Here is a 199899-nt window from a genome sequence, read left to right as displayed (position 1 = left end):
CCGTCGCTTCGCCGTTTTCCATGTATCCGCAGGCCTCGTAGGCGGCGACCGTGCGCGTTAGAGCGGTCTCGACACTCTGCTTTCCCAGCGCAACATCGCTGAGCGCATTTTCCGCATCGCTGTTCAGACTGCGGACATTCTTAACGCTCCCGCTTTTGGCAATCGTATATTCCACGCTGGGGTTGACATCCATTGTGAAGGTACCTGCTGTCGCATTGCTTCGGATGGCATGTGTGGCGATGCCAGTACAGAGAGCCAGTGCAAGGCAGGCAGCCATTGTTCCAAGCTTGGCCCAGCCGGGCTTTCTTTTGGTATTTGCTTCGCTTTCCGCGTCAGCGATAAGCTCGTCATTGATCTTTCCGATCGAACGAAGAAGAACTTCGGTTTTCATAGCATAATTCCCTCCTTTTCAAGAAATCGTCTTAATTCGTTTCTCATACGGAAAAGCAAAGACGTCACCTTGCTCTCGCTCATTCCGTATGCGTCCGCAATATCCCGTATTGCATAGAGATGATAGTATCTGCGGACAAAAATGTTACGGTTCAGCTTGGGCTTTGCATACAGGAAGCGGTCAATGGCGGCAGCCAACTCATTTTCTTCGATGGTCTGCTCCACAGTCGTTTCCGAAGGAACGCAGGCTTCCAGCTCAGACAGCGCGAGGACTACTTGTCCGTGTCCGCGTTTTTCGGCAGTATACCGCTTATAACGGTTCAGAGCGAGGTTGCGCGTGATTTTCCCTAAGTAGATCGACAAATGGCTCGGACGCTGCGGCGGGATCGAATTCCATGCGCCGAGATATGTGTCGTTGGCACATTCCTCCGCATCCTCTTTGTTACGCAGTATGTTATATGCAATCGTATGGCAGTAGTTCCCGTACTTTTCTGTGGTGGCGGTAATCGCGCTCTCGTTACGCGCCCAGTACAATTCTATGATCTCATGGTCTCTCATTGCGCCCTCCCTTCTTTCTGCGTAAAGGCCTTTCACTTATATAGACAACAAAAATAACCATTCATTGCGTGGACAGGAAAACTTTTCTTCAAGCTTATCATATCATGCGGGAGCGGCGATTTCTACCGGTCTGAAAGTGCTGGCTTACTTTCGACCATTGTCTCTTTACAGGTCAGGAGCCAGGCTGCGTAATACGCGCAGTCTGGCTCCTGGAAATTTATGTATGCCGAAGTATGCTCCATATGATCACCTGCCGCTTTCACGGCTTCTGTATCGCAGCCAATGAGTCCATGAGCGAATGGAAGCCATCTTCTCCCAGCATGGCTGCGGCATCGAAGGGGATGTCTTCAGAGGCCGTAATAGCCGGATCGCAGCCGGGCATATCCTCGCCCATTGCGGGTACGGGTTCCGGGTGCATATTGGACAGTATCTCACGAACCAGTTGCTCCACTGTTTGCCGGTCTATCCTTGGCGCAGCCGCGGCCTCCGGTGTTTCCGGGCAATTCATATAGTGGGTCACGGCGTTGACCAGGAACTGTGCCTTGCGCCGACCCTGCTCGTTCAAGATCGCGGCTACCTGCTGGTGGCTTGGGTCACCGGCATTGAATTGGACGGTAAATCTGAAGGAATCCTTCTTTTCGCCCATATGGATCACCTACTCGTCTTCGTAGCTGCATACAAGAGCCCGTACCCGGCAGCGTTGGCGCTGATCTCCTCCACAAAGATGGCTGTACCGACCTTACCGGACTTTTCGATCTGTTTCCGAAGCAGCAGAGAGCCGCCGCCTACAAAAATAACCTTGCCGGTACGCAGCTCGATCTTCCGCTCCCGCAGAGTACGGAAAAGGTCCGCCACGAAGGACTCCGCGCCGCGCTCTACCAGTGTTTGGATCTCACTGCCGTACTCTGTACTGCAACCTGTGAGAATGGAGTCAATGTCCGTTTCCTCCAGCAGCAGATCATGGTCGGCACGAATCTTGGACAGCAATCGGTTATAGAGCGTAATGACGCCGTTTTCCAGCGAATCGCAGGAAGCCCAGTCTGCTGCGCCATAGCGCAGGGAGAGGTAATCGGCAGTAAAACCGCCTATGTCGATCACAGTGGCCTTGGCAACCGTGCCGAGCTGGAGCCGCTTGAACACCGGAGCCGTGGCTGCCAGCGCCTGCGGGAAGCAGACCGCCTCCGTGATGCAGATGGAGTATTTCCTCCCATTGAATTCAAACCCGATCACACCGCGGTTCAGGAAATACTGGGCAAAGCGTTTATACTGCGTTCCATAATGCGCAGGCGGCAGCCCAACGGCAAGCTGAATGTTCATCAGCCGATCCGGGACATACTGGCCCGCCGTGTTGATCTCGTAAGCGATGGCGAACAACGTCAGGATAAAAAATCGGTCGTCCTCTGTTTTATCCCGGGTATAGGGGATACGCTGGTCGGAGAGCGTGTAGTATTTTCCCCGATAAAATAGAATGTTGTCACCGAAAGGGGGACGGGTATCGCTCTCTACCAGTCCGGATGTAAATACCCCACTGGCTGTTTTAATTTGTTTATTTCCGTGGTCTACACAGACTAACATAAGATCAGCTCCTTCTCTTTTGTGCTTATACTGTGTTTATACGACTTTAATACGCATTACTGCAACAGATAGGAAAAAAACAGACGCGGAAATCTCCACGTCTGTTTTATACATATTTGTCAGGACTTCTTTAATTCCCTCAAAGAATTTTGGGGCGTTTTGAAGATATTGAACCGGCTGGTCGATCAGCTATCTTTCTCCATCGTCAATCAAAAGAAGATCGTCCCGTGTTGCGGCATGATTGCGCAGCTCATCCAAGAAGCCGGAGATACTGAACAGGACGTACCACACTTTTCGCCGATCCCGCTCCCATGCGACATCGCAGGCCTTAGCTTCCAACGCATGAAGGACATTAAGACCAACGGGTTCTTTCCAGTACTTGCACTCTCCCAAAATCAGGTTCTTGCCCTCCGGATCAAGAGCTGCAATGTCGATCTCATTCTTGGCATCCCAATACCCACCCAGCTTGGAGAACTGGAACGGCCATGTGTTATTAACATTCAATTCCCACATCCGCTCCTCACAGATGTCCTCATATACGAAGCCAATGTGGCTGGTAGTGAGTCCCCTGTGGATCTTATCCATCACGATACCGCTATGCCCGCTTTCGATAAAGCTCATATTGGGATAGATAAATGCGAACCAAAACCGCAGATAGTTATCCTTGATCTTGTAAAGGCCGCGCTTGCTCTTCTCGGGATTTTCCTCTGTGACAGGCACCCTTCGTTCCAGAATATCCAGATCCATCAAGGTCTTCAGGTACTTGGTCAGGTTCGTTGACTTGACCTCTAACACAGAGGCAATCGAGGAAAGCTTGTGGTTTCCAGCCGCGATCGCCTTGATAATGGAAAAGTAACTGCCGACCTCACTGACCTCCTGCTGCAGCAAAAAATGCGGTTCATCATAGAGATAGCCGGAGCGGTTCAATACGCATTTCTGGATAGCACGATAGATATCGCTACTCTCCGAAAATAACTCGATATATTTGGGAACACCGCCTGTAACAGAGTATAGCTCAATGAGTTCTCTGCGGGTTTTGCCAGGGAAAAACTCATGGTAATAGGCGAATGGGATCTGCTTGAGCCGGATCTGCGCGGTTCGTCTTCCGTATAAAGGGCTGCCGTAGGCCAGTGTCTGGGACTCCATCATGGAGATCAGGGAGCCGCAAAGAATGACCATAACAGACTGGTTCTTTAATATCTCTTCCCATATCCGCTGGAAAATGGAAGGGAACGCAGGCTCCGCTTTGCCCAGATACTGAAATTCATCCAGTACGATAACGGGCTTGCTGTTATGCTTGGCATCCACGATTGCCTTGAATATCACGTCCCAGCTCTTGACATCTGCATTACGCAGAAGATCACTATCAATGAATTCTGCCGCTTTCTCTTTGAATGCCGCTCGGTTTTGTGCTTCGGACTCTTCACTCGCAAGGAAAAACAGGGCGTTTTTATCCCGAATAAACTCGGATATCAGCGTAGTCTTTCCCACTCGCCGGCGTCCATACAGTACGACAAGTGCGCTGCCGTTCCGCTCATACTCACTTTGCAGCGTCTCCATCTCCTGCTGTCGATCAACAAATACATGCATGCGATCACCACCTTTACAATTATTATACTCCAAATTATAATAATTTCAATCATAATTTCATTCCGCTTCTATAATTCTTTGTGGCAATGTAAGGGACAGCTTTTCAATGGATGCGGTAAAGTGTTTCTCAGAGTATTCATCTCGATGCCACGCCTCATAAAAATCTGTGCAGTATTCCTCCTCCAGAGCATCCTTCTCTGCCCAATCCTTTACGCAGCCTTCTGCCTGTTCTTCGCGGATGCCCTTCAGCATAGCAAAACGCGCCATATTATAGTCGGCGTACAGCTCTGTAATGCAGCCCGAATCCCAGCTTGTGGTAAACTGCATTGTGAGGAGCTAGACCTTGCATGTCTTGCACACCGAGGGATGAGGCGAGATCACCCGAACCATCTCCGATGCCATGATAACCATATCCAGTGTGATCTCGTCGAGCTTCTTAGGCGATTGATATAGTTCTGTGAAGCGTCGCTCCAGCTCCCGGATCTCCTCTTGAAACAGAGGTGGTTCAAAACAGCAATAGATGTCAGGCGTATCATTCTCTGTCTCTCGGTCAGATCCGTCACGGATCTCCGTGATGGTGCCATAAAGTCCACGATATTCACTTGCCTCTGTTGCCATGACAGCGGCACCGACAGTATAGGTCATGCCGTTGTATGTATAGCGCATACCCTCTTGGTTGATGATCATTTTATGTCCTCCTGATTATATTCCTCCCAGCCTTCCATGCAGTTGGTGCGTGCGCGATCAGCATCGAAGCACTGACAGCGCGTATAGCCGTCTTCCGTTTTGAAGAAAAAGCACGGGGCAAGCCCATCGTCTATCTCTACTACGGACTTGGCTTTGACCTCTATGCCTAACAGCTCCGTATCCTTCTGTGTGAGCAGCTTTAGCCAAAACTCCCGCGGGGAGAGCGTGGAAGTTCCCTCATATGCCATTGCATAGCGGCTTGCCGTGGGCAGCGGTGTGAATGCAAAGCCCTGATGCAGCACGTTGTCCAACATATACGTTTCCGGGCTGCGGTAATAGTAGATCCGCAGCGTGTTCGGCACTTTCCGCTTCGGGCACCATTCCGGTGCCCGTCTGTTCAGATCACGGCTTTTAAGATGCCTGGCTCTCTTCGGCAGGGTGCAATAGCTTTCGCCAAAGTGCATCATGAGTCCCTTTGACTTCTGGGGCGCGGGGATCGCATGGTAATACCGTTTCGGGCAATTCCGACAGGTATACTCCTGCGGGGCAGATTCTCTTTTCATGTTTATACTCCTTATTGACTTATATTTGAGGCCCCGGAAATCATCCGGGGCCTCTGACTTATGGGCGCAGTGTAAAGCGGTTTTCGCCCGTAAATGCACTTTGTAGGCGTCTTACTTCCACCTCCAGTGCCGCTATGATCTGTTCTACCTGTTCCGGCGTGTAATCGTAACACACACGGCTTGCACAATTAGAAAGCGAATGGATAGCGTCTACGGCTCGTTGTGTGCGCTGTTCAGCCACACGCACGAACCGTTCCGCCTTGGTTTCTCTTTGCCTCAATGCTCGCTACCTCCTTTACGCAATTTCCTGTTCGCCCCAGCGAATGCTGAAACGGCCGTCTTCATCTATGTCGCGGTATAACAGCAGCGATGTGAGATCGTAGTCCACTCCAAATCGTTCGTAAATATCATCCATATCTGCTTCGTCGCCCTTCATGAAGAGATTGAGCTTCTCTTTTGCCAATATCATCTGCATCAGGTTGGACTCAATGCTCTGTGCATAGGTCAGGAAATAGATGTCCTTCCAGTCAACGGAATTAAAGCGGATGAAGCGCATGTAAAACTGGCTCATGCGGGAGTTGTTATAGTGCAGCTCCGGGATGATGACTTTGTTGACGAACTCGAAGTTGACTGAACTGGGCAAGCTCTGCTGCGTACACAGCAGGATGCCGTTTCCGCTCTCGCGGAGTGTTTGCCGTAATGCCCTGCGTTTCGCAAAGGTAGTCGTCGCGCCGGTCACAATGAAAAGTGGCCGGTTGGGAAACGCTTCCCGCAGGGCTGCCGCATATGCGTCCAGCACCACGGTATGGCGGACGCCTATGGCCACGATCTCTTCTGCCCAGCTGCCGGTAAGCTGGATCGTTCTCCGCAGCTTCCCGGGAAGCTCGCCGCTATACTCCGAAACCGTATTAGGCGCGGCACTGATCCGCAGCAAAAGCGTGATCTGCTGGATGATCCGCAGCATGGCGTCTTTCCTCGCGTTATTCGTTGAGGTGAAATAGTTCTGGCGCATGGTATGGAACTCCTTGACCGCCTGTACCCATACGGCCTTCTCCTCCGCTGAAAACGGAATGAGCTCTTGATGGATACGTTTGATGTCCTTCCCGGTGACCTCCTCAAAGGTACGGGTGATCACTGTCTTGGCGAGGATATCGCGCAGAATATCTGCATTGTAGATGTCCTGTGTGCGCTGTCCGACACCAAATACGGTGATCTTCTCCGGCAGATGTGAATTGGCAAACAGCGTGTAGCCACGACGATAGGCCGGGATCGGTTGACCGTACCACGGGTTAGTCTCTCGTGTCGCCGTGCCGTCCTTATCATAGTGATAGATGGTGTGGCAGCAGGATAGCATATTGATGGAATTGTTATAAAGCAATTCCATCTGCGGTGCGAACTCAGAGATGTTGTTCCGGGTACTGGTTCCTGTGGTCAGCAGTTTTGATTGGCATCGTCTGAAACAGGACAGCACCGCCTTGGCACGGCTGCTGTACGGATTGCATATCTCATCGCTTTCATCCAGTACAAGACAGGTCTTGCGGCTATGGATCTTCAGCCATTTTTTGATCTGCCTGCGATACTTGCACAGCGCATTGAAGGTCATCAGCACAAAGTCGCTGGGCTTGATCCGCTCCAGATCCCTCAGCCGTTCCACGAACACATACGACACGTCATAGTTGGGCAGCACCACATTCCAGTTATTGCGGATAGAGATGGCCGATGAAATGACCCAGGTGTTACGATACCCTTGTCTGTCCATGCGGTATTTCCCATAGGCAATGCCAGCCAGCGTCTTACCGGAACCCTGTTCCCATTGCAGCAGCGTATAGCGCTTTTGCAGAGCAAGATTCAGGTCGTGGAGTTGGGTATCGTTCAGCAGGATCTCCTCCTCGTTCTCGGCATCCCATAACCAGAAATCATCCAACCATTTCCCAATTCCCGTGTCCGGGGTCATTTCCTGAAAAGGCTGGCTCTGGATCAGGTATTCATGCCGCTTTTTACGCAGCAGCCGTTCGTAACCGGGGAGTGTTTCACCGCGCAGCACTGCTTCACAGACTGGGATAGGTTGGCGCAGCTCTTCGCTCATGCGGCGTCGCACTGCGGCACTATACCCTTTATAGGCGAATGAATAATCCCGCTTGACAAGGTGGATCTCATCACGTTCCGGCTGCCGGTTCTGACGTCTGAGTGTCTGACGAAGATAATGCAGTACCTTCGCCTCGGTCAACCGCCGTTTGCACCATTCCTCATATCGCATCTCTGGCGGCTGTGTCTCCGTATAGAATCGATGCAGATACGCGCAGCATTGGGCATACCGATCCTTCAGGGACGGATGTATCCTGATTTGGTACAGCATCTTCTCTACCGTATAAGTAAACGATGCAGAGGTTTGACGCTCCTTTGCCAGTTCCCGCAGGATCTTGGCGCGATTTTCCTTCAGCATGGCCTTTGGCATTTGCAGCAGCGACATGTGGATCGCTTGTGCTGCACCAGCATAGATGCCGCCGGAAAGATCGTTATCCATTCCTGTGTGATAGCGAGCCGGTGTTTCGGAATCCACGCCCTTCTTCTGCCAGAACTGCAGCTTTATTGGGAAGTGCGAAACACCCATCTGCGCAAAGGTATCATCCGGCAACAGGATCTGACCAAGAAACCGAAATTGTGCCTCCATCTTCCGAATCATTGAGCTGTCCGAAAACGAGTCGGCCAGAAATGAGTTGGGTACGATCAAAGCCAGGATCCCCAGCGGCTTCAAGAATTGGGCAGCCTTCAAGCAGTAGTAGAGCTGTGATAGATACTCCTTTCCATTCTCAGCCATCCATTGCAGGTTGAAGGGCGGGTTACCTACCACATAATCAAAGCGTACCTGCGGCATATAATTGCGAATATCCTTATTAACCAGATTGGCCTCCGGATAAAGATATGACGCCACCTTGAATGCCTTGGTGTCCAATTCACAGCCGTAGACATTGGCTTCCACCGGCATTACGTTGAAGAAGTTCCCCATCCCACAGGTGAGGTCCGCTACCAGATCGTCCTCTTCCAGTCGAAGGCAATCCGCCACGAACTGACACAAGGCGGGCGGTGTAAAGAACTGGCCGTTTTCCAGTTCTTTTTTTGCCTCACTGTATGTATGGTAGCTCCGATAGTTCTTCCGGGAAAGCCCGTGCAGGCCCCCATCCCCTGTATAACCCTGAAAAACATCCTGCTTCGTGATACCATACGCTTCGCAGCAGTTGTTATCGATCAGGTACAGGAGCTTTTCGTTAACTGCTCTGCGACTGCTCTGGGGGATCGATTCTGTCGAGGGTGTATACTTCATGACGACACCTCAGCATGAATAGTCAAGATACGTTTCGGCAAACTCCTTTGCAATAGACGCCGTCTTAAACTTCAGATCCACGCGCCCATTTTTGAACATGCGCAGTTGTATGAGCTTCTGGCAGTCCGGGAACTGAAACACTGGGGTGGACACATCGGAATAACCGAGCAGCTCGGAGAATCCCGCAGGCTTGCACCCAAAGGTATTGGTTTCAAAGTGCGCCACGCCGGCAAGGACATCCTTCATGCGGTCTGCAAGGCTCCAGTCTTCACGACCCCAATTTTCATCACAGGTGCAAAAGTATCCGCCAAAGCGAAGTGTATCCCCTTTACTGTCGTAGCTGGGCTTGTCGTTGTAGCTATGCGCCGCTTTATAGCATTTGGTACGCAGCTCCTGAAAAGCGCGTTCTACAAAACTGAGTCCATCCAGTTGTATGAACATCTGGTCAACCACATCTTCATAGTGCAGCGAAAGAGCCCGCAGATTGCGATGATACTCCTTGCTCGTATCCATATCGCACCTATACGGGTCCGGCTCTGCGGGGATCAGATGCTCTTTGATGGCATCCGTTGAGATCGTTACGCTATATTTCTCATTGAAATGCTGTGTGAGTTCAGAGATGAACCTACTGTGGAACTTCTCCAGTTCTCGGTTCAAATCCGTTATCCCGAACCGGTAATTGCTCCCAAAGTAGGGCAGCGACCCATCCTGCCCTATGCCGAGCAGGTCTCTTTGCGCCTGAATCGCTTTTTTCCACTGTTGGCGTATTTCACGGAGCGCACGGCAGGATTCATCATACGCCTGTTGCTGGGTTTCGCAGAACATCAGGTCATCCTCCGGCAGGCGGGAATCCGCCTTGATCTCAACTTGCTCCAATTTATCGAGTAATCCCATAATTAAAAGTCCTCCTACAAAAACAAAAGCACCGCTGAACTGTCGTCAAACAATTCAGCGGTGCTTCTCCGCGTTTATTTCTTATTGTGCTGCTTCGATTAACACGTTTGGTATCGGGGGAAGGTGCATAGATTTACACCGGACTTTACTGTCGCATAAATCGGTATGTTAGCTTCCTTCGATCCCATTATACCCATTATACTGGGAGATGGGGATATAGGAGGACGGCGTTTGCCGCCCTCCTATACCATTCGTCATACTATGCGCACATCGCTTCCGGCAGCTCCATCGCAAAAGGGTACGTTTCCAAGGACACATGATACATGGAGTTCATGGTCTCAAAAACGGCCTTTCTGTCAGTGAGAGATTGGATAAGGACGACCCGTGAGGTGCAGACCAGACCGCTATGATGGCGTATCCATGCACGGCTGCCCTCGCAGAGCGGTGCGGCCAACCGGCCGGTAAGAATGACCTGCTTCTTATTCATTTTCTTTCTCCTTCCTTCGACCTGTGTGGTCGTGAAAAGCGCAATCATTATCCGAATCGAAAAACAGCTTGCGAATGATCTAATAGGCACACTTGAGAATACTCCGCACCATGTGCACGGTGGTATTCTCCCTCTGCGCGATCTCCCGCGTACCGTAGCCATCTGCCTTGAGCCGCAGTACGTTCATATCACGTCGGGGCATATGCCGGCCCAGATCGTGGAACAGCAGGCCGGTCTCCATCTCCAGAAAGCTCTCATCCGTTGCGGAGAGCATATCGGACAGAGACAGGCCGGCATCGTCCATAACAGCATTGAGGCTGACCGTCGGCGCTGCACGCTTGGTAGATGCCTGATGGCGGAAGTGGTCTGCCAGGCGGCTCTCCATCTTGCGCCATGCAATGGTGGCGAAGCTGAAACGGCTGGACTCACCCTGCGTGGTATAGTCCATGACTGCCTGCAAGTAGCCAAAGACCACCACATCGTAATACTCATCCTCCGGCAGCTTCTTCTCATTGAGAAAAGCATAGACCAGATTGTGATGCTCCTCCGCAAATAACTGCTGCGCCGGGGTCATGGGGGTATTTTCATTCATTACAGTTCCTCCTATATGCTGGGAGCCGCAGCCTGTGTTTTACACAGACTGCGGCTCTTCACATGTTTCAGATCCTTATAAGGTCTGATAGGTTCATTTAGTGGGGAAGCTCCTCACGCTCGCCATCGATCACATCCGCACCGGAAATGCAGAAATGCTGGCCGCTGTCGGCAACAGCATACTCGGTGTTTGCGGTGGCATACTGGTCCTCCTCACCCTCACGGGCGGCAGACAGCTCCGCACGGTTCTTCAGCATCTCCTTCGCCTGCTGGCGGAACGACTCTACAAAGGCGCGGAACTCGCCCACCTGTTCAGGCTGGAGATCTTCTACTTTACGGAAGGTCGCCACGCTGTAGGTGTTGTTGCCGTTGTCCACGCGCTTCAAGCCGATCTGCACCACGCTGCTCCATGCCGGACGGCGCCGGGCCACAAATGCGGCGTTCATGAAATCATTGAACGGTCGCAGGCTGGTAGGCGGCAGGGAGAGCTGCAGCGGGATATAGTCACCGTCCTGCAGAAGATACAGAATACGCATATTCTTGCAGGCCTTCCCCTTTCCGTCTGTTGCCGTCCCGTAACGGTTCAGCTCGCAGGCAGCACAGGCGCCACCGGGCGTACCGTAGCCCTGCTTTCCGTCCACGGTGGAGCACAGAGGGACGGTGTTATCATCGTATTCACAGCCCTCGGGCCAATACGCGCCACTGGCATGGTGATACAGGATAACGCCCTGCAGAAAACGGGTATACTCCGGATTCTCCGGGTCGCCGGTAGGCAGTTCGAATTGCAGTGCGCCGCCGGACGGGATCTTGACCTTGGGGAATGAGAGCGTCAAGCCCTCCATATCGTCGGCAAGATCATCGTTGCCGAAATCAAGGCCGGCCATGGTGGGAAGGTTGAATGCACTGGCAGTTGCCATCGTAGTAGTTTCAGGATAACTCATTTTTTGATCCTCCATTTTATCTTTTTTGTTTTTTCACATTACGCCGCGGATACCTGATTCAGCCGCGACCACACACTTCTGGGCATTGCCAGAATGTTGTAGCCGATGATCTCCAGATCTGAGGCGCGGTCATAGCTGCTTACGTCTTGACTGTACCGTGTTACCGCATTGGAAAGACCGTACAGGCTCAGGTCATGGCCTTCGATCAGATGTTGCAGGATGCCCTCACCCTCCGAGTCCGTAAGGCCGAACTGTCTGCTGGCCAGCTTCACAACACCGGGTACATCTGCGGTGTTCATGGGGACGGCCGCAGCCTCCCGCATCATGCCCACCACCTGAGCGAACCGCGCTTCCTCTGCGGCGGCACGGACAGTGTCCTGCACCTTCAGCAGAAAAGCGTGATCGTCTGCAGCCAGCGTCTTTTCGGAATAGAGCTGGAAGTTCTCCTCCGCATCCGTTGCCCGGCCAATATGGTTGCGCTTTGTGGCGGCGTCGTTGACCACCATACCGTTGCTGCATACCAATCGGTAGATCAGAGGCTGGATGTTGACAGATCCTAAGCCCACCTCGCTATTGCTGATGACCACGCCGGCCTGCACTGTGTCACCCGGCGTCACATCCTCCTGTAAACGGGGATTGACCGCCTTGATATACATGCGGGAGTCGGTGATCTGGCAGCTCTCAATGCGCACATCGGGGATCTCCGCCAGGATGGGCAGCACCGCTGAGGCGATACTGTAGTTGTCCATACGCAGATAACGATTGCTGAGGTAGGCGCGTGCCTTACCGTCCAGCACACGGATCATGCGCTGGGCAGGTGTCCGCTCCAGCCATGTGTTGACATTGTGTGCCAGTAGTCCGGGGTCTTCGCTGCGCATTCGCTCATAGTACTTGGCAGGGATACTCAGATGCGTACCGATCTGCCGGTGGGCGATGTCCCCGATCTCCAGCGGTTCGATACGGTCTGCGCCGTCACTGTCCAGCACACGGAGTGCCAGGTCGGGGCCATAGCTTTCCAGACGAAGATTGCCGGTATTGACCACATAATCCTCTTTGGCACTCTGCTGCCGGGTGATCTCCGCGGCAAGCTGCTCCAGGGTTAAGCCTGTTTTCATGGCAGCACCCTCCTTACCAGTTCAGCGCGATGGCATCATCCGTCATGCTGGCGGCGATGCCCTCACGCTCGAATACCTTCAGGAGCCGGGGCCAGTAATGCTTCTCCGGCAGGCTTTTGAATGAGGTCTGCGCTTTCTCTACGTCACCCTGACGGATGCAGATGTCACCGTTGTCCTTGATGACAAGGCTGCTATAGCCACGGGAATTGAGGTCGTAGATCAGATCATCCAGAACCTTGCGTCCCTGTTGCTCGAACCAGACCTGCGGATCGATCTCACGGGGCGGAGCAGGCAGCTTCTCGGAGGTGCCGTTCTCCGCCGCACTCTGTACCACAGGTGTGACCTTCAGCAGTGAGCAGGAGAAGTTGGCCTTTTGGTCAAAGGTCACTTCCGCCTGATCATAGTCGGGAATACCAGAGATGGTGATACGGCCTGTACCGCCGTGAAGGATCAGCTTCTCCGGTTCCGGGCTGCGCCATTCCCATGTAGCATCCGGATACACCGCTTTCAGATATGCGGAGATCCTGTGATTGACATGGCGGAGCAGCAGTGGGCCGAAGCCATCTTCCTCTTCTATGGACAGTGAGCGAAGGCTCTGCCGCTGTGCGTCATAGGCAGCTCTGCGGGCGGCGCGCCGCTTTTCGTTTTCCTGTTCCTGTATATAAGGGAACACGAATGCGACCGTGACCCAAATCGCCCAAATGGTAAATGCGGCTGTCAGAAGCCAGATCTGCGTGTCGCTGCGTACAAACGCAACGATGGCCAGAACGGCTGCGATAAGGACAGATACGCCAGACCAGATGGACTTCTTCTTATTCATGCTTTGCACATCCTTTCCTTTTCGTGATGAAAACAAAAAAGAGGAGCTGCCACGCATCCTTTTGATACATGACAGCTCCTCTTATACCCGGCATCCTATCCGGGCAAGGGTTCTCGTTCTCCGTCGATCTCCGGTACCTGTTCAGGCACTTTCGTGTCATAGGGCTGGAGATACCGCCATCGCAGCGCGATGACCTTCAGACGCTTATCCCGCGTCCAACCATCCCGTTTCAGATAGTCCTCCAGTTCCAGTGTGCCTTCCACACTGATCAGCGCGCCGCGGCACAAGCCTCTTTTGGCGAACTGTGAGGCAATAGCCCCAAAGGCAACGACCTGATAATACTGCGTTCTTGCGTAAGCCCCCTTACCGGTACGCTCCGCAAGGTCGAACCGTAAATAGGGCCGATTATTGGCACTGATCTTCAGTTCAATATCATCCGATACAATACGGCCAACGACGGATATGTTTGCCATTACACTCCTTTCTGCCTTACGGCTTAAATATCTATAATAAAAAGTGCCGGCATACAGCATCAGCAATAAGCCAAAGCTGTCATGTCGGCACTAAATTACAATCTTAACAAACGTGTGCGATCCGAAAGGTATTCGGAAACCCTGAATAGGCGATGCACAAAGAACAACTACAAGTGCATTGTAGCACTATATATTGCGATTGTCAAGAGTCGCAATTCTATATATAGACATTTATTGAAACACACGAGAATCAATGATGTGCTGCAGCGCAGTGATTGCGGTGGAATATGACACGTCTTCAAAAAGGAGTGCGGATGTAATCTGCTCATAGTCACTCCTATATGCATCGGAGTCAACGATCTGCCGAAGGAGATTATTCATATCCACCCCCTCTTGTGCAGACAGGCAGACCTTGTGCGAGCGGCGTTCCAGAATGACCTCACTGGCTAATTGTCGCAGAGTATCATCAATCGTGACGATCATACTCAACTTATATATGTCATAAATGTGCCGCGAATGCTCTGTGATCGATCCATTGAGGTAGTAGTCTGCAAGTGCAAACAGCTTATCCAGCAGGGTACGCTCCGCTGCCTGCACATTGATTGAAAAAGGTTGCAGATTGCATTCGCGGATAATATCTTCTCTGCCGGTATCTTTCAGGAAATCATAAATGAAACTGGATGCGTCCATGGGATGATTCGGGAATGCGCGCATGGAAACAACGGTTTCAACGATAAGCTGCTGCTTCAAATACGTTGCCCCTTGCAATGCAGGGTAATTGATCACATAGCGATTATAGTCGCGCCGGCTGCGAATTTCTTCAGCATTGCTCAGGGATAATCCCAAGTCATCAACTACCGCCAAAATATTTCGCTTGAGTGCTTTACGCTGCCCTTCACTGGGACGGTCTTCAACATTCAAATCAATGTCCTCAGAAAAGCGCTGGATCAGCTTATAGCATTTTGAGAGTGAAGTTCCGCCCTTGAACACCATGTCTGGCTGATAGGAAGTCATCCTCCTTAAAAACTCCGTGACATAGTAGTCTTTTTCAATGATGCTGGCCGCAATCCCTGTCGCATCTGCCGTTCGTAGTATAGCTTGCTCGAACAATTCTCTATTACTGTGTAACATGATAGATGATCTCACTTTCCACCAGAGTGCGCATAGCCTTATCAGGAAACGCAGGTGCGTATTCTGTGATGTCGCGTCTCGTAATGCCGTTTTTTGTGATAAACTCTATGGTCAGTTTCTTCCTCCCTTCGGAGAAATAAGGTGCCGGCATTTCATTCATAAGCTCCAGGAAGCTCAACACAGCAGCATTTTTTGCCGTGACCTTACTTCTGGCTCTGCGTAGAATAACACGCTGCTTCCCGATAGCTAACTCACGGGAACGTGTCTTTTCGTTGTTGGTACAGACTTCAATGGTATTGGGCATTTGCGTTGACAGCCCCAGTTGGTTTAAGAAAGCTGCACCGGAATAGTAGCCGTAACAGCCAGAACTATCCTTTACATATTTTTTCTCGATTACTTTGCGGGGGTCGAGCAGACTGGTGCCAAATGCTGTCTCAGTGGGAATATAATAAATACCGCGGTCAAAACGCACCAGCCTACCAGTTCTACACAATTCGTTCAGTTCTTTGAAGAGCCACGGGCGTGAATAGCCCCTGCAGTCAATCTCATCAAGTAAGATTGGCTCGTTACAGCCGAAATTCGTTGTGAGTCTATCTAAAAGCGTCATATCACAGCCTCCTTCTAATCATAGTATGCTTTTCTTGATTTGAATTATACTATAATCAACGCACTGTGTCAACATTGCTATAATCCGACGCCGCCTCAAGCCCAAGAAAGCCGTCGGTCGGGAGAGATTCGTCTATGAAGCTGCTGCCGGTCTGTACCTGTGCAGGAGATTTATGTGCAGAGGATTTGAAATAGAAACGATATCGGCGGCCAACCTCTATCTTGTCCTGCCTAGGCAGTACAAGTGTCCTTTCACGCTCCTGACTGTCTATGATCCGGATATTGCGGTACTTGCGGAGCGGCGTCTGTGTGATGGCAATGCAGGAGCCATCAACGGTCGTGTAGTGCCCGGCGATAATTAGGCGGTAGAGTTCTGCCGTTTTAAAAGCAAGTCCTATGGCGAGGATGCCGCTGAGCAGAGCTGTAGCGGTATCGAGGGAAAAGAAAATGGCTGCCAGCCCTACAAGGAAGAAAGCCGCCCCTGCCAACGCGGTGAGGAGCAGCTTTCTTCTCAGGGGCAGCGGTGCTGTCCTGAGCTTGTCCATCATGACGGCCTCTCAAAGATGATCTGACGGCGCAGATAGAGGTTTGCCACAGCCTGCAGCACGGGGCGGCAGCAGACGAAGGGCCTGACCATATCCGCGATATTGTCGCTGGTGGTGGTATCGTCTGCATACAGGGCGTCCATCAGCTGCGAATCAGAGTGGATCGTATGGATGTCATACTCCACACACTTGATCAGTTCTGCCGTGGATAAGAGTGCCTGACGGGACAGACGATAAACCCGCCGTTCGTTTGCGCTGCGCCGGTCCTTGCGAAACAGCTTCCTGGTAACCGCAAAAGGGACATGGCCGAAAACCGTCAGCTTGATAAACGAGATCAGCCGCAGCAGCAGACTGTCTGAGATCGGCACCACGTAAAGCCCTGACAACAGAGCATACAGTGCATCCTCATCGGTTTCGCCGCAGCCCTCCACCACCAGTCCGCGCTGCATCAGCCGGCGCATACAGTCGGAGATACTGCGCTGGGGGCTGATGCCGCTGGCTTTCAGCTTGGCAGAATAAGCATTCTCAAGGGATCCGGCATCCATGATCTGCCAGTTCAGTGCTGCCCAAAGGATCATCTCCTGGATGTCCAATGCATATTCCCGGTTGTTGATGATGACCATAGGGCAGGTCATGTCGCCCATGCGGCCTTTGCGCTCGAAACGACCCACCGCCGTATAGTATTTCTGCATGAATTTCACCTCACATTTTTTCACGAAGCCTTGGAGCTTTTCTTCAATGGCTCATATTCAAGGCTATTCAAAAACTCCGCATTGTTCCTCAGCCGCTCGGCGGCTCTATGTACGGCCGCCCCCAAATAGTTGGCCTTGACGCCATAGTAGGCAGCAATGTCCGTATTGCTCAGGCCGATAAATTTCAGCTGCATCGCCTCGATACCCAGCCGTGCGACACCGTTGTATTGCTGCTTCGCGCTTTCCAGAAGCGATAACGCATCTACCTCAGCCAACTGCTCCTGAAGACTGCGGATGCCGGAGGCCATGGCACGGTAATTGTCAGCCTCCGTGTCAAAGATCTCCGATACAGGAAAGCTGCGCAGCTCCTTGCTGTGCTGCAGCCGGCAATAGGTACGCAGACCGTTCTCAACGACCCTCTGAGCATAGGTGGGAAAGCTGGCGCCGCCGTCCGGGTCATACGTCACTGCGGCCTTGCAAAGCCAAATGCAGCCCTCTTGAAACAAATCGTCATAGCCGAAACCATAGCGCTGCTCATTGACCTGAATGCTGGTACGGATGGCCCAGCGTACCACGTCCATATTCGCCTCTACCATACTGCGCTGGGCATCAGTAAGGGCAATATCCCTATTCTTCATCGTCAGATTCACCTCTCTTTCTCTGTGGTTTTAGGCGTTCTCTCTATGCGACCTCTGCGCTGTGGATACGAAACTTCTCGCAGGCGCAGATCAACCGATCACACATGTACGCGCCGAATTGTGCGATATGCGCCTGTTCCTCATGCAGACCGAACTCTGTCTGCATCCATTGATACGCCTCTTTCTTGGTCATCAATCCGGACCGCCACAGGCGGTCAAAAGCCCGGTGTGCCTGGATACGCTTATGCCGAAGCTCCCCGTCAGCCAGAGAGCCCATGGGCTGCCGTGTGGCGCGATGGGCAGCCACATAGCTGTTGCAGGCGGGATAGCGGTCACAAACATACAGATAGCTTCCTGCACTACGACTGTTGCCATATACAAAGCTGGCAGGATGCAAGGTAGCCTTAGCTCCGCAGTTAGGGCAATGGATATTGACTCTTTTCAGAATGTTCACCTCCTTCTTTCGGCTTGTGTGCGTTCATTGTTGGCAGCTCTCCCACAATTGGGATAAACTGCACCGTTTCGGGTCTTCTACGTTCCAGACAAGCCAGCTGGTGTAGAAGCGTTGGAATCCCTCCAGCGTCATAATGCCGATGCAATCATATTTATCCACGGTCTCACCGGACAGTTCCTCGAATACCGCCACAGGGATGATTGACGGCACGGCATTGTGATTTACAGACAGAAGAAAACCGGAGCACCCGTCACAACGCTGGCAATCAATGAAGAAGCTGTTGCGCCAGTTACAGCAGGTTGCCTGTAAAAATCGGTAAAAACGCTTGTCCATAAAATTCCCTCTACTATCATTATCCGTAAAACGAAATCAAAAGTGCGCCACTTTTTGAAAAATTTTTCAAATTTCTCTGCGGCCACGGGGTCGGGGGCGTCTGGAGACGATAATTGCCACGGCAGCTACCGCAGCTAAAATGATACAAATTGCTTTTTTCATAGTATTGATCCTCCTAATATTTGGTTCTTTCACAATAGACCACATACCGCTGCCGCCCGCCGCCAGCGTGGGGGTGGCAGGTCAGCCGCGTCGCAGTTCTTGTCAACTTTCAGGCTTCTTTACCTCACAGGAGCGGTGGTTTGAATCACAGCCTGCTGAAATGTTACCGGGTTTATCTACAAACATTTCATCAGATCTATTGATTTTTATCTCACGGTGTCGTATACTATCCATTGAAATGTAGCATGATAATACCAGCAAGTTTTCAATGGAGGTTGGGCTATGGAAATAAAACGAGATCGCTATTTGAAAAAAATCATCTCCTTCATGTGGGATGGTCAGGTGAAGGTGATCACTGGCATCCGCAGATGCGGCAAGTCCTTTCTGCTTCGCAATCTGTTCAAGAGTTACCTTCTCGGTAAGGGTGTTACCGAAGATCATATTCTGTCCTTTGAGTTGGACTTGACCCGTGATATTCGCTATCGCAATCCGCTGGAGCTTTCGGCTCATGTCCGTGAGATCGTAGAACACAGCGCAGACCAATATTATCTTTTTGTAGACGAGATTCAGATGTCCGACGAAGTTCCGAATCCCTACAATCCAGATGGCAAGAAGGTTACCTTCTACGACGCGCTCAACGATTTGAAGTCTTTGTCCAACTTGGACATTTATGTGACCGGCAGCAACTCCAAAATGCTGTCCTCCGATATACTGACTGAGTTCCGGGGACGGAGCGATGAGATCCGTGTGCATCCGCTTTCCTTTGCCGAATACTATTCAGCCGTAGGCGGTGATAAGCAGGATGCCTTTGAGGACTATGCCTTCTACGGCGGTATGCCGCTGATCCTGTCCCGTCCCACGGATGCCGCGAAAATGGCTTATCTGAAATCACTGTTTTCTGAGGTCTATCTGAAGGACATTGTAGAGCGGAAGAAGATCAAGCGTGAGGATGTGCTGTCCGCGATTCTTGATCTGCTGTGTTCGTCTATCGGCTCTCTGACCAACCCAACGAAGGTTGCTGCCGCCATCAACACAGTGCAGAAGCGTAGCGGTGAAAATGTCGTTGCCTTGAACACCGTGAAAGCCTATATGGATCACTTATCGGATTCCTTCCTCTTTACCGAATGCAAGCGCTGGGATGTGAAGGGCAAGAGCTATTTTGACTATCCCAACAAATACTACTGTGAGGACATTGGACTGAGAAATGCCCGTATCGGCTTCCGCCAGCAGGAAATGACGCACATCATGGAGAACATCATTTTCAATGAGTTGATGATCCGCGAATGCGCCGTTGACATCGGCATTGTCTACGGCAACGAGAAAAATACCAAAGGAAAGGTCGTGCCGGTCGCGCGGGAAATCGACTTCATTGCAACCTCCGGTGGCAAGAAGACCTATATCCAGTCTGCCTACGCATTGGGAACAGCGGAAAAGGCGATCACCGAGAATAAGCCTTTCGCGCTGACCGGTGATTCCTTCCCGAAAATCATCGTGCGTCATGACATTCGCAAGCGTTGGTATGATGAGGGCGGCATTCTCAATATTGGCGTCATTGACTTTCTGCTGGATGACACGCTTGTCTGAATCCTCTCAAAATAAAACTGCTCACCGTGATTGGCTCATGGTGGGCAGTTTTTCGCAGTACACCACATACCTCTCCCGCCCACCGCTGGCGTAAGGATGGCAGGTCAACAGCGTCAGCAGGTCGCGGTCTTGCTGTATCTTGATCTTGTCCACCTCGTGGGGCTGGATGATCTGAATGTCAGCTACGGTGTAGGTCAGCGTCTCCCATAGATTTGTCAGCGTAACGGTATCGCCAACCTGTAAGCGGTCGATATGCCGGAAGTAGTCCACGCCGCGCCATCCACGGTGACCGGCAATGACGCAGTTGGTGTTATCCCCACCGATGGGTGCGGAGGTATTGCCCAGCACTGCCGCGCCTGCGGCAAGGTGAGCGTCGGATGCACCCAGATAGACCGGCATGATAAGCTCCATAGCAGGTATCTCCAAGACGCCTATTACCTCGTCCTCGATGCCGTAGACAGTCAAGTCGGCGGCGGGCTCCTCGCAGGCTTCAAGGCCGGTGAGGTTGCACTGCTTTTCTGCGTAAAGCTGGCGGTTATACTCTTGTAGAGCCGCCAGCAGTTCGGGGTATTGCTGCTCCGGCTTTCGTTCTTCGAGGAAGCTCTGCACAGCCTCATCTGTGTCGGCTTGCAGCCTTTGTCCCGTGAACAACGGCCACAGCATGACATAGATGCCCGCCACAGCCAGCAGTGCCGCCAGTAAAAGGGATGTCTTACGCATGGCGTTTTCTCCTTATTAAGAAGTACCCGCCGCCTATCACTGCCACCACGCCAAGGCCGGTGCCAAGACCTGTAAGGTAATGCTGCGTCCACGAGGATGCCACAGGTTTTTCTGCGGCGGCAGTCGCTTCCTGTTCGGGGGTGTAGGGAACACGGTGGCCTCGCACCAGCAGCCGGTGGGTGTTGACCCCAAACGGGGTACACGTCACCAGCGTGACCTGATCCTTACCGTCCTCGATTTGCAGCAGACTCGTGTCTGTGGGCAGTACCGTGTGGACGGCGTCTACCTTGTATGCCAGCACCTCACCCAGCACATGGATATAGAACATATCGTCCTCTGCAAGCTGGTCAATGTCCGAAAACAGCTTGGAACTCGCCAGCCCACTGTGCGCCGACAGTACCGCATGGGTGTTGCTGCCGCCCACCGGCAGGGAAGTCCCTGCCACATGACCCACGGCACGCTCCAGCGTTTCCGCGCCCGTTCCGTGCTGCACCGGCAGATATACGTTGATCTTGGGGATGTCGATGTAGCAAATGACGCCTCCCACCGTGAGTTGTTCCGCATACGGCAAGGGAGGGGCAGAAGCCCCTCCCTCAGAAATAGTTGCCGCGCCGGACAGCATGGCGTTGTACTGCTCTGCGGCTTCACGCTGGGCAGTCAGCTCGGCGTCATCGGTGTCCGCGATAACTGCGGTGTAGGTGGTTTCCACATCGGAATGATACTTTTCATTCAAGAGTTCTCCCACCAATGGGTAAAGCAGAAGCCCCAACGCCGCAACGCCGCAGGCTGCCGCCAGTAGCCAGCACTTCACTGCTCGTTCTTATGCTTGCGGGACTTGGCGACGATAAACGCTGCCATGCTCAGCAGCAGGACGCTGCCCACCGTATACATCCAAACGCCATAGCCGCCCGTCTTAGGCAGGTCAAAGCCGGGGTTATTGACCACGGTCAGAGGCACAATGGCGTTGCCCTCGCTCATGGTGACATCCTTGCCGTTGACGGTGGCAGAGGCGGTCAGCAGCTTGGTGCCGCACTTCTCGCACTGGCCGCTCTCGCTGGTCTTGATAATGATTTTGACCGCGTCCTTCAGCAGCACATAGCCCTTGTCGGTAGCAGTTTCGGTCAGGGAATAGGTGTCGTCCTCCAGCCCTTTGACCACGATGTGACCGCTGCTATTGGGAACGAAAGTCGTGGCGTCGGTTTTCTTGGCGGCAAAGCCCTTGGCGTAATACACGCCATCCTTCTGCTCGGCAATCACGAATACATCATCGGTGTCGTTGTGCAGCCGGAACTTCACATTCCGCAGATTGCCACCGTTGTCAGAAAACTGCTTGAGAACGTCAATGCCGTAGGTGTAGACATGGCAGCAGTCCTTGAGGGTATCAAAGTAGGTAGAGTTGGTGCGCTTCCAAGTCAGTACGACCTCGTTGAGGTTGTCGGTATCGCCCAACTTGGCATCGGCGGTCAGGGTGGCAGCGTAGGTAATCCGCATGGTGCAGTCGCTGTAGCCACGCTTGACGCTGTCGGTATACACGGTGGCCGCCTCGTTGATCTCCGCCAGACCGGTATCGGTCATGCGGATGGTCATGGTGTTGGCGGTATCATCGTAACCCACGGTAAATTTGCCGGAGTTCACCGCCCAGGTGGCAATCTTGTCGGTGCAGCCGCTATCCTTGAAGAACTCGATAACGACATCGTTCTTGTTATACCGAATACCCTTGCTCATGGTGTCCACATAGGTGTACTCGCTGAGAGCAGATGCTTTAGACGTGATGGTGGGCAGGGTGCTGATAATCTGATAGTCCACAACATCGCCCACGGAGGCGGTAGCAGTGTGAGCGTAACCGTCCTTGATGTCGGTCAGGCTGCCGGTATTCTTGCCGGTGGAGTTCTTGCTCTCACGCACGGTCTTCTCCAACGTAGGGTTGCCGGTCTGGTTCTTGGGGTAAACGGTCACATCGTAGTTCCATGCCGCACCGTCCACGGTGGTCATGGGCAGGGACACGAAGATGGGATTGCAGGTGGAGGTCACGTTTTCAGGGACGCGGGTTTCCACCACCAGGTACAGGCCCTGCTCCATGTCGGATGCAAAGGTGTGACCGGCAGCGTCCGTCTCGGCCATGGCCGTGCCATTCTTGACCGCAGCTTCCAGCGCGTTCTTGACGGTGGTGGCATTGGCGGACAGGGCAGCGGCCAGCTTATTGTTGAGCATATCGCTGGTGAAGTAGTTGACGCCGCCCTCGGTCTTGTGTGCTTCTGCGCCGGTCAGGCCGATGGCAGACAAGACGGCGGTGCTGCGGTCACTGTTGTCGAAACCATACAGCACACCCACCTGACGCTGACCGTCCACCAGTTCATTGTTCATGGCGATGTCAGCGACGCGGAGGTAGGTAAACTCCACGCCCTGAATGGCGTACTTGCTCAGCTTGTCGATAACCGTGTCGTCATGCAGGCCGGTGGAAACGTAGGACTCAGCATCCCACGCGCCATCGTTGCTGGCCTTGGTGATGTCGTACTTGTAGACGGAAAGGGATGCTTTCTTGCCGGGGTCGATGGTAGGCGCAGAATCTGTTGCGGCAAATGCTGTGGTCATCAGCCCAAGGGCCATAAGCGCCGCCAACAGCAGTGCCAACACGCGATGGATCTTTTTCATTTAGCTGTCTCCTTCATAAAATCAGATTTTTTGCAAAAATAAACACCCATGCAAAGCATGAGTGCTGCAAACAGGAAATAGGTTGTAAATCCCGTTCCGCCCGTGAACGGCAGGACGAATCCCGCATTGTTGCAGGCAGTGATGGTAATGTCTCGGTTATTGCTGTCCAACGTTCCTGTGAACAGCGGCTCGGTCAGGAGGGTGTACCCTGCGGGAGCTTTGGTTTCGGTAATACGATACTGCGCGCCAACCTTGAGGTCGCTCCACTTGGCGATGCCTGTGTTGTCGGTGGTCACTCTGCCGACCTCCGTCCATGTCTTACCGTCTGTGGAAGTTTCCAGCAGCAGCTCCGCACCGGCAAGCGGTGCGCCCGTCGCATCCACCTTGCAGACGCTGATGCTGCCCTTGGCGAGTACGTTCTCGCGTGTGACCTTGATATTGAGGTTTGCTGTGGTCAGGCTGAAATCGTATTTGGTCTCGTCCAGCACATAGCCGTCCACGGTGCTGATCTCCTGATAGAAGTATTTGCCAAGTCGCAGGCCGGAGAATGTCACCTTGCCGGTGACATCGGTCGTGCCATCCACGATCTTATTGCCATCGGCGTCGAAAAGACGATACACCACGCCTGCCAGCGGCTGCTTGGTTTCTGCGTCCACCTTCAAGACCTCAATACTGCCTTTGACTGGCATATTCTCGCGAGTGACCTTCAGCACCTGCCCGTTTTGGTTCAGCACAGCGGAGTACGCCGTGGTATCCAAAACATATCCGTCCGGTGCTTTGAATTCCTTGTAGGTATAGCTGCCCAACCGCAGGTTGGAGAAGGTCAGCTTGCCGTTGGCATCCGTATAGCCCTCCGCGACCTGCTTGCCGGAAGTATCGTATAGGCGGAAGCCCGCACCTTGCAGCGGTGCCTTGTTATCAGCGTCCACCTTGACGATCTCAATACTGGCCTTGGCAGGCGTGTTGGTTCTCTTTTGTGTAATGTTCAGCGCGGTCGCCGTAATGGTGATCTGATACTTGGTGTTGTCCACCACATAGCCGCTGGGCGCGCTGATCTCCTGATAGCTATACTTGCCCTGTGGAAGATCCTTGAACACTGCCTTACCGTCTGCACCGGTGGTCATGTCAGCCACCTTTTTACCATTGGCATCAAATAGCCGATAGGTCACGCCTGCCAGTGCCTTGCCGGTTTCCGCGTCCACCTTATTGATGGTCAGGCTGCCTTTCTCCTCCACAATTTTGACCTTAAAATGAATGTACGCCCACACAGGGTCGGGCAGCGAAGTCAATGCCGCACACGCCTGGTAGTTGCTGCCGTTGCTGGGTTCTAACAGCACAGCCTCCGTGCCCTCCACATCCAGTGCGTAGCCGTAGTCGCTGCTGATATAACCGTTCAGCTTCGCTGCAGCGTCCTTTGTGGCCGTCACGGTCAGTACATTACGCCGCTGGCTGACGGTTACGCCACTGATATTGGTCCGAAAATAGTACTGCGACAGCACACCATTGGTATCGGTGGCTGTACCCACATACTGACTGCCGTCCCATGTCAGCGTAATGGCGTTGGCGTCCGAAAGCTGATTGCGGTACTTCACAGCAAAGCTGGGGATCACGCCATGACCCATGATGCGGTCAATAAGGATGTCATACGCCTCCTGCACGCCGTCGCCGGCGTAGTGGAACAGGTTGGCGCAGGTGGTATCATACAGGGTGTAGGGATAGGTCGTGCCGCGGTAGCCGCACACGAACTCCCAAATCACCGCCTGTGTCGCCAGCTGCGCGCAGTCGGGATGGATGCCATAAAAATCATAGTTGCCGCCGTAGCCATAGGAGAGTGCCAGCGTCACAGCGTACCGCTGATTCCAGCTCAGGCTGCTCCAACTGGTGGAGGAGTAGCTCAGATCGCCGCCGGCAGAGCGAACGGACGGCTCCATGCAATAGGCAGGCACCGTTACGCCCGTATCATCTCTGGTAAAGTATTTCAGCTTTGTGCTGGTAAACGCGCCCCACTGCGGCACGGGCGTTTTGTCCTCATGGTAGCGGTACTCGTTACCGCCGCTGATCGTGCCTGTGACCGTGGCTGCGTGGGCGGTCACGATGGACAGGCCCATGATTGCTACTAAAAGGCATACCAGCGTCAACAGCTTAGGAATTGTTCTCTTCATGCTCGTCCTTTCTCCCAACGCAAAAGACCGGCAGCTCACGCTGTCGGTCTTCTGGTCGGGTATTCAGTTGGTTTATCCGTACAGCACCACCACGATGTATTCGTCCGATGCCGCATTGTAGCGGGCGGTGCAGTTGAACCGCGCATACGCGCTGACCGTTTCCGCGCCGTCCATGGCGGCGAGGCAGGCGAAGGTGGCGTCCACGTTGCCCTTTACGGCGGCGGTCAGTGCCGACTGTCCGCCATTCTCCGCCAGCCATGCCACGCTGTCCGCCGTGCCAGGGAAGTAGCTGGAGTCGGCGGCGGTCATACTGGTGTCGATGGTCACGCCGTACTGCGCTCTTGCGTACTCGTTGCCCGCTTGAATGGCCTCCGCGATGGAGTAGATGTTCCCGCTGGCGGCAGGCTTCGGCGTGGGCGTAGGTTCGGGCGTAGGCACAGGCGCAGGTTGTTCCTCCTGTTTCTCTGCCGGATTCTGTGCAGGTGCCGGCGTGGGTGCGGGCGCAGGTTTATCCTCCGCCACAGGCTCGGGTGTCGCCGGCTCTTTCGGTGCAGTGGGCGGTGCCGTTTCAACAGCTGTAGCCTGCTTTTCTGCGGCGTTATCCGCATTCTCTGATGCATTTGCCCGCTCAGGAGCAACGCTGCTCTCAGCTGTATCGCATCCATCTTCTGTTTGCGGCAGCAGGGATTCGGTCACCGTGCGCTCCTCTTCGTTCTGCTCGGCCTGACTTGCTGCATAGGTAGAGATCATGTTGTTGGACTTGGACGAATCCGAGCCCGGTGCCGGCTGGACTGCGCAGCCTAACAGACACACGGCACTCAAAATAAGTGAAACTAAACGCATTCTTTTTCTCCTCATGGGCGTTCTCTCCTTTACGTAAATATCGCAGCACTGTTTAATGTGCTTTGAAGATATTTACGACTGGAGCCTCGCCTTTTTCAACACTATGTACTGTTATTTGGGTTTTGCGGCGATTGCATTTGCCGCTCGGGCGTGAAACGCTGCTCTGCCTACCACATATAAAACACCCTCTTCCTGTATGCGAAAGACCGCCGAGTTACCACCCGGCGGTCTTTACAATTTTGACTGTACCAAGTATAGCACATGGTGATTTACGGCGAAATCGCAAAACAGTGCCAATCTGCTGCCATCCTCTGCCGATGTAGTGACGTGGCCTTTGGTGTGCCATATATTTTACACTTTTTTAACTGCAATTCTCGTGTTCTCTATGGTAAACTGGTATTGTGCATAATGATAAAGTCAAAAAAGCAGAAGGAGGGCAATATTTGATGAAGCATGATATGTCGTACCTGAAGGACCTGCCCATTGCCGTTTTAGGCGGTGGTGCGGTCGGAAAGACCTGCGCCGCAGATATGAAGCTGGCCGGACGGGAAGTGCGGCTCTATTCCCGCACCCCCAAGGCCGTGGCGAATCTGGATAAGACCGGCATCCTGCTGGATGGCGTACAGCGGAACCTGTACGGCTTTGAGCGGTCAGGTCGCGCGTTTCTGGATCTGGCCAGCAACGATATGGCCGAGGTGGTAAAGGGCGCGGGTCTTATCGTGATTGGCATTACCGCCAACGCGCAGGAGCACTACCTGCGCACTTTGGTGCCGCTGCTGGAGGACGGTCAGGTCGTACATATCTTTACTGATAACTACGCCACGCTTCTGCTGCGCCGCTTCATGCGCGAGGCCGGCTGTACCAAGAAAGTCATCGTGGGCGGCTGGAGCTCCGCTCCCTACGGAACGCGGCTGGAGAAGATCGGCGGCTTTACAATGCCCCATGTAGGCGCGAAATATCGCGCCATTACCCTTCGCGGCGCGACGCAGCCCATGACGGATATCGATGATTTTCTGGAGTCTGCCAAATATTTGCCCTGCATGGACGCCGTCACCCACGGGGATGGCCCTGTGCCCGGAGATACGGTGCTGGATATCGGCTTTTCCAATGTCAACCCGGTGATCCACGTTCCCGCCTCGGTGCTGGGTGTATCGAGCATGGAAAACTGGTCGTCTATCTATGGCAACGACCCCGACAGCTATTCCATGTACTCTCACGGGCTGTGCCCATCCATCTGCCGGGTGCAGTACCAATTCTATCAGGAGGAATGTGCCATTGCCGATGCGATTGGCATCCGCATCCCGGACTATGCCTACGAGTCCTTCTTCTCCCGCCGCAGCATATTGACGCAGGAGTACATGGGCCTTGGCTCCGAAGGCGAGGATAATGTGATCTTCCCGCTGGACAAACCCTGCGACGAGGGTAATACGGGGCCCAACTCCATCGACCACCGCTACATCACCGAGGACATTCCCGTGGGCTGCAAGATCTACCACGACCTAGGCAAAAAGTTCGGCGTACCGACACCGATCATTGACAGCATGATCGTGCTGGGCGGTGCCATGCACGAAACCAGCTTCTTTGAAGACAATCCCTTCGATTTGGACTATCTCGGCATCGGCCATTTGGACAGAGAGCAGCTTCTCCGTTACCTGCACACCGGTCAGCTACCGGCCTGATAGCACAGGCACAACACTGATACGTTCATGATGCTTGAATAATTCACAAAAAAACAGCTGGTCGCATTTGCGGCCAGCTGCTTTTCGCGCATCCTAAATATGCTGCTTGATAATTCGGGTGATGATCCCCAGCGCAACGCCGTGTTCCTCATCCAGATGGGTAACGGCAAAGCTGACATCATCCTTTCGTCCGGGTCTGCGCCGATCATAGCAGGAATGTGCTATGGCATTGGCACCGTTGCTAAGGCGGATATACACAACGCCCTTATGGATATGGGTGACCTTCCCGGCATATTTGCCCTGAATACGGCATTTCTGGAGATTGTCATTCTTGCTGTTGCCGGATACGCTTTTGATGTCGGCTTTAATTCTGATGTGCTCCGGCTCTGTGCGGTCAATCTCCAGCACGCGTACCAGAGTCTTGTCGCCCACAGCATAGCGGTCATGAGCATCGCCGATCCAGTCCCACGAAAGGTCGCGAGCCAGAATGGATGTCTCCACGCCAAACACTTCGACCCGGACGACCTGCTCCGCCACAGCGATCACACGAGCCTCCACCACGCGCCCGTCGTAAATACGATACTGTCCGTCACCGTCCTTACCGAAATAGTAGATCTGCTGCTTCTTCAGCATGGCGTCTTTTCGGCTGGCAACAACGGTTCGGCTTTTGGCGTCGATGCCCTTGACCATAAGATCCACCTCTGCGCCCAGCATCTTATTGAGGATCTTCTGGTGTCGGAGGATCATCTCATTATAGTCAGCACCGTACATATCTGCCGGAAAGTCCAGCACCATCTCCTTCAAGGGAATCACAATGCGGAATCCCTTGTAGTCCACAATGGCAATGGTTTTCCCCGCCTCCGTTCTTTCAATGCCGCTCAGCATACCGGAGAGCATGCGCCGGGTGCGGTAGGCATTGTGAATCTCGTGCCAGATAATGTCCTCCATCTGCGCCTGCGTTTCCGCTTCACCCCGGGCATCCAATGTCAGAATATCTCTCTGATGGACAGCGGCAGGGGCAGGTTCAGCAGAGGCGGCAGCATCCTCAGTAGGCGGCGTAGCCTGTTTCTCCACCTCTACCGTCTTTTTTGCAGCGGTTCGTTTGCGGACGGTGCGCTTCGGCTTTTCAGAGGGCTGGGGATCCTCCGGCACAGTCACCACTTCCGCAGGCTCGTCGAGAACACCCTCTGTAGGTACAGTATCCTCCACAACAGGATCGGCTGCGTTTTCCGGCAAACACTCTTCTGTCACCGGCTGTTCCGCCGTCTCCTCCGGGACGATGGGCAGCACCGGCGCTTCCGGTATCACGGCAAGTTCTTCTGTTTTCTTTCTCGGCATATTACTTTCCTCCTTAGCTCACATTTTGGTTGACATGATGGAATCCTTATCGGTTTTTACAAACTCACTGCGCCTGTTCGGCACCTTCTTTGACTTAATAGGCTGCTCTGTTTGTTTCGGTGCGGGCGAAAACACGGGGCTTTTACGCCATTCCGGGATGTGGGCGGAGGCCTTGCAGTCCCGCAGTTTCTTTGCCTCGTAGTGATTGGTATAGTCGTACTTATCTACCTGCAGCACCTTGTTGCCGCGTGCGATGACCAGCGCGCGGTTTACCGGCAGGCGCAGCACCTCATCCATAGTCAGTAGCTTGCGCTTGCCCACGCCGCTGGTTTCGCGGAACTCCGGCGTGTAGTTGCTGATACGCCATGTACCCAACTGCTTGGCCTTGCTGGAGACATGGACGCTGACCTCCCCGGTGCGGTCACTGAGGAATTTGGCAGTCAGCTCATCGGTGCAGCCCAGTGCAAGCTGATAGTCGCAGCAGCCCAATATCTCCTGCCATTGGTTGTAGGGATACCGGTTCTGCAAGCCCGCCAGATTCTGAAACACGCAGCTCATGCTGACGCCCCGCGAGCGGATCACACTGATCTTCCGGCTCAAGTCTGGAATAACACCGCAGGCTGTCAACTCTTCGCCCAGCACATGAACGGGGACTGGCAGCCTGCGGTCGGCACAGTTTTTATCCGCGTAACGGATCAGCTTGATAAACGCGAAGGACAGAAACAGGGACGTAAGGAAATCAAAGGTGCTGTCCTGATCGGATGTGATGCAGAAATAGGCACAGGGCTGCTTGCCCGGCAGCTCCATGTCAATTTCATCATGGCTGGTGATCTGGCAGATGGGCCGATTCTGAAACACCTGCAAGCGGCTGCCCAGCCCGATGATAACGCCGCTGCGCACCGTATCTGAGGATTGGCTGAACAGCGCATAGGGCGCTCTGGCAGGATGGCTGGCAGGCAGCATGGAAAAAAGGTTGTCCAGTTCTTTCTCCGCGTTCAGCACCAACAGCTTGTAGACCTCTCCGATATTCCGGCTCTCCGATGGATAGCCCAGCGCCACATATAGTACCAACGCTTTCAGCAGGTTCATCTCGGCAGCGTTCCAGAAATGGTCGCCCTTTTCGCTGCCGGTATTCCTGATGATAATGTCGCAGAAGATCTGCGCCATCAGCTCATCACCCTCAATCTCCGCCAGGCAGTTCCATGAATCAGAGTTCTCCGGCTGGATCAGGTTGAACACCTTTACCACGTAGCCCTTGCTGCGCAGATATTCGCTGGTCTTTTCGTAAAGCTCCGATTTCGGGTCGGTGATGATCAAGGACTCCTTGTGGCCGTTGTGGGCCTCGGACGCGCTTTGCAAAATGCGATTGATGCAGTAGGCTCGCGTTTTCATGGAGCCGCTGGCGCCGAACACGGCGATATTGCCGTTAAGCCGGGAGTTCTCGGGAATACACACCACCTGATTGTCCAGCTTGCCCAGTATGACGCCGCTGTGTTTGCGGATATCGGGCACCAGATCAAGGACGCCCTTCATCTCCGCTTTCTCCATGAAACCAGCCGTTCCGTAGGTGCCTTTGTTGGAGTAGGTCAGGTTGCGCTCCGCGTCATACTCCCCAACATCGGAATAGCCCATGCGCATCACCATGACGATCAGCAGGCCCAGCAGCAACAGGCAAAGCCCCACGCCGATAATGCCGCTCTTACTGAGCAGCGCTTCGCAGCAAGCGGAGAGGGACAGCACCGGCGCGGCCGGGGAGCTTCCGTCGCCTGGCGTTCCGCCCGCGTCCTTCCACTGTTGATAGTTTCGGACGAATTGCGATAGATAACCGCCGCCAAACAGCAGCCCTGCCAGAAATAGCGGGAGCGCGAATAGCAGACTTCGCAGTTTCTTTTTTTCTACGGGAAAAACCTCCTCTCGAACGCAGCAAAATCAATGGCCTGCACAACAACCCTGTCGCCGCAGTAGCGGCGCAGCACTTCGGCCTGATGGTCGAAGCAGATCAGGATGCCGTAGCGGTCTTGGAGCCGCAACGCCGTATCGAACCGCCTGATCCGCGGCAGGTCACAGTCATAGGCGAACAGCACCGGCGCACCATCCGGCGTCATGGCGTCATTCTCCACTGTTTCACTCAGCTGCCGGGGCTCCAGATCAAGGAGCAGCAGCTCACGCAGGTCATTGTCCAACTCTTCATCACAGAGGAGGCGCAGCAGCACCTCTCCATGATGGTCGTTGGTCAAGAAGCAGAACCGCTCATAGCTGCCATCCAGAACGAAATAGTTTTTGCCACCCTGATCAGTCAGCAGCTCATAGGCCAGTTCCATGCTATCACCCAGCAGGAGACCCCGCACCGCATCCGGGTGATACTGGTGCGGCATTCGTTCACGGCACAGCACCGTCTGCATGAGTGCCTTTGTCCGCATCTCAGCTTTATAGCTCCATTTCATCAGCGCGTTGCCCATGTTGTAAACCACGTGGATATGCTGCGGTGTCAGCAAAACGCCCACGGACCGGGCACCACGGATTTTAACAAAGGTTGTCCCCATCTCCTTGATCTCACGGGATGAGTAGAAGGCAGGGGTGCAGATGCTACCAGTCGCTGTTTCGCCGGGGCGGAATACGCCGGGTTTTTCATCGCGGAAGATACTAACGTTGGCGTTACGCATGGTGATCAATGTCTGAGAGACACGGTGGAGTCGAAGCCTCTGCTCCGGCTCACTCCTGATGTGGTTGGTGGCACAGGCTCCGGACAGGTAGAAAGAAAACCTCTCCGGGTTGTGCTCCAGCAGCAGCTTTTTCGCCGCGGCGGTGAGCCGGTATCCACGCAGTCCGTTCTTATAGTAGGACAGCAAAAGCCGCTGACGCTTCAGCGACTTGACCACGTTCTCTTTGTAGCTGGTGCCACCGGCGAGCCTGCTCAGTTGGCTGGCCGGCAGCTCACCGGACAGGGCGACCAGCGCCAATAGCTGATAGGCTTGTGATAGGCTACCGGGAGCTTTCTGTGGTAGGGTACTCATACTGACCACCTCCTTCTGGTGTGCAGTACCCAGACTGCCATGACCACGGTATTTTTTCGCCCGCACCGGTCATGTGAAAATGCCCGGAAATACAGGCTTTGCCGTACCATCGTCATGTGTACTGTTTTTGACACGGTCGAAACACTATAAATCGGATATAGATCTGAGCCGATTCTCGCGGTCCGAAAGCCAGCCCTGAAAACGCTCCTTATCCATCACCGACACGCGGGTACAGTCACCGTCGCCGATCTCCGTCGTGTTATAGGCATCGCACAGCAGACCTGTATCATCCTCCATAACGAAAGTGGCAATCACATCCAAAAGCTGCTTGAGCTCCAGATTGTCATAGTCACGCACCCGGTTCGGGGACAGCTCGCGGCTGTAGATATGAGAAAAGCAGACAACACAGTGCCGGAACTTGGGCAGCGTGTGTGTCTGCGCATACTTACTAAGCGTGTAGTAGATGGGGTCTGTCAGATACTCGCAGCTATGCTTCTTGCTCTTCTTAGGCAGTAGGCAGGGGAGCGTGATTTCCAGTATGCCATCTTTCTCTATAACAGAGATGCCCTGCATGACACCAGCCGATGTCAGATACTCGGCTTTTCGGATGGTGGTCGTCTCATAGATCAGGTGCCGCAGCCGGCAGGCAATGACCTCCCCCCGCAGTGCGGCCTCTGTGGACAGCATTTCATAGTTATCTGAATGCCGCTGGATATTCGTGTTGTCCATAGCGTAGAGCGTGTTGGACAGGCGGATGATCTCATTCAAAATGCTCTCTATCCGCTGCGAGAGGGTGGCTCTGTCCACAAGGTTCCTCCTTCCTGAAGTACTGTACGCAGCCCTGCTCATCCACCATGCAGTAGGCGGCGATATGAGGGATGTGCAGGTGCTGCATTTGGTCTTCTTCCTCAATGATAACGAGCCGTTGCCCGGAATCATCTTCCGCGGCCAGCGCGTGCTGCAGCAACGCTTCCTTACCCGGGCCTACATAGACGACCTCATATACCTCGCCATCGGCGAAGAATACCAGCTTTGCCGGCATATTGTCAGGGCTGTGATACTCCACCTTTTCGATAAAGTCCAGCAGCACCCATAGTGCCGCTGTCAGTTCTCTGTCCTCGCGGCAGTCAGGGACATCTCCGTAGCAATCCCGGCCGGTGTTATAAAATATCCGCTGCTGCTTGACCAGATAGCGCAGCAGGTTTTCAATCACGCCCTCCTTGCCCGGATACAGGCGTAGAAGCTGGTCACGGCGTATGCAGTGATAGACGGTTATGTTCCGCAGCAGCTCTGCGGCCTCCTGTCCATAGATCTGTTCTCTGTTTCTCATAGGCGGCATCACCTCCGTAATGCGTATTAACTCCGTATTAAATGCGTATTGATTTTGTAATGCGTGTTATCTCCGTATAAACGCCGTATTAGGCTTCCGGTCGCTTCATGCGGCGCAGCAGGTCAAGCAGCTCACGGCGGTCTGTGGTGATAAGGTCGCGTTCCAGCGGACTGGCCTTGAACTCTACCGTGATATTGTTGTTATTGCTGCTGATCAGGCCGTTACCCCGCTCAAAGTGGGTGATCTCCATGACCTCCGCTTCGGAGAGATGCAATACCTGCTGAACGCGCTGGGCCTCTTCATCCTCCAGATTCAGTATGACTTTCGTGCGGCAGTTGTTGATAATCCCCTTGCCGTACTTGCCGTTGTCCAGGGAGAAGAAGTCGTTCAGATCCTGTGTCGCACAAATGCCGCTGCCGGAATAGGCGCGGATGGTCTTGAAGATCTCCAGCACCATTTCAGCCGCAAGACGGTTGCCGACGCCGAAGGTGCCGGAGCCGCCGCCAATGAGCTGCCAGCATTCGTCGATGAAGATGGCCTTTTCCTCCGTGCGGTTGGCTTTGGCTTTATCCCACACGAAATCCAGAGCTACGAACATGCCGATAGGCAGCAGATCACCGCTGAGTTCCGAGATGTCCAGCACTGTGAATTTGTTGTCCAGATTCACATTGGTCTGCTGGTTGAAGGTGCTGGCCGAGCCGTGTACAAAGCGGTTGATGATGTTGGAAAGGCGTTTGGTATCGCTTTCCTCCTTCAGAACGTCGTAGAGGTCTCCCAACACCGGCATCTGGCGGTAAACGTCGAGGTCATCCGGATCACGGAGAGAGGCATTGTCGTGGGTAATGCCTTTCCGCGCATAGGTGCGGATCAGGGCGTCATCCAGCAGCTGCTTTTCCTCATAGGACATATCCGGGATCAGCAGTGCGAAGAAGATGTGAAGCCTCTGGATCTTGGCTGCCAGTTCAGAGCGTTCGATGCCGGGGCCATCCAGCATGGTTTCTACGGATTTGTCCACCTTGCGGATCTCCAACACATTGATACAGCTCTTGGAGGCGGGGGAGATACTGATGAACTCGCCGCCCGTGTTGACGCAGGCACGGTGGAACTCATGACCCTTCAGGGGTGCCAGCATGAAAACCTGTATGCCCTTGCGCCGCATACGGAGTGCCATCAGCAGGATCAGGAAGGTCTTGCCCGCGCCGCTGGTGCCGCATACGGCAATATTGGCGTTTTTATAAACCTTGGAGTCAAAGATGTCGATGATGACCGGAGAGTTGTTGTACTTGTTCAGTCCGAACAGGATGCCGTTTTCATCACTCAGCTCATAGGACGTGAAGGGATAGCAGCTTGCCACGCCGGTGGTCAGCGCATTGCGCTTGGAGCGTTCAAAGAGGTGTCTCTCCATGCTGACCAGCGGCAGAGACGATAGAAACGCCTGCTCCTCATGAAAGGCGCAGCTGCACACGTCCATATCTCGGGACACGAGCAGTTTTTTCAGTTCATTGACCTTCCATTCCAGTTCATCCACTGTGGGAGCTGTCACTGCGATCAGCAGATTCAGGTAATAAAAGTCCTCGTTGTTGCCCAGCCCTTCCTTCAGGAAGTAGCCGCTTCGGATAGCACCATCCAGATCATCAAAGTCCGTGTTGGTATCGCTGGCGTCCTTGATCTTACTGCGGTTGATACGAAGCTGCTGTCCCAGCCGCTGTACCATGCGGGCTTTCGGCTGGCGGCTGATGAACATATCCAGGTCAATGCCATCCCCGGCGTTGACAATGAGAGACAGCCAGCCGGCCGGCACCTGCGCCTTATAGCCGGTGGAGGGCACCAGCAGATAGGCATAGTAGAGTCCGTCAATACAGATATGCCGCCCGTTGGTGAAGTCGATGCTGTCAGGGGCGAAGAACTCCGTACAGGGAATGGCGTCGATCTCAGATTCCAGTCCTTTCTCCTGATACTGGGCAACGATCCGGCGAACTCGATCCGGCAGCGATGTAGTGGTGTTGCGGCACAGCAAATGGTAGAGGGTATCGACCGTAAATTCATCATCGTTTTCCGGGATCAGCACCTCATTGCCGCATTGCTTGAGATAATTGACTGCGGTGCGGGCTGCCGTTTGCAGGGAGGCGATGGCCTCCGCTTCCTCGTTATCCCGTTTCCGGCCTGCCCATGCCTCATATTCAAATACCATGAAGAACCGGCGCGAGGTGGCTTCCCGTGCACCGATCCGGTCAATGAGCGTCAGGTAGTCCTGCTGCAGCAGGCGGCAGTTTTCATCGGTCTCCTGCGCCATCTCCTGCTGCACGATCTCTCTGTGCCGGTTCAGGTCGGCACGCTTGGCAATGACCTTGATCTGCATTTTGACCGGGCTGATCTTCAGAAACGAAATAAATGAATAGATGATGTTTCGCTGCTCTCTGGCACTGCGCAGCAGGAAGTTGATAGGTATAACTTCGACAATCTTCAGGTAACGGTGATCCCGTGTGTAGATGATGCCGTTTTCGATCTTCTCCACAGGCAGGTATTCCGCCACTGGATTGATGTACTTGGGCGCGTCGTCACCGCTCTTAGCTTTATGCTTCTTCCGTTTCTTTCGCTTGCCCTGTTCTTCTTCGTTGCGTGTAATAACGCGGCGGTTATGGAGATATTTCAGGACAAGAAAGATGAACGAGGAGAGGCTTTCGCCGTTGATGCCAACCAGTGCGATAATGCCCAACGGCAGCGCGGTCAGGCACAGAATGATGATTTTAGCAGTCAATGTCAGGGCGGACACCGAGAACACCGGTATGCCGATAGCCAGCACGATAACCAGTGCCTCGGCTGTGTTGCGGAGCTTCAGCAGTCCGCCGAAAAAAGTCCCGCCTTCAATAAAATTGGGCGGGATGATATAGGTGTCATATTCATTTGGTTTACTCACATTTAGTTCTCCTTCCTACCCTATGATCCAGAAAGGCCCACCAGCACCGGCACGGCCGCTGGCTTCATTCAGGATGATAGCCAGATCCCATGCCTGTTGGCTTCGGGTATAATTGGCAGGGTCGGCCACCAGTATCTTTCCGTTCTCCACACCGCGCAGCACGATGAAGTGTCCTGAGCTGGTGAAATGACCTTTCAGCATGATTGCCACCACCAGCTTGCCTTGAGAGAGCGCATCCACAATGCGCTGCCCTTCTGTTTTCCCGCAGCCTTGTACCGGAAGCTCCCACGCTTTGGCAGCACCGGGGATCAGCGAATGGTAGGAACCGCTTCTACTGCACCAGTAACCGTTTTCATAGGCCCAACGTGCCATCTCAACGGGATCGACCGTCTCGTTGGTCAAAGAAGATACCACCATTGCCATACAGGTAGGCCCGCAGCCGTAAGTGCCGATGTCGTCGGTGCCGTAGGGCTTGTGCGCGTACCGCTTGTCCAACTGATTATAGTAGACCACCTGCGTCGCGCCATCCGAAAAGCGAATGTCGCCCAAAGATACAAGGCCGGCGGACTCGGCGGGCAGCAAGCCCTGCATCATACCATCGCCCAGGAATACGCTCAGGTTCTGGGCGTAGTTTTCCGCCAATCCCTTTTGTTCGTCCGACAGAGCGAATATCTTATCCTCAAAATAGGCTTCTCCGTTGTAGACGATGGTATATATCTTCCATATCTCTGTTACTTCCGTTTCCGTCACCGTGACCTTACCGGTTTTGGGATCTGTATTCGTTTCCGTTACCGTAGTCGTGCGAGACTCCTCCGTGCTCGTGAAGGTATAGAGGGCGTCCTTGGCCTTACGGATCACATCCTCCATATCCTTGAGGGAGATAGATGCGTAGTCCTGATTTTTGGCGGCACAGTACATGGCAATGAAGCGGTTGGCATTGTATGCCGGGGAGCTTTCGTATGGATTGATGATCTCCTTCTGGTCAGCGCCGGAAGCGGTAAAATCCGTGCCAATACGGGCGCGAACATCCTCCTGCCCTTCCTCCAGCAAGTCGCTGATTGCCTGCGAGATCTGATTGATGTTCTCCGCAATGGCGGCGTTGTCAGTAAGAATCGGTGTGTCTGGACTTCCTTCAACCCCTGCCTTGGTCAACCCGCCGAAGATCAGGGAAGGCAGCAGCATGATGAACAAGATGGGAAGCACCAGCAACCCGGCAATGATGGCAGCAGCCGCCTTGCGATGTGTCCAGAGTGCCGCTGCCGCCGCACCGTAAGGGCCTGCGGCAGCAGCACCTTTTGCCGCGCCGCTTACCGCTTTTCCGGTTTTGATGGCGCCGCGCACAGCGCCGGCAGCGTGTGCGCTGATCTCAGCGGCTTCGTTTAGACCGCTGCGTTCTTGCTGGGTCATATCAGGTCTTGTCCTTTCTGCGAGGCGGGTCAGGCAGACGCCGGATCAGGCTCTCACGATAGGAAATGCCGCCATCCGGATTCTGATAGGGCTTTTTCTCCACTACGTCCTGTGCGTACTGCCTATACCATTTTGCGCCGTCCACAGTGGTGACGGTGGTGTATTCCCGTTTTGGCTCCATATACTGTTCAGTGCTGTACATGGCAAAGGCACGACCGGCAGGTTCTTCCTCAGAGGTCTCCGTGCCGGTGATATGCCCACCGCCGATCTCCACATTGGAGAAGTTCGGAATATCCGCCGCGCCTTCACCAAGAGCCGTATAGCCCATATAGGACTTGAGAGCGTCCGCCGCCATATTGCCGGACATGACATCCCCAGATCCCGCACCGCCGGTGGCAATCCGGCTGATAACGTTATTGGCAATATCGCCGCCCTTGGTCATAGAGGCACGGAACGCCATGCCGCCAACGCCGCCGCTGCCTGTGCCGGTGGCGTTTCGGTATGCGCCGTTATAGAAGCTACGATTGGCAACACCGGCCAGACCGCCTTGCAGGAAGGTATTGCTGTCACCGCCACTGCCACCGGTGCTTCCGGCTCGCCCTGCATTACCGCCTCGACCTCGTCCGGCGACGCCACGGGCGGCAGCGATGCTCCGCGCGGCCAGCATCGCTTCTGCCAGCATAGAGCCACCTGTATGGCCCACATTGATGCCAAGGCCCTGCATGAAGCTGTCGATCTTCTGTGAGATCTTCAAAAATGCCACTGCGCACAGAAACCAAACGAACAGGTTTCCGGCCACGCCTTCTTTACCGGAAGCTGAGACCTGAGACTGCACATCCGATTCCGTCAGAGCAAAGGCAGGGATTGTGAGCGCACATATAGCCAGTACGGACAACACGATCCCTGTGATGTATTTCGTTTTTTGATTCATGATCGTCTCCTATATGGATAAGGGGTTTGCCAGGAAGGTTCCCACCATGGTGATGAACAGGCGAAGGCACCATGCGTTCATCAGCAGTAGAAATATCTGGCCGCCGAACATCCGGCACCACGCCTTGAAGATGTTGGAGGTAGCCTGCGCCGCGCCCGTAGCAAAAGCCACCGGCGCCGTGAATACCAGAACGCCCAGGAGCACATAACGCTCCGCCGCCTCAAATAGCAGCTTGATATAGTTCCACGCCAATATAAGGACGAGGATCAGGGCGATTAGAGCCACCGCGCCGTTGGCGCAGACCCCAAGGATGGTAAGTATGACCGAATTGAAGTCGGCAAAGTTCAGTGTGGGCAGCTCAGACGACATGATCCACGCGTAGGGTGTCCCGCCGATTTTCAGTATCAGCTCCACGATTTCATCTGCGAAATAGGCCAGCAGGATAAACAGCACGGAGCGGATTGTCAGTTTTACCGGGTCTTCTGCCTCTACGCCTGCTATAAGGCCGTAGTTCTTGAATAGCTGCCAGATCAGGTTCAGCAGGATCATGCCGATAGCCAGTGCCACGAAGATGTTGTACATCGTCTCCGCGGCAGGGAAGTAGCGCAGGAAGGTGGTCATGTCGCAGCCCAGAGCCCCCAGCACAGAGGTGTTGATAAGGTCAAGACCGTACATGACCTGTTCCGCGATCCATTCTACAATGCCATCTAATATGCCCATAGCACTTCTCCTTTCTCAGCCGGGCAGCTTGGCGTTATCCGTTCCATCTGCCATCCGCGAAGAAGGGCGTCACATAGGACATGATGAAGCCCAAACCGTTAAGGATTGCCCATGTGATGATGATACGCTTGAGCCAAGCGCGACTCTCGTCCACAGTGCGGCCGCTGCGGGAGAAGTTCATCATCAGCAGTGCCACCGACGCGGTGACAATGGCGGCAATGGTGGAGATAAGAAGAATCTGGTTATAGACATCCTTCATGATCTCATTGGCCTTCTCCCAGACGGTGGCGGCAAAGACAGGCTGGCAAAGCATTGCGGCCATGGTCACGCCCGCGAAGGCCGCGTATAGTGCCATGCCGGGACTTGCCCTGTGGAGATGTGTCTTGGTCAGGTCATGTTTTTTCACTCGTGATACCTCCTGTGATAGAAAAAATGTGGAGGGGCTACTCTCTAAAAGTCGCCCCTCTTGGACTGCCCAAATACCCGGAAACAAAATAACACCACCCCGAAAGATGGTGTTACTCGTATCGCCTTGGCATAGTTTTGAGCATACACAGTATAGCACACTTGGTTTTACGCCGAAATCGCAAAACCGTGCCAATGTTGTGGCGGGAGAGTGCCATTGGAGATCGGGTCATGTATTTGCTTCCGGCACAAACTTTTCCAGCAGTGCCAGGCTCTCCTTCGAAGAATACCCCCACAGCACCGAGCTCAAGGCATCAATCGCCATCTGACGCTTGCGGAAGTAGGTGCGGTAGCTGATGTCCCGAATGTGCGGCTCCAGCTTGTCGATGATCTCCTGCGTGTTCGCCAACTGCTGCGGTGACAGGTAGGTGTAGTACAGGAGCCAGTAATAGCTCTCACCGTATTTGTGCTTTGTCCGCAGCAGCTCCACGGAGGTATCCAGCAGCTTCAACATCTTGTAGCTGCGCTCGATGCAGCGGGCATGATCCTCAATCGCCGAGCCCTCGAAGGTGATGCCGGCCACATAGAGGGATTCCAGAAACTCCTCTATGCTGCTGCCATACTCGATCTGGAACTGCCGACGTACCTGCTGCACGGACAGCTCCAGGCTCCACACCACGTCCCGGTACTTGCGCAACAGCATCCACGTGTCATGGTACAAGGGGTTCTCGGTCACTTTGTGTTCCTGTGCAGTCTTTTTCATCGTTCGACCTCCTTATCGCCGCGCATCCCTGTCGGGTGCAATCTGAGTTCAAAGTGATAGACTTCATGAGCGTCACCGCAGGTGACCACCAGTTGAAGCCACCGGCGCAGCGGAGGCACCCCTTCTATCGTAACCTCGCAGTCGTCGGATAATGGTAATAACATATATTTAGATTTAGGGCATGAAGCGCAAGGCAGCCCTTGTGCTACAAGGATTTCACGCATCTTTCGCTCGATTCGATGGCGGTTCATTTCTGAAACGCTACCGGCCTCATTTGAACCGCTGGATGCCGCAGTGGTCAGGGTGGTTTCTTCCTGAAGCTCCAGCTTGATGCCAAGGCTCATGGCGATCTCCTCCTTATCCACCACGATGTCAGAAATTTGGAACATGGTGGAGAGATAGTTCTGGAGGTAGATCGTGGTGCCGTGCGTACCGGGGAAAGTTGTCAGTTGCAGATAGCCCCGTTCAGCCATGCGCTTGAGGTATCGACCGGCAGTTGCCTTAGAGACGCCCCAGCGGGATGCCAGTTCCGCGTAGCTGACCAGCGGGCAGCCTGTACCGTTGCGGAGATAGACCACCGGCCCGATGTCTGAGCCGAGAACCTGCGGATCGTTATAGACGGTGTTCAGCCACAAATCCAGTACGGCGTCCATCTCTGAGCAGTGACCGGCACTGACCAGTTCTGTGGCCGTAGAGACAGGGAAGAAGAAAAAGCCGGTATCTTTCTGACAAGGCGCGTTGTAGTCAAGGATCGTGTTGTGACGCCGCCAGCCCCGAATCTTGAATTTGACCAGCTTGCCATGTCCGAGAACGAGAAAACTGATAAACCCTTTCTTTTGCAGTCCCTCCAAAGCGGCCAAGGTCTGGCGGCGGAAGCGAGTGCGGAAATACCGGGACAATTCCTCCACAGACATAATCCATTCGCCGGGGTAGATGGTGTAACTAATGCCATCAATGCGCTTGTATGAGGTGCGGAAGTTGGCATAGGCGCATAGCACGACAAAATAAAAAAGACCGGAGCCTCCGCTCACGCGAATGCTCCGGTCTGCTATCAAGGCTTGTACGAACTGTCGGTAGATCCGGCAGCGTGGATAGTCTACGATCTGTTTGATCTCAAGTGTATATTCTGACATAGAAACCTCCTGAAATGCGCTTCCCTAGCGGGAAGCCGTGTGTTATAATTGGCATAGAGCAAAAGCGGCGCAGCATTACCGAATGTGGAATGATGTTTCGCCGATAATGCTGCGCCATTGCGCTATTTAGATGTTGGTACGATTCATGTGCCTGATGGTTTATTTCTTGTTTTGTCTGAACCCCAATGAACCGAATCCCTTAGAGGTAAAAACCTAAAGGTGCGTTTCTTGCGTGGTTGGGCCAACAAAATCGGTCATCTCATGGCTCTTCACTTGGAGTTGACACCAACGCTGACACCAACCGCTGTAAGATTTCATGGTACGGGATGGGAGCAAAGACGAATACAGATTCCTCCGAACCCTTGAAAATACTGACTTCCTGGGATCATATGCGCCACTATGGGACTATAAGAAATTCACGGTGCATTTCTCATAACCCGGAGGTCGGAGGTTCAAGTCCTCCCTCCGCAACCAGAAAGTCCTGATTTCTTGCGAAATCAGGACTTTTTCCGTACTTTTGCGCCTAATATCTTACTTGCCGTTTTTTCTGACCCAAACGCTGACCCCAACGGGAGCGGATATCTGTCCGTCGACAAGGGACAACACGGCTCCTATCTGCCCATTCAGTTAGAGCCGGACACGGTGATCTACTTCTATCCCTGGTAGGGCATATAAGCGACAAAGCGATCTGGCGGCGGGCAGTATCTGTCCGCCGCCCTTTGTATCCTGAAAACCACTCACTGGGCGAGTGGTTTTCGATATACAAAAAGAGAAGGCCCGTACGGGCCTTCCCTTGCTTTTCATTGATCGCTACGCGGGCAGGCTGCTGCCCGCGGGACGGTCATTTGCGTTTGGCGGAGTCCACCACCACCGCCTGGGCGGCGGCCAGCTTCAGATCGTGGCGCAGGCGCAGGGGCGGCAGCTGCTGGCGCAGCAGCTCCACGGACAGGCCGTACTGTTTGGACAGCTCGGCATACTTGGCGTCCACGTCGGCCTCGGAAATGTCGATTCCCTCCCGGCGTGCGATCTCGGTCATGGCCAGCTCATAGCGCGCCGCCGCGGCGGCCTGCTCGCGGGCGTGGTCACGCAGCTGCTCCATCGTGGTGTTCCCCATCTCCAGATACTGCTCCAGGGACACGCCCTGGGCCTGCAGGTGGCCGCGCAGCTCGTTGATCAGCCCGTCCAGCTGGTTCTCCACCATGGCGGCGGGAATGGTAACGGTCATGGCCTCCGTCACCTGGCGGATCAGGTCATTGGCGAACTGCTCCGCCGCCTGGGCCTGCTTTTTCTGCACCGCCGTCTCCATGACGGCCCGGCGTAGGGCAGAGACATCGGCAAAGCCCTGCCGGCGGGCGAAATCATCGTTCCACTCCGGCATGGCCCGCCGGGTGATCTGGTGGACCTTGATATGGAACACCGCGTCCTTGCCGGCCAGCTCCGGGACGTACTCCGTGGGGAAGGTGACCTTTACGTCGCGCTCCTCGCCCACGGCGGCGCCGGCCACCTGCTCCTCAAAGCCGGGAATGAAGTAGCCGCTGCCCAGCAGCAGGGGATACTGCTCGCCCTTGCCGCCCTCAAAGGGCACGCCGTCCACAAAGCCCTCGAAGTCCAGCGTCACCTCGTCGCCCATGGCGGCTCTTTCCGGATGCTGCACCTCGGGGTTGGCCCGGGCGTACTCGTCCAGGGCGGCCTCGGTATCGTCATTGCTCAGCTCCACCTGGGGGTAGACGGCGGACAGGCCCTTGTACTGTCCCAGCTCCACCTCCGGGTACAGATCGATGACGGCGGCGAAGGTATAGCCGTCTGGGCCGATGGTCTCCACCGACAGGGTGGGGGTCCCGGCGATCTGGATATCGCTCTGGCTGATGGCCTCCACCAGCGCCTGGGGATAGGTGTCGTTGACGGCCTCCTGGTACAAAAACTCGGGGCCGTAGGCCTGTTCCAGGTTTTCACGGGTAGGCTCGCCGGCCACGGGGCAGACGGACTTGACGCCCTGGTAGCATTTGGCCAGGGACGCCTGCCAGGTGTCCTTGTCCACGGCGATAGTCAGGCGCACCTGGCGCTGTTCGGGAAGCTCCTCCCGCTTGATGATCTGCATGGCAGTTCCTCCTGTGTCTGTATTGGAGACAGTATACTATACGCCGCCCCGGTTTGTCCAGTCCGTTCAACACCTGCGGCGGTTTGTCTGAGTTGTAAAAATTCTGTGATATTTGCGGGGCGGGGGTTGCCTTTTCCGGGGCGGTTCTGGTACAATACGGGATACGAAATCATCAAGTCTGTCGGAGGGATCGTATGCAGGCGATCAAGCAATTCTTCAAGACCCATCCCCACGCCTGGTGGGGCGCGTATCTGCCGGTCTATCTGGCGATGTTTTTTACCATCGAGCACTTTATTACCGATAACTACTGGGCCACACAGACGGTGCTGGACACCTATATCCCCTTCTGCGAGTGGTTCATCTTCCCCTATGTGTCCTGGAGCCCGCTGCTGGTGGTGCTGGGCGTCTATCTGATCCTGAAGGACGCCGAGGGCTTCCGCCGGTATATGTGGTTCATCATGGTGACGTTCACCACAGCGGTGGTGTTCTGCATTCTGGTGCCCAACGGGCAGGATCTGCGTCCGGCGGTGATGGCGCACCACAATGCCGCCACCTGGCTGGTGGAGTACACCTATTCCATCGACACCAACACCAACGTCTTCCCCAGCGTGCATATTCTGGGCTGCATGGCGGCTGTGGCGGCGGTGTGGCACACGCCGGGACTGCGGAAGCCCGGCTGGCGCTGGGGCGTGACGCTGTACGCTATCCTCATCATGGCGGCCACCGTGTTCGTCAAGCAGCACGCGGCCATCGATGTGCTGGCCGGACTGCTGACCGGCGCCATCGCCTATGTGTTCGTGTATGTCATCGTTGGCCGGCGCCGCGACAGGCGGCTGGGCCGGGATCGCTGAAAAAGCGCCCTGCGGGGCGCTTTTTTGCGGCCTTTTTGCGGCGGCAACTTGACAAGTCACATGGCGGCGGGTAAAATGTGAAGTTGGCACACACCCTATATACTAACAAAGGAATGGTATAAAGCTATGGCTAAGGATCAGAGAAATGTAGAGGCGATCACCCCCATGGAGGAGGATTTCGCCAAGTGGTATACGGATATCTGCCTGAAGGCGGAGCTGGTGGACTACGCCAGCGTCAAGGGCTTTCTGATCCTTCGACCTTACGGCTATGCCATTTGGGAGAATATCCAGAAGTACATGGACGCGGAGTTCAAGAAGACCGGCCACGTGAATGTGGCCATGCCGGTACTCATCCCCGAGAGCCTGCTGAAAAAAGAGGGCGAGCTGGTGGCCGGCTTCGCCCCGGAGGTGGCCTGGGTCACCCATGGCGGCAGCGAACAGCTGGAGGAGCGTCTGGCCTTCCGCCCCACGTCCGAGACTATGTTCTGCGACCACTGGAGCCATGTGCTGCACAGCTACCGTGAGCTGCCCATGCTGTACAACCAGTGGTGCTCCGTCATCCGCTGGGAGAAGACCACCCGCCCGTTCCTGCGGAGCCGCGAGTTCTGGTGGCAGGAGGGTCACACCATCCACGAGACGGCCGCCGAGGCCGAGGCCGAGACGGAGCAGCAGCTGAACTGCTACGCCGACGTGTGCAAAAACGCGCTGGCCATGCCCGTGGTGAAGGGCCGCAAGACCGACAAGGAGAAATTCGCCGGTGCCGAGGCCACCTATACCATCGAGTGCATGATGAAGGACCACAAGGCCCTGCAGTCCGGCACCAGCCACTTCTTCGGCGACAAATTCTCCCGCGCCTATGACGTGACGTTCACCGGCCGGGACAATACCCTGCAATATCCCTTCCAGACCAGCTGGGGCGCGTCCACCCGCCTGATCGGCGCCATCATTATGACCCACAGCGACAACCACGGTCTGGTGCTGCCCCCGGTGATCGCTCCCACCCAGGTGGTGGTGATCCCCATCGCCCAGCACAAGGAGGGCGTGCTGGAGGCCGCCGCCGGTCTGCGCGACCGTCTGACCGCCGCCGGTATCCGCGTCAGCATGGACGACAGCGACCAGTCCGCCGGCTGGAAGTTCGCCCAGTACGAGATGAAGGGCGTGCCCCTGCGTGTGGAGATCGGCCCCAAGGACATGGAGAAGGGTCAGTGCTGCATCGCCCGCCGCGACACCGGTGAAAAGACCTTCGTCCCCCTGACGGAGCTGGAGAGCGCCGTGCAGCAGCTGCTGCAGGATGTGCACGACAACCTGTACGCCATGGCGGAGAAGAACCTGGAGGACAACACCTTCGATATGACCTCCTGGGAGGAGGTCAAGGAGATGGCCCAGGGCAAGGGCGGCTTTGCCCGTACCAAGTGGTGCGGCAGCCTGGAGTGCGAGCTGGCCATGAAGGAGAAGGCCGGCGTGTCCAGCCGCTGCATGCCGCTGAAGCAGTCCGGCACCACCGGCAAGTGCGTGGTGTGCGGCAAGGAATGCACCACCGACATCTACTGGGGCGTGGCGTACTAAGAAGAATCAAAAAAGAACAGTCGAAAGGCCGCCTGACACAAGAAAACACACGGTTTTGCCTGTGTCTATCCGGCTGAAATCGACCGAAAAACGCCCACATGCGTCAGCATGCGGGCGTTTTTGCAGCCAATTTCAGTTCGAATTTACTTTGGCAAAACTGCTTCGCACCGAAAAAGAGCGCGTTTTGTGCAGAGCCGAGGCGCGCCGCCGCAGGCATACTGGATGTCTGTCAAGGCGGCGCAACGATGGGGCTGCGCGAAACGCGCCTTTTGCGGCGTATGTTTTCTTATGCCAGGCGGCCTAAAGGGACTGTTCTTTTTTTGCTATGCTTTCTCCCATTCCGCGGTGAGGGTGACAGGGACGGTGGTGCGCCAGTCGGTATCGCCGTCGGCGGTTTTGGCAAAGAAGGCGGAGGCGGGCAGAAGCTCCACCCTCTCCCCTGCCGCGTCCAGCCAGCCGGTGAAGCGATAGCCGTCGCGGGTGGGCTGCGGGTAGGCGCACAGGTACACGTCGCCGCCGGAGGCCATAGGCACCGCCGCCTCATAGGTGACGGCATTGACGCCGTCGTCCAGCGTCAGGGACCAGGGGTAGCGGCTCTGCTCCGTCAGCCGCCAGGCGGCGCGGAGCACGATCGACCTCTCCCCTGTATCTCCGGGTCTGATGGACGCCGCGAAGTCCGCCGTCAGGGGGTCCGGCACCGTCGTCCAGACCTTTCCGCCGGCGGTGTCATACCGCCCACCCAGCCCAGGAACGCATAGCTGCCATCGGACGGCGTCTCCGGCTGGGGCAGCGCCAGGGGCGTATCGGACAGCGCGGCCATGTCCACGGTACCCTCGGCCAGGATCAGGGGCACGCCGCTGTCGTCGAAGGTATCGTTGTATATGGTATAGTGCAGAACACCGGTGAGGGGCTCCGGCTCCGGTTTCGGCGGAACATACGGCTCCTGCTGGACCGGCGGGGTGTCCGGCGTTGCGGGGATGGGGTCCTCCGCTGTGCCGCCGCCGGTGACGGCCACCGCCGTCATGGCCGACAGGCCCACCAGCATAATGGCGATCTTTTTCCACTTGGCGGCCTTCTTTTTCAGCGCGGCGGCACTTTCCGCGGCGGAGGCCTCGCCGGGAAGGACGGTGTCCGGCGGCAGGACCTCCGGCGGGAGGGCAGCGCACTCCGGTGGAGGGGCGGCGTGCTCCTGCGCCAGGGTGAACTCCTTGTTCTTCTCTTCCATGACTTATTTCATGTGTACGTCCATCTGAGGGAAGGGGCACTCCACACCCAGACGGCGGAAGCCCAGCAGCAGCTCACGGTTCAGGGCGCGGGCGCCGGCGTAGATGTTCTTCTCCGCCACCTTCACCCAGAAGCGCAGGACGATGCCGGAGGCGTCCAGCGTCTGAACGCCCAGGTACTGGGGCACATCCAGCATCACGTCGCCCCGGGCGCGGAAAATCTCCTCCAGCAGGGCGGGCAGCTGCGCCTCCAGCTTCTCCAGGTCTGTCTCATAGGGGATGGAGATATCGCTGACAGACCAGGAGTTGTTATCGGAACGGTTGAGGATATTCTTCATCTCCGAGTTGTTGATGATCTTCACATTGCCGCCGCCGTCGGTGATGGAGGTGGTGCGGATTCCGATCTTGGTGACCACGCCCCGGAAACCGTTGACCTCCACGATGTCGCCCACGTTGTACTGGTTCTCCAGCAGCATGAAGGCGCCGATGACCACGTCAGCGATGAGACTCTCGGCGCTGAAGCCGACCACCAGGGCCAGCACGCCGACGCTGGCGATGATGGTGCCCACGTTAACGCCCAGCAGGGACAGACTCTGGCAGACGATGATGATGCCGGCCACATATTTGACCAGGCTGCTCAGCAGCGACAGCACAGACCCGCCGCGGTGGGTGCGGGGCTTGATACCGTGCAGAATGAAGATGACCAGGTTGGACACCAGCAGCACCAGCAGGACCATGACAGCCAGCTTCAGCAGGGCGGTGAGCTTCAGAGAAAAAACAGTCTTCAGCTCCGTGAAGTCAACGATGTCGGTGAAATAGCCCAGGGCCACCACCGCCGCGAGAAGCAGCAGGTAGACAAGCATACGCACAGGTGACTTTTTTGTGCCATCGGATCTCATATCAAGTGACCTCCCCGTTTCATTTGTGTCAATGGTATCTTACCACAAAGTGACAGAAAGTGCAACGAAATACCGGCTGTATCCACTGGCGGAAAGCGGAAATGCGCCGCAAAATGCGTGAAGAACGGCAGCGCGGTACCGGGAATGACCGGTGGACGGATTTTTTATAAAAGAGCTCTTGACAACGGCGCCGCAAGGTATTATAATCGGCGCTCTGAGAGAGATAATTGTCTATACTACACAAAAGAAGGGAGCGATTTCTGTGAAAACAGCACATAAAAGAAGGGAGCCCATCGACTTGACCCAGGGGCCGTGCTGGAAGGTGATCCTCCTGTTTTCTCTGCCGGTGATCCTGTCCTACCTTTTGCAGCAGGTGTACTCCATCAGCGACGCGGCCATCGTTGGTCAGACGCTTACCGCCGCCGAGGTGGCCGGCGTCAACGATACCAATTCTCTGGTGTTCATCTTTTTGCAGTTCGCCTTCGGCGTCAGCGCGGGCTTCTGCGTCATCACGTCCTACTATGTGGGCATGCACGACGAACGGGGCGTGCGCCGCTCTCTGGCCACGCAGATCCTTCTGTCGGCGGCGCTGACGGTGGCACTGACGGCCCTGGCGCTGGTGCTGCTGGATCCCATGCTGGCGTGGATCAACGTGACGCCGGACAACCACGAGGTATACACCGCGGCGTACACCTACTGCGCCATCATCTTCGCCGGTATCGGCGCGCAGCTGTTTTACAACTTCATCTGCTCCTTCCTGCGCGCCATGGGCGATTCCGTGACACCGCTGCTGTTCCTGCTGTTCTCCACGGTGCTGAACGTGGGGCTGGACCTGCTGTTCATCCTGTCCTTCCGCTGGGGCGTGGCCGGTGCGGCCGGCGCCACGGTGCTGGCGCAGCTGGTCAGCACCATCGGCTGCTTTATCTACGCCTTTGTGCGCTATCCGGTGCTGCGTCTGCACCGGGAGGACTGGCGCATCACCCTCATGGACGTGAAGCGGCACCTGGTCCGCGGCATTCCCCTTGGCCTGCAGTTCTCCGTGCTGGCGGTGGGCATCATCGTCATGCAGGGCGGCGTGGTGAAGTTCGACATGCGGGACGGCGTGATGGTGTCCAACGCGGCGCAGAACGGCTTTGGCGCGGCCAACCGGCTGTTCAATCTGGTGGCCACGCCCATGAACGCGCTGGGCGGCGCCATGACCAGCTTCACGGCGCAGAATCTGGGCGCAGGTCAGTACGACCGCATTCGCCGGGGCACGCTGCAAGCGCTGGGCATGGTGTCCATTCTGGCGATTCTGGCGGCGGGCACGGGTCTGCTGCTGACAAGGGGCGACTTCTGCTACCATGTGTTCCTCAGCGCCGACAAGGTGACGCCGGACGCGGTGCGCTACGGCAACTCGCTGCTGTATGTGGACTTCTCCATGTACCTGTTTCTGGGCTTCGTCTTTGTGGTGCGCAACTGCGTGCAGGGCATTGGGCGCAGCGGCTTCGTGCTGGGCGCAGGCGCGGCAGAGCTGGTGGCGCGTATCACCGTGTGTCTGGTGCTGCCGGGGCTGTTTGCCGGCGGCGCCGTCAGCGCCGATGCACCGGCCATGGCCTTCTACGCCCTCTGCGCCGCCGACCCCATGGCGTGGATCGCGGCGGATACGGTGCTGTGCGTGCCCTTCTTCCGCAACATCATCAAGAGCGACTACCGGTACTTGCGGCACAGCCGTATGTGACAGCCACCCTCTCTCATCCCCGGCACAGTGTGCCGGGGATTTTTTCGTTTTAGGAAAAAACAGCCAATCAAATTGGACCGTTTGCTGCACAAATAACGTTAAAAACCAGGCAATTTACGATAATTTCCTCTTATGAAAACAATCTTTTTTCTTATGTTGACTTTTGGTGGATTTTGTGTCATTCTTTTGTTTAACTTATAATTTCCAAGCGCCGCGCGGACACGCTTCCGCGCAGTGCAGACGGAAGGAGTGACCCCCTTGAGCAGACTCGACATCAAGAACCCAAGCCGCGCCCAGACCGTGGTGGATAATCTCTACCGGGACGTGGAGCGCCGCATCGCCGCCAGTCCTCCGGGCCTCTGTCCGGTGGATATGTCCCTGTCGTTTTTGCAGCTGTGCCACGCCCAGTCCTGCGGCAAGTGCGTGCCCTGCCGTATCGGTCTGGGGCAGCTGAGCAAGCTCATCGCCACCGTGCTGGACGGCACCGCCGACATGGGCACCCTGGCCATTATCGAGAAAACGGCGCGGACCGTGGTGAACACCGCCGACTGCGCCATCGGGCGCGACGCCGCCCGACTGGTGCTGGACGGGCTGGAGGGCTTCCGGGATGACTACGAGGAACACATCCTGCACCACCGCTGTCTGGCGGGCTTGCAGCTGCCGGTGCCCTGCGTGGCCCTGTGTCCCGCCGGTGTGGACGTACCCGGCTATATGGCCCTGATAGGCGAGGGACGCTGCGCCGATGCGGTGCGGCTGATCCGTAAGGACAACCCCTTCCCTGTGGCCTGCGCCTATATCTGCGAGCACCCCTGCGAGGCGCGGTGCCGCCGGAATATGATCGATGACGCCATCAATATCCGCGGCCTGAAGCGCTACGCCGTGGACACTGCCGGAGACGTGCCGCAGCCCGCCTGCGCAGCCTCCACCGGCAAGAAGGTGGCGGTCATCGGTGGCGGCCCCAGCGGACTCAGCTGCGCCTATTACCTGGCCCTGATGGGTCACAAGGTCACGGTATTTGAGGAGCGGCACAAGCTGGGCGGCATGCTGCGCTACGGCATCCCCAGCTATCGCTTCCCCCGGCACCTGCTGGACGCGGAGATCGAGTCCATCCTGTCGCTGGGCATCGAGGCGCACACAGACGTCACCGTGGGCGTCGACCTGTGGGTGGAGGAGCTGCAAAAGGAATACGACTGCCTGTATATCGCCATCGGCGCCCATCAGGACAAGAAAGTGGGCATCCCCGGCGAGGACAGCAAGAACGTGATGTCCGCGGTGGAGATGCTGCGCTCCATAGGTGACGACGTGATGCCGGACTTCACCGGCAAGCGGGTGGTGGTCATCGGCGGCGGCAACGTGGCTATGGACGTGACCCGCAGTTCTATCCGCCTAGGGGCGGAAAAGGTGACGTGCGTGTACCGCCGCCGCATCGAGGACATGACCGCTCTGCCGGATGAGGTAACGGGCGCTATGGCCGAGGGCGCGGAGATTGCCGCCCTGATGGCCCCCTCCCACATCGAGGCCGACGAGGACGGCAATGCCGCCGCGCTGTGGGTGCAGCCCCAGATCATCGGCGAGGCGGATAAGTCCGGGCGGCCCCGGCCCAACAAGGCCGACCTGCCGGAGGTGCGCATCCCGGCGGATATCATCGTGGTGGCCATCGGCCAGGGCATCGAGATCCAGGGCTTCGAGCAGGCGGGCGTACCCATCAAGCGCGGCACGTTCGTAGCGGGACTGTCTGGCCAAGTGGGCGACATGGATAACGTATTCGCCGGTGGTGACTGCGTCACCGGGCCGGCCACCGCTATCCGCGCCATTGCCGCCGGCAAGGTGGCGGCAGCCAACATCGACGAGCACCTGGGCTTCCGGCATGAGATCAAGGTGGAGCTGGACATCCCAGCACCGCGGCTGAACAACCGCGCGCCCCACGGCCGAATAAACACCACAGAGCGCGAGGCCTGCGAGCGCCGGTGCGACTTTGAGGATATCGAGTGTGGGCTCACCGAGGAGGGCGCGCGGACCGAGGCGTCCCGCTGCCTGCGGTGCGATCACTACGGCTACGGCATTTTCCGGGGAGGGAGGAATGAGAAATGGTAACTCTGACCATCGACGGGCGGACCGTATCGGTGCCGGAGGGCACCACCATTCTGGAGGCGGCCCAGACCCTGCGGATCAGCATCCCCACCCTGTGCTATCTGAAAGACATCAACGAGATCGGCGCGTGCCGCATCTGCATGGTGGAGGTGGAGGGCTATGCACGGCTGGTGCCCTCCTGCGACAGCGCTGTTAGCGAGGGCATGGTGGTGTACACCAGCTCGCCCCGCGTCCGCGAGGCCCGGCGAGTCAATCTGCGGCTGCTGCTGAGCCAGCATGAGACGAAGTGCACCAAGTGCACCCGCAGTGGCAACTGCAAGCTCCAGCAGCTGACCAACGACTATAACCTGCTGGGCGACCACTATATCGACGACCTGAAGAACATCCCCACGGACTACTCCAATCCGGTGGTGCGTATCGAAAACCGCTGCGTGAAGTGTATGCGGTGCATCCAGGTATGCGAAAAGATCCAGGGCATGGGCATCTGGGACCTGATGGGCACCGGTACTCGTACCACCGTGGGCGTGGCCCACACCAGGACCCTGGGCGAGAGCGACTGCACCTTCTGCGGCCAGTGCATCACCCACTGTCCCGTGGGCGGTCTGCAGGAGCACGACGACACCGGCAAGGTGTTCGACGCGCTGGCGAACAAGGACCGGATCACCGTGGTGCAGGTCGCACCGGCGGTGCGGGCGGCCTGGGCGGAGTTTTATCATCTGGACCCCAAGTTTGCCACAGCGGAGCGCATGGTGACGGCGCTGAAGACCATGGGCTTCGACTATGTATTCGACACAGACTTCGCCGCCGACCTGACCATCATGGAGGAGGGCAGTGAGTTCATCGAGCGCTTTACCCACCGGAACAAATACCACTGGCCCATGTTCACCAGCTGCTGTCCCGGCTGGGTGCGGTTCCTGAAGGGACAATTCCCGTCATATACGGAAAACCTGTCCACCGCCAAGAGCCCCCAGCAGATGTTCGGTGCCGTCGCCAAGAGTTACTTTGCCCAGAAGATCGGCGTGGACCCCAAGAAGCTGTTTGTGGTGTCCATCATGCCCTGCACCGCCAAGAAGGCGGAGTGTGCGCTGCCCACCATGAAGGACGAGCAGGGCGACCCGGACGTGGACGTGGTGCTGACCACCCGCGAGATCGTGCGGATGCTGCGGGGCGAACAGATCAATCCCGCGGTGCTGCCGGAAACACCCTTTGACAGTCCGCTGGGTACCGGCACCGGCGCGGCGGTGGTCTTTGGCGCCACCGGCGGCGTGATGGACGCGGCTCTGCGGAGCGCGTACTATCTCATTACCGGCAAGGAACCGAAGCCGGACGCCTTCTCCGCCGTACGCGGTATGGACAGCTGGAAGGAGGCCGTATTCACCATCCCCGGCGCGGGCAACGTCCGCGTGGCAGTGGTCAGCGGACTGGGCAACACCCGTAAGCTGATGCACGCCATCGACGAGGGCGATGTGGATTACGACTTCGTTGAGGTGATGGCCTGTCCCGGCGGGTGCGCCGGCGGCGGCGGGCAGCCCATACACGACGGGCAGGAGCTGGCGGCATATCGCGGCGATATCCTGTGGAGCATCGACAAGAGTGCCAAGGTGCGGTTCTCCCACCGGAACAAGGACGTGCAGGCGCTGTACCGGGAATTCCTGAAAGCTCCGCTGGGCGAAAAGTCCCACCATCTGCTGCACACCGACCACAACGGCTGGAAGATGCCCAACGAAAAGTAAAAGGAAGGCCCTCGCGGGCCTTCCTTTTTATGAAGCGCTTGCAAAAGAGGACCGCCGGCGGCGGTCCTCTTTTTTCTGTATTTTACTCACCCATAGGCGCGCCGCAGTGAGGGCAGAACTTGCTGTCGCTGGCGGCGCCGCAGACGGGGCAGACCTTGAAGGTCACCTCGGACTCGTCCACCGCCGGCTCGTCCTTCTGGGGCTTGCTGGCCTCCAGCTGGGCGATACGCTCCTTGCTGGCGTTGACGGCAGCCACCACGTCCTTGACGGCGTCGGGGACGTCGCTCTGGTGCTCCGCCACGAACCACTCGCCGATGGCGCGGTAGTTCTTCTCCAGCTCGCGCTGCTCGTTCATAATAGCCATATTGGTCTTGGCGGTGTCACTGAGGGTCTGGGCCTTGTCCGCGGCCACTTCGGCCAGGTCCTTGGCCTTGTCCACGGCGATGCCGGCGTACTCCTGCGCCTTCTTGCTGATGTCATTGAGAATACCCATAGATAATAGCTCCTTTCCATATCTCCCGGCTCTCCCGCCGCGTACACACGCGGGACAGTGCACGGCATATATTCCTGTTGACGCCAGTATAGCGCGTTTTTTCAGCGGTTGCAAGCGCTATATGGCGAAATTTACACACTGTTTACTTAATGCTCTATCCAGTCAGCGGCCCGGGAAACAGCCCGTTTCCACAGACGGTAATAGGCGTCGCAGTCCGCCTGTGGGCGCTCCGGCAGGAACATCCTCTGGCTGCGGCGCAGGGCGGCGATCTCGTCCATATCCCGCCAGAAGCCGCAGCTCAGCCCCGCCAGCGCCGCCGCGCCGAAGGCGGTGGTCTCCACCATCTCCGGCCGATCCACAGGGATACGCAGCAGATCTGCCTGCATTTGCAGCAGCACATCAGAAACACTGGCCCCGCCGTCCGCCCGCAGAAGGGCAATATCGCAGCCGGCATCCTGGCGCATGGCCAGCATCAGGTCTGTGACCTGGGCAGCGATACAGCTGAGCACCGCCCGGGCGATGTGCGCCCGTCCTGTGCCCCGGGTGACGCCCAGGATCGCGCCCCGGGCGTACATATCCCAGTAAGGCGCACCCAGGCCCGTGAAGGCCGGTACCACCACCACGCCGCCGCTGTCCGGCACTGTGGCGGCCAGCACGTCGATCTCCGGCGCCGAGGAAATGATACCCAGCTCATCCCGCAGCCACTGGATGGTGCTGCCGGCGTTGAACACACTGCCCTCCAGGGCATAGGTGGTCTTTCCGTCCACCTGCCAGGCCACGGAGGTCAACAGTCCGGCGCGGGAGCGCACAGGCTTTTCGCCCACGTTCATCAGGGTGAAGCAGCCGGTGCCGTAGGTGTTCTTGGCTTCGCCGGGGGCGAAGCAGGTCTGCCCGAACAGGGCGGACTGCTGATCGCCCGCCGCGCCGCAGACCGGGACGCCCGCCAGGGACTCCAGCCCCGGGATACCGGGCTGCACCGTGCCGTAGACGGCGCTGTTGGGCACGGGCTGCGGCAGCATGGCCGTAGGGACCCCCAGAATGCCGCACAGCTCCTCATCCCAGGCCAGGCGGTGGATATCAAAAAGCATGGTGCGGCTGGCGTTGGCGTAGTCGGTGACATGCCGGCCGGTGAGCTTCCAGATCAACCAGCTCTCCACGGTACCGAACAGCACCTCGCCCCGTTCGGCCCGGCGGCGGACGCCGGGCACATTGTCCAGTATCCAGCGGATCTTGCTGCCGGAGAAGTAGGCGTCGATCAGCAGCCCCGTGGCCGAGCGGATGCGCTCCTCCAGCCCCCGGCGCTTCAGCTCCTCACACAGCTCCGCCGTCCGGCGGCACTGCCAGACGATGGCGTTGTACACCGGTTCACCGGTGGCCTTATCCCAGAGGATTGTCGTCTCCCGTTGGTTGGTGACGCCGATGCCTGCCACGCTGCCCTCCGGCAGCCGGGCGATGACCTCCGCCGCGGCGCGGCGCTGGGTGTCCCATATCTCCAGGGGGTCGTGCTCCACCCACCCCGCCTGGGGATAGTGCTGGGGCAGGGACTGCTGGCTTAGGGCGGCGATATTTCCCGACCGGTCAAAGGCGATAGCACGGGAGCTGGTGGTACCCTGGTCCAGTGCCAATATGTACTGCGACATGGCGAACCCTCTTTTCATTTCCGGATTTTTGTGGTACACTGTATGATGATAAGAATTATACCATGAAAGGAGCGGATACACCATGACAAATTTGAGTGAATTCACGTTTCTGTCCAGCGACGGCAAGACCCAGCTCCACGGGATGCTGTGGGAGCCGGAGGGCGTGGCCGTCCGCGCTGTACTGCAGATCTGTCACGGCGTGGCCGAGCATATCGCCCGGTACGACGGCTTTGCCCGGGCGCTGAACGAACAGGGCATCGTCGTGGCCGGGCACGACCACCTGGGCCACGGCAAGTCGCTGCCGGAGGGCGGCACCCCCGTCTATTTCGGCGACGGCAACACCTGGAACACGGTAGTGGATGACATCTACGTGCTGCATCAACGGCTGAAGCAGCGCTATCCTGATGTGCCGCTGTGCATCATGGGCCACAGCATGGGCTCCTTCCTGACCCGGACATACCTGATCCGCTATCCCGGCACGGTGAAGGCGGCGGTCATCATGGGCACCGGCTGGCAGCCCCGGGCAGCCATCACCGGCGGGCTGGCGCTGGCCAATGCCATCGCCGCCGTCAGCGGCGAGAACGCCACCAGCGAGCTGGTGACGGAGTTGGCCTTCGGCAGCTACAACAAGCTGTTCGCCCCCAACCGCACGAAGGTGGACTGGCTCTCCGCCGACGAGAGCAACGTGGACGACTACATCGCCGACCCCCTCTGCGGCGCGGACGCCACGGTGGGCCTGTTCCGCCAGATGCTGCACGGCATACGCTTCAACCAGCGGCAGAGCCATCTGCGGCAGATGGACAGGGAAATGCCGGTGCTGTTCGTAGCTGGTGACAAGGACCCGGTGGGCAATTGCGGCAAGGGCGTGCGCCAGACCTATGACGCCTTCCGGGCTGCCGGTATGCGGGACTGCACACTAAAGCTGTATCCGGGCCTGCGGCATGAGATACTCAACGAAAAGGCATACACTGCGGATATTACGAAGAACATTGAAGCGTGGCTGCTGTCCAGATTGGAAAAGTAAGCCCGTTCGCGGAGAGATAAAGGAGAAACGACTATGACCGAGTGGGAAGCCCTGCGGCAGGAATGTCTGCACTGTCACGCCTGTACACTGGCGGAAACGCGCACCAACGTGGTCTTCGGCGTGGGCCGGGAGGATGCGGAGATCATGATCATCGGCGAAGCCCCCGGCGCTAACGAGGACAAGCAGGGCGAGCCCTTCGTGGGCCGGGGCGGCAAGCTGCTGGACGATATGCTGAAGATGATCGGGCTGGACCGCAGCCGCCTGTATATCACCAACTCCGTTAAGTGCCGCCCGCCGGAGAACCGGGATCCCATGAACACGGAGAAGGACGCCTGCAAGGGCTACCTCCAGCGGCAGCGGGCATTGATGCAGCCCAAGATCATCGTGTGTCTGGGCCGTGTCAGCGCCATGGAGATCATCCGCCCGGACTTTAAGATCAGCCAGGAGCACGGCCAGTTCTTTGAGAAGGACGGCTGCCTGATGATGGCGCTGTATCACCCCGCCGCCCTGCTGCGGGACCCCCGGAAAAAACCGGAGACTTTCGAGGATCTGAAACGCCTGCAGGCCAAGATCAAGGAGGTCTGCACCCGCACGGAGCTGGATTTTTGAGACATGAGGCAAAGGAAAAGAGCGCCCTGCGGGCGCTCTTTTTTATTTACTCTCCTCCTGTTTTGTCCAAGTCAGGGGCACGCGGAGCAGCTCCTGCTCCTGTTCCGTCAGCTGGCTGCTGAGCTCGCCCTGCGCGTCGGTCCAGGTCATGGTCCCATCGGAAAGGGTATAGCTCAGGCAGTCCGCCGTCTCGGCCAGTTCGGCGGCGGTATCCGCCAGGTACAGCTGTCCGCTCTCCGCCCTGCAATAGCCGGTGAGCGCGGCGCTGCGGCCGGTGAGCAGGGAGAGCAGTTCCTCCTCGTCCACCCCGGCGAAAATGGCCGCCACCATATCGTCCATGGTGATGCCGGCCTTCTCCATGGCCGCGTCGTATTCCTCACGGGAGAGGCCCTGCTCCTCCGCGGCGGCATAGACGCTCTCCACCGCCGCCGGGTGCAGCGCCGCGGCATAGGCATCCAACGCCGTGCGGGCGGCGTCGCTGTCGTAGCGGAGGGTATAGGCGCCGTCCTCGGTCACGGTGAGGACCAGCTGCAGCGGCATCTTCGCCGCGCCGTCCGCCGCGGACAGGCCCAGTGCCTGCTCCGCCGCCGCGTTCATGCGGTCAGTCACATCGATCGTACACGTCCAGGTGCCCGCCAGCTTCTTTGTCTCGACCCCGCTGCCGCAGGCCGCCAGTGACAGGACCAGCAGGACCGCCAACAGGACGGTGATAACTCGTTTCATAGTACGCCTCCTATATAGAGCAATATATACGGTATATCACCGGCGATTATACACGATGGGCCGTATATCTGTCAATTCTATTTACAGGGGGCGCGGTTTTTGGTATAGTAAAGGCAAGAAACGGTGGGAAAGGGGCGCGGCGCGATGACATTGCTGCAAATGAGCTACATATTGGAGGTGGACCGCTGCGGGTCCATGAACCGGGCGGCGCGGAACCTGTTTCTGTCTCAGTCGGCCCTGTCGGCGGCCATCGCCGAGGTGGAACGGGAGCTGGGCGTGACCATCTTTCTGCGGACCAACCGGGGCGTGACGCTGACGGAGGAGGGCCGGGAGCTGACGGCGCAGATCGCACCGCTGGTGGAGCGCAGCCGGAAGCTGGAGCGCTATTACAGTGAGCGCCGGGCTGCCGACCGGGTATCCCTGTCGGTGGCATCACAGCGCTATCCCTTCTGCGCCAAGGCATTCGTGGAGTTCCTGCACCTGCTGGACGAGCCGCATATCCAGGTGAGCTTCAAGGAGATGGAGATGGCAGCGGTCATCGACGAGGTGACGGCGCGGCGCAGCGCCGTCGGCATCATCTTCGTGTCGGACATGACAGAGCATTTCATCGGCCGTATCCTGCGGGAGAAGAACCTGACGTTCCAGCCTTTGGTGGACATCCGCCCCCGGGTGTTTCTGCGGAAGGGCCACCCCCTGTCCGGCGAACGCGCCGTGCGGCTGGAGCAGCTGTATGCCTACCCCTACGCGGTATTTACCCAGTCGGACAGCAACTACCACTTCGCCGAGGAGGCGGTGGTGGGCACCGGCGCGGAGTTTGACCGGGTAGTGTCCGTCAGCGACCGCGCCACGGCCTACAATGTCATGGCCCACACGGACTGCGTTTCCACCGGCAGCGGCGTACTGCCGGACGGCTACGGCGACGACCGGCTGATGACGCTGCCGCTGATCGGCGACGTGCCGGATATGCGCCTTGGGGTCATACGGCCCCGGGACGTACCGCTGACGGACTACGGCGAGAAGTTCATCGCCATTCTGAAGGATATCGTCTCGGAATTGAACCAGGAGGCATAAAGAGAGCCGCCCCTAAGGGGCGGCTCTCTTTATTTGCCGGATTCTTTACTTCACGCAGATGGTTTCGATCTCCACCAGTGCGCCCCGGGGCAGCGCACCGCCGTCGAGAGCAGATCAGAACTTTTTCCTGCCCACGCAGGCCATACCGGTGACACTCAGCAGAGCGCTGACTGCATAGATGCCCATACCGGCGTCGAAGGTCTTGGGGCTGCCCTTGGTGCCGTCGGTCTTGGTGTCGGTGGTAGTAGTGGTGGAGTTGTAGTAGTAGCGGGGCGGCTGGGGAACGGTGTAGGAGTCACCGGTCACGGGCACGCCATTGACTGTCACGGTAGTACCCTGATTGGGAACGACCACCACACCCGCAGGAACCTCAGTCAAAGCTGCATTGCCCTTAACAACGGTAACCGTCTCACCACTTGCTGCATTACGCACAGCCGCGTTTGCCGCAGTCGTTCCAATGTGATATGTACCATCACCCGTCAAAACAACAGGCGCAGTCGCTTCTGTATAGGCCGTAATATCGCTATCGGAGGTGCCTCCAACAACTTTGATCACATCGGTGTCCGTCGCATCAGAAACCAAGCTGCCAGCATTGCCCGCAGCATCCTTCATCACCACCTGCGTATCGCCGCTGATGGTCATTTCCGTATGGCCACCGTAATTGTTGCTAATACCCATCAATGCGGTAGAAGCGCCCTTACTCTCCAGCGTACCGCCAGAAATATTGAAGGTCTGCGTACCAAAATAGCCGGCATTGAAGCAGGCCGTGTTCGTCGCAACTACCTTACCGCCAGTCATAGTAACCTCAGAGTCTCCGATAGCTGCCACAACAACACCTGCGCCGGGGTTAGCCGGACTCACTTTGATCTCGCCGCCCTCGATCTTGAGTTTCGAGTTCATCAGCATAATGCCAAACTTGCCCAAGTCAAGCTTTCCGCCAGTCCCGCTGTCCTTAATGGTAAACGTAGCCCCATTCTGGACTTCAAAAGCGTTCTGACTGCCAACAGTCGTCACGGTCACGGTTTTGCCGTTCAAATCGATGGACACATTCTTCGTGATCTGAGTGTTGGAATTTATCGCAGCATTCGCCTGCAGCACGATGGTCTCGTCCGCTTGCGCCGCCGCGATAGCATCCGCCAGCGTAGCATACCCGGTCTCGCCGATTTTTGCGATATTCGCAGTAGTTCCCTCATCATCCGCCCAGGCGGTGGTGGTGACGCCGATGGCCATGACCAGCGCCAGGATAGTCGCCAACAACTTTTTCATAAATGCCCTCCTCTTATTTTTGGCATTTTTTGGATATTTCGTTATATCCTTATATAAATATATACTCCAATGAATAAATTGTCAAGCCCATATACACTTTATAAAATGTATAGCAGAATATCTCAGGAGGTGTATCATGGGCAAGGTCTACCTGACGCTGGACGAGGTACTGACCCGGCGCAGTATCAGCCGCTACGAGCTGGCCAAGCGCACCGGCATCCGCTACCCCATCATCGACAACTACTATAAGAACAAGGTCGTCCGCTACGACAGCTACGTGCTGGAAAAGATATGCTCTGCCCTGGACTGCACCGCCGCCGACCTGATACGCTACGAAAAATAAAGCGAGGAAGCCCTGCCGGACTTCCTCGCTTTATTTTTGCCGTTTTATATCGGCGGAGATCTTTGCTTACTTCACGCAGATGGTTTCGATCTCCACCAGTGCGCCCCGGGGCAGCGCACCGACCTCCACGGCGCTGCGGGCAGGGTACTGCCCCTCGGTGAAGAACTCAGCGTAGACCGCGTTCATGGCGGCGAAGTCGCCCATGCTCTGCAGGAATACGGTGGTCTTGACCACATTGTCCATGGTCAGACCGGCGGCTTCAAGGATGGCCTTGATGTTGGTGAGTACCTGACGGGTCTGCTCGGTAATGCCGCCGGGGACGAACTCGCCGGTAGCCGGGTCAAAGGGCACCTGGCCGGACGTGACCAGGAAACTGCCGCAGTCGATGGCCTGGGAATAGGGACCGATGGCGGCGGGGGCATTGGTGGTGGCAATGATCTTCTTCATGGTGATGACCTCCTGTAAGCTGCATGTACCCGGCGGACACCGGGCGCACTCTCTGTCTCTCTTATACCACATTCCGGCGGAAATGGCAACCGTTTCCCGCAAATCGCGCCCATCGTTATCTGTTTCATTTATCATGTTCCCCGACAAAAATCCGCCGCCATTTTGCTGTATTTTTCGGCACGATGTCTAATTTCCGCTAAAACTTTTTGCGATTTCCCCGCAATACAGCATTCTGCACAAAAATATATTCCGAAATTATCTGTTTTAGCTACAATTCCAATTGATAGCGAGCTGGCGCATTTTGCCGTTACCACCGTCGGGTTCAGATATGTTACCCTTATGGCAAAGGGCCGTATGGTCCTGTACACTTTATTGTTACATTATAGTGCAAGGAGGACGACCCATGCAGAACAAGGATTGCGGCTTCGGTACAAAAGCCATTCACGCCGGAAACGTGAAGGACACCCAGTACGGCGCACTGACCACCCCTATTTTCCAGACCTCCACCTTCGTATTTGACAGCTGTGAGCAGGGCGGGCGCCGCTTCGCCGGTGAAGAAGCGGGCTATATCTACACCCGCCTGTCCAACCCCACCACCTCGGTGCTGGAGGCCAAGGTCGCTGCCCTGGAAAGCGGTGAGGCCTGCGTGGCCGCCGCCTCCGGCATGGGCGCCATCTCCTCCGCGCTGTGGACCGTAGCCGGCGCCGGCAAGCATATCGTGGCCGACGGCACCCTGTACGGCTGCACCTTCGCCCTTCTGAACCACGGCATGACCCGCTACGGCGTGGAGGTCAGCTTTGTGGACACCTCCGACCTGGATGCCGTGCGCAAGGCGCTGAAGCCCAACACCTGTGCGGTGTATCTGGAGACGCCCGCCAACCCCAACCTGAAGATCGCGGACATCTCTGCCGTGGCGGCACTGGCCCACGGCTACAACAAGGACATCAAGGTCATCTGCGACAACACCTTCGCTTCCCCGTACCTCCAGCGGCCGCTGGAGCTGGGCGCAGACGTGGTGGTGCACTCCGCCACCAAGTACCTGAACGGCCACGGCGACGTGATCGCGGGCTTTGTGGTGGGCTCCGCCGAATTCTGCAATGAGGTACGTATGTTCGGCCTGAAGGATATGACCGGCGCAGTGATGGATCCCTTCTGCGCCTTCCTGATCCTCCGCGGCCTGAAGACCCTGGAGATCCGTATGCAGAAGCACTGCGCCAACGCCAAGGCCGTGGCGGAATTCCTGTATGACCACCCCGCCGTGGAGAAGGTCTACTATCCCGGCCTGATCGACCATCCCGGCCATGACATCGCCCGCCGCCAGATGCGTGACTTCGGCGGTATGCTGTCCTTCGAGGTCAAGGGGGGCCGTGCCGCCGGCGTGAAGCTGGTGAACGCCCTGCACCTGGTGACGGTGGCTGTGTCTCTGGGCGACGCCGAGACGCTGATCGAGCACCCCGCCTCCATGACGCACTCCACCTACACCGAGGAGGAACTGGCCGCCTCCGGCATCGCCGCCGGCCTGATCCGTCTGTCCGTGGGTCTGGAGAACGCCGAGGACCTCATCGCCGACCTGAAGCAGGCGCTGGACACCCTGTAAACCTTCTCTCCGCGCGAAGAAGCAATAGGACAAAAAAGGAACGCCCTTGGGCCATGGCCCAAGGGCGTTCCTTTTTGTTTACTTCTCCGCAGGGATAGCGGCCGTCTCGGCGGGCGCTGTCGCCGCAGGCGCAGCTTCAGCAGGAACCGCCTCGCTGTCGATGACCACCTTGTCGTCCCGTAGACGGACATGGGCGGTATCGCCGGACTTCAGCTTACCCTCCAGCATCAACTCCGCTACGGCATCCTCCACCTGGTTCTGGATGGCCCGGCGCAGAGGACGGGCACCGTACTGGGGATCAAAGCCGTCACGGGCCAACTCGGCCACGGCGTCATCGTCGGAGATCAGGGTGATCCCCTGCTGCGCCATGCGCTTGCCGGTAACGGTGAGCATACGGCGGGCGATCTCCACGATGTTCTCCTGGGTCAGCTGACGGAACACGATGATCTCATCGATACGGTTCAGGAACTCAGGGCGGAAGGTGTGCTTCAGGTCGGTCATGACCGCCTCGCGGATACGGGCGAAGCGAGCCTCCTCAGTTTCCTTCCCGCCCTTTTCGTCGCCGTCAAAGCCCAGCTTGGCGGCGGCATCGGTGATGTTCCGGGCGCCCACGTTGGATGTCATGACGATGACGGTATTCTTGAAGTCCACCCGGCGGCCCTGGGAATCGGTGACGACGCCGTCCTCCAGGATCTGCAGTAGGATGTTCCACACATCCTCGTGGGCCTTCTCGATCTCATCGAACAGCACCACGGAATAGGGCTTACGGCGCACCTTCTCAGTCAGCTGGCCGCCCTCCTCGTGGCCCACATAGCCGGGAGGCGAGCCGATCAGGCGGGACACCGTGTGCTTCTCCATGTACTCGGACATATCGATACGCACCATGGCGTTCTCGTCGCCGAACATGGACTCCGCCAGGGTCTTGCACAGTTCAGTCTTGCCCACGCCGGTGGGGCCCAGGAACAGGAAGGAGCCGATGGGCCGCTTGGGGTCCTTCAGACCCACACGGCTGCGGCGAATGGCCTTGGCCACGGCGGTCACGGCATCGTCCTGCCCCACCACACGCTGGTGGAGCTTCTCCTCCAGCTTCAGCAGGCGCATGGACTCATCCTCGGTCAGGCGGGTGACGGGAATACCGGTCCAGCCGGCCACCACCTTGGCGATGTCGTCCGCGGTGACGGTGCCCCGGTTCTGGGACAGGCTCTTGCGCCACTTGTCGCGCTCGATGTCCACCTGCTCCTGGTAGTCCTTCTCGATATCGCGCAGCTGCGCGGCCTTCTCGAAGTCCTGGGCGGCGATGGCATCGTTCTTCTCCCGGTGCAGGGCGGTGATCTTCTCCTCCAGGGCCTTCAGGTCCGGAGAGGAGCTCTCGGCGGTCATGCGGACCTGCGAGGCAGCCTCATCCATCAGGTCGATGGCCTTATCCGGCAGGAACCGATCGCCGATGTACCGCTTGGACAGCTGCACCGCAGCGTCCAGCGCCTCGTCGGTGATGGTCAGCTTGTGGTGCGCCTCATAGCGGTCGCGCAGGCCCTTCAGGATCTCCAGCGTGGCCTCGGGGGTGGGCTCGCCCACGGTGACGGGCTGGAACCGGCGCTCCAGCGCGGCATCCTTCTCGATGTACTTGCGGTACTCGTTCAGGGTGGTGGCGCCGATAACGCGGATCTCGCCGCGGCTCAGGGCGGGCTTCAGGATGTTGGCGGCGTCCACGGCGCCCTCGGCGGAGCCTGCGCCCACGATGGTGTGCAGCTCGTCGATGAACAGGATGACGTTGCCGTCTTTCTTCACCTCATTCAGGGTGTTCTTGATGCGCTCCTCGAACTCGCCGCGGTACTTGGTTCCGGCCACCATGCCGCTGAGGTCCAGCGACAGGATGCGCTTGTCCAGCAGCTCCTCGGGCACATCGCCGGCGGCAATGCGCTCGGCCAGTCCCTCGGCGATGGCAGTCTTGCCTACGCCGGGCTCACCGATGAGTACGGGGTTGTTCTTACTGCGGCGGGACAAAATCTGGATGACCCGCTGTATCTCGGTATCGCGGCCGATAACGGGGTCCAGCTTGCCGCTGCGGGCGGCCTCGGTCAGATCGCGGGTGTACTCGGCCAGCGTCTTGTTCTTCTTGTCCGCCTCGCGGTTAGGGGCAGAGGCACCGCCAGCGGCAGCCCGGGGCATATCGTTGAGCTTCTTCAGCACAGCGCTGTACATCTTATTGGGGTCCACGCCCACGGTACGCAGGATACGCAGGCCCATGTTGCCGCCCTCACGGAGCAGGCCCATCAGCAGATGGGCGGTGCCGATGGCGCCGCTGCCCATGCGGGACGCCTCGGACACAGCCAGCTCCACCACGCTCTTGGCGCGGGGCGTCAGGCCCTGACTGGGCGCGGCGCCGGAAACGCCCTTGCCCACGCTGCGCTGCAGCACGGAGCAGACCATTTCATCGGTGACGCCGAACTCACTGAGCACGCGGTGGGCGATGCCCTCCTCCTCACGGATCAGGCCCAACAGCAGATGCTCGGAGCCAACATAGCCGTGGCCCAGATCCTCGGCAGCCTCCTGGCTCAAACGCAGAACTTCCTCTGCACGGGGGGTAAATTTATTCTCAGACATAAAGGAACACTTCCTTTCGATTTGTTATTTTAACATAGCGGAACGGCGTCAGGACGCCTTGCCGCCCAGAGCCTTCAGCTCATCACGCAGGCGGGCGGCGTCCTCATAACGCTCCTCCGCCACCGCGTTGTGCAGCTGCGTCTCCAGCGCGTTGCGCCTACGCTCCAGCGCCAGAGACATAGCCTCGTCCTTCGGCAGCAGCTCCTCGGCGGCGCTGCTCTCCGGGCCGGCGCTCTGCGCCTGCTCCAGCACGTCCACCGGCTGAGGGAACTCCGTCAGCATCCGGCTGCCGAAGCCGCCGAAAAACGGCTCCAGCATACGGAACGGACGGTCGAACCAGTCATCGTCGAACCAGCTGCTCATGCGGCCGGACATGGAACCGGCATAGCCCATGGCCCGGGCACAGTCGGGGCAGAGGTGCGCCTCGGTCACTCTGCCGTTGATATTGGTCTTATAATGGAACGTCGCTTCGTTCTTTCCACAGCGATCACACTTCATAATCATAACCTCCTTACGCCGTCATCAGACGGAATGGATCAAAACTTGCTTGTATATGTCAGCCCGCAGGGCATCCCGGCTCTCCGGAGAGGCACTCTGCAGAGCCCGGCTGCCGGTGGCGGACAGCAACGCCTGTCCCAGCTCCCGGCTGATGGCCTCGGACTGGACCAGGTTCTGGGCGATCGCCCGTGCGCTGGCCGCGTCCAGCCTGTCGCCGATGCTGTTGATAACGTGCATCAGCAGCGTCTGGCGGTCCACCTGCACCCGCGTGATGCGGATGTAGCCGCCGCCGCCCCGCCGGGACTCCACGATGTAGCCATGCTCCGGCGAGAACCGGGTGGACATCACGTAGTTGATCTGGCTGGGCACGCAGTTGAACCGCTGCGCCAGGTCGGCTCGCTGTAGCTCCAGCGCACCGCCCGCCTGGTCTAACTCCTGCTGGATAAATCCAGCGATAATATCGGAAATACCCAAATCCTCGCCGCCTTTCGTTTGCATCTCTCGGTCAAGCTCGGCTCATTTGACTTTGCCTTTCTTTGACCTTGAGCATATATTACACCGCCTTTCCTACTTTGTCAATATGGTAATTTGACTTTCTTTGACTTTTATTGTAAACAATTTGTGAACAGCCAAATGCATCTCTCTGCGGCAATTTTGCCGTTTGCAACCTGAAGTTGCTATACAAACGAAGCTACATCGGTTATAATAGTACCAACAGGCATATCAACAGAGAAAGGAACCGTCTATGAAGAATACAAATTGGAACGACCCCAACTTTCAGGGCTTCGGCCGCCAGCCCCGCCCGAAAAAGGAACGCAAAGCCGTGGGCACGCCCCTGGGCCGCACGCTGCTGAACATCGCCGTCACATTGGTGTTCGCCGCCGTGTATTTCTACATCGTCCTGCCGCCCATCAGTCTGAAAAGTGAGGATTTCTACATCTTCGTACTGCTGGTGTGCGCCGTGTACGGCGGCTGTGCCATACTGACCTCCGGTTTTCAGGGCACCGGTGCCAAGGGCTACTTCACCTTTTTGAAAAAACAGTGCACCGTGCCACTCATTGCGGCCGCCGCGCTGATCGTCACGGCACTGGTGGGCGCGGTGATCGGCTGGCAGCTGTTCCGCGCCGGGGACTACCGCGACCTGCTGACCGTTACCGACGGCGACTTTGCCGCGGAGGTGGAGGAGATCAGCTATGACCAGATCCCCATGCTGGATGCCAACTCCGCCACAAAGCTGGGCAACCGCAAATTGGGTGAGCTGGCGGACATGGTCTCCCAGTTCGAGGTGGCCGACGACTACACCCAGATCAACTACCAGGGCCGCCCTGTCCGCGTCACGCCCCTGCGCTACGGCGATATCATCAAATGGCTGAACAACCGCGCCGACGGCCTGCCCGCCTATCTGCTTATCGACATGGTGACTCAGAACGTGGAGGTCATCCGTCTGGACGAGGGCATCCACTACACCACCGCCGAGCACTTCAGCCGCAACCTGTACCGCCATCTGCGCTTCCACTACCCCACCTATATGTTCGACGAGCCGGCCTTTGAGATCGACGAGAACGGCGACCCGTGGTGGGTCTGCCCCCGTGTCAGCCACACCATCGGCCTGTTCGGCGGCCGTGATATCATCGGTGCCGTGCTGGTGAACGCCGTCACCGGCGAGAGCGCCTACTACAAGACCGGCGACGTGCCCAACTGGGTGGATCACGTCTACACCGCCGAGCTGATCATGCAGCAGTACGACTACCACGGCGCGTATGTCAACGGCTTCATCAATTCCCTGTTCGGCCAGCGGGACGTGACCGTCACCACCGAGGGCTATAACTACATCGCCATCGGTGACGACGTGTATATGTACACCGGCGTCACCTCCGTGGTGTCCGACGAGTCCAACATCGGCTTCATTCTCTCCAACCAGCGCACCAAGGAGACGCGGTTCTATCTGGTGGCCGGCGCCAAGGAGTACTCCGCCATGGACAGCGCCCAGGGGCAGGTCCAACAGATGAAATACACCGCCACCTTCCCCCTGCTGCTGAATATCTCCGACCAGCCCACGTATTTCATGGCGCTGAAGGACGCCGCCGAGCTGGTGAAGATGTACGCCATGGTCAACGTCAGCCAGTACCAGATCGTGGCCACCGGCGACACGGTGGCCCAGTGTGAGGCCAACTACCGCCGCATCCTGGCGGAGAAAGGTCTGGTATCCGCCGATGACGCCGATCTGCCCCTGACGGGCCAGAACGAAGTCACCGGTGTGCTGGAGGATATCCGCTCCGCCGTGGTGGACGGCAATACCCTCTACTACCTGCACCTGACCGGTGACGAGCACTACTACGTCATCTCCGCCGCGCAGCAGCCGGAGGTGGTCATCTTCAATGTAGGCGACAGCGTCGCCATTCGGTACGCTGAGGGCGAGGGCACCATCCTCACCGCCGACAGCGTCACCCGCACCGCCGCGCAGACCGCTCCCGTTGTCGAGGAAACCGAGACTGACGGTGCCGCGTAAAAGCGCATAAAAAAGAGCACCCCCCTTGCGGGGGTGCTCTTTTTTGCATCACTTGATCTCCACGACCTCGTAACCGGCGTCGGTGACAGCCTTCTTCAGCGCCTCGTCACTGGCGTTGCCGGTGACCACGGCGGTCCCGGACGCCAGATCCACGTCCGCCTGTACGCCCAAGGCGGTCAGCGCCTTCTCCACGTGGGAGACGCAGTGGGCACACATCATGCCCTTGATGGTGATGGTCTTTTTCATAGCGGTATCCTCCTTACTGCTTTCGTTATTATTTATATTTTGCACCAGCTGTGGCTCTTTTGCAGTCGGCGTTTCCTCCCGTCTGCGGCCCCTCCAGCCCCGCAGACGCAGGGCGTTGCTGACCACGCACACGCTGCTCAGGCTCATGGCCGCGGCGGCGATCATGGGGTTCAGGGTGATCCCAAAGGCCGGGTACAGCACACCCGCCGCCACCGGGATGCCCACAGAATTATAGAAGAACGCCCAAAACAGGTTCTGACGGATATTCCGCAGGGTGGCCCGGGACAGGGCTGCCGCGTCGGCGATATCCATAAGGCTGCTCTTCATCAGCACGATGTCCGCCGACTCGATGGCCACATCCGTGCCTGCGCCGATGGCCAGGCCCACATCCGCCGTCACCAGCGCCGGGGCATCGTTGATGCCGTCGCCCACCATGGCCACCCTCTTGCCCTCGGCCTGCAATTCCTGCACCACCCGGGCCTTGTCCTGGGGCAGCACCTGGGCGATGACCCGGCTGACGCCCACCTGCCGGGCAATGGCGTCCGCCGTGCGCTGGTTGTCGCCGGTGAGCAGCACCACGTCGCAGCCCATCTCCCGCAGGGCGGCGATGGCGGCGGCGCTGTCCGCCTTGACCACGTCCGCCACGGCGATGACCCCCAGCAGCGATGTACCTGCGGCGATAAACAGCGGCGTTTTACCGTCCTCCGCCAGTCTGGCCGCACCGGATTTCATCTCCTCGCTGACGGCCACTGCGGATGCCTCCATAAAGGCCTCGTTGCCCGCCAGCAGTAATGTACCTTCCGCCCGGGCGGCAACACCGCCGCCGGCCACGGCGGCAAAGTCGGACACCGGCCGCAGGGCCAGTCCGCGCTTTTCCGCCTCGGCCACAATGGCCCCGGCCAGCGGATGCTCGGAGGGCTTTTCCAGCGACGCGGCGGCGGACAGCAGCGTGTCCTCGTCCATGCCGCCGGCGCACAGCACATCCGTCACCCGGGGCTTACCCTCGGTGACGGTGCCGGTCTTGTCCAGCACCACCGCGTCCACCCGGCCCATCAGCTCCAGGCTGGCGGCGGACTTTACCAGAATACCCTGCTCCGCCGCCTTGCCCGTAGCCACAGTGATGGCCACCGGCGTGGCCAGGCCCAGGGCGCAGGGGCAGGAGATCACCAGCACGGCGATGGCGATGGACAGGCAGAAGCGCACACCCATGCCGCCCACCGCAACCCACAGGATAGCCGCCAGCAGCGCGATGGAAATGACCACCGGCACGAACACGGCACTGATCTTATCCGCCAGACGGCTGATAGGTGCCTTGCCGCTGGCGGCCTGCTCCATCAGCTGAATGATCTGGGACAGAGTGGTATCCGCACCTACCCGGTCCGCCGTCAGCTCCAGATAGCCGCCGGTGAGGATGGTGGCGGACACCGCCTTGCCGCCCACAGTCTTCTCCACCGGCATACTCTCGCCGGTAAGGGCGGACTCGTCCACGGTGCCGCTGCCCGCCGTCACGGTGCCATCCACGGGGATACGCCCCCCCTGCCGGACGATGACCGTCTCGCCGGCCTTGATGTCCTCGGTGGGGACGGTGACCTCCTTGCCGTCCCGGCGCACCACGGCGGACTCCGGCGCCAGCGCCAGCAGGGCGGTGATGGCCCCGGTCGTCTTGCCCTTGGAGCGCTCCTCCAGGTACTTACCCACCGTCACCAGCGCCAATATCATACCCGCCGACTCGAAGTACAGGTCCGGCATACCCGTGACCTTTCCCGCCGCCAGCAGGCCCATCTCGATCAGGCTGTACACCAGCCCCGCCGCCGCGCCCAGCGCCACCAGCGAGTCCATATTGGGCGCGCCCTTGAACAGCCGGGAAAATCCCACGGTGAAATAACTGCGGTTCAGGATCAGGATAGGCACCGTCAGCGCCAGCAGCACAAAGGCCGACAGCAGGGGCCGCGTGTGCATGAACATAGGCACCGGCAGCCCCATCATGTGCCCCATGCTCAGGTAAAACAGCGGCACCAGACACACCACCGACCACAGCAGCCGGCGGCCCATGGCCTTTACCGCGGCGTCCTGCTCCGCGTGCAGGTCCCGCCGGGCCTCACTCTCCGGCGCCGCGCCGTAGCCCGCCGCCGTCACGGCGGCCACAATGGCGGCGGGATCCACATTTTCGTCCCTGTCGCACACCAGGGAGCCCAGCATCAGATTTACCGACGCGCTGTGTACGCCGGGCACCGAAGCCGCGGCCCTTTCCACATGGGCGGCGCAGGCGGCGCAGGTCATGCCGGTGATGACGAATTTCTCTGTCATACTGCCATCTCCTTATTTCATCAGCTTTTGCAGCGTGGTCACCAGCTCGTCGATGACCTCGTCGTCCCCCTGTCGGATACCATCCGCCACGCAGGTGCGGATGTGGGTAGCCAGCAGCTCTTTACTAAAGCTGTTCAGTGCCGCGCCCACGGCGGATACTTGTATCAGAATGTCGGGACAGTAGGCGTCCTTCTGCAGCATCTCCTGCAGGCCCCGCACCTGCCCTTCAATGCGGCACAGGCGGTTCAGGAGTTTTTTCTGCTCCTCTGGTGTGCGGTGCTTGGTCTTTCCCTGGCAGCAGCAACAAGTATTTTCCACAGTCGTATACCTCCTGGGGGTATTTTTGATCACGGTCGCATTATATACCCCCACCGGGTATTTGTCAACGTTTTTCTTTGGGCCGCACCAGCAGTGCCGCCAACAGGGAAAACACTACCGCCGCGGCGATGCCGCCGGAGGTGGCGGTCAATCCGCCGGTGAGCACACCCAGCAAGCCGTCCTCCGCCACCGCTTTGGCCACGCCCTTTGCCAGCGAATAGCCAAAGCCCGTCAGCGGCACGGTGGCCCCGGCGCCGCCCCAGTCCACGATATACTGATACACACCCACAGCCTGCAGCAGCACACCTGCCACCACATAGCCCGTCAGAATACGGGCCGGGGTCAGGCTTGTCTTGTCCAGAATGATCTGGCCCACGGCGCACAGCAGCCCGCCGCAGAGAAAGGCATTGAGATACTCCATCACGCATCCTCCTTCGTCCGGTCCAGCACCACCGCGTGGCAGATGCCCGGTATGCTCTCCCCTTGAAATGAACTGGTGGGGCTCAGCAGCGCCCCGGTGGGGGCGAACAGCACCCGCCGCCACCGGCCCCGGCGCATCTCCGGCAGCAGATAACCGCAGAGCACCGCCGCAGAGCAGCCGCATCCGCTGCCGCCGGCGTGCATATCCTGTCTCTTCCGGTCATAGAGCACCAGTCCGCAGTCGGTGTAATTCTCCAGCGTCACGCCTTCCCGGGCGAACAGCTCCAGCACGATGCGGCTGCCCACATCGCCCAGGTCGCCGGTGAGGATCAGGTCATAGTCCCCGGGTACGGTGCCGGTGTCCCGGAACACCGCCTGCAGGGTGTCGAAGGCCGCCGGTGCCATGGCCGCGCCCATGTTGGTCATGTCCGTCACGCCCAGATCCACGATGCGTCCCCGGGTCACATGGGTGATATACGGTCCCTCCGCCTGGGCCCCCAGAATGCAGCACCCCGCCGCCGTGGCCGTCCACTGGGCAGTAGGAGAACGCTGGCTGCCGTAGGGCAGAGGCATCCGATACTGCCTCTCCGCCGTGCAGAAGTGGGAGGAGGTCTGCGCCGCCGCCATACGGACCGCGCCGGAGGCCACGGCCATAGCGGCCAGCGACAGTGTCTCCCCCATAGTAGAGCAGGCCCCATATACCCCATAGAAGGGAATATTGAAATCCCGCAGGGCAAACGTGGCCCCAATGTTCTGGTTCAGCAGATCCCCGGCGAAGGCGCAGTCCACGTCCTCCGCCGCCAACCCGCCCTTTTGCAGGGCCAGACGCAGGGCATCCGCCTGCATCTGTGCCTCGCCCTGTTCCCAGGTCTTTTTCCCACAGAAGGCGTCCGTCCCCACAGCGTCGAAGCAGCCGCCCAGCGGCCCCTCGCCCTCCAGCTTTCCCGCCACCGCCGCAAAGCTGACCACTCCCGGCGGCTGCAAAAACCGGCAGGTCTGCCGGCTCAAGCGTTTTACGTCCATGATACGCACCTCGCAAACATAGCATTGGCCGTAGTGTGCACCATTTACGGAAAAATATGAAAGCGCCGTCCCGCGGGACGGCGCTTTCACAGATCTTCAAAACACCAGTTGTACCAGCAGCATATAGCAGGCGGTGCCCGCCAGGATGGACAGCAGCGTGTTCCGCCGCCACAGGTGCAGCCCGGCTGTCACCGCCACGGCGATGGCCTCCGGAATACCGTGGCTGCCGCCCAGAAGGTCGGTGCTGCGCAGGCTGTATACCACCAGCAGGCCCATCATGGCCGGCGGCAGCAGCCTGCCCAGGTCCTCCACCACCTTTGGCAGCTTCTTGTCCCCAGAGAACAGCAGGAACGGCGTCCATCGGGTGATCTGGGTGGCCAGCGCCACCATCGCCACGATGATCAGGGAATGTATCGTGTCTAGGCGCATAGCTTCCTCCTTCCCAGCAGCAGGACCGCCAGGGTCAGCACCATGGCCGGGATGACCATGTTGTCCGCGCCGAAAACGGCCAGACCCGCCACAGCGCACACCAGACCGGCAGCGCCGGGGGCACGGTTCTCTTTCTTGATGACCTGCTCGATGAACAGCACCACGAACAGCGCCGTCAGGGCGAAGTCGATGCCGGTGATGTCAAAGGTGATCAGCCCGCCCAGCAGGCCACCCAGCATGGAGAACGCCACCCAGTACAGCCAGGTCAGGAAGCTCATGGCAAAGTAGAACAGCGTGGGGTCCGTGTCCTCCGGCGGCTCCACCGAGGAGGAGAGGGAAAAGTTCTCGTCACTGAGGGTATAGATCATAAAATACCGCAGCCTGCCCAGCCCCCGGTACTTGGGCAGCAGCGCCAGCGAGAAAAACAGGTGCCGTGCGTTGACCATCAGGCTCAGCACAAAGGCCTGTAGGGGATCAAAGGCCGTGGTCAGCAGCGTAATGGCCACATACTGCATACTGCCGCAGAAGGCAAAGGCGCTGACAAAGCCGGCCCATAGGAAGCCGTAACCCTTGGAGGCCATCAGTACGCCGTAGGCCATGCCTACGGCCAGATAGCCGGTCATAATGGGGATGGTATGGGGAAACGCCGCCTTCACCGCCGCGGCAAAGCTCCTGTTCTGCACGGTATCACATCCTTTGAAGCGTGGGATAACGGCGCCATTATAATGTAAAACTCTTTTTCCCGCAATACTGGAAAACAGCGAATAAATGGTATATAATACAGGAACTTGTTGTGACTTTTGGTTGACAAAGGAGCGTATGTCATGGAAGAAATGCGTAGCTTTGGATATATCTGTCCGGCCTGCGGCAAAGCGGTGCTGCACAGCCGCAGCGTTTTCGCCCTGAACGCCGCCGCGGCGCGGATGGAATGCGAATGCGGCAAAGAAGCTCTGACCGCCGAGACGGACGGCCTGCGCTTCCGGCTGAACGTGCCCTGCGGCGTGTGCGGCGGGCACCACCAGGCGGAGTGCGACGCCGGTGCGGTGCTGCACGGCCGGGGCATTGGCCTGGCCTGCCCGGTAAAACAGGAGCTGTGCTGCTACATCGGCGAGGAGGCCCAGGTGCGAAAGGCCATGGAGGGTCTGGCCCTGCGGGTGGCCAAGGAAAAAGCGTCCCCCGATGAGGCCTTCACCGACAACGTCATCATGTATGAGGTACTGTCCGAGCTGAAGGATATCGCCGCCCGGGGCGGCATCGCCTGCGCCTGCGGCAGCCACGAATACACCATGCAGGTGCGCCGCGGCGCGGTGGACCTGACCTGTGCCAAATGCGGGGGACGCCTGCGCCTTCCCGCCGCCACCGACAGCGACCTGGATGATCTGTGCTGCCGCATGACGCTGACCATCCCGGGGAGGTAACATGGGCGCTGTCTTCTGTTTTCTGCTGTTTCTGGCCGCAGTGGGTCTCTGCATCCTTTTGGGCCAGTCCCTGATTCTTGCGATATGGGTGGGCATAGCAGCCTTCGCCGCCCTGGGCCTGCGCCGCGGGATGACCGTGCGGGCCATGTGGGACGCCGCCTGGGAGCAGGGCCGCAAAATGTGCTGCGTGATCGTGATCTACATGCTCATCGGCGCCATCACCGCCCTGTGGCGCAGCGCCGGGACCATCGCTTTCTTCATCTATCACGGGCTGCGCATCATCACGCCGCAGCTGTTCCTGCTGGTGACGTTCCTGCTGACCAGCTTCATCTCCTACGCCCTGGGCACGTCCTTCGGCGTGGTGGGCACCCTGGGCGTGATCCTGATGGCCTTGGCCCGCTCCGGCGGCGTCAGCGTGGCCATCACGGCGGGGACCATCGTGGCCGGCGCCTACTTCGGCGACCGCTGCTCGCCGGCCTCCTCCAGCGCCACGCTGGTGGCCGCCGCCACCGATACCAAGCTCTATGACAACCTGCACATGATGCACCGCACCGGCTGGCTGCCCTATCTGGTCAGCCTTGCGGCCTACGCTGCCCTGTCCGTAACGCACCCGCTGGCCACGGTGGACAGCGGTGTGCTGGACCAGCTGTCCGGCACCTTCAGCCTCAGCTGGTGGACGGCCATCCCGGCGCTGCTGATCCTGATCCTGCCGCTGTGCAAGGTCCCCATCCGGCCCACCATGGCCGTCAGTGCGCTGACGGCGCTGCTGGTGACGGTGTTCGCCCAGGGCCGCGCTCTGCTGCCCACCCTGCGGGATGCGGTGCTGGGCTACCTCCCCGCCCCCGGCGCGCTGCACGACGTGCTCTCCGGCGGCGGCATGATGTCCATGGTCTCGGCCACCATCATGGCCGTCAGCGCCGGGCTGTACGCCGGGCTGCTGGGCGGCATGGGCGTGCTGAACGGCGCGGCGCATCTGGCCCAGCGCCTGGCCCGGAGAGCCGGGCGGTTCCCCGCCTGCGCGGCGATCTCCGTGGTGTGCAGCATGGTGTTCTGCAACCAGTCCACCTGCGCGGTGGTGTGCAACCAGCTGCTGGAGGACGACTACACCAAGCGCGGCCACGGCAGGGGCGAGATGGCCCTTGACATCGAGAACTCCGGCATCGTTCTCTCGCCGCTGATCCCCTGGAACATCTCCGTGTCCATCCCGCTGGCCATGCTGGGCGCGGACATGTCCGCCATCCCCTACGAGATACTGCTGTACGCCATCCCTCTGTGCTATTGGCTGACAAAGCGCCGGGTCTACCCGCCGAAAGGAGACGACTGCTATGATACGATTGCTGAGCCGCTGGCTCATTCCTGACCGGGACAACGTGTCCTCCCCCGCCGTCCGCCGCGCCTACGGCACCCTGTGCGGCGCTGTGGGCATCGCACTGAATATTCTGCTGTTCATCGGCAAATTCTTCGCCGGACAGCTGTCCGGTTCCATCGCCGTCACGGCGGACGCCTTCAACAACCTGTCCGACGCCGGCTCCTCGGCGGTGACGCTGCTGGGCTTCCGTCTGGCGGGCAAAAAGCCGGACACCGACCACCCCTTTGGCCACGGCCGCATCGAGTACATATCCGGCCTGATCGTAGCGGGCCTGATCCTGCTGATGGGCGTGGAGCTGGCCAAGTCCTCCTTTGACAAGATCCTCCATCCGGAGGCCGTCACCTTCTCCCTGATGGCTATCGCCATCATGGCCGCCTCCGTGTGCGTGAAGGTCTATATGTGGCTGTACAACCGGGCCGTCGGCCGGAAGATCAAGTCCGCCGCCATGGAGGCCACCGCCACGGACAGCCTTTCCGACACCGTCTCCACCCTGGCGGTGCTCCTTGCCATGCTCATCGGCAAATGGACCGGTCTGGCGGTGGACGGCTATGTGGGCCTGGTGGTGGCACTGTTCATCCTGTTCTCCGCCTACAAGGCCGCAAAAGAGACCCTGTCCCCCCTGCTGGGGCAGGCGCCCGACCCGGCGCTGGTGCAGCAGATACGGGATATCGTCCTCTCCAACGACACAGTGCTGGGCGTACACGATCTGGTGGTCCACGACTACGGCCCCGGCCGTCTGATGATCACCCTCCACGCGGAGGTCCCCGCCCACGGGGACATCATGGCCATGCACGATGTGATCGACAATATTGAAAAGGAACTGATGGAGAAGCTCCACTGCCACGCCGTCATCCACATGGACCCCATCGTCACCGACGGCTCCGTCACCGCACTGAAGGAACAGGTGGCCGCGCTGGTGAAGCAGGTGGATCCCGGTCTGACCATCCACGACTTCCGCGTGGTCCGGGGCACCACACACGATAACCTGATCTTCGACGCGGTGCTGCCCTTCTCCAGCAGCAAGACCCCAGCCCAGGCAGCGCAGGAGATACGCGCTCTGGTCCGCACCATGGACGGCAATTACTACGCCGTGGTCACGGTGGAGCACAGCTACACGGACTAAGGGCAACACCGCACAGCGAAAGCCGCGGTGCTGCCCGAAAAAAACCGTGCGCCTGCGGCGCACGGATGAGAGCCCTTATTCCTATTCCCATGTCTGCCATATCTCCGGGCAATAGCCCACGGTGGCCTGCTTCCCGTTGCGGACAATGGGTGCGGCGAACAGCTCCGGGTATTCCAGCAGCTTTTCCTCCGCCGCCTGAGGCGTGATATAGGCCATGTACAGCGCCTCATACGCCCGGCAGTCCTTGTCCACCAGCGCGTCGAAGCTGCCCACGGCCGCCCGGATGGAACGGTACTCCCCCGGCGATACGCCCTTGCTCACAAGGTCGATATACTGGTACTTGATGCGGCGCTCCTTGAACCAGCGCTCCGCCTTTTTCGTGTCGAAGGACTTGCTTTTTCCGAAGATCTGAATATTCATAGCGTATGCTCCTTACAAAAGAAATGGAGGGACAGTATGGACGACACCATCCGCAGACTGAAAGAACTGACAGACGCCAGTGACAACATCGTGTTTTTCGGCGGCGCCGGCGTATCCACCGAGTCCGGGATACCGGACTTCCGCAGTGTGGACGGCCTGTATCACCAGAAATTCAAATACCCGCCGGAGACCATGCTCAGCCACACATTTTACGAGACGCACACCGAGGAATTCTACGACTTCTACCGGGCCAAAATGCTGGCCCTGGACGCCCAGCCCAACGCCGCCCACCGCAAGCTGGCGGAATGGGAGCGGCAGGGGAAGCTGAAGGCCGTCATCACCCAGAACATCGACGGCCTGCACCAGAAGGCCGGCAGCCGGGAGGTCCTTGAACTCCACGGCAGCGTGCTGCGGAACCACTGTACCCGCTGCGGGAAATTCTACGGTGTGGAGCGCATCGCGGAGAGCCGCGGCATTCCCCGCTGCACCTGCGGCGGCATCATTAAGCCGGACGTGGTGCTGTATGAGGAGTCCCTGGATGAGGACGTGATGGCCCGCGCCATCCACTATATCCGGCAGGCAGACGTGCTCATCATCGGCGGCACGTCGCTGGTGGTCTATCCCGCCGCCGGGCTGATACAGTACTACCGCGGCCATAAGCTGGCGGTCATCAACAAGGGCGGGGCCGGCAGCGGTCTTGGCGCCGCCGTCACCATCGACGGCCCTATCGGCCAGGTCATGGCCCAATTATAACACGCAGCGCCCCGACACGCAAGCCGGGGCGCCGTGCTATTGCGAACGCCGTGCCGATGTGCTATACTATATGTTCAAAAAAACACCAAGCGAGGCATAGCATGACCACGAAAGATTATCAGACCCGCAGCCCCCTGCGGATATTCCTCTCCTACTTCAAACCCCACCGGCGGCTCTTCGCCCTGGACCTGTCCTGCGCGTTCCTCATCGCCTGCATCGACCTGGCGTTCCCGCTGGTGTCCCGCGCCGCCATGTATACCTGGCTGCCCCAGCGGCAGTTCCGGGTATTCTTCATCGTCATGGCGGTGGTGGTGGCCGCCTATGTGCTGCGCTCGGCGCTGTACTTCGTGGTGGCCTACTGGGGCCACACCTTCGGCATCCGCGTGGAGGCGGATATCCGCCGCGATCTGTACCGCCACATTCAGGAGCTGGGCTTCGACTTCTACGACCGCAACCGCACCGGCCAGCTGATGAGCCGCCTGACCAGTGACCTGTTTGAACTGACGGAGCTGGCCCACCACGGGCCGGAGGATCTGTTCATCTCCCTGGTGACCATCGTGGGCGCGCTGGCGGTGATGTTCACCCTGCGCTGGGAGCTGGCGCTGGTACTGCTGGTGCTGCTGCCTGTCCTGCTGACCATGGCCCTGCGCCGCCGCCGGCAGATGAGCGCCGCCTCCCGGGCTGCCAAGGTCAAGACCGGCACCATCAACGCCGCCATCGAGTCCGGCCTGTCCGGCGTGCGGACCACCAAGGCCTTTGCCAACGAAGAAGCCCAGCAGCAGCGGTTCGACGAGGCCAACGAGGTGTTCAAGACCGCCAAGCGTGGCTTTCACAAGGAGATGGGCCGCTTCAACGCGGTGATGGAGTTCTGCACCGGCATATTGCCGGTGGCGGTGATCGCCGTGGGCGGCTGGCTCATCATGGGGGAGAAAATGGACTATGTGGATCTGATCACCTTCTCCCTATACGTCACCGCCTTCGTCAGTCCCATCCGCAAGCTGGCCAACTTCGCTGAGATGTTCTCCAACGGCTTCGCGGGCCTGCACCGCTTCATTGAGCTGATGGCCACCGAGCCGTCCATCCAGGACGCGCCGGACGCGCAGCCCCTCGAACATGTACAGGGCCGCGTGGACGTGAACGACGTCTCCTTCGCCTACGGCGAAAAGGCCGAGGTGCTGCACAACGTGACGCTGCACATCCCCGCCGGCGAGACGGTGGCCCTGGTGGGGCCCTCCGGCGGCGGCAAGACTACCCTGTGCCAGCTGCTGCCCCGGTTCTACGACGTGGACAGCGGCAGCATCACCGTCGACGGCCGCGATGTCCGCGCCGTCACCCAGCGCTCCCTGCGCCGGGCCATCGGCATCGTGCAGCAGGACGTGTTCCTGTTTGCCGACACCATCCGCGAGAATATTCGCTACGGCCGCCCCGACGCCACCGACGCCGAGGTAGAGCAGGCGGCGCGGCAGGCGGAGATCTACGATGATATCTGCGCCATGCCCGACGGGTTCGACACCTATGTGGGTGAGCGGGGCGCGCTGCTCTCCGGCGGGCAGAAGCAGCGGGTGGCCATCGCCCGGGTGTTTCTGAAGGCCCCGCCCATTCTGATACTGGATGAGGCCACCTCCGCGCTGGACAGCGTGACGGAAGCCCGCATCCAGGGCGCCTTTGACCGTTTGGCCCGAGGCCGCACGACACTGATCATCGCCCACCGGCTGTCCACCATTCGTTCGGCCGACCGGATACTGGTGATACAGGACGGCGTCATCGCCGAACAGGGCTCCCACCAGGAACTCCTGGCGAAGAACGGCGTGTACGCCACACTGTACCGCACGCAGAATTTGGAGGCATAACATGGACAGACGAGAACTGCTGGACAGAGCCGCCCACAGCCCGGAGGAACGGCTGCTGCTGAGCCGCGTGTGGGATAAGTGTGAGCAGTGCCGCACGCGGAACATTCCCACGGCCACCGGCTTTCTCTCGCCCCAGGAACAGACGGCGGCGCAGCATCTGCTGAACGCGCTGGGGTGCCGGGAGGGCTATGTGCTTTGGGGCGGCTATGACGGCGCGGAGCGCCGGCGGCTGGTGTTCCTGCCGGACTGGCTGGAGACGCCTGACGACCAAGTCGCGGCGGTGCGGGCCGCGTGCCGCAGCGGCGGCGACCTGACCCACCGGGATTTTTTGGGCAGTTTGATGGCTCTGGGATTGACCCGGGAGAAGATAGGCGATATACTTGTGGAAAAGGGCGGCTGTCAGGTGCTGCTGGACCCGTCCATGACGGATTTCCTGCTGCAGAACTGGGACAGCGCCGACCGGGAGAAGCTCACCGTAACGCCGCTGCCGCTTTCGGCGCTGGCGGTCCCCCATGCGGCGGTGAAGGAAATAAAGGACACGGTGCCATCCCTGCGGCTGGACAACGTGCTGGCGGCGGGATTTTCTCTCAGCCGGGGCCGGGCGGCGGAGGCCGTGGAAAAGGGGTCCGTACAGGTGAACTACGTCACCTGTGTGAAGCCGGACAAGCCCGTGTCGGCGGGGGATACCATCACCTGCCGCGGTCTGGGAAAATGCGTATTGGACAGCGTGGGCGCTCCCACGAAAAAGGGCCGCCTGCCGGTGGCCATACGGCGATACATATAAGGGAGAAACAGCTATGGATGAGAAGAAGATAGCACGCATCAACGAGCTGGCCCGCAAGGCCAAGGCCGAGGGGCTGACAGACGTGGAGATCGAGGAGCGCGCTGCACTGCGGCAGGAGTACCTGAACGCGGTAATGGCCAATGCCCGCAGCGTGCTGGAGAATACCTATATCGTGGACGAGAAGGGCAACAAGCGAAAGCTGCGGGGAAAGGGAGAAGGGGAAGCATGAGCTACGAATACGACGAGAACAACGGTCTTCAGCCGAAGCCGCCGAAAAAGAACAATAACGACCTGGGTTCGTGGATATTCATCGCGGTGATGTTTGCCGTGGCCTGGCCTGTGGGCCTGATCCTGCTGCTGAGCAAGCTCAGCGAGGGCGGCGGCAGGAAAATGCGCCAGCAGGCGCGGGATGCGTGGCAGCGGACGGCGGCGGGCAGCGCCGAGGCGAAGCCTGCGCAGGCGCGCGCCTCCGCGGCGAAGAACACCGTCCGCAAGGTCACAGAGACGCCGAACTACTCCGACAAGGGCGCCAAAACCATGAAGATCATCGGCGCGGTGCTGGGTATTCTGGGCTGCGTGGCTATGCTCAGTGCCGTCAGCGACAACCTGTCCTACGCCTACCACTACAACGAGTGGTGGTACTTTGCCCGGCAGCTGTTCTATCCCCTGGGCATGATGGCCGGCGGCGCGTCCCTGCTGCTGGGCAGCGGCGCCATGAAGCGCCGCCAGCGGCGCTTTGCCACCTACCTCCGCACCGTCGGGCAGAAGCAGGCCGTGCCCCTGGACTATCTGGCCCGGGCCGCCGACGTGTCCCGCCGTCGGGTGGAGAAGGACGTGAACCTGATGCTGGAAAAGGGCCTCTGGGGTGACGAGGCCTATATCGACATGGGCAGCGGTATGCTCTTCAAGTCCCAGGCCGCCGCCACGGCGTACTTTGATGCCGCCCACCGCGCCAAGGCGGAGCAGGGTCAGCCCGCACAGACCGCGCCCGCGCCGGCGGGCTACGCCGCCATCCTGGCCCAGATCCGCGAGCTGAACGACCGCATCGCCGACGAGGCCATCAGCGCCAAGCTGGACCGCATGGAGCAGGTGTCCGGCCGTATTTTCAAACTCATTGAAGAGGACGAGGCCAAGCGTGACGCCGCCGGCACGTTCCTGAACTACTACCTGCCCACTACCCTGAAGCTGCTGGAAAACTACGCCAGCTTCGAGGAGGCCGGCGTCAGCGGCGAGAACCTGAGCCAGGCCAAGGCCAAGATCGAAAAGACCATGGACAGCATCGTGGCGGGCTTCGAGCACCAGCTGGACGAGCTGTACCGCACCGATGCCATGGATATCGACAGCGATATCCGGGTGATGGAGACCATGCTGCGCCGGGACACCGCCAGCGTAGCGGACGACTTCGGCCTGAACGGCAGCAGCGCCGTGCAGCAGCGGGATGAGTAAACGAAAAGGGAAACGCAGCGCGCCTGCGTTTCCCTTTTGTGCTTGCGGCCCTTTTCCGCCCCCGCCGCGGCACAAAAAGCGCCTTGTTTGTTGACGGGACGGGAAAAATGGGGTACAATGTCGGTAACGTTACCAGCGACCTGTTTCGCGTCCTTTGACGGAACAGGCGTGCTACCATAGAGCAGACGAGCAGCGTGAGAGAAAAGGAGCTGAGCACATGACGCGGCACCCGGCCCACGACATCTACACCTACCTCGGCGCACACCCGGCGGAGCAGGGCTTCACCTTCCGCGTGTGGGCGCCCAACGCCCGCGCCGTGGCGCTGGCCGGGGACTTCAACGGCTGGCAGCCCCGGCCCATGACCCGGCTGGATACCGGCGTGTGGGAAACGGCGGCGGAGAACGCCAAGGTCTACGACGCCTACAAGTATGTGGTCACCGGCGCGGACGGCCGGGTGGTCTGGAAGGCCGATCCCTGTGCCTTCCACGCGGCCACCCGTCCCGGGACAGACAGCAAGGTCTACGACCTGTCCGGATACCAGTGGCGGGACGATGACTGGCGGCAGCAGCGGCTGAAAAAGCCGCCGGTGAACGGCGAGCTGCTGATCTACGAGGTGCATCTGGGCTCGTGGAAGCGCCACGAGGACGGCTCTCCCCTGAGCTATGTGGAGCTGGCAAAGGAGCTGCCCTCCTATGTAAAGGCCATGGGCTACAACTTCGTAGAGCTGCTGCCGGTGACGGAATACCCCCTGGACGACAGCTGGGGCTACCAGTGCACCGGCTACTTCGCCCCCACCAGCCGCTACGGCACGCCCCACGACTTCATGGCCCTGGTGGATGCCCTGCACCGGGCGGGGCTGGGCGTGATACTGGACTGGGTGCCCGCCCACTTCTGCAAGGACAGCCACGGGCTTATCGAATTTGACGGCACCTGCCTCTACGAGTACGGCGACCCCCTGAAATGGGAGCACGCCGGCTGGGGCACCCGTGTATTCGACTTCGGCAAGCCGGAGGTCCGGGAATTCCTGCTGTCCTCCGCCGTCTACTGGTTGAAGGAATACCACATCGACGGGCTGCGGGTGGACGCGGTGGCGTCCATGCTGTATCTGGACTATGACCGGCAGGGCGGCGCGTGGCGTCCCAACAGGGACGGCGGCCGGGAGAACCTGGAGGCCATCGACTTCCTGCGTGAGCTGAACCGGGCAGCCTTTGCCGCCGACCCGGCGGCGCTGATGGTGGCGGAGGAGTCCACCGCGTGGCCGCTGGTCACCTATCCGCCGGAGCAGGGCGGTCTGGGCTTCAACCTGAAGTGGAACATGGGCTGGATGAACGACCTGTGCCACTATCTGAAGATGGACCCCTACTTCCGCCAGTTCCACCACCGGGACGTGACGTTCTCCATGGTCTACGCCTTCTCGGAAAACTACGTCCTGCCCCTGTCCCACGACGAGGTGGTCCACATGAAGGGCTCTCTCCGGGGCAAGATGCCCGGCGACGACTGGCGGCAGCTGGCCGGTGTAAGGAGTTTCTGGGCCTATATGCTGTGCCACCCCGGCAAAAAGCTGCTGTTCATGGGCAGCGAGCTGCCCCAGTGGCACGAGTGGGACTTCCGCGGCCAGCTGGACTGGTATCTGCTGGACGATCCCGCCTGCCGGGCCAGCCATGAGTGCCTGCGGCAGCTGAACCGGCTGTATAAGCGCAACCGGTGCCTGTGGGAAAACGACCGGGACTGGGACGGCTTTACATGGCTGGTGGCCGATGATAACCACAACAATGTGCTGGTGTTTCTGCGGCGGGACCGCAGGGGCCACGAGCTGATCTGCGCGGTGAACTTCGCGCCGGTGCCCTGGGACAACTACCGCTTCGGCGTGCCGGCAGCGGCGCGGTATGAGGTGCTGTTCAACACGGACGACGCCTGCTGGGGCGGCAGCGGCTGCGCCCTTCCGGCGGGCAGCCGGATCGACGTGGACGAGATCCCCTCCCACGGGCGGGAGACTTCCCTTTCCCTGACCATTCCGCCCTTGGGCGCGGTGCTGCTGCGCCGGGAGGGAAAACGCCCCCAGAAAAAACAGAACACAGGAGGTACGCAAGGATGAAAAAAGAGTGTGTGGCGATGCTGCTGGCCGGCGGCCAGGGCAGCCGCCTGTACGTGCTCACCGGTAGCATGGCCAAGCCCGCCGTGCCCTTCGGCGGCAAATTCCGCATCATTGACTTTCCCCTGTCCAACTGTACCAACTCCGGCATCGACACCGTGGGCGTACTGACCCAGTACCGGCCGCTGGAGCTGAACACCTACATCGGCAGCGGCCAGCCCTGGGAGCTGGACCGTGTCAACGGCGGCGTACATATCCTGCCGCCCTACCAGAGCGCCGGCGGCGCCGTCTGGTACAAGGGCACCGCCAACGCCATCTACCAGAACATCGGCTTCGTGGATCTGTACGACCCGGAGTACGTACTGGTGCTCTCCGGCGACCACATCTATAAGATGGACTACTCCCTGATGCTGCGCCGCCACAAGGCCACCGGCGCTGACTGCACCATCTCCGTCATGGAGGTCCCCTGGGAGGAGGCCAGCCGCTTCGGCATCATGGCCGTGGACGGCGAGGACAACATCACCGAGTTCGCCGAGAAGCCCAAGGAACCGAAAAGCAACCTGGCCTCTATGGGCATCTATATCTTCACCTGGAAAAAGCTGCGCCAGTACCTCATCGATGATGAGACTGACCCCCGCAGCGACAACGACTTCGGAAAAAACATCATCCCCGCTATGCTGCGAAACGGTGAGAAGATGTCCGCCTACCGCTTCGAGGGCTACTGGAAGGACGTGGGTACGCTGGACTCCCTGTGGGATGCCAACATGGATATGCTCTCCCCCGGCTCCGGGCTGAACCTGCTGGACAAGAAGTGGCGCATCTACGGCCGCACGCCCACCTGCCCGCCCACCTACATCGGTAAAACGGGCGATGTGGGCAACAGCGCCGTGGCCAAGGGCTGCACCGTGCTGGGCGAGGTAAAGAACGCCGTCCTCAGCACCGGCACCACCGTGGCCGAGGGCGCGTCCGTCTCCTATTCCGTGGTCATGCCCGGCGCCGTCATCGAGGCAGGCGCGAAGGTGTCCTACGCCATCGTGGGCGAGGGCTGCCGCGTAGGCAGAAATGCCGTGGTGGGCGGCGCCCCGGGCAGCGTCCCCTTTGAGGACTGGGGTATCGCCGTGCTGGGGCCCCGGACCTCCGTGGCGGACGGCGCGGTCATCGAACCGAAAATGATGCTGGGCGAAAACGGCAAGGAGGTGCGGCCATGAACGGAATGCACGGGATCATCTTCTCCTACGACAAGGAAAACGGTCTGCGGGAGCTCATCGAAAATCGCGTCCACGGCTCCATCCCCTTCGGCGGTGACTACCGCATCATCGACTTCATCCTCTCCAGCATGGTGAACGCCGGCGTCACGGACGTGGGCGTCATCATGCACGGCAAGTGCCAGTCGCTGCTGGACCACCTGGGCAGCGGCAAGAGCTGGGACCTGAGCCGCAACTTCGGCGGTCTGACGCTGCTGCCGGCCTTCGCCTATAATGAGCAGCACCGCGGCGACGGCCAGTTCCGCGGCCGCGTGGATGCCCTGGGCAGTGTGATGAACTACCTGAAGAGCATCCGCCAGGACTACGTGGTGCTGTCCGACAGCGACACGGTCATCAACGCGCCCCTGGAGGACGTGCTCCGCCGCCATATCGACACCGGCGCGGACATCACCGCCGTCTGCACCGCCGTCCCCGGCGACGGGCAGGACACCTACTTCCGGCTGGACGCCTGGGGCCGCATCACCGACACGGCCTACGGCCTGCACACGCCGGAGGGCTATCGCTGCCTGAACATCTTTGTCCTGCGGACCGAGCTGCTCATCCAGCTGGTGACGGAGTGCCTGAGCCACAACCGTTACAGCCTGCGGCGGGATGTCCTTCAGGGCATGAGCAGCCGCCTCCGCCTGCAAAGCTATGTCTACGACGGCTACGCCGCCCACATCAGCACCCTGCAGAACTACTACGACCGCAGCATGGAGCTGCTGGATACCGCCACCCGCAGCGCCCTGTTCTGCCCGGACCGTCCGGTATACGGCAAGGAAAACGACTCCCCCTCCAGCTACATCGACCCGGAGGGCGGCTGCGTCAACTCTCTGGCCGCCGACGGCTGCGACATCCAGGGCAGCGCAAAAAACTGCGTGCTGTTCCGCAACGTGCGTATTGAAAAGGGTGCCAGCGTGGAAAACTGTATCCTGTTCAAGGACACGGTGGTCAAGCGCGGTGCCATACTGCGGGGCGTGATCACCGACAAATACGTCACCATCAGCGAGAATGTGACCCTGATGGGCCACGAGCGCTATCCCATCGTCATCGCCAAGGGCGCGACGGTGTGAGAGAAAGGAGCCTGCCATGAAGCTGCTGTATGTGACCAGCGAAGCCTATCCCTTCTGCAAGACCGGCGGCCTGGCCGATGTGGCCGGCAGCCTCCCCCCCGCCCTGGCGGCGGAGGGTGTCGAGACCGCCGTCATCCTGCCCCTGTACGACAAGATCGGCCCCCAGTGGCGGGAGAAAATGACCTTCCGCCGGTATATCTACGTGGACCTGGGCTGGCGGCATGAGTACTGCGGCCTGTTCTCCCTCCATGACCGGGGCGTGACCTGGTACTTCGTGGACAACGAAAAATACTTCCGCCGCGGCCGCCTGTACGGTGAGTTTGACGACGGCGAGCGCTTCGCCTTTTTCAGCCACGCGGTCGTCGACCTGCTGCCCAGCCTGGACTGGATGCCGGACATCCTCCACTGCAACGACTGGCAGACGGCGCTGGTGCCCATCTATCTCAAGGACGCGGCCACCCGCTGGTGGGAGATACGCCATATCCGCACGGTGTTCACCATTCACAACATTGAGTATCAGGGCCGCTACGGCAGCGACAGCGTGGACCAGCTCTTCGGTCTGGATCGTGGCTGGTACGATGACGGCACCCTCCGCATGGACGGCGACGTGAACCTGATGAAGGGTGCCATGCTCATGGCGGACGCCGTCACCACCGTCAGTCCCACCTACGCCGCCCAACTCCATGACCCGGCCTATGCCGAGGGGCTGGAGAGCGTGGTGGACGCCATCGGCTGGAAAATGCACGGCGTGGTCAACGGCATCGACACCGTCACCTACGACCCGGCGTCCGACCCGGCGCTTCCGGCGCATTACACGGCGGCAGACCCGACCGGCAAGGCCGTGTGCAAGGCATCCCTGCAGGCTGCCCTCGGACTTGCCCAGGAGCCGGACACGCCGCTGATCGCCATGGTGACGCGGCTGGTGGGCCACAAGGGGCTTGATCTCGTGCAGCAGGCCATGGACGGCATTATGGCCACCGGCTGCCAGTTCGTGGTGCTGGGCACCGGCGACAGGCAGTATGAGGACTTCTTCCGCTGGAAGGCGGGGCAGTACCCCGGCCGCGTGTCAGCCCAGATCCTGTACGCCGAGGACCTGTCCCGGCGCGTCTACGCCGCCGCGGACCTGTTCCTGATGCCCTCCCGCAGCGAGCCCTGCGGCCTGAGCCAGATGATCGCCATGCGCTACGGCGCGGTGCCCATCGTGCGGAGCACCGGCGGTCTGGCGGACACCGTGCGCTCCTGCCAGGTGGGGCAGGAGGACGGCACCGGCTACCTGTTCGGCGACTATGACGCCGGGGCCATGCTCTCCGTCATCGGTCAGGCCACCGGCCTGTACCGGGGCGACCGGACAGGCTTCGACACCGTTCGATACCGTGGCATGACCGCGGACTTCAGCTGGGGCCGCAGCGCGGCGGCCTACCGGCACATTTATGAGAACCTTTGACCCAAGGAGGAGTTACCCGATATGACCTACAACAAAGAGACCCTGAAAGAGGCCATCGTGCAGAAGCTGCGCCTCAACTACGGCTGCACCGAGCAGCAGGCCACCGACGGCGAGATGATGAAGGCCTGCGCCATGGTCCTGCGGGACATCATGGCCGAGCACGGCGTACAGACCCGCGAGGAGACGGCTCACGAGGAAAAGCGCAAGGTCCACTACCTGTCGCTGGAGTTCCTGATGGGCCGCAGCCTGATGAAAAACGCCTTCAATCTGGAGCTGCTGGAGCCCCTGACCGCCGCCATCGGCGAGCTGGGCTTCAAGGCGGCGGACATCTTCGACATGGAGCCGGACGCCGGTCTGGGCAACGGCGGTCTGGGCCGTCTGGCCGCCTGCTATCTGGACAGCATGACCACCCTGGAGATCCCGGCGACGGGCTACTCCATCTGCTATGAGCTGGGCATTTTCAAGCAGAAGATCGTGGAGGGCCAGCAGGTGGAGCTGCCCGACGACTGGATGCAGCTGGGCGACGCGTGGCTGCTGCCCAAGCTGCAGGAGGCGGAGGAGGTCCGCTTCGGCGGCAAGGTCCGCACCCGCTGGGACAACAACCACCTGATGGTGGTCCATGAGGACTACACCCGTGTGCTGGCCATCCCCTGCGATATGGAGATCGCCGGCTACGACACCGACCATGTGAACACCCTGCGCCTGTGGCAGGCCCGCAGCCCCAAGCCCATCGACATGAAGCTCTTCAGCGAGGGCCAGTACCTCCACGCCGCCGAGGAGCGCGCCATGGCTGACGCCATCAGCCAGGTGCTCTACCCCGAGGACAACCACTACGAGGGCAAGTCCCTGCGGCTGAAGCAGCAGTATTTCTTCGTGTCCGCCACCATTCAGTCCATCACCCGCAAGCACATCCAGCAGTACGGCACCCTCAGGAACTTCCATGAGAAGAATGTCATCCAGATCAACGACACCCACCCCACGCTGGTGATCCCGGAGCTGATGCGTATCCTCATCGACGATGCCGGCATGGGCTGGGACGAGGCCTGGCACATCACCACCCACTGCGTGGCCTACACCAACCACACCGTGCTTTCCGAGGCCCTTGAGGTCTGGCCGCAGCAGCTGTTCGAAACGCTGCTGCCCCGCGTGTGGCAGATATTGCAGGAGATCTCCCGCCGCTGGCAGCAGCAGGTGGAGGACTTCTTCCACGATCCCGCCAAGACCGCCAAGCTGGCCATTATCTGGGACGGCGGCGTCCGCATGGCCAACCTGTGCATCGCCGGCAGCATGGCCGTCAACGGCGTCAGCGCCCTGCACTCCGAGATTTTGCGGAAGGACCTGTTCAAGGACGCCTGCCAGATGATGCCGGACAAGTTCAAGAACGTCACCAACGGCATCGACCACCGCCGCTGGGTGCCCCAGATCAACCCCGGTCTGGACGGACTGCTCCGTGACCTGATCGGCGAGGGCTACCTCACCCACCCGCAGGAGCTGAAAAAGCTGGAGGCCTACGCCGGTGACAAGGCGGTCCTTCAGCGTCTGGAGGACATCAAGCATCAGAACAAGCTTGCCTTTGCCGCCTTCGCCAGGAAACACCAGGGTGTGGTGCTGAACACCGACGCCATCTTCGATGTGCAGGTAAAGCGCCTTCACGAGTACAAGCGCCAGCTACTGAACGCCCTGCAGATCATCTACCTGTACCAGCGCCTGCAGGATGACCCCAGCCTGGACCTCCCGCCCCAGACGTTCCTGTTCGGCGCCAAGGCCGCCCCCGGCTACGCCGTGGCCAAGCGCATCATCCACCTCATCAATTCTCTGGCCGACCAGATCAACAGCGACCCGCTGTGCAAAGATCGGCTCCAGGTGGTGTTCCTGGAGAACTACCGCGTCTCCTTGGCCGAGGTCCTCATGCCCGCCAGCGAGGTCAGTCAGCAGATCTCCACCGCCGGCAAGGAGGCCAGCGGCACCGGCAACATGAAGTTTATGATGAACGGCGCGCTGACCGTCGGCACCCTGGACGGTGCCAACGTGGAAATGCACGACCTGCTGGGCGACGACAATATGTTCCTCTTCGGCCTTCATGCCGATGAGGTGGAGCACCTGCGCCACACCTACGACCCCAACCTGCTCTACCAGCGCGACCCGGTGCTGCGCCGCGTGCTGGACCAGCTGAAGGTAGGCTTCCGGGACGGCGTTACCTACGAGGACCTGTTCCAGCGGCTGGTCACCGGCATGGACGGTCAGGCGGACCAGTACATGGTCCTGGCCGACTTCGCCGCCTACTGCGAAGCCGAATCCCGGATGCGCCACACCTACCGCGACCGGGAGACGTGGAACCGCATGAGCCTCACCAACATCGCCCGCAGCGGCGTCTTCGCCGCCGACCGGGCCATCTCCCAGTACGCCGACACCATCTGGCACGTGCCCTACAAGCAGTAACGCACAAGGGAGCGCCCCGCGGGGCGCTCCCTTTCTTCGCCGCGCCTTCAAAGCCGCGCGGGAAACCTGCCCATATGCCGCCCCGGTAAAATCTCTATTGTAATCCCGGAGGAAGTAGTATATAATACTCCATGTTATCGTGTGTTATTATGCCATTTCCGCAGAAAGGAAGTCCGCTATGATAAAAGTCCCCACCGAAAACGGCGAGATCACCATCAGCGACGCCGTGTTCACCACCATCACCGGCGCGGCCGCCACCAACTGCTTCGGCGTCAAGGGCATGGCCCAGCGCAGCATGACTGACGGGCTGGTGCATCTCCTGCGGCCCGAGGCCATGAGCAAGGGCGTCAAGGTCACGTACAATGATGACGGCACCGTGTCCATCGAGCTGCACATCGTCGTGGAAAACGGCGTCAACATCGCCACAGTCTGCCGATCCATTATGGGCGAGGTCAAGTATGTGGTCAACCTCAACACCGGCGTCACCGTCAAAGCGGTGAATGTCTGCGTGGATTCCGTCACCGTGTGACGCGCCCGGAAGGAGAACAGACATGACAGATAAGATCAGCGGCGGCGCCTTCAAGCAGATGGTCGCCTTCGGCGCCGCCTGCATCACCGCGCAGAAACAGGCCATCAACGACCTGAACGTATTTCCGGTGCCCGACGGCGACACCGGCACCAATATGTCCCTGACCATCCAGACGGCGGTGAACGAGCTCCGCAAGGCCGAGCCCGCCACCGTGGACGAGGCCGCCAAGCTGACGGCCTCCGGCCTGCTCCGGGGTGCCCGGGGCAACTCCGGCGTCATTTTGTCCCTGCTGTTCCGCGGCATGAGCAAGGTCCTCAAGGGCCACGACACCGCCGACGGTGCCCTGCTGGCCGAGGCCATGCAGGAGGGCGTTTCCACTGCCTACGGCGCGGTGATGAAGCCCGCCGAGGGCACGGTCCTCACCGTCTCCCGCCTGGCCGCCCAACGTGCGCTGGAGGCCGCCGGCGAGAAGAACGACGCCGAGTTCGTACTGGACGAGGCCATCAAGACCGGCTATACCACCCTGGCGGAGACCATCGAGATGAACCCCGTGCTGAAAAAGGCCGGCGTGGTGGACGCCGGCGGCAAGGGCTACCTCATCATTCTGGAGGGTATGCTCCGCGCCCTGCGGGGCGAGCCCGTGCCTGAGGTGGCCGATACCGCCGAGGAGAAGGCGGACTTCGCCGCCATCGGCGACGAGGACATTACCTTCGCCTTCGACACCGTGTTCATCGTCCGCAAGACCTCCGACAAGCCCCTGGACGGCCTGCGTGCCTATCTGAACAGCATCGGCGACAGCCTGGTCATCGGCGAGGATGACGAGGCCTTCAAGGTCCATGTCCACACCGACACCCCCGGCGACGCCCTGAACGAGGCCCAGAAATACGGCACGCTGGAGCTGGCCAAGATCGAGAATATGCGTACCCAGGCCGCCGACCTGGCCGCCGGCAAGAAGGCCCAGTCCACCGACGATCTGGACGCCGTCGAGGCTGAGTTGGAGCGCGGCGAGACCGCTGTGGCCGCGCCGGAAAAGCGCTACGGCTTCCTGGCCGTCTGCGCCGGCGAGGGGCTCGAGGCCGTGTTCCGCGACCTGACCGTGGACCGCATCGTCTCCGGCGGGCAGACCATGAACCCCTCCACCGAGGCCATCCTGCAGGAGGTCAACCGCACCCCCAGCGAGATCGTGTTCATCCTGCCCAACAATAAGAACATCATCATGGCCGCCCAGCAGTGCGTGGGCCTGACGGAAAAGCAGGTCATCGTGGTGCCCACCGCCACTGTGCCCCAGGGCATCTCCGCCATGATGGCCGTGGACCCGGACAACGACGATCCCCAGGCTATCCTGGCCGCCATGACCGAGGCCGCCGCCAACGTCACCACCGCCCAGATCACCTACGCCGCCCGCAACTCCGACTTCGACGGCTTCGCCATCAACGAGGGCGACTATCTGGCCCTGTGCGACGGCAAGCTCCTGGGCACCGACCGCAGCCTGGACGTGCTGCTGGATAAGCTGGCTCATGTAGCCGCCGATAAGAACGCCGAGTTCGTCACCGTCTACTCCGGCCAGGGCGTCACCGAGGACGATGCCGCCCGCGCCGCCGAGGTGTTCGAGACGATCTGCCCCGACGCCGAGGTCGCCGCCCTCCCCGGCGGCCAGCCGGTGTACTACTACATCATCGCCATCGAATAACATACAGGGAAGCACCCGCCCGGGTGCTTCCTTTTTTCTCCCCCTGCACCCCGTCAGCCTTCCCCCCGAGGGCGCACCCCCATAAGCCTTCCCCTTGAGGGGTCCGCAGTGTTGAATGACAGGCCGGTGGCCTGTCAGATCCGCGGACCGACCGACCCGCAGGGAGACAGGTGCCTCCGCAGGGGGCGGATAAGGTGTAGCCGCGCAGCGGCGTAAACCCCCTCCGCCCCTCCACGATATTCCACAACTCTCCGTATAATTCGCAAAAAAGAACACCCTGTGTATTCGCACAGGGTGTTCTTTTTCCATGTACTGCCGTGTTTAGGCCAGCGTCTCCATCTCCTTGTTGACGCTCTCCTCGCAGCTGCGCATAGCCAGGATAGTCTTTTCCATCAGCTCCTCGATGGTCCAGCCCAGGCGCTCCGCGCCGGTGTTGATCACGTCCCGGGAGCAGCCGGCGGCGAACTTCTTGTCCTTATACTTCTTCTTCAGGCTGCTGACCTCCATGTCCATCACGCTCTTGCTGGGGCGCATACGGGCGGCCGCGCCGACCAAGCCCGTCAGCTCGTCGGCGGCGAACAGCACCTTCTCCATCTCGTGGGTGGGCTCCACATCGCAGCACAGGCCGTAGCCATGGGAACAGACCGCGTGGATGAACGCCTCGGAGCACCCCGCCTTCTTCAGCAGCTCCGGTGCCTTCCGGCAGTGCTGCTCCGGCCACATCTCAAAGTCGATGTCGTGCAGCAGGCCCACCGTGGCCCAGAAATCCGCGTCCTCGCCATAGCCCAGCTCATTGGCGTACCAGCGCATAACGCCCTCCACCGTCAAACCGTGGAGAATGTGGAACGGCTCCTTGTTGTACGTTTTCAGCGCCGCCAGCGCCGCCTCGCGGGAGATACATTCTTTCATGGGTAAAGCCTCCTTTGTATACCAGAGACGGGCGCCGCCCGCCCCCTTGATGCTCTTCCGGAATTTGGCGCGCCCGGTGCGGCACGCCCCTTTTCCTATTTGCCTACCATTTTAGCAGGTTATTCTCCGTTGTCAAGGCTTTTTCCAACAAGTTTGCCAGCCGTTTTCCCCGTTCCGCCGCGCGATCCGCCTCCGCCGCCAGCAGCTGCCGCAGGCAGCCGTCCTCCATGCGCGCCGCCAGATCGGCACAGCCCCGCTGCACCACCGCCTCACCCACATACACCCGCCGCAGGGCCGCCAGCCACGTCTCCCGTACCCCCGCCGCCGGCGCGGGCGGCTGCCGCCACCGGCCCGTATGCAGAAAATATGCCGCCAGCAGGGCCCGCACCGTCCGCTGCTCCTCCCGGGCCAGCTGTTCCAGCGCCTGCCGGCTCTGCCGGGGCGCACGGACGGCACACCGGCGGCAGGCGGCATACAGCGCCGCGCCCTCGGCGATCAGCCCGCCCAGCATCGCCTCGCTGTCCGTCTCCCGCCGCGGCAGCGGGCAGCAGGCCCCCGCGGGACACGGTGCCGCATCATAGGCCGGCAGCGCCGGCCCCACCCTCTGCCACACCGCCGCCGCGGCGGCGGTATCGTATACCAACGGTGATGGCTCCATACTGAACGCCTCCTTTTCTGTCTATACTATGTGGTGCCGCGGCCCGATGTGCGCCATGGGCGGAAACATATTGCATTTCCTGCCGAAATCTGTTACACTGACATGGTTACGGAACCTGCCCACCACTTTGCTGGTGTGGACAGCCACAATACAAAACAAACGTTCAGAGAAGGGAGAACCATCCCATGCTGGAATTGCAGAATATCTGCTACCGGGTGTCCACCCCCGAGGGGGAGCAGGACATCCTGAAAAATGTATCCATCACCATCCCCGACCATAAGCTGGTCGTCTTCACCGGCCCCAACGGCGGCGGCAAGACCACCCTGGCCAAGGTCATCATGGGCCTGGTGCAGCCCACCTCCGGCCGCGTGCTGTACAACGGCGAGGACGTGACGGACCTGTCCATCACCGAGCGCGCCAAGCGCGGCATCAGCTACGGTTTCCAGCAGCCGCCCCGCTTCAAGGGCATCACCGTCCACGACCTGCTGCTTCTGGCGGCGGGCGAGGACAAGCTCAGCAAGGACAAGTGCTGCGCCTATCTTACCAAGGTTGGCCTCTGCGCCAACGACTACCTGGACCGCGAGGTGGACGTGTCTCTGTCCGGCGGCGAGGTCAAGCGCATCGAGATCGCCACCATCCTGGCCCGCCGCGGCCAGCTGATGATCTTCGATGAGCCGGAGGCCGGCATCGACCTGTGGTCCTTCGCCCGGCTGACCGAGACCTTCGAGCAGATCCACCGGGAGGGCGCGGCCACCATGGTCATCATCTCCCATCAGGAGCGCATTATCAAGCTGGCCGACGAGATCGTCGTCATCGCCGGCGGCCAGATCGCCCACCGCGGCACCACGGAGGAGATCTTCCCCCTGATCCTGGCCGACACGCTGGGCAGCTGTCCCGTACTGGATAGAAAGGAGGGCGCGCAATGATCACCGATATCGACGCCGCTTTGCTGGAAAAGATCGCCGATCTGACCGGCAAGCCCGTGGGCGCCTTCAATATCCGCAAGGACTCCGGCTGCGAGGCCCGTCAGTCCACCGAGCATATTGCTATCGATCCCCGCAGCGACGGAAAGTCCGGCATTGACATCCGCATCAAGCCCGGCACCAAGGGTGAGAAATGCTACATCCCCGTCATCATCAGCCACAGCGGCCTCAGTGAGCTGGTCTATAACGACTTCTACGTGGGCGACGACTGCGACGTGGACATTATCGCCGGCTGCGGCATCCACAACTCCGGCTGTGACGAAAGCCGCCACGACGGCATCCACACCTTCCACATCGGCAAAAATTCCAAGGTCCGCTATGTGGAAAAGCACTTCGGCGAGAAAGACCCCGGCCAGACCGGCGGCAACATCATGAACCCCAAGACCGTGGTCTACCTGGGTGAGAACGCCACCATGCAGATGGAGACGATCCAGATCCGCGGCATCGACTCCACCAAGCGCGAGACGGACTTCTTCTGCGAAGCCGGCAGCGAGGTGGTGGTCACCGAGCGCCTGCTGACCCACGGCGCGCAGGAGGCCGAGAGCGATATGCGTATCGAGCTCAACGGCCACGACGCCCGCGGCCGCGTTATCTCACGCTCCGTGGCGCAGGACGACTCCCACCAGATCTTCCACCCGGTGATGGTGGGCAACGCCCAGTGCTTCGGCCACGTTCAGTGCGACAGCATCATCATGGGTGACGCCCGCATCGAGTCCGTCCCGGCCATCACCGCCAACTGTCCCGACGCCCAACTGATCCACGAGGCCGCCATCGGCAAGATCGCCGGCGACCAGCTGCTGAAGCTGGAGACGCTGGGCCTGACGCCGGAGGAGGCGGAGGAGACGATCCTCAAGGGCTTCCTGGCATAACACATATGGCTGCGCCGCCTTTCGTGCGAAAGGCGGCGCACTTTTTTGCGCCCGCCCTTGCGTTTCCACGCAAAAAATGGTATTATATCAAGTTGAAAAACAACTTCCCCGGCCCCCTGCGCCGGACAGAAATACAAAGGAGGCTCACCTTATGAAGCTGGGTATCGTGGGCATTTCCACCTGCCAAGTATCTTTATAAATGTCCATATATCTCCATATTTTGAGAAATTCAAAACTTTTTGGCTCACATAAGTCCATGTAAATCAATGTATCTCCCCGGCAAAAGGGTGAGTAAAAGGTGAGTGCCAAGGACGAGCCATGTAACACATATAAAAAGCAGGAAGCCCTCAGCAAAAGCTGAGAGCTTCCTTTTTGCGTTAACCAGCATAGTAGGCGTACATTTCGTGATAACCACCAGCCGCATTCCACCGAATAACACAGTTGATGGCGGTCGCCTCACCGTCTCTTCCTTCCACATGGGGAATCCAACGACCGTTTTTTTCAAAACGCGCCTTTACGTAATCAACCATTTCCTTCATAGCCGCATTCATCTGCTCCTGAGTCCACTGAGAAGAGGGATAGTCTTCCTCAAAATAAGTGGGAGGAAAGAAACCAGAACATCCATCCCAAACTTCAAATCCGAGGCTTTCTGCATACTCGTTACCTACGCGCATAGCTTCATCACAGTCCACATCGGCCTTGGTGGGTTTTGCTGGTTCGGTAGTCTGCGTGGGAGGCGTAGTCGTGCCGCCTGTGGAGCTGTCGTCGGGCTTGTCCACAGGTTTTGTTGTCTCCTCCGGCGTGGTGTCTTTCTTGTTCTGCTGGTAGTACGCCCATGCTTCATCGGCGGTGCGCCCACCGGCAGCCTTAGCAGAGCCTGCACCCCACTGACCATCTGCGCTGACACCATACCACCGCTGCATTTCCTTGACTTGGCTGGTGGTCAGACTGCCATTGCCATAGCTGGGCGTTTCGGTTTTGCTCTCAGGCGTGGTGTCCTTGGCGGGGGTGGCGGGCTTTTGCTCATCCTGCTTTACATCGTCCTTTTCGGATGTGTCGGGGTTCTGCTCGTCCTTCTTGGTATCATCGGTCTTGGTTTCTTCCTGCTTGTCACCGTTTGCAGCAGCGTCCGGCGTAATCGTTTTGTCCTCTGGCTTTTGCAGATCAGCGGCGGGTTGGCTTTCGTTCGCTGCCGTACCTGAGGCAGTCTGTTCCGTGCCCTGTTTCTCCTCGGCGTTGGTGGTCTGCGTATCTTTCACCCCACAGGCAGCGAGGGAAAGCAGCATCGCCAGTGTCAGCAAGAGTATACCGATTCTTTTCATGGAAGGTCCTCCCTTTCTGTTGCATTGATGTGCTTAGTGTATCACCATTCTATGCGCTATGCAAGTCACAACTATGCTATTTTTATACCACCATGCTTGAGGATATAATATATCCAACAAGTGAGGTGCTGTATGGACGTTTTGCAGAAATTAAGGCAGCTTCAGCAGGAGCGCGGTTGGTCGGACTATCGAATCGCAAAAGAGGCGAAGCTGTCGCCCAATACGGTTTCTAATATTTTCCGCCGTGGTACACTTCCGAGTGTGTCCACATTGGAGGCCTTATGCGGCGCGTTCGGTATCACCGTGGCGCAGTTCTTCGCGCAAGACGAAATGGTGGAGGTATCGCCGGAGGTGCGGGAACTGCTGAAGGAATGGAAGGTGCTGACCGACACACAAAAGGCCGCCGTTCTGCAAGTCATGCGGTCGTATAGGGAATGAATTGCAATATATTGAGTTTATTGCTTGACATTCAGACGATATATGGTATTATAGAACTATCATTACGAAGATTTTTTAATGAGGTGCAGCAGCACCCTTTTCTCAGTCACCATATTATTTAGACAGTTATCCCTTTTGGGATAGCTGTCTTTTTTTGCGTTTTTATCTTGAAAGGAGAGTTATAAGATTGTTTTATGCACAAAACTTTGACTTTTTGACTGTTTTGCGGGATACTTTGCCTATTTTTGCACCAAGCAGCAGCGTTAACAAAATTCCGTTGCTCGACATTCCCTCTAAGCAAAAATCCATAACTGCTAAAAACACCACGGAGGAGGCGATTGTATGGTTGTTGGAGAAAAGACCATCGTATCTGCTGTTGGTGTTGGTGAAGCGATTTAGTTACCATGGTCAACTTCATCCACGTGGATGGAGTCGGTGACGTGCCAAAAGAATTCTTTAATCCCCCTATCCCTATTAAAGAAAAAATTTTCTATAGGAAAGAAGAACTGAATATGTCAAACGCGGCGCTTGCTCGGACGACCGGTATGAGCAACTCCACCATCTCTCGTATTATAAACGAGGGAATTTGTTTGACACCTAAGGGGCTGGCGGCAATTATAGCTGCCTTGAAAGTTCCTTGTACAGAAGAAGATGCGTGGTGGGATTCGTATGAACCGTGGCGCCCTATTTACAGATATGGGCGTACACAGGGATGGAGTTTAGAGAAAATCAATTTGCTCCTTGACGCATGTGGAAAACCCTTGCTCTCAAGTTTTGAATAAATCTTAATTATAGCTCCGTTATTTTGAAAAACGTTGCGTGCGACGCAACGTTTTCGCGGGAAGTGTGAGATATACTGAAGGCACGATCGATCGACAAGCCAAAAGATAGAAAAGAGGAACAAAAAACATGATTAAGCTTAAAGATATCAAGGTAGACGTGGCTTCAACGTTGGGAGATCGGTTCCTTTTGACGGGGATCACGCCGAAGTACGTTTATGCGGAGGGAGAGAAAACTGACAAGGCAGACGGCACCTACTACAATGTTCTCTGCACCGACCGGGGCTATATGTCCGTTAGGGTATCGGTTCCTGGGGAATCTAAGATTTCAGTGGAAGATGCGGCAAAAAATCCAAACATTAGATTTGATGGGATGGTTATTCATCTTTACTACATTGACAAAAAGGTGGTTATTACCGTGACTGCTGAAAACATTCATGTTTTGAAAACTTGACTCGACCGCCCCCGTCAGAGCCTGCGGGGCTTCACAAAAAGTCTCCGCGGGCTCCCCTATTTGGGGCGGTCAAGATAGAAACTTACACATTTTGAAAAAACGGCAGGGATGGACTATAGCTGCCCTGCTGGGAAAGGAGAAGAACAGTGAAAGAAACCGTCACCAAATCATGGTTTGCAGTTCTGAATAATCCGGCTGAACACGGATATGCGGGCACACCTGAGGAAGTGTGTTCCCGCCTACGCGATGAGTGGCTGATAGGTGGCGCAGATCGAACAGGAGCATGGGCTTACTGCGTTTCGGCGGATGGTCTGCCTCATATTCACATGGTACTGGAAGACGCCAAAGCCATGAGGTTCTCTACGGTTAAATCCAGTTATGCTGCAGGGGCGCATTTTGAGGTCACCAAGGGCACCAAAAAGCAGGCAGAATCCTATATTGAAAAACAACCACCTTTTGATGAAAAGGGTGAGCAGGTCATTTGCATCGTCCGTCACGGCGAAATCAAGGCGGCGCAGGGCAAGCGCAGTGACTTGGACGAAATCGCGGCTTTGCTGGATGCTGGGCTGACACCTGAGGAAATTTTCCGACAGGAGTTTCGCTTTCGTCGGTATGAGCGTATGGTAACCGCTGAATATATGGAACGCAAACGCCGAGGAACGCCTGTACTGCGAGAGATAAAGGCGCATTATTTTGTAGGAAACTCTGGAACAGGGAAATCTCATAAATATGTGGAACTTTGCGAAGAGTACGGCGAAGACAAAATCTACCACGTCACTGACTATCTGAACGGTGGATTTGACCTTTATCGTGGCCAGCCCATTCTGTTCTTGGATGAGTTCAAAGGCGGTATACCATATGGCGTATTGCTGTCAATCCTCGATAAATATAAATCTCAAATCCATGCCCGCTACGCCAATATTTTTGCTCTTTGGAATGAGGTTTACATTGCTTCAATCTTCCCACCGGAAGCACTATATGCGTTAATGGTTCCACCAAGTTTGCAAAAATCTGACCCGATTGAGCAGTTCTTTCGCCGCCTGACGGACATAACATATTGTTTCCGCGATGGTGACCATTTCTGTAGGTATACGCAATCTATGGTGGGATACGCAGGCTACAATGAACTTCGGGAAGAGGCGTTGGAGAGACTGCCATTATCGGGATAACCAAAGTTCGGGCTGTATAGAGGGTGAGGTTAGTATTACCCTCACCCTCTTCGTTACCGTTACAACCGCAAATATAAACAGGAGACTTTTATGACAACGGATTTCAAAATCAAGGTGCTGTGCCACTTCATCAAAAGCGGAATGAGAAATATTCGCTCAGACCGTCAGACGCGGACGCGGGCAATCATTGCCGTGGTTGCTTTCGTGCTGTTGCTCCTGCTGGCGATGCTGACTGTGCCAGATGGCGCATTGGCCACGTTTGAGCGTGGCTTGTACGGGATGGCATTCGCCATCTTCGGCGTAATGCTGGCGGCTTTTGGAACGGCTGCGGCGGGACTGCCGCGTGGTTTTCTTTCCATCGCGCAGGACATTCAACGCATTGGGCTGAAAAACGCAGCGGGAGAATATCCCGTCCTCATCGACCGACACAAGGAAGATGAAACAGTGGAGGTGCTGACTTTTCTCAGTCACGGCGTACACCTCACGCAATTTGAGGATCACCGCGAAAAACTGGAAAGCGCATTGGATATTAACATTATTTCCATCGAACAGGGCAAAAATAACCGTACCGTGCAGCTGAGAGTTGTCCCTGCCAGCGGTGCGCTGCCTGCTATACTTCCATGGACAAATCGCTATCTAAGCCGCGAGGATTTTGTGCTGGTACTGGGACGCGGCCTTGCTGGGCTTGTGACTGTAAACTTGGCAACAACACCGCACATTCTCCTCGGAGGTTCTACCGGGAGTGGGAAAAGCGTCCTGCTCAAGCTGCTCGTGATGGAGTCCATCAAAAAGGGCGCGGTGGTCTGCGTGGCGGACTTTAAGGGCGGCGTGGATTACCCCGCCGTTTGGCACGAACATTGCCGCTTTTGCTTTACCTTGGAGGAGTTGGTGCCGCTGCTGGACGAACTTCTTGCTATCTTGGAGGAACGCAAGCGGCTTTTCAAGAATGCTGGCTGCGCCAATTTGGGCGAATATAATGCGACCACAGATGAAAATCTGCCCCGCTATATCTTCGCTTGCGATGAGGTGGCAGAGGTGCTGGATAAGACCGGCTTGAGCAAAGAACAGAAAGAACAGGTCGCGCAGGTGGAGAGCAGGCTGGCAACCATCGCACGGCAGGGGCGCGCTTTTGGTATCCATTTGATTTTGGCAACACAACGGCCTGATGCCAACATCCTTGCGGGTCAAATCAAAAACAACATCGATTGTCGCATTTGCGGGCGGGCAGATAACGTTCTTTCTCAAATCATCCTTGACAGTACGGATGCCGCTGACCGCATTCCCAAAACGTCGCGTGGGCGTTTTTTGCTCCATGACGGGACGGTATTTCAGGCGTTTCTTTTTGACGATAAAACGCTCTAAAGGTGAACGCCATGGACTCAGAGTCACGTGTCCCTATTGACAAAAAGCTGTTGCTTACTATCAAGGAAGCCGCTGCATACTCCAATATCGGCATCAATCGTATTGACGCCATGTTGCGGGAGGAAGGTTGTCCCTTCGTACTGTATGTGGGCAGTCGGAAACTGGTCAAGCGAAAAGAGTTTGAGGAATACATTTCCAGCCGCTTCGTCGTTTGATGGGCGCGGGATGCCCTGTCGCCGCTGTGTGGCAGGGCATTTCTGCACCTTGCAGTTAAGAAAAATACCGTTTATCTATTGAGAAAGTGAAGCTACCGTGGTACAATTATCGCGTTACATGGCTCATTTCTCTGTGGCAGAGAGGAGCTAAATATGGGAAAAAGTTTGAAAGGAAAAGAGCTTGGAAAAGGTATAGGTCAAAGAAAAGATGGCCTGTACTACGCACGATGCACAGACAAAGCGGGAAGGCGTTTGGAAAAGTGCTTTCAGAATTTGAGGGATGCCCAAAATTGGCAGAAAGAGCAGCTGTATCATCAACTGTACCCGTCGGTAAAGCCGAAGCCTGTCCCTATGACGGTAAACGCGTGGGAAACATTTTGGCGAGAAAATCTGCTCACCGGCTTGGCTGCGAACACCATACGGAACTATCGGGAACGTTATGAAAAGAATATAAAGCCCGTATTAGGCGATATGCTGCTGACGGACGTGAAGCCCATGCACTGCAAAACTGTACTTAACAGCATGACCGCCTCCTATGCCGGTTCTACTATCCGACAGACGTATATCACGATGGGGACGATGTTCAAGGCTGCCAAGGAAAACGGGCTGATTGACACACACCCGTTGGATGGGGTACGGTTTGAAGCCTCTGTAAAAGCCCCGGACGAAATTCACTTTCTGACGGTCGCGGAGCAGGCGAAGTTCATGGAGGCGGCAAAGCGTTCCCACAACTACGCGCAGTACGCCTTGATTTTGGAGACAGGCTTGCGTACCGGCGAAATGATTGGTCTGACATGGGACGCTATTGACTGGGAACGGCACACGCTGACGGTTAACAAGACGCTGGAGTTCCGCTATAAGCAACAGGAGTGGCGGGCAGGGCCTCCGAAAACCAAGAAAAGCTACCGCACGATACCGTTAACGGATACTGCCTATCAAATCCTGTGGGACTTGTATCAAGTACGGGAGTACCGAAAAGAGGCCACCGAACTGGACAAAGTGCTGACCTATGTTGACCGGCGGACAGCGGAAAAGGCAAAGATGAATATGCGCGACCTTGTCTTTATCAACTTCCGTACCGGAATGCCCGCAAAGAACAGCAGCTATGATACGCACCTGTATAAGCTGTGTGACCGGGCAGGTATAGAGCATTTCTGTATGCACGCCCTGCGCCACACCTATGCTACGCGGGCAATCGAGCGCGGGATGCCGCCCAAGGTATTGCAAAAGCTGTTGGGTCACGCCAGCATCAAGACTACAATGGACAAATACGTCCATGTGACCGATGACTCCCTGTTTCAAGCTGTGCGTCAATTTGAAGAAGCCAAAAGCGCGTAAAAAGGTGAGTAAAAGGTGAGTAAATCACCCGTCAAAAAGTTTATAATTGAAGAAAGTTCCGAAAATCGCAAGATTAAACTGTTATTCTGCAACTTTCTTCCTCGAAAATAAAGGAGAAGATGAAGATATGAAATTAGGTATCGTCGGATTACCAAATGTTGGCAAAAGCACCCTGTTCAACGCCATCACCAACGCCGGGGCAGAGAGCGCCAACTACCCCTTCTGCACCATCGAGCCCAACGTGGGCGTGGTGGCCGTGCCGGACGCGCGGCTGGACAAGCTGGCGGAGATGTACCAGCCGGACAAAAAGACCCCCGCCGTCATCGAGTTCGTGGACATCGCGGGTCTGGTGAAGGGCGCCAGCCAGGGCGCCGGCCTGGGCAACAAGTTCCTGGAGAATATCCGCCGCACGGACGCCATCGTCCATGTGGTCCGCTGCTTTGACGACGAGAACATCATGCATGTGGTGGCCGATGCCAGCCAGAACGTCCCCGTGGACCCCCTGGGCGACATCGAAACCATCGACCTGGAGCTGATCATGGCGGACCTGGAGATGGTCAACCGCCGGGTGGAGAAGGCCACGAAGGCCGCCAAGGGCGACAAGAAGTTCCTCCATGAGGCCGAGGTATTCAAGGCCCTGGCGGCGCATCTGGACAGCGGCAAGTCCGCCCGCACCTTCGCGTGCGATAAGGACGACCGCGCCATCGTCGAGACGGCGGACCTGCTGAGCCTCAAGCCCATCATCTACGCCGCCAACATGGACGAGGACGGCTTCGCCCACTATGAGGACAACAAGTACTTCCAGTCCGTCCGCGATCTGGCCGCCAGGGAGGGGGCCCAGGTGCTGCCCATCTGCGCCAAGCTGGAGCAGGACATCGCCGAGCTGGATGACCCGGAGGAACGCGCCATGTTCCTGGCGGACCTGGGCATCGAAAAGTCCGGTCTGGACCGTCTCATCCAGTGCAGCTATGACCTGCTGGGTCTCATCTCCTTCCTGACCTACGGTAAGGACGAGTGCCGCGCCTGGACCATCAAAAAGGGCACCAAGGCCCCCCAGGCCGCCGGCAAGATCCACTCCGACATCGAGCGCGGCTTCATCCGGGCCGAGACCATCAACTTCGACGAGATGATGGCCTGCGGCGGCAGCGTGGCCGCCGCCAAGGAAAAGGGCCTGCTGCGCTCCGAGGGCAAGGAGTATGTGGTCAAGGACGGCGACATGATCTACTTCCGCTTCAACGTATAACGACCTCTGCCTGCCATGCAGGACCGGCCCCGCCGGTCCTGCTTTTTTCGCGGTTTTTCAAGCAGCTGTATGCCTGCCGCGGTGCGCCGCGGTTTTCTTCTGCGGAAACCCGCTAAAAACCTTAATGGTGTAAAGCGCGAATTGGCGAATTACCTAAAAATATTGTGAATTTTTCTACAAAACACAGACAAAAAAGGCTTGTGAATAAATCGTGAACGCGCTATAATGATGCTGTGATTGTGAAAAGTCTCACGATCCAATTATGAGGAGAGATCAGAAAGGAAAACGGAATTATGGAAAAACGGTATACGCTGCCCGTAGCCATCGCATTGGTGGTGGGCACTGTCATCGGCTCCGGCGTGTTCTTCAAGGCCGAAGCTGTCCTGACAAAGACCGGCGGTAATCTGTCTGTCGGTATTCTGGCATTCATCATCATGGGCGTTGTCATGATCATCAGCGCCTGCACCTTCGGCGTCGTGGCGCAGAGCCACGAGGGTGTGGAGGGTCTGGTGGGCTACGCCAGCGCCTCCTGCGGCAAGAGCTACGGCTACTATGTGGGCTGGTTCATGGCCATTATCTACTATCCCTCTCTGGTGTCCGTGCTGAGCTGGCTGCCCGCCCGCTATTTCGGTGTGCTCATGGGATGGGATGACGCCGTTGTCGGCGGCCGCACCATGATGCTGGCCGGTGTTTTCATGGTTGTCACCTACACCATGAACGCTCTGGCTCCCAAGCTGGCTGGTAAGTTCGCCATCGCCACCACCATCATCAAGCTGATCCCTCTGCTGCTGATGGCCGTTGTCGGCACCATCGTGGGTCTGACCAGCGGCATGACCGCGTTCAACTTCTCCAATGTCGTTACCGAGATGCCCTTCACCGAGGGTCTGTTCGGCGCTATCGTCTCCCTGGCCTTCGCCTTTGAGGGCTGGATCTGTGCCACCTCCATCGGCACCGAGCTGAAGGATTCCAAGAAGAACATGCCCCGCGCGCTGCTGATCGGTACGGTGATCGTTGCCATCGTGTACGTGATCTACTATGTCGGTCTGGCCGGCGCGGTGGAGTCCGAGGTCATGATGGCCGGCGGCGAAGCCGGCGCCAAGATCGCCTTCCAGAACATCTTTGGCCAGGTGGGCGGCGCTGCCATCTTCGTGTTCGTTGTGATCTCCTGCTGGGGCACCTGCAACGGCCTGACCATGGCTGTTACCCGCGGCATGTTCGATCTGGCCGTTGAGAGCGGCAGCCCCAAGCTGGCCATGTTCAAGAACGTGGACGCCAACACCAACATGGCCAACAACTCCGCCGTGTTCGGTCTGCTGGTCAGCTCCCTGTGGCTGCTGTACTTCTACGGCGGCACTATCATGGGGGGCTTCGGTCCCTTCAAGTTCGACTCCTCCGAGCTGCCCATCATCACCCTGTACGCCATTTACATCCCCATCTACATCGCTCTGCTCAAGCGCAGGGATCTGTCCGGCTTCCGCGGCAAGGTCATGCCCGTGCTGGCCATCCTGTGCTCCCTGTTCATGGTGTTCGCCGCTATCTACTCTCACAAGATAAACGTGGTGTATTACCTGATCGTCTTTGTGGTCATTGAGGTCATCGGCGCGTTCTTCAAGAGCGGCAGGAAGGCGTAACAAGCGTATAACGCACGTCCATGTGTGTTCCCCTTTTGCATTGGGACGGGCGTCGGCTCTGCCGGCGTCCGTCCCGCCTTTTCCGCAGACGGCAGCGCGCCCTTCGGCCGCCTCAGCCGCCGCACCGTGGGCCGCGGCGCGGCGCTCCCGAAGGCGCAGATCACCCTTCCGGGCGGTATCGGCATCCTGCTGATCCCGGGCAGTATCCTCCTTCCCCACCTGCTGACCCATCTGTCCGGCCAAAAATGTGCCGCACCGCAAAAAAACGACAACTGCATATAGCAATGTGCCTCACAGTTTGCTATAATACTTCATTAAGAGCAAGATAAAGTGACCATTAGCGCAACATAAAATAACCTGAATGTAAAGGAACCTGCCACATGAATTTCCCTCTTTGCCCCCGCTTTCAGGCCGTTCTTTTCGACATGGACGGCACACTTTTAGACACCCTATCGGATATGCAGGACGCTGTAAACCATATCCTGCTTGAAAATGGTTGGCCGCAGCGCACCCTCGAGGAAATACGCGCCTTCGTCGGCAACGGCGCCGCGAAGCTCATGGAGCGCGCCATCCCCGAACCCATTGCGCCCCAACGGTTTCACGAGATTTTAGCCTCCTACAAGGACTGGTACCAGGCCCATAATTGCGTAAAGACCGCGCCGTACCCCGGCATTCCGGAGGTCCTGGCGGAGCTGGAAAAAATGGGTGTGAAGACCGCCGTTGTCTCCAACAAGCCGGACGCCACCACCAAGGCGCTGGCGGAAAAGTTTTTCCCCGGTATGCCGGCCCTCGGCCAGCGGGACGGCGTGGACCCGAAACCATCGCCAGCCCTTGTGGCACAAGCGCTTTCGGATCTCGACGTCCGCCCGGAAAATGCCGTGTATGTGGGCGACAGCGAGGTAGATGTGTCCACGGCCCGCAACGCCGGTCTGCCGCTGATCGCCGTCAGCTGGGGCTTCCGCGGCCGTGAAAAACTGGAAATTGCCGGTGCGGAACGCATCGCGGACACCGCCCCGCAGCTGCTGAAGATGCTGTGCAGATAGCGCCGTCCGATAAAATTTTTGCTTGACATCCGCAAAAAAGGTGATACAATAACCCCATACTTCAAAAACCGTTGAGTAAGAGGAGTAATCGCACAGGAAACTTTCAGAGAGCCGCGTATCGGTGAAAGCGTGGCAGCGGAACGTGCGGTGAATGGACTTACGAGGGCGGGGAGAAAGCCAAATGGCGAGTAATACCCGACGGCAGCCGCGGCCGTTATCCCGGCGGAACGCATGACAGTGCGCGCAAAGTGGGCGTTTTTACGCCAATGTGGGTGGTACCGCAGATTTGTATTTACAGTCTGTCCCATGGATTTTCCATGGGACAGACTTTTTTGTTGTCTCGAAAAAACATTTCTCATACAGAAAGGAATCACGATTATGGGTAAGATCATCCTCACCGGCGACCGCCCCACCGGCCGCCTGCACGTGGGCCATTATGTGGGCTCCCTCCGCAACCGCGTCATCCTGCAGAACAGCGGCAAATTTGAAAAGCTGTTCTTTATGATCGCCGACGCCCAGGCCCTGACCGACAATTTCGACAACCCCGGTAAGGTGCGGGAGAACATCCTACAGGTGGCGCTGGACTACATGGCCTGCGGTCTGGACCCCGCCAAGTGCCATATGTTCATCCAGTCCGTGGTGTGTGAGCTGACGGAGCTGACCTTCTACTACATGAACCTGGTGACGCTGGCCCGGCTGGAACGCAACCCCACCGTGAAGGCGGAGATCCAGCTGCGGGGCTTCAACCACAGCATCCCCATGGGCTTCCTGACCTATCCCGTCAGCCAGACGGCGGACATCACCGCCTTCATGGCCGACACCGTGCCCGTAGGCGAGGACCAGCTGCCCATGCTGGAGCAGGCCCGCGAGATCGTCCGCCGCTTCAATGAGCTGTACGGCGAGACGCTGGTGGAGCCCACGGCCCTGCTGCCGGACAACGAGGCCTGCCTGCGTCTGCCCGGCACCGACGGCAAGGCAAAGATGAGCAAATCCCTGGGCAACTGCATCTATCTGGCCGACAAGCCGGAGGACATCCGCACCAAGGTCATGGGTATGTTCACCGACCCCAACCACCTGCAGGTCAGCGACCCCGGCCAGACCGAGGGCAACCCGGTGTTCATGTATCTGGATGCTTTCTGCAATGATGAGCACTTTGCCAAATACCTGCCGGACTACGCCAATCTGGACGAGCTGAAGGCCCACTATCAGCGGGGCGGCCTGGGTGATGTGAAGGTCAAGAAGTTCCTGAACAACGTCCTGCAGGAGACGCTGGAGCCTATCCGTAATCGCCGCGAGGAGCTGGAAAAGGACCCCGGCTATGTGATGGACGTGCTGCGGCAGGGCACCCAGGCGGCGCAGGCCGCTGCGGCCGATACCCTGGCCAAGGTCAAGCACGCCATGCAGATCGACTATTTTGCGTAACACAGTGTACCGCGCTGACCAATACTGAAAGGAGACAAACACCATGAAAGAACTGAAAAACCGCAGCATTCCCTATAAGATCTATCTCTCCGAGGACGAGATGCCCCGGTATTGGTACAATGTTCGCGCGGATATGAAGAACAAGCCGGCGCCCCTGCTGAACCCCGGCACCCTGAAGCTCATGACGGCGGAGGAGATGGGCCACGTGTTCTGCGCCGAGCTGGTAAAGCAGGAGATGGACGACCATACCCCTTATATCCCCATCCCCGAGGACGTGCGGAATTTCTATCGGATGTACCGTCCCTCTCCCCTGGTGCGTGCCTACTGCCTGGAGGATAAGCTGGGTACCCCGGCGCACATCTACTACAAGTTCGAGGGCAACAACACCTCCGGCAGTCACAAGCTGAACTCCGCCATCGCTCAGGCCTACTACGCCAAGGAGCAGGGGCTCACCGGCGTGACCACGGAGACCGGTGCCGGCCAGTGGGGCACGGCGCTGAGCATGGCCTGCGCCTATCTGGGGTTGGACTGCCATGTGTTCATGGTGAAGTGCTCCTATGAGCAAAAGCCCTTCCGCCGCGAGGTCATGCGGACCTACGGCGCGGAGGTAACGCCCTCTCCCTCCCTGACCACCGAGGTAGGCCGCAAGATCCTGGCGGAGTTCCCCGACACCACCGGCTCTCTGGGCTGCGCCATCAGTGAGGCCGTGGAGTGCGCCGCTTCCACGCCCAACACCCGCTATGTGCTGGGCAGTGTGCTGAATCAGGTGCTGCTGCACCAGTCCGTCATCGGTCTGGAGACGAAGGCGGCGCTGGATAAATACGGCATCAAGCCGGACATCATTATCGGCTGCGCCGGCGGCGGCTCCAATCTGGGCGGCCTGATCTCCCCCTTCGTGGGCGAGATGCTCCGCGGTGAGGCAGACTATAAGATCATCGCGGTGGAGCCGGCCTCCTGCCCCAGCCTGACCCGTGGCGTGTTCAAATACGACTTCTGCGACACCGGCAAGATCTGCCCCATGGCCAAGATGTACACCCTGGGCAACGGCTTTATCCCCTCCGCCAACCACGCCGGCGGCCTGCGGTATCACGGCATGAGCAGCATCGTCTCTCAGCTGTACCACGACGGCTATCTGGAGGCCCGCAGCGTGGAGCAGACCTCCGTGTTCGAGGCGGCGGAGCTGTTCGCCCGCTGCGAGGGCATCCTGCCCGCGCCGGAAAGCAGCCACGCTATCCGGGTGGCCATTGACGAGGCGGTGAAGTGCAAGGAGAACAACGAGGCCAGGAACATCGTCATCGGCCTGACCGGTACCGGCTACTTCGACATGGTGGCCTACGGCAAGTACAACGATGGCGAGATGAGCGATGTCATCCCCACCGACGAGGACCTGCAGCGGGGCTTCGCCACCATCCCCAGTTTCCCGGGGAACGAATAAAAAGGTATAAGAAAGACCGCCCTTCGGCGGTCTTTTTTATCTGCAGCAGGCGAATTTTCCTCCGGTACTTGACAAACTGCCCGGTTTTGCTATAATAATCAGGTATCTTGTCCGCGAGCGTGCTGGAATCGGCAGACAGGCAAGCTTGAGGTGCTTGTGTCCGTAAGGTCGTGTGGGTTCAAGTCCCATCGCTCGCACCAAAAAAGAAGAGACACACGTTCGTGTGCCTCTTCTTTTTTGGTGCGGCACTTTTGCTGTGCAAAAGTGGTCGCCTGCGGGCGGATGACTGAACGCGAGTGGGGAAACCCGCAAAGGTTTCCCCCTCACACTCCCCCTCCCCTGCGGTATGTGGAAGTACGGACAACAAAACCTGTGGGCAGTCACGGAAAAGCCACCCTAAAGGGTGGCTTTTCTTTTTGGCGCGGGCGATAGGGACAGCGTATTTGACAATGGCGGCAGTTCCCTGTACAATGGCAGAAAATACCGCGAGGGAGGGCTATCATGGAATTCTGGAAGATGAACGGGGCAGGCAATGATTTTATCGTGGTGGACGACCGTCGGAACGCCATCCCCGAGAACAGGTGGCCGGAGATCGTCCGCGTCCTGTGTGAGAGGCATATGTCCATCGGCGCAGACGGCTTCATGGTGGTGAAGCCGCCCACCTGTGGCGGCGACTACAAAATGCTGTTCTTCAATTCCGATGGCTCCACGGGTGAGATGTGCGGCAACGGCGCGCGGTGCATCTGCCGCTTCGGGTTCGAGAACGGCCTGGCCGGCGAAACACAGCGGGTAGAGACCACTGCCGGTCTTGTGACGGGCTGGCGAATGGGCAAACGGCTCTACCGCATACGGCTCAACGATCCCTGCCATATGCGGCTGGACGGTACGGCGGAGGTGGACGGCATCACCTACGACTGCGCCTATGTGGAGCTGGGCGACCCCGGCATCCCCCACGCGGCGGTACCTATCGCCGGCTTGAGAGACTATGACACGGCGGCACTGCTCCGGCTGGGCCGGACGCTGCGGCATTATCCGGATTTCCCCAAGGGCGCCAACGTGAACTTTTATGAGATCATCGGTCCGGACCATGTGTACGAGCGCACCTATGAGCGCGGGGTGGAGGATTTTACCTACGCCTGCGGCACGGGCACCGGCTCCGTGGTGACGGTGCTGACGCTGCTGGGCAAGGTCTCCGGCAAACACGTCCGGGTGGATATGACCGGCGGCACGCTGTATGTGGACGCGGAACGTGACGCGGCCGGCCGCGTCACCGACCTGTATCTGACCGGCCCCACCAACGTGGTCTGCAAGGGTGAGATCACCGACGAAAACCTGGTCCTGTAAAAAAGAGCCGTCCCCCATGGGGACGGCTCTTTTCTTGCATCAGTCCGCCGCAGACAGGTGCAGATGCTCACCGCGCTGGTCCATGGGGATATACGCCTCGTGGGTGGTGACGGCACGGTAGGCCGGGCGCATGATCCGGTGGCAGGTGACCACCTCCTCGATGCGGTTGGCGCACCAGCCGGCAATACGGGCGGAGGCGAACAGCGGCGTGAACACCTCCTCAGGGATGCCCAGCATGGCATACACCAGGCCGGAGTACATATCCACATTGGCACACATGGGCGTGTCGCTGTGCTTGCGTTCCATGACCATGGGCAGGCCCAGCTCCTCCACCTTCTGCAGCAGGGCGAAGTCGTCGGCGTAGCCCTTCAGCTCCGCCATGCGCTGGGCGTACTTCTTCAGCAGCACGGCGCGGGGATCAGACATGGTGTACACCGCGTGGCCCAGGCCGTAGATCTTGCCGGACCGATCGCCCGCCTGGCCGTCCAGCAGCTTGTTCAGGTAGTCCTTGATGGAGCCGTCGTCGTGGGGATCCACATTCTCCTTGATATAGCGGAACATCTCCATGACCTTGGCGTTGGCGCCGCCGTGGAGGGGCCCCTTCAGGGAGCCGACAGCCCCGGCAATGGCGCTGTAGGTGTCCGTGCCGCTGGAGGACATGGCACGGCAGACGAAGGTAGAGTTGTTGCCGCCGCCGTGCTCCGCGTGGACCATGAGCATCATGTCCAGCAGATGGGCCTCCTCATCGGTGTAGCTCTTGTCCGGGCGCATCATACGGAGGAAGTTCTCCGCCGTGGACAGCTCCGGCACCGGGAAATGGATATGCAGGGAGTCGCCGTGGAAGTAGTGGCGCTGCACCGCGTAGGCATTGGCCACAATGGACGGGAAATAGCCAACGAGCTTGACGGACTGCAGCAGCATATTGTCGATGGAGGTGTTGTCCGGGTCCGGATCGTAGGAATACAGGCTCAGCACGCTGCGGGCCAGTTCGTTCATGATATTGTGGCTGGGGTGCCGCATGATCATGCCCTCGGTAAAGCCCTCGGGCAGCTTGCGGGCCTGGTTCATGATCTTGTCGAAGTAGGCCAACTCGCTCTTGGAGGGCAGATAACCCATCAGCAGCAGGTAGGCTACCTCCTCGAAGCCGAAGGTGCCGGCCTTGCGGTGGGCCTCCACGATGTCGGTGAGCTCGATGCCGCGGTAGTACAGCTTGCCGGGGGCGGGAACACGCTGACCGTCCTGCATCAGATAGCCCTGAACACTGCCCACCTTGGACACACCCACCAAAACGCCCGTGCCATCATTATTCCGCAGGCCCAGCTTTATATCGCCCCGGTAGTGATCCGGGCTGATGGCGTACTGCTCCTGGATGCTGCGGCTCAGAGGATTGGTATACTGTTTTAAAATCGTGGTGTCTTTCTCGGTCATATCGGTTTCTCCTTTCGCCGCAGGGCGGTACGTTGTTTCATGGGTGATTATACGTCCGCCGCCTCCATTTTGCAAGAGCAAAATTTTAAAATTTCAAAATTTTTTACTCTAACGCAAATTTATCCGTTTATATTCAAGTTTTTTGCAAAATGAAAATTTGCAACTTGCAATTTTCTTGATTTTCCTCTTGCATTTTCCCAGCATCGTGCTATACTGACTACATTATTGCACGGGCCGCCTGTGCCCGACACTCTGATTTCCCGAAAGGGGTGCTATCCTATGATCAAGCTGCACGACTCCCCCGTCCTCTGGACCGGCGGCGCCGTCCGTGAGGCCACACCCGCCATGGCGGCAGCCCGGGAGAAGACCATGGCCTGCCGCATCCTCCGCGCCCACAACACCGGCAGCGGCGACGGCCTGCTGCACCTGACGTTCGACAGTCTCATCTCCCATGATATCACCTATGTGGGCGTGATCCAGACCGCCAAGGCCAGCGGACTGACGGAATTCCCGGTGCCCTATGTGCTCACCAACTGTCACAACAGCCTGTGTGCCGTGGGCGGCACCATCAACGCCGACGACCATGCCTTCGGCCTGTCGGCGGCGGTAAAATACGGCGGCGACTATGTTCCCGCCAACCAGGCGGTCATCCACCAGTATGCCCGGGAAATGCTGGCCGGCTGCGGCAAAATGGTTCTCGGTTCCGACAGCCACACCCGCTACGGCGCGCTGGGCACCCTGGGCGTAGGCGAGGGCGGCGGCGAGATCGTCAAGCAGCTGCTGCGTAACACCTACGACCTGGCAGCGCCCCAGGTGATCCTGGTGCACGTCACCGGCAGGCCCCGCCACGGCGTGGGCCCCCACGATGTGGCCATCGCCCTGTGCGGTGCGGTGTATAAAAACGGCTTTGTGAAAAACAAGGTGCTGGAGTTCGTGGGTGACGGCATCGGCCGTCTCAGCATGGACTACCGCATCGGCATCGACGTCATGACCACCGAAACAGCCTGCCTGACCTCCATCTGGGAGACGGACGGCGCCGTGCAGGACTATCTGGCGCTGCACGGCCGGGCGGAGGACTATGCACCCCTGCATCCCGAGGACGGCGCGTACTATGACGGCCTTATCGAGCTGGACCTGTCCGCCATTGAGCCCATGGCCGCCCTGCCCTTCCATCCCTCCGAGGCGGTGACGCTGCGGGAACTGATCGCCGACCCCGGCGACATCCTGCGTGAAGTAGAGAAGCGGGCCGCCGACCAGTTCGGCGGCAAGGTGCAGCTGCATCTCACCGACAAAGTAAAGGACGGCAAGCTCCATGTAGAGCAGGGCGTCATCGCCGGATGTGCCGGCGGCCTGTATGACAACATCGCCGAGGCGGCTGCCATCCTGGACGGCTGCGATGTGGGCAGCGGGAATTTTGACTTCTCCGTGTATCCCCCCTCCGTCCCCGTGGAGCTGGAGCTGGTGGAAAACGGCGTGTCCGCCCGGCTGCTGCGCGCCGGCGCGGTGTGCAAGCCCTGCTTCTGCGGCCCCTGCTTCGGCGCGGGCGATGTGCCCGCCAACGATGCCCTATCCATCCGTCACACCACCCGAAACTTCCCCAACCGCGAGGGCTCCAAGCCCGGCGACGGCCAGCTGTCCGGCGTGATCCTCATGGACGCCCGTTCCATTGCCGCCACCGCGCGGAACCACGGTGTGCTCACCTCCGCGGCGGATGTGGACTACGACGCTCCCTCTCCCGCGGAGCGCCGGTTCGACGCCTCCGTGTACGACAAGCGGGTCTACCGCGGCTTCGGCCACCCCCAGCCGGACGCCCCGCTGCAATACGGTCCCAACATCGCCGAATGGCCCGCCATCCCCGCCCTATCCGATGATCTGCTCCTACAGGTGGCCTCCGTTCTGCGGGATGAGGTCACCACCACAGACGAGCTCATCCCCTCCGGCGAGACGTCCTCCTACCGTTCCAACCCTATGAAGCTGGCGCAGTTCACCCTGTCCCGCCGCGACCCGGACTACGTGCCCCGGGCCAAGGCCGCGGCGGCGCTGGAAAGCGCCCGGGCCGCAGGCGGGATACCGGCGGTGCTGGCGGATACGCTGCACGCATTGGGTCTGGATACGCGCAGTCTGTCCCGACTGCACATCGGCTCCGTTATCTTTGCCAACAAACCCGGCGACGGCTCCGCCCGGGAGCAGGCGGCCTCCTGTCAGCGGGTACTGGGCGGCAGCGCCAATATCTGCTACGAGTTCGCCACCAAGCGCTATCGCTCCAACTGCGTCAACTGGGGCCTGCTGCCTTTTACACTGGCGGCGGACGACAGCTTTGACGGCGCACCCGGCGACTTTATCTACGTCCCGGAGGTGCGGGAGAAGGTGGCCCGGGGCGACGAGGAATTCCCCGCGGTACTGCTGCATGACGGCAGGAAAACGGACCTCCTCCTCTATCTGAAAAACACCAACGCGGAGGAGCGCGAGCTGCTGCTGCGCGGGTGCCTCATCAACTATTACGCAGCAAAGGCGGTGAACTGAATGGAAAAGATCAAAATGCCTGTCCCCATCGCCGAACTGGACGGCGATGAGATGACCCATGTGCTGTGGGGTATAATAAAGGACACACTTATTAAGCCCTTCGTGGACCTGAACACCGAATACTACGACCTGTCCCTGCCCCACCGGGAGGAGACGGCAGATGCCGTCACCGCACAGGCAGCGGAGGCCATCAAGCGCCTGAAGATCGGCGTGAAGTGCGCCACCATCACCCCCAACCTGCAGCGGCAGGAGGAGTACGGCCTGACCCAGCTGTGGAAGTCCCCCAACGCCACCATCCGGGCGGCGCTGGACGGCACCGTGTTCCGCGCACCCATCCTGCTGAAGCGGGTCAAGCCTGTGGTGACCTGCTGGGAGAAGCCTGTTACCATCGCCCGCCACGCCTACGGCGACCTGTACAAGGCGGTGGAATACCGTGTCCCCGGTGCCGGAAAGGCGGAGCTGGTGTTTACCGATGAAAGCGGCCGGGAGCTGAGCCGCCAGACGGTGTTCGACTTCAAGGGCCCCGGCGTGGTGCAGGCCATGCACAACCGGGACGCCTCCATCCTCTCCTTCGCCCGCTGCTGCTTCACCTACGCCCTGTCCGTAGGGCAGGATGTGTGGTTCGGCGCCAAGGACACCATCTCCAAGGACTATGACCAGACCTTCAAGCTGCTGTTTCAGAAGGTGTACGACGAGGAGTACCGGGCTTCCTTTGAACAGGCAGGTCTTCACTACCGCTATGCGCTCATCGACGATATCGCGGCCAAGGTCCTCCGCAGCAAGGGCGGCATCGTCTGGGCCTGCAAGAACTATGACGGCGACGTGATGAGCGACCTGATCGCCGCGGCCTCCGGCTCCCTGCCCATGATGACCAGCGTGCTGGTGTCCCCGGACGGCTGCTTCGAGTATGAGGCCGCCCACGGCACCGTCACCGACCACTTCTACCGCTGGCGGAAGGGAGAAAAGGTATCCACCAACCCCCTGGCCACCATGTTCGCCTGGGCCGGCGCCTTGCGAAAGCGGGGCGAGCTGGACAGCAACGGCGCGCTGACGCGGTTTGCCGACTGCTTGCAGCAGGCGGGGCTGGACGTGTTCGAGGCGGGGCACTTCACCGAGGATCTGACCATGCTGTGCGACCCGTCGGAATACACCGACAAGCCGGACAACGACACGCTGCTGGGCCTGATCCGTGCGCGGCTGGAAGCGCTGCTGACAGCGTAACATGACTGTGCCGCGGACATGACGTCCGCGGCACTTTTCCCTCCGGTCATATTGACATATCCCCTACACATCTGTATAATAAAACATAACCAAAAATACAGGGAGGTTCTATCACAGGATGGACACAGCCGGCAGCGACTCTTGCCCTGAACGAGATCAGAACAACAGAGAATGACGTGAGACATGACCTGTGCGCGAGGCACACAGGCCGTGTCTTTTGCGCTTTTTACATCGCGCAAAAAGCGAGAGGAGGCGCTCCGCGAAAACAGCGGAGCCCGGGAAAGGAGACAAAATTTGGATACCTCAATAGGTTGGTTATTGCTTTTACAGGTGGTGCTTATCGCCCTGAACGCCGTGTTCGCCTGCGCGGAGATCGCCGTGCTGTCGGTAAACGAGGTAAAGCTGAGCAAAATGACGTCGGAGGGCAACCGGAAGGCCAAGCGGCTCAGCCGGCTGACGGCCCAGCCGGCCAAGTTCCTGGCCACTATTCAAGTGGCCATCACCCTGGCGGGCTTTCTGGGCAGTGCCTTCGCGGCGGAGAATTTCTCCGACCCGCTGGTGGACTGGCTGGTGGGGTTGGGCGTAACGATCCCCCCCGCCACGCTGAACACCCTCGCCGTGATCCTGATCACGCTGATCCTGTCCTTCTTCACGCTGGTGTTCGGCGAGCTGGTGCCCAAGCGGATCGCCATGAAGCAGTCGGAGAAGGTAGCGCTGAACATCTCCGGGCTCATCACTGTCATCTCCAAGCTGTTCGCGCCCATCGTGTGGCTGCTGAGCGCGTCTACCAACGGCATACTGCGGCTGCTGGGCATTGATCCCAACGAGGCCGAGGAGCAGGTGGGCGAGGAGGACATCCGCATGATGGTGGACGCCAGCAGCGAGCACGGCGGCATCGACCATGAGGAAAAGGAGTTCATCCAGAACGTCTTTGAGTTTGACGACCTGACCGCCGAGGAGATCGCCACCCACCGCACGGACGTGGATCTGCTGTGGCTGGACGACACCATGGACGATTGGGCCGAGACGATCCACAACACGCGGCACACCCGCTACCCCGTGTGCGAGGACAGTGCGGACAATGTGGTGGGCATTCTGAACGCCAAGGAGTACTTCCGCCTGGCGGATAAGAGCCGGGAGAGCGTAATGGCCGGCGCCGTCCGCACGCCGTACTTCGTGCCGGAGACCATTAAGGCCGACGCCCTGTTCCGCAACATGAAGCGTACCGGCAATCCCCTGGCCGTGGTGCTGGATGAGTACGGCGGCATGGTGGGCATCGTGACGCTGAACGACCTGGTTGAGGAGCTGGTGGGCGACCTGGGCAGCGACGACAGCAACATCCCGGACGATGATGAGCCCCGCATCGAAAAGCGGGAGGATGGCTCCCTGGTCATCGCCGGCAACGTAGAGCTGGACGATCTGGAGGACGCACTTGGCATCGAGCTGGACCAGGAGGAGCATGACACCCTGACCGGCCTGGTGTTCGACGCGCTGGGCATGATACCCGACGACGGCCCGCAGGACATTACGCTGGAGGCTGAGGGGATGCGGATCCATGTGACCTCCATTCTGGACCATCAGGTGAATGCGGCGGAGGTAACGCTGCTGCCTCAAACAGAGGACGCGGACGAGGCGAAAGAATAAAAAAGCAAAAAGGAGCACCCGGCCGGGTGCTCCTTTTTTATCACAGCTTACTCGCCCATATACAGGTGGAAATACAGGGTATTCATACCGGTGCCGTCCAGCATGGCGATCATAACCAGGCCGTCCTCCTGCTCAATGAAACCGCCGGCATACTGGATATTGTTGCTGAACAGGCCCATAATATATACCTCCTGTACCAGCGTCCGCTGCACGGCCGCCGATCACATGATCGCAGTCAGTTGGCCTTGTGCTCCTGCTTGGGCTCCTGCTTAGGCTCCTGCTTAGCCGGGCCGGAGAACGCCTTGATCTCCACGCCGCCGCGGATGACCGCGCCCTTGACCACCGCCAGAGTGCCTGTCACCAGGCCGCCGCTGATCTGAGCCTTCTCCTCCAGGGTAGTGCCGCCGGTGATCTCCAGATCGCCGTTGACCTTACCGGCGCACAGCAGCTCCTTGGCGTTGATGTTACCCGTCACCTGAGAATCCTCGCTGACGGTAACGGTGCCCGTGACCTTTACATCACCGGTCAGCGTACAGCCGATGAGGTTCAGGCTGCCGGCGGTGATATTGCTCTGGATGACCGAGCGCAGCGTCACCGTGCCGGTGGTAATGACCTCGCCCTTGAATGCTCCGGCGATCTCCACATCGCCGTCGGAGCGCAGTGTGCCCTCCAGTGAAGTACCCGCAGCCAGATAGCTGGCGGCCTTGGCCTTCACCACAGGCTGTACCGGTGCCTGCACCGGCGCGGTCTTTACCGGCTCCGGCTTTGCGACAGGCTTTTTTCCGCCGGCGGCCAGCACCTTGTCATCCTCGCTGCCCACGCCGAACAGTTCAAACATCGTCCGTTTCATTTCATCGCGCATAACAATACCCTCCCAATGGTTTTTGTTGCTTCTCTTTCCTGTTCATCTATATATGTACCCGGCCGGGGACCTTCGCGGCCTCCTCATAGTGGAAGCCCATCAGCCGCCCGGGAATATAGATCCATGGCCGATGCAGTGTCTCGTTATAGTTGCCGGCGGCCTGCCGGTAAATACTCTCGCTGCGCCGCAGGACCTCCGCCACATCAGCATTGCCCGCAGCCTCTGCCGCCCGCTTTTCAAAAGCGGCCAGCTGGCACCGGGCGCTCTCTACCATGCTCCGGTGCTGACGCAGCAGACGGCGGACCTCCCAGAACCACAGGGCGACAAGCGCTGAAGTGCTGGCGATCGCCACGAGCCAGATGACCCATTTCATACGCAAACGCCCCCTTCCGCAGGGCACAGTGGTCCCTGCGAAGGACATCGTACCAGATGTGGGGGAGTTTGGGGATGTATATGCCGCGAAATGCGTACACACGCCCGTGAAATGCAAAATTTGCGGTGACAATTCCCTTTTCTTATGATAAAATAAAGCCGCGTGAAGCACAAGAAAAGCACAAGGAGGCGGCGCCATGTATATCGCAGTATGTGATGATCAGATCGAGGAACTGGAAAAGCTCACGGCGCTTTTGCAGGCCTGGCAGTCTGACCGGCGCTCCGATGTCCGCTTTCAGACCTTCCGCAGCGGCGGCCAGCTGCTGGACGCTGCCCGCGCCGAGCGCTTCACCCTGTACCTGCTGGACGTTCTGATGCCCGGCATGACCGGCATGGACGCCGCACGGGAGATCCGTTCCTTCGACGCGGCGGCGGACATTATCTTTCTCACCACCTCTCCCGGCTTCGCCTACGAAAGCTACGGCGTCCGGGCGGCGGAGTATCTGCTCAAGCCCATCAATGCCAAGCTGCTCTATCCGGTGCTGGACAAGCTGTATCTGCGGGATCAGAAGCCGCAGGACGGCCTGACCGTCAAGTCCAACGGTATGCTGGTGCGTCTGCCCTTTTCCCATCTGAGCTATGTGGAGGTCAACGGCAAACACCTGTTCTTCAACATGGCCGACGGCACTGTCTATGAGGTGGCGGCCTCCATGCGCGAGTATGAAGGGGCGCTGCTGGCCCGCCCGGAGTTCATGCGGGTCCACCGGTCCTACATCGTCAATATGCTCCAGGCCGAAAAGCTCTCCCCCGCCGGGGTCATCACCTTCAGCGGCCATAACGTGCCCGTGTCCCGCCTGCTGTACGGCCAGCTGCAAAAGGACTATCTGGCCCTGCTGTTTTCCGGGAGGGACGCATAATATGTTTGATTTATCTATGCAGTCCGCGCTGGATATATTCTGCTATGTGCTGGTGCTGGTCTATGGACTGGCGCTCAGCGCGGATCTCTCCACCGGCGGCTATGTCTCCCGGCAGCAGAAGTACCTGCTGACGCTGCTGTGCCTGCTGTTCCTGCTGATGCAGGGACTGGGGCTGGTGCTTTTGGGCGAACGAACGGTAAAGCAGCTCTACCCGCTGGTCATCCATGTGCCGTTGGTGCTGATCCTGATTTTGTTTATGAAAAAATCGGTGGGCGTAGCCATTGTCAGCACCTGCACCGCGTATCTGTGCTGCCAGCCGCCCCGCTGGGGACGCATCGCCGTGGAGGCGCTGACGCAGAGCACGCTGGCCGCCGAGCTGGTCTATATCCTGCTGATGCCGGTGATGTATTATCTCCTGCGCCGCTTTTTCGTGGCCGCGGCCTATAACACCATGACCTCCTCAACGGCGGCGCTGCTGCTGTTCGGCAGCCTGCCCGTCACCTATTATATTTTCGACTATGCCACCACGATCTACTCCGATGCACTCTATTCCGGCATTCAGGCGCTGAATGAGTTTCTGCCCACGGTGCTGGTGACGTTCTATGTGCTGTTTCTGCCCGCCTTTCACCTGCAGTCGCAGCGGCGCACCGACGCGGAGATGCAGCGCTCCATGCTGGAGGCGGAGCTGGAGCAATCCCAGTCTGAGATGGACTCCCTCCACCGGCTGGAGACCCAGACCGCCGTCTATCAGCACGATATGCGCCACCACCTGAATATGCTGGACGGTCTGCTGTCCGCGGAACGGCCGGACGAGGCGGCAGCGTATATCAAAAAGGTCCAGGCGGATATCGAGGCCATCACGCCCCGCCGCTTCTGCGAAAACCATCTGGTGAACCTGCTGTGCTCCTCCTTCACCGACAAAGCCCAGCGGCAGGGCGCCGTGCTGACCGTGGATGCCTCACTGCCCAACGATGTAGCCATTTCGGACACGGAGCTGTGCTCCCTGCTGAGCAACGGTCTGGAAAACGCCCTGCACGCTGTGGCGGACCTGCCCGCCGACCGGAAGCAGATCTCCCTGTACTGCGGTGTGCGGCAGAACAAGCTTCTCATCGAGATACGCAATCCCTGCGCCGGACCGATAGCCATGCGGGACGGCCTGCCTGTCAGTGACCGGGAAGGGCACGGCTACGGATGCCGCAGCATCCAGGCCATCGCCCAGCGCAACGGCGGGCTGTGCGTGTTTTCCGCCCAGCAGGGCCAGTTTCTGCTGCAGATCATGCTTCCGGTGCTGGAGACGTAAGAAAGCTTTTGTTTGAAGGAGCCGCCTTGGGCGGCTTCTTTCTTTTTATCCGATATTCTCGATATACTATCACGCCTTGGACAAAATGCGGCGGTTCTCACCTTGTTTTTCCGTCGTTCCCGTGCTATAATTTCTGCAAATACCAGAGATAAGCCCGGCCGGGCGCAAAGGAGAGATACACTATGGCGACATTTACCGTGAACGGCAAGTCCGTCACTGTGGAAAAAAACCAGAAGCTCATCCGCTTTCTGCGTGACGAGCTGCACCTGACCTCCGTAAAGGACGGATGCAGCGAGGGTGCCTGCGGCACCTGCCACGTCCTCATCGACGGCAAGCCCACCAAGGCCTGCATCCCCCAGACGGACAAGCTGGAGGGCAAGACCATCCTCACGGTAGAGGGGCTCAGCGACTGGGAAAAGCAGGTCTACACCTTCGCCTTCGGCGAGGCCGGCGCGGTGCAGTGCGGCTTCTGCATTCCCGGTATGGTCATCTCTGCCAAGGGGCTGCTGGACGTGAACCCCGATCCCACCCGCGAGGAGGCCGCCTTCGCCATCCGCAACAATATCTGCCGCTGCACCGGCTACGTGAAGATCATCGACGGCATCCTGCTGGCGGCTAAGATATTCCGCGAGGGCAAGCTGCCCGCCCCGTCCACCGATGACTGGCAGATGGGCAGCCGCGTCCACCGACTGGACGTGGCCGAGAAGGTGCAGGGCTATGGGCAGTACCCTGACGATATCTATGTGGACGGTATGTGCTACGGCGGCGCGGTCCGCAGCCAGTACGCCCGCGCCCGTGTGCTGTCCATCGACACCAGCGAAGCTGAAGCGCTGCCCGGCGTGCTCTGCGTGGCCACGCAGAAGGATATTCCCGGCAAGGTCAACGTAGGCCACCTGAAGAAGGACCAGCCCACCCTGATCGGCGTGGGCGAGCTGGTACACTACCTGGGCGACAGTGTGGCACTGGTCTGCGCCGTGGATCAGGAGACGGTGGAGGCCGCCAAGAAGCTGGTGAAGGTGGAGTACGAAGTCCTGCCCGCCGTCCACAACCCCGCCGAGGCCGCCGCCCCCGGCGCGCCGCTGGTGTTCGACGAGGAGGAGAGCAACGTCCAGGCCTACAAGCACGTCTCCCGCGGCGACGCGGAGGGCGCTATCAAAAATTCCAAATATGTGCTGACCGAGCACTTCTCCACCCCGTGGACGGAGCACGCCTTCCTGGAGCCGGAGTGCTGTGTGGCGCTGCCGCTGGACAACGGCGGCGTAAAGCTGCTGACCACTGACCAGAGTGCCCACACCACCATGCATGAGTGCGCGTCCATGCTGGGCGTGGACTACGACCACTGCCAGGTGCAGAACTGCCTGGTGGGCGGCGGCTTCGGCGGCAAGGAGGATATGTCCGTCCAACACCACGCCGCGCTGCTGTGCTATCTGACAAAGCGCCCCGTCAAGTTCAAGCTCAGCCGCCAGGAGTCCATCCTCGTCCATCCCAAGCGCCACAGCATGGACATGGACTTCACCATGGGCTGCGACGAAAACGGCATCATTCAGGGTGTCAAGGCCAGCGTGGTATCCGACACCGGCGCGTTTGCCTCTCTGGGCGGCCCCGTGCTGGAACGCGCCTGCACCCACGCCGCCGGTCCCTACGCCTACGAGAACTTCGAGATCGAGGGCCGCGCCTACTACACCAACAACCCCCCCGCCGGCGCCTTCCGGGGCTTCGGCGTCACCCAGACCTGCTTCTGCACCGAGACGCTGCTGAACCAGATGGCCGACCTGGTGGGCATCTCCCCCTGGGAGATCCGCTACCGCAACGCCATTCGCCCCGGCGGTGTGCTGCCCAACGGCCAGATCGTGGATGACTCCACCGGTCTGGTAGAGACACTGGAGGCCATCAAGCCCGCCTATGACGAGGCGGTGAAAAACGGCGATCCGGTGGGTATCGCCTGCGCCATGAAGAACGCCGGCGTAGGCGTAGGCATTCCCGACTGGGGCCGCTGCAAGCTCATCGTGGAGGGCGACGGCAAGGTGCACATCTACTCCGGCGCCAGCTGCATCGGCCAGGGACTGGGCACCGTGCTGGTGCAGGTGGTGGTCACCAACACCGGGCTGCATCGGGACGATATCGTCTACGAGCGCAGCAATACCTGGATCGCCCCCGACTCCGGCGACACCTCCGGCTCCCGCCAGACCCTTGTCACCGGCGAGGCTACACGCCGCGCCTGCGAAAAGCTGAAGGCGGAGCTGGACGCCGGCAAATCCCTTGCCGACCTGAAGGGCACGGAGTTCTACGGCGAGTATCTGGCCAAGACCGACCCGCTGGGCGCCGACGTACCCAACCCCGTCAGCCACGTGGCCTACGGCTACGCCACCCAGATGTGTATTCTGGACAGGGACACCGGCCGCATCAAGAAGATGGTGGCCGCCCACGATGTGGGCAAGGCCGTGAACCCCCTGAGCGTGGAGGGTCAGATCGAGGGCGGCGTGGTCATGTCCATGGGCTACGCGCTGACAGAGAAATACCCCATCGACGAGAACTGCAAGCCCACCGCCAAATACGGTATGCTGGGCCTGTTCCGCGCCAACCAGATCCCGCCGGAGATCCAGGCCATCGTGGTGGAGAAGCCCGGCCTGAATGTGGCCGGCGGCGCCATCGGCATCGGCGAGATCACCTCCATCCCCACCGCCCCTGCCATTGCCGACGCCTATTACCGCCTTACCGGCGAACGGGAATTCAGTCTGCCGCTGAAGAACACCCCCTACGCACCCAAGAAATAAACGTAAAAGAGCACCCCAAAGGGGTGCTCTTTCATATCTGTCTATCCTCTTGTACCGCGGCCAGCGCCTCCACCGTGTCCACGTCCCGCAGCTCCGCCGCGGACGTCTCATACAGCAGCAGCGCGTCCGGGTGTGCGCGGATGACCACGTTTCCACCCACATCACCCTCCAGCGCCATCAGCTCCGGGAAAAACTTCCGGGGAAAGATACACGGGTTGCCCCGCACGCCGTTATGGGCCAGGCCCACGATATGGTCCGGATGCGTCCGGAAGTATTCGATCTCCCGCCGCACCGTCTCCTGCTCCAGAAGCGGCTGATCCGCCACCTGATATAGAATAGCGCCGCAGCCCGCCATGGCCTCGGTGCCCAGACGCACCGTGCGGCTCAGGCCGTCCTCCGGACGGTCGTTCCGCACCACTGTGAAGCCGAATTCCTCTGCCAGCGCCGCGGCGGCATCGTACTGCGTCACCACCGTCACCTGCGCGAATTCCTCCGCCGGCACCGCCTCCAGCGAACGGCGCAGCAGACTTTTTCCGTCCACCACAGCCTCCAGCTTATTGCGCCCGAAGCGGCTGCCGCTGCCCGCCGCCATGACCAGGCAGCCGATCCGCAGCTCCGCCATGCAAACCACCCTCTTTCGTGTGTTCCAGTGTATCAGCTTCAGTATGCCCCGTCAAGCTTCGCCGTATCGTTATTCCGAAAATAAAATCACGCTTTCGCTGTACATTTCCCCTGTCCCGTGCTATAATTTTCGTGAATATGTATCATTAGCAAAAAATATAGACGACATTTCCAAGTTTTGCAACAGGAGGCTGCCTACTATGAGTAAGGTGGGAAAGAGCGAGATCCGTGTGGACGCCTTTGACAAGGCCACCGGGCGGACAAAATACTACGAGGACCGTATGCCTGCGGGCGCGCTGTATGCCCGCATCAAGCACGCCACTATCGCCCACGGCTACGTCAAGTCCATTGACAAGTCCGCGGCGGAGGCCATCGAGGGCGTGGTGAAGGTGCTGACCTGCTTCGACGTGCCGGAGCACTGCTTCCCCACGGCGGGTCATCCCTGGTCCATGGATCCCGGCCATCAGGATGTGGCGGACCGCAACCTGCTGAACCGCCATGTGCGCTACTACGGCGATGATATCGCCGTGGTCATCGCCGAGGATGAGGTGTCCGCTATGCAGGGCGTCCGCGCGCTGGTGGTAGAGTACGAGGAGCTTCCCTTCGTGCTGGACGTGCAGAAGGCCATGGAGCCCGGCGCACCCCAGCTCCATGAGGGCTATCCCAACAACGTCCTCAAGCACTCCGACATCCGCAAGGGCGACTATCAGGCCGCCATTCAGGAGCCGGGGCTCATCAAGGTGGAGGGCTGGTACGACACGCCTACCGTGCAGCACAGCCACATCGAGAACCACGGCTGCTTTGCCTATGAGGAAAACGGCCGTATCGTCGTGGTGGCGTCCACCCAGATCCCCCATATCATCCGCCGCATCGTGGGCCAGGCCCTGGGCCGTCCCTGGGCGGACATTCAGATCATCAAGCCCTACATCGGCGGCGGCTTCGGCAATAAGCAGGACGCCCTGTATGAGCCCCTGTGCGCCTGGTGCACCACGCAGGTGGGCGGCCGCTGCGTCCGTATCGACTGCACCCGGGAGGAGACGTTTGTCTCTAACCGCGTGCGCCACGCCATCCGCTTCCACATCGTCACCTGGTTGCACAAGGACGGCTCCATTGCCGCGCGAAAGGTAGAGTGCTTCTCCAACCAGGGCGCTTACGCCTCCCACGGCCACTCCATCGTGGCCAAGGCCATGGGTTCCTTCCCCCAGATCTACCCCTGCGACAATTTCGAGGGCGACGCGTGGACGGTGTACACCAACCGCCCGGTGGCCGGCGCCATGCGCGGTTACGGCATGCCTCAGGCCTCCTTTGCCGACGATGCCAACATTGACGAGTGCGCCAAGGCTGTTGGCATGGATCCGCTGGAGTACCGCATGAAGTACATCATGCCCAAGGGCTTCCACGACGGCTTCTCCGGCAACACCAACTACTACGACTCCTTCCGTGAGTGCCTGGAAAAGGGTAAGGAATACATAGAGTACGACAAAAAGAAGGCCGAGTATGCCAAGGATACCGGCAACATCCGCCGGGGTATCGGCGTGGCGGCGTTCTGGTACAACACCGCCGTCTATCCCATCTCGCTGGAGACCTCCAGCAACCGTATGCTGCTGAATTTAGACGGCACCGTCACCATGCAGTGCGGCGAGACGGAGATCGGCCAGGGCGCTGATACCGCTTACGCCCAGATGACCGCCGAGGCCGTAGGCCTGAAGAGCTACCGGGACGTCCGCGTGGTCTCCTGCCAGGATACGGACATCACCCCCACCGGCCTGGGCGCCTACGCCAGCCGCCAGACCTATGTAGCCGGCTTCTCCATCCGGCAGACCGCCACCCTGCTGCGGCAGAAGATCCTGGCCTACGCCACCAAGCTGACCCGTCAGGCCGTGGATAATATGGATATCGTGGACGGCAATATCGTCCGCAAGCAGGACGGCGCGGTGCTCATGAGCCTGAGTGAGCTGGCCATGACCGCCCAGTACAACGCGGCGGACAGCGAGCATATCACCGCCGAATCCACCTACACCATCCGCAACAACGCCTACTCCTTCGGCTGTACCTTCGCCGATGTGGAGGTAGACATCGCCCTGTGCAAGGTCAAGCTGAACAAGATCATCAACGTTCACGACTGCGGCAGTCTTATCAATCCCGCCCTGGCGGAGGCCCAGGTCCACGGCGGTATGTCCATGGCCATCGGCTACGGTATGAGCGAGCAGCTGCTGTTTGATGAAAAGACCGGCAAGCCCCTGAACAACAATCTGCTGGACTACAAGCTGTCCACCTTTATGGATCACCCCCATCTGGAAGCGCAGTTCGTGGAGAATCCCGAGCCCACCTCCCCCTTCGGCACCAAGGCTCTGGGTGAGCCGCCGGCCTGCTCCGGCGCGCCGGCCATCCGCAACGCCATTCTCAACGCCACCGGCGTGGCCATCGACTGCACACCCATCACGCCCCACGTGCTGTTCGCCGAGTTCAGCAAGGCGGGCCTGATCCACGACAGCTGGAATGAAAAGGAGGGCAACTAAGCCATGTATGATATGAAAGCCTTATACGAGGCCTCCAGCGTGGAAAACGCGGTGGCCCTCCGTCTGGAGCATCCGGAAGCCCAGATCATCGCCGGCGGCAGCGACGTACTGGTGCAGATGCGCGAGGGCAAGCGCGCCGGTGCGGAGCTGATCTCCATCTACGGGCTGGACGAGCTGCGCGGCATCACCATTGACGCCGACGAGAACATCCGCATCGGCAGTCTGACCAGCTTCTCCCACATTACCCGCGACCCCATCATCCAGCAGTACATCAACGTGCTGGGTGAGGCCGTGGATATGGTGGGCGGCCCTCAGATCCGCAACATCGGCACCATCGGCGGCAACACCTGCAACGGCGTGACCTCCGCCGACTCCTCCTCCACCCTCCACGCATGGGATGCCATCGTGGAGCTGACCGGTAAAAACGGCGTCCGCCGCCTGCCCATCCATGAGTTCTATATCAAGGCCGGCAAGGTGGACATCCGCGCAGAGGACGGCGAAATTCAGACCGCCATCCTTATCCCCAAGGAGAGCTATGACCGCTGCTATGGCCACTACATCAAGTACGCCATGCGGAACGCCATGGACATCGCCACCCTGGGGTGCAGCGTCAACGTCCGGCTCAGTGAGGACAAGAAGACCATTGAGCGTGCCCGCATCGCCTACGGCGTAGCCGGCCCCGTGCCCCTGCGGTGTGCCAGCGCTGAAGCGGCAGCCCAGGGCAAGCCCCTGACCGAGGAGACGGTGGAGACTTTTGCCCACGCCATCCTGGACGATATCAACCCCCGTGACAGCTGGCGCGCCAGCAAGGCCTTCCGCCAGCACATCGCCGTGGAGATCGCCAAGCGCTGTCTCGTAAAATCCATTGAGCTGGCAGGAGGTGAGCTGGCATGAGCAAGCAGTATAAGCTGATCCGCTGCAATATCAACGGCAAGGACGTAGAGAAGATGGTGGACGTTCGCGCCAGCCTGACCGATATGCTCCGCAATGACTATCACCTGACCTCCGTGAAAAAGGGCTGCGAGGTAGGCGAGTGCGGTGCCTGCACCGTCCTCATCGACGGCGAGACGTTCAACTCCTGCATCTATCTGGCCGTGTGGGCCGACGGCAAGCACATCCGCACACTGGAGGGCTTGCTCAGCCCCGACGGTGAGCCCAGCGACATCCAGCAGGCCTTTATGGAGGAGTCCGCCATCCAGTGCGGTTTCTGCACCCCCGGCTTTCTGATGACTGCCGTGGAGATCCTGGACAGCGGCAAGCTCTACTCCGATGCGGAGCTCCGCAAGCTGCTCTCCGGTCACCTGTGCCGCTGCACCGGATATGAGAACATTCTCAAAGCGGTGAAAAAGACCATGTACCGCCGCCTGGGTATGGAGATGCCCACCATTTGATGCCCGCAAAAAGGCCGCCCGGATGGGCGGCCTTTTTTATTTCTCTGTGCAGAAGCCGAACAATTCCCGAAATAGCTCCTGTCCGTAGGCATCCAGCTTTCGGCAGTACGCGTCATAGGCCTCCATGATCTGTCGGGCCTCGTCGGTAAGCTGCGCGCCGCCGCCGCCGGAGCCACCGATGGTGGACCGGAGCAGTTTGCAGCCGAAGCCCTGCTCCGCCGCCCGGACGATGCTCCACGCCTTGGAATACGCCATGTTCATGGAGGCCGCGGCCGCGCGCAGGGAATGGTTCTGCGCCACCGCGCCCAACAGCCGGTGAACCCCGGGACCGTAGCACTTTTCCTCCGCGAACAGGCGGGCGGTGATATGGACGATGATGTTGTCGTTCACTGAAGCACCTTCTTTCCTTTCGTGGGTCCATTTTACCAGACCTGCGTCCCCCCGTCAACGGGGCTTTGTTGACAACCCTCTCTCGTTGTGTTATTGTACGGATAACGAAAGGATGGTTAGCTATGCTTGTTTTGATACGCGGCGCAGGCGACATTGCCACCGGCATCGCTTTGCGGCTGTACCGCACCGGGATACAGGTGGTCATGACCGACCTGCCCCGCCCCACCGCCATACGGCGGACGGTGTGCTTCTCCCCCGCCATCACCGACGGTGAGACAACAGTGGAGGATGTGCGGGCCGTCCGCGCCGACAGCCCGGCGCAGGCGCTGTCCCTGCTGGCACAGGGTGCGGTACCCGTCCTCCCCGACCCGGAGTGCCTGTGCCGTGAGCAGCTGCACCCGGATGCCCTGGTGGACGCCATACTGGCCAAGCGCAATCTGGGCACCCGCATCACCGACGCCCCCGTGGTGGTAGGCATCGGGCCCGGCTTCACCGCCGGAGAGGACTGCCACGCGGTAGTGGAGACCATGCGCGGCCACACCCTGGGCCGCGCCATCTATCAGGGCAGCGCCCTGCCCAACACCAACATCCCCGGCCTCATCGGCGGCTACGCCGGCGAGCGCGTGCTCCGCGCCCCGGCAGACGGTGTCTTCACCCGGATACTGGACATCGGCGACGAGGTCCAGCCCGGTGACATCGCCGGGACCGTGAACGGCCAGCCCATGAAATGCACCATCGGCGGCGTGGTGCGGGGTATCCTGCCCAGCGGCACGCCGGTACACCTAGGAATGAAATCCGGCGACGTGGACCCACGGTGCAAACCGGAATACTGCACCACCGCCTCGGACAAGGCGCTGGCCGTTGGCGGCGGCGCGCTGGAGGCCATACTGCACCTGACCGGTGCACTGCGATAGGAGACAAGTCATGGAAGAACAGAACATCAAACTGACAAAACTGACCAAGTGCGCCGGCTGCGGCGCCAAGGTGGGCGCGGGCGTACTGGCGCAACTGCTGGAGGGCATCCGCGTACACCACGACCCCAATTTGCTGGTGGGCTTCGACAAGAGCGACGACGCCTCCGTGTATAAGATCAGCGACGAGCTGGCCCTGGTGCAGACGGTGGACTTCTTCCCCCCCATCGCCGACGACCCCTACCTGTTCGGCCAGATCGCCGCCACCAACGCCCTCAGCGACGTGTATGCCATGGGCGGCGAGCCGAAGCTGTGTCTGAACATCATGGCCGTGCCGGAGGATATGCCGAAGGAGGCCGTGCATGACATCCTTCGGGGCGGCTATGACAAGGTCTATGAGGCCGGGGCCCTGATCACCGGCGGTCACAGCATCCTGGATGATGAGCCGAAATACGGCCTGGCCGTGACCGGCTTTGTTCACCCGGACAAAATGCTCACCAATTCCGCCGCGCGGCCCGGCGACGTGCTGGTACTGACCAAGCCTATCGGCATCGGCGTGCTGACCAGCGCCGGGAAAGCCGACCTGCTGACGAAAGAGACAGTGGACTTCATGAACCGGATGATGACCACCCTGAACAAGGCCGCCCGGGACGTGATGGTCCGCTATCGGGTCCACGCCTGCACCGACGTGACCGGCTTCGGTCTGATGGGCCACGGCTTCGAGATGGCCCAGGGCAGCGACGTGGCACTGCATATCGACGTGTCCGCCATCGACCTGATCCCGGAGGCACTGGAATTCGCCCGGATGGGCGTGCTGCCCGCCGGTATGTACCGCAACCGCAGCTTCGCCGAAGCCGGCGTGGACGTGGGCACCACCGAGCTGGCCGTACAGGACCTGCTGTTCGACCCCCAGACCTCCGGCGGCCTGCTGATGGCCGTAGACCCTGCGGACGCAGACGCACTGCTGGCGGAGCTGACACCGGTAGTGCCCAGCGCCCAGCGCATCGGCACCGTGGGCGAATATCACGGCGGCAAGCGTATTCTTCTGCGATAACCAAAAACCGGGCGGCAGTGCCGCCCGGTTTAATTCATGCCAAGGCCCGTATGGCCGCCAGTGCCGCGTCCACGTCCGCTTCCGTGCTGGCCCAGCCCAGCGAAAACCGCACAGTGCCCTGAGGAAACGTCCCCAGTGTTTTGTGGGCCGAGGGCGCACAGTGCAGGCCGCAGCGGGTCAGGATGCCGTACTGCGCTTCCAGCGCATAGGCCATCTCGGCGTTGTCGCGGCGCAGGAAGTCCACGGAGATGACGCCCACCCGACGGTCCATATTCCGGGGACCCACCAGTCGGACCCCGGGAATATCCGCAAGACCGTCCAGAAACCGAGCGCACAGCGCCCTCTCGTGCTGCCGCAGAACGTCCACGCCCGTCTCCTCAATAAAGCGCAGGGCCGCCTCCCAGCCGTAGCAGCCGGGGAGATTGGCCGTACCGGACTCAAACCGGTCCGGCAGATAGGGCGGCAGGTACTCGCTGTCCGAGGCACTGCCGGTGCCGCCGGCGATCAGGGGCGTCAGCTTTTTGGCGAAATCGTCCCGCAGCAGCAGCGCGCCCACGCCGCCGGGGCCCAGCAGCCCCTTGTGGCCCGGTACCGCCATGGCACTGAGGCCGAACGCCCGAAAGTCCACGGAGAGGTGTCCCGCCGTCTGGGCGGCGTCCAGTGCAAAGGGCACACCCTTTTCCGCGCAGATGCGGCCGATAGCCGCCGCGTCCTGTACCGCGCCGCAGACATTGGAGCCGTGGGCCATGATGACCAGTCTCGTATTCTCCCGGAACAGCCCCGGCAGGGCGTCCAGATCTGCAAAACCCTCGGCGTCACAGGGAACGCGGCTGACCGCCACCCCCGGCAGGCGCAGCAGCGGCCGCATGACCGCGTTGTGCTCCATGCTGCTGACGATGCAGTGGTCGCCGGGACGCAGAAGGCCGGAGATGATCATATTCAGCCCCGCCGTAGCACCCGGCGTCAGAATAACGTGGGTAGGCGGCTCCGGGAAACCGAACAGCCGGGCCAGCCGCTGCCGCAGTGTCAGCGTCACCAGCCCCGCCTCCTGGGCGGCGGTATACACGGAACGGTTCACGTTGGCCCCCACGCAGTCCAGATAGTATTTCATTCGATCGCTGACCCCCGCCGGCTTGGGGAACGACGTGGCGGCGTTGTCAAGATAAATGGCCTCCATGCAGGCACCTCCTCACAGCTCGTGACCCATCATACCACAGAAAGTGAAGTTTGTCACGGTCTTGACTTTTCCGGTACAGTGTCGTATAATGGCATCGCTATTCTTTAAAAGAAATAACGCAAAGGAGAGACATATCACATGAAAAAAGTAAGTTGGATCGTGGTCATCGCCGGCGCGGTGGTCGGTCTGGCCGCCGTGGTGCTGACCCATCTGGGCAACCCGGCCAACATGGGCTTCTGCATCGCCTGCTTCCTGCGGGACATCACCGGCGCGGTGGGTATGCACGGCGCAGCCAAGGTGCAGTACGTCCGGCCGGAGATCATCGGTCTGGTGCTGGGCGCGTTCATCATGTCCGTGGCCACCAAGGAGTTCCGGGCCAAGGCAGGCTCCTCCCCCGCCACACGCTTCGTGCTGGGCGCCTTCGTCATGATCGGCGCGCTGGCCTTCCTGGGCTGCCCCCTGCGGATGGTCCTGCGTATCGGCGGCGGCGACCTGAACGCCGTGGTGGGCCTGGTGGGCTTCACCCTGGGCATCTTCATCGGCATCCAGTTCCTCAAGCGCGGCTTCTCCCTGAAGCGGGCCTATCCCGTTGGGAAGGGCGAGGGCGGCGTGCTGCCCATCGTGATGACCGGCCTGCTGATTTTGGTCATCGCCGTGCCCAGCCTGTTCAAGTTCAGTGAGGAGGGCCCCGGCTCCAAGCACGCGCCCATGCTGGCTGCACTGCTGATCGCCGTGGTGGTGGGCGCTCTGGCCCAGCGCGCCCGCCTGTGCATGGTGGGCGGCATCCGCGACGCCATGCTGTTCAAGGATTTCAAGCTGCTGTACGGCTTCGTGGCCATCTTCGTGGTCGTCCTGGCGGGCAGCCTCATCACCGGCAGCTTCAAGCTGGGCTTTGAACTGCAGCCCATCGCCCACAGCAGCCAGCTGTGGAACCTGCTGGGCATGGTCCTGGTGGGCTGGGGCAGCGTACTGCTGGGCGGCTGCCCCCTGCGTCAGCTGATCCTGGCCGGCGAGGGCAACGGTGACAGCGCCGTGACCGTGTTCGGCATGATCGTGGGCGCGGCCTTTGCCCACAACTTCGGTCTGGCCGGCAACGCCGACGCCATGAACGAGGCCAAGGAGATCGTGGTGGGCGGTCTGTCCAACAACGGCAAGGTAGCCGTGTGCCTGGGTATCCTCATCATGCTGGGTGTGTCCCTGTGGAATATGCCCAAGGCTGTCAGCGCGCCTGTTGAGGCCGCCAAGTAAAGGAGGAACATCACAATGACTGTTGACGCAAGAGGTTATTCCTGCCCCATGCCCGTGGTGATGGTGCAGAAGGCCGTAAAGGCCGATGCCCCCGCCACCCTGGAGGTGCTGGTGGACAACCAGTGCTCTGTGGAGAATGTCACCCGCTTCGCCGAAAACAGCGGCTACAAGGTCGCCGTGGCGCCGGAGGGTCAGGACTTCCGTCTGTCCCTGTCCAAATGAGCCGCTACATCGCCACGTTCCACACCCATCTGTCCGCTCTGCTGACCTGCCAGCGCCTGACGGCCGCGGGGGTCCGGGCCCGGATGATGCCGGTGCCCCGCAAGCTCAGCGCCTCCTGCGGCACCTGCGTGGACTACGAGGCATCGGGGCCGCTGCTGGAGCAGATGGACACCGATGTGGAGCGCGTGTTCGCCGTGGCTGGCGAGACATACACCCTGCTGTTGCAAAACGAATGAAAAGAAGTGACCGCTTCCGCGGTCACTTCTTTTCATTCCCGGCCCTCGGGCCGTAGCGCCTATTTCTTGTTTTTACGGGCCAGACGGGCGATGTCGCCCACACCGTCCAGAATGACGTTGGGCTGATAGGCATACGTCTCCACCGTTTGACGGGTGGACACACCGGAGAGCACCAGCACCGTGGACATACCGCTTTCCAGACCGGAGATAACGTCGGTGTCCATGCGGTCGCCCACCATCACCGCGTCGGCGGAGTGGCAGTGCAGCAGCCGCAGGCCGGTCCGCATCATCAGGGGGTTGGGCTTGCCGCAGAAATAGGCCTGCTTGCCGGTGGCCATCTCGATGGGGGCCACCAGAGCGCGGCAGGCCGGAGCAATGCCGCTTTCGATGGGGCCGGACACGTCTGAGTTGGCGCCGATGAGCTTGGCGCCGGCCATGACCAGGTTCACCGCCTTGGTCAGCGTATCCAGAGAGTAGGTGCGGCCCTCGCCCACCACCACGTAGTCCGGGTTCACGTCGTTCATGGTAAGGCCCGCGTCGTACAGGGCGTTCAGCAGCCCCGCCTCGCCGATGGCGAACACAGAGCAGCCGGGAGCCTGGTCCTTCAGGAAGGCCGCCGTGGCCAGGGCACTGGTATAGAAATGCTCCTCCGGCACATCCAGTCCCATCCGGGCCAGCTTCTGCTGCAGCTCACGGGGCGTGTAGCCGCTGTTGTTGGTCAGGAACAGATACTCCTTGTTCTCCTCATGCAGCCACTGGATGAAGTCCGCCACGCCGGGCAGGATCCGGTTCCCGTGGTAGATGACGCCGTCCATGTCGCAGATAAAGCCTGTTTTCTGGTTGAAGTCGATAAAGTCTTTCGGCATAATGGCCCCTCCCGTCTGTTGCTGCTCTCAGTATACCACAGCGCAGCGGCGCTTTCCATAAGGAGAACGTAAAATTTTACCGCTTTCCGGCATAAAAAGGCCCGCTTTGCAGCGGGCCTTTTCGATGTACTTACTTGCTCAGGTACTCGTCGATGGACTTTGCGCCCAGCTTGCCGGCACCCATGGCCAGAATGACGGTGGCCGCGCCGGTCACGGCGTCGCCGCCGGCATACACCGCCTGACGGGAGGTCAGGCCCTCCTCGTTGACGATGATGCCGCCCTTCTTGTTGACCTCCAGACCCTTGGTGGTGGACTTGATCAGCGGGTTGGGGCTGGTGCCCAGGGACATGATGACCGCGTCCACGCTCAGGTCGAACTCGCTGCCCTTCTTCTCCACGGGACGGCGGCGGCCGGAGGCATCCGGCTCACCCAGCTCCATCTCGATGCAGGTCATGGACTTGACGCAGTCCTGCTCGTCGCCGTTGATCTGGACGGGGTTGTTCAGCGTCTTGAAGATGACGCCCTCCTCGATGGCGTGCTCCACCTCCTCGTGACGGGCGGGCAGCTCCTCCATGCCGCGGCGGTACACCACGTACACCTCGGCGCCCAGGCGCTTGGAGCAGCGGGCGGCGTCCATGGCCACGTTGCCGCCGCCGACCACGGCCACGGTCTTGCCCTTCAGGTCCATGATGGGGGTGTCGCTGTCCTCGCGGTAGGCCTTCATCAGGTTGATACGGGTCAGGAACTCGTTGGCGGAATAGACGCCCTTCAGGTTCTCGCCGGGGATGTTCATGAACATGGGCAGGCCCGCGCCGGAACCGATGAACACGGCCTCAAAGCCGTACTCCTCCATCAGCTCGTCAATGGTGATGGTGCGGCCCACCACGGTGTTGGTCTCCACCTTGACGCCCATGGCCTTCAGGCCGTCCACTTCCTTCTGGACGATGGCCTTGGGCAGACGGAACTCGGGAATGCCGTACACCAGCACGCCGCCGGCCAGATGCAGCGCCTCGAACACCGTGACCTCATAGCCCTTCTTGGCCAGGTCGCCGGCGCAGGTCAGACCTGCGGGGCCGGAGCCGATCACAGCCACCTTATGGCCGTTGGGGGCGGGGACCGCCGCGGCCTCGGTGCTGTGGGCGTTGTGCCAGTCAGCCACAAAGCGCTCCAGCCGGCCGATACCCACGGGGTCGCCCTTCTTGCCGCGGACGCAGTGCATCTCGCACTGGCTCTCCTGGGGACACACGCGGCCGCACACGGCGGGCAGGGAGCTGGTCTGATGGATGACCTGATAGGCGCCCTCGTAGTCCTTCTCCACGATCTTCTGGATGAATTCGGGGATACGCACGTTGACGGGACAGCCGTCCACGCAGGGGTGGTTCTTGCAGTTCAGGCAGCGGGCCGCCTCGTCCAGCGCCTGCTCCTCGGTGTAGCCCAGGGCCACCTCCAGGAAGTTTTTGTTGCGGACATTGGGGTCCTGGGAGGGCATTTCGTTCTTGTCCAAACGCATATTGATCTTAGCAGCCATCTTACTTTACCTCCTGCTTGAACAGATTGCAGACTTCCTCGTGCTTACGCACCTCGAAGTCGTGGTACATCTGGTTGCGCTTCACCGCCAGATCCCAGTCCACCTTCTGGCCGTCGAAATCGGGGCCGTCCACGCAGGCGAACTTCGTCTCGCCGCCCACGGTCAGGCGGCAGCCGCCGCACATACCGGTGCCGTCGATCATGATGGGGCTCATGGAGACGGTGGTGGGCATATTGTAGGGCGCGGTGGTCTTGCAGACGAACTTCATCATGACCATGGGGCCGATGGCGAAGATCTCATCGTACACATTGCCCTCGTCCAGCAGCTCCTTCAGCGCCTCGGTGACCAGACCCTTGCGGCCGTAGGAGCCATCGTCGGTGCAGACCTTCAGCACGGAGGAGACCGCCTTGAACTTATCCTCCAGAATGACCACGTCCTTGCTCTTGAAGCCGACCACCGCGTGGACCTCGGCGCCGCAGTCGTGAAATTTCTTCAGCACAGGATACGCGATGGCGCAGCCCACGCCACCGCCGACCACGCAGACCTTCTTCTTGCCCTCGGTCTCGGTGGGCTTGCCCAGGGGACCCACAAAGTCGTGCAGACACTCGCCCTGCTGCTTGTGGCTCAGCTTTTCGGTGGTGGCGCCCACGGTCTGGACGATGATGGTCACGGTACCCTTCTCGCGGTCATAATCATGGATAGTGATGGGGATACGCTCGCCGTTCTCATCCACGCGCAGGATGATGAACTGGCCCGGCTCTGCCTTTTTGGCCACCATGGGTGCCTCGATCTCATAGAGGATCACAGTGGGCTTGAGCGCTTCTTTCTTGACGATACGGTACATACATCACGGCTCCTTCACTTTGTATTTTGCGGCGGAACAGCCGCCGTCGGTTTCCGTTCTTTCTATTGTATCATTCCACAGAGAAACCGTCAATTATCAGATATTCTAAATCCCGGAAACAAATGGAAAAAACCGCCGCTCTTTCGGGCGGCGGTTTCGTGTATCATTTGGTCACGCGCAGCAAACACTTGACTTCCGTGCTGCCGATCTTAATGGTCAGTGTAGTCTCACCGCGGCTGACGGTCTTTACCGTGCCGTCGGCGGAAACGGTGGCGATGGAGCTGTCGGCGCTGCTCCACGCGGCGGTCATGTCGGTGCCCTTCACCGTGAAGGAGCAGCTCAGGCCCACCGGCAGGGATATGTCGAACGTGCCGTCGTTGGGCTTGATGATCGTGCCGTATTCGCTCTCCAGCGTCAGCTTGCTGACGTCCACGCTGCCGGTGCTGGGCTTGTTGCTGTTATTGGGCTTGGTGGTCGTGCTGTTGTTGTCGGGCGTATCGGTGCCGTTATCCGGCGCGTCGCTCTCTTCCTTGACGGTGACGGTGCAGGTGACGGACTCGCCGTTCACCTCGGCGGTAATGACCGCGTTGCCCTTGGTCAAAGCCGTCACCTCACCGGCGGAGTTGACGCTGGCCACGGTGGGCGCGCTGCTGCTCCAGGCCGCGGCATCCTCCGTACCGTTGACCTTCAGCTCGTCCTTGTCGCCCACATTCAGCACCAGAACGGTGCGGTTCAGGGAGATCGTGGGCGTGACGGGCGTGTTGTCAGGCTTGTCGATGGTGTCGTCGGGCTTGTCCACATCGGTAATGGGGGGCTTCTCGCCGGTGATGGCCTCCTTGATCTGGTCGCCGAAGATCAGCCACACCACCAGCGCCGCCAGTAGGATCAGTACAACGATGGCCACCGGCCCCAGTACGCTGGGTGTTTTGCGGCGGCGGCTCTCGGCGGCGCGGCGGCCACGGCTCTTCCGCAGCTTACCACTGTAATAGGCCTCGTCCTCCTCGCAGAAGGGGCAGGTCTTATAGCTATCGGAGAACATCTCTCCGCACTTGGGGCATTTGATCAGACTCATTATAGAAAACCTCCATACCGGGCATTGGATTTACATAATACATATCATACTCATTTTTGTGCCGCCCGTCAACTGCATTTCGAGGAAATTCATCCTTTTTTTACAACACTTCACGCCGGCACTTGCTTTTCCCGGCCGCGCTTCTTATAATAGAGCCAGAGAAATGCGGGGAGGCGCAACTATGAACACCATTTTCATCGGCATCGCCGGCGGCACCGGCAGCGGCAAGACCACGCTCACCGAGCACCTGGCTGCACGCTTCGGCAGCGACATCAGTGTGGTACACCACGACAACTACTACAAGCGGCAGGACAGGCCCTTCGCCGAGCGCTGCCTGCAAAACTACGACCATCCCGACGCCTTCGACACCGACCTGATGATCGAGGACCTGAAGGCGCTGAAGCGGGGCGAGACCATCCACTGCCCCGTGTACGACTACGCCATCCTCAACCGTACCGACGAGACGGTGGAGATCAAGCCCACCAAGGTGGTCATCGTGGAGGGCATCCTGATCTTCCAGAACAAGGCGCTGCGTGACCTGTTGGACATCAAGATCTTTGTGGAAACAGACGCCGACGTGCGTATCCTGCGCCGCGCCCTGCGGGACGTGGAGGAACGCGGACGGTCGCTGGAGTCCGTGGTAAATCAGTACCTGACCACCGTGAAGCCCATGCACGAGCAGTTCGTAGAGCCCACGCGGAAGTTTGCGGACATCATCGTGCTGGAGGGCGGACACAACCTGGTGGCGCTGGATATGATCATGCAGCGCATCGCCGGACATATCAAGGAGAACTGACATGGCAAAGGTCCTACGGCATATATTGGCTGTCCTCTGCCTGCTGGCGGCAGTGTTCTTCCTGCTGCCGCTGGGCATAGGTATCCTGCACTTCGGCATGGTCTGGCCGGCGGCGCTGCTATTGCTGTGCGCCGCGTGGCTCACATGGCCGGGCTTCTTCCGCCGCTTGCTGCGGCCAAAATGGCTTCGCGCGCTGGCGGGCTGTGTGATCGCCGTGTGTATGACGGCCATTCTGGTAACGCTGGGTAAAATGGCCATGGCCGCCGCGGACCGGCCCGCCGACGGGCAGGACTGCACCGTGGTGGTGCTGGGCTGCCAGGTGTTCCCGGACGGGCACCCCAGCCTGATGCTGCGGGGCCGCATCAACGCGGCCTATGACTATCTGACCGCACACCCGGACGCCCTGTGCGTCGCCTCCGGCGGGCAGAACGGCAGCGAACCCATCAGCGAGGCCCAATGTATCCGTGACACGCTGGTGTCCATGGGTATCGCGCCGGAGCGTATCCTGCTGGAAGACCAGTCCGCCTCCACCGAAGAGAACCTGGCCTTCTCCGCCGCGCTGCTGCGGGAGAAGGGCCTGTCCACGGATGTGGCCATCGCCTCGGACAACTTCCACCAGCTCCGCGCAGCCATCTGGGCGCAGCGCAGCGGACTGACACCGTATTCCGCCGGCTGCGCCAGCCCCTGGTTCCTGACCGCCGGCTACTGGGCGCGGGAGACAGCGGCACTGCTGTACATGGTGGTCACCGGCGGATGAACGGGCGTTTCCCGGGATTTCGCGAGTTAGTGTATGCTAACTAAAAACCTTGAATTTCCACGGAAAATGGGGTTGATTTTTTCATTTTTCATGGTACAATGTGTTTACAATCTTAATGGAGGTACTTACTATGGCTTATCAGATCGGTTCTGCTTGCGTGAGCTGCGGCGCTTGCGCTGATGCTTGCCCCGTGGGCGCTATCTCTCAGGGTGATGATCGCTACGTCATCGATGCCGGCGCTTGCCTGGACTGCGGTTCCTGCGCTGACACCTGTCCCAACGGCGCTATCAGCCCCGCTGAGTAATTGAACCAAGCACAACGATGAGGAAAAGTGACCGGCACCGCCGGTCACTTTTTTGTTGTATCCCCCCGGGTTTTGTATTACAATGGTGTCATCATGGTATCAACATGGTATCAACGCAGTGTCACCATGATATCATCCGCCGATAAGGGCAGACACCCCTTTGTCAACGGATAGTACAGCTATGTGCAGAGGAGGAAGCGGCATGGAGCACTGGGATGAGCTGTGGCCGGGCGGTTTTCGCTTCCGCTTTGACGACAACGTGTTCAAGCCCTCCACCGACACGTTCCTGCTGGGGGACTTCGCCGAAGTGCGGCGTGGTGAGCGCGTCTGTGACCTGGGCGCCGGGATCGGCCTGCTGGGCCTCCTGCTGCTGGCGCGGCAGCAGGAACTGCACATCACCAACATTGATATCGACAGTGCTGCCTGTGCGCTGGCGGAAGAAAACGCCGCCGTCAATGGTCTGGAGGACCGCGTTGCCGTGCTGCGGGCCGACCTGCGGGATCGGACAGCTCTGCCAAAAGCCGGGAGTTTCGACCTGTGCGTGGCCAATCCGCCCTATTTCCCGCCCCACACAGGACGGGTGGCGGAGGGAAGCCGGGGCACGGCCCGGTCCGAAACCGCCTGCACCTTTGACCAGTTGTGTGCTGCGGCAGCGTATCTGCTCCGCAGCGGTGGACGGTTCTGCCTGGTCCACCGGGCGGAACGGACGGCGGAGCTGATGGACGTCCTGCGCCGCCACCGGCTGGAGCCGAAGGTGCTGCGCTTCGTGCAGAAGGACGCACAGACGCCGCCGCGGCTGGTGCTGCTGTCCTGCCGCCGCCACGGCGGGGCCGGACTGGCGGTGCACACGCCGCTGCTGCTACAAGCAGACGGCGGCGAAAGCGGCGAGCTGCGCCGCATCTATTTCAAGGACAGGGGGTAATTCCCAATGGCAGGTATCCTGTATCTGGTGGCCACGCCCATCGGCAACCTGGGCGACTTCTCGCCCCGCGCCGCAGAAACGCTGGCCCGGGCAGACTTCATCGCAGCGGAGGACACCCGCGTCAGCGTGAAGCTGCTGAACCATTTTGACATCAAAAAACCGCTTGTCAGCTACCATGAGCACAACCGCGCTGCGGCGGGTCAGGCCATTTTGGAACGTCTGCTCTCCGGCGAAACGTGCGCGCTGGTCACCGATGCCGGCACCCCGGCCATCAGCGATCCGGGGCAGGATCTGGTGGCCCTGTGCGCCGAAAACGGCGTGACGGTACAGGCCATTCCCGGCTGCTGCGCCGCCATCGCCGCCCTGGCCGTGTCCGGGCTGGACACCCGGCGCTTCACCTTCGAGGGCTTTCTGCCCTCCGGTAAAAAAGAGCGCCGCGCTGCCCTGGAGGAGCTGACCGGTGAGGCGCGCACCATGGTGTTTCACGAGGCGCCCCACCGCCTGCGTCAAACCCTCGCCGACATGGTGGAGCTGCTGGGAGACAGGCCCGCCGCCCTGTGCCGTGAGCTGACAAAGCTCCATGAAGACACTGTCCGCACCACACTGGCCCAGGCCGCGGATTTCTACCGGGACAACGAGCCACGGGGGGAGTACGTTCTGGTGATAGCGGGCCGGGAGAAGCAGAACCTGCCGGCCCTGACGCTGGAAGAGGGCGCAGCACGGGTGCTGGCCCTGCGGGACGGCGGTATGAAGCTGAAAGAGGCCGTGCGTCGGGTAGCGGACGACACCGGCCTGCCCCGCAACGCCCTGTACGATACCGCGCTGAAAGCATAAGACGAAAAAAACAGTGCCGCCCCAGTGGGCGGCACTGTTTTTTCTTGTTTTCAGGTCTTTTGCAGCTCGCGCCTGCACTTGGCGCAGATATTCTTGCCGCGGAACGCGGATATATCCTTGTTGCCGTCGCAGAACACGCAGCCCACATGGACGCGGCGCAGCACGATGCCGTCGCCCTCCACGCTGATCTCCATTGTCTCACGCTCGCCGATATCCAGCGCGCGGCGCATTTCGATCGGGACCACGATCCGGCCAAGCTCGTCGATGCGGCGGACAATACCGGTAGATTTCATGTCCTCTCCCCCCTCTATGCAGTAATAACAAAATCCCCGCAAATTTTATACCTGTACTTTAACATATTCAACGAAGCATGTCAACAACAATTCGAAACGTGTCGAGAATTTTTGCAAATAACCGCACAGACCGCCGCGTAGACTTCTCCCGTAAGGAGGTGCGCGGTGTGGTGATGGGGATATTCTGGACGCTGATGGTAACGGTGTCCCTGGTGTACGGTGCAGTCAGCGGCCGTCTGTCGGCGGTGACAGCGGCGGCACTGGAGGGTGCCGCTGCTGCGGTGGAGCTGGTACTGGTCATGGCTGGGGCACTGTGCCTGTGGTCCGGCGTGCTGGAGCTGATGCGGCGCAGCGGCATGGCGGCGGGACTGAGCCGCCTGCTGCGCCCGGTCCTGCGGCGTCTGCTGCCCCAGGCAGGGCGGGACGAGGAGACGCTGGCTGCCCTCAGTGCTAACGTCAGCGCCAATCTGCTGGGGCTGGGCAACGCCGCCACGCCGGCGGGTATACAGGCCGCCAAACGTATGGCGGTGGGCTGCGGCGGCACCGCAAGCGACGAACTGTGCCGGCTGGTGGTGCTGAACACCGCCTCGGTGCAGCTGCTGCCCTCCACCGTGGCCGCCCTGCGGGGCGGCCTGGGCAGCGCCGCGCCGCTGGATATCCTGCCGGCGGTGTGGCTGTCCTCGGCGCTGTCGGTGACAGCGGGCCTGGCCTGCGCCCGGGTGCTGGGCCGGGTGTGGAGGACATGAGATGGAGCCATTTTCCGCCTGGATACTGCCGCTGCTGCTGTCCGGCGCCGCTCTGTGGGGCACCCGGCGGCGCGTGGATGTCTACGACGCCCTTGTCACTGGAGGAAAAAGTGGCCTGCAGGTAGCGGTATCCATTCTGCCGGCGCTGGCCGCCCTGCTGACGGCGGTGTATATGCTGCGGGCCTCCGGCGCATTGGATGCCCTGACGGCTCTGCTCGCCCCGGCGCTCACCGTTCTGGGCGTACCGCCGGAGACGGCCCCGCTGCTGGTGATACGCCCGCTGTCCGGCTCCGGGGCGTTGGCCGCCGGCGGCGACATCATGCGCCAATACGGACCGGACAGCTACATCGGGCGCTGCGCCGCCGTGATGCTGGGCTGCACCGAGACGACGTTCTACACCGTCGCCGTCTATTTCGGCGCGGCGGGGATCAAGCGGACACGCTACACCATTCCCGCCGCCCTGACGGCGGACCTGGCTGCCTACCTGGCCGCGGCCTGGTCCGTCCGGCTGTTCTTTGAGACGTGAAAAAGCCACCCCTCACGGGGTGGCTTTTTCATAGTTTACATCTTCTCCGGTGCAGAGCAGCCAATGAGCGTCATGCCGTTTTTCAGCACGGCGCGGGCGGTGTCCGCCAGCTTCAGCCGTGCCAGCAGCACGTTCTCCGCTTCGCCCTTGATGCGGCAGGCGTTGTAGAATTTGTGGAACGCGGCAGCCAGCTCCACCAGATAGCGGTTGATGAAGCTGGGATCGTAGTCCCGGGCGGCCAACTGCACCACGGCAGGGTACTGGGCCAGCTGCTTGATGAGGGCCTTCTCCTCGTCGGCGGTCAGGACGGACAGATCAGCCTCCGCCGCGGCGGGAACGGTATATCCCTCCGCCGCCAGCGCCTTCACCAGCGTGCAGATACGGGCGTAGGCATACTGAACATAGTAGACCGGGTTCTCGCTGTCCTCCCGGACGGCCAGGCCCAGGTCGAACTCCATCTGCGTCTCCGGCTTGGCGTTGAAAAACCAGCGGCAGGCATCCACAGGGATCTCGTCCAGCAGGTCGGTGAGACTGATGGCCTTGCCGGTGCGCTTGGACATACGGACGGTCTCGCCGTCGCGGACCAGCTTCACCAGCTGCATCAGCACGATGTCCAACCGGTGCTGGCCATCCAGGCCCAGAGCGTCCATAGCACCCTTCAGCCGGGCCACATGGCCATGGTGGTCGGCGCCCCAGATGTTGATAACCTTGTCAAAGCCGCGGACGGCGAATTTGTTGCGGTGATAGGCAATATCGGCAGCGAAGTAGGTATAGAACCCGTTGGCGCGGCGCAGCACGTCGTCCTTCAGGCCAAGCTTTTCGATAGCCTCGTCGCTCTTGCCCTCCTGCCGCAGCTGGGCGGCCAGGATATCGGAGGTCTTCAGCCACAGCGCGCCGTCCTTCTCATAGGTATAGCCCCTGTCCGTCAGCGCCTGCACTGTGTCAGCCACATAGCCGCTGTCGTGAAGGGAAGACTCGAAGAACCACTGGTCGTACTGAATGCCGTACCGGGCCAGATCGGCCTTCATCTTGGGGATATTGACGCTGAGACCGAACTGGGCCAGGGCGTCATGGCGGGTCTTTTCGTCGCAGTCCAGATACTTATCGCCCTCATTCTCGTAGAAAGCCTGGGCCAACTCCCGGATATCGTCGCCGTGGTAGCCGTCCTCGGGGAATTCCACCGCGTCCTCGCCCTTGATGATCTGGAAGTACCGGGCCTCCAGACTCTTGGCGAACTTTTCGATCTGGTTGCCCGCGTCGTTGACGTAGAACTCACGCCACACGTCCGCACCGGACTTTTGCAGCACGCTGGCCAAAGTGTCTCCCAGCACGCCGCCCCGGGCGTTGCCCATGTGCATGGGGCCGGTGGGATTGGCGGAGACAAACTCCACCATGTACTTCCTGCCAGCCAGCGTGTCGTTCTCGCCGTACTTCTCCCCTGCCGTCTCAATGCCGGAGACGGTGTCGGCGAACCACTTTTCGCCCAGACGGAAGTTCATGAAGCCGGGGCCGGCGATCTCCACGGAGGTGAAGTAGCTGCCCTCCAGCGTCATGTTGTCGATAAGGGTCTGTGCCACCTGACGGGGGTTCATCTTCATGGCCTTGGCCGCCGCCAGGCAGAAGGTGGTGGTATAGTCGCCGTTGGCGGTGTCCTTGGGGATCTCCACCGCCGGCTCGGCGGTGATACCGGCAGGCAGCAGCCCTGCGGCCGCAGCCTTTCCATATGCAGCCACTGTCAGCTGCCGTACCTGCGCCTTGGCGCTTTCGATCATATTCATGCGTCCTTCTCCTCTTTTGTCAAAGTCAGTGCCAGGTGCAGGGCGGACAGCGCCTGCGTGCCCAGCAGCAGTGTATACGTCAATGTGATATGGCCATCGCCCTTTCGGGGCAGGTGCCAGGACACCTCCTTCGTGTCCACGTGCAGCGTCAGCGCACCGCCGTCGCCGCCGGCGATCTGCGTGACCGTTTGCCGTTGAGGGTCCAGCAGCAGACCGTAGCCGCCGTCCTTGGACTCGGTGATGACAACGGCCCGGCGCTGCTGCGTCTCCAGCCGCATCTCCGAGGCCACGGCGCTTCCGTCCAGTTCGTTCTGCGCCGTATAGCGCAGGCGATAGCCATAGTCGGTCTTTTCCAGCGTCCCTGTGCCCCGGAAGGTCAATTCGTCCACGCCGCCGGCGAAATCACTGCGGCTGCGGACCAGTACCTGTACCTTGTCCATGTCAGTACCTCTCAATGTCCACGTGCTGTACCGCGCTCTCCAGCGGCCGCCGCAGAAACTGCCCTGCCAGCGCACCGAAGTCCTCCGGCTGATCGCTGGCATACAGTGTCAGTGTGCCGTGGTCACGTTGGGCCAGCGCACCCCGGTCTGACAACGTCTGCCGCAGGACCCGCGCCGCCGCAGCGCCGGAGTCGATGAGCGTCACGCCAGGGCCCATAATGTCCGCGATGATCTCCGTCAGCAGCGGATAGTGGGTGCAGCCCAGGATGAGGGTGTCGATCCCCGTGGCACGCAGCGGCTCCAGATACTCCCGGGCCACCGTCTCGATGACCGGATCACCGGGGCGGAAGCGCCCGTTCTCCACCAGCGGCACAAACAGAGGGCAGGCCTTGACATACACCTGAATGGCGCCGTCCAGCGCCGCCAGACAGCGCTCATAGGCCCCGGAGCGCACGGATGCCGCCGTGGCGATCAGGCCCACCCGCTTATTTCGGGTCGCCGCGGCGGCCGCCGCGCAGGAGGGCTTCACCACACCGAGAACGGGGATATCGTTCTCGGCCGCCAGCACCGGCAGAGCGTTGGTAGATACGGTGCCGCAGGCCACCAGCAGCGCTTTCACATCAAAGCTCCGCAGGAAATGTACATCCTGCCGGGCGTAGCGCAGCAATATTTCCGCCGAGCGCCCGCCGTAGGGCACACGGGACGTGTCGCCGAAGTATATAATGTTCTCAGAGGGGAGGATGCTACGTATCTCCCGCACGGCGGTCAATCCGCCGGAGCCGGAGTCGAACACCCCGATAGGCCGCTGATCCATATGCGCCCTCCTTTTTCCTGCCGCCGCGGCGGCAGTGCATAGTTTAACTCATATATTGTACTATGTTTCCCCTATCGTTACAAGCTAAAAATTGGCGCACCTGTTCATTTTTTTCTGTGGCAATCCCTGCGGGAACGTGCTATAATCGTGGAAATGAATTTCTGCCCGTGATGGAGGTGGTATGATGGAACTGAACATGACGGAAAAGCAATTCCGGCGTCTGCTGGATCTGGTGTATATCGGCAACTGGGTGCTGAACTCCACCCGTGGCGACGACCGCATCAAGGAGTACGACCAGGTGGAGAGCCTGGTGTTTGCCCACTGCCTGGACCACGGCATGGCGCCCCTGACGGAGTTGTACCAGGGAGAGCTGATCCCCTCCCGCGCCTTTGCCGACGGCGGTATCCATGAGGCCATCATGGCCTATGAGGACGCCACGTTCTTTGAGATACTGGCCCAGGAGCTGGCCCTGCGGGACATGGACGATCCCCCCATCACGCCGGAGAACTACGATGAGATCATGGCCCGGATGGAGACGTACTTAGGTGAGTTTGAACAGCACGGCACCGACAACATCACCGTGGACATGGAAGAATAAAATGACCCCCCGACGGTATCGGGGGGTCATTTTATTCACCTTTTACCGGAACATACTCCTCATAACGAAACCGCAGGCCGTTTTCCTCCATATCCGCCGAGCGCTTGTCCAGTCTCCACCCGGGATCGTGCTCCAGATCAGGGAAGAAGGCGTCCGCGCTGCCATCGGCGGCAATTCGTGTCATATAGACCCGATCGCACAGCGGCAGGAACATCCGATAGACGCTCTCGCCGCCAATGACCCAGCTGTCCTCATCGGCAGTCAGCAGTGCCTCCGCCGGAGAGTGGACGATCTCGGCCCGTTCTGCCGTGAAGCCCCGCTGCCCGGTCAGGACAATATTGCGCCGGTTCGGCAGGCCCCTCCCGCCGGGTAGGGACTCCAGCGTTTTGCGGCCCATGAGGACCGTATGCCCGGAGGTCAACTCCTTGAACCGCTTGAGGTCGGCGGGCAGGTTGAACAGCAGGGCGTTGTCCCTGCCGATTCCCCACTTCTCATCCACGGCGACGATGGCATACATGGCGTTCCCTCCTTAAATGGCCACAGGGATCTTGTCCTCGAAGGGCTGGGGGTCGTACCCCTCCAACGAGAAGCTGTCGCGGGTGAACTGATAGAAATCCGTCACGGACGTATCGATGCTGAACTTAGGCGCGGGACGCTCGTCCTTCTCCAGCAGCTTTTCGATGATGGGCACATGGCGGTCGTAGATATGAGCGTCGGCGATAACATGGACAAGCTCGCCCGCTTGCAGCCCAGACACCTGCGCCATCATGTGCACCAGCACAGCGTACTGCACCACGTTCCAGTTGTTTGCCGCCAGCATATCCTGGCTGCGCTGGTTCAGGATAGCGTTCAGCGTATGGCCGGAGACGTTGAAGGTCATGGAGTAGGCGCAGGGGTACAGTGCCATCTCGTGCAGATCCTGAAAATTGTAGATATTCGTCAGGATGCGGCGGCTGGCCGGGTTGTGCTTCAGGTCGTACAGCACCCGGTCCACCTGGTCCATCTCCCCCTCGGGATACTGATGCTTCACCGCCAGCTGATAGCCGTAGGCCTTGCCGATGGAGCCGTTCTCATCGGCCCAGCTGTCCCAGATATGCCCGCGGAGATCATGGATGTTGTTGGACTTCTGCTGCCATATCCACAGCAGCTCGTCGATACAGGTCTTGAAGTACGTTCGGCGGATGGTGAGGATGGGGAACTCCTGGCGCAGGTTGTAACGATTTACGATGCCGAATTTTTTGACGGTGTGGGCGGGCGTGCCGTCCTCCCAGTGGGGACGCACGTTCTGGTCGGTATCCCATACGCCGTGGGTAAGGATCTCCCGGCAGTTTTCCTTGAATATGCGGTCTGCGTAGCTCATGGCGGCGTCCTCCTGTGTGATTTTTTCTATTGTAGCACAGGATAAACCGAAACACCAGCGCTTTACGATAAGAAAAGTGAAATTACATTTTGATATGCCTGCCATAAGAAATTGCGGGTTGCAAGTTTCCGTTTCCTTGTTATAATATTCTGCGGATAAAACATAAGGAGGTATCTCCATGACTTATGATGTGATCATTATCGGCGCCGGCCCCGGCGGTATTTTTTCCGCCTATGAATTGATGCAGCGCAGGCCGGAGTGGAAGGTAGCCGTACTGGAGGCTGGCAACCCGCTGGAAAAGCGGCACTGTCCCATCGACGGCGACAAGGTGAAGTCCTGCATCCACTGCAAGACCTGCGCCATTATGAACGGCTTCGGCGGCGCCGGCGCATTTTCCGACGGCAAATATAACCTGACCAACGAGTTCGGAGGCACACTGTACGAATACATCGGCAAGCAGAAGGCCATGGAGCTGATGCACTACGTGGACGATATCAACGTGGCCTGCGGCGGCGCGGGGACGAAGCTCTACTCCACCGCCGACAGCGGCTTCAAGCGCTTGTGCCTGCAAAACAATCTGCACCTGCTGGACGCCTCCGTGCGGCACCTGGGCACGGACATCAACTATAAGGTCCTCGAGAACCTGTACGCCAAGCTGAAGGACCATGTGGACTTCCACTTCCTCACCCCGGTAAAGGCGCTGTCCATCACCGAAGATGGCGCCTACGAGGCCGAAACGGACAAGGGCGTGTTCACGGGACACAAGTGCATCATCTCTGTGGGACGCAGCGGCAGCAAGTGGATGGAGTCCGTCTGCCAATCGCTGGATATCCCCACCAAGTCCAACCGTGTGGATATCGGCGTGCGGGTGGAGCTGCCCGCCGAGGTGTTTGCCCCCATCACCGATGAGCTCTATGAGAGCAAGATCGTCTATAAGACCGAGAAATACCAGGATAAGGTACGCACGTTCTGCATGAACCCCAGAGGCGCGGTGGTCAACGAGAACACCAACGGCATCGTCACCGTCAACGGCCACAGCTATGAGGACCCCGCCATGCACACGGAGAACACCAACTTCGCCCTGCTGGTATCCAAACACTTCACCGAGCCGTTCCGGGACAGCAACGGCTACGGCGAGAGCATCGCGCGCCTGAGCAATATGCTGGGCGGCGGCGTGATGGTCCAGCGGTTCGGCGACCTGATCCGCGGCCAGCGCAGCACCCCCAAGCGCATCGAAAAGGGCTTCATGACCCCCACGCTGGCCGCCACACCCGGCGATTTGAGCCTGGTGATGCCCAAGCGTATCCTGGACGGCATCATCGAAATGCTCTACGCCCTGGACAAGATCGCCCCCGGCACCGCCAGCGACGACACGCTGCTCTACGGCGTGGAGGTGAAGTTCTACAACATGGAGGTGGCACTGGATAGAAATCTGGAAACGCCGCACAAGGGCCTGTTCGTCATCGGCGATGGCAGCGGCGTCACCCACTCCCTGTCCCACGCCAGCGCCAGCGGCGTGTATGTGGCCCGCTATCTGGCCGAGCACGAATGAGATACGAAACCGGGACGGCGCTGTCGCCCCGGTTTTTCGTTTGTCTTTGCCGTGCGGCTGTGGTACAATGTACAAAACCGCAAAGGAGGGGCACCCATGGCCGATCTCAATACCGATATCCGCTATATCAAAGGCGTGGGCGAGGCCCGGGCCAAGGCTTTTGAAAAGCTGGGCGTTTTCACCCTGGGCGACCTGATCGCCTACTATCCCCGCCGATGGGAAGACCGTTCGCAGCTCTACCCTATCCGGGACCTACCGGAGGGGGAGTACGCCTGCTGCAAGGCCATGATCGCCCAGCCCCCCACTACCGCCCGTATCCGCGGTGGTCAGACGCTGGTGCAGGTACGGGCTGTGGACGAGGGCGGCGTGCTGGATGTATCCTTCTTCCACCAGGAATACCGCAAAAATGTCCTGCATCCGGGAGAGACCTACATCTTCTACGGCAAGGTCGAGGGCGGCGGTGTGCGCCGCCGCATGGTCAATCCCCTGCTGGAGACGGAGGGGAAGCAGCTGCTCACCGGCCGCATCATGCCCATTTATCCCCTGACGGCGGGGCTGACACAGACTATGGTGGCCAAGGCCGTACGCCAGGGGCTGGACCAGTGCCGCGACCTGCCGGAAGATGTGCTGCCGGACGGAATCCGGCAGGCACACCATCTGTGCTATGCCGGGTTTGCCTACGAGAATATCCACTTCCCCGCCTCGGAGGAGGCGCTGGATACCGCGCGGCGGCGTCTGGTATTTGAGGAGCTGTTCCTTCTGAGCTGCGGTCTGTCTCTGCTGCGGCAGCGGCGGGAGACGGTGGCCGGCCTGCCCTGTCAAGCGGCGGACATGGCGCCCTTCTATGCCGCCCTGCCCTTTGCCCTCACCGCCGCCCAGCGGCGGGCTATTGCGGACGCCGTAGGCGATATGACCTCCGGCCGGCCCATGAACCGCCTGTGCCAGGGCGATGTGGGCAGCGGCAAGACCATGGTGGCCGCCGCCTGCGTGTGGTTCGCCGCCCAAAGCGGCTGGCAGTCGGCCCTGATGGCCCCCACGGAAATACTGGCACGCCAGCATTACGAAAATCTGGCCCCGCTGTTCGCCCGCTTCGGCCTGCCGTGCGCTCTGCTCACCGGCTCCACCCCCGTCAGGGAACGCCGCGCCATTCTGGCCGGCCTGCAAAGCGGGGATATCACACTGTGCATCGGTACACACGCCCTGCTGACGGCGGACGTGCAGTATACGCGCCTGGGTCTGGTGATCACCGATGAACAGCATCGCTTCGGCGTAGAACAGCGCTCTGCCCTGTCCCACAAGAGCGCCGCCCCGCACACGTTGGTGCTGTCCGCCACCCCGATTCCCCGGACGTTGGCCCTTATCATCTACGGCGATCTGGATGTGTCTGTGATCGACGAGCTGCCGCCGGGACGGCAGACAGTGGAGACCTTCGCTCTGGGCGAGAAATACCGGGCGCGGCTCAACGGCTTTATCCGCAAGCAGGTGCAGGAGGGCCATCAGGTGTTCATCGTCTGCCCGCTGGTGGGCGAGGATGACGCTCTGCCCGACGAGCGCAAGGCCGTGACGGCCTACGCCAAGGCACTGCAGGAGGATACCTTCCCCGAGCTGCGGATAGCCGTGCTCCACGGCCGTATGAAGCCAAAGGAGAAGGAAAAGGTCATGGCCGCCTTCGCCGCCGGGGAGAGCGATATCTTGGTCTCCACCACCGTGGTGGAGGTGGGCGTGGATGTGCCCAACGCCACACTGATGGTGGTGGAGAACGCCGACCGCTTCGGCCTGAGCCAGCTGCACCAGCTGCGCGGCCGGGTGGGCCGCGGCCAGGCCAAGAGCTACTGTGTTCTGCTCAGCGACGTGCAGAATGACGACACGAAACGGCGGCTGAAAGCCCTGACCCAGACGAACGACGGCTTCCGCATCGCCGAGGAGGACCTGAAGCTCCGGGGCCCCGGCGACTTCTTCGGCAGCCGCCAGCACGGCCTGCCCACGCTGAAGGCTGCCGACCTCAGCTGCGATATGCCCCTGCTGGCCGAGGCCCGGGATGCCGCGCAGCAGCTGCTGGCCGGCGACCCGCTGCTGACCCGGCCGGAGCATGCCGTGCTCCGCCGCCGGGTACAGGCCCTGTTCCGGCAAAAGGACGGCACTCTGAACTGAAGCAGGGCACTCTCTCCGCGCTTGAAATGCCGGCAATAAGCAGCGGGGGGGGGGGGGGGGGGGGGGGGGGGGGGGGGGGGGGGGGGGGGGGGGGGGGGGGGGGGGGGGGGGGGGGGGGGGGGGGGGGGGGGGGGGGGGGGGGGGGGGGGGGGGGGGGGGGGGGGGGGGGGGGGGGGGGGGGGGGGGGGGGGGGGGGGGGGGGGGNCCGCCCCCCCCCCCCCCCCCCCCCCCCCCCCCCGCTGCTCTCTGCTGTCTCCGCGCCGTTTGCCCGGCGGCATGGGGCAGATATTCCCCCGGAAATGAAGAAAGAGCAGCCTTTCGGCTGCTCTTTCTCCCTCCCCAAGACGGCCACAAGGAGCGCCGTAGCGCTCCCTGTGGTGGTGTGTTGTCGGGTAAAAGGGGGAATACCCGACAGGGGGGTGGCACGGACAGAGGGGGGTGACTCTATTCGTGCTCAACTGTATTGTACACCTGCCTGTCCGGTTTGTCAAACGTTTTTTCTGATTTTTTGCAGTGGGTAACATTGGGGTAAAGTTAATGTGTTCTTAATGTCACTATCCTTGCTTTTTGTGAAATAATGTCGTACACTATATGTGTGTTTGCATGATACAGGAGGTATACTAAATGGTCTCCATTATAGAAGTAACTGACAAAGCCCAGCTGCGCCGGTTCGTGGACTACCCAAACGAGCTGTATAAGGATGTGCCTCAGTTCGTCCCCGCCACCTATGGCGACGATCTCTCCGATTGGGACCGCAGCAAGAACCCCGCCTTTGAATACTGCGACGCCCGTTGCTGGCTGGCCATGCGCGACGGGGAGATCGTGGGCCGCATCGGTGCCATCCACTCCCGCAAGGCCAACGACAAGTGGGGTGCCAACCGCCTGCGCTTTACCCAGGTGGATTTCATTGACGACCCGGAGGTCTCCTCCGCCCTGTTCCGCACGGTGGAGGCCTGGGCGAAGGAGCTGGACTGCACCGCCGTTCACGGTCCCCTCGGCTTCACCGACATGGACCGCGAGGGTATGCTGGTGGAGGGCTTTGACCGCCGCAGCTGCTTTTTCACATACTATAACCATCCCTACTACATCGACCACATGGCCGCCCTGGGCTATGTGAAGGACGTGGACTGGATCGAGGAGCTTATCACCGTCCCGGAGGACGAGGCCACCATACAGCGCTGGGAGAAGATCTCCGACTTCGTTCTCAAGCGCCACCGCCTGCACATTCACGAGGCCAGGAGCCGCCTGTCCTATCTGCCCCTGCTCAAGCCGTTTTTCGAGCTGGTCAACCTGGCCTACGCGCCGCTGTACGGCACTGTGGAGCTCTCTGACCGCCAGATCAAAAAGTACTCCGCCAAGTTCGCGCCCCTCATCAATCCCAACACCACCTGCTTCGTCATGGATGAAAACGACCGCATGGTGGCCTTCGGCGTAGGTGCGCCAAGCCTGGCCTCTGCCCTGCAGAAGCACCGGGGCCGCCTCATGCCCACCGGCTGGATCGACGTTCTCAAGGCCTTCCACAGGAACGACACCGTGGACCTGCTGCTCATCGCCGTCCACCCGGACTACCAGAAAAAGGGTGTCAACGCCATTATCCTCAGCAAGGCCATGAAAGGCTGCCACAAGCTGGGCATCAAGCAGGCCGAGACCGGCCCCATGCTGGAGCTGAACGACAAGGTCCAGTCCCAGTGGAAGGATTTTCAGACCGAACAGCATAAGCGCCGCCGCTGCTTCATCAAGCAGCTGTGATACATAAAAGGGACCGGCTCGGCCGGCCCTTTTTATCTCCCGCTGAAAAAGCAGCACCCTCCTGCCGGCGCAGGAGGGTGTTGTTCATTTCAGCTCTACCACGGTCACGCCGGCCTCGCCCTCGCCGTATCGGCCCAGGCGGAAGGACTTGACCTGTTTGTTTTTCTTCAGCAGCTGGTGCACGGCGGCGCGCAGCGCGCCGGTGCCCTTGCCGTGGATGATGGTCACGGTGCCCAGCTTGGACCGGGATGCCGCGTCCAGGTAGTTCTCCACCACGCTTTCGGCCTCCAGCGTCTCCAGGCCCCGGATGTCCAGCTCGGCGGACGCCCGCGCCCCGGTGTTGATGGACACCGCCGGTCCGCTGCGCTGCTGCGCGGCGGCGGACTGCTTTTTCTTCTTCTCGATCTCCTCCGCCGTTTCCAGCAGGCGCACCTGCGCGGCCTTCACGGTCATCTTCATCTTGCCCGCCTGCAGGAGCAGCGTGCCGTCGCCGTTGACCGCCAGCACCGCGGCGCCGGTACGCACACCGGCCAGCTCCACCGTGTCGCCCACGGCGATGGGCCGGCTGGGCGCGGGCACCGGCTCTGTGTCCTCGTCCCGTTGGTGCAGCGCCGTCTCCGCCTCGTTCAGGCGGCGGCGTATATCGCTTTTCCGGTCATTCACGGCCTGATAGTCCGACCGCTGCTGCTGTTTCCGCAGCTCGTCCAGCTCGGCGAACACCTGGTCCGCCTGCCGCTGGGCCTGCTGCACGATGCGCCGCGCCTCGGCCTCGCCCTTGGTCCGGGCGTTGTCCTTGGCCTTCTCCATCTGCTCACGGAAGGTCCGCGCCTTCCGCGCGTCCTCCTCACGCTGGCGCCACAGCCGATCCGCCTCGCCCTGGGCCTTCTCCAGCCGCTGGCGCTTCTCCTCCAGTTGGGTCAGCACATCCTCGAACCGCACGGATTCACTGTCCATCTGGGCCTTGGCGTCCTCGATGACGCTCTCGTCCAGCCCCAGCCGCCGGGAGATGGCAAAGGCGTTGGACTTGCCCGGTATGCCGATGAGCAGCCGGTAGGTAGGCCGCAGCGTCTGCACATCGAACTCACAGCTGGCGTTCTCCACCCCCGCCGTGGTCATGGCAAAGGTCTTCAGCTCCGCGTAATGGGTGGTGGCCGCCGTCAGCGCGCCCTTGCGCCGCACGTCCTGGATGATGGCGATGGCCAGCGCCGCGCCCTCCACCGGGTCGGTGCCCGCCCCCAGCTCGTCGAACAGGATCAGGCTCTTCTCATCCGCCAGCTTCAGTATCTCCACCGTGTTGGCCATGTGCGCCGAAAACGTGGACAGGCTCTGCTCGATGCTCTGCTCGTCGCCCACGTCCGCCAGTACCCGGTCGAACACCTGCACGGCGCTCTGGTCTCCGGCGGGGATGTGCAGGCCGCACTGGGCCATCAGGCACAGCAGCCCCAGGGTTTTCAGCGTGACGGTCTTGCCGCCGGTGTTGGGGCCGGTGATGACCAGCGTGTCATACGCTCCGCCCAGCGCCACCGTCACCGGCACCGCCTTGGCCGGATCCAGCAGGGGATGCCGTGCCCGCTTCAGGTCGATGCCGCCCCGCTTCCGCACCAGCGGACGCCCCGCGTCCATGGCATAGCTCAGCTGTGCCCGGGCGAAAATGGTATCCAGCTGCACCAGCAGGTCGTAGTCGTACAGGATGTTCTCCCGCTGCGCCGCGCACTCGCCGGACAGTATACGCAGCACCCGGTCGATCTCCTTTTCCTCACGGGCCTGCAATTCCTTCAATTCATTATTGGCCTGCACCACGCCCATGGGCTCCACGAACAGCGTGGCCCCGGAGGATGAGATGTCGTGTACCAGACCCGGCAGACTGCCCTTGCACTCCGCCTTTACCGGCACCACGAACCGCCCGTCCCGCTGGGTGATCAGCGCCTCCTGCAGCACCTTGGCGTAGGAGGGCGACGAGATGATCCGCTGCAGGATCTGCCGTCCCTTGCTGGCCGCAGCGCGCATATTCCGCCGTATGTCCGCCAGCTCCGGGCTGGCGGTGTCGGCAATGGTCTCTTCGTCCAGTATGGCGCCGCGTATTTTATCCTCCAGATAGCGGTTCACATGGAGGGCAGAGAATAGCCGGTCGATGGCCGTGGCCTCCCCCTGACGCTCCGCGTCATAGTCGCTGACCCGCCGCGCAGCGGTCAGCACACCGGCCACATCCAGCAGCTCCCGGGTGTTCAGCACGCCGCCGTGGTCCGCCCGGTCCAGTGCCTGGGATACGTCCTTCACGCCCGCAAAGGACGGACTGCCGTGCAGGCCCAGCCGCGTCTTGGCCGCGTCCGTCTCATCCAGCAGGTGCTCCACCGCCGCCGCGTCTGTGGCAGGACGCAGCCGCAGGCACCGGGCCTTGGCCTCGTCGCTGACCGCATGGCGCGCCAGCAGCTCCAGCACCGCCGGCAGCTCCAGTGTGCGGATAGATTTCTCAAATAACTCGCTCATGTATGTATGTCCTCCTGTTATCCCAACAGGGCCTTGTAATAGTCCAGCGTCCGGAACCCGCGCTCCAGCTGGGCGGCGATAAACGCCTCACCCGCCTGATCCAGCGCCTGCAGGGCGCCCGGCTCCAGCGTAAAGCTGTACAGCCGCCTGGGGTCCGCGTACAGCACGTGCCGCAGCGCCGCCAGACCAGCCTCGGTCAGCGGCAGCCGGAAGCTGCGCTCCGGGCCCCTGCACGTTCCGCACGCCACAAATCCGCCGGAGATGTCCAGCACCGGTCCCTCCGGCTGTGCCGTTCCGCACACGGCGCATTCCTCCGCCAGCGGCTCAAAGCCCGAGAGCGCCATCAGCCGGAACTGGAACGCCGCCTTCACCAGCCGCGGGTCCTTCCCCGTGCGGCACAGGGCGTACAGGGCGTTCAGCAGCAGCGACAGTATCTCAGGGCAGGGCGTCTCCTCGGCGCACACCGCCTCCGTCAGCTCACAGAACCACGCCGCCAGCGCCAGCAGCTCGATGTCCCGGCCCAGCCCGTCGAACAGCTCGATGGGCGACGCCTCATCCAGCATATACCAGCTGCCCCGCTTGAAAATGGTCAGCTCGGAATAGGCCGGCATCTGGCAGGCCGCCGCCAGGCGGCTGTTCTTTCGCCGCGCACCCCGGGCGATCAGGGGTATCTTCCCCCGGTCCGCCGTCAGCACCGTCAATATCCGATCTGTCTCCTTTGTGTCTGTGACCCGCAGCACCACGCCGCCGGTCACGGTCTTTCCACTTTGCATACAGCCTCCTGGGCCCCGCGGTACAGCAGATACGCCTCCGGCGCGCCGGTGTCCAAAAATAATTCCCAGTAGTCCACGCGAACACCTCCATGTCGTTAGCATGGGAGCTTTCGCCGGTTTTATGGCTGGAAATTTGTTGATGTTATTCCTCGTTGTAGCCCTGACTTCTGATGAAATTCGGATTATCTCTCCAATTTTCCTTGACCTTCACCCACGTCTCCATGTACACCTTCGTGCCCATGAATTTCTCGATATCCCGACGGGCCGCGGAGCTGATGCGCTTGAGCATTTCGCCGCCTCTGCCGATGATGATGCCCTTGTGGCTGGCCTTTTCGCAATAGATGGTCACATCCAGATCGATGATGCCCGTGTCCTCCCGTTCGGAGAACTTCGTCACCTCCACCGCCGTGCCGTGGGGGATCTCCTTGTCAAGGCAGCGCAGCATCTTCTCCCGGACGATCTCCGCGCACACCTGGCTGTCCGCCTGGTCGGTGGTCATGCCGTCGGGGAACAGCTGGGGACCCTCCTGGGCGTATTGGGACAGCTGCCGCATCAGCTCATCCAAGCCGTCGCCGGTCCGGGCGGAGATGGGAATGATGGCATCAAAGCCGTCATAGGCCGCGCTGTACGCCGCGATGACCTCCAGCAGGGCCTCCTTTTTCTCTACCGTGTCGATCTTGTTGATGCACAGCACGCAGGGCAGGTGCTCCTCCCGGATACGCTGCAAAAGGACCTTCTCCGGCTCGCCCACATGGGGGATGGGCTCCACCAGCAGCAGCGCGCACTCCACGTCGCTGAGGCTCTCCCGCACCACCTTGACCATATAGTCCCCCAGCCGGGAACGGGGCTTGTGCAGGCCCGGCGTATCCAGCAGCACATACTGGGTATCGCCCCGGTTCACCACGCCGTAAATGCGGTTGCGGGTGGTCTGGGGCTTGTCCGAAACAATGGCGATCTTCTCGCCCACCAGGGCGTTGGTCAGGCTGGACTTGCCCACATTGGGCTGTCCGCACACGGTGATCATTGCGGTTTTTGTGATGTTCATAGGTGATCCTCAACTTTCTTTCGTTTGAGCAATTTTCGTGCAGCGTTATTTTCGTTCCAGGCCCAGCACGGACATGATGGCCTCTTCTCTTTCGCGCATCTGGGCCTTCATGGGGCCCTCGTCCAGGTGGTCGTAGCCCAGCAGGTGCAGCACGGAGTGTACCGCCAGATAGGCCAACTCCCGGCGGTTGGCGTGGCCGTATTCCTTCGCCTGCGCCTTCACGCGCTCCAGAGAAATGACCATGTCCCCCAGAGGCACATAGCCGGTGCCGGGGTCGGCGTCCTCCGCGCCGGGCAGCTCGCCGGGAGTCAGTTCAAACTCCGGAAAACTCAGCACGTCCGTAGGGCGGTCCACCCCACGCATCTCCAGGTTGATGGCGTGGATGCCCGCGTCGCCGGTCACCAGCACATCCACCTCGCAGGGGAAGTCCACCCCTTGCTCGGCCAGCGCTGTGCGGATGACCCTGCGGAGAAAGCTGCGTGTGCCCTCGCTGACACCGGGGACATCGGCGGTCACCGGGATATAGTGTCGTTTCATTTCTTTTTCTCCTCAAATTTGGCGTAGGCCTCGATGATACGCTGCACCATCACATGGCGCACCACGTCCTCCTTGGTGAGCCTGCATATGGCCACGCCCTCCACGTCCCGCAGCACCTTCATGGCCTCCTTCAGGCCGCTGACCTTGTCGGCGGGCAGGTCGATCTGGGTCACGTCGCCGGTGATGACCACCTTGGAGCCGAAGCCCATGCGGGTGAGAAACATCTTCATCTGCTCGCGGCTGGTGTTCTGGGCCTCGTCCAGAATGATAAAGCTGTCGTCCAGCGTCCGCCCGCGCATATAGGCTAGGGGCGCCACCTCGATGTTGCCGCGCTCCAGATACTTCTGGTATGTCTCCGCCCCCAGCATATCGAACAGGGCGTCGTACAGCGGGCGCAGATAGGGATCCACCTTCGACTGCAGGTCGCCGGGCAGGAAGCCCAGCCGTTCGCCGGCCTCCACCGCCGGACGGGTGAGGATGATGCGGTTCACCTGCTTGTCCCGGAAGGCGGCCACCGCCGCCGCCACTGCCAGGTACGTCTTGCCGGTGCCGGCAGGGCCCACGCCGATGGTGACGGTCTGCTTCAGGATGGCGTTGACGTACTCCTTCTGGCCGATGGTCTTGGGCTTGACGGGCCGGCCCTTGCTGGTGATGCAGATCACATCCTGGGTCAGCTCGCTGATGCGCTCGGCCTGACCGGAGCGCACCAGCCCGATGACGTAGCGCACGTGCTGGTCGGTGATCGTCTCGCCCTTATTGGACAGGGTCAGCAGCGCCTGCACCGCCTTCACCGCCAGCATCACGTTTTCCGGCTCGCCGGACACGACGATCTCGCCGCCCCGGTTCACCGCCTGCACCTGAAATTCCGCCTCCAGAAGCCGGATATTCTCGTCGAAGGAGCCGAAAAGATTGACGGCCTCCTCCATGCGTTCAATACCGATACGTTGTTCCATGTTTTGGGTTTACCTCCCTGTATCGCTTGTTATAGTCAGCGGCGCGTCCACGCCGATCTGTTCCTCGCACTCCGCCCGCAGCGTCACCATAAGGTACGCGCCCTGCCGCCGGGCGGATACATCCGCTTTCAGAACACGGCCATCGTCTCCGATGGTCTGCGCCAACTGGGCCTCCAGCTGCTTCTGTCCCTCGGCGTAGGCCTCATCCTCCGGACGTTCACCGTCGTACACCGCGCGCTCGGCCACCGTCTCTGTTACCAGCGTTACCGGCAGACGCAGCCCGAAGGGAAGCTGCACGCCGCGGTATCGTATTATTTTATCACAGTTTTCCCGGCCCTGCAATATGCTGTCCCCCGCAGGCAGCGCAATTCGCTTCCGTCCAAGGTCCAGCGCGGTATGGGTGCGGGTCTTCACGGGCTCCGTGCCGTCCTTCAGCACCGTCTCCAGAGGTACGGGCACCGTCCACTCGTACCATGTCCGGGCCCAGATCCGCCCGGTGGCCCGCATATACCGGCAGCCCCGGGGCGAGTCAGCCACCCCGGACAGCAGCACCTGCCCCGCCTGCACCGTTTCGCCCACCGCCGCGCAGGTCACCCCGTCCAGCGCCTCGATCTTCGTGATGAGCCCGTCTCTGGCCGCCACGATGTTCTGCACGTCGCTGTCCCGGTAGAGATGCGGCGGGCGGACGCGCTCCACCACCTGCACATGGGCGGTGCAGCCCCTGACGTTCACCGCCAGATACACCACGTCCGGCAGAAGCGGCAGCACCCGGTTCCGCAGCTCGTCCTGGTCCAGGCCCACACCACGCGTGCCCACGCGCACGCCGCATCGTTCCAGTGCCTGCAATACGCTTTCCGTGGGGACGGTGTCGTTGCCCGTGACCTCGAAGTCCCAGATGAAGGCGCTGCCCACCGCCAGCAGCAGCGGCAGCACCAGCACCGCCGCCAGCAGCACATACCGGTGCCTGCACCGCCGCCACAGCTCCGGCGCGCCGGACTTTCGGCACACGGTCACCTGTGCGCCGATGTCCGCCGTCACCTCGGCCAGGCGCCGCGCGCCGGACAGGGTGGTGGTCACGCGGAAGGATGTCTCCGTCAGCCAAGTCAGGTCCCAGAAAGGAATGCCGTGGGCGGCGCACAGGTTCACCACGCGCTCCGGCGCGGTACAGACCACCTCAGCCACCGCCTGACCGCGGAGATAATTCACTGCTTTACGGTACACGGCGCCCCCCTTACTCCACCAGTTCGATGCCGGATATTTTTCCGGTGATCCGCAGCTCCTGCTCCGTCATCACCAGCAGCTGCAGGTCCTGGCCCCGGACGCGGACCACCACGCCGCCCCCGTTGACGTCCACCGCCTCGGTGGTGTAGGCCAGCACGCCACGGTGCCGGTCCATATACAGCTCCCGGTTGCCCAGCAGCTCGATCCGGGCCACGCCGGCGGCGATGTTCACCGGCAGCTCCAGGCGCTCCAGCGCCTCCTGACCCACCTGGGCCAGCTTCTTTTTCAGTCCCGCCACACCGTCACCTCCCTGCGGATGATACAGAACGCTATGCGCGGACGCACCGGAACTTGCCTGTCCGGGGCGGGGTATTTCCCGGCGGCGGCGCGCATAGGCTGGGGACCGGTGATGGTGATGATAAAGCGCATGTTGGCACTGCTGGGCAGCGGGACGCTGGCGATACTGCTGCTGCGGCAGGCGGAGACGGCGGCCCAGGCGGCGCGGGACGGCGTACAGCTGTGTCTGACATCGGTGATACCGGCGCTGTTCCCGTTTTTTGCCGTCTCGTCCCTGCTGGTGGCGCTGGGGGCGGCGGAGGCGGCGGGCCGGGCGCTGGCCCACCCCTTCGGGCGGCTCTTCTGCTGCGGCGGCGCGGGGTGCGCCGCCCTGCTGCTGGGGCTGGTGGGCGGCTATCCTGTGGGGGCGCGGACGGCGGCGGAGCTGGTGCGCCGGGGCGAGCTGTCCCCTGCCGAGGGGGCGCGGCTGCTGACGTTTTGCAACAATGCCGGCCCGGCCTTTGCCATCGGCGTGGCCGGGGTGTCGGTATTCGGCAGCGCCCGGACGGGAGCCTGGCTATATCTGCTGCACTGCGCCGCCGCGCTGCTGACGGGTCTGCTCTTCTGCCGCCGCCCGTTGCCCGTCACCGCCATGCCGAAACGGCCTGTGCCACCGCGGGCCGGACTGACGGGGCAGTTTCTCCGGGCGGTGGAGGGGGCGGTGTCCGCCATGGCCCGGGTGTGCGGGTTCGTGGTATTCTTTCTGGTGCTGCTGCGTCTGGCGGAGGGGCTCATCGGTCCCCTGCCGCCGCTGGCGGCGGGGGTGCTGGAGCTGACCAACGGCATCCTGCGCCTGACACCGGACCGCCGGGGCTTCGTCACCGCGGCTGCGCTGCTGGGCTGGGGCGGGCTCAGCGTCCACTGCCAGACGGCGGCGGTGACGGCGGGCAGCGGCATCTCCCTGCGGCTGTATGTGCCGGCCAAGGCGGTGCAGGCGGCGCTGTCAGCAGGACTGGCGGCGCTGCTGGCACCGTATCTGCTGCCGTAGGGCACCCCGCGGGTCCCTCCTGCGTAGAATGACCACGGAGAGAAGTCTCCCATCATTCCCGACAGGAGGTCACATAGGATATGAGCATTACGCTCCGTCATGCCGCCGCCTGCTATCAAGCCCCGGACGGCGAGGTGGAGGCGGTGCGGGACGTGTCCTTCACGGTGGAGGAGGGCGCGTTCGTCAGTTTAGTGGGGCCCTCCGGCTGCGGCAAATCCACCCTGCTCAGCGCCATTGCCGGTCTGGAGCCCCTCAGCGGCGGCGCTATCGAGATCGACGGCCGGGCGGTACAGGGCACATCGCCAAAAATCGGCTTTATGCCCCAGCGGGACCAGCTTTTCGAGTGGCGGAATATATGGGACAACGTGACGCTGGGGCTGACGGTCCGTGGCGAGAAGGACCCGGCGGCCTATGCACACGTATCCCGGCTGCTGGAGCGCTACGGGCTGGCGTCCTTTGCCAAAAAGCGGCCCTGCCAGCTCTCCGGCGGTATGCGCCAGCGCTGCGCCCTGATCCGGACCCTGGCCACTGAGCCGGAGATATTGCTGCTGGATGAGCCCTTTTCCGCCCTGGACTACCAGACACGGCTGGCGGTATCGGCGGATATCTGGCGCATATTGCGGCAGGAGGGCAAAACGGCCCTGCTGGTCACCCATGACATCGCTGAGGCGGTGAGTATGTCCGACCGGGTGGTGGTGCTGTCCCGCCGCCCCGCCGTGGTGAAGGCGGAGATGGACATGGGTGCGCTGCGTGGTCTGCCGCCGCTGGAGCGCCGGGACACGCCGGAATTTCACCGGTACTTCAACGCCATATGGAAGGAGCTGGACGTTCATGCCTGAGAAAACGCCTTCGCCCCGCCGTGCGGCGTACCTGAGGACCGTGCGCCGCGAAAAGCGCCGGGTGCGTATCTGGCAGATCGCGCTGGTGGCGGGGCTGTTTGCCGTGTGGGAGCTCAGCTGCCGGCTGGGGCTGTCCGACGGCTTTCTGGTCAGCAGTCCCAGCCGCATGGTGCAGACCCTGTGGCGGCTGTGCGCCTCCGGCGAGCTGTGGCACCACGCGGCGGTGTCCATCGGTGAGACGGTGCTGGGCTTTACCGCCGGGACGGTGCTGGGCACGGCCGTCGCCGTGGCCATGTGGTGGTCGGACACCGCCGCCCGCATTCTGGACCCGTACCTGGTGGTGCTGAACGCACTGCCGAAAACAGCCCTGGGGCCCATCTTCATCGTGTGGATGGGCGCGGGCATGGGGGCCATCGTCACCATGACGCTGGCCATTTCACTCATCGTCACCATCCTGAGTATGTACACCGGCTTCCGCACCACCGACCCGGAGAAGTTGCGGCTGATGCGGACGCTGGGCGCTGACAAGCGCCAGATCCTGTGGCTGCTGGTGTTCCCGGCTAACTGTCCCACGCTGTTTTCCACACTGAAGGTGAACGTGGGACTCAGCTGGGTGGGCGTCATCATGGGCGAGTTCCTGGTATCCCGGGCCGGGCTGGGGTATCTCATCGTCTACGGCTCCCAGGTATTCAACATGGACCTGGTCATGGCCAGCGTGCTGGTGCTGGGGCTGGCGGCGGTGGGAATGTACCTGCTGGTGCTGCGGGCGGAAGCATTCTTAAATCATCTATGGGGGGTACGTGCATGAAAAAACAACTTATCTGCATTTGTATGGCCGCGCTGCTGTCGCTCAGCCTGCTGACCGGCTGCGGCGCGGGGACCGATACCGGAGATACCGCCGGCACGGAGGCGAAAAATGTCACGGTCCGGCTCAGCGAGGTAACGCACTCGGTGTTCTACGCGCCGCAGTACGTGGCTATGAGCCAGGGGTTCTTCGCCGATGAGGGGCTGGACATCGAGCTGAGCAACGGCGGCGGGGCCGACAAGGTGATGACCGCCGTGGTATCCGGCGGCGCGGACATCGGCCTGGCCGGGCCGGAGAGCTGCATCTATATCCACGCGCAGGGCAAGGATGATCTGCCGGTGATCTTCGCCCAGCTGACCAAGCGGGACGGCTCGTTCCTGGTGGGCCGCAGTGATGAGGCCTTCGACTGGAACGACCTGAAGGGCAAGACCATCATCGGCGGGCGCAAGGGCGGCGTGCCGGAGATGACGCTGGAATACGTCCTCAAGCAGCACGGCATCGTACCCCAGGAGGACGCGGTGGTGGACACCTCGGTGCAGTTCAACATGATGGCCGGGGCCTTCACCGGCGGGCAGGGGGACTATGTGACGCTGTTTGAGCCCACCGCCACGGAGGTAGAGCGCGCCGGACACGGGTATATCCTCTGCTCCATCGGCGAGGAGTCCGGGGAGATCCCCTACACCGCCTATTTCGCCAGCCAGAGCTATATGACGGCGCATCCGGAGGTCATTCAGGGCTTTGCCAACGCCATCGCGCGGGCGCAGCAGTGGATCGTGGACCACACAGACCGGGAGGTGGCGGAGGCCATCATCGATCAGTTCCCGGATACGGACCTGGATACCCTGGAGGCCGTTACCGCCCGGCACCGGCAGATCGATGCCTGGAACGCGGGGCCGATGATGGCGCGGTCGGCGCTGGAACGGCTGGAGACGGTGATGACCGAGGCCGGCGAGCTGGAGAAGGACCAGTGGGTGGATTTCGACAAGCTGGTGGACAACAGCTTTGCCCAGAAAGCCATGGAAGCGCAATAAGCAAAAAAGAAAGCCCGTGCGGGCTTTCTTTTTTGCGTTCATATCAGCTCAGGGCGGAGATGACCTCGGCGTATTTGTCGATGTCGGACGCGCCGTTCCAGGTCATAAAGCCGCCGGTGCACCCGGCGTCGCGGAGGGCCCGGACCTCGTCGGCCAGCTCCGCCGCGCCGTAGTGGTTATACGGCTCGCGGATGGCGTTGTAGCACTGTATCCATGTGCGTACCGCGCCGGGGGAGGCCGTCTCGCTCTGGCGGGCCATGGCGCTCTCGCCGAAGTTATGGACGGTGGTGTAGGGGTGCTCCCAGGGCTTATAGTCACCCTGCGCGCTGTAATGGTCCGGGTAGGGCATACCGGAGATGGCGTCCACCACGGAGCTGATGGCCGGCCAGTACTGGCCGCAGGCGGTGACGTAGGCGTTGGCGCATTCGCCGAACACATCGCCGGAGATGTAGTACCCGGCGTCATGCAGCCGCTGCGCGGCGTAGATCAGGAACCGCTGGACCGCCTGGGCCTTACTCTCACCATAGGTGTTCTTGTAGTCGATGGTACCGGCCTGCTCGTACTTATACGCGCCGTCGGGGAAGCGGATGTAGTCAAACTGGATCTCGTTGAAGCCCAGAGCGGCGGCCTCCAGAGCCAGCTCCACCTTGTACTGCCACACGGTGCGGTTGTAGGCGCTGGGCCAGTACATGGAGCTGATCTTCAGGGGCGTGCCGTTCAGGTCGGAGATGACGTACTCCGGGTGGTCGGCGGCCAGGTGGGCGTCGTTGAACACCGTGATGCGGCCGATGACGTAGTAGCCGGCGTCGCGGAGCTTCTGCACGTTGGCCTTGAAGCCCTCCATGGTGTCCTGGGCCGCAGCGTAGGCGGACGGGCTGTACTGCTGCATCACCGGGGAGGCGTAGGACACCGCCGTGCCGTCCACGATGTCCACCACAAAGGCGTTGATGCCGGTACCCTGGGCCAGCCGGATATAGCTGTCCGCGTACTGAATGGCGCTGCCGTTCAGGTACAGGGCCCGCACCTCGTCGGGCATCACATTGTCCGTGAAGGCCGGCTTCTCCGTGGGGTAGTAGTCCAGGTCGGCCGCGTCGCCGCCGCCCCAGGCGTCGCCCCGCGCGGCGTGGCGCTGGTAGAGCGCGTCGTCATACTGCGCCAGCGCTTCCTCCTCCGTCATGCGGACGTTCTCTCCGTCGATGTACCCCTCGCCCCGGTCACAGCTGACGGCCCAGCGCAGGACCTCGCCGTTCTCGTCCAGGCCGTCAAAGCCGGTGACGGTCAGCGCCATGCCCTTTTCCACCGCGCAGCCGGGGACCGCGCCCGTCTCATCCGTCAGGCTCATGCCCCGCAGGGCGTACACCGTATCGGTCAGCACCGCGCCGTTGTAGTCTGCGGTCAGGTTGGCCGCGTCCAGATAGGCGTAGCCCTCGCCGTTGACCACGCGGACGCGGTCCGCGCCGTCCTCGGCGTCCTCAGCAACGTACTGTACCTCCGCGCCGCGGACCAGGGAACCCAGCTGAGTCCCGTTTTCGTCATACACAGGGGCGGTGGTCCCGGCGGCGGCCACATAGCCCGCCGCCGTCTCCGGCACCACGGGATTAAACTGCCGCCAGATGATATATCCCAGCGCGCCCAGCGCCAGCAGGCACAGCACGATGAGTACCACCGCCGCGCCGGTGCCGTGTTTCTTTTTCGTATTCGTTGACATAAATTGATTTCTCCTTGCGTATTTTTGTCAGCCTGCGGCCATTATACGCCATTCCGCGCCATAAATCCACCCAAATCTTGTGGCGCTGGTGACAAAATTTTCATATTTTTTGTGTTTTTCTCGTTTTTTTGGTAGACAACGACGCAGACCGATGGTATACTACACATGACTATTGTTATGTAAATCGGCGGAGGGGCCTTCCCGCCGCCGGCGCTTCCCATACAACTTAGAGATAAGGCAGGGTGTATCGACATGAAGAGGACGAAACGGGGAATGGCATTGATCCTGGCGGCGGTGATGGCGGTGAGCTGTTTGACCACCATACTGCTGGCTGCCAGTAAGAACTGGAGCAGCCTGAAGGACCTGGGCGCACTGAGCCAATATTATGAGACGGGCGCGGACGCTGACCCGGGCGCTGTTTCCACCGTACCCGGCGACCCCGGCGGTACATCCTTCGGCCTGTATATGTTCTCCAGCAAGGCGGGAACGCTGGACGCGTTCCGCACCTGGCTGCGGAACTACCAGGGCAATGCTATATACAATGGCTTCGCGGCCACGCTGGATAAGGCCTACGGCGAGAACACCAGCGGCGCAGCCGCAGCAGGCTACGGCCCCAACTTTGAAAGTGCCTGGAGGGAGCTGGGCCACGGCGTCAACAAGGGTGAGTTTGCCAACGCCCAGACAGAGTACTGGGGTACCGAGCGCTACTCGACCCTGATCAGCCGCCTGCAAAGCAAATACCCTTCCCTGAACCTGAACGACTACTCCATCGCCCTGAAGAACGTCCTGTGGAGCCGCAGCGTCCAACATGGCGTGGACGGCGCCTATAACGTGGTCACCCGCGCCATCGACAACCGGCTGGGCGGCTTCAAGATGCAGAGCGAGGCGGAGCTGATCGAGGCCATCTACACTGAGTGCAGCAAGCTGGCGGAGGATATCCCCAAGTATCGGGATATGCAGACCCAGCTGTCTGACCGCTATGGCGTGAAGAACCGTTCCATGGCCTATTACAGCGCAGCGGACGGCGATGTGCAGTCCTCGGTATACAGCCGCCTGCACATCAACGAGCCTGCCGATGCGCTGGTCATGCGCTATCAGAACACCACCTCCCACCTGGAGGGCAAATACACCCTGTGCTATAACTCCGATGGCAGGACCTTCAGCTACAGCGTAGGCAGCACCGACCTGGTGGCCGAGGAGAAGGCCTCTCAGCTGATCCTGACCTACTACAATTCCGACAAATACACCCTGGCCACCACGGATGGCAAGCGTCTGGCGGTCGTTGACGGCGCACTGATGCTGCAAAACGCTGCCGCCGACAGCAGACAGTTCTGGACACTGACCGGCAGCAACAACGGCTACATACTGTACAACGTGGGCACCAAGCAGTATGTGACCGTGACGGTGACCAGTGCGGATGTCACAGCGGACGGCCAGAACAGGGATGACCTGATTGCCGCGAAGCTGGTCGAGATCAGTAAGGGCATTACCGAGAATGGCCAGTATACCAGCGAGTTGGCGAACGACTTTGGTACTCGGCTGGAGACAAAACTGAATGATTTGTTCGAGGCGAGCATCGAAGGCAAGTCGGAGGAGGACTATACCGAGGAGATAAAGGATAAGCTTGCCAGCGAGGGCATGAAGGACGAGGATATAAATGCCCTTATCAAAAAGCTAAGCAGTGATGACGAAAACGTATCCTTTACAGAGGAGGAAATCCTGCTTCTTGTGGAGGTGCTTACCGGCAAGTCACTTGAGGATATTACGGTGGAAGTCGTGGGGGAGATGGTCGACGAGGATCTGAAGAACAACCCCACCACCACTGTCACCGCCTATAAGGTCGGTTTGAGCAAGGAGAGCAAGACCGCCGCTGTTGTGACCATGAAGCCCGCGGCCGGACAGGACGCCTGGAGCACCATCGGTCTGTTCTATCCCCAGAAGGCGGAGAAGGACGAAACCGGCAAGAGCATCGTCCACAACCTGACCCAGGGCAACTCCTCCTTCCCCCTGCGCGGTATCGTCACCTGCACCCAAAACATCAGCACCGTAAAAGCGGTGGTCACCAACATAGCTACCGGGACAGAGCCTACCTACGCCAGCCGCAGCGGCATCAATGCCAAGTGGTTCGACCTGTGGGAACTGGATGAGACCCTGAAGTTCAGTAAGCTCTCCGCCGGGAAATACTACCTTACCATTACCGGCACCACCGATAGCGGCAGCACCGTGACGCTGCTGGATACCACCTTCACTGTGGGCGCGGCCACGACTACCACGCCCGAAGCCCCCAACAACACCTACACGGTGACCTTCGTGGTCAACGGTAAGACCTTGGAAACGCGCACCTATAAAGAGGCACAACCCTACGGCGCGCTGCCTGAGGTGAACGAAAAGGGCTTCCAGGGCTGGTTCTACAATGACCGCGAGATATCCCAGAGCACGCCTGTGGCACCCAAGAACCACACCGTTACGGCCAAGTTCGGTACGCTGCACACCGTGAAGTTCATGTCCCAGGGCGCTGTGTGGGATTCCTACAAGCTGGCCCAGAACGACATTATCACGCTGCCTGCAACGAATCCGGTCATGCAGGCTGACAGCAAGTACGTGTACAGCTTCGATTATTGGGCGGATGCCAGCGGCAAGCGCTATACCAGCGGCACCGTCATGCCCGACGCCGACGTCACCTACACCGCCGTGTTTACCAAGACGGCCAACAGCGGCGGCACCGGCGGTAGCACCGGTGGGAGTACCGGTGGGAGTACCGGCGGCGAGACGCCCAAGCCCTCCGGCAACTATCTGACCGGCGTATCGCCCAGCACGTCTGTCTCCGCAATGAACAGCGCGGGCTACACCATCTATAGCGGCAGCACCAAGGTGACCTCCGGCCTCGTGGGTACCGGTATGACCGCTGTCAGCAGCTCCGCCACCGTGACCATCGTGGTCACCGGCGACGTCAGCGGCGACGGCAAGATCACCATCACCGACGTGGTCAAGCTGCAGAAGTCCGTGGTGGGCTCCGGCAGCCTGTCCGGCGCCTACGCCAAGGCGGCCGATATCAACGGTGACGGCAAGGTCACCATCACCGACGTGGTGCAGGCCGCCCAGGTCACCGTGGGCCAGCGCACCATCGGCTGAGGAGGAAACATCCTATGAAAAACAAACTGTTCCGCGCCGCGGCCTCCGCGCTGCTGACGCTGCTGCTGGTGGTCACGCTGCTGCCCGTGCAGGCCCACGCCGCCGGAGCGACGCTGACCGGCACCGCCGCCCCGCAGGCAGGCGACACCGTCACACTGACGCTGTCCGTGCCCAGCAAGGTCTACGGTCTGACCGCCGACCTGAGCTACAGCGGCAATTTGTCCTTTACCAACTACAACTGCTCTGTCAGCGGATGGAGCATCGTGGTCAACAACAACAAGTTCAGCGTTTACGGCACGTCCAGCTCCAGCGGCGGACTGGTCACCATCAAAATGAAGGTATCCGGCAGCGCCAAGGAGGGCGACGCCCTGACCGCCACGTTCTCCAACATCGTGGTGTCCGACGGCAACAGCGACACCAGTCTGGACAGCGCCAGCTGGTCCGGCAAGGTGGGCGCGGCCCCCAGCGGCAACTGCAGTCTCAGCTCGCTGAGCTGCTCCAATGCCACGCTGAGCCCCTCCTTCTCCAGCAGCACCACGTACTACACCTGCACGGTGCCCTTCGCGGTGGAAAAGCTGGACCTGAACTACAAAAAGGCCGACAACAGCGCTACGGTGTCTGTCAGCGGCAATGAGCTGGCGGTGGGCGTCAACACCGTGACCATCAAGGTCACGGCGGCCAACGGCGCCACCAAGAGCTATACCATCGATGCCACACGCCAGCAGGACCCCAACTACAAACCCTCCACCGACGCATCCATCGCCGCCCTGACGCTGGAGGGCGCCACGCTGTCTCCGGCGTTCACGCCCACAGTGACGGATTACATCGCCTACGTCCCCTATGAGACGAAGCAGGTGACCATCGCCGCCACGGCAAAGGACGAAAAGGCCCAGGGCATCACCGGCACCGGCGAGGTGCGGCTGTCCGCCACGGAGGCGGAGACTGTGCTCACGGTTACCGGAACCGCCGAGGACGGCAAGACCAAGCAGAACTATACCATCCATGTGCTGCGGATGCCGGCCTATACCGGTATTGTCCCCACGGTGGAGGTCATCGACCCGGCCACCATCCCCGAGGTACCGCCGCTGGAGATCCCCGGGACCATTGCGATGCCGCTGATCGGCGAGGTCAAGACCGTGTATGTGGCCATCGCGGCGGCGGTGCTGCTGGTGGTGGTGCTGTTCCTGCTGGGCTTCCTGATCGGCCGCGGCCACACGGGCGGCGGCGATGACGAGGAATACGACGACGAACCGCCGCGGACCCCGGCGAAGCCCCTGCTCCCCGAGGAACGGCACACGGCACGGGTGCCCCGTCTGGTGCCCCGTGAGGAGAGCAGCGACAGCGAGCCTGCCGCCATCCCCGACAAGACCCCGGCGGCGCCCGTGACGCCCGCCGCGCCGGCGGAGACGCCGGCGCCCGCAGAGCGCTCTGCCCAGGACGAGCCCACCCAGGCCGACGAGGACGAGGTGCGGACCATGTCGCTGGACGATCTGCTGGACGATATCCACAATATGTAACAAAAATGACCTAAGCCAAGGCTTAGGTCATTTTTACGCAGCAAAAGCATCCGGGATAGCGCCCGGATGCTTTTTGCTCAATAATCCACCTTCATCAGGCACAGACCCTCCGGCGGCGCGGTGGGACCCGCCTGCTTGCGGTCCCTGGCGGCCAGGATGTCACGCACCTGCTCCGGCGTCCAGTAGCCACGGCCCACCTCCAGCAGCGTGCCCACCATGATGCGGACCATGTTCTGCAAAAAGCCGGTGCCATGGAAGGTGAATACCACCCGGTCCTTCCGGCGCTCGATAGCGATGTGGTCCACCAGACGGACGGTGGACTTCTTCATGCGCGGATTGCCGCAGAAGCTGGCGAAGTCGTTTTCACCCAGCAGGTAGGCCGCCGCCTGACGCATTTTCTCCACATCCGGGTCGTAGTCCAGCAGGGTGACGTACTTCCGGTCAAACACCGGCTTCACCGGCCCGGTGTGGCAGGTATAGCGGTAGGTCTTGCCCAGGGCGTTATAGCGGGCGTGGAAACGGGGCGCGGCCTCCTTGACCTCCCGGACAGCGATGGCGTCGGGGAGATAGCGGTTCAGATAGTCGCGGATGGCGTCGGGCGTCTCGGTCACGTCCAGCACCACGCTGGCGGTCATGGCCCGGGCGTGGACACCGGCGTCGGTGCGGCCCGCGCCGATGACGTTCACCGGATGCCCCTGCAATGCGCCCAGCACGGCCTCCAGCTTGCCCTGGATGGTATCCTTGTCCGGCTGGCGCTCCCAGCCGAAGAAGCGGGAGCCGTCGTAGGCGATGGTGAGCCGGTAGTTCTGTTCCATAAAAAGATCACGCCCTTTCTGCCTTATTGTAACAGAAAGGACGTGATTTGTGAAGTGTTTTACAGCCAACCCATCATCTGGACGAAGCTGTACAGCAGTTTCAGGCCGTAGAAGATGATGACGGCGCCGCAGACCTTGTTGATGATGTTCAGCACCTTCTCGTTGAACTTACTGCCCAGCAGAGAGACGACCGTGGACAGCGTCAGGAACCAGATCACCGAGGCGGAGCCGAAGCCGCAGATGAAGAACAGGTCGCCGCCGTTGGTCAGGGTGGCCCGGAAGGCGCCCAGCATCATGGTGCCGTCAATGATGGCCTGGGGGTTCAGCCAGGTGACCACGAAAGCGGATCCGGCCAGTTTCCAGATGGGGACGTTCACGTCCCGGCCGCCCTCCAGACTGGCCTTGGACCGCAGCAGACCGATGCCGATATAGATGACGATCAGACTGCCCAACCCCAGGATGACCTTTTGCAGCCAGGGCAGCGCCTGCATCAGTGCGCCGGCGCCCAGGAAGCAGGCCACACCCAAAGAGATGTCCCAGAAAATGACGATGAGCGCGGTGATGTAGACGCGGCTGCGCTTCTGCGTCAGGGCACTGTTGATGACGAACAGGTTTTGCAGGCCGATGGGCGCCACGTAGGCCAGACCCATGGTCAGCCCCTGAAGATAGATATTCATGGCTGTGATTTTCTCCTCATGCTATTTACTCCGGTTTTCTTACCTGCTATAATGATACCATAGCTTTGGAGAAATGCAAGAGCGCAGATTTTTATGGGCAAGTAAGGAGGGGCTTACCATGTCACAGACCATGCCGCAAAGCCACTACGACTGTCCCTGTATGGAGAAATGTCCGCTGCACCACGCCATGCAGCTGATCGGCGGCAAGTGGAAGGTGCAGATCCTGTGCGCCGTGGCCAACGCCGGGACCATCCGCTACAACGCCCTGCGGAGCAAGCTGGACGGCATCTCCAACACGGTGCTGGCCTCGGCCCTGCGGGAGCTGGAGCGCGACGGGCTGGTGACACGGCGGGAGTATCTGGAGGTGCCGGTGCGGGTGGAATACGGCCCCACGGACAGCTGCCGGGCACTGCTGCCCATTTTGGAGCAGCTCAGCGACTGGGCAGAGGCCAGGATGTGAGCTTTCGATTGGACAAATACCGGAATTTGTCTGCAAGATACATCATTTTTCACAAATTGCAGTGGGAATTATAGAGCAAATCGCGGGATTTTCGTATCAATGCCCATTGCAATCCTGCCGTAATCCAGTATAATAGGAAATGGTGAGGGTTAGTTTCTGCGCGCTGCACCCTCTGGCGCGAGAGTAAAAATGTGCGTAAGGAGTGCTGGTTCATGTATACACGGGAGATCACGGTGAAAAATGAGGTCGGTCTGCACGCCAGACCCGCGACCTATTTCATTCAGAAAGCCAACGAGTTCAAAAGCGGCATCTGGGTAGAAAAAGAAGAACGCCGCGTCAACGCGAAGAGCCTGCTGGGCGTGCTGAGCCTGGGCATTATGAAGGACACCACAGTGACACTGATCGCGGACGGCAGCGATGAGAAGGAAGCTGTGGATGCGCTGGCTGAGCTGATCGAGAACCTGGACGAGTAAACACAATGAAAGAGAGACGGCTTCGCCGTCTCTCTTTTCTTTTGCGTACGACGTACCTCCGGCGCTGCGGGGGTACCGCTTTTTATCCGTGGAACTTCCCATATACCGCCCGGGCGGCCGCCTCCGGCACCACGGCGGAGAGCTGCTCGAGCGTGGCGTTTTTTACCGCGGTGACGGTACCGAAGTGCTGCAGGAGCCGCTTCTTCCGCGCCTCGCCCACACCGGGGATACCGTCCAGCTGCGAGCGCTTGGCGGAACGGGTGTGCTTCTGGTGGTGGTAGGCGATGGCGAACCGGTGTACCTCCTCCTGCACCGTGCCGATAAGGGCAAACAGGGCGGGTGTCTGCTGTATGCCCAGCTCATGGCCCCGGGCGGTGATGAGCGCACGGGTGCGGTGGCGGTCGTCCTTGACCATGCCCAGCACGGGCACATCCAGCCCGGTCTCTGCCAGCACCTGCTCGGCCACGCGGGCGTGCTCCTGACCGCCGTCGATCAGCAGCAGGTCCGGCAGGGGGGCAAACTTTTCATCGCCGTCCAGATAGCGCCGGAACCGGCGGGTGAGCACCTCACGCATGGCGCCGTAGTCGTCGGCGCCGGCGCAGGACTCGATGCGGAAGCGGCGGTAGGCGGACTTCAGCGGCTTGCCGTCCTGAAAGACCACCATGCCGCCCACCTGGTCCGCGCCGCCGGTGTGGGAGATATCATAGCTCTCCATGCGCCGGGGCAGGACCGGCAGCTGAGCCGTTTCCTGCAAAAGGCGCAGGGTGCCGTTAATGCGCTGTACGGCGTCGGTAACGCGCTCCACCTCCTCCCGGGCGTTGCGGTGGGCGATGTCCAGCAGCGCGCGGCGCTGACCTCGCTGGGGGACCCGGAGGGCCACGGCGTGGCCGCTGCGCTCCGTCAGCAGGGCCGAAAGCGCGTCAGCGTCCTCGATGGCGGCGGGAAGCAATATCTCACGGGGCAGGGACTGGCGGGTCAGATAGTACTGGGGCACCACAGCGGAAAGCAGGGCGCTCTCGCTGTCGGCAGCGTCGGGGAACACCTCGGTCTGCCGGGCCAGGAGATCGCCGTCTTCAATGTGGAGAATGGCGCAGCCGGACCGGGCGGGGCTGGTATACGCGCCCCAGACATCGGTGTCGGCGCAGATACCGGCGATGACCTGCTGGTCCTTGGTCAGCACGGACAGGGCCCGCACACGGTCGCGGAGGGCGGCGGCTGTCTCAAAGTCCAGGGCCTCCGCCGCGGCGTTCATCTGTTCCGTCAGCTGGGTCGTGACGGCGCGCAGCTTGCCCTCCAGCAGGGCGGTGGCCTGGGCCATGCGGCGGCGGTATTCCGCCGCGTCCGGGCCGTCCGGGCGGCAGAAGCCGTCACACCGGCCCATGTGGAAGTTCAGGCAGGGGCGCTCCTTGCCGATGTCGCGGGGGAACCTTCGGGAACAGGTGGGCAGGCGCAGGGCGGCGCACACGGCGTCCAGCGCCAGGCGCGTTTCGTGCCGGCCGCCGAAGGGGCCGTAGTATTTCGCGCCGTCGTCGGCGGTGCGGTTCACCAGGGTAAAGCGGGGGTAGTCGCCGCTGTCCAGCCGCACGAAGGGATAGCCCTTGTCGTCCTTCAGCAGAATGTTGTAGCGGGGCTGATGGCGCTTGATGAGGGAATTCTCCAGCACCAGGGCCTCGAACTCCGATCGGACGATAATGGTGTCGAACCGGTCCACATGGGCCACCATCATCTTCGTTTTCTCGTTGTGGCTGGCGGTGTCCTGAAAGTATTGGCTGACGCGGTTTTTCAGTTTTTTGGCCTTGCCCACATAGATGACCTGGCCGGTCTTGTCCATCATCAGATAGACGCCGGGCAGCAGGGGCAGGTCGTTGGCCTTGGCGCGGAGCTCATCACGGGTCATGGCGTCATCTCCTTTCATGGAAAACTACAGATACGGGGATAGTATACCACCGCCGCGTCCCCTGGGCAAGGGGTGGAAGTACCGGAAAGTACAGAGAAAAGCCTGCGGCGGCGAAAAAGCAGTAGCGCGGCGCGGCAGGATGTGATACAATGGGTGCGAAAAATACGACGCGGGAGGCGCGGGATATGGAATTGCAGTGGTTTGACATCCGGGAGCTGACGGAGGACGCGGCCCAGACCGTGATAGGCATGATGGATGAGACGCGGCGGCGGCGTGTGGCCGACATCGCCGGCGAGGACGACCGGAAGCGCACCATCGCCGGAGAGCTGCTGGCGCGGCGGATGCTCGCGCAGACGATGGGCTGCGCGGAGAAGGACGTGCCGCTTCAGTGGGACGAGCTGGGCAAGCCCAGCGTGGAAAAGGATGGCGTGTATGTGTCCGTGAGCCACTCCGGCCCGTGGGCGGTATGCGTAACGGCGGACGCGCCGGTAGGCGTGGACGTGGAGGTGGTACGCTCGGCCCAGGAGAAGTTCATGCGCCGGGTATGCAGCGAGCAGGAGATGGCGTACATACGGTCCGGGGACGACGGCGACTGCCAGCGGTTCTGGGAGATATGGACGGCCAAGGAGGCGCTGTTCAAGCTGACGGGCAAGGGTCCGCTGCTGGCGCTGAGCCGCTTCAGCCTGCCGGCAGGCGTAACGCTGGACTATACGGCACAAAAGGGCTGCGCCCTCACCATCGCGGCGCAGATTTTGTGAAAAATTTTGCAAAGTTGGCAAAAAAGGCTTTTCTTTCCCGTTTTCTTTTGGTACAATAGGGGCAGAAACATACGTCGGAGCGCAGGGCGCCCGGCGGTTTGAGGACGGACAGAGGAGGTTCGCTTTTTATGATCCGAGTCGGCATTATCGGCTGCGGCAAGATCGCACAGGTGCGCCATCTGCCTGAGTATGCAGCCAACCCCAATGCGGAGATCGTCGCATTCTACGACAAGAACATGGAGCGCGCGCAGGAGATGGCGGCGCAGTACGGCGGCAAGGTGTACAACAGCTTCTATGAGCTGGTGGATGATCCCAACGTGGACGCCGTGTCCATATGCGTGGAAAACCGCAGCCATGCGGAGATCTGCACGGCTGCGCTGTACGCCGGCAAGCACGTGCTGGTGGAGAAGCCCATGGCGGTAACGCTGGCGGAGTGCGAGTCCATGGTGGCCGCCGCTGAGCGCAATGGCAGACACCTGATGGTGGGCCACAACATGCGTTTTGACCCGGTGCACCGCAAGGCCAAGCAAATGCTGGACAGCGGCATCATCGGCGATGTGATCACCTTCCGCACCATTCTGGGCAACTCCGGCCCCGAGGGCTGGTCCTTGGAGGGCACGTGGTTCTTTGACAAGAACAAGGCGGCCATGGGCGCCCTGTCCGACATGGGCATCCACAAGGTGGACCTGATCCAGTACCTGCTTGGGCAGAAGGTCATCGAGACCACCGCCAAGGTAGTCACCCTGAATAAGCGTGACGACAACGGCAAGCTCATCAGCGTGGATGACAACGCCCTGTGCATCCTGAAAATGTCCGGCGGCGCACTGGGCACCATGGCGGCCAGTTGGACGGTGTACGGCCACGAGTGCCAGTCCACGGTGCTGTACGGCACCAAGGGCCTGATGATGATCTACAGCGAGCCGTCGGCCCCCATCATCATCAATGACCTGGAGGGCAACCGCACCAGCTTCGCCTTCGAGACAACGTCCCACAACTCCGGCGTCATCGACGAGTTTGTGGACGCGCTGGTCCATGACCGGGAGCCGGAGGTGTCCGGCAAGGAGGCTCTGACCACGATGCGGACCATCTTCGGCAGCATCCGGTCCTCCGACATCGCACGGCCGGTGGCGGTGAACACCGATTTTGTGACCCATATCTGAGACAGAAACGCACTTGGGGCGGGCGATACGCCCGCCCCGTTTATTTCCCCGGAACGCGGGGACAGAAAGCGCAAGGAGGCAGCATATGTATCGTATTGGCATTGATCTGGGCGGCACCAACATCGCCGCCGGCGTGGTGGACGAGGGCCAGCACATCGTGGCGGAGGTCAGCCTGCCCACCGGTGCGGAACGCCCGGCGGAGGCCGTTGTCGCGGATATCTGCCGCGCGGCGGAGAAGGCCATGGAGAAGGCCGGCATCACGGCGGCGCACTGCGCGTCCGTCGGCATCGGCTCGCCGGGGACCTGCGACAGCGCCAACGGCGTGGTGGTGCGGGCCTATAACCTGGGCTGGTTCAATGTGCCGGTATGCAGCATGGTGACGGCGCGGCTGGGGCTCCCCTGTCATCTGAGCAACGACGCTAACTGCGCCGCGCTGGCGGAGACGGTGGCCGGCGGGGCCGTGGGCTGCCGGAACATGATACTCATCACCCTGGGCACCGGCGTAGGCGGCGGCATCGTGGCCGACGGCCAACTGCTGGAGGGCGTGGGCGGCACCGGCGCGGAGGTGGGCCACACCGTGCTGGTGCTGGACGGCGAGGACTGCACCTGCGGTCGGAAGGGCTGCTGGGAGGCGTATGCCTCCGCCACAGCGCTGATACGGCAGGGAAAGCGGGCGGCCGCGGCGCAGCCGGAGTCCCTGCTGGCCGGATACGGTGAGAGGCTGACCGGTAAGGACGTATTCGACGCGGCGGCCGCCGGAGATGCGGCGGCGCAGGCTGTGGTAGACCGGTACTGCGTGTACGTGGCGGCGGGCATCACGGACCTGGTGAACATCCTGGGGCCGGAGATGGTGCTCATCGGCGGCGGCATCAGCCGCCAGGGCGAAAGACTGCTGGCCCCCATACGGGCGTATGTGGCGGCCAACTGCTTCGGCGGACACGACCGGACACCGCCGGTGATTGAATGTGCCCGGCTGGGCAACGAGGCGGGTATCATCGGTGCAGCGGCACTGTGAATGAAAAACGCACCTTGGGTCAGACCCGGGGTGCGTTTTTTATGCCGTTTATGGGAAATGATATTGCACATTCTGGCAGAATATGGTACAATATGTCGTACCACAACAAATTTGGAGGGGCAACATATGGAAATGCGCCGATACGTAAGACACTCCCCTGCCTGGTGGATCGTGGGCGGCATACTGGCCCTGCTGACGGCGGGGTGTATCGTGCTGGGGCTGCTGGCGCAGCGGGACAGCGCGGCAGCGGAGGCCGTGCCCATCGGGGACGAGATCTATCTGGGCGACTACAACTACATCGACGTGCAGTACATGACCACCTGGGCCTATCGGGTGACGCTGGGCGACGGGCGCAAGCTGGTCTTCTATCTGGCGGAGGACACGGAGGGATACGGCTATCTGGTGCAGCTGAACGACGCGGAATATGCACGGTTCGCGGATATCGTGGACTATACCTATACCGACGACAGCGGTGACGGCGCAGTACCGGACGATACGGCCGCGCCCTCGGAGCTGGCCGTCTATATCCCGCTGACGGAGACCACCGCGCCGGCACCGGTACGTCTGGTGGGCGTGATCTGTGAGACGCCGGAGGCATATATCGACGATATTGCCGCCGCCGTCGGCATGACCGCCGAGGACTTTGTGTACACCTACGGCGACTATTACATCGACAGCGAGCTGACACCGGACACGGGGAGCAGCTTTTGGTCCCTCATAGCCAGCTTCCTCGGGCTGGCCGCCTTTGTGCTGCTGGTAAGCGCCGCCTCGTACACCGCACAACTGAACAGCACGCTGAAGCAGCTGAAAAAGGGAAAGCTGCTGGAACGGGCGGAGAGCGAATTCCACTATCTGGAGGGTGACCGACGCTCTGACGCGCTGGTGAGCACGGCGTTCCTGTACGGGCGGCGGCAGAACATCGTGCTGCCCCTGGCGGACGTGCTGTGGGTCTATCGTCACGACCTAAAGCTGCTGTGGGCCAAAAGCACGGTGGTGGAGCTGCTGACCTATGACGGGCGCAGCATCACGCTGCAGCTCAAAAGGGGCGGCAGCCGCCGGACGGCGGACGCTATCGTACAGGCGGTGTCCGCCCGGAACCCGGAGGCACTGGTGGGCCTGAACCGGGAAAATCAGCGGCTGTACAGCCAGCAGGTGCCCCACGCCAAGCGGAAACGGGTGTGGGCCACAGCCGCCGGCATCGGCGGCGGCGTGCTGGGCTATGCCATCGCCCGGGTGCTGATACGCCTGCTGCTGTCGTAAATAGCGCTGCCCCGCCCTTTGGGCGCGGCTTTATGCGGAAAAAGCACCCCCTGTCGGGGGTGCTTTTCTATTCAGTCGATGGTGCGGACGAAGTTCATGCCGCTTTTCTGCATATGTACGTCCAGGCGGACCCGGTCGCCGCGTATGTAGCTGCGGGTATACTCGTAGATACGGCCATCCTCCGTACGGGTGAGCCGCTGGTGGAAAAAGGCACAGCTGCCGGAGGGCACACCCAGCAGGGCGGCACAGCTGTCCTCCAGAATAACGGCCTCATAGCTCTCGTCCGCGGCGAAGGGGACGATGCCCACATGGTAAAGCAGGCTGTAAAAGCTGTGGGTCTGGAGCATATCGCGGGTCAGATTGGGGTAGATGTACTGGGGGTAGTAGCTGGTCTCCAGGATCAGTGGCTCGCCGTCCACGTTGCGGACACGGGTGAAGCAGTAGACCGGCGTTCCCTCCCGCAGCTCCATCTTCTCGCAGACGGTGGGCTTGGGGACCTCCACAGCGAAGTCCACCAGCGTAGATGAGGGGACCTTTCCCATAGAGGAGACCTCGGTGGTGAAGGAATAGCGGACACCCCGGCGGTTGGTGGCGGGGTCGGCCACGAAGGTGCCGCGGCCGCGCTTGCGGACCACCAGACCCTCGTCCTCCAGCTCTCCGATGGCCTGACGGACGGTGTTGCGGCTGATGCTCAGGCAGCGGCAGAGCTCGGCCTCGCTGGGGAGCAGCGCACCCACCGGCAGGGCGCCGGTGGAGATACTGCGCTTGATGATGCCCACCAGCTGGGCGTAGAGGGGGATATCGCTGTCCAGCGACAGCGTAGTGTGCAGAATGGAGTTCTGTTCCATGACGGGGTTCCTTTCCCTTGCGTTACCCTTAGGTAAGTTGTACCTATTGTACCATACAATCCAGTGGAATGGTAGGGGGTAAATGAAAAAATTTTGTCACGCTGTCGATTTTCTTTCAAAAACCGCCGGAAGCGCTTTCCCCCTCTGTACAGGCGGCGCGCAGCGTCTCTGTATGCAGACAGCGCCGCGTGACGCGGCGCTGTCTGCGGAACAAAAAGAAGGAAAACCTTTCGGTAGTAAGCGATTTACTTGTGGTCCACGCTGTACATATGCTCGATGAGGCAGAGGACCTTGTCGGAGTAGCCCATCTCGTTGTCGTACCAGCTGACGACCTTGACAAAGGTATCGGTCAGTGCGATGCCGGCCTTGGCGTCGAAGATGGAGGTATGGGTGTCGCCCAGGAAGTCGGAGGAAACAACGTCCTCATCGGTGTAGGCCAGAATGCCCTTCAGCTCGTTCTCGCTGGCCTTCTTCATGGCGGCGCAGATATCCTCATACTTGGCGGGCTTAGCCAGGTTGACGGTCAGGTCCACCACGGAGACATCCAGGGTGGGGACGCGCATGGACATACCGGTCAACTTGCCGTTCAGGCTGGGGATGACCTTGCCCACGGCCTTGGCAGCGCCGGTGGAGCTGGGGATGATGTTGCCGGAGGCGGCACGGCCGCCGCGCCAATCCTTCAGGGAGACGCCGTCAACGGTCTTCTGGGTAGCGGTGGTGGAGTGCACGGTGGTCATCAGGCCGTCGGTGATACCGAAATTATCGTGCAGGACCTTGGCGATGGGGGCCAGGCAGTTGGTGGTGCAGCTGGCGTTGGAGACAAACTGCATATCGCTGGTGTATTTGTCCAGGTTGACGCCGCAGACGAACATGGGGGTGTCGTCCTTGGAGGGGGCGGACATGACCACGTGCTTGGCACCCGCGGCGATGTGGCCGGCGGCCTTCTCCTTGGTCAGGAACAGGCCGGTGGACTCGATAACGTACTCGGCGCCGACCTTGGCCCAGGGCAGGTTGGCGGGGTCACGCTCGGCAAACACGGGGATGGCCTTGCCGTTGACAACGATGTTGTTGCCCTCGGAGGAAACTTCACCCTTGAACTTGCCATGCATGGTGTCAAACTTCAGCATATAGGCCAGGTAATCGGCGGGGCACAGGTCGTTAACGCCCACGATCTCGATGTTGGGGTGATCCATGCAGCAGCGCATGACCATACGGCCGATACGGCCAAAACCATTGATACCGACTTTAATGCTCATAAAACATCTTCCTCTCTGATGGAATATCCTAAATGTATGGTATGTTTAGAATTATATGCAGTTATTCCGCAAAATGCAAGCCTTTTTTGAAACTTTTTTTCGTTTCGCGGAAATTTGATAAAAATCTTGTATTCTTGCACCGCATTTGATATGATGTGAACAAGCTGACAGAAGTTGGCACGGTTGACGGTGCCGGGAAACTGGTATGCTGACAACAGAAGGAGGCTGGTCTCATGGAACAGGCACAGCAGGAAAAGGTATACATGGAGCGGCTGCCGCTGGTGGCGATGCAGATACGGTCCGCACTGGGCAATATCTACTACGGGATGCAGAAGCTGGCCCCCGCCGATGAACGGGACGAGGATCCGATACTGGACGCGAACGCCGCCATGCTCTACCATGGCTATTTCCGGCTGCTGCGGCTGGCAAAGAACCTGGAGTCCGCCTCTATGCTGAACCGCAAGGAGCTGCTGCCCACCGAAAACACGGACCTGAAGGTGTGGCTGGACGAGATCATCCGGGAGGCGGAGGTCCCCTTCGAGCTGAAGGGCGTGCAGCTGGAGATGGTGTGCGAGGAGCGTTACGCCATCACCGCCGTCAACGAGCCTTGGCTGAGCCAGGCCCTGTGGCAGCTGCTGTCCAATGCGCTGAAGGCCTGCTCCGCCGGTGGAAAGGTGACGGTGACGCTGGCCGTGCAGAAGCCCCATGTGCTCATCAAGGTAAAGGATACCGGCTGCGGCATTCCTGCCGACCGGCAGGAAATGCTGTTTCGCTGGCATATGCGGCCCATGACCCTGGACTATGTCGCCGGCGGTGTGGGGCTGGGACTGCCCCTGGCGCATCAGATCGCGCGGCTGCACGGCGGCCAGCTGCTGCTGAACAGCCGGGAGGACCAGGGCACCACTGCCACCATCGCGCTGCCGATGGTACGGGCTTTGGGGACGCTGGGCGAGAACATCGAGGACTACACCGGCGGCTTCCAGCGGGTACTGCTGGAGCTGGCGGACGCGCTGCCCGACGAGGCATTCCTGGCAAAGCATCTGGACGAATAAGAACACGCTGTCGGGCGGAGGGCCGCCGCGGCACGGCAGGGACGCGCCCCTGCCTGCTATGGCGCTCTTCGCCCGATAGCTTTCCACATTTTCCCGAAAGTATGCGCCGCCGCTGAATGGCGGTGCATACGCCCCATGCGGGCGTGGGAGACATATAGACTATGGAGAGCGATCGTATGAGCAAGAAAAAGGTGCTGGTGGCCATGTCCGGCGGCGTGGACAGCTCCGCTGCGGCGGCACTGCTGGTGCAGCAGGGCTACGACTGCGACGGTGCCATGCTGAAGCTGGCCCCTAACGAGGACAGCCGCTGCTGCTCCGCCGACGATGCCGAGGACGCACGGCAGGCGGCCACACGTCTGGGGATGCGGTTCTATGTATTCAACGAGACAGACCGCTTCCGCCGGTGCGTGATGGACAGGTTCACGGCGGAATACGCCGCCGGGCGGACGCCCAATCCGTGCATCGACTGCAACCGGGAGCTGAAATTCGGCGCCCTGCTGGACCGGGCGCTGACGCTGGGGTATGACTATATCGCCACGGGGCACTACGCCCGGGTGGCCTATGACGCGGAAAGCGGCAGATACCGCCTGCTGCGGGGTGCGGAACGGCGGAAGGACCAGAGCTATGTGCTGTATCAGCTGACGCAGCACCAGCTGGCCCATCTGCTGCTGCCGGTGGGAGACTATGACAAGCCGGCTATCCGTGACAAGGCCCGGGCAGCGGGGCTGGACAACGCCGACAAGGGCGACAGCCAGGACATCTGCTTCGTGCCGGACGGGGACTATGTGACCTTTCTGCGGCGGCAGGGACTGACACTGACGCCGGGAGACTTCCTGGACGAAGCGGGCCGCGTGCTGGGACGACACCGGGGCCTGCCCTGCTATACCATCGGCCAGGGAAAGGGCCTTGGCGTGGCGGTGGGACGGCACGTATATGTGCTGGAAAAGGACCGGGACCGCAACGCTATCGTGCTGGGAGACGACGCGGCGCTGTATGCCTCCTCCTTGCTGGCATCCCATGTAAACTGGATCAGCGGCCAGATACCGGCGGTGCCGGTACGGTGTGCCGCCAAGACGCGGTACAGCCAGGTGGAGACCCCCTGCACCGCTTATCCCCTGCCGGACGGCGGACTGCGGGTGGTGTTCGATCAGCCCCAGCGGGCCATCACTGCCGGGCAGGCGGTGGTGCTGTATGACGGCGACGAGGTACTGGGCGGCGGCACCATCGAAAAAAGCGAATAAAAACCTCTCCGGCGCATGGCGCCGGGGAGGTTTTTATTCGCTTGAACTTATCAGAAATGCGTCTCCACAAACTTGTTGAACTTGGCCACATCCATCTCGTCCTTATAGGTGTTCTTGAAGCGTTTGACCGTTTCACTGTTGTACTGAACGATGGCGCGGTACTTCAGCAGGCCCACCACCAGGCCCACGCCGCCGCAGATATAGCCCCAAGGGGAGGCCTTGGCACAGGTAAACGCCAGCACCGCCAGCATGATCAGCGAGATCACCACACCGGCGATCTGCTTCTTGGGGTGGATGCGGTCCACGTCCTCCTGCTTGACGATGCCCTCCTGGACCATGGCCTGGGCAAACTGCTTCTGCACGCCGAACAGGCTGGCCGCCTGCAGCATCATGGGCGCCACCACAAAAAAGGCAAAAAACGTGTCCACGACGCCGATGATCAAAATTCCTAAATCTCCCATTTCTTACTCCTCCTGTTGATGTTTGAATAGGAGCCGCATATCGCTCCGTGATGTGGCGTACAGCATATGGCTGTAGCACAGCGAGAATTCCACGATGTCGCCCACTTGCAGCCGGCGGGGGCAGTCCTCCACGTCCACGATGCAGTGGTCGGAGGATCCGCCGATGACTGTCAGCCCCGGCTCACGGGGGAGCAGGCTCTCCAGGTCGCCCACGTCGGCCCGGCCCAGGGCCAGGAGGGCGCGGCGGCGGACACCGCGGTCCACATAGGTAGGCTTGCGGCCGAAGGCATCGATGGCCAGCTCGCCGATGGGATAGGTGGGCTTGTCCTTGACCTCCACCACCTCGGCCCGGAGGGTAAAGGTGTCCATGCGGAGGTAATCCATATCACGGATACCCCAGTCCACCTGCAAATCCTTGCCCAGCAGGATGCCCTCGCCGATTCGGAGGTGGTTGATACCGGCGGGCATGGTGCCCCAATGGACCAGCGTAAAGGAGCTGGTAGCGCCGCCGGAGACGACCTCCAGCGATCGGCCGATACGCGCCTCCACCCGGCGGGCCAAAGCGACCAGCTCGTTCATCTTGTCCGGGGTGGGCTTAGTGGAGCCATAGCAGGACAGATTAACACCGATACCGGCCAGATGTACATGGGGCAGGTCCTGCTCCACCCGCTGGCAGACGTCCACCAGCTCATCCTTGTCCCAGAAGCCCTCACGCAGGTCGCCCAAGTCGGCCATCACGATGACGCGGTGGGTCCTGTTCTGACGGAGACACTCCTCCTCCAGCGCCAGCAGGGTGGCCCACTCGCTCTGCAGGGATGTATCGCACAGGGCAACCACATCCGGCAGCTCCGTCAGACCGGGGATTCGGATCAGGAGCCAGGGGCCGGGCACACCGGCGGCACGGCATTTGGCCACCTGCTCCAGGCGGCTGGTGCCCAACTCTGCGGCGCCGGCAGCATGCAGCGTCCGGGCGATCTCCGGCAGGCCATCCGCACCCTTGATAACGCCGCAGACACAGATACCCGCGGCATTGCAGCGGGAGATCACCGCCCGGGCATTGCTTTGCAGCAGAGAAAGATCGATCTCTAATTGGGGATATTGCCGCACAGCGACACCTCCTATGTACTCAATAGGGACATTGTACCACATTCGTTGCGGTTTGTCACATCTTTTCGCAAAATTCCCGCGGCGGACAGCTTTTGCTGTCCCGCCGCCGATGCGAGGTGCCCTCCCCTGCCCTGCGCGCAAAAAAAGAGACCGCCGAAGCGGTCTCTTTTTTTGCTGGAGTATGTACTTACTTGGCAAGAGCCTTGTTGGCTTCGGCCATTTCGGCGAAGATGCCGGCGTGCTTCTTGTTGACGATGGCGCGGATGACCAACAGCGTACCGACCATCAGGGCCACAGCGATCAGCAGGTTGACAAACACGTTCTGGATCAGGCCGGCCAGGATGAAGCTGACGAAGGACACTGCGGCCACGGTCAGCGCATAGGGCAGCTGGGTGAACACGTGGTTCAGGTGGTAGCAGTGGGCACCGGCGGAAGCCATGATGGTGGTGTCGGAGATGGGGGAGCAGTGGTCGCCCATAACGCCGCCGGAGCAGGCAGCCGCCAGACCGATGGTGCACAGTATGGGCTCCACGTCGTAGTTGAACACGGAGACGACGATGGGAGCCATGATGCCGATGGTGCCCCAAGAGGTACCGGTGGCGAAGCCGATAGCCGCGCCGATGATGAAGATGATGGCGGGCAGGAACATACGCAGATCGCCAACGTTGGCCATAGCATTACTGACGAAGTCAGCGGAGTACATGGCAAAGCGGGTGAAGGAGCACAGGGTCCAGGCGAAGGTCAGGATCAGGATGGGGGCGATCATCTGGATAAAGCCCTGGGGCACGGACTCAAAGGACTTCTCGAAGCCGATGGCGCCGCGCAGCCAGAAGTAGATGAACGTGAACACGCAGCCGATCAGACCGCCGATGGCCAGCGCCGGACCGGCCTCGGCAGCGGAGAAAGCCGCCATAAAGGTCATGCCGCCATCGAAGTAACCGCCGGAGTAGACCAGAGAGACGATGCAGATGATGATCAGAACGATCACGGGCACCAGCAGATCCAGCACGGAGGACTTGCCCTTGGAGCCGGTCTCGTACTCATCGTCGCCGGCGAAGGGACGCTCGGGGGTGGTGAACAGGTCGTCCTTGACCTGGGCGTTGTACTCATGGGTCAGCATGGAGCCATAGTCGATGTTCAGCACGGAGATGATGACGATCATCAGCAGGGTCAGCAGGCAGTAGTAGTTCCAGGGGATCTGCTTCAGGAACAGCTCAATGCCGTTGATGCTGGGGGACTGCACGTAGCCGGAAACGGCGGCGGCCCAAGAGGACACCGGGGCGATCATGCAGACGGGAGCCGCAGTGGCGTCGATCAGGTACGCCAGCTTGGCACGGGAGATCTTGTGAGACTCGGTGACGGGACGCATAACGGCACCCACGGTCAGGCAGTTAAAATAGTCGTCCACGAAGATCAGCACGCCCAACAGCATGGTCAGCAGCTGCGCACCGCAGCGGGTGTGAACAGTCTTCTTGGCCCAGCGGCCGAAGGCCTCGGAGCCGCCGCCCTTGTTCATCAGGTCCACCATGATGCCCAGGGTGACCAGGAACACGATAATACCCATGTTGCCGCCGTCAGCCAGCACGGAGATGATACCGTAATCGGCACCCACCAGGGTCACGATGGTGTCCCAGGGAGCGAACTGGGTGTACAGCAGTGCGCCGACCAGGCAGCCCAGGAACAGGGAGGAATACACTTCCTTGCTGATCAGGGCCAGCACGATGGCCACGATGGGGGGCAGCAGGGACCAGAAGGTGCCGGCAAACGGAGTCTCGGAGTAGACCTGCTCCTCATAGGTGGTGTACTCCACGCCGTTGACGTCCTTGGACTTCTCTTCGGACTTGACGTACTCGGTACCGTCGGCGCCGACGATGGTGTTGCCATCCTCAGACAGCTCGAAGTAGGTGCCGGCCTCGGGGCTCACATAGTAGGAGCCGTCCAGCGCATACTTAGAGCCCTCGCTGTCGTCCGCGGTCTTCAGGATGCCATCCAGGAACACGCCGTCACCGGTGGTGTAGAACGCGCCGTCGCCGACGAAGACAGGGTTCTCCTTGCCCTTGAACTGCAGGCCCAGGACGACCAGCAGGACAATGAAGATACCCAGCGCTACGAAATACGCTATTTTGGTGCTTCTCTTTTCCATGTGTGTGATTTACCTCCTCACAAATTGGTGCCACCATCCTAACGTTTTCCTGGCAGATTGTCAACATTTCAGCAAAGCCGGGGGCGGGTAATTTTGAACAAATTATGAACCTGTTTTTCTCCCTTTTATCCAATTTAGCGGCCATTTTTCGGAATATTTATGACATTATTATAAACCTTTACAGTTTCTTAGCGCGCTTCTCCCCTCCTTTTTTGGAAATATATGTTTATTTTAGCAAATATTGCCGGCATTTATAGCGATATGCCGACATAGTATACGCAAAAAAAGAAAGCCCCCAATGGAGGGCTTTCTTTTTATTAGGTGGGGTATAGCTTACTTGGCAAGAGCCTTGTCGGCCTCGGCCATTTCCTGGAAAATACCAGCGTGCTTCTTGGCAACGATGGCGCGGATGACCAACAGCGTACCGACCATCAGGGCCACAGCGATCAGCAGGTTGACAAACACGTTCTGGATCAGACCGGCCAGGATGAAGCTGACGAAGGACACACCAGCCACGGTCAGCGCATAAGGGATCTGGGTGAACACGTGGTTCAGGTGGTAGCAGTGGGCACCGGCGGAAGCCATGATGGTGGTGTCGGAGATGGGGGAGCAGTGGTCGCCCATAACGCCGCCGGAGCAGGCAGCCGCCAGACCGATGGTGCACAGTATGGGCTCCGCGTCGTAGTTGAACACGGAGACAACGATGGGAGCCATGATGCCGATGGTGCCCCAGGAGGTACCGGTAGCGAAGCCGATAGCCGCGCCGATGATGAAGATGATGGCGGGCAGGAACATACGCAGATCACCAACGTTGGCCATAGCATTACTGACAAAGTCAGCGGAGTACATGGCATTGCGGGTGAAGGAGCACAGGGTCCAGGCGAAGGTCAGGATCAGGATGGGGGCGATCATCTGGATGAAGCCCTGGGGAACGGATTCCATGGACTTCTCGAAGCCGATGGCGCCGCGCAGCCAGAAGTAGACGAACGTGAACACGCAGCCGATCAGACCGCCGATGGCCAGCGCCGGACCGGCCTCGGCAGCGGAGAAAGCCTCCATGAAGGTCATGCCGCCATCGAAGTAACCGCCGGAGTAGACCAGAGAGATGATGCAGACAGCGATCAGGACGATCACGGGCACCAGCAGGTCCAGCACGGAGGACTTGCCCTTGCTGGGAGCCTCATAGTCGTCGGCACCGGCGAAGGGACGCTCGGGGGTGGTGAACAGGTCGTCCTTGACCTGGGCGTTGTACTCATGGGTCAGCATGGAACCGTAGTCGATGTTCAGCACGGAGATGACCACGATCATCAGCAGAGTCAGCAGGCAGTAGTAGTTCCAGGGGATCTGCTTCAGGAACAGCTCAATGCCGTTGATGCTGGGGGACTGCACGTAGCCGGAAACGGCGGCGGCCCAGGAGGACACCGGGGCGATCATGCAGACGGGAGCCGCAGTGGAGTCGATGACGTAGGCCAGCTTGGCACGGGAGATCTTGTGGGACTCGGTGACGGGACGCATAACGGCGCCCACGGTCAGGCAGTTGAAGTAGTCGTCCACGAAGATCAGCACGCCCAACAGCATGGTCAGCAGCTGCGCGCCGCAGCGGGTGTGAACGGTCTTCTTGGCCCAGCGGCCGAAGGCCTCGGAGCCGCCGCCCTTGTTCATCAGGTCCACCATGATGCCCAGGGTGACCAGGAACACGATAATACCCATGTTGCCGCCGTCAGCCAGCACGGAGATGATACCGTAATCGGCACCCACCAGGGTCACGATGGTGTCCCAGGGAGCGAACTGGGTGTACAGCAGTGCGCCGACCAGGCAGCCCAGGAACAGAGAGGAATACACTTCCTTGCTGATCAGGGCCAGCACGATGGCCACGATGGGGGGCAGCAGGGACCAGAAGGTACCGGCGAAGGGCGTATCGGAGTAGACCTGCTCCTCATAGGTGGTGTACTCCACGCCGTTGACGTCCTTGCTGGTGGTCTCGGACTTGACGTACTCGGTACCGTCAGCGCCGACAATGGTGTTGCCATCCTCAGACAGCTCGAAGTAGGTGCCGGCCTCGGGGCTCACGTAGTAGGAGCCGTCCAGCGCATACTTAGAGCCCTCGCTGTCATCCACGGTCCGCTGGATGCCATCCAGGAACACGCCGTCGCCGGTGGTGTAGAACGCGCCGTCGCCGACGAAGACGGGGTTTTCCTTGCCCTTAAACTGGATCCCCAGGATGACCAGCAGGACAATGAAAACACCCAGCGCTACGAAATACGCTATTTTAGTGCTTTTCTTTTCCATGTGTGTGATTTACCTCCTCACAAATTGGTGGTGAATACCATCAGCCGGCGAAACAGCGTATCTGCCCCGCCAACCTCCTGTATCATACCGTCACGCCAAGATATTGTCAAGTTCTTAACGTCATATTCCATTATTTTAACAAATTGTGAACTCCGTTTTCGTCGTTTTTACAAGAGAAACCGGGCGGCAAACACAGCATCGTGTGCTTTTTACGGCAGGCGGCACAAGCCTTTCCGGGTCCGCGGGCGCAAAAAGAGACGCCGGTGCGGCGGCACCGGCGTCCCCTCTGTTAAGTAAGAGTTTGTTTATTAACAATTCGTCAAGAGACTTTACAGGAAGAATTCCTTTATCTGACCGTACAGGATGAGGACCATGATCAGCGGCGTGATGAACTTGACGCAGACCTTGAAGAAGCCGTAGCTGCCCATGACATGACCGGACTGTTCCGTCTCTTCCTTGACGAACTCGGGGCCGATCTCCCAGCCGATCATCAGAGACATCAGCAGCGCGCCCAGCGGCATCATAACGCCCTCGGACAGCGCATCCCAGAAGTCCAGCCAGTCGGCAGCCCAGGTCTTGGGATTTGCAATGTTCAGCAATTCCGCAGGCGAGAAGCTGCTGGCACCCAGGCGGTCAGCGCAGACCAGGATACAGCCCAGGCCCACAGCCGCGGCGGCGATGAGGGTATAGCTCTTGCGCTTGTCGCCCTTGCCCTCGTCGCGGGCCTTATCCACAAAGTGAGCCACGATGACCTCCAGCAGGGAGATAGAGGAGGAGATGGCGGCGAACACCACCAGCAGATAGAACAGGATGCCGAAGATGGGGCCGAGGCCGCCCATGCGGCTAAACACGTTCTGCATGGTGACGAACAGCAGGGACGGGCCACCCACTGCGCCGGAGGGATCCAGAGCAAAGCGACCGGGCAGCACGCACAGGCCGGCCATCAGAGCCACCATCGTATCCATGGCCACGATCAGCAGCGCGTTCTTCTGGATGTTCTCCTTCTTCTGCAGATAGGAGCCGTAGGTGATCATGGCGCCCATACCCAGGGACAGGGAGAAGAACATCTGGCCGCCGGCGGTAGCCAGCACGGTCAGGACGTCGGGTGTCTCCTGCTTGAAGGTCACGATGCGCTGCATGACGCCGTTGATCTCCACCGCGGACATTTTCACGCCATCGATGACGGCGGAGGCGGGAACATAGTATCCATTTTCAGTAGCCCAGCCGGGGGCAAACATGTACTTCAGGCCATCCAGGGCGCTGCCGTGGATCACGTGCTCCACCAGGGAACCGTCCGCCTGGAGCACCTGCACGGTGGTGTCCACACCGTCCAGCGTGCAGGCGCGGATGATGCAGATCAGCAGAGCCACGAACAGAGCGGGCATACCGACAGAGCAGACCTTCTCGATGCCGCCGCCGACGCCACCGAGAACGATAAGCATAGTCAGCACCACGAAAATCAAGCCATAGATAATGGCCTCGGTGGTGCTGGACATGAAAGCGCCGAACACCGCGTCGCCCAGAGAGGCGCTGGCCGCGTCCGCCGACGCGGCGGCGATGGCACTGGCGCCAAAGCCCGCGCCGAACAGGTCGCCTACATTGAGCACCACATACTTAATGCAGTAGCCGCCCAGAGCGCAGTAGAAGAACAGGATGAAGAACGCGGACAGGATGCCCATCCAGCCCATCCAGCTGAACTTCTTGCTAAGGGCCTTATATGCCGCCACAGCGCCCTTGCCTGTCTTACGACCAATGGCCAACTCGCCCACCATGACGATGAAGCCGCAGCAAACAGCCAAAATGAGGTAAATGATGAGGAACGTGAAGCCGCCGCAGGCGCCCATCTTATTGGGGAAGCCCCAGATGTTGCCCAGGCCGACCGCCGAGCCGACCGCGGCCATCAGGAATCCGAAATTGGATCCAAAGCCTTTTCTTTCTTCCATTGTTTTCTCTCCTTACAAGTTTCCCCCGCCGCGCCGCGGCGGGCGTGTTTGTATCTTACTGCGAAAAAACCGCCCTGTAAATACGGGCTGGCGTTTCTTAACACAGTGACAGCGGAAATGCGGTTTTTCTTTATCCGTACATTATAAAATTTCCGTTAAGCGTCGGTTCGTGTCGGCAGATATTTTCCTTAAAAGAAACGCGCCGCACATGAAAAAGACCGCCCGCAGGCGGTCTTTTCTTCTCGGTATGTATCAGTCTCCCTCGCGCATACGGTAGCCGACGCCCACCTCGGTGAAAATATACTGGGGGTTGCCGGGGGTAGGCTCGATCTTGCGGCGGATGTTGGCCATATTCACCCGGAGGATCTGATTGTCGGTCTTGGCCTTGGGCCCCCACAGCTCCCGGATAATGAAGTCGTAGGTCAGGACCTTGCCGGCGTACTTGCCCAGCAGGGCCACGATCTTGTACTCATTGACGGTCAATCCGGCGTTCTCGCCGTTCATCAGCACCTGGTGCTTATCATAGTCGATGGTCAGATCGCCGGTGACGAACTTGCCGGACTGGGCGATCTGGGTGTTGGAAAGGGTGGTGCGGGTGTGGCGGATGGCGGTGCGGATGCGGGCCAGCAGTTCGGAGGTGCCGAAGGGCTTGACCAGATAGTCGTCGGCGCCGTAATCCAGGGCCTCCACCTTGTCGTGCTCGTGGTTGCGGGCAGAAACCACCACCACCGGCAGATTGGACCACTTGCGGACAGATTTCAGCACCTCCATGCCGTCCATGTCGGGCAGGCCCAGGTCCAGGACGATCATGTCCGGGCAATGGGAGGCGATCATGGTCAGGGCCTCCTCGCCGGTGCGGACAATGATGGTGTCGAAGCCGTTGGCGGTGAGGATCATGGAGATAAAGTTGCTGATGGACTGCTCATCCTCCACGATCAGGACTTTGTCTTTAATCTTCATCGTTTTCTCCTTTCATGGGCAGGGTCACGGTGAAGACCGCGCCGCCCTCCTGTCTGTTGTCTCCCCGTATCACGCCGCCGTGGGCCAGCACAATGGTGCGGCACACGGACAGGCCAATGCCCATGCTGCGCTTGCCGTCACTGCTGCGGTCGCTGCGGGCGGAGCCGTCGAACAGCCGGGGCAGCAGGTGCTGGGGAATGCCGCGGCCGTCGTCCGCCACAGTGAACACCGCGCAGTTGCCCTCGCTGGACAGGGTCACGTCGATATGGTGGGTCTCGCCGTGGATGACGGCGTTCTCCATCAGGTTCACCAGTACCTGCTCCATCAGCAGGGGATCCATGGGCACCATCATCAGTTCATCCGGCAGATGGACACGGATATCCACCTCCGGGTAGTGCTTGTGGGTCTTGGCCACGGCGGACTCGATGACCTCCTCCGCCGGCTCCGGCTCTTTCTTGACCTTAGCCTCCTCAGAGCTTATGCGTGTGATGGACAGCAAATTCTCTACAATGCGGATGAGCCACTGGGCGTCCTCGTTGGTGGATCGCAGCAGCTGCTGGCGCTGCTCCTGCGTCAGTCCGCCGTCCTGCTCCAGCAGAACGTTGGTGGCGCCCACGATACCGGTCAGCGGCGTGCGGATGTCGTGAGACACGGCGCGCAGCAGGTCGGCATACATCTTTTCGCGGTCGGCCTCCCGGCGCACCTGCTCGGTCTGCTTGGCCCGGCTGGTAACGGTAGCGGTCAGGATGGAGATGGTCATCATCACCAGGAACGTCAGCGGAAAGCCCGTCAGCGTAAAGCTGATATGCCAGAAGGGGTAGGTAAAGATGATGTCCACGCTGAACACCCCCACCACTGCCATGATGATGCCCAGCAGATAGCCGTCCGTCCAGTAGGCGGTAAGGAACACATCCAGCAGAAAGATCATGGCTACGTAGCTGGTGTCGTTGTGCATATCGAAGCTGCGAAGCAGCAGACAGCACATAACGGCTGCCAGGTAGAGTCCCAGCGCCTTCAGAACATCCATGCCGGAAAAGTGCAGGCCAATGGTCCGCAGCAGCTGTCTCCGGCGGGCTTGCTTACCGGTCATAGCCGCCCTCCCCTCCTTTTGATGACGTTATTATAACATACATTATCGCTAAGGTAACGCTAAAATATCGTTAAGGTATCACGAATATCTCATTAAGAGCAACCGAAAATAACAAATAAGAGACGGCGTTGGCCGTCTCTTTTCATCTTTGCTGCGCGGGGATCAGGCTTTGCGATCTATGTGCAGGAGGCGTTTTCTGTCGAAAAACACCCATAAAAAAGCAAATCACCACGCTTTCGCGTGGTTTCCTCATCGGTATGCCTTACCGCTGGCTCACTTCCCAGTCGCTGTCGGCAAAGATCATGTCATCCAGGTCACCCCAGATCCAAGTTGTCGTCATGGTGATATCACGCTCCTTTCTTCCGTTTTACAGTGTTATTATATGCCGCGGCAGCCCGGATAACAAGCGCAAAATTGGATATTATGTATAAAGCTTTTGTAAACTTTTATTGCACATTGCACAATACCTATGGGTTATTTCTGTGTAACACTCTTGCGCTGTTGTGTGCTGTATAGTATAATAAAGTGTTCAAGCAGTCTTATGTGGTGAGGTGAGCACCTGATGAGAGAGTTTCACGGCGGCGACTATGATGTGGCCGTCATCGGCGCGGGGCACGCGGGCATCGAGGCCGCCCTGGCGGCGGCCCGGATGGGCATGAAGACCGTCTGCCTGACGGTGAGCCTTGACGCGGTGGGGAATATGCCCTGCAACCCGGCCATCGGCGGCACCGGCAAGGGTCACCTGGTCCGGGAGCTGGACGCACTGGGGGGCGAGATGGCCCGGGCGGCGGACAGGGCCTGCATCCAGTACCGGATGCTGAACCGGGGCAAGGGCCCCGCCGTGTGGTCCCTGCGGGCCCAGGCGGACCGGCGGAAATACCAGCAGGTGATGAAGCACACGCTGGAATTGCAGCCGGGGCTGACGCTGCGGCAGGCGGAGGTAACGGAGATACGCTGCGACGGGAACGGCCATGCCGCCGCCGTGGTGCTCCGCACCGGCGCGGTGCTGGGCGCCCGGGCGGTCATTCTGTGCACGGGCACCTACCTGACCGGGCAGACCATCGTGGGCGAGTGCATTGAGTCCTCCGGGCCGGACGGCCTGCACCCAGCCAACGCCCTGACGGACAGCCTGCGGGCACTGGGACTGCCCCTGCGGCGGTTCAAGACCGGCACGCCGCCGCGGATACACCGGGGCAGCGTGGACTTCAGCAAAATGGAGATACAGGAGGGCGACCCGGATCCGCTGCCCTTCAGCTTTGAGACAAAGGACGTGCCGGAAAACCGGGCGGTGTGCTATCTGACCTACACCAACGAGGAGACACACCGGATCATACGGGAAAATCTGGACCGCAGCCCCATCTATTCCGGGGTCATCGAAGGCATCGGCCCCCGGTACTGCCCGTCCATCGAGACGAAGGTGGTGCGCTTTGCGGACAAGCTCCGGCACCAGCTGTTTATCGAGCCTATGGGGCTGGACACCGAGGAGCTGTATGTACAGGGCTTCTCGTCCTCCATGCCGGAGGAGGTGCAGCTGGAGATGCTGCACACGGTGCCGGGGCTGGAGCACGCAGTGATGATGCGGCCGGCCTACGCCATTGAGTACGACTGCATCGACCCGCTGGCGCTGCTGCCCACACTGGAGGTAAAGGCAGTGCCCGGCCTGTACGGTGCAGGGCAGTTCAACGGCTCCTCCGGCTATGAGGAGGCGGCGGTGCAGGGCTTTGTGGCCGGCGTGAACGCGGCGCTGAAGCTGCAGGGCCGGGAGCCGCTGGTGCTCAAGCGGAGCGAGAGCTATATCGGCACACTGATCGACGACCTGGTGACCAAGGGCACCGAGGAGCCGTACCGCATGATGACCAGCCGGTCGGAATACCGGCTGCTGCTGCGGCAGGACAACGCCGATGCGCGGCTGTGCCCTATCGGGCACGAGCTGGGGCTGGTCAGCGATGAACGGCTGGCGGCGGTGGAGGCCAAGTACGAAGCCGTGGCAAAGGAGATACGGCGGCTGGAGCGCACGGGCATACCCGGCACGCCGGAGCTGAACGCCCTGCTAACAGAACGGGGCACCGCCGCCGTGGACAGCGGCTGCCGCCTGATCGATCTGCTGCGGCGGCCCCAGTTGACCTATGCGGACCTGACAGAATTCGACGCAAATCGACCCGACCTGCCCGCGGAGGTGCGGGAGCAGGTGGAGATCACCGTGAAGTACGAGGGCTATATCCAGCGCCAGCAACGGCAGGTGGCGGAATTTGAGAAGCTGGAGCGCCGGAAGCTGCCGCCGGATATGGACTACGACCACATCCAGGGTCTGCGGCTGGAGGCGCGGGAGAAGCTCAGCGCGCTGCGCCCCCTGAACGTGGGGCAGGCCGGGCGGGTGTCCGGCGTGTCACCGGCAGACGTGGCAGCGCTGCTGATCTGGCTGCAGACACACGACAAGGAGGCGGACGCATGACGGCACATGAGCTGACCCACACCATACGGAACGATATGCCGGTGTATCCCGGCACGGAGCAGCCCCGGCTGACCACCGCCTGCACGATCGACCAGTGCGGCTACCGGGAGACGCTGCTGCATATGTTCTCCCATACTGGCACCCACATGGACGCCCCGGCCCATATGCTCCGTGACGGTACGGCGCTGGACCGCTATGACGCGGCGAAGTTCGCCGGTCCCGCCGTGGTGGTGGACTGCCGGGGGCAGCGCGCCATTACCCTGCCGCTGCTGCAGAGCTATGACCTGAACGGCGCGGACTTCGTGCTGTTCTGCACCGGCTGGGACAAAAAGTGGGGCACACCGGACTACTACGAGGACTTCCCTTGCCTGACGACGGAGGCGGCGGCATATCTGGCCGGCCTGCCGCTGAAGGGCGTGGGCGAGGACACCATCTCGCTGGACCCCTGCGACAGCGTGGATTTTCCCAACCACATGACACTGCTGGGCGCGGACTTTGTGAACACCGAGAACCTCAAGGGGCTGGACAAGCTGCTGGGCCGACGCTTCACGTTCGTTACGCTGCCCCTGAAATTTGAGAATGCCGATGGCTGCTCCTGCCGCGCCATCGCTCTGGAGGAATGACAATGGGTAAACTGCGGTTCCTGTTTGCGCTGTGGATGGCAAAGCTGTCCATCCCGGCGCTGAAGATCACCCGCCACAACGGCACGGACTTTCCCGGCAGTCTGGCGGTGAAGCTGTGTCCGGACTTTTTGAAGTATATCGGCAAGCCGGAGCACATCATAGCCGTCACCGGCACCAACGGCAAGACCACCGTGGCCAATATGCTGAACGACGTGCTCACCGCCGAGGGCAAGACCGTACTCAGCAACCGGGCGGGCAGCAACATCATCTCCGGCGTCAGCACGGCGCTGCTGAAGGGCTGTGGCCTGCTGGGCCGGGTCAAGCCGGAGTACGACCTGGCGATCCTGGAGATCGACGAGCGCTCCGCGCCCAGGATCTATCCCTATGTGAAGCCGGAGCACATCGTCATCACCAACCTGTTCCGGGACTCCATCATGCGGAACGCCCATCCGGGCTACATCGCGGACATTCTGACCCGGTCCCTGCCTAAGGAAAGCAAGCTGATCCTCAACGCCGACGACCTGATCTCCTGCACTGTGGCGCCGGAGAACCAGCGGGTGTATTTCGGCATCGACCGGCTGCCCACCGACGTGACGGAATGCGAGAACCTGCTGAACGATATGCGTATCTGCCCCCGATGCGCCGGGAAGCTGCGGTATGAATACCGCCGCTACCACCACATCGGCCGGGCCGTGTGCGAGAGCTGCGGCTTCCACTCCCCCGACTGCGACTATCTGGCCACAAAGGTGGACACCGCCGCCCACACCATGTGCATACGGGAGGCGGGGCAGGAATACCCGTACACCCTCATCACCGACAGCCTGCACAACATCTACAACACGGTGACGGTTATCGCCGCCCTGCGGCGGCTGGGCTATGACCACGGCACCATCGCCCGCCGCATGGCGGAGGTGAAGATCCCCGCCAGCCGGCTGTCCGAGGAGGAGATCGGCGGCGTGAAGGTCATTATGCAGATGTCCAAGGACAAGAACGCTCTGGCCTGCTCCCGCAACTTCGACTATATCCGGTCCAAGCCGGGGAAGAAGGAGCTGCTGCTGATGATGAACTGCCTGGGCGTGGCCAAAAGCTGGTCGGAAAACCCCAGCTGGATGTACGACACGGATTTTGAATTCCTGAACAGCGATGATGTGACGTGCCTGGTCTGCGCCGGGCCGCGGGCCTATGACTACCAGCTGCGGCTGCTGCTGGCGGGCATCCCCCGGCAGAAGATACGGCTGGCCGAGGACGAGTTCGCCGCCCTGGAGCTGTTGCCGCTGACCCCCGGCGACGACGTGTATCTGCTCTACGGCGTGGACGGCACGCCCCTGGCCTTCCGGGTCAGGGAAAAGCTGAAGGAAAAGCTGCTGGCAAAGGAGGGCGCGCAATGAAGGCGGAAATTCTGTTTCCGGAGGTCTGCAACCTGTACGGCGATCTGCAGAACATCTACTATCTGAAGCGCTGCTGCCCGGCGCTGGAGATCATAGAGACGGACCTGCATAGCAAACCCCGGTTCCTCACGGAGGATGTGGCGCTGGTCTATATGGGCAGTACCACGGAGCAGGGGCTGCGTCTGGCGGCGGACGCCCTGCGGCCCTATGCCGCGGAC

General features: G+C 60.2%; 188 protein-coding genes, 1 tRNA gene and 1 other annotated feature (1 of these 190 only partly in view). Of the genes, 89 read left to right on the top strand and 100 right to left on the bottom strand.

The genetic code is table 11. From position 1 onward, the window contains the following. The 23 genes from ACOMDU_RS11030 to ACOMDU_RS10920 all read right to left on the bottom strand — a co-directional run. Nucleotides 1–391 (bottom strand): anti-sigma-I factor RsgI family protein (locus ACOMDU_RS11030; RefSeq protein WP_421130356.1); only part of this gene is annotated, 391 nt, incomplete at its 3' end. Then, nucleotides 388–948 (bottom strand): RNA polymerase sigma factor, encoded by a 561-nt coding sequence (locus tag ACOMDU_RS11025; RefSeq protein WP_421130355.1) that lies wholly within the window; start codon nt 946–948, stop codon nt 388–390. The genes ACOMDU_RS11030 and ACOMDU_RS11025, both read right to left, overlap by 4 nt. A 259-nt stretch (nt 949–1207) precedes the next feature. Then, nucleotides 1208–1594, bottom strand: a complete 387-nt coding sequence (locus ACOMDU_RS11020) for a hypothetical protein (RefSeq protein ID WP_421130354.1) — start codon at nt 1592–1594, stop codon at nt 1208–1210. A gap of 5 nt (nt 1595–1599) precedes the next feature. Beyond that, complete coding sequence (locus ACOMDU_RS11015) at nt 1600–2523, bottom strand: ParM/StbA family protein (RefSeq protein ID WP_421130353.1); 924 nt, start codon at nt 2521–2523, stop codon at nt 1600–1602. Between the two features lie 189 nt (nt 2524–2712). Next, nucleotides 2713–4113, bottom strand: a complete 1401-nt coding sequence (locus ACOMDU_RS11010; protein WP_421130352.1) for an ATP-binding protein — start codon at nt 4111–4113, stop codon at nt 2713–2715. A 57-nt stretch (nt 4114–4170) separates the two neighbouring features. After that, entirely contained in the window at nt 4171–4365 is a 195-nt protein-coding gene (locus ACOMDU_RS11005) for a hypothetical protein (protein ID WP_421130351.1), read from the bottom strand. A gap of 84 nt (nt 4366–4449) precedes the next feature. After that, complete coding sequence (locus ACOMDU_RS11000; protein WP_421130350.1) at nt 4450–4800, bottom strand: hypothetical protein; 351 nt, start codon at nt 4798–4800, stop codon at nt 4450–4452. Further along, complete coding sequence (locus tag ACOMDU_RS10995) at nt 4797–5363, bottom strand: hypothetical protein (protein ID WP_421130349.1); 567 nt, start codon at nt 5361–5363, stop codon at nt 4797–4799. The genes ACOMDU_RS11000 and ACOMDU_RS10995 overlap by 4 nt, the downstream gene beginning before the upstream one ends. Before the next feature lie 295 nt (nt 5364–5658). Continuing rightward, nucleotides 5659–8685, bottom strand: coding sequence for an N-6 DNA methylase (locus ACOMDU_RS10990; protein ID WP_421130348.1), 3027 nt, complete (start codon nt 8683–8685; stop codon nt 5659–5661). A gap of 9 nt (nt 8686–8694) precedes the next feature. Continuing rightward, a complete protein-coding gene (locus ACOMDU_RS10985; protein ID WP_421130347.1) occupies nt 8695–9579 on the bottom strand; it encodes a hypothetical protein in 885 nt (294 codons plus the stop codon). Between the two features lie 259 nt (nt 9580–9838). Continuing rightward, complete coding sequence (locus ACOMDU_RS10980) at nt 9839–10066, bottom strand: hypothetical protein (protein ID WP_421130346.1); 228 nt, start codon at nt 10064–10066, stop codon at nt 9839–9841. A 79-nt stretch (nt 10067–10145) separates the two neighbouring features. Further along, nucleotides 10146–10658 (bottom strand): ECF-type sigma factor, encoded by a 513-nt coding sequence (locus ACOMDU_RS10975; protein WP_212822145.1) that lies wholly within the window; start codon nt 10656–10658, stop codon nt 10146–10148. A gap of 97 nt (nt 10659–10755) precedes the next feature. After that, entirely contained in the window at nt 10756–11598 is an 843-nt protein-coding gene (locus tag ACOMDU_RS10970) for a hypothetical protein (protein WP_421130345.1), read from the bottom strand. Nucleotides 11599–11636: 38 nt separating this feature from the next. Continuing rightward, nucleotides 11637–12713, bottom strand: coding sequence for a DUF932 domain-containing protein (locus tag ACOMDU_RS10965; RefSeq protein ID WP_421130344.1), 1077 nt, complete (start codon nt 12711–12713; stop codon nt 11637–11639). Nucleotides 12714–12726: 13 nt separating this feature from the next. Continuing rightward, on the bottom strand, nt 12727–13533 hold the full coding sequence (locus ACOMDU_RS10960; protein WP_421130343.1) for a hypothetical protein: 807 nt from the start codon (nt 13531–13533) through the stop codon (nt 12727–12729). A gap of 95 nt (nt 13534–13628) precedes the next feature. Continuing rightward, a complete protein-coding gene (locus tag ACOMDU_RS10955) occupies nt 13629–14006 on the bottom strand; it encodes a single-stranded DNA-binding protein (protein WP_212822141.1) in 378 nt (125 codons plus the stop codon). 231 nt (nt 14007–14237) lie between these two features. Continuing rightward, nucleotides 14238–15137: a nucleotidyl transferase AbiEii/AbiGii toxin family protein gene (locus ACOMDU_RS10950; protein ID WP_421130342.1), complete on the bottom strand. Its 900-nt coding sequence runs from the start codon at nt 15135–15137 to the stop codon at nt 14238–14240. Further along, entirely contained in the window at nt 15124–15744 is a 621-nt protein-coding gene (locus tag ACOMDU_RS10945) for a DUF6088 family protein (RefSeq protein WP_421130341.1), read from the bottom strand. The genes ACOMDU_RS10950 and ACOMDU_RS10945 overlap by 14 nt, the downstream gene beginning before the upstream one ends. Nucleotides 15745–15799: 55 nt before the next feature. Further along, a complete protein-coding gene (locus tag ACOMDU_RS10940; protein WP_421130340.1) occupies nt 15800–16291 on the bottom strand; it encodes a hypothetical protein in 492 nt (163 codons plus the stop codon). Continuing rightward, the gene (locus ACOMDU_RS10935) at nt 16288–16980 is read right to left on the bottom strand and encodes a hypothetical protein (RefSeq protein ID WP_421130339.1); all 693 of its coding nucleotides are present in this window, start codon (nt 16978–16980) and stop codon (nt 16288–16290) included. Before ACOMDU_RS10935 ends, ACOMDU_RS10940 begins: the two co-directional genes overlap by 4 nt. A gap of 20 nt (nt 16981–17000) precedes the next feature. Then, the gene (locus ACOMDU_RS10930) at nt 17001–17618 is read right to left on the bottom strand and encodes a sigma-70 family RNA polymerase sigma factor (RefSeq protein ID WP_421130338.1); all 618 of its coding nucleotides are present in this window, start codon (nt 17616–17618) and stop codon (nt 17001–17003) included. Nucleotides 17619–17661: 43 nt separating this feature from the next. Next, on the bottom strand, nt 17662–18072 hold the full coding sequence (locus ACOMDU_RS10925; RefSeq protein ID WP_421130337.1) for a zinc-finger-containing protein: 411 nt from the start codon (nt 18070–18072) through the stop codon (nt 17662–17664). Between the two features lie 24 nt (nt 18073–18096). Then, entirely contained in the window at nt 18097–18405 is a 309-nt protein-coding gene (locus ACOMDU_RS10920; RefSeq protein WP_421130336.1) for a hypothetical protein, read from the bottom strand. A 444-nt stretch (nt 18406–18849) separates the two neighbouring features. Here ACOMDU_RS10920 and ACOMDU_RS10915 point away from each other — a divergent pair, with 444 nt between their 5' ends. Continuing rightward, nucleotides 18850–20151: an ATP-binding protein gene (locus ACOMDU_RS10915; RefSeq protein WP_421130335.1), complete on the top strand. Its 1302-nt coding sequence runs from the start codon at nt 18850–18852 to the stop codon at nt 20149–20151. Between the two features lie 21 nt (nt 20152–20172). On the opposite strand, the gene ACOMDU_RS10910 is transcribed toward ACOMDU_RS10915, so the two are convergent. From ACOMDU_RS10910 to ACOMDU_RS10890, 5 genes are all read right to left on the bottom strand, one after another. Next, nucleotides 20173–20871 carry a class C sortase gene (locus tag ACOMDU_RS10910; RefSeq protein WP_421130334.1) on the bottom strand — a complete coding sequence of 233 codons (699 nt, stop codon included), beginning with the start codon at nt 20869–20871 and terminating at the stop codon, nt 20173–20175. Continuing rightward, entirely contained in the window at nt 20864–21682 is an 819-nt protein-coding gene (locus ACOMDU_RS10905; RefSeq protein ID WP_421130333.1) for a class C sortase, read from the bottom strand. The genes ACOMDU_RS10910 and ACOMDU_RS10905 overlap by 8 nt, the downstream gene beginning before the upstream one ends. Further along, entirely contained in the window at nt 21679–23523 is a 1845-nt protein-coding gene (locus ACOMDU_RS10900; RefSeq protein ID WP_421130332.1) for a SpaH/EbpB family LPXTG-anchored major pilin, read from the bottom strand. Before ACOMDU_RS10900 ends, ACOMDU_RS10905 begins: the two co-directional genes overlap by 4 nt. Beyond that, nucleotides 23520–25685, bottom strand: coding sequence for a SpaA isopeptide-forming pilin-related protein (locus ACOMDU_RS10895; RefSeq protein ID WP_421130331.1), 2166 nt, complete (start codon nt 25683–25685; stop codon nt 23520–23522). The genes ACOMDU_RS10900 and ACOMDU_RS10895 overlap by 4 nt, the downstream gene beginning before the upstream one ends. Before the next feature lie 72 nt (nt 25686–25757). Next, nucleotides 25758–26528, bottom strand: a complete 771-nt coding sequence (locus tag ACOMDU_RS10890; RefSeq protein WP_421130330.1) for a hypothetical protein — start codon at nt 26526–26528, stop codon at nt 25758–25760. Nucleotides 26529–26974: 446 nt separating this feature from the next. Here ACOMDU_RS10890 and ACOMDU_RS10885 point away from each other — a divergent pair, with 446 nt between their 5' ends. Beyond that, complete coding sequence (locus ACOMDU_RS10885) at nt 26975–28207, top strand: NAD/NADP-dependent octopine/nopaline dehydrogenase family protein (RefSeq protein WP_421130329.1); 1233 nt, start codon at nt 26975–26977, stop codon at nt 28205–28207. Nucleotides 28208–28300: 93 nt separating this feature from the next. On the opposite strand, the gene ACOMDU_RS10880 is transcribed toward ACOMDU_RS10885, so the two are convergent. The 13 genes from ACOMDU_RS10880 to tig all read right to left on the bottom strand — a co-directional run bounded on the left by ACOMDU_RS10880 (nt 28301) and on the right by tig (nt 44263). Further along, a complete protein-coding gene (locus ACOMDU_RS10880; protein WP_421130328.1) occupies nt 28301–29545 on the bottom strand; it encodes a S1 RNA-binding domain-containing protein in 1245 nt (414 codons plus the stop codon). Nucleotides 29546–29563: 18 nt separating this feature from the next. Further along, complete coding sequence (locus ACOMDU_RS10875) at nt 29564–31429, bottom strand: VirD4-like conjugal transfer protein, CD1115 family (protein WP_421130361.1); 1866 nt, start codon at nt 31427–31429, stop codon at nt 29564–29566. Nucleotides 31430–31440: 11 nt separating this feature from the next. Continuing rightward, the gene (locus tag ACOMDU_RS10870; protein WP_421130327.1) at nt 31441–32559 is read right to left on the bottom strand and encodes a hypothetical protein; all 1119 of its coding nucleotides are present in this window, start codon (nt 32557–32559) and stop codon (nt 31441–31443) included. 144 nt (nt 32560–32703) lie between these two features. Next, a complete protein-coding gene (locus ACOMDU_RS10865) occupies nt 32704–33366 on the bottom strand; it encodes a DUF6100 family protein (protein WP_421130326.1) in 663 nt (220 codons plus the stop codon). After that, nucleotides 33320–33889 (bottom strand): DUF5697 family protein, encoded by a 570-nt coding sequence (locus tag ACOMDU_RS10860; RefSeq protein ID WP_421130325.1) that lies wholly within the window; start codon nt 33887–33889, stop codon nt 33320–33322. Before ACOMDU_RS10860 ends, ACOMDU_RS10865 begins: the two co-directional genes overlap by 47 nt. Before the next feature lie 88 nt (nt 33890–33977). Further along, entirely contained in the window at nt 33978–36806 is a 2829-nt protein-coding gene (locus ACOMDU_RS10855; RefSeq protein WP_421130324.1) for a VirB4 family type IV secretion system protein, read from the bottom strand. Nucleotides 36807–36821: 15 nt separating this feature from the next. Further along, nucleotides 36822–38213 (bottom strand): C39 family peptidase, encoded by a 1392-nt coding sequence (locus ACOMDU_RS10850; protein ID WP_421130323.1) that lies wholly within the window; start codon nt 38211–38213, stop codon nt 36822–36824. A 1-nt stretch (nt 38214) separates the two neighbouring features. Then, nucleotides 38215–39144, bottom strand: coding sequence for a hypothetical protein (locus ACOMDU_RS10845; protein ID WP_421130322.1), 930 nt, complete (start codon nt 39142–39144; stop codon nt 38215–38217). A 9-nt stretch (nt 39145–39153) separates the two neighbouring features. After that, on the bottom strand, nt 39154–39864 hold the full coding sequence (locus ACOMDU_RS10840; RefSeq protein WP_421130321.1) for a hypothetical protein: 711 nt from the start codon (nt 39862–39864) through the stop codon (nt 39154–39156). A 34-nt stretch (nt 39865–39898) separates the two neighbouring features. After that, nucleotides 39899–40270, bottom strand: a complete 372-nt coding sequence (locus ACOMDU_RS10835) for a fimbrial protein (protein WP_295300515.1) — start codon at nt 40268–40270, stop codon at nt 39899–39901. Between the two features lie 228 nt (nt 40271–40498). Further along, the gene (locus tag ACOMDU_RS10830; protein ID WP_421130320.1) at nt 40499–41032 is read right to left on the bottom strand and encodes a hypothetical protein; all 534 of its coding nucleotides are present in this window, start codon (nt 41030–41032) and stop codon (nt 40499–40501) included. After that, a complete protein-coding gene (locus ACOMDU_RS10825; protein WP_421130319.1) occupies nt 41029–42165 on the bottom strand; it encodes a MarR family transcriptional regulator in 1137 nt (378 codons plus the stop codon). The genes ACOMDU_RS10830 and ACOMDU_RS10825 overlap by 4 nt, the downstream gene beginning before the upstream one ends. An 841-nt stretch (nt 42166–43006) precedes the next feature. Continuing rightward, a complete protein-coding gene (gene tig / locus ACOMDU_RS10820) occupies nt 43007–44263 on the bottom strand; it encodes a trigger factor (RefSeq protein ID WP_421130318.1) in 1257 nt (418 codons plus the stop codon). 194 nt (nt 44264–44457) lie between these two features. Between tig and ACOMDU_RS10815 the strand changes: the two genes are divergently transcribed. Then, the gene (locus ACOMDU_RS10815; protein WP_421130317.1) at nt 44458–45114 is read left to right on the top strand and encodes a phosphatase PAP2 family protein; all 657 of its coding nucleotides are present in this window, start codon (nt 44458–44460) and stop codon (nt 45112–45114) included. Nucleotides 45115–45240: 126 nt separating this feature from the next. Continuing rightward, nucleotides 45241–46680 carry a proline--tRNA ligase gene (gene proS / locus ACOMDU_RS10810; RefSeq protein WP_421130316.1) on the top strand — a complete coding sequence of 480 codons (1440 nt, stop codon included), beginning with the start codon at nt 45241–45243 and terminating at the stop codon, nt 46678–46680. 323 nt (nt 46681–47003) lie between these two features. Here proS and ACOMDU_RS10805 read toward each other — a convergent pair whose 3' ends face one another. The 3 genes from ACOMDU_RS10805 to ACOMDU_RS10795 are packed head-to-tail and all read right to left on the bottom strand — an operon-like array spanning nt 47004 to nt 48802. Next, nucleotides 47004–47378: a hypothetical protein gene (locus tag ACOMDU_RS10805; protein ID WP_421130315.1), complete on the bottom strand. Its 375-nt coding sequence runs from the start codon at nt 47376–47378 to the stop codon at nt 47004–47006. Continuing rightward, entirely contained in the window at nt 47363–47905 is a 543-nt protein-coding gene (locus ACOMDU_RS10800) for a hypothetical protein (RefSeq protein ID WP_421130314.1), read from the bottom strand. Before ACOMDU_RS10800 ends, ACOMDU_RS10805 begins: the two co-directional genes overlap by 16 nt. 3 nt (nt 47906–47908) lie before the next feature. Next, complete coding sequence (locus tag ACOMDU_RS10795; RefSeq protein ID WP_421130313.1) at nt 47909–48802, bottom strand: mechanosensitive ion channel family protein; 894 nt, start codon at nt 48800–48802, stop codon at nt 47909–47911. Between the two features lie 262 nt (nt 48803–49064). Here ACOMDU_RS10795 and ACOMDU_RS10790 point away from each other — a divergent pair, with 262 nt between their 5' ends. The 3 genes from ACOMDU_RS10790 (at nt 49065) to ACOMDU_RS10780 (ending at nt 54346) form a co-directional block, all read left to right on the top strand. Continuing rightward, nucleotides 49065–50522, top strand: coding sequence for an MATE family efflux transporter (locus ACOMDU_RS10790; RefSeq protein WP_421130312.1), 1458 nt, complete (start codon nt 49065–49067; stop codon nt 50520–50522). Nucleotides 50523–50780: 258 nt separating this feature from the next. Further along, nucleotides 50781–52616 carry an NAD(P)-binding protein gene (locus tag ACOMDU_RS10785; protein WP_421130311.1) on the top strand — a complete coding sequence of 612 codons (1836 nt, stop codon included), beginning with the start codon at nt 50781–50783 and terminating at the stop codon, nt 52614–52616. After that, nucleotides 52610–54346 (top strand): [FeFe] hydrogenase, group A, encoded by a 1737-nt coding sequence (locus ACOMDU_RS10780; RefSeq protein ID WP_421130310.1) that lies wholly within the window; start codon nt 52610–52612, stop codon nt 54344–54346. The genes ACOMDU_RS10785 and ACOMDU_RS10780 overlap by 7 nt, the downstream gene beginning before the upstream one ends. Nucleotides 54347–54428: 82 nt before the next feature. On the opposite strand, the gene ACOMDU_RS10775 is transcribed toward ACOMDU_RS10780, so the two are convergent. Then, entirely contained in the window at nt 54429–54839 is a 411-nt protein-coding gene (locus ACOMDU_RS10775) for a zinc ribbon domain-containing protein (protein ID WP_421130309.1), read from the bottom strand. Between the two features lie 146 nt (nt 54840–54985). Further along, nucleotides 54986–56479 (bottom strand): glycerol kinase GlpK, encoded by a 1494-nt coding sequence (gene glpK / locus ACOMDU_RS10770; RefSeq protein WP_421130308.1) that lies wholly within the window; start codon nt 56477–56479, stop codon nt 54986–54988. 82 nt (nt 56480–56561) lie between these two features. On the opposite strand from glpK, the gene ACOMDU_RS10765 reads away from it, so the two are divergent. After that, nucleotides 56562–57503 (top strand): alpha/beta hydrolase, encoded by a 942-nt coding sequence (locus tag ACOMDU_RS10765; RefSeq protein WP_421130307.1) that lies wholly within the window; start codon nt 56562–56564, stop codon nt 57501–57503. A gap of 33 nt (nt 57504–57536) precedes the next feature. Continuing rightward, a complete protein-coding gene (locus tag ACOMDU_RS10760; protein ID WP_421130306.1) occupies nt 57537–58112 on the top strand; it encodes a uracil-DNA glycosylase in 576 nt (191 codons plus the stop codon). 42 nt (nt 58113–58154) lie between these two features. On the opposite strand, the gene ACOMDU_RS10755 is transcribed toward ACOMDU_RS10760, so the two are convergent. Further along, nucleotides 58155–58835 (bottom strand): hypothetical protein, encoded by a 681-nt coding sequence (locus ACOMDU_RS10755; RefSeq protein WP_421130305.1) that lies wholly within the window; start codon nt 58833–58835, stop codon nt 58155–58157. A gap of 144 nt (nt 58836–58979) precedes the next feature. Here ACOMDU_RS10755 and ACOMDU_RS10750 point away from each other — a divergent pair, with 144 nt between their 5' ends. Beyond that, nucleotides 58980–59906 carry a LysR family transcriptional regulator gene (locus ACOMDU_RS10750; RefSeq protein WP_421130304.1) on the top strand — a complete coding sequence of 309 codons (927 nt, stop codon included), beginning with the start codon at nt 58980–58982 and terminating at the stop codon, nt 59904–59906. A gap of 114 nt (nt 59907–60020) precedes the next feature. Here the strand turns inward: ACOMDU_RS10750 and ACOMDU_RS10745 are convergent, their stop codons facing one another. Then, a complete protein-coding gene (locus ACOMDU_RS10745) occupies nt 60021–61172 on the bottom strand; it encodes a hypothetical protein (protein WP_421130303.1) in 1152 nt (383 codons plus the stop codon). A gap of 136 nt (nt 61173–61308) precedes the next feature. Here ACOMDU_RS10745 and ACOMDU_RS10740 point away from each other — a divergent pair, with 136 nt between their 5' ends. Continuing rightward, a complete protein-coding gene (locus ACOMDU_RS10740; RefSeq protein ID WP_421130302.1) occupies nt 61309–61515 on the top strand; it encodes a helix-turn-helix domain-containing protein in 207 nt (68 codons plus the stop codon). A 66-nt stretch (nt 61516–61581) separates the two neighbouring features. Here ACOMDU_RS10740 and ACOMDU_RS10735 read toward each other — a convergent pair whose 3' ends face one another. Continuing rightward, nucleotides 61582–61962 carry a RidA family protein gene (locus ACOMDU_RS10735; RefSeq protein WP_022136052.1) on the bottom strand — a complete coding sequence of 127 codons (381 nt, stop codon included), beginning with the start codon at nt 61960–61962 and terminating at the stop codon, nt 61582–61584. Nucleotides 61963–62365: 403 nt separating this feature from the next. On the opposite strand from ACOMDU_RS10735, the gene megL reads away from it, so the two are divergent. Next, entirely contained in the window at nt 62366–63559 is a 1194-nt protein-coding gene (gene megL, locus ACOMDU_RS10730; RefSeq protein ID WP_421130301.1) for a methionine gamma-lyase, read from the top strand. Between the two features lie 78 nt (nt 63560–63637). On the opposite strand, the gene ACOMDU_RS10725 is transcribed toward megL, so the two are convergent. Genes ACOMDU_RS10725 through ACOMDU_RS10715 form a run of 3 tightly spaced genes read right to left on the bottom strand, consistent with a single transcriptional unit; the run spans nt 63638 to nt 67135 of the window. Next, nucleotides 63638–66163 (bottom strand): ATP-dependent Clp protease ATP-binding subunit, encoded by a 2526-nt coding sequence (locus tag ACOMDU_RS10725; RefSeq protein WP_421130300.1) that lies wholly within the window; start codon nt 66161–66163, stop codon nt 63638–63640. 48 nt (nt 66164–66211) lie between these two features. Then, nucleotides 66212–66661 carry a UvrB/UvrC motif-containing protein gene (locus ACOMDU_RS10720; RefSeq protein ID WP_421130299.1) on the bottom strand — a complete coding sequence of 150 codons (450 nt, stop codon included), beginning with the start codon at nt 66659–66661 and terminating at the stop codon, nt 66212–66214. A 24-nt stretch (nt 66662–66685) separates the two neighbouring features. Next, nucleotides 66686–67135 carry a CtsR family transcriptional regulator gene (locus ACOMDU_RS10715; protein WP_421130298.1) on the bottom strand — a complete coding sequence of 150 codons (450 nt, stop codon included), beginning with the start codon at nt 67133–67135 and terminating at the stop codon, nt 66686–66688. Nucleotides 67136–67406: 271 nt separating this feature from the next. Between ACOMDU_RS10715 and ACOMDU_RS10710 the strand changes: the two genes are divergently transcribed. Next, nucleotides 67407–69170 (top strand): CvpA family protein, encoded by a 1764-nt coding sequence (locus ACOMDU_RS10710; protein WP_421130297.1) that lies wholly within the window; start codon nt 67407–67409, stop codon nt 69168–69170. Between the two features lie 48 nt (nt 69171–69218). Here ACOMDU_RS10710 and ACOMDU_RS10705 read toward each other — a convergent pair whose 3' ends face one another. From ACOMDU_RS10705 to ACOMDU_RS10680, 6 genes are all read right to left on the bottom strand, one after another. Beyond that, nucleotides 69219–71723: a heavy metal translocating P-type ATPase gene (locus tag ACOMDU_RS10705; protein WP_421130296.1), complete on the bottom strand. Its 2505-nt coding sequence runs from the start codon at nt 71721–71723 to the stop codon at nt 69219–69221. Nucleotides 71724–71735: 12 nt separating this feature from the next. Next, entirely contained in the window at nt 71736–72041 is a 306-nt protein-coding gene (locus ACOMDU_RS10700) for a metal-sensing transcriptional repressor (protein WP_421130295.1), read from the bottom strand. A gap of 64 nt (nt 72042–72105) precedes the next feature. Further along, nucleotides 72106–72462: a stage V sporulation protein AE gene (spoVAE, locus tag ACOMDU_RS10695; protein WP_421130294.1), complete on the bottom strand. Its 357-nt coding sequence runs from the start codon at nt 72460–72462 to the stop codon at nt 72106–72108. Next, on the bottom strand, nt 72462–73484 hold the full coding sequence (gene spoVAD / locus ACOMDU_RS10690) for a stage V sporulation protein AD (RefSeq protein WP_022136061.1): 1023 nt from the start codon (nt 73482–73484) through the stop codon (nt 72462–72464). Before spoVAD ends, spoVAE begins: the two co-directional genes overlap by 1 nt. A 96-nt stretch (nt 73485–73580) precedes the next feature. Then, nucleotides 73581–73913 carry a branched-chain amino acid transporter permease gene (locus tag ACOMDU_RS10685; RefSeq protein ID WP_022136062.1) on the bottom strand — a complete coding sequence of 111 codons (333 nt, stop codon included), beginning with the start codon at nt 73911–73913 and terminating at the stop codon, nt 73581–73583. Beyond that, entirely contained in the window at nt 73904–74596 is a 693-nt protein-coding gene (locus tag ACOMDU_RS10680; protein ID WP_421130293.1) for an AzlC family ABC transporter permease, read from the bottom strand. Before ACOMDU_RS10680 ends, ACOMDU_RS10685 begins: the two co-directional genes overlap by 10 nt. Before the next feature lie 141 nt (nt 74597–74737). Between ACOMDU_RS10680 and ACOMDU_RS10675 the strand changes: the two genes are divergently transcribed. Genes ACOMDU_RS10675 through ACOMDU_RS10665 form a run of 3 tightly spaced genes read left to right on the top strand, consistent with a single transcriptional unit; the run spans nt 74738 to nt 77823 of the window. Beyond that, nucleotides 74738–75331 (top strand): hypothetical protein, encoded by a 594-nt coding sequence (locus ACOMDU_RS10675; protein ID WP_421130292.1) that lies wholly within the window; start codon nt 74738–74740, stop codon nt 75329–75331. 1 nt (nt 75332) lies between these two features. Beyond that, nucleotides 75333–76691 carry a Na+/H+ antiporter NhaC family protein gene (locus ACOMDU_RS10670; protein ID WP_421130291.1) on the top strand — a complete coding sequence of 453 codons (1359 nt, stop codon included), beginning with the start codon at nt 75333–75335 and terminating at the stop codon, nt 76689–76691. Beyond that, nucleotides 76657–77823: a cation diffusion facilitator family transporter gene (locus ACOMDU_RS10665; RefSeq protein ID WP_421130290.1), complete on the top strand. Its 1167-nt coding sequence runs from the start codon at nt 76657–76659 to the stop codon at nt 77821–77823. The genes ACOMDU_RS10670 and ACOMDU_RS10665 overlap by 35 nt, the downstream gene beginning before the upstream one ends. Before the next feature lie 81 nt (nt 77824–77904). Here ACOMDU_RS10665 and ACOMDU_RS10660 read toward each other — a convergent pair whose 3' ends face one another. Then, nucleotides 77905–78243 carry an arsenate reductase family protein gene (locus ACOMDU_RS10660; protein WP_022136068.1) on the bottom strand — a complete coding sequence of 113 codons (339 nt, stop codon included), beginning with the start codon at nt 78241–78243 and terminating at the stop codon, nt 77905–77907. Between the two features lie 36 nt (nt 78244–78279). Here ACOMDU_RS10660 and ACOMDU_RS10655 point away from each other — a divergent pair, with 36 nt between their 5' ends. The 12 genes from ACOMDU_RS10655 to ACOMDU_RS10600 all read left to right on the top strand — a co-directional run bounded on the left by ACOMDU_RS10655 (nt 78280) and on the right by ACOMDU_RS10600 (nt 93587). Next, the gene (locus ACOMDU_RS10655; RefSeq protein ID WP_421130289.1) at nt 78280–78996 is read left to right on the top strand and encodes an NAD-dependent protein deacylase; all 717 of its coding nucleotides are present in this window, start codon (nt 78280–78282) and stop codon (nt 78994–78996) included. Between the two features lie 101 nt (nt 78997–79097). Next, on the top strand, nt 79098–80846 hold the full coding sequence (locus ACOMDU_RS10650; RefSeq protein WP_421130288.1) for an ABC transporter ATP-binding protein: 1749 nt from the start codon (nt 79098–79100) through the stop codon (nt 80844–80846). A 1-nt stretch (nt 80847) separates the two neighbouring features. Further along, on the top strand, nt 80848–81630 hold the full coding sequence (locus tag ACOMDU_RS10645; RefSeq protein ID WP_421130287.1) for a YlmH family RNA-binding protein: 783 nt from the start codon (nt 80848–80850) through the stop codon (nt 81628–81630). Nucleotides 81631–81643: 13 nt separating this feature from the next. Next, entirely contained in the window at nt 81644–81859 is a 216-nt protein-coding gene (locus ACOMDU_RS10640) for a DUF896 domain-containing protein (RefSeq protein ID WP_421130286.1), read from the top strand. Then, nucleotides 81856–83076: a 5-bromo-4-chloroindolyl phosphate hydrolysis family protein gene (locus ACOMDU_RS10635; protein ID WP_421130285.1), complete on the top strand. Its 1221-nt coding sequence runs from the start codon at nt 81856–81858 to the stop codon at nt 83074–83076. The genes ACOMDU_RS10640 and ACOMDU_RS10635 overlap by 4 nt, the downstream gene beginning before the upstream one ends. Before the next feature lie 217 nt (nt 83077–83293). After that, entirely contained in the window at nt 83294–85171 is a 1878-nt protein-coding gene (gene glgB, locus ACOMDU_RS10630; RefSeq protein WP_421130284.1) for a 1,4-alpha-glucan branching protein GlgB, read from the top strand. Next, on the top strand, nt 85168–86376 hold the full coding sequence (locus ACOMDU_RS10625) for a glucose-1-phosphate adenylyltransferase (RefSeq protein WP_421130283.1): 1209 nt from the start codon (nt 85168–85170) through the stop codon (nt 86374–86376). Before glgB ends, ACOMDU_RS10625 begins: the two co-directional genes overlap by 4 nt. After that, the gene (gene glgD, locus ACOMDU_RS10620) at nt 86373–87485 is read left to right on the top strand and encodes a glucose-1-phosphate adenylyltransferase subunit GlgD (RefSeq protein WP_421130282.1); all 1113 of its coding nucleotides are present in this window, start codon (nt 86373–86375) and stop codon (nt 87483–87485) included. Before ACOMDU_RS10625 ends, glgD begins: the two co-directional genes overlap by 4 nt. A gap of 16 nt (nt 87486–87501) precedes the next feature. Beyond that, nucleotides 87502–88929 (top strand): glycogen synthase, encoded by a 1428-nt coding sequence (locus ACOMDU_RS10615; RefSeq protein ID WP_421130281.1) that lies wholly within the window; start codon nt 87502–87504, stop codon nt 88927–88929. Between the two features lie 21 nt (nt 88930–88950). After that, nucleotides 88951–91368: a glycogen/starch/alpha-glucan phosphorylase gene (locus ACOMDU_RS10610; RefSeq protein WP_421130280.1), complete on the top strand. Its 2418-nt coding sequence runs from the start codon at nt 88951–88953 to the stop codon at nt 91366–91368. A gap of 178 nt (nt 91369–91546) precedes the next feature. Then, nucleotides 91547–91897, top strand: a complete 351-nt coding sequence (locus tag ACOMDU_RS10605; RefSeq protein ID WP_022136079.1) for an Asp23/Gls24 family envelope stress response protein — start codon at nt 91547–91549, stop codon at nt 91895–91897. Nucleotides 91898–91919: 22 nt separating this feature from the next. Then, on the top strand, nt 91920–93587 hold the full coding sequence (locus ACOMDU_RS10600) for a DAK2 domain-containing protein (RefSeq protein ID WP_421130279.1): 1668 nt from the start codon (nt 91920–91922) through the stop codon (nt 93585–93587). Between the two features lie 321 nt (nt 93588–93908). Here ACOMDU_RS10600 and ACOMDU_RS10595 read toward each other — a convergent pair whose 3' ends face one another. Both ACOMDU_RS10595 and ACOMDU_RS10590 read right to left on the bottom strand, forming a co-directional pair. Then, nucleotides 93909–94496: a hydrolase gene (locus tag ACOMDU_RS10595; RefSeq protein ID WP_421130278.1), complete on the bottom strand. Its 588-nt coding sequence runs from the start codon at nt 94494–94496 to the stop codon at nt 93909–93911. A 103-nt stretch (nt 94497–94599) separates the two neighbouring features. Beyond that, nucleotides 94600–95154: a hypothetical protein gene (locus ACOMDU_RS10590; RefSeq protein ID WP_421130277.1), complete on the bottom strand. Its 555-nt coding sequence runs from the start codon at nt 95152–95154 to the stop codon at nt 94600–94602. Nucleotides 95155–95339: 185 nt separating this feature from the next. On the opposite strand from ACOMDU_RS10590, the gene ACOMDU_RS10585 reads away from it, so the two are divergent. Together ACOMDU_RS10585 and ACOMDU_RS10580 are read left to right on the top strand one after the other, a co-directional pair. Beyond that, complete coding sequence (locus tag ACOMDU_RS10585) at nt 95340–96080, top strand: ABC transporter ATP-binding protein (protein WP_421130276.1); 741 nt, start codon at nt 95340–95342, stop codon at nt 96078–96080. Then, a complete protein-coding gene (locus ACOMDU_RS10580; protein WP_421130275.1) occupies nt 96077–97006 on the top strand; it encodes a SufB/SufD family protein in 930 nt (309 codons plus the stop codon). Before ACOMDU_RS10585 ends, ACOMDU_RS10580 begins: the two co-directional genes overlap by 4 nt. Nucleotides 97007–97383: 377 nt before the next feature. Here ACOMDU_RS10580 and ACOMDU_RS10575 read toward each other — a convergent pair whose 3' ends face one another. Then, nucleotides 97384–98328, bottom strand: a complete 945-nt coding sequence (locus ACOMDU_RS10575) for a hypothetical protein (protein WP_421130274.1) — start codon at nt 98326–98328, stop codon at nt 97384–97386. A gap of 132 nt (nt 98329–98460) precedes the next feature. Here ACOMDU_RS10575 and ACOMDU_RS10570 point away from each other — a divergent pair, with 132 nt between their 5' ends. The 16 genes from ACOMDU_RS10570 to dapF all read left to right on the top strand — a co-directional run bounded on the left by ACOMDU_RS10570 (nt 98461) and on the right by dapF (nt 112201). After that, nucleotides 98461–98766 carry a helix-turn-helix domain-containing protein gene (locus ACOMDU_RS10570; RefSeq protein ID WP_421130273.1) on the top strand — a complete coding sequence of 102 codons (306 nt, stop codon included), beginning with the start codon at nt 98461–98463 and terminating at the stop codon, nt 98764–98766. Nucleotides 98767–98953: 187 nt separating this feature from the next. Further along, a complete protein-coding gene (locus ACOMDU_RS10565) occupies nt 98954–99205 on the top strand; it encodes a hypothetical protein (protein ID WP_421130272.1) in 252 nt (83 codons plus the stop codon). A 1-nt stretch (nt 99206) separates the two neighbouring features. Further along, nucleotides 99207–99548 (top strand): helix-turn-helix domain-containing protein, encoded by a 342-nt coding sequence (locus ACOMDU_RS10560; protein ID WP_421130271.1) that lies wholly within the window; start codon nt 99207–99209, stop codon nt 99546–99548. 127 nt (nt 99549–99675) lie between these two features. Further along, on the top strand, nt 99676–99999 hold the full coding sequence (locus tag ACOMDU_RS10555) for a hypothetical protein (RefSeq protein ID WP_421130270.1): 324 nt from the start codon (nt 99676–99678) through the stop codon (nt 99997–99999). Between the two features lie 146 nt (nt 100000–100145). Further along, entirely contained in the window at nt 100146–101168 is a 1023-nt protein-coding gene (locus ACOMDU_RS10550) for a hypothetical protein (RefSeq protein WP_421130269.1), read from the top strand. Between the two features lie 90 nt (nt 101169–101258). Then, on the top strand, nt 101259–102530 hold the full coding sequence (locus ACOMDU_RS10545) for an FtsK/SpoIIIE domain-containing protein (protein ID WP_421130268.1): 1272 nt from the start codon (nt 101259–101261) through the stop codon (nt 102528–102530). 11 nt (nt 102531–102541) lie between these two features. Next, a complete protein-coding gene (locus ACOMDU_RS10540; protein WP_421130267.1) occupies nt 102542–102745 on the top strand; it encodes an excisionase in 204 nt (67 codons plus the stop codon). A gap of 351 nt (nt 102746–103096) precedes the next feature. Continuing rightward, nucleotides 103097–104083, top strand: coding sequence for a tyrosine-type recombinase/integrase (locus ACOMDU_RS10535; RefSeq protein ID WP_421130266.1), 987 nt, complete (start codon nt 103097–103099; stop codon nt 104081–104083). A 127-nt stretch (nt 104084–104210) separates the two neighbouring features. Then, nucleotides 104211–105326, top strand: coding sequence for a redox-regulated ATPase YchF (ychF, locus tag ACOMDU_RS10530; protein WP_421130265.1), 1116 nt, complete (start codon nt 104211–104213; stop codon nt 105324–105326). Between the two features lie 293 nt (nt 105327–105619). Further along, nucleotides 105620–106957: an APC family permease gene (locus tag ACOMDU_RS10525; protein WP_421130264.1), complete on the top strand. Its 1338-nt coding sequence runs from the start codon at nt 105620–105622 to the stop codon at nt 106955–106957. A gap of 24 nt (nt 106958–106981) precedes the next feature. Continuing rightward, nucleotides 106982–107239, top strand: a complete 258-nt coding sequence (locus tag ACOMDU_RS10520; RefSeq protein WP_421130263.1) for a hypothetical protein — start codon at nt 106982–106984, stop codon at nt 107237–107239. A 98-nt stretch (nt 107240–107337) separates the two neighbouring features. Further along, nucleotides 107338–108000, top strand: a complete 663-nt coding sequence (locus ACOMDU_RS10515) for an HAD family hydrolase (RefSeq protein ID WP_421130262.1) — start codon at nt 107338–107340, stop codon at nt 107998–108000. A gap of 62 nt (nt 108001–108062) precedes the next feature. Further along, nucleotides 108063–108310 (top strand) — a binding site (T-box leader). A 68-nt stretch (nt 108311–108378) separates the two neighbouring features. After that, the gene (gene trpS / locus ACOMDU_RS10510; RefSeq protein WP_421130261.1) at nt 108379–109422 is read left to right on the top strand and encodes a tryptophan--tRNA ligase; all 1044 of its coding nucleotides are present in this window, start codon (nt 108379–108381) and stop codon (nt 109420–109422) included. A gap of 43 nt (nt 109423–109465) precedes the next feature. Continuing rightward, nucleotides 109466–110857, top strand: coding sequence for a TrpB-like pyridoxal phosphate-dependent enzyme (locus ACOMDU_RS10505; protein WP_421130260.1), 1392 nt, complete (start codon nt 109466–109468; stop codon nt 110855–110857). A 113-nt stretch (nt 110858–110970) separates the two neighbouring features. After that, nucleotides 110971–111057 (top strand) — tRNA-Leu (locus ACOMDU_RS10500). 301 nt (nt 111058–111358) lie between these two features. Next, the gene (gene dapF, locus ACOMDU_RS10495; RefSeq protein ID WP_421130259.1) at nt 111359–112201 is read left to right on the top strand and encodes a diaminopimelate epimerase; all 843 of its coding nucleotides are present in this window, start codon (nt 111359–111361) and stop codon (nt 112199–112201) included. Between the two features lie 39 nt (nt 112202–112240). Here dapF and ACOMDU_RS10490 read toward each other — a convergent pair whose 3' ends face one another. Then, nucleotides 112241–113629 (bottom strand): citrate synthase, encoded by a 1389-nt coding sequence (locus ACOMDU_RS10490; RefSeq protein WP_022135699.1) that lies wholly within the window; start codon nt 113627–113629, stop codon nt 112241–112243. Between the two features lie 279 nt (nt 113630–113908). Between ACOMDU_RS10490 and ACOMDU_RS10485 the strand changes: the two genes are divergently transcribed. The 3 genes from ACOMDU_RS10485 to ACOMDU_RS10475 all read left to right on the top strand — a co-directional run bounded on the left by ACOMDU_RS10485 (nt 113909) and on the right by ACOMDU_RS10475 (nt 119017). Further along, nucleotides 113909–116152: a hydratase gene (locus tag ACOMDU_RS10485; protein ID WP_421130258.1), complete on the top strand. Its 2244-nt coding sequence runs from the start codon at nt 113909–113911 to the stop codon at nt 116150–116152. Continuing rightward, nucleotides 116153–117373 carry an NADP-dependent isocitrate dehydrogenase gene (locus tag ACOMDU_RS10480; protein ID WP_421130257.1) on the top strand — a complete coding sequence of 407 codons (1221 nt, stop codon included), beginning with the start codon at nt 116153–116155 and terminating at the stop codon, nt 117371–117373. Nucleotides 117374–117667: 294 nt separating this feature from the next. Next, entirely contained in the window at nt 117668–119017 is a 1350-nt protein-coding gene (locus ACOMDU_RS10475) for a hemolysin family protein (RefSeq protein ID WP_421130256.1), read from the top strand. A 47-nt stretch (nt 119018–119064) separates the two neighbouring features. Here ACOMDU_RS10475 and ACOMDU_RS10470 read toward each other — a convergent pair whose 3' ends face one another. The 3 genes from ACOMDU_RS10470 to ACOMDU_RS10460 are packed head-to-tail and all read right to left on the bottom strand — an operon-like array spanning nt 119065 to nt 120252. Continuing rightward, complete coding sequence (locus ACOMDU_RS10470; protein ID WP_421130255.1) at nt 119065–119196, bottom strand: hypothetical protein; 132 nt, start codon at nt 119194–119196, stop codon at nt 119065–119067. A 56-nt stretch (nt 119197–119252) separates the two neighbouring features. Further along, nucleotides 119253–119879 carry a bactofilin family protein gene (locus ACOMDU_RS10465; RefSeq protein WP_421130254.1) on the bottom strand — a complete coding sequence of 209 codons (627 nt, stop codon included), beginning with the start codon at nt 119877–119879 and terminating at the stop codon, nt 119253–119255. Nucleotides 119880–119925: 46 nt separating this feature from the next. Then, entirely contained in the window at nt 119926–120252 is a 327-nt protein-coding gene (locus ACOMDU_RS10460) for a hypothetical protein (protein WP_421130253.1), read from the bottom strand. A 196-nt stretch (nt 120253–120448) separates the two neighbouring features. Between ACOMDU_RS10460 and ACOMDU_RS10455 the strand changes: the two genes are divergently transcribed. From ACOMDU_RS10455 to xdh, 3 genes are all read left to right on the top strand, one after another. After that, complete coding sequence (locus ACOMDU_RS10455; RefSeq protein WP_421130252.1) at nt 120449–121168, top strand: LytR/AlgR family response regulator transcription factor; 720 nt, start codon at nt 120449–120451, stop codon at nt 121166–121168. Between the two features lies 1 nt (nt 121169). Further along, nucleotides 121170–122468, top strand: coding sequence for a sensor histidine kinase (locus ACOMDU_RS10450; protein WP_421130251.1), 1299 nt, complete (start codon nt 121170–121172; stop codon nt 122466–122468). Between the two features lie 182 nt (nt 122469–122650). Continuing rightward, nucleotides 122651–125242, top strand: a complete 2592-nt coding sequence (xdh, locus tag ACOMDU_RS10445) for a selenium-dependent xanthine dehydrogenase (RefSeq protein WP_421130250.1) — start codon at nt 122651–122653, stop codon at nt 125240–125242. 31 nt (nt 125243–125273) lie between these two features. On the opposite strand, the gene ACOMDU_RS10440 is transcribed toward xdh, so the two are convergent. Beyond that, nucleotides 125274–125864 (bottom strand): nucleotidyltransferase family protein, encoded by a 591-nt coding sequence (locus ACOMDU_RS10440; protein ID WP_421130249.1) that lies wholly within the window; start codon nt 125862–125864, stop codon nt 125274–125276. A gap of 199 nt (nt 125865–126063) precedes the next feature. Here ACOMDU_RS10440 and xdhA point away from each other — a divergent pair, with 199 nt between their 5' ends. Genes xdhA through xdhC form a run of 3 tightly spaced genes read left to right on the top strand, consistent with a single transcriptional unit; the run spans nt 126064 to nt 129773 of the window. After that, nucleotides 126064–128382 carry a xanthine dehydrogenase subunit XdhA gene (gene xdhA, locus ACOMDU_RS10435; RefSeq protein ID WP_421130248.1) on the top strand — a complete coding sequence of 773 codons (2319 nt, stop codon included), beginning with the start codon at nt 126064–126066 and terminating at the stop codon, nt 128380–128382. A 3-nt stretch (nt 128383–128385) separates the two neighbouring features. Beyond that, nucleotides 128386–129276: a xanthine dehydrogenase subunit XdhB gene (xdhB, locus tag ACOMDU_RS10430; protein ID WP_022135685.1), complete on the top strand. Its 891-nt coding sequence runs from the start codon at nt 128386–128388 to the stop codon at nt 129274–129276. Further along, nucleotides 129273–129773, top strand: coding sequence for a xanthine dehydrogenase subunit XdhC (gene xdhC, locus ACOMDU_RS10425; RefSeq protein ID WP_022135684.1), 501 nt, complete (start codon nt 129273–129275; stop codon nt 129771–129773). Before xdhB ends, xdhC begins: the two co-directional genes overlap by 4 nt. 36 nt (nt 129774–129809) lie before the next feature. Here the strand turns inward: xdhC and ACOMDU_RS10420 are convergent, their stop codons facing one another. Beyond that, nucleotides 129810–130163: a winged helix-turn-helix domain-containing protein gene (locus ACOMDU_RS10420; protein WP_421130247.1), complete on the bottom strand. Its 354-nt coding sequence runs from the start codon at nt 130161–130163 to the stop codon at nt 129810–129812. A 122-nt stretch (nt 130164–130285) separates the two neighbouring features. Here ACOMDU_RS10420 and yqeB point away from each other — a divergent pair, with 122 nt between their 5' ends. Both yqeB and selD read left to right on the top strand, forming a co-directional pair. Continuing rightward, on the top strand, nt 130286–131077 hold the full coding sequence (yqeB, locus tag ACOMDU_RS10415; protein WP_421130246.1) for a selenium-dependent molybdenum cofactor biosynthesis protein YqeB: 792 nt from the start codon (nt 130286–130288) through the stop codon (nt 131075–131077). 10 nt (nt 131078–131087) lie between these two features. Beyond that, nucleotides 131088–132128 carry a selenide, water dikinase SelD gene (selD, locus tag ACOMDU_RS10410; RefSeq protein WP_421130245.1) on the top strand — a complete coding sequence of 347 codons (1041 nt, stop codon included), beginning with the start codon at nt 131088–131090 and terminating at the stop codon, nt 132126–132128. Between the two features lie 34 nt (nt 132129–132162). Here selD and ACOMDU_RS10405 read toward each other — a convergent pair whose 3' ends face one another. After that, complete coding sequence (locus ACOMDU_RS10405) at nt 132163–133305, bottom strand: aminotransferase class V-fold PLP-dependent enzyme (RefSeq protein WP_421130244.1); 1143 nt, start codon at nt 133303–133305, stop codon at nt 132163–132165. A gap of 138 nt (nt 133306–133443) precedes the next feature. Here ACOMDU_RS10405 and yedE point away from each other — a divergent pair, with 138 nt between their 5' ends. From yedE to ACOMDU_RS10390, 3 genes are read left to right on the top strand one after another with little or no spacing between them, the layout of a single operon-like run. Then, a complete protein-coding gene (gene yedE / locus ACOMDU_RS10400; RefSeq protein ID WP_421130243.1) occupies nt 133444–134553 on the top strand; it encodes a YedE family putative selenium transporter in 1110 nt (369 codons plus the stop codon). A gap of 15 nt (nt 134554–134568) precedes the next feature. Continuing rightward, complete coding sequence (locus tag ACOMDU_RS10395) at nt 134569–134775, top strand: sulfurtransferase TusA family protein (protein WP_421130242.1); 207 nt, start codon at nt 134569–134571, stop codon at nt 134773–134775. Beyond that, entirely contained in the window at nt 134772–135011 is a 240-nt protein-coding gene (locus ACOMDU_RS10390; RefSeq protein WP_421130241.1) for a putative Se/S carrier protein, read from the top strand. The genes ACOMDU_RS10395 and ACOMDU_RS10390 overlap by 4 nt, the downstream gene beginning before the upstream one ends. Nucleotides 135012–135070: 59 nt before the next feature. On the opposite strand, the gene ACOMDU_RS10385 is transcribed toward ACOMDU_RS10390, so the two are convergent. The 4 genes from ACOMDU_RS10385 to ACOMDU_RS10370 all read right to left on the bottom strand — a co-directional run bounded on the left by ACOMDU_RS10385 (nt 135071) and on the right by ACOMDU_RS10370 (nt 139321). After that, nucleotides 135071–135877 (bottom strand): HAD-IIA family hydrolase, encoded by an 807-nt coding sequence (locus tag ACOMDU_RS10385; protein ID WP_421130240.1) that lies wholly within the window; start codon nt 135875–135877, stop codon nt 135071–135073. Nucleotides 135878–136007: 130 nt separating this feature from the next. Next, nucleotides 136008–137405: an NADPH-dependent glutamate synthase gene (gene gltA, locus ACOMDU_RS10380; RefSeq protein WP_022135675.1), complete on the bottom strand. Its 1398-nt coding sequence runs from the start codon at nt 137403–137405 to the stop codon at nt 136008–136010. A gap of 1 nt (nt 137406) precedes the next feature. Continuing rightward, nucleotides 137407–138249: a sulfide/dihydroorotate dehydrogenase-like FAD/NAD-binding protein gene (locus ACOMDU_RS10375; RefSeq protein WP_421130239.1), complete on the bottom strand. Its 843-nt coding sequence runs from the start codon at nt 138247–138249 to the stop codon at nt 137407–137409. Nucleotides 138250–138412: 163 nt separating this feature from the next. After that, nucleotides 138413–139321, bottom strand: coding sequence for an Ig-like domain-containing protein (locus ACOMDU_RS10370; RefSeq protein ID WP_421130238.1), 909 nt, complete (start codon nt 139319–139321; stop codon nt 138413–138415). A gap of 181 nt (nt 139322–139502) precedes the next feature. Here ACOMDU_RS10370 and udk point away from each other — a divergent pair, with 181 nt between their 5' ends. The 5 genes from udk to rsmI all read left to right on the top strand — a co-directional run bounded on the left by udk (nt 139503) and on the right by rsmI (nt 142934). Beyond that, nucleotides 139503–140117 carry a uridine kinase gene (gene udk / locus ACOMDU_RS10365; RefSeq protein WP_421130237.1) on the top strand — a complete coding sequence of 205 codons (615 nt, stop codon included), beginning with the start codon at nt 139503–139505 and terminating at the stop codon, nt 140115–140117. Nucleotide 140118: 1 nt separating this feature from the next. Then, complete coding sequence (locus tag ACOMDU_RS10360; protein ID WP_421130236.1) at nt 140119–140874, top strand: YdcF family protein; 756 nt, start codon at nt 140119–140121, stop codon at nt 140872–140874. 130 nt (nt 140875–141004) lie between these two features. Further along, on the top strand, nt 141005–141178 hold the full coding sequence (locus ACOMDU_RS10355; RefSeq protein ID WP_022135583.1) for a DUF362 domain-containing protein: 174 nt from the start codon (nt 141005–141007) through the stop codon (nt 141176–141178). Nucleotides 141179–141380: 202 nt separating this feature from the next. After that, the gene (locus tag ACOMDU_RS10350) at nt 141381–142100 is read left to right on the top strand and encodes a tRNA1(Val) (adenine(37)-N6)-methyltransferase (protein WP_421130235.1); all 720 of its coding nucleotides are present in this window, start codon (nt 141381–141383) and stop codon (nt 142098–142100) included. 6 nt (nt 142101–142106) lie between these two features. Next, a complete protein-coding gene (gene rsmI, locus ACOMDU_RS10345; RefSeq protein WP_421130234.1) occupies nt 142107–142934 on the top strand; it encodes a 16S rRNA (cytidine(1402)-2'-O)-methyltransferase in 828 nt (275 codons plus the stop codon). Between the two features lie 50 nt (nt 142935–142984). Here rsmI and ACOMDU_RS10340 read toward each other — a convergent pair whose 3' ends face one another. Beyond that, entirely contained in the window at nt 142985–143227 is a 243-nt protein-coding gene (locus ACOMDU_RS10340; RefSeq protein ID WP_421130233.1) for an AbrB/MazE/SpoVT family DNA-binding domain-containing protein, read from the bottom strand. Nucleotides 143228–143400: 173 nt separating this feature from the next. Here ACOMDU_RS10340 and ACOMDU_RS10335 point away from each other — a divergent pair, with 173 nt between their 5' ends. Both ACOMDU_RS10335 and ACOMDU_RS10330 read left to right on the top strand, forming a co-directional pair. Next, on the top strand, nt 143401–143973 hold the full coding sequence (locus tag ACOMDU_RS10335; RefSeq protein WP_421130359.1) for a spore maturation protein A: 573 nt from the start codon (nt 143401–143403) through the stop codon (nt 143971–143973). Between the two features lies 1 nt (nt 143974). Then, a complete protein-coding gene (locus ACOMDU_RS10330) occupies nt 143975–144499 on the top strand; it encodes a nucleoside recognition domain-containing protein (protein WP_421130232.1) in 525 nt (174 codons plus the stop codon). 35 nt (nt 144500–144534) lie between these two features. On the opposite strand, the gene argS is transcribed toward ACOMDU_RS10330, so the two are convergent. From argS to murI, 3 genes are read right to left on the bottom strand one after another with little or no spacing between them, the layout of a single operon-like run. Further along, a complete protein-coding gene (gene argS, locus ACOMDU_RS10325; RefSeq protein WP_421130231.1) occupies nt 144535–146277 on the bottom strand; it encodes an arginine--tRNA ligase in 1743 nt (580 codons plus the stop codon). Further along, complete coding sequence (locus ACOMDU_RS10320; protein WP_421130230.1) at nt 146274–146717, bottom strand: YwiB family protein; 444 nt, start codon at nt 146715–146717, stop codon at nt 146274–146276. The genes argS and ACOMDU_RS10320 overlap by 4 nt, the downstream gene beginning before the upstream one ends. Nucleotide 146718: 1 nt before the next feature. After that, the gene (gene murI / locus ACOMDU_RS10315) at nt 146719–147531 is read right to left on the bottom strand and encodes a glutamate racemase (protein WP_421130229.1); all 813 of its coding nucleotides are present in this window, start codon (nt 147529–147531) and stop codon (nt 146719–146721) included. 181 nt (nt 147532–147712) lie between these two features. Between murI and ACOMDU_RS10310 the strand changes: the two genes are divergently transcribed. Continuing rightward, nucleotides 147713–148129, top strand: a complete 417-nt coding sequence (locus ACOMDU_RS10310; protein WP_421130228.1) for a hypothetical protein — start codon at nt 147713–147715, stop codon at nt 148127–148129. 31 nt (nt 148130–148160) lie between these two features. Here ACOMDU_RS10310 and ACOMDU_RS10305 read toward each other — a convergent pair whose 3' ends face one another. After that, nucleotides 148161–148646, bottom strand: coding sequence for a dihydrofolate reductase (locus ACOMDU_RS10305; protein ID WP_421130227.1), 486 nt, complete (start codon nt 148644–148646; stop codon nt 148161–148163). Between the two features lie 12 nt (nt 148647–148658). Next, on the bottom strand, nt 148659–149489 hold the full coding sequence (gene thyA, locus ACOMDU_RS10300; protein ID WP_421130226.1) for a thymidylate synthase: 831 nt from the start codon (nt 149487–149489) through the stop codon (nt 148659–148661). Between the two features lie 178 nt (nt 149490–149667). On the opposite strand from thyA, the gene ACOMDU_RS10295 reads away from it, so the two are divergent. The 3 genes from ACOMDU_RS10295 (at nt 149668) to ACOMDU_RS10285 (ending at nt 154941) form a co-directional block, all read left to right on the top strand. Continuing rightward, nucleotides 149668–151041 carry an NAD(P)/FAD-dependent oxidoreductase gene (locus ACOMDU_RS10295; RefSeq protein ID WP_421130225.1) on the top strand — a complete coding sequence of 458 codons (1374 nt, stop codon included), beginning with the start codon at nt 149668–149670 and terminating at the stop codon, nt 151039–151041. 96 nt (nt 151042–151137) lie between these two features. Next, nucleotides 151138–153192, top strand: a complete 2055-nt coding sequence (gene recG, locus ACOMDU_RS10290) for an ATP-dependent DNA helicase RecG (RefSeq protein WP_421130224.1) — start codon at nt 151138–151140, stop codon at nt 153190–153192. 624 nt (nt 153193–153816) lie between these two features. Then, nucleotides 153817–154941: a GNAT family N-acetyltransferase gene (locus ACOMDU_RS10285; protein ID WP_421130223.1), complete on the top strand. Its 1125-nt coding sequence runs from the start codon at nt 153817–153819 to the stop codon at nt 154939–154941. Nucleotides 154942–155025: 84 nt separating this feature from the next. Here the strand turns inward: ACOMDU_RS10285 and ACOMDU_RS10280 are convergent, their stop codons facing one another. The 8 genes from ACOMDU_RS10280 to ACOMDU_RS10245 all read right to left on the bottom strand — a co-directional run bounded on the left by ACOMDU_RS10280 (nt 155026) and on the right by ACOMDU_RS10245 (nt 162386). Continuing rightward, a complete protein-coding gene (locus ACOMDU_RS10280) occupies nt 155026–157428 on the bottom strand; it encodes an endonuclease MutS2 (protein ID WP_421130222.1) in 2403 nt (800 codons plus the stop codon). A gap of 17 nt (nt 157429–157445) precedes the next feature. Then, on the bottom strand, nt 157446–158201 hold the full coding sequence (gene recO, locus ACOMDU_RS10275; protein ID WP_022136373.1) for a DNA repair protein RecO: 756 nt from the start codon (nt 158199–158201) through the stop codon (nt 157446–157448). 142 nt (nt 158202–158343) lie between these two features. Continuing rightward, nucleotides 158344–159246, bottom strand: coding sequence for a GTPase Era (era, locus tag ACOMDU_RS10270; RefSeq protein WP_421130221.1), 903 nt, complete (start codon nt 159244–159246; stop codon nt 158344–158346). 45 nt (nt 159247–159291) lie between these two features. Then, a complete protein-coding gene (ybeY, locus tag ACOMDU_RS10265; protein WP_421130220.1) occupies nt 159292–159783 on the bottom strand; it encodes an rRNA maturation RNase YbeY in 492 nt (163 codons plus the stop codon). Further along, complete coding sequence (locus ACOMDU_RS10260) at nt 159780–160736, bottom strand: PhoH family protein (RefSeq protein ID WP_022135189.1); 957 nt, start codon at nt 160734–160736, stop codon at nt 159780–159782. The genes ybeY and ACOMDU_RS10260 overlap by 4 nt, the downstream gene beginning before the upstream one ends. 9 nt (nt 160737–160745) lie before the next feature. Next, entirely contained in the window at nt 160746–161957 is a 1212-nt protein-coding gene (locus ACOMDU_RS10255) for a sporulation protein YqfD (RefSeq protein WP_421130219.1), read from the bottom strand. A 10-nt stretch (nt 161958–161967) separates the two neighbouring features. Continuing rightward, nucleotides 161968–162255: a YabP/YqfC family sporulation protein gene (locus ACOMDU_RS10250; protein WP_421130218.1), complete on the bottom strand. Its 288-nt coding sequence runs from the start codon at nt 162253–162255 to the stop codon at nt 161968–161970. Next, a complete protein-coding gene (locus ACOMDU_RS10245) occupies nt 162243–162386 on the bottom strand; it encodes a hypothetical protein (RefSeq protein WP_421130217.1) in 144 nt (47 codons plus the stop codon). The genes ACOMDU_RS10250 and ACOMDU_RS10245 overlap by 13 nt, the downstream gene beginning before the upstream one ends. Between ACOMDU_RS10245 and ACOMDU_RS10240 the strand changes: the two genes are divergently transcribed. The 4 genes from ACOMDU_RS10240 to ACOMDU_RS10225 all read left to right on the top strand — a co-directional run bounded on the left by ACOMDU_RS10240 (nt 162373) and on the right by ACOMDU_RS10225 (nt 165956). After that, nucleotides 162373–163281, top strand: coding sequence for a nucleoside recognition domain-containing protein (locus ACOMDU_RS10240; protein ID WP_421130216.1), 909 nt, complete (start codon nt 162373–162375; stop codon nt 163279–163281). The two genes, ACOMDU_RS10245 and ACOMDU_RS10240, sit on opposite strands and share 14 nt — an antisense overlap. 80 nt (nt 163282–163361) lie before the next feature. Then, entirely contained in the window at nt 163362–164120 is a 759-nt protein-coding gene (locus tag ACOMDU_RS10235) for an ABC transporter ATP-binding protein (protein ID WP_421130215.1), read from the top strand. Continuing rightward, nucleotides 164113–164928 carry an ABC transporter permease gene (locus ACOMDU_RS10230; RefSeq protein ID WP_421130214.1) on the top strand — a complete coding sequence of 272 codons (816 nt, stop codon included), beginning with the start codon at nt 164113–164115 and terminating at the stop codon, nt 164926–164928. Before ACOMDU_RS10235 ends, ACOMDU_RS10230 begins: the two co-directional genes overlap by 8 nt. Next, complete coding sequence (locus tag ACOMDU_RS10225; protein ID WP_022135183.1) at nt 164925–165956, top strand: ABC transporter substrate-binding protein; 1032 nt, start codon at nt 164925–164927, stop codon at nt 165954–165956. Before ACOMDU_RS10230 ends, ACOMDU_RS10225 begins: the two co-directional genes overlap by 4 nt. A gap of 43 nt (nt 165957–165999) precedes the next feature. Here ACOMDU_RS10225 and ACOMDU_RS10220 read toward each other — a convergent pair whose 3' ends face one another. Beyond that, on the bottom strand, nt 166000–167664 hold the full coding sequence (locus ACOMDU_RS10220) for a putative glycoside hydrolase (protein ID WP_421130213.1): 1665 nt from the start codon (nt 167662–167664) through the stop codon (nt 166000–166002). Between the two features lie 273 nt (nt 167665–167937). Here ACOMDU_RS10220 and ACOMDU_RS10215 point away from each other — a divergent pair, with 273 nt between their 5' ends. Next, nucleotides 167938–170796 (top strand): dockerin type I repeat-containing protein, encoded by a 2859-nt coding sequence (locus tag ACOMDU_RS10215; protein WP_421130212.1) that lies wholly within the window; start codon nt 167938–167940, stop codon nt 170794–170796. Between the two features lie 14 nt (nt 170797–170810). Further along, the gene (locus tag ACOMDU_RS10210) at nt 170811–172313 is read left to right on the top strand and encodes a cadherin-like beta sandwich domain-containing protein (protein ID WP_421130211.1); all 1503 of its coding nucleotides are present in this window, start codon (nt 170811–170813) and stop codon (nt 172311–172313) included. Between the two features lie 77 nt (nt 172314–172390). Here ACOMDU_RS10210 and truA read toward each other — a convergent pair whose 3' ends face one another. After that, entirely contained in the window at nt 172391–173128 is a 738-nt protein-coding gene (gene truA / locus ACOMDU_RS10205; protein ID WP_421130210.1) for a tRNA pseudouridine(38-40) synthase TruA, read from the bottom strand. Between the two features lie 59 nt (nt 173129–173187). Next, entirely contained in the window at nt 173188–173805 is a 618-nt protein-coding gene (locus tag ACOMDU_RS10200; protein ID WP_022136178.1) for a LysE/ArgO family amino acid transporter, read from the bottom strand. A gap of 118 nt (nt 173806–173923) precedes the next feature. On the opposite strand from ACOMDU_RS10200, the gene ACOMDU_RS10195 reads away from it, so the two are divergent. Both ACOMDU_RS10195 and ACOMDU_RS10190 read left to right on the top strand, forming a co-directional pair. Continuing rightward, the gene (locus tag ACOMDU_RS10195; protein ID WP_421130209.1) at nt 173924–174265 is read left to right on the top strand and encodes a winged helix-turn-helix transcriptional regulator; all 342 of its coding nucleotides are present in this window, start codon (nt 173924–173926) and stop codon (nt 174263–174265) included. A gap of 212 nt (nt 174266–174477) precedes the next feature. Beyond that, nucleotides 174478–174738 (top strand): HPr family phosphocarrier protein, encoded by a 261-nt coding sequence (locus ACOMDU_RS10190; protein WP_022136180.1) that lies wholly within the window; start codon nt 174478–174480, stop codon nt 174736–174738. Between the two features lie 82 nt (nt 174739–174820). Here the strand turns inward: ACOMDU_RS10190 and uvrC are convergent, their stop codons facing one another. After that, nucleotides 174821–176635 (bottom strand): excinuclease ABC subunit UvrC, encoded by a 1815-nt coding sequence (gene uvrC, locus ACOMDU_RS10185; protein WP_421130208.1) that lies wholly within the window; start codon nt 176633–176635, stop codon nt 174821–174823. A 149-nt stretch (nt 176636–176784) separates the two neighbouring features. On the opposite strand from uvrC, the gene ACOMDU_RS10180 reads away from it, so the two are divergent. The 4 genes from ACOMDU_RS10180 (at nt 176785) to ACOMDU_RS10165 (ending at nt 180828) form a co-directional block, all read left to right on the top strand. Continuing rightward, nucleotides 176785–177393, top strand: a complete 609-nt coding sequence (locus ACOMDU_RS10180) for a 4'-phosphopantetheinyl transferase family protein (protein ID WP_421130207.1) — start codon at nt 176785–176787, stop codon at nt 177391–177393. Nucleotides 177394–177521: 128 nt separating this feature from the next. After that, on the top strand, nt 177522–178553 hold the full coding sequence (locus ACOMDU_RS10175; RefSeq protein ID WP_022136183.1) for a Gfo/Idh/MocA family protein: 1032 nt from the start codon (nt 177522–177524) through the stop codon (nt 178551–178553). Between the two features lie 85 nt (nt 178554–178638). Continuing rightward, the gene (locus tag ACOMDU_RS10170) at nt 178639–179568 is read left to right on the top strand and encodes an ROK family protein (protein ID WP_421130206.1); all 930 of its coding nucleotides are present in this window, start codon (nt 178639–178641) and stop codon (nt 179566–179568) included. 126 nt (nt 179569–179694) lie between these two features. Further along, complete coding sequence (locus tag ACOMDU_RS10165; RefSeq protein ID WP_421130205.1) at nt 179695–180828, top strand: DUF6709 family protein; 1134 nt, start codon at nt 179695–179697, stop codon at nt 180826–180828. A gap of 71 nt (nt 180829–180899) precedes the next feature. Here ACOMDU_RS10165 and ACOMDU_RS10160 read toward each other — a convergent pair whose 3' ends face one another. Then, the gene (locus ACOMDU_RS10160; protein WP_421130204.1) at nt 180900–181676 is read right to left on the bottom strand and encodes a GntR family transcriptional regulator; all 777 of its coding nucleotides are present in this window, start codon (nt 181674–181676) and stop codon (nt 180900–180902) included. A 245-nt stretch (nt 181677–181921) separates the two neighbouring features. Continuing rightward, nucleotides 181922–182932: a type I glyceraldehyde-3-phosphate dehydrogenase gene (gap, locus tag ACOMDU_RS10155; protein WP_421130203.1), complete on the bottom strand. Its 1011-nt coding sequence runs from the start codon at nt 182930–182932 to the stop codon at nt 181922–181924. A 233-nt stretch (nt 182933–183165) separates the two neighbouring features. Between gap and ACOMDU_RS10150 the strand changes: the two genes are divergently transcribed. Beyond that, complete coding sequence (locus ACOMDU_RS10150; RefSeq protein WP_421130202.1) at nt 183166–183984, top strand: sensor histidine kinase; 819 nt, start codon at nt 183166–183168, stop codon at nt 183982–183984. A gap of 176 nt (nt 183985–184160) precedes the next feature. Continuing rightward, nucleotides 184161–185225 carry a tRNA 2-thiouridine(34) synthase MnmA gene (gene mnmA, locus ACOMDU_RS10145; RefSeq protein WP_421130201.1) on the top strand — a complete coding sequence of 355 codons (1065 nt, stop codon included), beginning with the start codon at nt 184161–184163 and terminating at the stop codon, nt 185223–185225. 50 nt (nt 185226–185275) lie between these two features. Here mnmA and ACOMDU_RS10140 read toward each other — a convergent pair whose 3' ends face one another. The 7 genes from ACOMDU_RS10140 to ACOMDU_RS10110 all read right to left on the bottom strand — a co-directional run bounded on the left by ACOMDU_RS10140 (nt 185276) and on the right by ACOMDU_RS10110 (nt 195218). Next, nucleotides 185276–185686 carry a hypothetical protein gene (locus ACOMDU_RS10140; protein ID WP_421130200.1) on the bottom strand — a complete coding sequence of 137 codons (411 nt, stop codon included), beginning with the start codon at nt 185684–185686 and terminating at the stop codon, nt 185276–185278. A 3-nt stretch (nt 185687–185689) separates the two neighbouring features. Then, nucleotides 185690–186793 (bottom strand): alanine/ornithine racemase family PLP-dependent enzyme, encoded by a 1104-nt coding sequence (locus ACOMDU_RS10135; protein WP_421130199.1) that lies wholly within the window; start codon nt 186791–186793, stop codon nt 185690–185692. A gap of 187 nt (nt 186794–186980) precedes the next feature. Continuing rightward, on the bottom strand, nt 186981–188936 hold the full coding sequence (locus ACOMDU_RS10130) for a Na+/H+ antiporter NhaC family protein (RefSeq protein WP_421130198.1): 1956 nt from the start codon (nt 188934–188936) through the stop codon (nt 186981–186983). Nucleotides 188937–189269: 333 nt separating this feature from the next. Further along, nucleotides 189270–191225: a Na+/H+ antiporter NhaC family protein gene (locus ACOMDU_RS10125; RefSeq protein WP_421130197.1), complete on the bottom strand. Its 1956-nt coding sequence runs from the start codon at nt 191223–191225 to the stop codon at nt 189270–189272. Nucleotides 191226–191554: 329 nt separating this feature from the next. Beyond that, on the bottom strand, nt 191555–193168 hold the full coding sequence (locus ACOMDU_RS10120) for a sodium-dependent transporter (RefSeq protein ID WP_421130196.1): 1614 nt from the start codon (nt 193166–193168) through the stop codon (nt 191555–191557). Nucleotides 193169–193420: 252 nt separating this feature from the next. Further along, entirely contained in the window at nt 193421–194128 is a 708-nt protein-coding gene (locus ACOMDU_RS10115) for a response regulator transcription factor (protein ID WP_022135015.1), read from the bottom strand. Beyond that, a complete protein-coding gene (locus ACOMDU_RS10110; protein WP_421130195.1) occupies nt 194118–195218 on the bottom strand; it encodes a sensor histidine kinase in 1101 nt (366 codons plus the stop codon). The genes ACOMDU_RS10115 and ACOMDU_RS10110 overlap by 11 nt, the downstream gene beginning before the upstream one ends. Before the next feature lie 562 nt (nt 195219–195780). On the opposite strand from ACOMDU_RS10110, the gene mnmG reads away from it, so the two are divergent. The 4 genes in view from mnmG to ACOMDU_RS10090 are tightly spaced (at most 2 nt apart) and all read left to right on the top strand, a layout consistent with a single transcriptional unit that may run on beyond the window. Beyond that, the gene (mnmG, locus tag ACOMDU_RS10105) at nt 195781–197670 is read left to right on the top strand and encodes a tRNA uridine-5-carboxymethylaminomethyl(34) synthesis enzyme MnmG (protein ID WP_421130194.1); all 1890 of its coding nucleotides are present in this window, start codon (nt 195781–195783) and stop codon (nt 197668–197670) included. Next, a complete protein-coding gene (locus tag ACOMDU_RS10100) occupies nt 197667–198293 on the top strand; it encodes a cyclase family protein (RefSeq protein WP_421130193.1) in 627 nt (208 codons plus the stop codon). Before mnmG ends, ACOMDU_RS10100 begins: the two co-directional genes overlap by 4 nt. A gap of 2 nt (nt 198294–198295) precedes the next feature. Beyond that, nucleotides 198296–199681: a MurT ligase domain-containing protein gene (locus ACOMDU_RS10095; protein WP_421130192.1), complete on the top strand. Its 1386-nt coding sequence runs from the start codon at nt 198296–198298 to the stop codon at nt 199679–199681. Then, nucleotides 199678–199899 carry the 5' portion of a hypothetical protein gene (locus ACOMDU_RS10090; protein ID WP_421130191.1) on the top strand. The gene runs 492 nt beyond the window's last position, so only the first 222 of its 714 coding nucleotides appear in the window; its start codon is at nt 199678–199680; the stop codon falls past the right edge of the window. Before ACOMDU_RS10095 ends, ACOMDU_RS10090 begins: the two co-directional genes overlap by 4 nt.

This window comes from Vescimonas sanitatis (assembly GCF_049060325.1).
GTDB classification, from domain to species: Bacteria; Bacillota; Clostridia; order Oscillospirales; family Oscillospiraceae; genus Vescimonas; species Vescimonas sanitatis.
Note: the sequence above shows the minus strand (reverse complement) of the source record. Positions and strands in the feature narration are given on the sequence as shown.

What these genes read in the sequence shown, in the direction of transcription:
- ACOMDU_RS11025 (WP_421130355.1), bottom strand. Translation starts at nt 948, where the DNA reads ATGAGAGACCATGAGATCATAGAATTGTACTGGGCGCGTAACGAGAGC.
- ACOMDU_RS11020 (WP_421130354.1), bottom strand. Translation starts at nt 1,594, where the DNA reads ATGGGCGAAAAGAAGGATTCCTTCAGATTTACCGTCCAATTCAATGCC.
- ACOMDU_RS11015 (WP_421130353.1), bottom strand. Translation starts at nt 2,523, where the DNA reads ATGTTAGTCTGTGTAGACCACGGAAATAAACAAATTAAAACAGCCAGT.
- ACOMDU_RS11010 (WP_421130352.1), bottom strand. Translation starts at nt 4,113, where the DNA reads ATGCATGTATTTGTTGATCGACAGCAGGAGATGGAGACGCTGCAAAGT.
- ACOMDU_RS11005 (WP_421130351.1), bottom strand. Translation starts at nt 4,365, where the DNA reads ATGCTGAAGGGCATCCGCGAAGAACAGGCAGAAGGCTGCGTAAAGGAT.
- ACOMDU_RS11000 (WP_421130350.1), bottom strand. Translation starts at nt 4,800, where the DNA reads ATGATCATCAACCAAGAGGGTATGCGCTATACATACAACGGCATGACC.
- ACOMDU_RS10995 (WP_421130349.1), bottom strand. Translation starts at nt 5,363, where the DNA reads ATGAAAAGAGAATCTGCCCCGCAGGAGTATACCTGTCGGAATTGCCCG.
- ACOMDU_RS10990 (WP_421130348.1), bottom strand. Translation starts at nt 8,685, where the DNA reads ATGAAGTATACACCCTCGACAGAATCGATCCCCCAGAGCAGTCGCAGA.
- ACOMDU_RS10985 (WP_421130347.1), bottom strand. Translation starts at nt 9,579, where the DNA reads ATGGGATTACTCGATAAATTGGAGCAAGTTGAGATCAAGGCGGATTCC.
- ACOMDU_RS10980 (WP_421130346.1), bottom strand. Translation starts at nt 10,066, where the DNA reads ATGAATAAGAAGCAGGTCATTCTTACCGGCCGGTTGGCCGCACCGCTC.
- ACOMDU_RS10975 (WP_212822145.1), bottom strand. Translation starts at nt 10,658, where the DNA reads ATGAATGAAAATACCCCCATGACCCCGGCGCAGCAGTTATTTGCGGAG.
- ACOMDU_RS10970 (WP_421130345.1), bottom strand. Translation starts at nt 11,598, where the DNA reads ATGAGTTATCCTGAAACTACTACGATGGCAACTGCCAGTGCATTCAAC.
- ACOMDU_RS10965 (WP_421130344.1), bottom strand. Translation starts at nt 12,713, where the DNA reads ATGAAAACAGGCTTAACCCTGGAGCAGCTTGCCGCGGAGATCACCCGG.
- ACOMDU_RS10960 (WP_421130343.1), bottom strand. Translation starts at nt 13,533, where the DNA reads ATGAATAAGAAGAAGTCCATCTGGTCTGGCGTATCTGTCCTTATCGCA.
- ACOMDU_RS10955 (WP_212822141.1), bottom strand. Translation starts at nt 14,006, where the DNA reads ATGGCAAACATATCCGTCGTTGGCCGTATTGTATCGGATGATATTGAA.
- ACOMDU_RS10950 (WP_421130342.1), bottom strand. Translation starts at nt 15,137, where the DNA reads ATGTTACACAGTAATAGAGAATTGTTCGAGCAAGCTATACTACGAACG.
- ACOMDU_RS10945 (WP_421130341.1), bottom strand. Translation starts at nt 15,744, where the DNA reads ATGACGCTTTTAGATAGACTCACAACGAATTTCGGCTGTAACGAGCCA.
- ACOMDU_RS10940 (WP_421130340.1), bottom strand. Translation starts at nt 16,291, where the DNA reads ATGATGGACAAGCTCAGGACAGCACCGCTGCCCCTGAGAAGAAAGCTG.
- ACOMDU_RS10935 (WP_421130339.1), bottom strand. Translation starts at nt 16,980, where the DNA reads ATGCAGAAATACTATACGGCGGTGGGTCGTTTCGAGCGCAAAGGCCGC.
- ACOMDU_RS10930 (WP_421130338.1), bottom strand. Translation starts at nt 17,618, where the DNA reads ATGAAGAATAGGGATATTGCCCTTACTGATGCCCAGCGCAGTATGGTA.
- ACOMDU_RS10920 (WP_421130336.1), bottom strand. Translation starts at nt 18,405, where the DNA reads ATGGACAAGCGTTTTTACCGATTTTTACAGGCAACCTGCTGTAACTGG.
- ACOMDU_RS10915 (WP_421130335.1), top strand. Translation starts at nt 18,850, where the DNA reads ATGGAAATAAAACGAGATCGCTATTTGAAAAAAATCATCTCCTTCATG.
- ACOMDU_RS10910 (WP_421130334.1), bottom strand. Translation starts at nt 20,871, where the DNA reads ATGCGTAAGACATCCCTTTTACTGGCGGCACTGCTGGCTGTGGCGGGC.
- ACOMDU_RS10900 (WP_421130332.1), bottom strand. Translation starts at nt 23,523, where the DNA reads ATGAAAAAGATCCATCGCGTGTTGGCACTGCTGTTGGCGGCGCTTATG.
- ACOMDU_RS10895 (WP_421130331.1), bottom strand. Translation starts at nt 25,685, where the DNA reads ATGAAGAGAACAATTCCTAAGCTGTTGACGCTGGTATGCCTTTTAGTA.
- ACOMDU_RS10890 (WP_421130330.1), bottom strand. Translation starts at nt 26,528, where the DNA reads ATGCGTTTAGTTTCACTTATTTTGAGTGCCGTGTGTCTGTTAGGCTGC.
- ACOMDU_RS10885 (WP_421130329.1), top strand. Translation starts at nt 26,975, where the DNA reads ATGAAGCATGATATGTCGTACCTGAAGGACCTGCCCATTGCCGTTTTA.
- ACOMDU_RS10880 (WP_421130328.1), bottom strand. Translation starts at nt 29,545, where the DNA reads ATGCCGAGAAAGAAAACAGAAGAACTTGCCGTGATACCGGAAGCGCCG.
- ACOMDU_RS10870 (WP_421130327.1), bottom strand. Translation starts at nt 32,559, where the DNA reads ATGAGTACCCTACCACAGAAAGCTCCCGGTAGCCTATCACAAGCCTAT.
- ACOMDU_RS10860 (WP_421130325.1), bottom strand. Translation starts at nt 33,889, where the DNA reads ATGAGAAACAGAGAACAGATCTATGGACAGGAGGCCGCAGAGCTGCTG.
- ACOMDU_RS10850 (WP_421130323.1), bottom strand. Translation starts at nt 38,213, where the DNA reads ATGACCCAGCAAGAACGCAGCGGTCTAAACGAAGCCGCTGAGATCAGC.
- ACOMDU_RS10845 (WP_421130322.1), bottom strand. Translation starts at nt 39,144, where the DNA reads ATGAATCAAAAAACGAAATACATCACAGGGATCGTGTTGTCCGTACTG.
- ACOMDU_RS10840 (WP_421130321.1), bottom strand. Translation starts at nt 39,864, where the DNA reads ATGGGCATATTAGATGGCATTGTAGAATGGATCGCGGAACAGGTCATG.
- ACOMDU_RS10830 (WP_421130320.1), bottom strand. Translation starts at nt 41,032, where the DNA reads ATGAAAAAGACTGCACAGGAACACAAAGTGACCGAGAACCCCTTGTAC.
- ACOMDU_RS10825 (WP_421130319.1), bottom strand. Translation starts at nt 42,165, where the DNA reads ATGTCAGAATATACACTTGAGATCAAACAGATCGTAGACTATCCACGC.
- tig (WP_421130318.1), bottom strand. Translation starts at nt 44,263, where the DNA reads ATGCAGATCATCAAGCGGGAGGAGCTTCCCGAACAGCGCCAGGTGCGC.
- ACOMDU_RS10815 (WP_421130317.1), top strand. Translation starts at nt 44,458, where the DNA reads ATGCAGGCGATCAAGCAATTCTTCAAGACCCATCCCCACGCCTGGTGG.
- proS (WP_421130316.1), top strand. Translation starts at nt 45,241, where the DNA reads ATGGCTAAGGATCAGAGAAATGTAGAGGCGATCACCCCCATGGAGGAG.
- ACOMDU_RS10800 (WP_421130314.1), bottom strand. Translation starts at nt 47,905, where the DNA reads ATGGAAGAGAAGAACAAGGAGTTCACCCTGGCGCAGGAGCACGCCGCC.
- ACOMDU_RS10795 (WP_421130313.1), bottom strand. Translation starts at nt 48,802, where the DNA reads ATGAGATCCGATGGCACAAAAAAGTCACCTGTGCGTATGCTTGTCTAC.
- ACOMDU_RS10780 (WP_421130310.1), top strand. Translation starts at nt 52,610, where the DNA reads ATGGTAACTCTGACCATCGACGGGCGGACCGTATCGGTGCCGGAGGGC.
- ACOMDU_RS10775 (WP_421130309.1), bottom strand. Translation starts at nt 54,839, where the DNA reads ATGGGTATTCTCAATGACATCAGCAAGAAGGCGCAGGAGTACGCCGGC.
- glpK (WP_421130308.1), bottom strand. Translation starts at nt 56,479, where the DNA reads ATGTCGCAGTACATATTGGCACTGGACCAGGGTACCACCAGCTCCCGT.
- ACOMDU_RS10765 (WP_421130307.1), top strand. Translation starts at nt 56,562, where the DNA reads ATGACAAATTTGAGTGAATTCACGTTTCTGTCCAGCGACGGCAAGACC.
- ACOMDU_RS10760 (WP_421130306.1), top strand. Translation starts at nt 57,537, where the DNA reads ATGACCGAGTGGGAAGCCCTGCGGCAGGAATGTCTGCACTGTCACGCC.
- ACOMDU_RS10755 (WP_421130305.1), bottom strand. Translation starts at nt 58,835, where the DNA reads ATGAAACGAGTTATCACCGTCCTGTTGGCGGTCCTGCTGGTCCTGTCA.
- ACOMDU_RS10750 (WP_421130304.1), top strand. Translation starts at nt 58,980, where the DNA reads ATGACATTGCTGCAAATGAGCTACATATTGGAGGTGGACCGCTGCGGG.
- ACOMDU_RS10745 (WP_421130303.1), bottom strand. Translation starts at nt 61,172, where the DNA reads ATGAAAAAGTTGTTGGCGACTATCCTGGCGCTGGTCATGGCCATCGGC.
- ACOMDU_RS10740 (WP_421130302.1), top strand. Translation starts at nt 61,309, where the DNA reads ATGGGCAAGGTCTACCTGACGCTGGACGAGGTACTGACCCGGCGCAGT.
- ACOMDU_RS10735 (WP_022136052.1), bottom strand. Translation starts at nt 61,962, where the DNA reads ATGAAGAAGATCATTGCCACCACCAATGCCCCCGCCGCCATCGGTCCC.
- megL (WP_421130301.1), top strand. Translation starts at nt 62,366, where the DNA reads ATGCAGAACAAGGATTGCGGCTTCGGTACAAAAGCCATTCACGCCGGA.
- ACOMDU_RS10725 (WP_421130300.1), bottom strand. Translation starts at nt 66,163, where the DNA reads ATGTCTGAGAATAAATTTACCCCCCGTGCAGAGGAAGTTCTGCGTTTG.
- ACOMDU_RS10720 (WP_421130299.1), bottom strand. Translation starts at nt 66,661, where the DNA reads ATGAAGTGTGATCGCTGTGGAAAGAACGAAGCGACGTTCCATTATAAG.
- ACOMDU_RS10710 (WP_421130297.1), top strand. Translation starts at nt 67,407, where the DNA reads ATGAAGAATACAAATTGGAACGACCCCAACTTTCAGGGCTTCGGCCGC.
- ACOMDU_RS10705 (WP_421130296.1), bottom strand. Translation starts at nt 71,723, where the DNA reads ATGACAGAGAAATTCGTCATCACCGGCATGACCTGCGCCGCCTGCGCC.
- spoVAE (WP_421130294.1), bottom strand. Translation starts at nt 72,462, where the DNA reads ATGGAGTATCTCAATGCCTTTCTCTGCGGCGGGCTGCTGTGCGCCGTG.
- spoVAD (WP_022136061.1), bottom strand. Translation starts at nt 73,484, where the DNA reads ATGGACGTAAAACGCTTGAGCCGGCAGACCTGCCGGTTTTTGCAGCCG.
- ACOMDU_RS10685 (WP_022136062.1), bottom strand. Translation starts at nt 73,913, where the DNA reads ATGCGCCTAGACACGATACATTCCCTGATCATCGTGGCGATGGTGGCG.
- ACOMDU_RS10675 (WP_421130292.1), top strand. Translation starts at nt 74,738, where the DNA reads ATGGAAGAAATGCGTAGCTTTGGATATATCTGTCCGGCCTGCGGCAAA.
- ACOMDU_RS10670 (WP_421130291.1), top strand. Translation starts at nt 75,333, where the DNA reads ATGGGCGCTGTCTTCTGTTTTCTGCTGTTTCTGGCCGCAGTGGGTCTC.
- ACOMDU_RS10665 (WP_421130290.1), top strand. Translation starts at nt 76,657, where the DNA reads ATGATACGATTGCTGAGCCGCTGGCTCATTCCTGACCGGGACAACGTG.
- ACOMDU_RS10660 (WP_022136068.1), bottom strand. Translation starts at nt 78,243, where the DNA reads ATGAATATTCAGATCTTCGGAAAAAGCAAGTCCTTCGACACGAAAAAG.
- ACOMDU_RS10655 (WP_421130289.1), top strand. Translation starts at nt 78,280, where the DNA reads ATGGACGACACCATCCGCAGACTGAAAGAACTGACAGACGCCAGTGAC.
- ACOMDU_RS10650 (WP_421130288.1), top strand. Translation starts at nt 79,098, where the DNA reads ATGACCACGAAAGATTATCAGACCCGCAGCCCCCTGCGGATATTCCTC.
- ACOMDU_RS10645 (WP_421130287.1), top strand. Translation starts at nt 80,848, where the DNA reads ATGGACAGACGAGAACTGCTGGACAGAGCCGCCCACAGCCCGGAGGAA.
- ACOMDU_RS10640 (WP_421130286.1), top strand. Translation starts at nt 81,644, where the DNA reads ATGGATGAGAAGAAGATAGCACGCATCAACGAGCTGGCCCGCAAGGCC.
- ACOMDU_RS10635 (WP_421130285.1), top strand. Translation starts at nt 81,856, where the DNA reads ATGAGCTACGAATACGACGAGAACAACGGTCTTCAGCCGAAGCCGCCG.
- glgB (WP_421130284.1), top strand. Translation starts at nt 83,294, where the DNA reads ATGACGCGGCACCCGGCCCACGACATCTACACCTACCTCGGCGCACAC.
- ACOMDU_RS10625 (WP_421130283.1), top strand. Translation starts at nt 85,168, where the DNA reads ATGAAAAAAGAGTGTGTGGCGATGCTGCTGGCCGGCGGCCAGGGCAGC.
- glgD (WP_421130282.1), top strand. Translation starts at nt 86,373, where the DNA reads ATGAACGGAATGCACGGGATCATCTTCTCCTACGACAAGGAAAACGGT.
- ACOMDU_RS10615 (WP_421130281.1), top strand. Translation starts at nt 87,502, where the DNA reads ATGAAGCTGCTGTATGTGACCAGCGAAGCCTATCCCTTCTGCAAGACC.
- ACOMDU_RS10610 (WP_421130280.1), top strand. Translation starts at nt 88,951, where the DNA reads ATGACCTACAACAAAGAGACCCTGAAAGAGGCCATCGTGCAGAAGCTG.
- ACOMDU_RS10605 (WP_022136079.1), top strand. Translation starts at nt 91,547, where the DNA reads ATGATAAAAGTCCCCACCGAAAACGGCGAGATCACCATCAGCGACGCC.
- ACOMDU_RS10600 (WP_421130279.1), top strand. Translation starts at nt 91,920, where the DNA reads ATGACAGATAAGATCAGCGGCGGCGCCTTCAAGCAGATGGTCGCCTTC.
- ACOMDU_RS10595 (WP_421130278.1), bottom strand. Translation starts at nt 94,496, where the DNA reads ATGAAAGAATGTATCTCCCGCGAGGCGGCGCTGGCGGCGCTGAAAACG.
- ACOMDU_RS10590 (WP_421130277.1), bottom strand. Translation starts at nt 95,154, where the DNA reads ATGGAGCCATCACCGTTGGTATACGATACCGCCGCCGCGGCGGCGGTG.
- ACOMDU_RS10585 (WP_421130276.1), top strand. Translation starts at nt 95,340, where the DNA reads ATGCTGGAATTGCAGAATATCTGCTACCGGGTGTCCACCCCCGAGGGG.
- ACOMDU_RS10580 (WP_421130275.1), top strand. Translation starts at nt 96,077, where the DNA reads ATGATCACCGATATCGACGCCGCTTTGCTGGAAAAGATCGCCGATCTG.
- ACOMDU_RS10575 (WP_421130274.1), bottom strand. Translation starts at nt 98,328, where the DNA reads ATGAAAAGAATCGGTATACTCTTGCTGACACTGGCGATGCTGCTTTCC.
- ACOMDU_RS10570 (WP_421130273.1), top strand. Translation starts at nt 98,461, where the DNA reads ATGGACGTTTTGCAGAAATTAAGGCAGCTTCAGCAGGAGCGCGGTTGG.
- ACOMDU_RS10555 (WP_421130270.1), top strand. Translation starts at nt 99,676, where the DNA reads ATGATTAAGCTTAAAGATATCAAGGTAGACGTGGCTTCAACGTTGGGA.
- ACOMDU_RS10545 (WP_421130268.1), top strand. Translation starts at nt 101,259, where the DNA reads ATGACAACGGATTTCAAAATCAAGGTGCTGTGCCACTTCATCAAAAGC.
- ACOMDU_RS10540 (WP_421130267.1), top strand. Translation starts at nt 102,542, where the DNA reads ATGGACTCAGAGTCACGTGTCCCTATTGACAAAAAGCTGTTGCTTACT.
- ACOMDU_RS10535 (WP_421130266.1), top strand. Translation starts at nt 103,097, where the DNA reads ATGACGGTAAACGCGTGGGAAACATTTTGGCGAGAAAATCTGCTCACC.
- ychF (WP_421130265.1), top strand. Translation starts at nt 104,211, where the DNA reads ATGAAATTAGGTATCGTCGGATTACCAAATGTTGGCAAAAGCACCCTG.
- ACOMDU_RS10525 (WP_421130264.1), top strand. Translation starts at nt 105,620, where the DNA reads ATGGAAAAACGGTATACGCTGCCCGTAGCCATCGCATTGGTGGTGGGC.
- ACOMDU_RS10515 (WP_421130262.1), top strand. Translation starts at nt 107,338, where the DNA reads ATGAATTTCCCTCTTTGCCCCCGCTTTCAGGCCGTTCTTTTCGACATG.
- trpS (WP_421130261.1), top strand. Translation starts at nt 108,379, where the DNA reads ATGGGTAAGATCATCCTCACCGGCGACCGCCCCACCGGCCGCCTGCAC.
- ACOMDU_RS10505 (WP_421130260.1), top strand. Translation starts at nt 109,466, where the DNA reads ATGAAAGAACTGAAAAACCGCAGCATTCCCTATAAGATCTATCTCTCC.
- dapF (WP_421130259.1), top strand. Translation starts at nt 111,359, where the DNA reads ATGGAATTCTGGAAGATGAACGGGGCAGGCAATGATTTTATCGTGGTG.
- ACOMDU_RS10490 (WP_022135699.1), bottom strand. Translation starts at nt 113,629, where the DNA reads ATGACCGAGAAAGACACCACGATTTTAAAACAGTATACCAATCCTCTG.
- ACOMDU_RS10485 (WP_421130258.1), top strand. Translation starts at nt 113,909, where the DNA reads ATGATCAAGCTGCACGACTCCCCCGTCCTCTGGACCGGCGGCGCCGTC.
- ACOMDU_RS10480 (WP_421130257.1), top strand. Translation starts at nt 116,153, where the DNA reads ATGGAAAAGATCAAAATGCCTGTCCCCATCGCCGAACTGGACGGCGAT.
- ACOMDU_RS10470 (WP_421130255.1), bottom strand. Translation starts at nt 119,196, where the DNA reads ATGGGCCTGTTCAGCAACAATATCCAGTATGCCGGCGGTTTCATTGAG.
- ACOMDU_RS10465 (WP_421130254.1), bottom strand. Translation starts at nt 119,879, where the DNA reads ATGCGCGATGAAATGAAACGGACGATGTTTGAACTGTTCGGCGTGGGC.
- ACOMDU_RS10460 (WP_421130253.1), bottom strand. Translation starts at nt 120,252, where the DNA reads ATGAAATGGGTCATCTGGCTCGTGGCGATCGCCAGCACTTCAGCGCTT.
- ACOMDU_RS10455 (WP_421130252.1), top strand. Translation starts at nt 120,449, where the DNA reads ATGTATATCGCAGTATGTGATGATCAGATCGAGGAACTGGAAAAGCTC.
- ACOMDU_RS10450 (WP_421130251.1), top strand. Translation starts at nt 121,170, where the DNA reads ATGTTTGATTTATCTATGCAGTCCGCGCTGGATATATTCTGCTATGTG.
- xdh (WP_421130250.1), top strand. Translation starts at nt 122,651, where the DNA reads ATGGCGACATTTACCGTGAACGGCAAGTCCGTCACTGTGGAAAAAAAC.
- ACOMDU_RS10440 (WP_421130249.1), bottom strand. Translation starts at nt 125,864, where the DNA reads ATGGCGGAGCTGCGGATCGGCTGCCTGGTCATGGCGGCGGGCAGCGGC.
- xdhA (WP_421130248.1), top strand. Translation starts at nt 126,064, where the DNA reads ATGAGTAAGGTGGGAAAGAGCGAGATCCGTGTGGACGCCTTTGACAAG.
- xdhB (WP_022135685.1), top strand. Translation starts at nt 128,386, where the DNA reads ATGTATGATATGAAAGCCTTATACGAGGCCTCCAGCGTGGAAAACGCG.
- xdhC (WP_022135684.1), top strand. Translation starts at nt 129,273, where the DNA reads ATGAGCAAGCAGTATAAGCTGATCCGCTGCAATATCAACGGCAAGGAC.
- yqeB (WP_421130246.1), top strand. Translation starts at nt 130,286, where the DNA reads ATGCTTGTTTTGATACGCGGCGCAGGCGACATTGCCACCGGCATCGCT.
- selD (WP_421130245.1), top strand. Translation starts at nt 131,088, where the DNA reads ATGGAAGAACAGAACATCAAACTGACAAAACTGACCAAGTGCGCCGGC.
- ACOMDU_RS10405 (WP_421130244.1), bottom strand. Translation starts at nt 133,305, where the DNA reads ATGGAGGCCATTTATCTTGACAACGCCGCCACGTCGTTCCCCAAGCCG.
- yedE (WP_421130243.1), top strand. Translation starts at nt 133,444, where the DNA reads ATGAAAAAAGTAAGTTGGATCGTGGTCATCGCCGGCGCGGTGGTCGGT.
- ACOMDU_RS10395 (WP_421130242.1), top strand. Translation starts at nt 134,569, where the DNA reads ATGACTGTTGACGCAAGAGGTTATTCCTGCCCCATGCCCGTGGTGATG.
- ACOMDU_RS10390 (WP_421130241.1), top strand. Translation starts at nt 134,772, where the DNA reads ATGAGCCGCTACATCGCCACGTTCCACACCCATCTGTCCGCTCTGCTG.
- ACOMDU_RS10385 (WP_421130240.1), bottom strand. Translation starts at nt 135,877, where the DNA reads ATGCCGAAAGACTTTATCGACTTCAACCAGAAAACAGGCTTTATCTGC.
- gltA (WP_022135675.1), bottom strand. Translation starts at nt 137,405, where the DNA reads ATGGCTGCTAAGATCAATATGCGTTTGGACAAGAACGAAATGCCCTCC.
- ACOMDU_RS10375 (WP_421130239.1), bottom strand. Translation starts at nt 138,249, where the DNA reads ATGTACCGTATCGTCAAGAAAGAAGCGCTCAAGCCCACTGTGATCCTC.
- ACOMDU_RS10370 (WP_421130238.1), bottom strand. Translation starts at nt 139,321, where the DNA reads ATGAGTCTGATCAAATGCCCCAAGTGCGGAGAGATGTTCTCCGATAGC.
- udk (WP_421130237.1), top strand. Translation starts at nt 139,503, where the DNA reads ATGAACACCATTTTCATCGGCATCGCCGGCGGCACCGGCAGCGGCAAG.
- ACOMDU_RS10360 (WP_421130236.1), top strand. Translation starts at nt 140,119, where the DNA reads ATGGCAAAGGTCCTACGGCATATATTGGCTGTCCTCTGCCTGCTGGCG.
- ACOMDU_RS10355 (WP_022135583.1), top strand. Translation starts at nt 141,005, where the DNA reads ATGGCTTATCAGATCGGTTCTGCTTGCGTGAGCTGCGGCGCTTGCGCT.
- ACOMDU_RS10350 (WP_421130235.1), top strand. Translation starts at nt 141,381, where the DNA reads ATGGAGCACTGGGATGAGCTGTGGCCGGGCGGTTTTCGCTTCCGCTTT.
- rsmI (WP_421130234.1), top strand. Translation starts at nt 142,107, where the DNA reads ATGGCAGGTATCCTGTATCTGGTGGCCACGCCCATCGGCAACCTGGGC.
- ACOMDU_RS10340 (WP_421130233.1), bottom strand. Translation starts at nt 143,227, where the DNA reads ATGAAATCTACCGGTATTGTCCGCCGCATCGACGAGCTTGGCCGGATC.
- ACOMDU_RS10335 (WP_421130359.1), top strand. Translation starts at nt 143,401, where the DNA reads ATGGGGATATTCTGGACGCTGATGGTAACGGTGTCCCTGGTGTACGGT.
- ACOMDU_RS10330 (WP_421130232.1), top strand. Translation starts at nt 143,975, where the DNA reads ATGGAGCCATTTTCCGCCTGGATACTGCCGCTGCTGCTGTCCGGCGCC.
- argS (WP_421130231.1), bottom strand. Translation starts at nt 146,277, where the DNA reads ATGAATATGATCGAAAGCGCCAAGGCGCAGGTACGGCAGCTGACAGTG.
- ACOMDU_RS10320 (WP_421130230.1), bottom strand. Translation starts at nt 146,717, where the DNA reads ATGGACAAGGTACAGGTACTGGTCCGCAGCCGCAGTGATTTCGCCGGC.
- murI (WP_421130229.1), bottom strand. Translation starts at nt 147,531, where the DNA reads ATGGATCAGCGGCCTATCGGGGTGTTCGACTCCGGCTCCGGCGGATTG.
- ACOMDU_RS10310 (WP_421130228.1), top strand. Translation starts at nt 147,713, where the DNA reads ATGATGGAACTGAACATGACGGAAAAGCAATTCCGGCGTCTGCTGGAT.
- ACOMDU_RS10305 (WP_421130227.1), bottom strand. Translation starts at nt 148,646, where the DNA reads ATGTATGCCATCGTCGCCGTGGATGAGAAGTGGGGAATCGGCAGGGAC.
- thyA (WP_421130226.1), bottom strand. Translation starts at nt 149,489, where the DNA reads ATGAGCTACGCAGACCGCATATTCAAGGAAAACTGCCGGGAGATCCTT.
- ACOMDU_RS10295 (WP_421130225.1), top strand. Translation starts at nt 149,668, where the DNA reads ATGACTTATGATGTGATCATTATCGGCGCCGGCCCCGGCGGTATTTTT.
- recG (WP_421130224.1), top strand. Translation starts at nt 151,138, where the DNA reads ATGGCCGATCTCAATACCGATATCCGCTATATCAAAGGCGTGGGCGAG.
- ACOMDU_RS10285 (WP_421130223.1), top strand. Translation starts at nt 153,817, where the DNA reads ATGGTCTCCATTATAGAAGTAACTGACAAAGCCCAGCTGCGCCGGTTC.
- ACOMDU_RS10280 (WP_421130222.1), bottom strand. Translation starts at nt 157,428, where the DNA reads ATGAGCGAGTTATTTGAGAAATCTATCCGCACACTGGAGCTGCCGGCG.
- recO (WP_022136373.1), bottom strand. Translation starts at nt 158,201, where the DNA reads ATGCAAAGTGGAAAGACCGTGACCGGCGGCGTGGTGCTGCGGGTCACA.
- era (WP_421130221.1), bottom strand. Translation starts at nt 159,246, where the DNA reads ATGAACATCACAAAAACCGCAATGATCACCGTGTGCGGACAGCCCAAT.
- ybeY (WP_421130220.1), bottom strand. Translation starts at nt 159,783, where the DNA reads ATGAAACGACACTATATCCCGGTGACCGCCGATGTCCCCGGTGTCAGC.
- ACOMDU_RS10260 (WP_022135189.1), bottom strand. Translation starts at nt 160,736, where the DNA reads ATGGAACAACGTATCGGTATTGAACGCATGGAGGAGGCCGTCAATCTT.
- ACOMDU_RS10240 (WP_421130216.1), top strand. Translation starts at nt 162,373, where the DNA reads ATGATAAAGCGCATGTTGGCACTGCTGGGCAGCGGGACGCTGGCGATA.
- ACOMDU_RS10245 (WP_421130217.1), bottom strand. Translation starts at nt 162,386, where the DNA reads ATGCGCTTTATCATCACCATCACCGGTCCCCAGCCTATGCGCGCCGCC.
- ACOMDU_RS10235 (WP_421130215.1), top strand. Translation starts at nt 163,362, where the DNA reads ATGAGCATTACGCTCCGTCATGCCGCCGCCTGCTATCAAGCCCCGGAC.
- ACOMDU_RS10230 (WP_421130214.1), top strand. Translation starts at nt 164,113, where the DNA reads ATGCCTGAGAAAACGCCTTCGCCCCGCCGTGCGGCGTACCTGAGGACC.
- ACOMDU_RS10225 (WP_022135183.1), top strand. Translation starts at nt 164,925, where the DNA reads ATGAAAAAACAACTTATCTGCATTTGTATGGCCGCGCTGCTGTCGCTC.
- ACOMDU_RS10220 (WP_421130213.1), bottom strand. Translation starts at nt 167,664, where the DNA reads ATGTCAACGAATACGAAAAAGAAACACGGCACCGGCGCGGCGGTGGTA.
- ACOMDU_RS10215 (WP_421130212.1), top strand. Translation starts at nt 167,938, where the DNA reads ATGGCATTGATCCTGGCGGCGGTGATGGCGGTGAGCTGTTTGACCACC.
- ACOMDU_RS10210 (WP_421130211.1), top strand. Translation starts at nt 170,811, where the DNA reads ATGAAAAACAAACTGTTCCGCGCCGCGGCCTCCGCGCTGCTGACGCTG.
- truA (WP_421130210.1), bottom strand. Translation starts at nt 173,128, where the DNA reads ATGGAACAGAACTACCGGCTCACCATCGCCTACGACGGCTCCCGCTTC.
- ACOMDU_RS10200 (WP_022136178.1), bottom strand. Translation starts at nt 173,805, where the DNA reads ATGAATATCTATCTTCAGGGGCTGACCATGGGTCTGGCCTACGTGGCG.
- ACOMDU_RS10195 (WP_421130209.1), top strand. Translation starts at nt 173,924, where the DNA reads ATGTCACAGACCATGCCGCAAAGCCACTACGACTGTCCCTGTATGGAG.
- ACOMDU_RS10190 (WP_022136180.1), top strand. Translation starts at nt 174,478, where the DNA reads ATGTATACACGGGAGATCACGGTGAAAAATGAGGTCGGTCTGCACGCC.
- uvrC (WP_421130208.1), bottom strand. Translation starts at nt 176,635, where the DNA reads ATGACCCGTGATGAGCTCCGCGCCAAGGCCAACGACCTGCCCCTGCTG.
- ACOMDU_RS10180 (WP_421130207.1), top strand. Translation starts at nt 176,785, where the DNA reads ATGGGTGCGAAAAATACGACGCGGGAGGCGCGGGATATGGAATTGCAG.
- ACOMDU_RS10175 (WP_022136183.1), top strand. Translation starts at nt 177,522, where the DNA reads ATGATCCGAGTCGGCATTATCGGCTGCGGCAAGATCGCACAGGTGCGC.
- ACOMDU_RS10170 (WP_421130206.1), top strand. Translation starts at nt 178,639, where the DNA reads ATGTATCGTATTGGCATTGATCTGGGCGGCACCAACATCGCCGCCGGC.
- ACOMDU_RS10165 (WP_421130205.1), top strand. Translation starts at nt 179,695, where the DNA reads ATGGAAATGCGCCGATACGTAAGACACTCCCCTGCCTGGTGGATCGTG.
- ACOMDU_RS10160 (WP_421130204.1), bottom strand. Translation starts at nt 181,676, where the DNA reads ATGGAACAGAACTCCATTCTGCACACTACGCTGTCGCTGGACAGCGAT.
- gap (WP_421130203.1), bottom strand. Translation starts at nt 182,932, where the DNA reads ATGAGCATTAAAGTCGGTATCAATGGTTTTGGCCGTATCGGCCGTATG.
- ACOMDU_RS10150 (WP_421130202.1), top strand. Translation starts at nt 183,166, where the DNA reads ATGGAACAGGCACAGCAGGAAAAGGTATACATGGAGCGGCTGCCGCTG.
- mnmA (WP_421130201.1), top strand. Translation starts at nt 184,161, where the DNA reads ATGAGCAAGAAAAAGGTGCTGGTGGCCATGTCCGGCGGCGTGGACAGC.
- ACOMDU_RS10140 (WP_421130200.1), bottom strand. Translation starts at nt 185,686, where the DNA reads ATGGGAGATTTAGGAATTTTGATCATCGGCGTCGTGGACACGTTTTTT.
- ACOMDU_RS10130 (WP_421130198.1), bottom strand. Translation starts at nt 188,936, where the DNA reads ATGGAAAAGAGAAGCACCAAAATAGCGTATTTCGTAGCGCTGGGTATC.
- ACOMDU_RS10125 (WP_421130197.1), bottom strand. Translation starts at nt 191,225, where the DNA reads ATGGAAAAGAAAAGCACTAAAATAGCGTATTTCGTAGCGCTGGGTGTT.
- ACOMDU_RS10120 (WP_421130196.1), bottom strand. Translation starts at nt 193,168, where the DNA reads ATGGAAGAAAGAAAAGGCTTTGGATCCAATTTCGGATTCCTGATGGCC.
- ACOMDU_RS10115 (WP_022135015.1), bottom strand. Translation starts at nt 194,128, where the DNA reads ATGAAGATTAAAGACAAAGTCCTGATCGTGGAGGATGAGCAGTCCATC.
- ACOMDU_RS10110 (WP_421130195.1), bottom strand. Translation starts at nt 195,218, where the DNA reads ATGACCGGTAAGCAAGCCCGCCGGAGACAGCTGCTGCGGACCATTGGC.
- mnmG (WP_421130194.1), top strand. Translation starts at nt 195,781, where the DNA reads ATGAGAGAGTTTCACGGCGGCGACTATGATGTGGCCGTCATCGGCGCG.
- ACOMDU_RS10100 (WP_421130193.1), top strand. Translation starts at nt 197,667, where the DNA reads ATGACGGCACATGAGCTGACCCACACCATACGGAACGATATGCCGGTG.
- ACOMDU_RS10095 (WP_421130192.1), top strand. Translation starts at nt 198,296, where the DNA reads ATGGGTAAACTGCGGTTCCTGTTTGCGCTGTGGATGGCAAAGCTGTCC.